The following is a 230,686-nucleotide window of genomic DNA, read 5'->3' on the forward strand; positions in this document are numbered from 1 at the left end:
TCCAGACGACATACGCGAAGGAGGAGTGGAACAGCCTCGCCAACCTGGCCTTCATCACCGGCCAGACGAACAAGATGATCTCCTCCAGGCTGCCCGCCGAATACATGACGCAGATCGCGCCGGAGCGTCTGGCCGAGCAGTGGATTCCCGACGAGCCCGAGCTGAGGTCCCTGGACCGCTTCCCCGACTTCCTGGCTGCCCGCAGGCGCTTGCTGGCCAACGTCCTGAACGAGCTGCTGGGCCTGCCCACCTACGACGGGCGGGCCGCCCACCGGGACACCGACGAGCTGCCTGTCGACGAGGAGGTGATCGCGGAGGATCCCGCCGCGCCCACACTGGTCGGGGCGGCAGTGCAGGAGCTCCGTACAGAGCGGGGTGTCGAGATCCATGCGCTCTACGAGAGCCGGCGTACCGATGCCTACTACGACCCTTCGTCCCGCACGGTGACGATCCCCTCCGGTCCTGGCCGCGGTGAGTACGAGACTCCCAGCGGCGCGGCAGTCGCCGTGGTGCACGCCCTCAACCCGCACGTCAATCCGAATCGCAACGGATGGTCGTTCTGGACCGTCACTGCCACGGGACAGCTGCTGCAGAGCATCAGGTAGCGGCCCGTCCGCCGCCTCGACATCGATCACACGGTGCCTTGGGTCGGGACCTCGGGCGTGCGGCGGTGCCCCGCGAACGCCCGTGTAGCGGTAGACGGTCAGGCAGCATGCGGGGCCCTGCGCGTTCGCCATCGTCGGAGCGGGCCGACGGGGTCACACCCCCGCCTCCACCAGGAACGGACTGCGCTTGCCGGACCAGGAGACGTACAGGCTGTCCCGTGCGCGGGTGCAGGCGACGAAGAGCAGGCAGCGTTCCGACAGCAGGTCCGTCTCGTGCTGTCGGGCGTCCACCTCCGGCGGGGTGATCGCCTTCGGGAACGGCAGCGCCTCCTCGGTGACGCCGATGACCGCGACGCAGCGGAACTCCAGGCCTTTGAAGGAGTGCATGGTCCCGGCCAGTACGGTCGTCGCTTCCCCGGTGGCGATATCGGCGGCGCGCAGGGTGGCCGCGGGGATACCTGCGTCCTTCAGTCGTCCCACCGCCTTCGCGCAGGTCTTGTTGAACCGGGCAGCGACCCCGATCTCCCCTGCTCCGATGCCCGCGTCCAGCCAGGCCCGTACCTGCGTGACGAACGCGTCCAGTTCGGCCTCCTCGGTGGCCGCCGCGTGCACAGCGGGCCCGTCGCCGTGGAGGGCCGAACGATAGCCGAGGAGGGTCTCGTTGCGGTTCTCGTCCTCCAGCTGGGCGATGGGGCGGCCGATCAGCAACGCCGTGGACCAGCGCAGGATCTCCTGCGTGCTGCGGTAGTTCTTGCGCAGCTTCAGGGACCGCCCGGTCACCTTGATGCCCAGCGATTTCAGCGACACCCTCGAGTCGTAGATGCGCTGGTGCGGGTCCCCGGCAATGAACAGGTCGTCCGGGCGGGCGGGGACGGCCGCGCGCAGCAGTCGCCATTGCACCGGGTGCAGGTCCTGTGCCTCGTCCACCACGACGTGGCGGTAGCGCGGCCCCTGCTCCTCCAGCAGCCGTGCCGCCTCGGCGCACGTCTGCAGCCAGGTGCGCGCCCCGTCCGCCGCGAGCCCGGCCGTGAAGCGCTCGACCGTCTCCCACACCAGCGGCCGCTCGGCCGCCGCCAGCCGGCTTCCGCGGCCCCGCCGGTCTGCCGCCTCGTACTCGGCCAGGGTGCGGATGTCCTGGGCCAGGATGACGTGCCGGTACTCCTGGGCGAGGAACTGCGCGCTGCCGGTGAAGCCCGTCGCCTTGGCGGCCTTGCCCCAGAGGCTCTCCTCCTGGTTGTTCATCAGCGGTCGCAGTGCCACGGCCCCCGGTGCCTCGGCGACGACCCGGCTCGCGAAGCCGTCCACCGTGGAGATGTCCACGCGCTCGCGCAGTTCCGGGTCGTCGACCAGGGACTCCAGTCCCGAGCGGAGCGCGTTGGCGAGCGCGTTGGTGTAGGTCGTGAGCAGGATGCGGTCGCTGTCGCGCAGGTGGCCGAGCAGATGCCTGACCCGGTGCAGCGCCACGACGGTCTTGCCGGTGCCCGGCCCGCCCGTGACCTGCGCGGGCCCGGAGTAGGACGCCCGGTAGGCCACCTTCCGCTGGGAGGGGTGCAGGAAGACCCGCCAGGCCGCGAAGGGCTTCTCCAGGATCTCCCGAAGCTCCTCGGGGGCGGTGACCAGCGCGATGCGCGCCCGGCTGTGCCGGATCGCCGTCTCGTAGTCCCGCGTGTCCACCGGCTGCACCGATGCCTGCAACGCCGGTGCCACGATGTCCTGCCAGACCTCCTCGACCGTGCATCCCGCGGCGAGGTACTGCAGCACCTCCCGCTGGTCCTGGGGCAGCAGCGGGGCGAAGACGTCGAGCTGCTCCTGGTCGACCAGCGACCGGGCCTGCCGCAGTGTCTCGGCGTCGATGCCGAGCGCGGTCAGGTCCCCGTCGGAGAACTTCGCGAACAGTCGAGGCTTAGGTGAGGACTCCGCCACCCGTTCGTACGCGGGGGTGATCTCGTCCAGGGTCGCCGCGTCCCGGATCTCGACGGCCCGCGTCACCTCGTTGATGCTGGACTTCTGCTTCCTCGCCCAGGCGATGGCCTTGTCGTGCTGCATGACCCGCAGCAGGACGAAGGTGTCGCCGGACGCCGGGGCGAGGACCACACCGCGCCAGAACTGATCGATGCGGATCGTCCGGATCTGCTTGTCCCGCGCGTTCGTCAGGCTCTCCAGCTTCAGCCCCGGGTCCTTGAAGAGTTGGTCGAGGGTGAGCCGGCTGAACTTCTCCCAGGCGTCGAGCACACCTTTCCGCACCGGGGGCTGGAGCTTGGGGAGTTCGGCGAAGAAGCCTATGTCGAAGGCGAGTTGCGGCATGCGGGAATCCTAGACTCCGGGTGGGCTGCGGAGCGGGTGAAGGTCGATTCAGCTGGAGGAGCCGGAGCCGTCGCCGTCGAGATCCAGACGGATCACGGCGAGGGTCTCGGCCACCTCGGCGGTCAGTTCGTCGTCCGGTCCGTACACCACGCACAGGTCCGCGTGCAGTGGCTCCAGGACCTCGAAGGCATCGGCGGCCCGCTGCTGCGCGAGCAGCAGCATGCCGATGTCGCGGCGCAGCTCCACCGCGTTCTCGCTCACGTCGCCGTCGATGGCGCGGACGGCGTCGAGCACGCCGTGCAGCCCGGCCAGCGCATCGGTCACCTGGCCGAGCTCGCCACGGCAGCGCGCCGCCTGCGCCCGGCACTCCAGCGCCTCCTCACTACTCGGGCCGCTCACCCGCGCGTAGGCGTCGGCGAGCGCCTCGAACTCCGGCAGCGCGGCCCGGTGGTCGCCCGCGAGCTGACGGCTGAACGCCCGCCGCGTACGCAGCCGCAGGACCGCCTTGTTCTCCGAGCCGAGGGCACGCGCGGCCGGCTCGATCATCTCGCCCACCACCTCGGCGGCCTGCGCGTACCGCTCCTCCTCCATCAGGGCCAGGTAGTGCGCGTGGACCTCGCGGAGCTGCTCCCGCAGCTCCTCCCGCTCGGCCGCGGGGACGACTGGCGGCGCGTCCGGCCCGGCAGCGGACCCGGGCGATTGCGCGCTCGCGGTGCCGGCGCGCGAACGGGGCGCGTAGGGACGGCGGAAGATGCCGGTCGGGTCCGGTGCCCCGGCGAGCCCGGGTCCCTCGGGCTCGGACTCCTCGCCCGGCACCGGCAGGAAGGGCCGCAGCCGCTCGTACACCTCCTGCACGTCCGCCGGGCGCGCCTCGGGCGCCTTGCGGAGCAGGTGCAGGACGAGTTCCTCCAGGGCCTCCGGTACGTCTGCCCGCAGCCGGCGCAGCGGCGTCGGGGCCGCGTTGACGTGCTGCGTCATCAGCTGCCACTCGCTGTCCCCGCTGAACACCGGCTGCCCGCAGAGCAGTTCGTGCAGCACACAGCCGAGCGCGTACAGGTCGGTGCGCGGCGTGACCCGCCCGCCGCGCACCTGCTCCGGCGCCATGTACTGGTGCGTCCCGATCGGGCTGCCCGTCGCAGTCAGCTTGGTGACGTCCGTCCGCAGGATTGCCGCGATGCCGAAGTCCAGCACCTTCACCGTGCCGTCCCGGGCGACGAGGATGTTGCCGGGCTTCAGGTCACGGTGGACCACGGGCACGTCGTGCGCGTACGACAGCACGGTCGCCACCTGCGCCGCTACGGACACCGCCCAGCTGACGGGGAGCGGCGGCCGGTCCGGGTGCACGTACGCGGTCAGCGGTACGCCGTCGACCAGTTCCATCACCAGGAACAGGTGCTCGTAGGACTCGTCGAGCACCGCGTCGAACACCTGGGGCACGCCGGGGTGCTGGATCCGCGCGGTGACCCTCGCCTCGCGTTTGAACCGCTTCTCGAATTCTTCCGCCAGGTGGGACGACGTCACGGACTGCGGGCGGATCAGCTTCACGGCGACCGGCCGGTCCAGCACGGCGTCGTAGCCGCGCCACACGTCCCCCATGCCCCCGTGGTTGAACTGCTCCAGCAGCTCGTAGCGCTCCGCGATCCGCCGTGGTTCCGGCACCTGGCCCCCGCCCCTCGAGTGTCCGAAAGGTCTTCGATGTGGTTGGGGATCAGTCTCGTGGGTGAAGTTTCGTGAGTCCAGCCGGGGCGCGCGTGAGCTATGTGATCAAGAGCGGCGATCAGTCCAGGCAAGGGGCGGTGCACTCCGCCCACACGGTCTTGCCGGGCCCGCCCCCGGCGCGGGGTGACCAGCCCCAGCGGTCGGCCAGCGCCGCGACGAGGAGCAGCCCGCGTCCGCTGTCACCGTCCTGTGCTGTGTCTGTGGGGAGGTGGGGGAGGCGTTCACCGCGGGTGTCGCTGACCTCGATCCGTACGGTGCCGGTGGTCGGGTCCGCGGTGAGCAGGACGTGGAAGTCGCGGCCGGCGACGTACCCGTGCCGTACGGCGTTGGCGCACAACTCCGCCACGACGAGGGTGACGGCGTCGTGCGCGTCACTGCCGTACGGGACGCCCCAGGCGTCGAGCCGGGTTCCGCACAGCCGCCGGGCGAGGCGGGCACCGCGCGGGGTCGAGCTGAAGCGCATCGCGAACCGGTGGGCGGTGAGGGGTGGTTGTGTTGCGGTCATGCACTCACGGTGGCGTTCCGTGGCGTAGCGTGACCAGGGGGGACGCGCTGACGTCGACCCTCTGTACGGGGCGGGCGCGGTCGCTGTACGGATCGGTACGCGGGGGAGAGGCGGCAGGGCGATGACCGAGGTCAGGGACGAGGAGCCTGCGCGGGGGCAGCAGCGGCCGGAGGACGAGCCGGGGACGGGCGTGGTGACCGTGTTTGGCCGGCAGTTGAAGCTGCTGCGGACGCAGGCGGGACTGGAACGGACCGAGTTCGGCAAGCGGCTCGGTTACTCGGCGGACACGGTGGCGTCGATTGAGCAGGGGAGGCGGATTCCGCAGCCTCGGTTCATTGACAAGGCGGATGAGGTGTTGGGGGCCGGGGGGTTGCTGACGGCCCTGAAGGAGGAGGTGGCTCGGGCCCAGTATCCGTCGTTCTTCCGGGACATGGCTCGGTTGGAGGCGAGCGCGGTTGGCCTGTGCGTTTATGCAACTCATGCTGTGCCGGGCTTGTTGCAGACGGAGGACTACGCCCGGGCCGTCTTCCAGATGCAGCGTCCGCTACTGGAGGACGACGTCATCGAGCAGCGTCTGGCAGCACGGTTGATGCGACAGGACATCTTCACGCGTCGCCCGGCCCCACTACTGAGCTTCATCATCGAAGAAGTTGTGTTGCGTAAACCCATCGGCGGACACGGAACACTTCGCGGGCAGTTGGAGCAGATCTTGCTCGTGGGACAGAATCGCAACGTGGAGACTCAGGTGATGCCGACCGACCGGGAGGACCATGCGGGCCTGGGCGGCCCGTTCACCCTGATCGACAATGCCGATGGGCGACGCCTCGCGTATACCGAGGTCCAGGACGACAGCCGTCTGTACACCAACTCTCCCAAGGTCCGTGAGCTTGAGGCCCGGTATGGCATTCTCCGGTCACAGGCACTCACTCCCTGTGAGTCGCTGGCCTTCATTGAGGAACTACTGGGAGAAAAATGACCGTTCAGCCCACTGAGCCGACCGTGCCGGAGTCGGCCTGGTTCAAGAGCAGTTACAGCAGCGGCGGGGGCGGCGAGTGCGTTGAGGTTGCCGCGACCCTCGAAGCTGTCCTCGTCCGGGACTCGAAGCGACCAGAAGGAGAGCGGTTGGCTGTCGGGGTCGATGCTTGGGCTGGCTTCGTGCGGATGGCCGCCGGACGCTGAACTGGCGGACATACGACGGGCGGGGCCCGGTGCGGACGCGCGCACCGGGCCCCGAGCGCGTCAGAAGTCGTCCAGTCCCTCCTCCCGGCGGATCATCCGCCAGGCGGCCCGACGCGCGCTGCGGTCGAGGTTGGACTTGAAGTCCCGGTCGGCGCCGAAGTAGCGCTTGCCGAGGGTGTCGATCGTGGAGACATGGTCCATCATGTTCTCCTCGAACTTCTTGTCGAAGACGATGCCGAAGTTGGACTCGTCGTTGACCAGCGCGGCGGCGCGGACCTTCGGGTCCTCCTTGGTCGCGTTGAAGGCCGGGAGGACGTCCTCCTTGGTGAAGTCCGTGCCGAACTTGGCGTTGAACTTGTCGATCAGGTCCGACAGCAGCGACTTCTCGGGATCCTGCCCGCCACCGATCCCGTCGCCGAACCCCTTGAGTTCGGCAGCGCCCTCGGGGTTGAGGGACACGTCGTGCTCGCCGGTCTTCTCGACGCGCAGGTGGCTGAGGTCGACTTCGCCTATGTCGACTCCGCCGTCGGCCAGGCGGGGAAGGCGGTTGAGCAGATGGCGTCCGTAGAGGTATAGCCGCTCCAGCTCGGCGTCCTGGTAGGGAACGATCTGCGCGAGGAAGCCGTACTTGCGGACGTAGTCGTTGAGGTTGGCGCGGAACTCCTCGGCTGCATCGACGTCGTCCTCCTCGTCGCTCTCCAGGAGGGCCCTGAAGCGGGTGACGGCGGGGGACAGGAGCCGGTACAGCTCGGCGTGCAGCTTCTCCCACTTGGACTGGGAGCCGCCCGCCTTGTTCTCAGCCTCGATGTACGCGGCGACGAACTCGTCCATATCCTGCTCCGAGATGATCGGCGCGGACATGACGCGGCTCTGGGCCGTGTAGAGGAGGTTCGGGTCGGAGGGGAGCGTGTGCGCCTCTTCGAAGTACGGGCGGAAGGCGTCCTGGATGTCCTCGGCCTCGTTGACGAAGTCCAGGACGGCCAGGTCGGCTTGGGACTTGCGTTCGGCGGTGCGGTTGAGGCGGGAGAGGGTCTGGACGGCGGCGATGCCGGTCAGCGCCTTATTGACGTACATCGTGGTCAGGAGTGGCTGGTCGAAGCCGGTCTGGTACTTCTCGGCGACGACCAGGATCCGGTACTCCTGCTGCCCCTTGCCTCCGGCCTTCGCGGCCTTGTCGTCGGCGCGGGAGTAGGCGAAGGCCTTGGGCAGCGCGCTCTCGGAGAGACCGCCGTTCTCCTTGCTCTCGGTGGTCTCCTCGCCGTCGATGGTGAGGGACCCGGAGAAGGCGACCAGGACACCGAGGTCCGGGTACTTGGTGTCGTACTCGCGGTCGGCGATGTAACTGCGGATGGCGCGGGCCATCTGCACGGCAGAGTGGCGGGAGGCCGTGACCACCATGGCCTTGGCGCGTCCGCCGAGCCGGCCGCGGCTGTGGGCGACAAAGTGCTCGACGATCACCTGGGCGTGCTGGGACACCGTGTGCTCGTGCATGAGCGCGAACCGGGCGAGCAGGCTGTTGGCCTTGGAGGGGTCGACCTCCTTCTCGTCGCGGTTCAGGTTCGCGAGCTTCCAGTACGTGTTGTAGGTGACGTAGTTGCGCAAGGGGTCGAGGATGAAGCCTTCCTCGATGGCTTGGCGCATGGAGTAGGTGTGGAAGGGGCGGTAGACGGTCTTGCCGTTCTCGACGCCTCCCGCGCCGAAGAGTTCGAGGGTCTTCGACTTGGGGGTGGCCGTGAAGGCGAAGTAGGAGAGGTTCGCGGCGCGGGAGCGGGCCACCGCCTTCGCCTTCAGTTGGTCGTCCACGGTGACCGTGGTCGCGCCTGCGTCGTCCGAGTCGGCGTCCAGGCCGAGGTCGCGCAGGGCGGACTTCACGGCGGTGGCGGCGTCGCCGGACTGGGAGGAGTGCGCCTCGTCGACGATGATCGCGAAGCGGGTGCCCTTGATCTCGGTCGGGTTGCGCTTGATGTAGTCCAGCAGCGCCGGGAACGAGTGCAGGGTGACCGTGACGATCTTCCCGGTGTCGCGGGAGAGGGCACGGGCGAGCTGCTCGCTCTTTGCGCCGTGCTTCTCGTCGACCTTCACCACCAGGCCGTCCGTCTGCGAGAAACTGCCGACCGTCGCCGAGAGCTGAGCGTCCAGGGCGCGGCGGTCGGTGATGACGATGACCTTGTCGAAGACGGGCTCGCCCGGCTTGATGCGGCCGTCGGCCAGGGCATCGGGCCTGAGAACGTGCGGATCCCTGCGGGCATGCAGGTCGCTGAGGCGGTGGGCCAGCCAGCCGATGGTGTTCGACTTGCCGGAGCCGGCGGAGGCCATGACCAGGTAGTTCTGGCCGGCGCCGTGGACGGACGCGTGCGCGGTGAGCTTGCGGACCACGTCCCACTGGTGGAAGCGGGGGAAGATCGTCGACTTGGTTGTACCGCCGCCGGGCGTCTTGTACTTCTGCTGGTGCACGAAACGCTGGAGCAGGTCGAGCCAGTTGTCCCGCTGCCAGACCTGTTCCCAGAGGTACGAGGTGGCGTACGTGCCGTGCGCCGTGGGCGCCGGGTTTCCGGCCCCGCCGGGCTGGCCGGGGCCGTTCGAGCCGGTGTTGAAGGGCAGGAACCGGGTGCTCTTACCGCGCAGTTGTGTGGTGACGAAGACCAGGTCCGGGTCGACGGCGAAGTTCGCGATCACGCGCCGCGTGAAGATCAGCTCGGTCGGGTCCCGGTCCGTCCGGTACTGCTCCTTGGCCTGCTCCACGCCCTGCCCGGTGAGCGGGTTCTTCAACTCGGCCGTGGCGACCGGTATGCCGTTGAGGAACAGGGTGAGGTCGAGGCGGTGGCCCCAGTCGGCCTGCTTGGTGGCGTAGGGGAGTTCCCGAACGACGGTGAGGCGGTTGGCCCGGTAGCCGTCCAGGACGGAGTCGGCGGAGATGAGGTTGGGTTTGAAGTAGGCGACGCGGAGGCGGGCTCCGCGGTCCTTGACGCCGTTCCGGAGGACGTGGAGCAGTCCGTCCTCGGCGAGGGCCCGGTCGAGCCGCTGGGCGAAACCGCGTTGGGCTTCGTTGGGGTTGCCGCCGTAGACGGTGAGGAGCTCGTTCCACTCGTCGGGCTGGGTGGCGCCGATGAAGGTGAACAGCTCGTTGGTGTCGAGCCCGAGGTCGGGGCGGTAGTCCTCGGGGTTCGCCTCCCGCCAGCCTCGCTCACAGAGGGCGGCGACTATGGCCGAGCCGAAGGAGGACTCGTCGTGCACGGGGCTCATACGGTTACTCCTTCGGCTACGTTGCGGCCGCTGGCGGTGGATACGTCGAACTGGCCGGTTACGGCGGCGGCGATGAGAGCTTGGCGGCGTTCCGCGAGCAGGGCGAGCATCTGATGTGCATGCCTTCTCAGCTCTCCTGATTTCTCTGTGAGTGCATCGATGTGCCGGAGAGCGTCGAGCTGACGGTCGTGTGCCATGTGGGGGACCAGCAGGTTCCCGTATTTCTCCGCGTTGACGTTCTGGATAGTGGCCTGGACTGCCCCTTCGTTGATCTGCTGCCAGTAGGCGGTCGTTTGGCAGAAGTGCCAGATGAGACGGGGCAGCATCAGCTGGCTGTTCACGCGTGCGCGAATCAGGTAACCGGCATGGGCAGCTGGCCCGAATCGGAGCTCGTACAGGAACGCTTTGCCCGCCGTGGCCCCACTGCGCACTAGGAGGAGGTCGCCGTCGTCCAAGAGGTACTGCTGCGCTACCTCGGGAGGAAGCGACGCGAAGGTCTCATCGCGGAGAGTGCCGTCCTCTGCGATGTCCGTCGTGCGGATGTACCGGGGCCAGTCCCGGCGGTCGTGCTGCGCCGGTTCGTTCGCTCCGTAGGACGGAGGGAAGAGCAACAGATGTTTGAGGCGGATTGATTTCTCTGCCGCATTAGAGAGAACCTCCCCAATCGCGGCTGCCTCACGATCCTTGAGGAGGCCGATCAAACGCAGTTGTGATCTGACCAGTCGGTCGATGCGTGCGGTCTCGGCGTCGAGGAAGTCGGCGATGCGACGCTGCTCCTCCAGCGGGGGCAATGGAACGCGGAGTTGCTCGATGTCCGGCATGTAAATGGTCTTGTGTGTCGACCCCGTGGCGACACGCTTGAGATCCGGCGCCATGCCACGAAGGGCGTGCAGCAGAAAGCGAGGCTCCAGCTTCGGACCGCATGTCCAAGTGGCGAAATCCTGACTCGTGGCCATGTCACGGCCCATGATCGCGGAAAATCCCACCGAAGCGGTGCGAGAGAGGATCACGGTTCCGGCTGGATGCTTTACGGCCGCCGAGTTCGCCAGCCCGAGTGGGCTGACCATCTCTTTGGTCTCTGCGATGACGTTGGTCCGGCCGTCACGCAGCTGCCATACGTCGGCGAGCGTGATCCACGGAACCGTGCAGTCCTGCCAGTACTCGGGCTTGCTGCGGCTGGGCGTGTGCCCAGATCCCAAGCGCGCTACAAGCCGGATCGGCGCTGTGGGCCATCGTGAAGCAGAAAGCCAGGGCGCCAGACGCGACTCCGTCATTCCGTGACCTCCCGCAACAGCCCCTGAATCTCCGCCTCCAGCGCCTTCAACTCCGCATCAATCTCCGCCAACGGCCGAGGCGGCTCGTACACATAGAAGTGCCGCGTGAACGGAACCTCGTACCCCACCTTCGTCTTACTGTGGTCGATCCACGCATCCGCCACATGAGGATGAACCTCCCGCGCCAGATACTCCTCGATGTCCTCCCCCAACGGCACGTTCTCGTAGTCCCGAAGCTCCCCATCCGCCTCAGGCTGCCCCTTGACGAGCTGCACCTCGCCCTCGGGATCCCGCACCCCCAGCACCTCCCGCAGCGCCTTGTTGAACGGCGCCCCCGTAGGCCACGTCCCGCCGGCCTGCACCACCGCGTCCTTCAGTGCGAGCCACGCGTCCTGCTTCGTACCCCAGCTCGCCCCGACCAGCGACTTGCACGCATCCGCCAGCGCCGAAGCCTGAGGCAGCTTCTGGATCGCCTTCGACGCCTCCAGCGCCGCCAGCGTCTCCTCCGTGACCTCGAACCGCAGCTTCAGCGGCCGTTCCACCGTGATCCGCTGGTACCCGAAGTCCTCGTTCCAGAAGACCTTCACCTTGCCGTGCAGCGGGTGCTCCGCATCCCCCGCCACGGCCAGCGCCTCGCCGTACAGCTTGACCACCGTCGCGATGTGGTCCTTGCCCAACTCCTTGCGCTTGTCGCCCAGGGACTTCCGCATCTTCTGCCACTGGTCACGCGCGTCCAGCAGCACGACCTTGCCCTTGTGGTCCGGGCTCTTCCGGTTCGTCAGGATCCAGAAGTACGTCGAGATGCCGGTGTTGTAGAAGAGCTGATCCGGCAAGGCGACGATGCCCTCCAGCCAGTCGTTCTCCAGGATCCAGCGCCGGATCTCCGACTCACCCGATCCCGCCGCACCAGTGAACAACGGGGAGCCGTTGAACACGATCGCCAGACGCGAGCCGCCCCCGCCATTCACGTCCACCGGCTTCATCTTCGAGATCATGTGTTGAAGGAACAGCAGCGAGCCGTCGTTGATACGCGGCAGCCCCGCCCCGAAGCGGCCGGCCTCGCCCAGCGACCTGTGCTCGGCCTCGACCTCGTCCTTGACCTTCTTCCACTCCACGCCGAACGGCGGGTTGGCCAGCATGTAGTCGAAGGACTTCCGGGCGTGCCCGTCGTCGGAGAAGGAGTTGCCGAAGGCGATGTTCTCGGGGTCCTGGCCCTTGATCATCAGGTCGGACCGGCAGATCGCCCATGACTCCGGGTTGAGCTCCTGCCCGTACACCTCCACCGTGGCGTCCGGGTTCAGCTCCGCGATCAGGTCGTCCATCGCGGAGAGCATGCCGCCCGTGCCGCAGGCCGGGTCGAGGACCGTGCGCACGGCGCCCGGCAGCTGCAACGCGTCCCCGTCCGGGGCGACGAGCAGCCGCACCATGAGCTGGATGACCTCGCGGGGCGTGAAGTGCTCACCGGCCGTCTCGTTCGACTGCTCGGCGAAGCGGCGGATCAGTTCCTCGAAGATGTATCCCATGTTGTGGTTGGGCACGACCTCGGGACGCAGGTCCAGGTCCGTGAACTTGCCGATGACCTTGTAGAGCAGCCCGGCCGCGTCCAGCCGCTTGATCTGCTGCGCGAACTCGAAGCGGTCCAGCACACCCCGCGCGTTGTCCGAGAACGCCCCTACGTACACGTGGAGGTTCTTCGCCGCGTTCTGCGGGTCCGCGGCGATCTTCTTCAGGGTCAGGCTGGACCGGTTGTAGAAGGAGTGGCCCGAGGCCCGTCGCAGGAAGCGGTCCGGGTCGATGCCGCTGTCCTTGTGCTGCTCCGCGATCTCCGCGACCTTCTCGCGGGTCGGTTCCAGCACGCACTCCAGTCGCCGCAGCACCGTGAACGGCAGGATGACCTTGCCGTAGTCGGACTGCTTGTAGTCCCCCCGCAGGAGGTCGGCGACGGACCACGCGTGATTCGCCAACTCCGTGTGCTTGCTGCTGCTCAACTGGATCCCCGGATTCCTTCCGAAATGTCCCAACCCCACCGCCCGGGCCGATCAGCCGACCAGGACGGTCCGACAAGTGTGGTCTATGTGTGAGGGGCCGCGCGCCTAATGGGGTGAATCGTCACCCCGGCCGCGTACCGCGTCCTCCACCGCCGTCTCCCGCGACGGCAGCAACTGCCCCCCGGTGAGCCCGCCCGCCAGCAACCGCGCCGTCTCCTCCGCCAGCCCCGTCGCCCGCCGGGCCTCCGTCTGCAGCTCGTGCACGTGCCGGAACGCCTTCCCGTACCGCCGCTGCTCCTCCAGCGGCAGCAGCGGCACGCGCAGCCGGCCCGGGCTGACCGTCAGGATCGTGCTGCCCGTCGACGCGCCCGCGATGTTCTCCTCCGCGCCCAGGAACCCGGCGAGGAACCAGGCGTCCAGGCGTTTCGGGTCCGGCCGGAACAGGTGGACGTGGGGGCCGAGCAGCGCGCCCGCGTCCTCCTCGCTCGCGACCCGCGCCATCGGCCCGTCCCCGCTCGCGACCGCCCGCACGAGGACATCCCCCACGGCGATCACGGGTGTCCCGTCGCCGCGCAGCTCCGCCGGGTCTCCCGTGGGGCCCGATCCGCGCGCGATATCCGAGCCGGTGAGCACCGCGCGGGCCGCGTCCGGCCGCTCCCCGCCCACACCGCCGCCGTCCGCGCGGCCCCGCACGCCCTCCGGCAGTGTCCGCAGCAAGGTGAGCGCCCCGCCGCGCGCGAGGTCGGACGCCGTCGCCGTCCGCCACTCGCGGGCCGAGGAGCCCGCGGAGCTCCAGCCCTCCCGGCCCGCCGTCCGCGCGAGGGACTTCGCGGCGCCGACGAGACCGCGGCGCGCGGCGGCGACCCCGGCCGACAGCTCCGCCGGGTCGACCTCGGCCCGTGACGCCCGTACGAGCCGCGCCGGGGTCAGGTCCACCACGTCGTCCAGCAGGTCCACCACGCCGACCGCGTGCGCGACACCGGGTTCGCCATCGAAGGCGTCCGGGTTCTCCGTGAACGCCCGCCACGCGCCCAGGGCGTGCGCGGTGATCCCCTCCCAGTCCAGGGAGGCCGACCGGCTCCCGCCCCGCGTCCGCGGCGCCACCGCTGTTCCACCGCGCCCGGCCGCCGTCGCCGTACCCGTCGCCGCGTCCGCCGCCGTGTCCACGAACAGCACCGACTTGCGCTCCGGGCCGCCTGGTTCGGGCCGTTGCAGCACCCACACCTGGAGCCCGACGTGGAGCGGCACCGACGCGCCGACCGGCAGCGCGATCACCGCGCGCAGGGCTCCGCTGCGTACCAGCTCCGCCCGTACCCGGCGCCCCGACGCGCGGCCGGCCGTGGCGGGCGGCAGGAGCAGGGCGGCGTGGCCGCCGGGTGCCAGATGGGCGAGCGCGTGCTGCACCCACGCCAGCTCCGACTCGGCGCGCGCCGGGACGCCGTACGCCCAGCGCGGGTCGTACGCCAGCTCGTCGTGGCCCCAGTCGCGCACGCCGTACGGCGGGTTGCACAGCACCGCGTCGGCGAGCAGGTCGGGGAAGGCGTCCGCGCGCAGACTGTCGGCGGCGCGCACGGTGACCTCGGCCTCCGGTGCCGTCAGCATCAGGCTCACGGCACTGCGCAGGGCCTGCACGGGCAGGTTGTCCTGGCCGTACAGATCACGCGCTCCCCGGCGGGCGGCTGCTGCCAGCAGGGTGCCGCCGCCGCAGGCCGGGTCGAGGACGCTGGAGGGGGACCCCGGGATCAGACGGGCGAGCAGGTCCGCGAGCGGGGCGGGGGTCAGGTACGCGCCGGACGCCGCGCTGTCCTCAAGCTCCCGTTCCGCCAGCACGGCCAGCGCTGCCTGGCCGCTCTCGTCGCGTACACACGCGTACAACGCCCGCAGCGCCGGCGCGTCGCCCGTCGCGAAACGGACGGGGTCGGCGGCCGGCACGGCGTCGGCCGCGGTCGCGGCATCGCGCTGCGCGTGCGCGACGAGTTCCGCGTCCGGCAACTCCGTGGCGGCCGTCAGCTCCTCGGGTGTGCGGCCCGCGGCCGCGAGGACCAGGAGCAGGAGGCCTTCCGACGCAGCGCCGCCGCCGCTCTGCGCGCGCAGGCGGAGGGTGGTCCGCAGCTCCTCAGAGGGGGTCGCCGCCGAGGAATGGCCGCGTGAGGCGAGCCAGGCACGCACCGACTCCAGGTCGTACAGCGGGCTGCTGTCCGTGCCCCCGGACGGCGCCGGGAAGTCGTCGTGCCGGCGTCGCCAGTTGCTGACGGTGGCGCGCGTGACGCCCGCGATGCGGGAGATCTCGGCGGCTGTCACCTGGGCGGATGGTGCGGGTGGCTGCGGCATGGATGTGGTCCTGGCTCCGATGGTCGGCGTGGTTACACCGTACAGCACGAGTCAACTCCTGAAAGTTGTTGGACAGTGCTTTCACTGTCATGCTTTTATGTAATCGCTTCCGCTGGTGAGCGGCACTCTCCGGCGTGGAGCGTGTTTTCCTTGCCATAGCCATGTCCTTTGGGCGTCCAGCCCTTGTCCTGCGCCAACCCCCTCTCGGCGGAATGCCGGGAGCGTGCGGCGACTCAGGGCCGGGTGAGCCCGATCGACCACCACCCAAGGGGGAACCCATGCGCCTGACCATGCCGAGCGGCACTCCGGAAGGAATCCCGCTCACCGTCATGCCGTTCCGCGAGGACGCGGTCATCGGCACCATGTCGCTCGCGACGCTGGTACGTCTCGTGCCGTCGCCGCGTCAGGAGGAGGACCCGCGTGCCCTCAAGGCCGCGTCGGGGCACGACCGGCGGCACGCCGAGCTGCGCGCGACCGTGCAGCGGACGCTGAAGTCCCAGAAGGGCAAGAACATCCCGGCCTACGCCGAGTACATCGCCGCCGGCATCCTCGGCAAGCACGGCTCCGCCTGGTCCACGCCCCCGATCACGCTCTGGCACGCGGGCGAGATCGCCGCGATGAGCGACGAGCTCGTCCCCGACTCGGGCCTGCGGACGCTGACCGTCGCGCCGGACGCCATGGTGATCGCCGTCGACGGCGAGACCCAGACCACCGCCTGGCACGACATCTACCAGGACCCGGAATCCTTCGGCCTCACCTACACCGAGCTCAGCCGGCGGGTCCGTATCCCCTTCGAGCTCTACCTGGGGATCTCCCCGGCGGACGCGCGGCAGATCTTCTACGACCGCAACGTCAAGGGCATCGACGTCGCCAAGAACCTGGCCATGTCCATGGACCAGCGCGACCTCGCCACCCGCCTCGCCTACATCGTCGGCGAGAGGCTCGAGGTCGAGTCGAACGGTCAGCGGATGCCGTTCGGCAAGCTGGTCAACGCCGGCAAGCGGCAGCTCACCAGGACCGACAAGGAGGTCGTGACGCTGTCCGCGCTGCGGACGCTGATCGTCACCACCCTCTTCGGCACCAAGGGTGTGCAGTACTCGGCGGCCAACGTCCACGAGGGCGACCTGCCGCCCGACACCGACGCCGACGAGGTGGAGAAGGTCGTCGTACGTCTCGCGTCCCGGCTGATCGGGGGCCGCTTCCCGGACTTCGCCCGGCGCAGCGCGATCACGGCCCCGGCCGTGATGGCAGGCCTCGGCGTCCTGCTGCACCGCGCGACCCCCTGGTGCGACCGCGGCGACGCCATGAGCTACGAGACGGTCGAGCACCTTCTCGCCGACGTGCGCTGGGAGCGCGAACCCGCCTACTGGGACGGCGTCTGCGCCAGCGTCGGCTCCACCGGCCGGCTCAACTTCAGTGGCGGAGTGAAGGACTCCGCCGGCCGCGTCGCGGGCGCGCTCCTCGACCCGAACAGCGAGTGGGGCCGGAAGATCCGGGGTCTGGGGACCTGAACAGGCCTACGCCGCGGCTCCCTTGACGCCGAGACCTTCTCAGCCGACGCCCCTCTCGGGACGAGGTCCCGCCTGCGGGCACGACCCACGGCTCCCGCCTCCACGTATCCGTGGGCGTCCAGGCTGCGATGCCGGGCCCGGGGCCGGCTCGGTCCGGCCCGGCCCGGGCGCGGCGGGGCGGCTCCGCTCCCGTCAGCATGCGCGCCCTCTCCTCCCGCCATCCGTCAGTCCCCTTCCATCCACATCCATCCGAAGGAATGGCCTCATGAGCTACCCGAACGTCTGCGGCACGCCGTCCTCTCCCTCACCTTCGTCCCCGTACGCCGTCCCCGACACATGCACTGCCCTTCCCCAGCACCCGAAAGCGGCCGGTATGGCCCCGGCTATGGGGGCGTCCGGGATGGCGCCGAAGACGTCCCCCGCCTCCGCGCAGCCGTCGGCCGGGAGGAGGCCGTTGTGGCGCGGAGAGCTGTTCGCCCACGGTGCCTCAACGCTCCTCGCACTGATCACGGCGCCCCTGACCCGTCCGCGCAGGACCGTCCTCGTGGTGGCCGCGATGGCCGTGGGCTGCTCCCTGAGCGCCTGCTCCACCATCGGCGGAGCCCAGACCGGGACCGAGCCGCCGACGGCCACCGTCAGCGCCTCGCAGGACACCCAGAGCGCCCAGGACTCCGAGGACACCCAGGACGACTCCGACAGTGACACCATCACCGTCGCGCTGGACAAGACCGCCACGTGGAACAACGGCGTCCAGGCGCACCTGAGCCACTTCAGCCGCGGCACCTCCGGAGAGTACGCCTACCCGGCCGGCAAGGCGTACCTGGCCTTCTCCGTCACTGTGCAGAACGGCTCCAAGTCCCCGCTCGACCTGAGCACGGTCAGCATGTCCTGCCCCGACGGCGCGGAGGAGATCTTCGACACGGATGCGGGTTTCAAGGGCACGCCGGACACCCACCTGCTGCCGGGCAAGTCGCAGACCTGGAAGGAGGCGTGCGTGTTCGCCAAGACGGCCAAGAGCGTCCAGATCGAGATCATGCCGATCGACACCTCTGGCTCGGGCTGGTACCGCACGGCCATCTTCACCGGCCGGGTGCAGTAGCTCGGACCGCGGACGGGCCCTGCTGGGTGCCGTCGTCGTCTCCACAGGGCGGCGGCTCACGCCTTCGCCGTCATCGGGTGCACACCGATGCCGCGCCCACGGGCCCGCCCGCACCCACGCCCGATCGCCCACCATGTGCGGCCCCGCTCACCACCACCCGCGACCAGGAAGGCCACCGTGACGATGACCGTGCACACCGAGCTGATCCGTCGCTTCGCCGACGACTTCACCGCCCTGCAGGAGGCCGTCCTCGCACGCATGAACGGGATCTGCCCTCCGGAGGTCGCCGCGGCCCTGGAACACGCTTCGCTCGCCGGCCCCATCACCGTCGCTCTCGCCCACGCCGACGTCCTCGCTCGCGGGGCCGTCCGATGCGCGGAACTCTCGGCTCAGCCCCCCGAGCGGCTGCGACGGCTGCGAGCACACGCGCGCAAGGTGCGACGGGCCCGGTCGCAGGCGGAGAGCCTGTGCAAGGAGCAGCGTGCCCACCGCCTCGCCGGCCGCTCCCGGCCGGTGGACATGCTGGAGCTGAGGGTGGCGCGCACGGCGTCCCCCGCGGCCTTCGCCGAGGTCCTGCGGCAGGAACTGCGCGACAGGGGAGTGCCGGACGGCACACCGCAGGGGCCGGAGAGCGACCTCGCCCGGTGGGCCTGGGACCGGAGGACGGCACGCGAAGAGCTGCCGGCACCGGTGCGCGAGCTGCGGGACTGTGACGACGACGCCTTCGTTCAGGCCCTCCTGCGCGATGCCCGGGAGGAAGAGAACCCGTACCTCCCGCACGACGCGGTGGTCGAACGGTGGAGCCGCCATGCCCGTGCCGCGCTGGCCTGGGGTCGCTACGCGATCGGCCAGGCCGAACGGGACGTAGTCGCCCGCCCTCTCTCCGTACGGCGCGCCCGACTTGACGCACTGGACGACGCCTACCAGGACACCGCGGTTCTCGCCGCCCGCCGCCGAGAGGCCCTGCTCCGGGTCACGGAACTCCACGACCGGATGTGGGCCTGCATGACCACCGGACCTTTCGCGGAACTCATCGCACAGTGTCGCGCGGCGGCCCTGGTGCGCTTCGCCGATGCCGAGCCCGAGCTGTGGCACGGCGTGCGTGAGCTGACCGTGAGGCACCAGGCGCAGTGTCCCGAGCAGGTCGACGGCTGCCCGCAGTGCCACCGCGCTCTCGCCGCCGTCCTCGCCGACTCCCATCCTGCCGACATGGGCCAGGACGAGGACAGCGAACACCCGGCGGCAGCGCTCCCGGCTGACGGGGACCGCTATGCCGTGCTCGCCGACCTTCCCGACACCGCCGTCGTGGCCGTCGCCGACGCCGCCGTCGGTGACGAGTCCGCACTGTGCGGCTACGGCTGGGCTGCCGAGGACGGGACGACCGGATACGGCGAGTCCCTGGCCTCGAGCAGCGGTGAAGCCGAAGTCATCGGTATATGCGCGGCCGCCCTCAGCCTCCTCGAGCGCCACGAGGATGCACCCGTCGTCCTCCTGTGCGACAGCACCGAGGCAGTCGACGTAGTCGACACGGCTCTGCGCTCTGCCGACCCAGCAGCCACCCACCGCACGCTCCTCTTCCCGGAGAGCCGGCGGCTGATGGACCGCCTGCTGCGCCACCGGCACCGCGTCCAGGTCCGCTGGCTCAAGGGGCACATCGGACACGACCTCAACGAAACCGCGGACGCCTTCGCCCGTCTCGCCCTCCGCCGTGCCACCGGCCGCATCCCTTCCTCCACCGCGCGGAAGGAGGAGGCGCGGATCCTGCGCTCGCTCGGCTCCGGACCAGGCTCCCTCTCGGTGGCCGCCTGAGCCCACGGTCCGACGGCAGTGCCGAGCTTCACGGCCTCCCTCGTCTTCGTACCTTCACATTGGCTCGGGCAGCCGACACGCAGCCCACATCCGACCGTCTGCGGACAGCCCTACCACCCTGAGAACCGATCTCCCCGTACTTGGACGAAAGCGAGCGGCGCTCCTCATGGCCCATCCCCGGTGGCACCACATCCTCATGGAGTCGCAGCGTCACGCCCTCAAGGCGCTCGACGAATGGAACTGCTCCAGCGGCGACTACGGCGACTTCCTCACTCACATGCACAAGGCCTGGCACTACCTGCTCCACGCGGAATTCCACAAGGCCGAGATCGACTACCACTATCTGGACACCAAGACCGGCCGCCACCAGTTGATCGACGGCGAGCCGAAGGCCTGGGACCTCGAGAGGTGCCTGAAGGAGCGCTTTCCCAACAGCGCCGACACGGTACGCCTCAACGCCGAGCTCTTCGTCGCCCTGCGCAACAAGGTGGAGCATCGCTACGAGCACAACCTGAGGATCGCCACGGGCGGCAGGGCCCAGGCCTACGTCATCAACTACGAGCAGGAGATGACGGGCCACTTCGGCGCCGGCTACAGCCTCGCCGACCGGCTCCGCTTCCCCCTCTCCGTCCAGGCCCTGACCGCGGAGGGGTACGAGGAGATGCGGAAGGCCGCCAGGGGGCTGCCCAGGAAGACCCGTGACCTGGTGGCCAGATACGAGGCGGGTATCGATCCGTCAGTCCTCAACGACCCCGGGTACGACTACCGCGTACGGCTGGTGCCCATCACCGGCTCCAAGACGGACGCCGACCTGGCCGTCAACTTCGTCAAGCTCGACGACCTGAGCGAGGACGAGCGACGCACCATGGTCGAGGCGGGGCGGGATGGTTCCGTCATCACCAGGGACCGCCGTGTCGAGGTGGCGGACCTGAACAGGATGCGCCCGGCGCAGGTCGCTGCCCGGGTCGAGGAGCAGCTGCCGTTCCGGTTCAGCGTGTACGTGGACCACGTGGTGATGTGGAAGCGGCTGAGAGTCCGTCCGGTCAAGGGTTCCGGCGACCCGTACGTCACCGACGCGAGGTACTGCACATACAACGAGGCCTTCAACGAGTACGTCTACACCCAGGCATGGATCAGGAAGATCGTGAGGGAGATCGGGACGGTCGAGAAGTACCGCGCGTTCTTCGGTAGGGAGCCGCGCATGAAGACGGGGATCGACGCGTCGAATCGGGCGGCTGCCTGAGGCGCCGCGTGCTGCCCTGGGGGACGGCAACGGTCATCGCGGTGCAGGCCGCCAATAGGACGGGCGAATCACCCTCGGTGAAGCCCTGGCTACGGCTTCCGGGGTGATGGTGCGAGCGCTGCAATGGGCGTATGCGGAACCGGTCGGGGAGGGGTGCGACGTCTCCGTCCGTTGCGCGCCGTCAGGTTGCGCCGGCAGCTACAGCCCAGGACTGCGGCCCAGAAGACGTTCGGTAGTGACCCGTCGTCAGTGGCGGGTTTAGGGTGAAGCGGAAGACAGTTCCATGCCGGGGATTTGACGAATAGGGCATTGGAACCTCTCTTGTGGGGACAGAGTGGATCATTCTTATCAGGCGTGGCAGGAAGTGCTGGCCGAAGAGTTCTTCGGAGGGCAGCACGCCGGCCATCCGACGCTGTTCTACGTCGACGACGACGTGGAGCAGGAGCTCAGGCATGGATACGGCATAGACGAGCCCCTCGCCCGGTGCGTGGGCAGGTTCCTGCGGCTGGGAACCGCGGAACCGTACGGCGCGCTGGAGGACTACCGCTGGCGCAAGCGGCAGCAGGACAAGGACGGCGTGCCCGCCTTCCTGCCGCTGCTGGCATGCTCGGTGATGGCCGCGTCGCGGATGGTGAACGATCGGAACCACCGTGCCACCGCCTACCACACCCGCTTCTCCGAGCTGTTGACCGGCGACGAGAGGCAACTGGGCAGCCACCACTACGAGCCCATATCCCGAATGTGGCAGGTGCTGGCCTCCTGGCAGCACAGCCAGCGGGGCGCGCGTGGCCTCTGCACCGTTCCTGCCCCCGCAGACCTGCCCTCCAACCGCAGCATGATCGGGTTCGCCCAGTCCCAGGCGCTCCTCAGCGGCGCTGACCGGTCCTTCATACCGAAGTTCTTCCGGTCGTTGCGGGAGCACGGTACGACCTGGCCGTTGCCGGGGGAGACGCTGCTGGCCCAGATCGAGATCCGGGGCATGGAGCAGCACTTCTCCAAGGGCTTCCGCAACGCTCTTCAGGAGGAGGAGTTCCGCCCCCTCCTCGCCAGGCTGATCGGCAACTACGCCGCCTCCTGGGACGGTTCGGACGAACTGGTGCCCACCGGTGTCACCCGAGCCGAACTCCTGGTGCGGCTGGACGCGGGGCGTCTCAGCTGGGTGGCGCGTGTGCGGTCCGCGGAACAGAAGGAGCGCATCAAGCTCAAGAACGGCGTCGTCCTCGAGCAGCTTGGCGACACCGCCTACTACGAAGTGACGGGCCTGCCCTCCCCGAGCGCGAACACCCTCGCGACGGGCATCCGCCGCGACGGGGACAACCTGGTGCTCAGCCGCCCCTCCTGCTCCGCCCTGGTGCTCGCACGGGACGACGTGCTCGGCGTCTGGGCCGGCACCGACGGCTTCCGCCCGGGAGAGGCACACGTGGTGCTCGCCGCCCCGACCGCGCAGCGGGACCTGCAGCGGCTGCTGGACAGGGCCGCGACCACGGGCCGGAGCGCCGACACCGGCAAGCTGGCCTGGGTGCCTCAGGGCTGGTCCCTGCACAAGCCGGTCACCTTCGACAACGCGGTCACCCTGCGCCGGGCGCTCCAGGAGGTCCAGGGCGCGGTCGGCCTCCTGCACCCCCCGGCCCAGTTCAAGCTCCGCCTGGAGGGCGGACTGAAGCTCGCGCCGTCGCTCGATCCCCACTTGTACCTGCGAGGAGGCGAGCCCCAGGTGGTCCTCCCGGACGTCACGGAGGGCACGGGCACCACCCTCCTGGTCGACGGGAAGGAGCGGCCCGAGCTCAGGAAGGCGGTCGCCGCGGGCCGTCCCGTCCCTCTGGCCGTGCTCCGGCTGGAGCCTGGCCGCCACACGGTGAGCTGTGCAGGCGCCGAGATCGGCTTCGCCACCGCGGAACAGGCCGTCGTCGAGCCGAAGACGACCAAGGTCTGCGGCTTCACCGTCGTGGACGGCAAGGCCTCGGAATCGCCCTCCCTCCTCACCGAGCAGACCCTGCCGACCGGCATCACCGGCGCCGACTGCACGGGCACCACGGCCCGGGCAGCGGCAGCCGCCATGGAGCTGTGCCGTCGGGACGCGGAGGAGCTGCTGTTCGCGGCGGCCGACGGACGGCTGTGGACGTTGGAGGCGCCGGACCAGCCGGACTGGTGGACGGAGCGTCTCCCTGACACTCCCGCCCCGCTCCGCTTCGAGGCCGACTTCCACGGCATCGGCGGCTGGCTCCTGGAGCGCCGGAGCGGACGCTGGAAGGGCCGCCCGGTGAACCCCGGAACGCCGAAGCCGAGGAGTGCCGGCAACCCGCGGGCATGGGCCCGTGCCGTCCTCAACGCCCAGCAGGCGTCCGTCGAGTCCTCGTGGGCCGCGTACGTGCAGGCAGCGAAGGAGCTGGACCGATGACGGGACCGATGAGCAGCACCGAGTTCGGTGGGATCCTCCTGCGCTGGCTGAGCGAGAGCCGCAGCGGCACGGCGTCCGCACTGCGCGACGGGGTCCGCAGCCAGGCCCAGGCGTGGGGCCTGGAGCTGAAGGAGTACGCCGACTGGGACTGGATGCGCAAGGCCGCCGCCCTCGGCTTCATCGACGTGGACCTGCGCGCCGACCGCTGGTCGGTGGCCCCGCCGGTGCTGACCAGGCTGCCCCACGCCGACGGCCTCGCTGTGCTGACCGGCGCGCGCACCGCCCAGACCAGCAGGCGCGTCGACGAGGCAGCACAGGAGTGGATGGAGCTGGTCACCGTCCCCCACCGACCGGAGGCCGGTGAGGCGCGGCTGCCCGACACCCTCCTGTTCCAGTACGAGGACTTGCGGACCCTGCAGGCAGCCGCGGAGTTCCTCGGGGCAAGCTACGTGCCCTGCGCCGCCCTGCAGTTGACGGCGCTGCTTCCGCAGGCGGCGCCGGGCCCCGAGTCCGCACCGCCCGGTGGGAGCACCGCCAACACGCTGGAGAAGTACGAGTTGCGCCTCCAGCGGTTCGTCCCCGCGGAGAGGGACGACGAGGACGGCCTTTACCGGTGGCGCGGAGCCGACTACGCGCGCCTGACCCGCGTCCGCCGCAACGGTGTCTTCCACGCGGTGGAACGCGAGACGGGTATCTATCTGGAACTCGCCCGCCACCGCACCGGCGCGATGCGCTGGCGGCCGGAATCCGGCAAGGGCCGTGCCGGCATCGGTCGACTCTTCGTCGACCGGTATGCGCCACTGCCCGCCGTGCACGAGCGCGCGGCCGTCCTGTGCAGCGGCTTCCCGCCCTCGGTGGGCAAGCAGGCACAGACCCGTGCGTACGACAACGTGCCGAGGGCGGTCGCCGAGGCGATCGCGGCCTCGCTACGGCAGAACCTGGAGATCATGCCTCGACAGGTAGGCGCCACCGGCGGGAGGACCAAGTGAGCGTCGAACAGCAGACAGCGACGGTGACGAACACCGATGTCCAGGACGTCATGGGCACGTTCGACGACCTGCGCAGCGCGCTCTTCCGCTACTACGACACCCCGTTCGGCGTCGATGACCGTTCCGTCATGGAGGAACGGCGCAACCTCCTGGACCGGGACAACGGAGCCTGGCGTGACCCGCTGATCGAACTGCGGCCGCAGTACGCCTCCCGGGGCGTCGGCATCGCGGACTCCTTCGCCGAAGCAGGGGCGCACCCGGAGGCGGCCGAGTTCGCCCGGTTCACCCTCCCCGACGGTGTGACCAGCCTCTACCAGCATCAGCACGACGCCCTGGTCGCCGCCTGTTCGGGCCAGGACTTCGTGGTCACCGCAGGCACCGGATCCGGCAAGACGGAGTCCTTCCTGCTGCCGGTCCTCGCCGACCTGGTCGCCGAGTCCGCCCACTGGCAGGGCACCCGTGCGACGCAGCGGGAGTGGTGGCAGGGGGACGGCAACCACGTGCCCAGCCGACAGGGCGAGCACGGACATCCCGCAGCCATGCGTGTGCTGGTTCTCTACCCCACCAACGCCCTCGCCGACGACCAGCTGGTCCGGCTCCGGAAGTCGCTGGACAGCCGAGAGGCCCACGAGTGGCTGGACCAGAAGCGCAACGGACACCGCTTCTACTTCGGCCGGTACACCGGAGCCACTCCTGTCTCCGGCAGCCGCGATTCCGAGCCAGCGAACCTCCGTCTCCGTCAGTACCTGCGGGAGGTCCAGGAGCGGCAGCGCAAGGCCGACGAAAGGCTCGACGAGGGGCTGCGGCCCTTCATCCCGCGCCTCGGCGGAGCGGAGATGCACGCCCGCTGGGACATGCAGGCCGCACCGCCGGACATCATGGTCACCAACTACTCGATGCTGAACATCATGCTGCTCCGCAAGCGGGAGGAGCACATCTTCCGCGCCACGAGGAAGTGGCTGGACGAGACCCCGGACGCCCGCGTCACCCTGATCCTGGACGAGCTCCACATGTACCGCGGCACTGCTGGCACCGAGGTGGCCTACCTTCTGCGCAACCTCCGCCACCGTCTCGGCCTCGACAAGAGCCCCGAAAAGCTGCGTGTGCTCGCCGCCTCCGCCTCCCTGGAGGCCGGGCGGGACGACGAGTTCCTCGACGGATTCTTCGCCCTGCCCGGATCCCGGCGCGTGATCATCCCTGGAAGGTCGAAAGAGATCCACGGCGAGGGCGACCTGGCCGCGCACACCGAACGCCTCGCGCATGCCGCGAAGGCCCCCCTCACCCAGGACCAAGCCCTCGCCCTGGCCCGGGAGACCGGCCTCGGCCCAGCGGTCCAGCGCGCACTCACTCCAGGCGGCAAGCCTCGTGCTCTGCCCGCCCCCGAACTCGCGAAGAACCTCTTCCCGGACATCCCCGAGGAACCGCGCCAGGACGCTCTCCACGGGGTGCTGCGCATACTCGGCTCCGCACAGGACCCCGAACTTCCCCAGCTCCGCGCGCACTTCTTCTTCCGGAACATCGAGGGCATCTGGGCCTGCACCGACCCGAACTGCCCGCAGATTCCCGTGGAGCACGGCCCGGAACGGCGGGTCGGCCGGCTTTTCGCCGAACCCACCTCCCGATGCACCTGCGGTGCCCGCGTACTGGAACTTCTCTCCTGCCAGGCCTGCGGCGACCTCATGCTCGGCGGGTACGCGAGCCCCAAGGACACCCAGCGGCGCAAGTTCACCGGTGCCCTCCACACCGACTTCCCGGATTTGGACCTGCTCCCCGACGAGGCCAGTGGGGCACCCACCGCGGCGAACTACGTCGTGTACTGGCCGCGTACGAAGGGCCTCGGCCTCGACGACCCCGGCTGGCACGCGGGCCTGTCCGACGGCGGGCCGCAGGTCGAGTTCGAGTTCCGCCGCAGCGCCTACCAGCCCGCCACCGGCCGCCTGGAGAACCGGGACGTCCAGCACACCGGATGGTCGTTCCACATCTCCGTACCCCCGGACAAGGAAGGCAAGAAGCCGGCCCACGACCCGGGCCGCCTGCAGGCATTCCCCACCCGTTGCCCCGCCTGCGGCGACGACTGGGAGATCAAGTACGACCGGGACGGCCGTTTCATCCCGCTGGAGTCTCCCGACCGGCTGCGCAACGCGCCGGTCCGGCGAATGCGCACCGGCTTCTACAAGATCAACCAGGTGCTGGTGACCGAAGCCCTCGGCCACCTCCCGGACGGCAAGCGCAAGGCGATCGCCTTCTCCGACAGCCGTGACGACGCCTCCGAGCTCGCCAGCGGCCTCGCTCTGCGCCACTACCAGGACCTTCTCCGCCTGCTCAGCGCCCAGGCCGTCGAGAACCAGGGCGATCCGTTCGGAGACCTTCGGCTGGTGAAGGCCCACTACGCCGGGGCGCCGGTCGATCGTGAAGCCGCCCGTGGCGCCATGGAACGGCTGCGGGACCGCGATCCGGCGGACTGGGGGCGCCTCAAGGCGATCCTCGCCGACGACCTCGACGCGGAACCGGAACTCCTGCCCGACCTGGAGCGGAAGTTCTCCGCACTGCCCTCCCTGGACGACCTGGCCTCCGACCTCGAGGGCATGCTGCTCAAGTACGGCACCAACCCCGCCGGTCCCGCGGCCTCGCTCCAGCAGACCTCGGCCGAACAGCCCTGGACCGCGCTCTACAACTGGGAGCGGGACCGGGAAGCGGTGGTGGAGACCCCGGCACAGGAGGAACTCCTCAACCGCCTCCGCTCCCGTCTCCGCCTGGAGGCCATCGGAAGCCTCTTCTCCGGCGGCGGCCGTGACTTCGAATCGCTCGGACTCGGTTGGCTCTGCCTGCGTGACGATCGCTCGCCTGTAGAGATCGGCCGGGACAGCGATCAGGCCGTGGCGCGTGCCAGTCTGCGGATACTCGGCCTGATGCGGCGCTTCACCCGGATACGTGCCTCTCTGCAGAGGCCGCCTGCGCCTCTGAAGCGTTTCTGGAAGCAGGTCGCCGAACGCCAGGGTTCCGATGTGCAGACGGTCGAGGACCGGGTGCTCGGCGTCTGGAAGGACGCCGTGGTCGACTACGTCATCAAGCCGGAGAAGGTGGCGCTCCGCTCCGGCGAGAACAAGACCTGGACATGCCCCTCCTGCCACCGGCCGCACCTTCACCCGGGCGCGGGAGTGTGCACCAAGTGCCTGACCCCGCTGCCTGTCCTGCCCCAGCAGTACAGCGGAGTCCTCGAGGACGACTACTACGCCTGGAAGGCCGCGCACCGCACCGGTGACTTCCCCCTGCGCACGGCAGAGCTGACCGGTCAGACGGACCGGCTGGAGGCCCAGCGCCGGCAGAGCCTCTTCCAGGACGTCTTCCTCGGCGACAAGGACGTTCCGCGGGCGGACGGCCTGGAACTGCTCTCCGTGACCACGACCATGGAGGCCGGTGTCGACATCGGCCCGCTCAACACCGTGATCATGGCCAACATGCCGCCCACCCGCTTCAACTACCAGCAGAGGGTGGGGCGTGCGGGCCGACGCAACAGCCCGGTCGCCCTGGCCCTCACCGTCTGCCGCGGCCGAAGTCACGACGAGCATTACTTCGCCCGCCCGGAAGCCATCACCAACGATCCGACTCCACCGCCCTACCTGGTACTCGACATGGTCTCCGTCTTCCGGCGGGTCCTGCTGGGAGAGGTCCTGCGCCAGGCCTTCGAGCCCCTGCAGCCGGCGGAGCGCCGGAAGGGGCCGGACATGACGACCAACGTGCACGGACAGTTCGGTCTCGCCGCCGACTGGCCGATGCATCGCGGTGCCGTCCGCCGCTGGATCGCCGAGCGCCCGGACCGCATCAGAGCCGCTGCCGCCGCCCTCCAGGCCGGATCACCGGCGAGCGTCGCCGCCGTGAATCCGGTGGCCGCCATCGACGAACTCCTCGACCAGGTCGACGAGGTGGCAGCCCGGACGGTCGGCCACTCCGACCTCAGTCAGCGTCTGGCCGAGGCGGGCCTCCTGCCCATGTTCGGCTTCCCGACCCGCTCCCGTCTCCTCTACCGGAGCATCCCGCAGAAGACCTTCCCCTGGCCGCCGGCCGACTCCGTCAACCGGGACCTGGCCGTCGCCCTCAGCAAGTTCGCACCGGGCAGCGAAACCCCGCAGGACGGCCGTCTGCTCCGCTCCAGGGGAGTGGTCTCCCTCGTCCCGAGCGGGCGCGGAGTACAGGCCGCCGAGGACCCGTTCGGGCCGGAACAACTGGTAGCCATGTGCCGGATCTGCTCCCACGTGGACCCGCAGGCCGTTGTCGACCCGGATACCGGGAGCGCCGGTACCTGCCCCGCCTGCGGAGCGGAGAGCAAGTACTACAAGGCCGTCCCCTTCCGTGAGCCCGCAGGTTTTCGGGCCGCCCGTGAAGCACGGGACTACGACGGCTACCGGGAGCTCGGCTCCAACGCCACCAGCGCACGGACCGCCACCGACCTGGAGAACACCGCCCCGCGCGTCCACCGCGCCGCCGACGACTGGATGGTCGTCCACACCGGAAGCGGCGACCGCTACATCGTCAACACCAATGCCGGAAAGCTCTTCCGGTTCGCAAAGAACGCCGGTCCATGGGGCGGATACGTCGCGCTGGACCACCCCAAGGCGGAAGCCGACCTGGAGACCGCCCTCGGCGCCACCCAGCACACCGACATGCTCTTCATCGGGGCCAAGGGCGCCCTCGACACGAGCCGGGGCCTCCGCTTCGACATCTCGAAGTCCCAGCAGATCGACGGCTTCCCCGAGGCCTACCACGGCCGGCGCGCCGCCTGGTACTCGCTGGCGGCCCTGCTGCGCCGCGCCGCCGCCCCGCACCTGGACGTGCAGCCGGAGGAACTCCTCAGCGGCATCCACGGCTCGGACGCCCCGGTGGCCGCTCCCGTCATGGCCTACCTGGCGGACAGCCTCGACAACGGCGCAGGCTTCAGCACCTACCTCGGTTCGGAGGAACACATCGAGGAGTTCCTCCAGGCGGTGGACCGGTACGTGCACGACCTGGAGGCCGGACATCATGCGCAGAACTGCCGCAGCTCCTGCTACACCTGCCTGCGCGACTACTCCAACATGCGCCTCCACCCGCTGTACGACTGGCGGCTCGCCCGCGACCTGACCGACGCCCTGCGGGGTCGGAAACTGCAGATCGACCCGGACGAGCACGCCGTCTTGCTGAAGGGCTGGGCGAACGAGGAGCCCAACGTCAGCCTCAAGGAGACCGCCTCCGGCCCCGTGGCGCTCTTCACGTCGGACTTCACCGGTGAGCCCGTCGCGATCGCCGTCAAGCATCCGCTGGAGTCCGCAGACGAGAAGTGCGGGAATGAACGGCTCCAGGCCCTGCGCAACGAGGTCCGTGCCGGAGGCCTCGCCACCAGGATCGCCTTCGCCGACTCCTACAGCCTGGACCGGACTCCTGCCGCGGTGATCGAGCAGGTGCACATCTTCGCGGAGGAGCTCTGATGACGACAGGAAACCCGCTGGGAGCGGGCCACGACGAGCAGGCCCGACGGGAGGTGCTGCGGCAGCGCGAGATCGCCCGCCGCCTCGCCCTCCGTCAGGCCCGCGCCCAGGGCCGGATCGTCGGAGAAGCACCGGAGGTTGCGGAAGGAGCCGGCAGCCCCGCTGCGGTCGTTCCGCCGCAGCAGCAGCCGGAACCTGCCATGCCCCAGCCGGTCCCCGACGGATTCGCCGACCGGGAGGCCTGGGAGCGCGCCCGCTCCTTCGCGGAACTCATGCTGCCCGACGCGTTGAAGGCGGAGGCCGGAACCTCCTCAGCACAGAAGTTGGCCAGGGCAGCGGCCGATGCGGCGTCCCGGCAGGACGACCCGGTCGAGGGCGTCTCCCTGCTCGTCACGGCACAGAACCACGGGCTGGACGTCTTCCACGGCCGGCTCAACGACCGCGCCCGCGCCCTGCTGGAGGACAAGCCACTGCCGCTCCTGGGGGAGCCGGGCAGCATGTGGCAGATCTACCAGGACGATCGTCGCCTGATGGTGACCAATCTCCCGGCCCCTCGGCAGAGGGCGCTCCTGGCGAAACTTCCGCGGGCGCTCCTCGACGACTACATCGACGAGGAGTGGATCGGCGCGGTCCCCGAGCGCGACGGCACCTCCCGTGCTGCGTACTTCCGCGCCCGCCTGGACCCGACGTCTCTCACCGATGAGGAGATGGACCTGTTGGCCTGGCCCCTGGAACGGGAGCGACGCGAGGCAGGCCCGGGAACGGCACCCGGCCCTGACTGGCCGCAGGACTGGCGCCTGCTGGTGAGGCTGCAGGCCAACGACGCCAAGGCCGTTGCCGAGGAGTGGACCGACCTCCTGCCGCCGACGCAGAAGCTCCTCGACGCTCTCCGCGAAGTGCGGCGGACCGGAGAGGTCCCGGACGACCTCGTCGCCGACGAGCTGCTGTGGGTTCTCCTGGAGCGGATCCACCCCCGCGTGCGCAGCGTGAGCAACACGCAGTTCAACGGCTGGATCGGCGTCAGGACCCTGATCAGGGCTGTGCGGCAGATGCACCGTGCCCTCCTCCTTGGAGACGACGAGGCGGCGGAACAGCGGAGGAAGGCGGCGCTCACGATGGCCGCAAGGCTCCGGCACCACTCGCAGCCGGTGCGCTGGGAGGCCCAGAACATTCAGGCCTACCTGCGCGCCGGCCATGAGATGAAGGAGAGCCTCAGACTCCTGGAGCAGGACGCGGAAGGCCGTCCCCCCGTGCGGGACCAGCTCGGCGGAGGCGCCGTGGCCACGTTGCGGAAGAATCGGAGCTTTCTGGAAGGCCGGCCCCTCGGAGAACGCGACCAGCCGCGCAACCCTTATCTGACGCTCGGCGTGCCCGACGGAGCGGACGACTGGAAGAAGGCCTGGCGCGCCCTGAGGAAGGAACTCGACGACAGCGGCCGTGTCCGGATCAACAGCGCCAAGGACATGATCGAGAAGGCCGAGCGGGAGCAGCAGGAAGTACCCCGGTTCGCCGTCCCGCTCGCCCCGCATCGCTGGAAGGACTCCACCGGCACCAGCCACCGGCTGGAACTCCCGCCCGAGCCTCTGCAGAGGCTCACCGTGCCGCCCACGGACAGCGACCGCGAGTGGTCTCGTACCGAGGCGGCCCGAGAAATAATCACCACGGCGACAGAACGCCTTTCCCCGGCTGCTGAAGACCCCGCGGCCCTTGAAGACCCAGAGAGCAGCACATCGTGAGGAACAGAGCCGGTAAAGGCGACAATGGTGCTGGCCCCCGTGACGGATCCCGGCCGCGCCCGGGACGTGGGCCGAACAGCGGAAGCGTGCGGAGTCGTGGGGAGGGCAGGGCGGCCGAGGCTGCTCCCTGGCGGTTCACCGAGAGCCACCTGCCCGAACTCAGCCGGGGGACGCTGGACGCCGCCGCGATCCTGAAGTCGGTCAACGAGACGCTCCTACCCGTGGTGGAAAGGGAGTTGGAGGCGGCGACGGAGAAACTGGGCGCAGCTCTGGCCGACAAGAAGACCGAAGCCGATCTGGTCTCCGCCTTCCGGGCCGAGCTGATGCGTCGAGTGCTTCCCCAGTTCACCGAAGCAGTCCGCAAGGGTGTGCTGGAGAGTATCCGCACACGCCAGATGCACCTGGCACAGCTGGCAGTCCTGCACCGGCAGGCGCTGCAGGCGAAGAAGCTGACAGCAGTGTTGACCCGCCTCGACCACGAGGCGGCGCAGGCCGGCCTGCAGATCGTCGGCGACGCCGGCGATCAGTCGCTGTTCAACGTCGTGGAGGACCAGCCCGGTGTGGTGAGGAGAGGCCCGGTCACCTTTGAACTTGTCGCGCCGGCCTACGTCGACAAGGAGTCGGGGAAGCTTGTCGAACGCGGCTGGCTGCGGGCCGTCGCCGGGCAGGAAGCTCCGCTGGGGATTGTCGATTCCGGTTCTGCACCAGCCGTGGAGGATCCGGCTCCGGCGCTGACCTACAGGCAGACGCTGCGTGCTGCGGTGCGCGGGCGACTTGGCGTGACGCAAAGGGGAACGCGATGACCTTCGGTATCGACTTCGGCACCAGCAACTCCGTGGTGGCCCACTGGAACGGGCACACCACCGAAGTGCTGCCGGTCGACGGCGACAACGTGCCTGCCCAGTGGCGGATGTCGGAGTTCGAGCAGCTCTTTCCCTCCGTGCTCTCCGTCCGCGACCTCCAGCGCACCCTCTGCTTCGGCTGGGAGGCGAAGACCGGCACGAGCGAGCCGCTCGACGCCGTGAAGCGCATGCTCGGCACCCGCTCCGGTGCCGAGAAGGACGGCGGCATCGACGGTCTCGAGGTCGCGGCCCAGCTGGAGGAGCACCACGCATGGGTCGGCTCGGAGAAGTTCCACAGCACGGTCGCGGCCGCTTCCCTCTTCAGCCGGATGAAGGAAGGCGTCTCGGCCCAGCTGCTCGACCTCTCCGACGCGGTCGTCACCGTCCCTGCCAACGCCACAGGCGGCGCCCGCTACCGCACCCGTGCCGCGGCAGCGCTCGGCGGAGTGAAGGTCCGGGCCCTGCTCAACGAGCCCACCGCGGCTGCGATCTCGTACGCCCACGACGTCCCGGTCCCCGGCCGTTTCCTCGTCTTCGACTGGGGCGGCGGCACTATCGATGTCACCGTCCTCGAATACGACGACGGCCTCTTCGAGGAGCAGACCTCCCGCGGTATCACCGCCCTCGGAGGCCTGGAGTTCGACAACGCGCTGGCCCAGCTGATTCAGCAGAAGATCGGCCTGACCGCGGACCAGCTCACCAAGGCCGAACGACGCCGGTGGCGCCGTTCGGTCGAGCTGACGAAGATCGCCCTGTCCTCCGTGCCGATGGACGGCGCGCTCTTCTTCGACCTCCCGGTCGGCCTCGCCCCCTCGATCTCGAGGCGAGAGGTCCGGATCACCGCGATCGAGTACACCGAAGCCATCACCCCGCTCATCACTCGCGCCCTGGAGACGGTCCAGCAAGCTCTGGAAGACCTGGCTATCACCGCCGACGACGTCGACTCCGTTCTGATGATCGGCGGCACCTCGCAGATCCCCCAGGTGCGTCACGCCCTGGGCGAGCTCCTCGGTCACGACCGCATCGTCGACAGCGGCCTGTGCCGGCCCATGACTGCCGTCGCCCGAGGCGCGGCCATCTATGCGGCCTCCCTCGACGGCGAACTCGGCGACGACAGCGACTTCTCCCTGGTCACCAGCTACGACCTGGGCACGGCGGTGAGCGCGGGTGAACAGAAGGGCTTCCGCGCCATCATCCGACGCAATGCCACGCTCCCCGCGGAGGGTTCGGCCACCTTCTACCCGGACACACCGCGTGCTTCCTTCGTGCGCGTCCCGGTGATCGAGGGCGAGGTCGGCTACCCGGCCGACAGCGACCGTGCCTTCCCCTTGGCCAACATCGAGGTGGATCTTCCGACTCGTGAACAGGACACCCGCCGGAACAAGATCGAGATCAAGTTCCGCTACAACGAGAGTGGCATCCTGCGCTTCACCGCCACCCACGCGGCCACCGGCAAGCAGCTCGTCGAGCGCGAGATCGACTCGTTCGGCCCCGACGGCACCCCACTGCAGCACGGCCTCGACGACGAATTGACCCGCCTCCTGGCCCACACCGTCCGCCCGTTCGCCGACGGCTCTTCCCACGTGCGACATCTCTCGTCAGCTGAATCAGCCAACGTCCGTCCCGCGCCGATCGACTTGACTGTGCGCGTGGTGGAGGCCGACCCGGCCGTAACGGTCAACGGCGAGCCACAGGGCGTGGTGACGGGGGGACTTTGAGCAGCTTCTGGACTCTGATGGCAGAATTCCGGGCGCGCCAGCAACTCACCCCACTGCTGCGGCAGGTGCGGGCAGCCGATGGGTCCCGTCGATGGCCGCCGACACCGGCGCGCTTGCCGGACTTGATGTACCGCTCCGGGTCTGTCGGAGACCCCGGCCTGCCCGCCGACTGCACGCCGCGCCGCAGCCCGCCGCGGTCCTCAGGACAGCCCGAGGTTAGGATCGCTGTGCATACGCGATTTTCATGCCGAGGTCACGGGGGCGGAGGTACGGAGCATGGGCGTACGTGGTGCGGGCGCGGGCCGAGAGGGCGGCGTCGATCTCAGGGCGTCGAGCCAGGACCTCACCAAACTGGCCGATGACCTCGATGACATGCAGGATCACCTGGACCAACAGATCAGGCGGATGGACGCGGTCGTCGACCGCATCGAGGCGGGTTGGCGAGGGCCGGCGGCGACGGCGTACCGCGGGTTCCACCGGGCGGCGGCCGAGGACGCCGTACGCATCCGCGAAGTGATCCGGCACCTTGAGCAGGCCGTACGTCTGAGCCGGGACGGCTTCACGGAACAGGAACTGGAAGTGATGGCCAAACTGCGCGGCATTGCGGTGGACATCGACAGCGAGGTCGGCAAACTGTCGACACCGAACCAGGAGACGGCCGGCCCCGTCCCTCCGCGCAGCAGTCTCGACTCCTTCTGACGGCCTTTCCGAGGACCTCAGCCGCAACCCGACGACATCCGAGAAACGGGGGAATCATGCCGACCGGGAGCGCGGACGACGGCCACATCACCGTCTCCTTCGCCACCCTTCGCGAGCTCGCCGCCGAACTGGAGGACATCCTCAGGAAGCTCAACGGCAGTCTGGACGACCTCCACGACCGGGTCGTGCCGGTCGTGCTGTCCTGGGAGGGTGAGGCCCGCGAGGTCTTCGTCGACAAGCTCGACGAGTGGGACCGTTCGGCCCAGGACCTCCAGGCGGCCCAGAAGTGGCTGCACGAGTGCGCGACCACGAGCCACATCAACTACGCTGCAGCGCACCAGGCTGTGCTGCGCGGTTGGGGGGCCGGCTGATGGGGACACCAGCACCGGGTCAGAACGGCACCATCGACGTCAAGCCAACCGACCTCCACCGTGTGTCCGGCGGTGTGGCGAGCCAGCAGACGGTGATGGACAAAGGCGCCAAGTCCCTGCTCGACGATCTGCACAAGTACCCGGACGCCGGCGGTTACGGCACCTCACCTCAGGCCTTCGCGACGTCGTACGTCAAGGTCGGCAACCGCTTCCTCGAAGTATGGGCCAAGAGCGTCGTCAGCATCGGGGGAGCGGCAGTCGGCTTCACTTCGACGGCCAATGCCTACGCGAAGGCGGAGGCGGCCAACGATCCCACAGGTAAGGCCAAACCGGTCGTCCAGCCGTTGCCGAAGGTCATCGATAAGCCGCCCGCCTACGGCTCCGTGCCGAATCTGAAGTGGGGCGACGACGACGGCGGCGACGACTTCATCCGCAGGATCCTCGAGTGGGTCCCCGAGCCGGTCCGGGAGGTGCTGAGGCCGGTGGTGAAGCATGCCTTCCGGATGGGCAAGGTCGCCGAGGTCTATCCGTTCCCGCAGCAGCACTACCTGAACTCGCTGTCCAAGGCGTGGATGGCGACGACCACCTCGCTCTCCCTTGCGGAGAGCGGCCTGACCGGGAACGTCGGCAGCATCACGCAGCAGGCCAACAGTGAGTGGTACGACGCGATGCGCCAGTTCTGCAGTTCGCTGTGGGGCACCACAGCGTGGGGCAAGAGCCGCGAGAACTACGAGTGGAAGCACGACAGCTCCTCCTCGCAGACTGCCACGCACCCCGTGATGACCGTGCTGTTCGACACGGCTCAGAAGGTCAGCGATCTCCTCTACGAATTCGCCGAGGCGGCCGTCTATCTCAATCGCGAGGTATGGGACGTCTACATCGAGGCCGTGCGCGACGCGATTCCCAAGGTCGAGGTCAACCTCAAGGACGGCGTCGGCATGGACGACGTCAAGGGCTTCCTGAAAGGCGTGGCCAAGGGTGTCGCCAAGGGCGCGAGTCAGCTGGGTCAGGGCATCGTCCTGAACATGGACACCGCCAAGCTGAACTCGATCGTCACCACGTACAACCGACGCGTCGACGCGCTCGTCCCGCAACTCGACGCGCTCATGGGACCGTTGGACGAGGCTCACCGGAGCGCTCCGAAGTTCGAAGCGCAGGAGGCGCGTGCGCAAGGTTTCGGCATGCGGGCCCTGGAGGAGTTCAAGGACTCGCAGGTCTGGATGAAGGTCGACTCGACCGGCAAGTACGACCTCAACCTCGCCGCCAACGAGTACATGGAGAACGGCCACACCCTGGACAAGCACGTCGGCAAGACGGACGAGCAACTCGCGCAGCGCCTGCGCGACCAGCAGACGAACGGCCCGACCCAGGCCTGGCCGCACGGCAAGCCGTATCCGAGCAGCTCTTCGGCCTTCCCGAACTACCGGCGGGCGGAGGCGCTGACCGAGTACAACCTCAACCAGAACAAGGCCGCCATCGAGGCGTGGATCAAGGGCCCGCCGCCGCCGGGGGAGGGAGACGTCAAAGCCTTCCATGCGACCGCGCCGAACGGCGAGACCAGCGGCCGCAGTGTGAGCAAACAACCGGCTGACCCGAACGACCCGCTCTCCGGGTACAAGCAGGGCGGCATGAACGCCAAGGCGTACGACGTCACCGGCATCGACACGCGGATCCGGTACGACAGCGGTCGTACCCCGCCGTTCACCGTCATGACGTCGATGCCCTCCAAGTCCTAGCCGGCGCCCCGCCGAGAAAGGCCAGCACCACATGCCCGTCGACCGGACCTCCTGGGAAGCCGCGGTACGCCACCTGTACAGGGACGCGGTCGCGTACATCGCCACCGGCCCGCGCCGCCACGAGGACTGGACGCTCGACGTCCTCGCACTGATGGCCCGGGCTGTTCCGGACCCCCGGGGCTGGGCACGCGTCGACGACGCGGAGGAGGACCCCGAGCGCGCGGGATCCCCCATGTATCCGTTCGCCGTCCACCCCCCGGAGTACGTCGCGCCACGTCTCAAGGAGATCGACCGGGACAGCGCCGAGAACCTGCTCCTGGCCCTCACCGAGGCCGGCTGCACCCTGTCCAACCTCCAGTACTTCGACGAGTCCGAGGACGAGCTGAGGGCGATGGCACGCACGATCCTGGCCCGCTACGGGGACGAGGCCACCTATCGCACCAACGTCCGCAGGACCGGCAGCGCGCCCGGCACACTCGACTTCGCGCTGGAGGGCTTGGAGTACGCCCCGCTGAGCGTGCTCATGGAGGACTGCGGCCTGGTCGTCCTCTCGGACACCGAGGTCGGTCTGTTCTGGAGCTTCTCCGACTAGTGATCCGTTGCACCGCAGCACCTGACCGGAGCCCTGAGAGGATGCCCCCGTGCTGACCCGTTCCGCTTCCTACCCCGACCGCGAGACCGCTCACTGGGCCACCCAGCAGGTGGTGACCGCCAACGAGCAGGCCGTCCACCGCTGGCTCGCCCAGGGCACCCGGGCCCGACTCACCATCGAGGCCGCCTGGCCCTCCCGCGAGGAGTCCGTGGGCCGAGTGCAGCTTGAGGCCGACCTGCTGGCCGGGCGGGGGCCCGTCGACGTCCGCGCGGCGCGCGTGGTGTTGCGCCGCGAGCCGTCGAGCCCGCACGGCTTCGTCGTCCACACGACCGTCCCGTTCTACCTGTAGGGCTGTCCGCACATGTCCATGAGACCTCTCGAACACGACCGCCGGTATGGCGAGCTGGACCAGGTGATGCGCGCGTACCTGGGGCAGCCGGCCGACGACACCCCGGAGCGGCGCAGCCGCGCGCTGGACGCGTATCTCCGTGTCACGTGGCACACCCGCCCCTGGGCAATTGCGGAGGCGGAGCGCCAGCTGCGCGAGTACGGTCGCAATCCACCGGGCCGAATCCGGCACCAGCTGGGTGAGTTCTACGCGATGCCGGACACCGGGATGCCCCAGTCGGAGATCGGTGACTGGCTGACGGTGCTGGCCGATCACCTGAGGGAGAGCATCGAGGAAGGCGACGTCCCGGAACCGTCGTCGCCGCAGACTCACTGGGAGTGGCACGCGCGCTTCCCGGAAACAGCGCAACTGCTCGGCGGCTGGTTCTCGCAGGACATCGTCGACGAGTTTCCCGACCATGATGCCGCCGTTGCCGACTACGCCGCCACCACCGACGCTCAGGTGGTCGCGCGCCTCGTGGGCGAACTCCACGAGCTGCTCGCGCTCCCTCTGGACGAGGGCGACTACGCCTTGGCAGCCGCCGAACTCGGCATGGAGGTCGGCCCGCCCGAGCCGTCCTCCCACGGCGCCTGGTTCCAGTCGGTGGCGGCGACGCTGGCCGGCGGCTGATCCGGGCTTGGGGCCGTCCACCCTCGTGGGTGACCTCTCAGTTCGACCACCTGAGACGTCGCCGTCGGCCCGACCCACCTGGACCGGCGGACGCAACGCCGGAGGCGTTCTCGACGACATGGCCTCGTGAGGTGACTCGGCCGTCCAGGGGACCCGCGAGCCGCGATGAGTTCTGCGGTGTCCGGCGGTCGTACTGTCGAACCCGTCACCGAGGAGGACTTCTCATGCGCAGCGTGACCTATTCGATGAACGTCTCCCTTGACGGCTACATCGTCGGGCCGGACGGCCGTTTCGACTGGACGGCGCCGGACGAGGAGGTATTTCGCTTCTGGATCGACGAGATCCGGGAGGTCGGGGTCCATCTGATGGGGCGACGGCTGTACGAGACGATGCTGTACTGGGAGACCGCCGACCAGGATCCCTCGCTCGACGACGCGATGCTCGAATGGACCTCGCTCTGGAAGCCGCTCCCGAAGGTGGTGTTCTCCACCACGCTGTCGACGGTTCAGGGCAACGCCCGTCTGGCCTCCGGCGGGCTGGCGGAGGCCATCGAGCGGTTGCGGGCCGAGCCGGGGGAGGGCGACATCGCGATCGGCGGCGCGACCCTCGCCGCACAGGCGGCCGCGTCGGATCTGATCGACGAGTACCGGGCCATGGTCCACCCGGTGCTGGTCGGCGGTGGTATTCCGTTCTTTCCCCGAGACGAGCGCCGGGTGGATCTCGAACTCGTCGAGACCCGCACCTTCAGCTCGAGATTCGTCTACCTCCGCCATCGCGTGGCGCGCCGAGCCTCGCTCTAGATTCTGGACGATGCCGATGTGCTGGGCCGGCCATCCGGGAATGCGGACGGGAGGCGCACCGGTCATTTCGGCCGCTGGACCCGCCTACGCACCCCCACGCTGAGCATCGCGGTCGCTGCGGCACACTGAGCATCGAGGTCTCTGCGGCACCGGCCGCGACCCGCCGAGGCTTTGCCGGCCACCTTCCCGGGGCCGGACTCTCGTCGCTTCCCCCTCAAGGCGGCCATGGCGATCCACACGGGACGGAACACTCCGTGTGCTGCGCCACAAGCGCTCCTGGAGCCGACGGCCTGGAGATCCCGGGTCGGGCACGCTGTGCAGTCGACCGCCCTCGGCGACGGTGAGGACGGTCGAAGATCCGTGATCAACCGTGTGATTCCGCCTGCCCGGAGCATGCCTCAGCCGTCGTTCCGGCTGCAGGGCTCAGCGGCCGGCTCCGCGTTTTGACCCGGCTGAACTGGATGTTTAATATCCAGTTATGCGAACGAGTAAGGGCGTCGAGTGGGCGGTGCACACCCTGCTCAACCTCGCGTGGCTGGGGGACGGCGAGCCGGTCTCGACCGCGCAGCTGGCGGCTGCTCACGATCTGTCGGTGTCGTACCTGAACAAGCAGCTCCAGCAACTCGTCAAGGGAGGGCTGCTGGAATCGGTGCCCGGCGCGCGAGGCGGCTTCCGGCTGGCCCGCCCGCTGGAGGCGATGTCGATGCTGGACGTGGTGCTTGCCATCGAGGGCGACCAGCCGCTGTTCCGGTGCGCCGAGATCCGTCGGTGCGGCACTATCGGCGAGCGGGTGCCGACCGGCGGGTTTCGTCGCCCGTGCGCGGTGAACAGCGCCATGGGGCGAGCGGAGGAAGCCTGGAGGAAGGCATTGGCCGAGGAGAACCTCGCCGATGTGAAGGCCGACGCCGAGGCGCACGCTCCCGCTCTGGCCTCGCAGGTGCGCCGCGGGCTCGGTCGCGACTGAGTCCTGTCTCCCCCCGGCACGAAGGTTGCTCTCGTCGGCGCATTTTCTGGACAAAAAATATCTCGATTCCTTCACGGGGTGCCACATCCGAGAGCTGATGGCGGGCCGAGGAGACAGGTGAGTGTGACGTGACGCGGATACCCGGGCGGTCCGGTGTGCTCGATGCCGAGTGGCCGGCGCACCGGCCCGCCGTCTTCGGAGCGGCATACCGGCTGCTCGGAAGCGTGGCCGACGCCGAGGACGTGGTCCAGGACGTATGGCTGCGGGCCGTCGCGGCCGATCTGCGCGACGTCGACGATCTTCGGGCCTGGCTCGTCACGGTGGCCGCGCGACGGTCGTACGACATCCTCAAGTCCGCCCGCGCCCGCAGGGAGATCTATGTGGGGCCCTGGTTGCCGGCGCCCCTGCTGACGGGGCCGGACGCGTCGGAGGCCGTGCTCGTCGACGAGTCCGTCGGGTCGGCGATGCTCCTGGTCATGGAGGAGCTGAGCCCGCCGGAGAGAGTGGCCTTCGTTCTTCACGACGTCTTCGGCCTCGAGTTCAGCCGGATCTCCGAAGTGCTGGGCGCCTCCGTGGCCTCGGCCCGCCAGCTCGCCTCACGGGCGCGGCGGAGGGTGGCCAGGTCGAGGCAGTCCACGCCGCAGGCGTCACGAGCGGAGCGCGAGCGCTTGCTCGCCGCGTTCCGCGCCGCCTACGAGGCCGGGGACCTGGCCGGGCTGGTGCGGCTCCTGCATCCGGAGGCCGTGTTCGTCACCGACGGTGGCGGCATGACTCCTTCGGCGCGCAAGCCCATTCTGGGCGGGGCGCGCATCGCCATGGTGATGGTTCGGCTGGGGCGGCGATGGTGCGCCGACCGCGTCGAGGCCGTCGAGGTCGGAGGCGAGCCCGCCCTGCTGATCCGCAGGGAGGGCCGGGTGCTCTGCGTGGACACCGTGGAGTTCAGGGACGGCCTCATCAGCGCATACCGCAGGGTCCTCAATCCCGAGAAGATCGCGCACGTCTGAGCGGTCCGAGCGTGACGGGGCCCGTGGGCCGCTTTCGTCGGCGCCTCGGTGCGGGCGCTCTGCCGGGTCCCGGGCGTGAGAGGGGGTCCGACGCGCGTTGCGGTGGGGCGCCGGGCACCCGGCGGAAAAGCCGTTCCGTCGTTGCGCAGAGCCCGCGACCGTCCGCGAGGCGGCGGTCGTCCGCCGACTCCGCCGTCGCCCCTCGACGCGTCCGAAGGGAATTTCTTCCGCGAACCGTCACATCCGGCCTGGCCGGATCGTCTCCCTGGTGACAGCGGAAGGAACCCGTGCGGGACCGACGGGCACGTCCCTCCCGGCGGGGGCCGCCACCCACCGCGCCGCGACCGGACTGGTCGCGGTTCGGCGCGTCCGGCCCCGCCTCGGCGGGATCCGCGGCCCGCCGCCGGATGGACGGAAACGCCCATCACCACGGCGGCGGACGGGGCAGGGCACTCGCCGGTCCCAGGACGACGGGCGCAACAAAGGAATGGATCACAGTGACCAATCAGACTTCGGGGCAGCGAGCCGTGGCCATCACCGGGGCCGGCACCGGCCTGGGCCGGGAACTCGCCCTCGAACTGGCCGCGAGCCACCGGGTATTCGGCACGGCGCTGACGGCAGACGAGGCCGCCGAGGTGAATGCCGCCTCGCACGGAGGCGTCGTGCTGACCGTCTGCGACATCACGGACGAGGCGTCGGTGGCCCGCTGGGTGGGTCAAGTCACCCGATCACTGGGAGAGTCAGGGTTGGACGTGCTGGTCAGCAACGCCGCCGTGGTCACCCCGGGCCCGCTCGAGCTTCTCCCGCTCGACCGAGTCAGGCATGAGTTCGAGGTCAACGTCTTCGGTGCGATGTCCGTCGTCAATGCCTTCCTTCCCGCTCTGCGCCGGGCTCGTGGACGCATCGTCCAGATCGGCTCCACGTCCGCGCGCTTCCCCCTGCCCTTCCTCGGGATGCTGGGAGCCTCGAAGGCCGCGATGGACACGATCGCGGACGCCTACAGGATGGAACTCAAGCAGTTCGGAGTCGAGGTCGTCGTCGCGGTCCCGGGCAGTATGCGCACCGGGAGCCAGGAGCGGGTTGCCGCGGACCTGCTGCACCTCGCCGCGTCGCTGACCGAGGAACAGCGAGCCCTTTACGGGAAGTCGTTCGGCAGGTTCGTGGACGGAGTGAAGAGCATGGAGGCCGGTGGAATCACCGCCGCCGACGCCGCATCCGAGGTGATGGACCTGATGGAGCGGATACCGGCCCCCGGCCGGGCGCCCGTGGGCGACGAGGCGAGGGAGATCGCCCGCCTCGTGCAGCAGGCCCCGGAATCAGAACTCGAAGACATGCGGATGCGATTGGTCGGCATGGTCGTCGACTGACGGCTCCGGCGGCGGCCGCTTGCTCCAAACGGCCTGTCGGCTGCCGGAAGGCCGTTCGGCAGCCTTTCGGCTCGGCGGGGATTCCGCAACGGACCCCGCGAAACGGCGCGGTCGGTCAGACCGCGACCGGGCGGCAGGCCCCCGGCCGCCCCAGGGTCAGGGCCCCGCCGGGACCGCGGGCGCAGTCCCGCTCACCACAACGCTCGCGGGCGCGGCCCAGCGGTGGCGGACGGAGCTTCGCACTGCGGGCTCGCGGGTGCTCTCCCACCGGCTCGCGACGACATGACGTACCTACCCTGAAGGGAATGCCCACCCATGAAGTCCTTTGCCGTACACGCCGGTGCGATGTTCGACGGATTCACCCTGTCGGGGCCTGCCACGGTGCATATCAGAGGCGAGCGCATCGCACGTGTGGACCGCAGCGGCACGGTTCCCGACGACGGGTCACAGGTCATCGACCTCGGCTCCGACTCCTGCCTGCTGCCGGGCCTCATCGACACCCATACCCACCTCGCCTTCGACGCCGGGCCCGACCCCGTGGCGGCACTTGCCGGGACCAGCGACGAGGATCTGCTGGTCCGGATGAGGGCCGCTGCCAGGTCCGCCCTCCAGGCCGGCGTCACCACCGTCCGCGACCTCGGTGACCGCAGCTACCTCTCCCTGGCCCTCGTGGAGGAGTTCGCGGGGGCGCCCGAGCGCGGCCCCGAGATCCTGGCTGCCGGCCCCCCGCTGACCACCCCGCGCGGGCACTGCCACTTCTTCGGTGGCGAGGTGGAGGGCATCACGGCCCTCCGCGCCGCCGTGCGCGAACGCCACGCCCGGGGTTGTTCCGTCATCAAGATCATGGCCAGCGGCGGCAACATGACACCCGGGTCGATACCTCCCCACGCGTCGCAGTACGGTCTGGCGGACCTGCGCGCGGTCGTGGACGAGGCACACCGACTCGGTCTGCCCGTGGCCGCCCACGCGCACGGCGTCGACTCCATCAAGGACGCCCTGGAAGCGGGAGTGGACAGCCTGGAGCACGTCAGCTTCCTCACGGCCGACGGCGGCACCGAACCCGACCCGGCCCTCGTGCAGGCAATCGTGGAGAGCGACACCTACGCCAGCCTGACGCTGGGCATGGACCCCAACGTGCCCTTCGTTCCTCCCCCGGCCATGGCCGCGCACGTCCAGACCATCCTGAACGCCTTCCGTGCTCTGAACGAGGCGGGGGCCAAGGTCGTCATCGGCTCGGACGCCGGCATAGGGCCCGCCAAGCCGCACGACGTCCTCCCTCACGGGGTCGGCGACTTGGCCCGGCTGGGCGTGGAGCACCTCGACGCGCTCAGGTCCGTGACGAGCCTGGCGGCCCGGCTGTGCGGCGTCGAGGGCCGCAAGGGACGGATCACGGCGGGAGCCGACGCCGACCTCCTGGTCACGGCCGGCGACCCCGTTCAGGACCCCGCCGCCCTGCTGGACGTACGCGCGGTGTTCCGGGCCGGCGTCCGCGTACGCTGAGGCGTCACGACTGCTGAATCCGGCCGACGCCCGTCGGACCCCGGCCGGATGCCGGCCCGGCGGCGAGTGCGCCGTCGGGCGCCTCTTGCGCACAGGTCCGTCGCGCGGGGGAGTGGTCAGTGGGAGGTGAGGGGGGTCTCGGACTCGACGCGGGTGAGCTTTTCGGGGTTGCGGACGTAGTAGAGGCCGGTGACGCGGGAGTTCTCCACGCGGAAGGCCAGCACGCCGTCGATCTCGCCGCCCAGGCGCAGGACGAGTGCGGGGTTGCCGTTGACCGTCGTGGGCTCACTGGTGAAGGTGCCGCCGGCCTTGTCGAGGCTGCCGACCATGTAGCGGAGCACCTTGTCGGCGCCGACGACCGGTCGCAGCGCCGCCAGCTTGAGGCCGCCGCCGTCGCTGACGAAGACGACGTCGGGGGCGAGTACGTCGAGCAGCCCCTGCAGGTCCCCGGTCACGAGCGCCTGCTGGAAGGAGTCCAGCGCCGCCCGGGCCTCTTCCCGCGAAACAGCTGTGCGCGGCCGGCGGGCGTCGACGTGCCGGCGCGCCCGGTGGGCGATCTGGCGTGCGGCGGCGGGGCTCTTGTCGATCGCGTCCGCGATGTCGTCGTAACCGAAGTCGAAGACCTCGCGCAGCACGAAGACGGCGCGTTCGGTCGGTGAGAGGGTCTCGAGGATGAACATGAGGGCGAGCGACAGGTTCTCGGACAGTTCGACGTCCTCGGCCACGTCCGGCGCGGTGAGCAGGGGCTCGGGCAGCCAGGGGCCGACGTAGGACTCCTTGCGCCGTTTGAGGGTGCGCAGCCGGTTGAGTGCCTGCCGGGTCGTGGTCCGTACGAGGTAGGCGCGTTGGTCCCGGACCTGCGTCAGGTCGACCCTGACCCAGCGCAGCCATGCCTCCTGGAGGACGTCCTCGGCGTCGGCCGCCGAGCCGAGCATCTCGTAGGCGACGGTGAACAGCAGGTCGCGGTGGGCGACGAAGGCCTCGGTCGCGGAGTCGGGGGCGTGGTCGTTCATGGTGTGCGGTTCGCTCTCTCGCGGTCGGCCCCTCGGACCGGGGCTGTGGGGGTGGGCGGGCTGGTGGGAACGGTGCCCCGGTGCCAGGCCGCGGCGGAGAAGGCCGCGGCGTTGTGTGCTCGTTGCTGCGATGCGGACCTTCCCGGGCCGGACCGGTCGGTCCGGCCGAAGGACGAAGGGGGACGTGGCGGCTAGGTTGCGCTTCCGGTGGTGGACACCGTGGTGCGGTGGTCCGGCGGAGGTGTTCCCGGGCGGCCGGTGCCGCCGTCGCGGGACGGCCGGGAACTGGCCTTGCGTGCCCCGGACACCAGCTTGCCGAGGGTGAACCGGCAGGCGATCTCCTTGACGCCGGCGCCGGTCCGCCCGCTGATGGAGAGGGCGTTCACCTTGTCGTTCGGGTAGGAGAACTGGGTGACACCCTCGTTCCGGCCGAGGCTGAGGCACTGCCCGGCGAAGAACATCCGGACGGGAGCGGGCTTCTTTCCGGCGATCCGGCGCAGGATCGTGGCGGCGGCCGCCGGGCCCAGCTGCACGGCCGCCTGGCAGCTCATCCGGAACGGGTGGTCCGGCATCGCACCCGCGTCCCCGGCGGCGACGATGCGCTCGTCGTCCACGCTGGTCAACGTCGTGTCGGTGAGCAGGCGGCCTTCGGTGTCGGTGCGCAGCCCGCTGCGGGCGGCCAGGTCCGGGACGCCGAAACCCGCGGTCCAGATCGTCACCGCGCTGGGCAGCTCGCGGCCGTCGTCGAGTCGTACGGCGTCCTGTGTCACTGCCGTCACCGACGTGCGGGGTCCTTCGAGGACGGTGACACCCAGCTTGGCGAGCCGGCGGGCGACCGGGCGGCGGACCCGGGCGTGCAGCGACGGGCCGAGCACCCGGCCGCAGACCAGGGTGACCTTCCGGCCTGCTTCCGCCAGCTCGGCGGCGGTCTCCAGGCCGGTCGGGCCCGCCCCGACCACGGCCACCGGAGCCGCCGCGGGCGTCGCGGCCAGCGCCGACCGCAGTCGTTGCGCCCCCTCGAGATCGGACACCGCATGAGCGAACTCCGCCGCTCCGGGCACACGGGGGTCGGAGGCGCCGCTGCCCACCGCGTAGACGAGGTAGTCGTACGAGAGCGAGCCACCGCCCGCCAGCGACACCCGGCGCTCGGCGGCGTCGATCCGGGTCGCGGTGTCGACGACCAGCCGGACGTTCCCGCCCAGTACCTCACCGAAGGCCTCGACCGCGTCATCGGAGCCGGCCACGAGTTGGTGCAGGCGGATCCGCGAGACGAACTCGGGACGCGGATTGACCAGGGTCACCGACACACCGTCGCGTCGCGCCAGGCGATTGGCCGCCGTCACGCCCCCGTACCCGCCGCCGACCACGACGACCTCGACGTTCCCGTTCATGATGTCTCCCTTGCGTTGTGGACTCGGCATGGAGACACCGGCCGCGCATCCGGTGTAACAGCCCACGGATGAGACGTAGCGCACATCGGGCACGGGCAAACGCCGCGCCCTTCCGCCGCGGTGCACCACACGGCGCTGACGAGGTCGGTCGGGGCCGGCGGAGTCGCGCGAAAGCGGGCGCGCGGGGCCCGGCCCGGCGCCTGCCGCCCGACACGGCCGGCGGTCGAAGGGAAACGGGCTGTGGCCGGGCACGGCCGGGGCCTCCGAACGGTGTGCCGGCGGCAACCCCCACCCGGTACAGCGCCCCTCGCAGTCCGGGCCGGGTGCGTCGTCGGGCGCCCGTGCCGGCGGCCGGTGTGCACCGCGAGGGAACGCCGGCGGGGTGAGCGGGGCGGGGAGTCGCAGCGGTCGGCCCGCACCTGATCAACCGCCCGGCGTCGTCGCCTGTTCCTGCAGGGCCGTGAACCGCTGCGCCAGAAGATCGACGCAGTCACGGAGTTCAGGCTGCGGCAGGCCTGCGCGTTCCCGCATCACCACGATGGCCTGCACAGTGCGGCCGGCGGCGACAAGACCGTCGACCTCCGCTCGTGTCTCCGCGGACAGCCTGCTCCACAACCCCTCGTTCATGCCCACAAGTGAACCTCCGGGGCACCGGGTGGTCGAGACCGGGGCCGGTGGCGAACCGCCTGCGCGGCCCTGGTCACCGAACGCACCTGCCGCCACGCGGTGTTCTCCAGGGGGCAGGGTTCCTCAGGGGCAGGGGAGTTCCTTCCCCTTCTTCGGGTTCTTCGGGCCCCATGTGGTGCGCTCGTCGCCGCGGGCCACCGTGCCGCACAGCAGCTCCGTCACGGGCCCCCTGTCCGTGCCCCGCAGCACCGCGAGCAGCTTGTCCTCCGTCAGTCTTCCGCCGCTCGCCGCGCCGTGGGCGTCGATACGGCCCGTGGCGCCGTCGAAGCCGCCTCCGCCCAGGCCCTGGTAGAGCACGCCCTGCACGAGTCCACGGTCCAGCCGGCCGTCGTGCCCTCCGGTGGTGCGCCAGGCCTGGTCGATGCCTTCGGCGAGGTAGCGCAACGCGTCCCAGGCGAGGGCGACGTGGCCGTCCTCACGCATGGCCTTGCTCCGGGCGCTGCGGTCACCGCCGTACGCACGGTCGTACGCGGCGAGGAAGGCCGCCGCCTCCGGGCTCGTCGCCGCGAGCGTGGGGGCGTAGCCGTGCGAAACGTAGAAGAGGGAGAGGCCCTTGAAGTGGTCCCAGGGACGCTGCTCGTCCATGAGCGCGTTGGTCACGTCGTCCCCCGCGAGCACGCTGAACCGCGGGCAGTCGCCGGACATGCGGGAGATCTCCGCCAGGAACAGCTGGAACTGGCTGGCCCGCGCCGACCACACCACCGCCGTCCGTGGCTCCTCACTCACCGCACGGCACACCTCACGGGCCAGGTCCTCGACCGTCGGAACCGGCCGCCCGCCGAGGGCACCCGGTACCGGATCGGGCTCCGGCGCGTCGGTGGGCGTGTAGAGAAGGACATCCGTGCGCCCCGGCCCGTACGCGGCACGGAAGGAGGCGGCGAGGCTGTTGCTGTACGCGTCGGTGGTGTCGGCGACCAGGCTCACCCGGTGTACCTGCCGGCCGCCCGCGGCGATCCCGGCGCCGGAGGCGAAGGCGGCCATCAGCTCGGCGGCCCGCGAGTCGGTCGCTGCCGTCTGGTAGTAGTGGGTGCCCTGCTGCAGGAGTTCGTCGGCCGTGCCCGAGGTGCCGACCATCGGGATGCCTGCCTTGTCGAGGATCCGCATCGCCTCGTACGTCTTGCGGCGGCTCTGACCGAAACCGACGACTCCCGCGATGGTCGGGTCGCTCGCGGCGAGCTCCACGATCCGCTCCGCGACGGCGGGCGCGTCCTGGAAACGGTCCCCGGCGTTGGCGGCGAGTACCCGCAGCGGCACGCGCTCGCCGGAGCGCAGAGCCTGCGCGTTGATGTGGCGCTGTGCCACCGCGATGCCCCGCAGTTCGGCGAACGTGCCGCCGCGGACGGGGTCCTCGGCGTCCTTGCCGCCCGTGAGCGGGCCGAAGTAGACGACGGTGCGGCGTCCGGGGCGCGGGTCGTCGGCGGGCCGGCCGGCGAGTTCCCTGTCGACTTCCTCGTTCTGTCTCTCGATCTGCTCCAGCACGGCCCGGACGGCCTGCTCGCTGGGCCCCTTGCCGAACCCCGCGGAGCCTTCGCCGACCCCGACGCACTGTCCGTCGGCGCCGAGGAAGGTGGAGCCCTGGCAGGGGTCGTCCTTCTCGCGGTTCCACGTGCCCGGTACGAGGACGAAGGCGCCGGTGACCGCGAGGGCGAGCGTCACCACGCCCAGTGCCCCGACCACTTCGGCACCGGGACCCCAGCGCGGCGACGGCGTCACCAGCGTCGGCCAGCGGCCCAGCCAGTACACGGCGGCCTGGTCGTCCTCGGGCCCCTCCGCGACCGGTACGACGATGCCGGTCGGCTGGTCCGGCAGCATCCCGCGGCGCTCGATGTTGATCAGTTCGGCGCCTGCCTGGGCGAGACCCGTGGCATGGATGTCGGGGATGCGCGCGGCGAGCGAGCGTACGCCGCCCGCCACCGCGAACACCGAGGTGCACCGCAGGTCGTCCACGGCGGACCGCAACTCGCGCAGGAAGCGCTGGACCCGCGAGTCCTCGTGCCCCGCCTCGTCGAAGAGCAGCACGAAGCGGCTGGTGCGTCGGCGGCGCCACGGGTTGAGGAGACGGGTTCGGCATGCCTGGTCGAGGTCGGAGAGCACGGCCTGCATGAGCACCCGGTCCATGCGCTCGGGCTCGTTGACCAGTTCGCCCTGGACGAGGTCGAGGGCGGAGCGGAAGAAGTCGGTGGGCGGGCTGCCCTGCTGCTGGCGGACCCAGCGTGCGTACCAGCGGGGGTTGCGGGACTTCCCGAGCATGCGGCGGTTCGCCCGCCGGCCGTAGAGGGCGCGCGGCAGCCGCTGGAAGAGCGGGCCCGCCACGAAGTTCCACAGCAGCTCCAGGAGGGTGCCGCCGTTGGCCTGGTCGCGGCCGCCGAGCCACCACAGCGTCTGGGCCAGGGGCGACCACTGGCGGTGCTGGGCGTAGCAGTGGTTGCGCAGTTCGGTGTGGCGGCGCTCCATGAGCCCGTCGAGGGCGGGGGCGGTGACCACGGAGCGCAGTAACCGGTAGCTGTGCAGATGGAGTTGGCCCGTGCCCGGCGGCATGGTCTCCCTGAGCTGGTTCGTGAGCAGCTCGAAGAGGTGGAGCGGCGGCGGGTCGGCGCCGTCCGGGATCTGCGGGATGTGCGCGTGCGGGGCGAGGACCTCGCTGCGGCCGCGCATCCGTGACCGGAGCCCTGCGACGATCCGGCGACCCGCGTCGCCGCCGTCCGGCTCGTGGAGCAGGACGACCGGCACCCTGCTGCGGCTGCGGCGCGACTGCACCACCAGTTTGTCGAACGCGTCGACGAACCGATCGACGCCGGGATAGGCCGGAATACGGCTCTGAGGATCCCCCGTGGTCATGCGTAGCCCCCTCTGTGCCCCCGAGAACAAGGCGTTGCCTTCGCCAACTGCTCTACCCAGGAGCAGAGTCAATCATCTGGCACCGACATTCGGGGGAGCCCGCGGCGGACGGTGGGATTCCCCGTGCGGACTCGCCCCTCGCGTCGTTGTTCGGCAGGTCGTCGCCGCGAACGACCGGCCGCCCTTGCGGCTTTCCGCCGCCGGGGGTCTCTCCGCCCGCAACGTCGTGCCCGTGGGGTGGTGCAGTGTGGCGTCGTCGCCCTCCACCAGGGGCGCGCAGCACCGCTCCGGAACCGGTCACCCCACGCGCGGCCCGGTGACGAAGCGGCCGTTCTCGTCGTGGGGCCAGGCGTTGGCGAGGCATCCGTGCAGGCCCTTGATCTGCTGCATCATCACGGGAGCCAGCCGGCCGGGGCCCGCGCAGGTCCTGTGCGTGTAGCCCAGGAAGTGCCCCATCTCGTGGTTGATGATCAGCGCCCGGTAGTCGTGGATCGGACCGTCGAAGGTGGGCGAGCCCTCGACCCAGCGCTTGAGGTTCACCACCACCCCACCCGGGACCTCGCAGTTGTACTCGCCCTCGGTGTCCTGCCGGATGCCGTCCCAGCACAGGGCGTCAGCCGTCCCCGGTGTCGCGATCGTCACCGTGAGGTCGTGGGGCTGCCCCGCGCTCACCAGTTGGAAGGAGTACGCCGGGTTGTGGGTCCAGCCCCGGGGCGCGGCGAGTATGTCGGCGATCTCGTCCGCCGCCCGGTCCGGCGAGATGCCGAGGCCGGTCTCGATCTTCACCACGTACCGGACCGGACGCGGACCGTGACCGACCTTCGCGCCTCCGGCCCGGGCGGTGACGAACGTGCCGGTTCCCGTCGAGGGGACGTCGATCCCGGTCGGGGTCGGGGTCGGGGTGGGAGAGGGGGAGGGAGGGGGCGTGGGGGCGGGGGTGACGGGTGCCACACTCCGGAGGTGCGGCCCACCGCTCGACGCCTCGCTTCGCCCACGGTCCACGAAGAACGCGGCGGAGCCGAGCAGGCCCGCGGCCGCCAGTGTGCCGACCAGGTACCTCCGGCCCCGGCGTCGGCCCCGGCGGCGCGGACGGCCCCGTCGGTGCGAGGACCGGTGACGGCCACCCCGGCGGGAGGCCGCGGCGCTGCCGGTGGTGGATGGGTGTTCCCGCTGTCGTACCGCATGCATGGCAGCTCAAGCTGGTCATCGCAGATGATCGCCATGAGTTCGGACGGTCACGAACCGATAACGAGCGTGGTGCGGCCCGTTGATCGCGGTCGCCCGCTCGGCGACGCACCGATGTGACCCTTCTGTAACAGCTCCCGAGCGGGGCTCTTCGCAGGTCGGCGGCCGAACGCGGTCTGCCTACACTGTCGGCGTGCCACGAGTCCTTATTGTCGAAGACGACCCGGATGTCCGTGGGGCCGTCCAGCTGGGGCTGCGACACCAGGGGCATGACGTCCTCGCCGCCGCGACGGGTGAAGAGGGGTTGGAGCGGCTCCACCCCTTCCATCCGGACGTCGTCGTGCTCGACCTCATGCTGCCCGGCATCTCCGGCCTCGACGTGTGCAGGCGGATCAGGGAACGCGACCAGGTGCCGATCATCATGGTGACCGCCAAGGGCGACGACATCGACGTGGTCGTGGGGCTGGAGGCCGGTGCGGACGACTACGTGGTCAAGCCCGTGCAGGCCCGGGTCCTCGACGCGCGAATACGGGCGGTGCTGCGCAGGCAGGACGCCACGGTGTCCGACACCGTCCGGCCCAGGGCGGAGGCGCACGGAGAACTGGTCATCGACCGGGCCGGGCTCGTGGTGACCCACCGCGGTGAGTCCGTCGCGCTCGCCCCCTCCGAGCTTCGGCTGCTGCTGACCCTGTCGGCCTCGCCCGGACAGGTGTTCAGCCGCCAGCAGCTGCTGGAAGCGGTCTGGGAGCACAGCTACTACGGCGACATACGACTCGTGGACGCCTGTGTGAAGCGACTGCGCGGCAAGCTCGGCGAGCTGGGCGGGGACCGCCGTTACATCCAGACCGTACGCGGCTTCGGCTACCGCTTCGGTTCCCCGTGAAAGGCCGGAGATCCGTACCGGCACGCGAGCACGTACGGATGCGCGAGCACGTAGGGATGCGCGAGGACGTCGCGGCCGGGCAGGGACCCGGGCCGGGGAGGTTCCGCCGGGCGGTCCTGGCCAAGGTGCCGCTTCCGCTGCGGGGCCTGCGTTCCCGTCTGGTGGTGGCCTTCGTCCTGGTGGCCATGGCCAGTGCCCTGAGCACGGGAGCCGTCGCCTTCCGGGAGGCGCGCACGGGGGTGCTGCAGCAGAGCCAGGACTCCGTCATCCGGCAGTTCCGGGCCAGCGTGGACGCCGCCGTCGACTACATCCCCCGGACACCGAGCCGGAGCCACCTGCAGAAGGCGGCGACCCAGGTCCTCCGCGCCAACCAGTCACAGGGGTGGCGGGTAATGGCCACGTACGGCACCCTCCGCGCCTCCGCGCCGAGTGCCGACTTCGACAAGATCAGCCCGGAACTCCGCCGGTCCGTGGACACCAGACGGGCCGCGGTGTTCCAGCGGGTGAACGCCGACGGGCGCCCCTACCTCGTGGTCGGTATGCCGGTCACCCACGACGACGGTGAAGGCACGGAGTCCGGGCTCTCGGGCATGGTGATGTACCTGGTGGTGCCGCAGAACACCGAACAGGCCTACGTCGAGGCGATGGTCAGCGCCATCGAGCGCGCCACCCTGGTGGCACTGGGCCTCGCCGTCGTCCTGGCGCTGCTGGCCGCGAGCGGCGTACTCCGGCCCGTACGGGCGCTGCGGGGGGCGACACGCCGGATGGCCGAGGGGCATCTCGACGTCCGGCTGACCGTCAACGGCTCCGACGAACTGGCCGACCTCTCCGGGTCCTTCAACCACATGGCGGCAGCGCTGGAGGCCTCGGTCGCGGAGTTGCGCCGTCTGGAGGCCCAGGCGCGCCGCTTCGTCGCCGACGTCTCCCACGAACTGCGGACGCCGCTGGCGGCGATGTCGGCGGTCACCGACGTGCTGGACGAGAACGCCCTGCACCTGAACCGGGACACCGGCGAGGCGTTGCGGCTCATCAGCCAGGGGACCAGCCGGCTGAGCGGACTGGTGAACGACCTGATGGAGATCTCCCGCTTCGACGCGGGCGCTGCCGAACTCAGCCTGGACGAGATCGACCTTGCCGAGTTCGTCCCGCACACCCTCGCCGCTCGGGGGTGGCGCGGCAGCGTGGAGACCGACCTGCCCGGGCAGGGTGTGCTCCGGACGCGCGTGGACCCGCGCCGGCTCGACGTGGTGTTGGCCAACCTCGTCGGCAACGCGCTGCGGCACGGGGCGCCGCCGGTGCGGCTGGCGATGAGGCCGGGGGAGGAGCGGGCGGACGTGGCCTGGGCCGTCATCGAGGTGACCGACAACGGACCCGGTATCGCCGAGGAGGACATGCCGCACATCTTCGAGCGCTTCTACAAGGCGAGCACCACACGGACCAGAAGCGAGAGCAGCGGACTGGGACTGGCCATCACGGCGGAGAACGTCCACCTGCACGGTGGCCGGATCAGCGCAGCCAACCTCCCCGGGGGCGGAGCCGCGTTCACGGTCGAACTGCCGCTGCACCGCGACACCGCAGCCGCCGGTCACGACTCCACCGGGGGTGCCCGGTGAGGGGCGCGCGCGTGAGGGCGCCGCTGGTCGCGGTCGCGCTCGCGGCCGCGCTCACGCTGTCGGCGTGCGGAGTCCCCCCGTCCGGCGTCATCGAGGCCGGCGAACCGGCGAGCGGGGTGCTCGTGCCCGGCCCCACGCCCTCGGTGCCGGTCGTCGTCTCCCTCTACTTCCTGGACGACGGTGAACTGACGGCCTACCCCCGCAGAATCGGCGACCCCGCGGACCTCGGGACCGTCGTCGGCCGGCTGTTCGACGGGCCGACGGCGGTCGAGGCCGAGACGGCCACCACGGAGCTGCCGCGCCTGACGGACACACCGAAGGTCACGGCAGGCAGCGGCAACGGCGTCACCGTGGGGCTCCCCGACGACGCCGCTCCCCTCAGCCGTCCGGCCATGCTCCAGTTGGCGTGCACGGTGGCTCACGCGAGTGGGGTGTTCACCGCGCTGCCCGCGGACGCGCAGTGGGACGGCGCCTCCACCGCTCCTCCCGTCGGCGCGCAACGCTCTCCGGCGCACACGAACGTCCGCGTGTACGGGGGCGGATGGACGATGACGCAGTCGGCCGACGCCTGTCCCGCCCCTCCGCAGCCGTAGGAGGAGCCGGCCCCATCGCTACGATCCGTCCGTGACGGACGGCGGACCACGCTGCCGGGCGGGACCTTCGCCGCCCCGTTCGCCGGGCGCCCGCTGCTCCGTCCCGTCCGCCGGGCACGGCGAGCGGCGTGTGGACGTCGGCGGACCCACTACGTGACCGGGAGGTCCTGACATGGCCAGTAAGTTCACCGAGCTCGCGATCGACTGTGCCGATCCCGACGCGCTCGCCCGGTTCTGGTGCTCGGTCCTCGGCTACGAGGTGCAGGACGAGGGCGACGGGATCGTCACCATCGGCTCCCCTCTGGTGCCCGGCGGCCGGAGCAACCCCGGCCCGGTGCCGCCGACGCTGACCTTCGCACGCGTCCCCGAGGGCAAGAGCGTCAAGAACCGGCTCCACATCGACGTCAGTCCCACCGACCGGGAGCAGGACGAAGAGGTCCGTCGTCTGCTCGATCTGGGCGCCCGGCACACCGACGTCGGCCAGGGCGACGAGAGTTGGGTCGTCCTCGCCGACCCGGAGGGCAACGAGTTCTGCGTCCTCGCGAGCCGCTGCCCCTGACCGAGGGGCGAGGGCGCCCGTTGTGAGCGCCGGCCGGCGGGTCCACTCGTGAGTTCTTCACGGTCGCCCGGTGACAGCTGTGACTGTCGACCCCTTCCGGCCCCGTGGCAGCCTCTGTGGCGTCGAACCGGCCACAGGGGGATGAGATGAACAAGGGGTACGCGGTCTTCTGCGACGCCGACCGGCAGTTCTACGACGCCCCCCACCGCCTGGCGGAGGACGGCGACGGACCGGGCCGGACGTACGAGGCGGCGCGGCGCGAGGCTCCGGCGGGCTGGCAGCGGCACCGCAAGGGCGACTGGCTGGCCTACCGCCCGCTCGACGCCCGCCTCCCCTCACAGGGCTGGAAGATCCACGTCTCGGCCGGTCTCGAGAACGCGGAGAAGGTGCTCTCGCAGGTGTGGGACTACTGCGTTCCCCGGGACATCGCCTTCAAGTTCGTACCGAGCCGGTACCTGCTGCACATCCGCAACGCCAAGTACGCCGACCGGAGCGCCAGCGGCAAGTTCATCACCGTGTACCCCGCAGACGACGCGCAGTGCGGGGCGATAGCCGAGGACCTCGACGCGCTCCTGGCCGGCGAGCCCGGGCCGTACATCCTCAGCGACCTCCGCTGGGGAGCCGGGCCCGTCTTCCTGCGCTACGGGAGCTTCACCGAGCGCCACTGCCGCGACGAGCAGGGGGAGTTGCGGCCCGCCGTCGAGGACGCCTCGGGCCGGCTCGTGCCCGATGTGCGGGGGCCCGCCTTCCACGTGCCGCCGTGGGTCACACCGCCCGACTTCCTCCGCCCGCACCTGGAGGCGCGCGCGGCGACCACCACGGACGGCATCCCGTACACCATCGAGCGCGCGCTGCACTTCTCCAACGGCGGCGGCGTGTACGTCGGACGGGACGACCGGACGGGCCGGCGCGTGGTGCTGAAGGAGGGGCGGCCGTACGCGGGTCTGGCCGCCGACGGGGCGGACGCCGTGACCCGGCTGGAGCGGGAGAAGGAGGCGCTGGAACGGCTGTCGGGCCTCTCCTGCACCCCGGAGGTCCTGGACTGGTTCACACTGGGCGACCACAGGTTCCTGGTCCTGGAGCACATCGAGGGCCGTCCGCTCAACAGCTTCTTCGCGCGACGCCATCCGCTGATCGAGGAGGACCCCGGCGAACGGGCCCTCGCCGCCTACACCGAGTGGGCGCTGCGCGTGCACCGGCTGGTGGAGGACGCGGTGGCGCAGGTCCACGAGCGGGGCGTGGTCTTCAACGACCTGCACCTGTTCAACATCATGGTCGCCGAGGACGAGTCGTCCGTGGTGCTGCTGGACTTCGAGGCGGCGGCGCCGTCCGCGGAGGGCCGGCGGCAGGTCATCGCCAACCCCGGCTTCGTGGCTCCCGCGGACCGCAGGGGCGTGGACGTCGACCGCTACGCCCTGGCCTGTCTGCGTCTCGCGCTCTTCCTGCCGCTGACGAGTCTGTTCGCCGTGGACCGTGCGAAGGCCGCCCATCTGGCGGACATCGTGGCCGCGAACTTCCCGGTGGACCGGGCCTTCCTCGACGAGGCGGTCGAGGAGATCACCCGCGGCCACCCGTCCGGGGAGCCCGCGGTGGTCCGCTCGGACTACCTGCCCGTGGAACCGGGCGACTGGCCGCGCAGTCGGGACTCGATGGCCGAGGCCGTCCGCGCCTCGGCGCGATTCGACCGGGAGGACCGCTGTCTGCCCGGTGACATCGCCCAGTTCGCCACTCCGGTGGGCGGCTCCTGCTTCGCGTACGGTGCGGCCGGAGTGCTGTACGCGCTGGCCGAGACCGGCTGCGGGCGATGGCCCGAGGCCGAGGACTGGCTGCTGCGCACGGTGCGCCGGCCGGCTTCCGGCACCCCGCTCGGCTTCTACGACGGGCTGGCGGGCGTCGCCTGGACCCTGGACCGTCTCGGGCACCGGGCCGCGGCCATGGACCTGGTGGACGTCGTCCTCTCCGAGGACTGGACCGGCATGGGCCCGGACCTGCACAGCGGACTCGCCGGCCTCGGCCTCGCCCTCGACGCGCTGGCCGAGTCCACCGGCGAGAGCTCGCTGCGGGACGCCGCCCTGCGCTGCGGGCGGCTCGTCGCCCGACGGCCGGACGCCTCCGGCGGAACCACCCGTCGCGCCGGGCTGCTGCACGGCGCGTCCGGTGCGGCGCTGCTGCACCTGAGGCTGTACGAGCGCACCGGCGACCCGTCGCTGCTCGGTCTCGCGGCCGACGGGCTGCACCGCGATCTCGACCGGTGCGTGCGCGGCGCGGGCGGAGCGCTCCAGGTCGACGAGGGCCGGCGCACCATGCCCTATCTCGGTGCGGGCAGCGCCGGAATCGGCATGGTGCTGGACGACTGGCTCGTCCACGGCCACGACGAGCGCTTCACCCGGGCGCGGCAGGAGATCGTACGGGCCGCGCAGGCGAAGTTCTACGCACAGCCCGGCCTGTTCCGCGGTGCGGCGGGCATGGTGCTCCACCTGAGCCGCACCGCGGCGACCGGCCCCGGCACCGCACCGGCCGACCTGGCCCGGCAGATCGGCGTCCTGTCCTGGCACGCCGTGCCCTACGAGGGCCGACTCGCCTTCCCCGGCGAGCAGATGATGCGGCTCTCCATGGACCTCTCCACCGGCACGGCGGGGTGCCTGCTGGCCCTGGGCGCCGCACTGGACGAGGCCCCGGTGCAGCTCCCGTTCCTCCCGCCCGTCCCTCCCGGCCGGTCCGCCGGCCCCCAGAGCTGACCTCCGGACCCCCGGAGGTCATGGCAAGGCACCATCCGTCCCCGAGAAAGGAAACGATCATGTCGCTTCTCGACCTGCAGAGCATGGAGACCCCCAAGGACGAGCTCACGGACGAGATCGCCACCGGCGGCAGCCGCGCGAGTCTGCTGCTCTGCGGTGACAGCAGCCTGAGCGTCACCACCTGTAACTGACGCGGCACCGTCGCACGGAGGCTCCGTGCGACGGTCGCGGTCAAGCGGTCCCGGGCGTACCCGCGCCCGGGACCGCTCGGCGGGACCACGAGGGGGAGCACCATGAGCCACAGCCCGCCCGCCACCGCGCCGGGCGTACGGGTTCGCGGCGCGCACGGGCCGTCCGCGACCGCCGTCGTGGCACGGTCGCTGCTGACCGGGGCGGCCCGGGCGTCGGCAGGGCGCACCACGGCCCTCGTCGTGGCGGGACTGCTGTCGGCCGCCGCGGCCGTGGCCCTGCCCGCGCTGCTCGGCCGCACACTGGACCTCCTGCTCGCAGGCGCCGCGGACGCCGGGCCGTGGCTTGCGCTCTGCGCGGTGCTGATCGTCGCCGACACCCTGTGCGACGCCGCCTGCGCCCATCTCACCGGCACGGTCACCGCACGGTCCGCCGCGCGGATGCGACGCCGCGCACTCGGCCGTGTGCTGGCCGCGGGGCCGCGCGGCGCGCAGCGGTTCACCCGCGGCGATCTCGTGACCCGGCTTACGGCGAACGTGACGGAGGCGGCCGCGGCCCCCGCGACGGCCGCGGGAGCCGTACCGGCGGTCGTCCTGCCGGTCGGCGGACTGGTCGCGCTCGCGTGCACCGACCTGTGGACCGCCGCCGTTCTTGTCGCCGGGGGGCCCCTTCTGGTGCTGCTCGTCCGTGCGTTCACCCGGGACACCTCCGCCGGGGTGGCCGAGTACCAGCGGGTCCAGGGGGACATCGCCGCGCGGCTGGTCGAGGCGCTCGACGGAGCCAGGACGGTCGCGGCCGCGGGCACGGTCGGGCGGGAACGCGCCCGGATCCTGGCACCGCTGCCCCGACTGGCCGACAGCGGACGGCAGATGTGGCAGGTGTACGGGCGTGCCGTCGCCCGCGGCGCGGTGCTCCTGCCGCTGCTGGAGACCGGCGTGCTCGCGGTCGGCGGACTCAGGGTGGCGGCCGGGGACATGAGTGTCGGCGAACTGCTGGCCGCGCTGCGCTATGCGGCCCTGGCCGCTGGACTCGGCGCCGTCGTCGGCCAGTTGGCCGGACTGCTCCGCAGCCGTGCCGCGGCCGGCCGCGTCGCCGAGGCCCTGGACGCACCCGTCGTGGCGTACGGCGCGCGCCGGCTTCCCGACGGCGGTCCGGGCCGGCTGGAGTTCCGCGGTGTCACGGTGGCGCGCGGCGGCAGGACCGTACTGCGTGACGTCGACCTCGTCGTGCCCGGCGGGTCCACGCTGGCCCTGGTGGGCAGGTCGGGCTCGGGCAAGTCGGCCCTGGCCGCCCTGCCCGGCCGCCTGGCCGACCCCGACGCCGGCACCGTCCGTCTGGACGGCGTGCCCGTGCCCGAGATCGCACGGGAGGTGCTGCGCCGCGAGGTGGGGTACGCCTTCGAACGACCCGCGTTGTTCGGCGCGACGGTGGGGGAGTCCCTCGCCTTCGGCGCGTACGAACCGTCGTCGACGGAGGTGACCGGTGCCGCGCGGGCGGCGGGGGCGGACGCGTTCGTCAGACGGCTGCCCGCCGGTTACACGACGCCGCTGGCCCGTGCGCCGTTGTCCGGCGGGGAGGCACAACGGCTTGGGCTGGCGCGGACGTTCGCCCACGCCGGACGGCTGCTCGTCCTGGACGACGCCACGTCGAGCCTGGACAGCGTCACCGAACGGCAGGTCGCCCGGGCCATGCTGCACCAGGTCCGGCCGGGCACCCGGCTGGTCGTCGCCCATCGGGCCTCGTCGGCGGCGCGGGCGGACCTCGTCGCCTGGCTGGACGACGGTCGCGTCCGGGCGGTCGGTCCGCACGACGCGCTGTGGGCGCTGCCCGAGTACCGAGCGGTGTTCGCCGCGGTGGAGGACGGGTCGGTGGGCGGCGAGTCGGTGGGCGACGGGCCTGTCGGCAATCCGGCGGGCGGCTGGTCGGTGGACGACGGGGCGGTGGGTGGGGGGCCGGTGGACCGCGCGGCGGTTGGCAAGGGGCCGGTGGGCGAAGATCCGGTCGGCGGCGGGCCGGTGGACGACGGGGCGGTGGGCGAAGGCCGGGAGGACGGCCGCGCGTCGGGGAGCGGGGCGTCATGACGACCGCCGGCCGCACCAGGACGACCGGCGGCGGCGGTTCCGGCCGCCCCGTGACGGCAGCCGCGCCGCCGGAGGGCCGCCCCGCGCCGCGGCCGTCCGTGTCCAGCCGGCGGGACGGGGCGCTGCGGAGGGTCCTGCCCCAGGCGGTCCCGTTCCTCGCCCGGCGACGACGGGTACTCGTACGCCTCGGCGGCTGGTCGCTGCTGGAGTCCGCGCAGACCTTCCTCGGCGGCTACGGCGTGGCAGCGGCGCTCGACCGCGGCTTCCTCGCGGGTCGGCCCGGTGTGGGACTGGGCTGGCTGGCCCTGACAGCCGCCGCCGTCGTCGCGGGCGGAGTGGCCACCGACCGGGTGTTCCGCCGGCTCGCCGACCTCGTGGAGCCGCTCCGGGACGGCCTGGTGCGCAGGGTCGTCACGTCGGCCCTCGGCGACGCGGTGGCGGCCCGGGAAGCGCGACCCGGCCGCGCGGCCGTCTCCCGGCTGACGCACCAGACGGAGGCGGCCCGGGACGGCTTCGCGGGACTCGTGATGGTCACCCGATCGTTCGCCGCCACGGTCGTGGGCGTCGTCCTCGGCCTCTCGGCGCTCGCCCCCGTACTGCTGCTGGTCGTGCTGCCCCCGCTGATCGCCGGGCTGGTGCTCTTCGCCGCCGCGCTGCGTCCCATGGCGGTGCGGCAGCGGGAGTTCCTGCGGACCGACGAGGAGCTCGCCGCGGGGCTCGGCGCCGACGTCGGAGGGCTCCGGGACATCGTGGCGTGCGGTGCGGAGGAGCGGATCGCGGCCGACGCCGGGCGGCTGATCGACGCACAGACCCGGGCGGCGGCGGCACTCGCCCGGTGGGCCGCGGCGCGGACACTCACCGTCGGTCTCGCGGGACAGACGCCGGTCGTCCTGCTGCTGGTCACCGCGCCGTGGCTGCTGGGCCGCGGGGTCACCGCCGGTGAACTCATCGGCGCGCTCGCCTATCTGACGCAGGCGCTGCTGCCGTCCCTGAACACCCTCATGACCGGCCTGGGCGCGGCCGGCACCCGGCTGCTGGTGATCCTCGACCACCTCACCCGCTCCGACGGGACCCCGCAGCGGACCCCGGGCCCGCCTCCCGGGGATGCGGCGAAGGACGGATCCGGACCGGGCCGGTGGCGGACCGCGGGACGCACGGTGACGGCCCCGCGGCGTCCCGGCACGCCGGAGGCGCCGCGGCCGGACGCCGGCGGAGCCGCGCCCCGCCTGGAGCTGCGTGCGCTCTCCTACTCCTACGGGCCGTGCGCCACCCCGGTGATCGACGGCCTCGACCTGGTCGTGGAGCCCGGTGAGCACCTGGCCGTGGTCGGTCCGAGCGGCATCGGCAAGTCCACCCTGTTCGGGCTGGTGGCCGGGCTGCTCGTGCCCGACCGGGGGGAGTTGCTGATCGGCGGTGCGCCCGTGCTCCCGCCGGACCGGGACCCCCTGTCGGCCCGGCGGGCCATGATCCCGCAGGAGGCCTATGTGTTCAGCGGAAGCCTGCGGGACAACCTGCTGTACATGTGCCCGGACGGGGCGCCCGCCGCGGCAGTGGAGGCCGCCGTGCGCGCGGTCGGCCTCGATGCCGTGGTGCACCGGCTCGGAGGACCGGACGCCCGGCTCGACCCGGCGGCCCTCTCCCAGGGGGAGCGTCAACTGGTCGCCCTGGCGCGGGCCTACCTCGCCCCGGCCGGTCTGGTGCTGCTGGACGAGGCGACCTGCCATCTGGACCCCGGGGCCGAGGCCCGGGCCGAGCGGGCCTTCGCGGAACGGCCCGGGACCCTGCTGGTGATCGCCCACCGGCTCGCGTCGGCACAACGGGCGGACCGCGTCCTCGTGCTGGACGGGGTGAGCGCGACGGCCGGGACCCACGAGGAGTTGGTCGAACGGTCGGCGACCTATCGCGACCTCGTGGGCCACTGGCGGCCGGCGGCGGGCGTGCCGTGAACGCCGCCCGCGGCGCCCTCCGCCCCGCGGCACGTCCATCGCGTCAGCCGGGCGGACGTGCCGCGGCCCGGGCCCGTACCGGACCCCTGACGTCCCGCAGCGGCCTCCGCCCGACTCGTACAGGACCCCGACATCCCGCCTCCGGGTCAGCACCGGCCCCGGACGTATCGCCGCCCGGGACCGGTGCGTCCGGTCACACCCACCCGGCGTGCTGCGATATCCGTATGGCGTCGACCCGGTTGCGGGCCCCGGTCTTGCGGGTGATCGCGGACATGTAGTTGCGGACGGTCCCCAGGGACAGGTGCAGGCCGTGGGCGATCTCCGCGATCGTCGAACCCTCCGCGGCCATGCGCAGCACACTGAGTTCACGGGGCGTCAGTGGCATCTCCGCGGCCTGGAGGAAGCCGAAGGCGAGCGATTCGTCGACGAATCGCTCGCCTTCGGCGACACGTCTGATGCCTTCCAGTAATCGCTGCGGTCCCGCGTCCTTGCTGACGTATCCGAGGGCGCCGGCGTCGAAGGCGCGGCGGAGCAGACCGGGCCGGGTGCCCGTGGCGAGCACGAGCAGCGCCGAGGCAGGGCCGGTCGCCCGCCGGGCCAGGCCGATGAGCGTCCCGATCATGGCCGAGCCCGGACAGTCGACGTCCACGACGCACACGTGCGGCCGCAGGGAACGGGTCTGCCCGACCGCCGCCCTCCACGAGGTTCCGCTCACCTCCAGGTCCTTCTCCCGCCCCAGCAGCGTGGTCAGCGCGGATCGCAGCAGTCGGGAATCGTGCACCAGCAGCACCCGAATCACGCTCGTCCCCCCTCAACTACCGTGCCGGCACCGGTGATCGGCCGGACACCAACGGTCAGTACTCACTGCCGCTGCCCGCGTATCGGACAGGTAGTCGCTCCCAGGGAGGCACGGGAGCGCGGTACGAATTCGGAGTGCGCCCCTTGCGCGCCGGGGCATAGAGGGAGCGCACAGGGGCGCACAGGACGAGTCGGCCGCTCGGGTGTGCGCCGTCCGGAGCGGTCAGCACGACACACGTGCCGTGCGCCAACAGCGCGCACCCACGACGTGCGCGGGTCGCCGAGGAGCCGCTGCCGGACGTCCATCACTGTCCCGGCGTCCATGGCGGTTCGTCATGCCGCGGAGCACTGACACGCGATGCCGGCAGGGGCCGCCCGTCCCCTTCCGCGAGGGTCTGTTGCCTGTGGGGTGATCCCCTTACCGTCTTCCCCGGACGCCAGGTAGTCGAAGAGCGACCCTCCGTTCTCCCGCTGTACGGCCCTGCGTCGGACAAGGGCCTCCGTTCGGTACTCCGGGGCCGCTGTCCTGGGGGCGCACCTCTCCTCCTTCTCACCCGCAGAGGTCGACACGCCATGACAGAGATGAACCGCCGCAGGTTCCTGCGGATCGCCGGTGGCACCGCCGCTGCCGCCATGCTGAACGAGAGCATCGCCCGAGCCGCCGCCATCCCGGCGCAGGTCCGCGCAGGCACCCTCCAGGACGTCGAGCACATCGTCGTCCTCATGCAGGAGAACCGGTCCTTCGACCAGTACTTCGGGACGATGAAGGGCGTGCGGGGCTTCGGCGACCCGCGTCCGGTCCTCCAGGGCAACGGCAGGTCGGTCTTCCACCAGTCCGACGGGACGAGGGACATCCTCCCCTTCAACCCGCAGGTCGACGACCTGGGCATGCGGTTCGTCGAGGGGCTCGACCACGACTGGGCCGGTGGCCACCAGGCGTACAACAACGGCAAGTACGACCAGTGGGTGCCGGCCAAGTCCGCCGCGACGATGGCGCACATGACCCGGCGGGACATCCCGTTCCACTACGCCCTCGCCGACGCCTTCACCGTGTGCGACGCCTACCACTGCTCCTTCATCGGAGCCACGGACCCGAACCGCTACTACATGTGGTCCGGCCACACGGGCAACGACGGCACCGGCGGCGGCCCGGTCCTGGGCAACCAGGAGGCCGGGTACGGCTGGAGGACGTACCCCGAGCGCCTGGAGGCCGCCGGAGTCTCGTGGAAGGTCTACCAGGACATCGGCGACGGCCTGAACGCCGCCGGCTCCTGGGGCTGGATCGACGACGCCTTCCGCGGCAACTACGGTGACAACTCGCTGCTGTACTTCAACAACTACCGCAACGCCCGGCCCGGCAGCGCCCTGTACGAGAAGGCCCGCACCGGCACCGACGTCAAGGCCGGCGACGGGTACTTCGACCGCCTGCGCGCCGACGTGGCGAACGGCACCCTGCCCCAGGTCTCGTGGATCGCCGCCCCGGAGGCATTCAGCGAACACCCGAACTGGCCGGTGAACTTCGGCGCCTGGTACCTCTCGCAGGTCCTGGACGCCCTGACCTCCAACCCGGCGGTGTGGGCGAGGACGGCGCTCTTCGTCACCTACGACGAGAACGACGGCTTCTTCGACCACGTCGTTCCGCCGTACCCGCCCGCCTCCGCCGCGTGGGGCCTGTCGACGGCGGACGTCTCGAAGGACCTGTATCCCGGTGGCGGCGGTTACGCGGCCGGACCGTACGGCCTCGGCCCGCGCGTCCCGATGATCGTGGTCTCCCCGTGGAGCAGGGGCGGCTACGTCTGTTCCGAGACCTTCGACCACACCTCGCTGATCCGCTTCATGGAGAAGCGCTTCGGCGTGCACGAGCCCCACATCTCCCCCTGGCGCCGTGCGGTCTGCGGCGACCTGACCTCGGCCTTCGACTTCGGCCGGGCCGATGCCTCCCCGGCCGCCCTCCCGTCGACGGCCGGTTACGTCCCGCCGGACCACGACCGCCACCCCTCGTACCGCCCGGTGACACCGGCCACGGGCACCCTGCCGAAGCAGGAGGCCGGCTCCAGGCCGACCCGCGCCCTCGGCTACAGCCCTTACGTCGACGGAAGGACGAACGTCTCCACCGGCCGGTTCACCCTGACCTTCGCCGGCGGACCCGCCCTCGGCGCCCACTTCCACAGCACCTCGGGCAACCGTACGGACGGCCCCTGGCCCTACACGGTCGAGGCGGGCAAGACCCTCTCCGACACCTGGAGCACCAGCAGCTCCACCGGCAACCAGATCGACCTCACGGTGTGGGGCCCGAACGGCTTCCTGCGCGCCTGGAAGGGGCCGGCGAAGAAGGCCGGCCCCGAGGTCACGGCCCGCCACGTCGCCTCCACCGGCAGCCTGGCCCTCACCCTGACCAACCCCGGCGCGGCCGCGGTCAACCTCACCGTGACCAACGCCTACGGCGGCACGGCGCGCACCTTCGGGGTGGGCCCCGGCGCCACCGTCTCCCACACGGTGGACCTGCGCGGCACGGGCCACTGGTACGACGTCGCAGTGGTCTCCGACGCGGACAGCACCTTTCTGCGCCGCTTCGCCGGGCACGTGGAGACGGGCGCCCCGGGCGTCTCCGACCCCGCGATCAGAACGGACTGACGCGGTTTCCTCGGGACGCGGCCTCCGTCTCGGTGCGGCCCGCCGCCACCGGCGGGCCGCACTCGGGCGGCGGCGCGAGCACCGCGTACGGCAGGCAGCCCGGACCCATGCCTGCCGGCGTCCGGTACGCGCGGCGGAAGACGTCCGGACTTTCCCCGTGGCGACCGATGACTTCCGTGGCCCGGTGCGGTCTACCTCTCCAGGAAGCGAAAGCCGGGCACGAGCACTGTGAGGCAACCATGACCACCCAAGCCCTACCGCCCGTCGTCGACGCCGAGACCTGGGAGCGGCGGCTCGAGGCCCTGCGCACCCGGGAGAAGGCGGCGACACGGGAGCTCGACGCCATCGCCGCCGAGCGTCGTCGCCTGCCGATGGTCGAGATGCCCGACTACACCCTGGAAGGCGAGGACGGCCCCGTGCGGCTGGTGGACGTATTCGAAGGCAGGAGGCAACTGATCGTCTACCACCACATGTGGTTCGCCGGCGGGGAATGGCAGTGCTCGGGCTGCACCGGGTTCACCTCCCAGTACACCCGCCTCGACTTCCTCGACAACTACGACGCGCGATTCGTCATCGTCACCCAGGGCCCGATCAAGGAAGCGCTCGCGTACAAGCAACGGGTCGGCAACCGGATGACCTGGTACTCGACCGCCGACAGCCCGTTCGGCGCCGACGTCGGCGCACCGGCCGGCGGGGGATTCGCGGTCAACGTGTTCCTGCGCGACGGCGACACCGTGTATCGCACCTGGCACACCGACGGCCGGGGCACCGAGCAGCTCAGCCACACCTTCGCGCTGATCGACGTCCTGCCGTACGGGCGGCAGGAGGAGTGGCAGGACTCGCCCGAAGGCTGGCCCCAGTCGCCCACGTACAGCGGCTGGGCGGAGTCCCAGGACATCGCCGCGCTCTACGGCCCGGGCCCGGTCGACGGCTGAACGACGGCTCGCGCGGGCGCGCCGGGACGGTCGGGGGGACCGGGCCGACACCACACCGCCTGCACATCGGTGCAGGCGGTGGTGCCCTGGCGGCTGCCGCCGCATCGTTGTGATCGTTGTGATCGGTGTGTACGACGGGAGGCCGACTTCCCGCATAGGCTGAGGCTCGCACATGACGACAGGAGGCTGAGGTGGCCGAGTCGGCGCTGACCGGGACGACGGTGAGCGAGGTGATGGCCGAGCTGGCCGCGCTCGCGGACCCGAGGACGCGCGAGGTGAACGAGAAGCACGGTGACGACCACGGTGTGAACCTCGGCAGGCTCCGCGCGCTGGCGAAGAGGCTGAAGACGCAGCAGGACCTCGCTGGCCGGCTCTGGGCGACGGAGGATTCGGCGGCCCGACTGCTGGCGCTCCTGATCTGCCGGCCGAAGGCGTTCGGGCGGGACGAACTGGACGCGATGCTGCGCGAGGCACGCACACCCAAGGTGCACGACTGGCTCGTGAACTACGTGGTGAAGAAGAACCCGCACGCCGAAGAGCTCCGTGTGGCCTGGTCGGCCGATCCGGATCCGGTCGTCGCGAGTGCCGGCTGGGCCCTGACCACCGAACGCGTGGCGAAGAAGCCCGAGGGGCTCGACCTCGCCGGACTGCTCGACGTCATCGAGTCGGAGATGAAGGACGCCCCGGACCGCCTGCAGTGGGCGATGAACCACACCCTGGCCCAGATCGGGATCGAGCACCCCGAGTACCGAGGTCGTGCCGTCGACATCGGCGAGCGCCTGGAGGTCCTCAAGGACTACCCGACCTCTCCGGGCTGCACGTCTCCGTTCGCGCCCGTCTGGATCTCCGAGATGGTGCGCAGGCGGCACGAAGCGTAGGAGTGTTCGCGCTGCTCGCCGGCCGGAGCGGTCCGGCGACGGCCGGCGGTATCGTGCATTCCCGCTTCGACGATCGACGTGGCGGCTGCCGACGCCGTCAGAACCAGGGTCCTCGGGCCGGCGCCCGACAGCAGCGCACCGAGGAGCAGTGCCCTCGCGCCAGGGATGGCTTCCAGCGATGCCATCCGGCGCGGCGGTTCGGTCGCGTCGCCCGGGCGGGGACGCCCGCGACCGCGAGGGCCGCCGGCAGCACGCCCCGATGGCCTGGATCAGCACGGTGTCTTCCCCTTCCGGACGCCCGGAGTCCACGCTCGGGGCGTTGCGCCGACCCGACGTCGGACGGGTTCGTCCGGAGCCTCCCGCCGCGTGTTGACGGCGTGTCGGACGGGAGGGGGAGTGCGGGCACGGCCACGGGAAGGGGTTGCCGTGGTGGTGACATCGTTGTCGGGGGCGGAGCCGTGGTCGAGCCGGCGGGGATCGCCGACGCCGTATCCGCAGGGCCGGGCATACGGGAACTGCGCACCCAACTCGCTTACCCTATGCGCATATAGCCAGATTGTCCAATTGTAACGATTAGGGGGTGAATGTTACGTTCCTTCGGGGGTGACGCTTCCACGTCCGCGGGAAGCCCCAGACCAATGGAGGGATCCATGTCCGTCCAAGCGGAAAAGTTCGGGTTCGGTATGCCATGGGAATCCCTCTACGGGTTCAGCCAGGCCATGCGAGTCGGAGAAACCCTCTACATCTCCGGCCAGTTGTCCCATGACGACGCGGGAACCCTCATCGGCGCCGGGGACATCGAACTCCAGACGAGAACCACCTTCGCCAACCTGGACCTTGTGCTGAAGCACTTCGGAGCCACGCGCGACCAGGTCATCGAGACCACCACGCTGGTCGTCGACCTGCGAAAGAACTTCGAGACGGTTGCCCGACTCCATGCGGAGTACTTCGACAAGCACCGTCCGACCAGCACCGCGATGGGGGTCGTCGATCTCGCTCTGCCGGACCAGCTCATCGAGATCGGGGCCGTCGTGCGCCTCGACCTGGAAGCGTAGCCACCCCGACCTGCTTACACCGCGCCGGTCCGCGCGGACGGCGAACGGCGGGTGCCGGGGCTCGCACCCCGGCACCCGCCGCGACGGTCCGCCGGCGCCTCCGCGGGAGTGCCGCGAAGGCGCCGGCTCACGTGCTCACTTGCCGAGCAGGTAGGCCCGTTCCACGGTCTGCCGGACCGTGTTGCCCGCCTTGTCGGAGGCCGTGACCCGCAGGGTCACGTACGCCCCCTGCCGCGGGTCGCCCGGGCGCTCGATGGTGGCGGTGAACCTGTTGTGGCCGCGGTCCTCGACTCGGACCTGACCCTTCCAGGTCCTGCCGTCGTCGAAGGACGCCTCGACCTTGAGCCTGACCCCGGCGGGGACGGCGAGCCCGTCCTGGTGCCTGACGGTCAGGTCGATGTCGTGCCGCTTCCCGCCGCGCACCGTGTTCCGCGCGTCGGCCGCGACCCCGTAGTCGACCTGGAGGAGGGGCAGCAGTGTGTCCTCCGCCGCGGACTTCGAACGGAACGTCCAGGACGTCGAGGTCCTCGTACCGGTCCGCCAGTACTCGGTCTCGCGGTCCGTCGTCAGGTCCAGGCGGAAGTCGGCCTCACCGGCGGGGACCGGGAAGTTCCGCCAGGCGTCCGGTGCTTCGCTCACCTTCTCGCCGTTCCGGTAGAGGACGGCGGCCACGGTGTCACCTCGGGGGTAGGTCGGTTCGTCCGCCGTGCCGGGCGCTCCCGTCCTGCCGAGACCGCCCAGCTCGGAGGCGACCTGCCTGCGGGCCCAGTGGCCGGCCACCGCGTCCGTGTACTCCGGGATCGCCAGGCTGAGGACGTCACCGGAGCGGACGGCGGGACGGTTCCAGCCGCGCGGGATGGACGGCCGCACCACGGCCCTGTACCACTCCTCCTCGGCCTTCTCGCCGGTCCGGAAGGTGCGGGGGGCGTCGCGCAGACCCGACCGGAGCGGCGCGGCCATGAACAGGTCGGGGCCGGCGATGAAGTCCACGTAGTGCATCCACTGCGTGTCCCCGGAGGTGACGTACTCGGTGCGGGTCAGCCCCGTCGGCACCCAACGCGACGTTTCGAAGCTGTACTTCGCGAAGGGGCGCCAGCTGTCGCGCTGTTCGCTGGTCCAGTCGAGCGCGCCGTTGTCCGTGTAGGCCGCCTTCACCTGTGCGGTGTTGCGGTCCGTGACGGTGTACGTCACGTCCTTCGGGATCTGCTGGTTCCAGATCGCCTTGATGTCGTACAGGTACGGGCTCTTCACCGTCCCGGACACCTCGACGACGGCCTGGCGCCTCTTCATGATCTGCAGCAGTGCGGCGCCGTCGGCGGCGTCCAGCCGGATGACGGGGACGGCGGTGCGCGTGTCCGTCGGCTTCCAGCGGCTCCAGGCCGGGAAGCCCTGGGGCATGACGACCGCGATTCCCTTGGCGCCCGCCTCGGCCGCCCTCTCCGCGAGGTCGTCCCCGTCCTGCGCGGAGTCGTCGCGGATCAGTGCGAGCTTGCCCCGCACGGTCCCGGGCCGCAGGTCGGGCTTCTCCCTGGTCCCCGCGTCCACGGCGACGAGCCGCTCACCCTCGGCGGCGAACGGGGTGGACCGCCCGGAGTAGTACGGGTCCAGATCGATGTCCGCGCCGCGGACCTCGGCCCTGAGCACGGGGGCCGTCATTTCCCAACGGGAGTTGAACTCGAACTCGCCTTCGGTGACCTTGGACGTGGGGTTCACATAGAGGTCGACCGCGCCGCCGCCCTCTTCGTAGGTGGTGGTCACGGACACCCCCACCCCGTCGATCTTCCGGTACATCTGGTAGCTCAGATTGTTGCGCCGCTCGGCGGGCTCGGGCGTGCGCACCCGCACCAGCTTGGCCTCACGCGCGTCCAGGGTGACGGTGGTGTCCTTGGTGACCTTCACCTCGGGCTCGACGACCTGGAAGATGCGCGGGAAGGTGTCGTTGTAGTCCGCCCGCGTGCCGCCGACCAGGTACGTGCCCTCCTCGACCTCGGCGACCAACGGGTCCCAGCTGGTGATCCGGACGTCCCGGTCCCCGCCGATGATGTCCAGCAGGTTCCATGCGAGGGGCTCCCCGTCCGGGCCGAGGGACTCGACGGTGAGCTTGTGCACCGGGGCGCGCACGCGCAGGCTGACGGTGGTGTGCACCGACACGCCGTCGCCGGACGTCGCGGTGACGTAGCCGTAGTAGGTGCCGCCGCCCGACTTCGCGGGGTCGACACCGACGGGAACCTCGGCGGTCGCGCCCGGCGCGACCCGGACCGTGTCAGCGCCCAGCGTCAGCGCCTGGGCGGGCAGGCTCCTGCCGCCCTTGGTCGCCAGCGCGGCACGCAGGTTCAGCGAGACGTCGGCGTCGGAGTGGTTCGTGTACCGGAGCACGCCGGCACGCTCCACCGGCGAACCGTCCCTCTCGAACGGGCCCATGGCGATCGTTCCGCCGGCGGTGACGGAGGCGGAGAACGCCGCCTTGACGTCGACGCGCCCGCCGCCCTGCTCGGTCGGCGCCTGGCCGGCCACCGTACGGGACGTGCTGATCAGCGCGTCCTTGAGCTGCTCCGCCCCCCAGTCCGGGTGTTGGCCGGCGAGCAGAGCCGCCGCACCGGCCACGTGGGGCGTGGCCATCGAGGTGCCGTCCGCCGCGACGTAGTAGTCGTCGACCGGGGTGCCCATGGTCGTACCGGCGGCACGCGCGGCGACGATCCCGACGCCGGGAGCCGTGATGTCCGGCTTGACCGCCTTGTCGCCGAAGCGCGGGCCGCGGCTCGAGAAGTCCGCCAGTGCGTCGTCGCGGTCGACGGCGCCGACGGTGAGAGCGGCGTCGGCCGCGCCGGGCGACCCGACCGTCATCTCGCCCCTCGACCCGCTGTTGCCGGCGGCGACGACGAAGAGCGCGCCGCTGCTGCGGGAGATCTCGTTGACCGCCAGGCTCATGGGGTCGGTGCCGTCGGTCTCCATGTCCGCGCCCAGGCTCATGTTGACGACCCTGGCGCCCTGGCCCGCGGCCCACTCCATGCCCGCGATGACCTGGGACTCGCTGCCGGAGCCGTCGTCCCCGAGCACCTTGCCGATCAGCAGGTCGGCCCCCGGCGCGACACCCTTGCGTCGGCCGTCCGAGGCGGCACCGCTGCCGCCGGCGGTGGCGGCGACGTGCGTGCCGTGGCCGAAGCGGTCCTCGGTCGAACCGCTGTCGGAGAAGTCCTTCGCCCCGATCACGCGGCCCGCGAGGTCGGGATGCTTCTGGTCGGCGCCCGTGTCGAGGACGGCGACCCTGACGCCCTTGCCGTGGTGACCGGCCGCCCAGGCGGCGGGTGCGTTGATCTGCGCGGTGCTGCGATCCAGCGTGGGACGCACCTTGTGGTCCAGCCAGATCTTCGGGGTCGCGGCCGCCGCGCCCGCCACCGACGCGCCCGCCGGAGGAGCGAGCTGCTTCCAGAAGGCGGCCAGGTCGTCGTCGGCGACGCGCAGCGCCCGGGCGTCGATGCTCGGCAGATCCCGCGGCTCGCCGGAGCCCTCCTGGAACTCGGAGAGTGCGTCGACCCGCTTGACCGCCGTACGCGCCGAGCCCTTGGGCGCGGACACGATCAGGGGCAGGGCGTCGGTGTGGGCCTCGTCGTACCCCTGGGCGATGAGGCGTGCGACGTCGAAGAGTTCCGCGTCCAGCCGTCCGGTGCGGACGAGCGCGGCCGCGTCGGAGGGCAGGACCGTCAGGCCCCCGTCCTTCTCGGTGATCTGGAAGAGGACCTTCTCGCGGCCCGGTGCGCGCTGCACCGACGCCGTCTTCTTCCCGTTCGGCGCGTCGCCGACGGTGACCCGGTCACCGGTGATCAGCCGCACGGTGCTCGTCGCACCGACCTGCGGTGCCGGCGTGCGCGCCTCGGTCCCCGGCAGAGCCTGGGCCGTGACGGGCGTGATGGCACTCGTGGCCACCATCGCCGACAGGGATATCACCGCCCAGAGGCGGATCCGTCTCATTGGTGTTTCCAGCCTTCCTGTTGTCCCGACATCGGGGCACATCACCTGTGAGCGGGCACGGGACCGCACGGACCCGACGCGTCCCACCTGGGACACCGTGGGACGTACGACGTCCGGCCCGGACGTGAGCCGCGAGAGAACCGGCCCCGCGCTTCCGTACGCCTGGCGGACGTTCGTACGGAGTGTGAGGGGCACGGTGACTGAAACGGAGTGGGCGATGCGGGCGGGCGCACCCTGCCGGACTGCCACCGATCCCGGTACCGCGGGGGGCGGCGACTTCAATCGGGACCGACCGGAGATCACCGACCCGGACGGCCGGCACGCCTCCGGCAACCTGCATCAGTACGTTCCACACCGCCGCCGTCGGGCGGACTCACGCCATGAGCAAAACCCTTCCGTACACCTGTGGTTCACCGCCCGAGCGGAATCATGTGCCAAGGGATCCGGCCCCGCCACCTCCTCCACGTGGCACAAAGACGCCATGTCCACACTTCGACACGGGACTCCTGTGACGCCTTCCGGCTCCGTGCGATGCGGTGGTGCACGAGAGGTTGACGCGAGGCGGGCGCGCACGGCCCGCCCGGCCGGATCGGACGCCTGTCGGTCTGTGCTGCCCGACTCCCGTCGCCTCGCGCGCCCGTGGATTCGGCGTGTCAGGTCAGCGGAACAGGCTCGGAAAGGGGCATTGCCCCAAAGGCTCGTCCGGCCGGTCCGCCCAGCCCCCGGCCGTCCGTCCAGCCCCGTCCACACGTGCCGACCGCCGTACCGCCACAACATCCGGCAGGTTCGCCGGTCGTCGTCCTTCCGCCGGGAGAGCACGAGGCCACCGGACGTCATCGACAGACCGCACTCGGGGCAGGGCCGGGGAGTTGTTCGCCGTACGACGCACCCTACGGCGGTGCGCGGGCGTCGCTCTTGAGCGGTGCGATGCGATGCGACCGTTGGGTCAGGCACCCGCGGCCGCGGCGGCCCGGGCGGCAAGCGCCCCGGATCCCGCGGACGTTTCAGTGCCGAGGGTCGCGGTGGTCGCGCATCGGCTGCCGGTTCAGCACCTCGACGTACATGATCCTTTCGTGCACCACGTCCAGGACCAGCGTGCCCTCCGCGGGCAGGAGCGGCACGCACCGATGGCCCTCGCCGTACGGCTCCCCCTTGGGACGGACGGCCGTGTGGATGCTCTGGCAGAAGTCGTCGCCGCAGTCGCACATGGCGACCAGACGGAGATCCCACGCGGAGATCGCCAAGTCGCCTTCGCCTTCGTCCTCCAGGAGGCCGGCCAACTCGGTGACGAGGTCGGGGAAGGCGTCGCGCACGAAGGGATGGTCCTGCTCCATCCAGGCAGACTAGCTCGCCGGCCGTCCGCCCGGTTCAGGACCGTCCGCCGAGGCGGGGCTCGGTGTGCTTGTTCGCGGGCAGGCCCGGTGTGACGGCCGCGGGCCTCGGGAGTCCGAGACATCGCCCCCGCGCAGGCGTGCCCCACCGCCCGCGCTGCCGCCGGCGACGGGCCGTGAGGATCCACGTCCCCGGCGCCCGTGAACGGTCGCGCCGGCCGGACGGCGGCGACGCCCGGACACCTCGCGGGAGCGGTCTCAGCGCAGGCGGAACACCGGGCCGCGGGGTGTGAACGGGAGCGAGGCACCTTCCGGGACGAGGTAGGCGTGTTCCGGCCGTACACGGAGCACGTCGCAGTGGCCGTCCGTGATGACGAGGACGGGCGCCGTCGTGGGGAAGTCCTCGGCGCGACGGAGGAGGTCGATCCCCGGCTGGAGGACGGTGCCCCCGCGCCCGCGCACCCGCACCCGGCCCGCGATCTCCGTCGGCGGCAGATACCCGGCGTCGTACGCGGCGGCGTCGCAGAAGACCACCCGGGCCGCCGGGACGTCGCGGGCCTCGGCGTACGAGGCGATTGCGCCGAGCGCCTTGCCGAGCAGCCGCGCGTTCATGGAACCGGACGTGTCCAGCACGACGCCGAAGGTGCACCGGGCGACCTGCTCGGGCGGGAAGTACCTTCCGGCGCGGGGGATGTCGGGCGTGGAGGCCTGGCGGCGTGCCGGCCGCGCGAAGCTGCGCACCGGCTCCGGGCGCGGCACGAACTCGTCGAACCAGCGGGCCAGCCGGGCGTCCCACGGCACCGGCGGATGGGCCAGGGCCCTGATCTCCTGGACCAGCCCGGCGGGCAGCAGGCCCCGTTCGCCGCCGAGGTGCAGATCGAGCCCCTGGACGAGGCCGCGCCGGTAGAACTCGTCGAGATCGACCCAGTCGCCCGGGCGTCCGCCGAGCGGTTCGCCGAGGATGTCGCCGACGCCCTTGCCGCGGAGGGTGGCGAGGCGCCGGATGCGGCGGGCGTCCGTGACGATCCGGTCGTACACCTCCTCCGCCGACAGCCCCTTCAACGCCGGCTCGTACAGGAGCCCTTCGGGCATGGAGCCGACCGCCATCTCCACGAGCCAGCCGTTGACGACGTAGTCGGCGGCCACGTTGAACAGGTACGGGTCGCGGGCGCCGCGGCGGTCACCGTGGCGCAGGGCGGCGTGCAGCATCTCGTGGGCGAGGACGAAACGCCATTCCTCGTCCTCGTACCGGCGCAGCGGGTTGACGTAGATCTCGCCGAGCGTGGCGTCCACGGCGGCGACGGCGATGCCGTGGGCGCGGGCCAGTTCGGCGTCCGCGACGAGCTTCATGCCCGCCGCGATGCCGCCGAGCAGCGGGTACGAGGAGATGAACCAGCTGAGCGCGCGGTCCCAGGGCCGTGCGGGGTGCCGTTCGCCGGTGAGCGTGTCGCGCCGGCCCCCGGCGACGTCCATGGCGGCGGACACGGTGCGGGTCAGCGCACGGGCGAAAGCGAGCTGCCAGTCGGCCGGGGTGTGCCACCGCGACCACGGCACCAGGATCTGGTCGGCGCCGTCGCCGCCCGTACCGCAGCGCCCGTACGCGGCCGGCACGCCGTCGCGGCGCCAGCGGGTGGCGAGCTGCTCCTCGTCGCCGTCGGGGTACGAGGACGGGAGGTGCTCGGGGGCACGGCCGACGGGGTACGTGAGCAGGAAGCGGTTGACGACGGCGCAGCGGGCGGCGAGTTGGGGCCGGTCCGGCTGCGGACGGTCGCCCTTCGCTGCGGGGACGTGGCCGAAGCCGAGATGGATGAGGCAGTGGGCGACGGCCCACGCCCACTCGGCCGGCTCGGCACGCCGGTCGGGGTGGACGTGGATCCTGCCGTTGGAGTCGACGGCGGCCAGTCCGTGGCGCGGGCCCAGATCGCAGTCCCGGCTGCGGCAGACATCGGCCTCCAGCGCCGCGAGGGCCGGGTTGCGCCGGACGACGGCCAGCCCGGCGAGGAACGCCTCGGTGGCGGCGTCGTTCCGCGCCTTCTTCCTCCCGTGCGCCGCGTGGTTCGTCGCCCGGCTCACCGGCGGGCCTCGACCAGCCGCGGCATGTCGCGGGCGGCCTCGACGAGGAACCAGGCGGGCAGCACGGGCTGCCCGTCCTCGTCGTCGCGGATGACGGTCTGGGCGACCTCGACGGAGATCTCGGCGAGCTGGACGAGCAGCGCCTTGGCGCGGTGCGCGGTCTGCCGCAGTGCGGGCGGGATCTGCTCCTTGGCGGCGGGGAGTTCCTTGACGAGCCGGCCCCGGAACGCGTCGGCGAGGTAGTAGAGCAGGTCGCGGTCCTCGATCCGGCGGGGCCAGGGAGCGTCGCCCTTGATGATGGCGTCGATGCCGTACGCGTGCCGCACGATCTTGACGTAGCCGCAGAAGGACACGGCGTGCGCGGGGGTGAGCGTGCCGTGCGCGACGATCCTGAGGGTCTCCTCGTCCAGAGCCGGCCCGAAGGAGTGCAGCGCGTCGGAGAGCATGTGCCAGGAACGGGGAGTGGAGAACGGCTCCTCGGTCTTCGGCGGCTGCGACCAGAGGTGGTCGGGCCGGTCGCCGAGGTAGTCCACGACCCACGGGTGGACGCCGTTGTCACCCGCCCACACGAGCCAGTCGGTGGCGGAGGCGCGCAGATGGACATGGGTGAGCCGGTTGACCAGCGCGGAAGCGATGGGCCTGGCCAGGGCGTTGTCGGTGGCGCGGTTGCCGGCGCCGATGACGACGGACCCGGCGGGAAGCTCGTACGCGCCGATGCGCCGGTCGAGGATCAGGGAGTAGAACGCCTTCTGCACATCGGGAGTGGCGGCGTTCAGCTCGTCGAGGAACAGGCAGTAGGGCTCGTCCCGGGCGATGGCCTCGGGCGGGCAGAAGACGGACCTGCCGTCGCGGATCTGCGGTACGCCGATGAGGTCCTCGGGGGCCAGCTGGGTGCCGAGGAGACTGACGCACTCGAGGCCCAGGGACGCGGCGAAGTTCCGTACGAGGGACGACTTGCCGATGCCCGGGGCGCCCCACAGGAAGACGGGCCGCACGGTGGCGAGGCCGAGCAGCAACTCGGGGACACGGGCGGGCGTGACGGTGACGGCTGCCTGCAAGCTGACGACTCCTGAGAACGGGCGATGTCCGGTGCGCCCGGACTGTTCGATGCGTCCGAACAGTCTGGACGCCACGGACCCCGCGACGCAGCCCGTTTATCGCCGGGTGCGGCCGTGTCGGCGGTACGGTCCGGACCGGCGCCCGGGGCGCTCGTCCGGCGCCCGGTCTGCGGGCAACTGCCGCCCCCCTTCCCGTCGGTGCCTGCTGCCGGCGTCCGCGCCGAGCCGGCCGGCCTGCGTCCAGTCGGCAAACCACCAGGCACCCGTCACCACGCCCGACCACAGGAGCCCGGCCGACACCGCGGAAGGCCACGATGCCTTCTCCCCCACCTCTCCACGACTGCCAGCAGCACCCAGCTGCTCAGCAGGACACTCGCAACCCGTACACGCCGATGCTTGAACATCCGGCCCGACTACCCGTTCCCGGGGGGAAGATCACACGGCGACCCAGTGGCGTGCGGGCAGCCGCCGTACGACCTGATGGTGTTCCGCACGCCCCGGCTGGAGGCCGGATCGTGCGGACATGCCGGACGGAAAGGAGCAGCGGTGAGCCATACGCCCACAGGCCGTATGTCCCCATCATTGGGTAGATATGACTGTATGAGTTTCCGCGCGCATATTCCGCTGCCATGCCCATTGGCAGATAGTGGAAGGGAATCATTGGACTCCGAACAGGAGGTTCGCCATGTCCTGTCCACCGTCGGTCGATGCGCGAAAAGCGCTGGATTTCCTCAGGACCAGTGGGCTGGTCGATCTCAGCGTTCCGCTGGAGCGTGTGGTCGGCCAGGTCAGTCAACTGGACGATGTCGCGGGCTATGTACTGGCGTGGGAGCGCTACGTGCTGGTCGTCGCCAACGAAGTAGCGGACGCCCCGGCGCCCACTGACAGCTGAACGAGCAAAGCAAGATGACTGCCGGGAGGATCACGGTGGAAGCAGAACAGCCCGGCGCCAGGTCATCTCGAAGGCGCGCGGTGGAGGATCGGGCAGTCGCCTGGCTCGCTGCGCGCCGGGCTCTGCTGGACCCGCGCGGCGCTCAGCCGGACACCGTGCTCTTCACCCGCAAGGCGCTGATCGAGACGGCGTTTCTGGCGGGACTGCGAGCCCGGCTCGACGACGCACCACTCACGGATGACTACGCGGCCATCCTCGAGCAGGTCGAGGAAGCCGCCCGGGAGCCCGGCTATCAGGAGATGATCGCGCGGGACGAGAGCGCCCTGCTGCTGTATGCCGGTACGTACGCGGCGCTGCGGCTCTGCGGTCGCGACGCCCCGGAGTTCCAGCGCATCATCCGGCAAGCCGTGGAAGGCGGGTACGCGGCGGCTTTCGAGCGTGTCCCGTACCGGCAGCTGGACCTGCTCCACACCCTGTACCTGTGCGGAATCGAGCACGACCTGCCCTCGATGGACGACGTGCTGCCGTTCTCGCTCCTGTGCCGCCGCCCGAACGTGCTGAAGCTGGCCGATCGAGACGTCTACGCCATCACGCACACCGTCTTCTACGTCACCGACTTCGGCCTGCGCGACCCGGTGTGGCCTCGCGGATTCCGACCCGGTGAGGGGGTCGAACTCCTCGAAGCGCTCCTCGTCCTGGCCGAGGCCCGTGCCAACGCCGACTTGGTCGGGGAGCTGCTGTGCTGCCTGTACTGCCTCGGTGTCACCGACTCCCACGCGGCGGACCGTGCCTGGGCCTTCCTGGAGTCGGTCCAGGAGGACAATGGTCGGGTGAACGGCCCCGAAGGCGTACTCCACCCAGGAATCGACGCCGGGGACAGCGGCTTTCGGCACTGGGCCGAGGGTTACCACACCACGATCGTCGCCGCCCTGGCCGGACTGCTCGAGCGAAGTCCCCGGCGTCGCACCCAGCCTCCCCCTTCTCCGCCCGCCGTGGACGTCCCCCTGCGGACACCCCTGAGGCGCGCCGTGATGTGGCTGTGCGACACGAGTCCGGAGCAGGACCACCGCTCCGGCCTCGCCGGGGTCACCGCGGCCGCTGTGGGAGCGGCCGCGATCCGGGAACCCGGCCTCGTCCGCCCCTCACTCGAGCACTACGCGGCACAACTCGCCGACGCTGACCCGGCCTTCTGGCAGGAGCAGGGCATGGAGATCGCGGGGGAGTTCGCCGTGGCGCTCCGGCAGGCAGGAGTCCACTGCCCCTCCCTCGACGGACATCTCAGACGCACCGCCGACGCGGTCGCCTCCTTCGAGAGCATCCCCGCCGACATCGCCGGCGGTGTGGACCGGCTGGTCAGCCTCGGCGTCCTCGAGCAGTCCGCCGCCTCGGCGATCCCCCGGCAGACCACGCACCACGAAAAGAACCTCGGGCCCCTTCACGCCGCGGTCTCCCTGTGCGAGGCCCGGGAGAACTACCACTTGGGGCAGATGGCGGCGACGCTCCGCACCCTCGTCCAGGAGGGTTGGGGCCACCACCGCATCACGCGGGACGCCGTGTCCTTCCTGATCGCCCAGCAGAACACCCACGGGGCCTTCGGCTACCCGGCCTTCGACGACCGGACGGCACGCCGGCAGGCCCAGTACTCCTGGACGCGGAGTGCGGTCATCGCCCTTGCCGCCGTGGCGACGACCGGGCGACGGACCCTCACGGTCACCGACGGGGTGCTCGCCGGGGGCGGGGGCGCCCCAGACACAGGGGCGCCGTGGAGGAGCGGCCCCGTCTATGCGGACTCACCGGGCGCGGCCGGGGTAGACGAACCCCATGGATGACGGAGTCCTCTGGTGGATCGTCGGTGCGACGGCCCTGGCGACGGCCGGGTGCGCCGCCTGGATGCTCCTCCGGGTGGTCAGGGCCCGCAGGGCGCTCCTCGACGCCGGAGTGCCCTTCAGGGACAAGGCGTTGTTCTGGGCCGCCGTGCTCTACACGGTGTCGCCCGTCGACGTGCTGCCCGACCCGGTGTACCTCGACGACATCGGCGTGCTGATGCTCGCGCTCCGCGCCCTGCACACCGCCGCTCGGGGTGCGACCGGGCAGAAGCCCGGATGACCCCGTCCCGGCCCGCCCGGCGGCCGGTTCGCGCCCATCGCGCCGGGGCATCGGGGGACCTCACCGACGGCTTCGCCGACCCGGCCGGCGCACGACCGGCCGGCGGGCGGGGCGGTCGGTTCAGGCGACCATCGGCGGCAGACCGGGCAGCACCTTCTCGATGGTGACGGGGAAGTCGCGCACGCGTACGCCGGTGGCGTTGAACACCGCGTTCACGACCGACGCGCCGGCCCCGCAGATGCCCACCTCACCGACGCCCTTCGCGCCCAGGACGTTGGCCTTGTCGTCGTACCCGTCGAGGACGACGGCGTCCACGTCGGTGATGTCGGCGTGGACGGGCACGAGGTATCCCGCGAGATCCCGGTTGACGAAGGCACCGGACCTCGGGTCGACGACGGCCTCCTCCTCCAGGGCCGCGCCGACTCCCCAGATCATTCCGCCGATCAGCTGCGAGCGGGTCGTCTTCGGGTTGAACACGCGGCCCACCGAGAAGACGCCGAGCATCCGCCGCAGCCGGATCTCGGCGGTGTCCGCGTCGACCCCCACTTCGGCGAAGTGGGCCCCGTAGGTGTTGATCGAGTAGTCCGCGTAGTCCGGTTCGTCGCCCATGTAGCGGACCTGGCCCTCAGCCTCCAGACCCTCGGGACGGCTGCGCGCGACGATCTCCGCCAGTGCCTCGGACGTGGCGCCGATGCGCACGTCGCCGTCGGAGAACTCGGCGCCGGCCGGGTCCAGGCCGTACAGCGCGGAGCGTGCGTCGCCGCGGGCCGCCTCCAGCAGTTCCTCGCGCAGGGCCAGGCACGCCCGGTGCGTCGCCGTGCACGAGTTGGTGGCGCCCCACGAACCTCCGGACCCCCAGCTGGCGGGGAAGTCGGAACGTCCCAGCTCGATCCGCACCCGGTCGAGGGGAAGTCCGAGTCCCTCGGCCGCGACCTGGGTCAGGATGGTGTAGGTGCCCGTGCCGATGTCGGTCATGTCCGTCCGGACGACGGCGGTGCCGTCCGCCTCCAGACGCACCCGCACCGTCGTCGGTCCCTGGAAGTGCCCCCGGATCGCCGCGGACATCCCGTAGCCGACCAGCCACCGCCCGTCCCGCACACTGGCCGGCGTGGCCGGGCGGTTCTCCCACCCGAACCGGCGTGCGCCTTCCCGGAGGCAGTCGACCAGGTGCCGGTCGCTGTACGGCACGTCCCGCTCGGGGTCGACGGTGGGTTCGTTGCGGATCCGCAGCTCGACCGGGTCCATCCCGAGGGCGTCGGCCAGCTCGTCCATCGCCGACTCGACCGCCAGCATGCCCGGCGCCTCGCCCGGCGCGCGGACGTCCGTCCCGCGCGGCAGGTCGAGCGCCGCAAGCCGGTGGCTGGTCAACCGGTGGGGCGCGGCGTAGAGGCTGCGGGTCGTGGCGGCGGTCTGCTCGGCGTACTCGATGTCGGGGTTGGTGTGCATGGTCACGTCGTGGGCGATCGCCGTCAGCCGTCCGTCGCGTTCCGCGCCCAGCCGGACCCGCTGGCTCGATATGGGGCGCATCCCGACGAGTTGGAAGACCTGCTGACGGGTCATCGCGACCTTGACCGGCCTGCGGAGCACGCGGGCCGCGAGCGCCGCCAGGATCGTCTCGGAGTGGATGCCCAGTTTGGAGCCGAATCCCCCGCCGACGAAGGGGGCGACGACGTGCACCCGTTCCGGGTCCATCCGGAGGGTGGCGGCGACCGAGGCCTGCGCCGCGTTGACGATCTGGGAACTGACGTAGACGATCAGGTCGTCGTCCCGTGGCTCCGCCAGGCACGCGTTCGGTTCGATCGGCAGCGAGAACTCGTACGGGGTCGTGTAGTGCTGGTCGACCTTGACCTCCGCGCTGTCGAACCCCGCGTCGAAGTCGCCCACCTCCGTGTCGGTGGGGAGTCCGGCGTTGACCACTTTCGGGATGTACACGTCGTCCTCGAACTCGGAGAAGTCGAAACGTCCCCGCCCGGTGCTGTACTCGACCTCGACGAGGTCGGCAGCGGCCCGGGCCTGCTCGAGGGTCCCGGCGACGACGAGGGCCACCGGCTCGCCGAAGTGGTGCACGTCGGGGCCGGTCAGCTCCGGCTGGGCGCGCCAGTACTCGAACGGGATCGACTCGTCGCGCGGGCCCTGCACCGGCGCGTTGTGATGGGTCATCACCAACTCGACACCGGGCGCGTTCTCGGCGCTCTCGGTGTCGATCCGCGTGATACGGCCCTTGCCGATCGTGGCACCGACGATGAAGCCGTACAGCGGCCGGCCGGCCTCCCAGTGCTCGTAGGCGTAGGGTGCCCGGCCGGTGGCCTTCAACGGGCCGTCGACGCGGTTCACGGCGTCCCCGATCATCTCGCCTCCTCAGCTCGCCCCGGCCACTTGCGCCAGCGTGCGGCACAGCGTGCGCCTGGCCAGTTCGATCTTGAAGTCGTTGTGCCCGCGCCCGACCGCGTCGCGCATGGCCGCCTCGGCGGCGGAGCGGTAGGTGTCCATCGTGGCCGGGCGGCCGGTCAGCGCGGCCTCCGCTTCGGCGGACCGCCACGGTTTGGGCGCCACCCCGCCGAACGCGACCCGTGCCTCGTCGATCCTCCCCTGGTCGGTCGAGACGACGGCCGCCACGGACACGAGCGCGAACTCGTAGGACGCCCGGTCGCGCACCTTGCGGTACCGCTGCCGGCCCGGCGGCGGCGAGGGCAGGACGACAGCCGTGATCATCTCGCCGGGCCGCAGCACGGTCTCGATGTGCGGTGTGTCGCCGGGCAGCCGGTAGAAGTCGTCGATGGCGACGCGGCGCACCGACCGGTCGGCGTCGAGCAGTTCGATCTCCGCGTCGAGCGCGGTCAGGGCGACGGCCATGTCCGAGGGGTTGGTGGCGATGCAGGAGTCGCCTGCGCCGAGGACGGCGTGTATCCGGTTGAACCCGCCGATCGCCGAACACCCCGATCCCGGATCGCGTTTGTTGCACCCGGCGGTGGTGTCGTAGAAGTACGGGCAGCGGGTGCGCTGCAGCAGGTTCCCACCGGTGGACGCCTTGTTGCGCAACTGGCCCGAGGCACCGGAGACCAGCGCCTCCGACAGCACCGGGTACCGCGTGCGCACCCAGGCGTCCGCGGCCACCACGGAGTTGGTCGCCTGGGCGCCGATGCGCAGTCCGCCGTCAGGGAGTTCCTCGATGTCCCGCAGCGGGAGGCGGCTGATGTCGACCAGATGGCTGGGCTGCTCGATGTCCAGTTTCATCAGGTCGAGCAGATTGGTCCCGCCGCTGATGAACTTCGCGCCGTCCTTCGACACCGCGGCGACGGCGGACTCCGCGTCCGTGGCCCGCTCGTAGGTGAAGGACCTCATGGCGTACCGCCTTCCGCCGTGCCGCGGATGGCCGCGACGATGTTCGGATAGGCGGCGCACCGGCAGATGTTGCCGCTCATCCGCTCGCGGATCTCCTCGTCCGTCAGCGCGATCCGCCGCGAGGTCACATCGGCGGTGGCGTGGCTCGGCCAGCCCGCTTCCACCTCGGTGAGCATCCCCACGGCCGAACAGATCTGGCCCGGGGTGCAGTAGCCGCACTGGAAGCCGTCCTCCTCGACGAAGGCGCGTTGCATGGGGTGCAGGTGGTCGGGGTCGCCGAGGCCCTCGATGGTGACGATCTCGTCGTCCTCGTGCATGACGGCGAGGGACAGGCACGCGTTGACGCGCCGGCCGTTGACCAGCACGGTGCAGGCACCGCACTGACCGTGATCGCATCCCTTCTTGGTGCCGCTCAGCCGCAGGTGTTCGCGCAGCGCGTCCAGCAGCGAGGTCCGTGGATCCACCTCGAGCTCCCGCACCTGATCGTTGACGTTCAGCCATATCGCCGAGAGTTGGGCCATCCCGCCCGGGCTCCGCTCGGCGGGGCCCGTATCCGGATCGCTCATCACAGCCCGCCTTCCTCGCTAGGTGCGGGTGCCAATCAGGACGTGCGTCGCCGTGGTCGGCACGCTTCCCCCAGGGTCGGCACACGTCCCCCCAGCGGCCCGTCGCCACCCGGGGCGTGCCCTTCATCCCAGGGTCTCGCAGATGCCGTCGCGCCGCGATTCATGCCGCCGCGGTGCCGCCCGCACCGGGTCCGTTCCCGTACCGCATGCACTCCCCGCGCCTGTGCCGCCCGCACCTGGTGCACTGCGCGCACCTGTGCCGAACGCACCGCATGCACTCCCCGCACCGGACGCACCGCATGCACTCCCCGCACCGGACGCACTCCACTCCCCGGTGGCACCGCGGCTCCCGTGGCCAGGACCAACGCCACGGAGCGCCACGGGCATCGGCCGCATGTGTCACCGCGCGGCACGCCGATGTCCGTCCCGGCGGGGCAGGCCGTTCCACGCGCCCGGACGCGCCGGCGGGTACGGCAAGGCCGGGCGTCGCCGCGGACACGGAGAGGTCCCGCGCGGTGCGGACTCGGCCCCGCCGCCACGCGGGGAAGCCGCTGCCGTGGGCCGGGCCACGCGAGCGCCGCCAACGCCTGCGCCCCGTCGGCCTGCGCCCTGTTCGCCGAGGCCCGCGGTCGGCAAGGCTAGGCCGCGTGCCGCACCCGCAGGCTGTTCACCGCACGGCGCAGCCGGGCCGTGCGCTCGGCGAGTGCGACCGCGTCCGGGGCGTCGGTGTCGCGCAGGTGCAACTCGATCTGGGCGAGCTCCTCGGCGATCTCCGCCAGCCGCTCCTGCGGTCCCGCCGCCTCCACCGATGCCCGGTCGGACGCCAGCAGCCGCCGCAACTGCTCGGCCTGCGTCGCCAGCTGGCGGTTCTTGCGGTCCAGGTCGAGGAAGACGCTCACCTTGGTCCGCAGCACCCAGGGGTCGAACGGCTTGGTGAGGAAGTCGGCGGCGCCGATCGCGTATCCGCGGTAGGCGTAGTCCGTGTCCGCGTCGGTCCCGGTCAGCAGGATGATGGGCACGTCCTTGGTCTGGTCGAGGCGCTTGATGTTGGCGGCGGTCTCGAAGCCGTCCATGCCGGGCATCAGGACGTCCAGCAGGACGACGGCGAAGTCCTGGCGCAGCATCGCCTTCAGTGCTTCCTCCCCGGAGGAGGCACGGACCAGTTCCTGGTGGAGGGGGCCGAGCACGGCTTCCAGCGCGATGAGGTTCTCCTCCATGTCGTCGACGAGGAGGATGCTGCACTTGTCGGGGACGGGGGTCGTCATGTCCCCCCGCCTCCACGATGCTCGTGGCCGTCGTCGCCGTCGCCGGTGCCGGACTGCGCCCCGGCTGACTCCGGACCGGGACGGCGGTCCCGTGTCCGCCCGGTTTCCCGCTCCGGCTTCGGGGCCGAGGGCGCGCCCTGCGGGTCGAGCAGGTCGCAGATGACCGACAGCAGATGGTCGATGTCCACGGGCTTGGGTACGTAGTCGGAGGCACCGCTGTCGATGGCCTTGGCGCGGTCACCCGGCATGGCCTTGGCGGTCAGGGCGACGATCGGCAGATGGGCGAGGCGGGGGGTGCACCGGATGGCTCGTATCGTCTCGTAGCCGTCCATCTCGGGCATCATGATGTCCATCAGGACAAGGGACACATCGGGGAAGCGCTGCAGGACCTCGAGGCCCTCGCGGCCGTTCTCCGCGTACTTCACCGTGATGCCGACGCGGCCCAGCACATGCGTGAGCGCGAAGACGTTGCGGATGTCGTCGTCGACGATGAGGATGAGGCGTCCGGCGAGGACCCGGCCGGGGCGGCCGCTCAGCCACTCCTTGAGCCGTGTGGTCTCGGGCCAGGCGTCCTCCCGGACGTTCGCGGCCGTGACGGTTCCCCAGCCGACCAGACCGTCCGGACCGCCGACCACGGTGTTCGGCGGGTAGTCGGGGGCGGTTCGCGCCGGCTCCTGCCGGACGGGGAGCGCGGGCGGGGGAGCGGCAGGGGCGGAGACCGATGCCGGCCCGGGTCCGAGTTCGGCGGGGGCGGCAGGGGGACCGGTGACGCGCAGCGCCGCCGCTTCCGGTGTGGCCGCGGCACCGGGGTAGCGCGCCGGTATGTAGAGGGTGAACCGGGAGCCGACCCCCAGCTCGCTCTCGGCGACGATCCGGCCGCCGAGCATGCCCGCGATCTCCCTGCTGATCGACAGCCCGAGGCCCGTGCCGCCGTACTTGCGGCTGGTGGTGCCGTCGGACTGCTGGAACGCCTCGAAGACCACCGGAAGCTTCTCGGGCGGAATGCCGATCCCGGTGTCCTTCACCGAGAAACCGACGACGTCCTCCGCCCTCTTCAGCGTCTCCTCGTCGAAACGCTCCCCGGACACCCGCTCGACGCGCAGCTGCACTCCGCCGGAGGTGGTGAACTTCACCGCGTTGGACAGCAGATTGCGCAGGATCTGCTGGAGTCGCTGCTCGTCGGAGAACAGTTCCCGCGGCACGTCGTCGGCCACCTCGATCTCGAAGCTCAGCCCGCGGTCCACGGTCAGCGGGTGGAACGTGGCGTGCACGTAGTCGAGCAGCTTGTCCAGCGGCAGCTGCTTCGGGTGCACGTCCATCCGGCCGGCCTCGATCTTCGACAGGTCGAGGATGTCACTGATGAGCTGGAGCAGGTCGGAGCCCGCGCGGTGGATGGTCGCGGCGAACTGCACCTCCTGCTCGGAGAGATGACCGTCGGGGTTGTCGGCGAGCAGCCGCGCCAGGATGAGCAGCGAGTTGAGCGGGGTGCGCAGTTCGTGCGACATGTTCGCGAGGAACTCGGACTTGTACTGCGAGGCCGTCGCGAGCAGCGCCGCCTTCTCCTCCAGTTCGGCGTTGGAGCGCTGCAGCTCGTCGGAGCGCATCCGCAGCTCGGCGGTGAGCCGCTGCGACTCCGACAGCAGGGACTCGGTGCGGGAGTTGGCGATGATGGTGTTGATGGAGACACCGATGGTGTTGGCGAACTGGTCGATGAAGGCCAGGTGCACATCGCTGAACCTGCTGAGCGACGCCAGTTCGATCACTCCGAGCACCTGGTCCTCGAAGAGGATCGGCAGGATGACGACGCTGTGCGGGAGCGCCGAGCCGAGGCCGGAGTTGATGGTGATGTAGTCCGGCGGTACGTCCGTGATGATGATGCGCTGCTTCTCCTGGGCGGCCTGGGCGATCAGACCGCGGCCCGGTGTGCCGGTTCCCGGCAGCGGTCCGCGTCCGCCGGCCTGGTCGGTCCCGTACCCCGCGATGAACTCCAGGCCCGCGCCGGGCGGCGCGCCGGCCTCGGCCAGGAAGAAGGCGCCGAACTGCGCGTTCACCAGCGGTGTCAGCTCGCGCAGGATCAGGTCCGCGACCTCCACCAGGTCGCGGTGCCCCTGCATCAGGGCCGCCATGCGGGTGAGGTTGGACTCGAGCCAGTCCTTGGCGCGGGTGGTCTCGCGCAGGTTGGCCACCATGAGGTTGACGTTGTTCTTCAGCTCGGCGACCTCGCCCTGCGCCTCGACCGCGATGGAGCGGGACATGTCTCCCTGGGTGACGGCACTGGCCACTTCGGCGATGGCACGCACCTGGGTGGTCAGGTTCAGTGCCAGCTCGTTGACGTTCGTGGTCAGCCGCTTCCACGTGCCGTAGACGCCCTCGACACGGGCCTGGCCGCCGAGTTGCCCCTCGCTGCCGACCTCGCGGGCCACGCGGGTGACCTCGGAGGCGAACGAGGAGAGGGTGTCCACCATCGTGTTGATGGTCGTCTTCAGCTCCAGGATCTCGCCGCGCGCGTCGACGTCGATCTTCTTCGACAGGTCGCCCTGGGCGACGGCGGTGGCGACCTGGGCGATGTTGCGGACCTGGGAGGTGAGGTTGTCGGCCATGAAGTTGACGTTGTCGGTGAGGTCCTTCCAGACGCCGGAGACGCCGCGTACCTGGGCGCGGCCGCCGAGGCGGCCCTCGGTGCCGACCTCGCGGGCGACGCGGGTGACCTCGTCGGCGAACGCCCGCAGCTGGTCGACCATCGTGTTGATGGTGTCCTTCAGCTCCAGGATCTCGCCGCGCGCGTCCACCGTGATCTTCTTGGACAGGTCACCGTCGGCGACGGCGGTGGTCACCTGGGCGATGTTGCGGACCTGCGAAGTCAGGTTCAGCGCCATGAAGTTGACGTTGTCCGTCAGCTCCTTCCAGACGCCGGAGACGCCGCGTACCTGGGCCTGGCCGCCGAGGTTCCCCTCGGTGCCGACCTCGCGGGCGACGCGGGTGACCTCGTCGGCGAACGCCGAGAGCTGGTCGACCATCGTGTTGATCGTGGACTTCAGCTCCAGGATCTCGCCCTTCGCCTCCACGGTGATCGTCTTGCCCAGGTCGCCCTGGGCGACGGCGGTGGCGACCTGGGCGATGTTGCGGACCTGGGAGGTGAGGTTGTCGGCCATGAAGTTGACGTTGTCGGTGAGGTCCTTCCAGACGCCGGAGACGCCGCGTACCTGGGCGCGGCCGCCGAGGCGGCCCTCGGTGCCGACCTCGCGGGCGACGCGGGTGACCTCGTCGGCGAACGCGGACAGCTGGTCGACCATCGTGTTCACGGTGCTCTTGAGCTGCAGGATCTCCCCGCGCGCGTCCACCGTGATCTTCTGGCTCAGATCGCCGTTGGCGACCGCCGTGGTCACCTGGGCGATGTTGCGGACCTGGGAGGTCAGGTTCGAGGCCATGAAGTTGACGTTGTCGGTGAGGTCCTTCCAGACGCCGGAGACGCCCGGGACCTGGGCGCGGCCGCCCAGCTGCCCCTCGGTGCCGACCTCGCGGGACACCCGGGTCACCTCGTCGGCGAACGCCCGCAGCTGGTCGACCATCGTGTTCACGGTGAGCTTCAGTTCCAGCAGCTCGCCGGTCGCCTCGACCGTCACCTGCTGGGTCAGGTCGCCGCGTGCCACCGCGGTGGTCACGACCGCGATGTCGCGCACCTGCGCGGTCAGCCGCGCGGCCATCGTGTTGACGGCCTCCGTCACGAAGTGCCAGTCCCCGGACAGCCCCTGCACCTTGGCGCGGCCGCCGAGGCGGCCCTCGGTGCCGACCTCGCGGGCGACCCGGGTCAGCTCGCCGGTGAACAGCGACAGCTGGTCCACCATCCGGTTCACGCCCCGGCCCAGCCTCCGCAGATCGCCGCGGAGCTCGCGGGTCTCGTGGTGGAGTTCGACCCGCTGGGTGAGATCGCCGTCCGCGACCGCGTCCAGGACGCGCGTGGCGTTCGCGACGGGCGTGACCAGCGCTTCGAGCAGGGAGTTGGTGGCGTCCACGCTGGTCGTCCACGCGCCCTGCCCGGGACTCGCCGCGATCCGCTCGTCCAGCCGGCCCTGCCGGACCACCTCGCGACGCACCCGCTGGAGCTCCGACGCCAGATGCGCGTTGCGCGCGACGATCTGGTTGAGCGTTCCCGCCATTTCGGCGAGCAGGCCCTCGTGCGTCCCCTCCACACGTACGGTGAAGTCCCCGTCACGAAGCGAGTCCATGGCGGCGAGGAGCGGGCGCAACTCGGCCGCGCGCACCCACTGCCCGTCCGGGGCGGAGGTGGCTCGACCGGTGTCTTCGGGTGATGCGCCGAATTCGCCGGGCTGTGCGGCAGGGAGAGCGGAATCCGGTGCGGCCGGGTCGAGTGCCATGGGCACGCCATTCTCGGGAATCGGTGCGTCTCGCGGGAATCAGTACCTCTGAAATCGGTACATATAGTCATCTTGACGGCCTTATTAGGTTACATTGGGTGCTCTGAATGTCGAAGTGATCCAGGGGCCGCACGTGGGGCCGTCCTCGCTCTACCCACGAGAGTCCGTTGCGCGGATGAGGCTCCCCGCGAACGAGCTCGCGCCTTCCGCTGCGCGAAAATTCGTGCGTACCGCACTCGCCGAACGCGGCGCACCGACGTCTTCCGGAGCCGCCTCCGCGCCCCCGCCGGCGATCGGCCGCGGGCTCGCCGACGATGCCGTGCTCCTCGTCAGCGAACTGGTCACCAACGCGATCATGTACGCCGGTACGGACGTCGAGGTCGGGTGCCATCTCGACTCCGGACCCGGCCCTCTCGCCCCCTTCGCGGTGCAGGGGCCCGGGCACTCGGGCGTCGTCGTCGAAGTGATCGACCACAATCCCTCCCGCGCGGTACGCGGCGGCAAGGACGCGTGGCGCGAGGGCCGCGGCCGAGGTCTCCAGCTCGTACGCGCACTGGCCGAGTCCTGGGGGGTGATCTACCGGCACAGCGAGAAGTCGGTGTGGTTCCGGCTCGAGCCCGCCCGCGGCGCGACGGAACCCGGCGCCTCCGACGACACCGTCGCCGGGCACACCGCCGGTGTCCCGGCCGAGGACGCCCTCCACGGGCACGAGCCGCCGTCCCCCGGGATCCTCCCTCCCTCCCGGCCGCGTCCCCGCCGGGGCCGCACCGCGGAGTGGGTCGACCGCAGCGGCCCCACCTTCCTCGCCGAGGCCGGCGAACTCCTCGCCGGGCAGCTGGACGAGGACATGGTCGCGGCGATCGCGGGACAGCTCATGGTGCCCAGACTCGCCGACTGGTGCGGTGTGTGGCTGACCACCGAGTCCGGCGCCATGCGGCTCTCCCGCGTGTGGCACACCGACGAGCGGTGCATCGGCGCACTGCGCCAGGCGCTCGAGAACGACCCGCCACCCGCCCGGCTCCGTACGACCGGCATTCCCTGGCCCTGGCCGCAGAACGCCGACGCGGCGGGGGCGGGCGGCTCCGCGCTGCTCTTCCCCCTCGTCGCCGGCGGTTCCTGCCACGGCGCGGTACTGCTCGGACGCAAGGGCGTGTCGCAGATGACCGACGGTCTCGCCCGGCTCGCGGAGGACGTCGCGCGGCGCGTGGCCCACGCCCTGGCCACCGCCCGCCACTACACCAAGCAGGCCACCATCAGCCGGGCGCTCCAGCGCAGGCAACTGCCCGAATCCCTCGCGGAGATACCGGGCTTCGACACGGCGATCGTCTACGAGCCCCGAGGCGAGGGCCAGACGGTCGGCGGCGACTTCTACGACCTGTTCCCGATGGGCGACATCGAGGACCGCCGCTGGTGCTTCCTGCTCGGTGACGTCATGGGCCACGACGTCGAGGCGATGTCCGTCACCGGCCTCGCCCGGCACCTGGTGCGCCTGCTCGCCCGCGAGGGGCACGGCGTCGAGTCACTGCTCGGCAGGCTGAACCTCGCACTGGCCGAGGAGGGCGCGGAGGCGGTCGCGCTCGGCGGCGAGCAGGCAGGGCCGCGCTTCCTGAGCCTGCTCTACGGGGAGCTCGAACCCGATCTCGTCGAGGGCGGCGCGCGCTGCACCATCGCCAGCGCCGGGCACCCGCTGCCGCTGCTGCTGTCGGCCGAGGGCGACGTCGAGCCCGCCGCCGACCCGCAGTTGCTGCTGGGGGTCTCCGACAGTGCCGAGTTCCACGCCAACACCTTCCACCTGGCCCCCGGCGAGACCCTGCTGTGCGTGACCGACGGTGTGACCGAACGCCGCCGGGGCAACCGCCAGTTGGACGATGCCGACGGGCTGGCCGAGGTGTTGCGCGGGTGCGTCGGAATGGGGGCGAAGGCCGTGGCGGAGCGGGTGCGGCAGGCGGCGCACGACTTCGACGCCGGCCCGATCGACGACGACCTCGCCGTGATGGTGATCGAAGCGACACCGGTGCCGCTGCCGGGGGGCGGGCCGGGCGCGGACCCGGACGCCGCCCGGCAGCCGCGCCGTACGCAGGCGGGCCCGTACGCGGGCGAACCCACGACGTGACGCGCCCTCCGGGAGGCCCGTGGCCCGGCCCTCACCGCCACGGCGGGCACGGCACGTCGCGGTCACCGACCGGGGCGGAGGGCGCACACGGAACGGTGTGCCCTCCGCCCCGGGGAACCGCGACTCCGGCACACCGTGCACGACGTCGTCGCGCGAAGCGGTCAGGTGTTGTCGATGCTGACGTCGCCGCCGCAGCCGGTGCCCACCTTGGTGGCCTCGAGCTTGTAGTAGCCGTAGAGGCCGTGGATGCGTTCGTTGTGGTTGCCGGTCTGGCCGGCACGCACGACCACGTTGTTGGCGATGTCGCGCACCTTCCAGCTGAACGTGCACCCCCGGTACGGCCAGATGCCGATGTCGACGAAGTGACCGGACGGGTTGGCGGCGACGCTGTAGGTGTGACAGGTGTCCGGCAGCCACCAGTAGGCGCCGTTGACGGCGCAGGTGCGCTGCAGGGCGTGAGCGGTGCCGGTGCTTCCCAGGGCGACGACGGCGGTGGTGGCGATCGTGAGAGCCACGGCTCGCGTGACGGCCTTCATGGAGTTCCTCCCCCTCGAACTGCTCGATGCCGTCGGCGTGTTGGGCCGACGGCGTTGGTTCGGCGCGGCCAGATACTAGCCAACATCCGATCGACATGTGTGGGGTTTGTGACGAGGGTGTGCGCGGTGCGACCCCTGTCGTGGCGGACGTCCGGCCGGCGGAGCGAGGTGCGGCGTGCGGCATGCGGCGGAGCGGAACCGGACGGCGGCGGTGCGTGCGCGGCGCCGGGCGCGAGGCTCCTTGCCCACGGAGCGGAGTCGCACGGATCCGCTCCGTCCCCGGCAGGGGACCCTCCGCGTCGATCCCGTCGTACGCGCGGCGCCCTGCGGCGCGATCGGGATGCGGCGGGGCTCGTCGCGTGTGCATGGTGGAGGCGTCCGAGGCGGGGAACTCGCCGTGGCGCGCCTCGGCCGGCGTTCGTCCGGTGACGGCCTGGACCTCACCCCGAGCGGGGTTCGGACTGCCGTTCGCCGCAGCGGCGCCGTCGAACAGGTGGTGCGTGGCGTTGTCGCGCGGGCGGTCCGGAAGGCGGCCGCCCGCGCCGGTCCCGTCCCGCTCCCGAGCCCGGATAGGTGGTCAACGTGAGTGACGACGCGGTACGGGATCTGATCATTGTCGGCTCCGGTCCGGCCGGATACACCGCCGCGCTCTACGCGGCTCGTGCACTGCTGCGCCCGGTCGTGTTCGAAGGGTCGGTCGCCGCCGGTGGTGCGTTGATGAACACCACCGAGGTGGAGAACTACCCGGGGTTCCCCGATCCCGTGCTCGGCCCGGATCTGATGGGCAGGATGAGGGCCCAAGCCGAGCAGTTCGGGGCCGAGTTGATCGCCGACGACGTCGTGGAGGCCCGTCTCGAGGGCGGGACCAAGGAGATCGTCGACAGCGCCGGGCGGACCCACCGCGCCCGGTCGGTCGTCCTCGCCACCGGATCCCACTACCGCGAACTGGGGCTGACCAACGAGAAGCGCCTGTCCGGCCGCGGTGTCAGCTGGTGCGCCACCTGTGACGGCTTCTTCTACCGGGACCACGACGTCGTGGTCGTGGGTGGTGGGGACTCCGCCATGGAGGAGGCCACGTTCCTCACGAAGTTCGCACGCACGGTCACCGTGGTGCACCGCCGTGACGAGCTGCGTGCCTCGAAGATCATGCAGGAACGGGCGCGCCGCAACGACAGGATCCGCTTCCTCTGGGAGCGGGAGGTGGTCGACATCCTGGGGGAGGAGAAGGTCACGGGCGTCCGTCTGCGTGACGTGAACAGCGGGGAGGAGACCGACCTGCCGGTGACCGGTGTGTTCGTCGCCATCGGGCTCGATCCGCGCGTCGAGCTCGTCAAGGGCCAGGTCTCCCTCGACCACGCCGGATACATCGCCGTCGAGGGCCGGTCGACCCGCACCAATCTGGACGGCGTGTTCGCCTGCGGCGACGTCGTCGACCACGAGTACCGGCAGGCCGTCACCGCCGCCGGGACGGGCTGCGCGGCGGCTCTGGACGCCGAGCGGTACCTCGCGGCGCTCGACGACTGCGCCACCCACGAGGAAGCCCGCCTCGAGGCCGTGGCCGTGGCCGAACTCGTCCACTGACCCGCACGGCGGGGGCTGCTGCCGGATCGGCGGCGCGCGCTCCCCGCCCGGTGGGGGCCCACCGGAGCCGCCATGTCGTACGACAACCTGGTCATCGTTCTCGCGGTGGCCGCGGGCGTCCCGTTCCTCCTCGCCCTGATGCCCCGCGTGCCCCTCCCGGGCCCGGTCCTCGAGATCGTCGCCGGTATCGTGCTCGGCCCGGCGGTGCTGGGTGTGGTGCAGGCGGACAGCACCGTCAAGGCCCTGTCGATCATCGGGCTGAGCTTCCTGCTGTTCCTCGCCGGGCTCGAGATCGACACCAAACACCTGCAGGGCCCGGCGGGGAAGCTCGTCGGCGTCGGTCTGCTGGGCTCGCTCGCGCTGGCCGCGGCCGTCGGCTGGCTGCTCCACACCGCCGGACTGGTCGAGAGCCCGCTGCTGATCGGCACCGCGCTGGTGGCCACCTCCCTGGGGCTCCTCGTCCCGATCCTCAAGGACGCCGGCGCCGTGGACCGGCCGGTCGGCCGGCTGACCATCGGCGGCGCCTCGGCGGGTGACATCTGCGCGGTGCTGCTGTTGTCGCTGTTCTTCTCCGAGCACGCCTCCAGCCCGGCCGCCCGACTGCTCCTCCTGGTCGGACTCGCCTGCCTGGCCGTGCTCGTCGTGGTGGTCGCCGTGGGCGCCGGACGCTCCATGGCGGTGTCCCGAACGGTCGTGACGATGGCGGACACGAGCGCCCAGCTGCGCATCCGCCTGACGATGGTCCTGATCGTCGGACTGTCGGCGATCGCCCTGCACCTGGGATTCGAGGCCATCCTCGGTGCCTTCGTCGCGGGCGTCGTCCTCCGGCTCGTCGACCCCGACGCCGAACGGACCCATCCGCAGTTCCACGTCAAACTGGAGGGCCTCGGATACGGGTTCCTCGTGCCGGTCTTCTTCGTGACCAGCGGAATCCAGTTCGACCTCGGTGCGCTGTTCGCGGACGCGGGAACAGCCCTGAGGGTGCCGATCTTCCTGGCCGCACTCCTCCTCGTACGAGGGCTGCCGGCACTGGTCTACCGCAGGGCGGGCCTCTCGCGTGCCGAGGTCGTGGCCGGCGGTCTCCTACAGGCCACCTCGCTCCCGTTCATCGTGGCCGCGACGACGATCGGCCTGATGCTGGACGCCATCCGGCCGGCCAACGCCGCCGCGCTGGTGGCCGCGGGTCTGCTGTCGGTGGTCCTGTTCCCGCCGCTGGCCCTGTCCTTGCTGAACCGTTCACGGGGCGCCGCGGGATCCGGCCGCGATCCCGAGAGGGAATGACGTCGCCGGGGCTCGTGTCCTGTGCCCGGGACCGTCCGGGCGGACGCGGGGCGCAGGCCCCGGGACGCGTCATTCGGGCGGGATCCGGCCCGGTGCGTCCCCGGACGGGCGCGGCTCCGCCGTTCCGCATCGGACCGCTGTCGACGGACGCCCGAGCGACGTTCCGCGCCGTGCATGCCGTACCGGCCGGGGGCCGGCACCCCGCCCATACCTCCGAAGGTGTACGAGGCGCTGTCCGTACCGGGGTCCCCCGGCCCCCGGGTCGCTCGCCGGGGGCATCCGCCCGCCGGCCGGGTCCGGGTGCAAGCGCCCGTCCGCCGGGGTCGCACCAGGCGCTCACGTTCCGGCACGGACCGGCGGCCCTTCGGTGCGAACCTCTGGATTGCCTCAACTCTGCTTTGGTTTCACCGGTGTTCGGGCAACTCCCCTCACATCGGGAGCACCCTCGCTCCGGGGGACGAGGAAGGTGAGGTCATGGGAGTCACTGTTGCCGTCGTAGCCGGTGCCGTCGTGCTGATCGGCGCGATCGCGTGGATGAGCCGCGGGAGCGGCCGTAAGGCCGTGAAGCGTCCGGTCCGGGCCGGCCGGCACCACGGAGTGGGGGAGGCGGGCGCCTCGACCTGGTTGGTGACCTCGAACGCGTGGTCGGTCGGGGGGAGTTGCGACACGTCGTCCTCGTCATCGAGCAGCTGCGGAGGCGGAGGAGGAGGCGGCTGCGGCGGTGGCGGCTGCTGAGTGGTGGCGTGCGGCTGCCCGCCGCGGGAGGGCCGCCACCGGGGTGACCGCGGACGGCGCTCTCCCGGATCCAGGGCCGTCTCGGGCACGGACCCGGGCCGGCAGCGGGCGGGCGCCGGGTGTTCGGCGCCCTCCCGGCTGTCCGGTGCCCTGGGCCGTGGTCAGAGCGGTGTGCCGGCCGGCGGGCGGCCCCGCGTCGAAACGGGTTCGGGGGCGAGCCCCGCCGGCGGCACTCCCTTGTCGGCCGGGGCGCCACGCGGGAGCCCGGCTCGGAACACGGTCACCGGCGGAGCGGCTCCAGTCCGGTGCGTACCTCGTCGACGAAGCTCACGGGCTGCTCCCACGCGGCGAAGTGGCCGCCCTTGGGGAGCCTGTTGTAGTGGATGAGGTTCGGGTAGGCCTTCTCCGCCCAGCTCCTGGGGGGTGTGTAGAGCTCGTCGGGGAAGACGCTGACGGCGACGGGGAGTTGGACGCCCTTGGCGCCGAAGAACGGGATCCCGGCCTCGGTGTTCTCCCAGTACAGACGTGCGGCGGAGATCGCCGACCGGGTGAGCCAGAACAGGGTGATGTTGTCGAGCACGTCGTCACGGGTCAGGCCCTCGGGCTGTCCCGCGAAGGACCGGGAGATCAGCTCGAGACTGTCCCTGTCGTGGTCGAGCATGAAGGCCGCCAGACCGACCGGCGAGTCGACCAGCCCGCTCAGGGACTGCGGGCGTGAGCCCATCATGAGGGCGTAGGCGACGTGCTTGTACACGAAGTCCAACTGCTCGACCGCTTCCCGCTCCTCGGAGCTGAGCGACACGTCGGACGGCAGCGGGTTGCCGGCCGCGACCGCGGCCTCGATGGCGGGCGGTACCGCGCCGGCCATGTTGGTGTGGATCCCGACCAGCCCCTCTGGCTCCTGGACCCCCATGAGATCGGTGACGATCGCGCCCCAGTCGCCGCCCTGCGCCGCGTACTTGGTGTACCCCAGGCGTTTCATGAGGTTGCCCCACGCTGCGGCCATCCGGTCGGGAGCCCAGCCGGGGGTGCTCGGTTTGCCCGAGAAGCCGTAGCCCGGCATCGACGGAACCACCACGTGGAAGGCGTCGGAGGCGGCGCCGCCGTGGGCGGTGGGGTCGGTGAGGGGCTCGATGATCTTCAGCTGCTCGATGACGGAGCCGGGCCAGCCGTGGGTGACGATCAGCGGCAGCGCGTCCTCGTGCTTCGAGCGGACGTGGATGAAGTGGATGTCGAGTCCGTCGATCTCGGTGACGAAGTGCGGCAGCGCCTTGAGCCTGGCCTCGACCTTGCGCCAGTCGTACTCGGAGGCCCAGTACTGGGCGAGAGCCTGGAGCGTCGCGAGTTGGGTGCCCTGCGACTGATCCTTGACGGTCTCCTCCTCGGGCCAGCGCGTGGCCACGATCCGGTCTCGCAGATCGTCGAGCTCCGCGTCGGAGAACTCGAACGTGAACGGCCGGACCGCAGTGGGGTCGGAAGTAGCGGACATGTGCCTCTCCCTGTGGAGTGGCCCGCGCGTGCGCCGCCCGCGCGCCGCGCGTGGGGCGAAAGGGGATGGGTCCCGAGGCTGAACTCCGGGACGCTGCGCTGTCGCTGGTCGCGGCAGAACGCCGGTCGCTCGCGCCTCCTGGCGGCGGTCACCGGCACGAGTGCAACCGCGAGTGGCATCGGTGATACCACGCGGTGAGAGGGAGCGGCGTTGGCTCCGCTGGTGAAACTAACATGGAGCCCAAACGTTTACAAATGGGCAAATCGGACAGGCATGTCGGATTGGTCCGTGTCCAGGCCGGCGATCCCCGACGGGGTGCGGGTGGTGGTGCGCACGGCTCAAGCCGCCCCGCTGTGCCGCCGTTTCGACTGCGCCGCACGGTCGTGGGCCGCCTGCGGGAACGGTGTGCCGGTCGCCCTTGGTGGGGGCGGTCCGCGAAGGGAGGTGTCACGGGGCGTGCGGCTTCGCTTCGACGGCTGGATCGCGGGGCTCGGGACGCGGTCGGGTGTTCGTCTGGTGGTCGGGCACTGGGTGCGCTCGCCGTTCGGACCGTTCAGTGACGTGATGATCGAGCGGCAGGACGGGGAGCGTCTCCTGCTCGCCCCTGCCCGGCAGATCGCGGACTTCGTCGCCGCCACGTACGCCTTCGAGGAGGTCAGGGTCGTGCCGGTGCGGGTGCGGGCGACGGCGAAGGGCTGGGTCGTCACGGCGCCGTCACTCGATCTGCGTCTCGGTGTCGGTGCGCGAGGTGTCCTGGGGTGGCTGCTGAGGGCCGTGCCCGGCCCGCTGGCCGCCCGTCCCGGCTGGAGCGCGTTGGTCGACCTTCCGGCGCGCCTGATGCCTGGTGTGCGGACCCGCGGCAGGAGCGGGGCCGACCGGCGTGAGTGGTACGGCGTGCGGGACCTCCGGCCGATCGTGACGGCCCGTGCCGTCCTCGAGGGGGCGGAACTGGGCCCCCTCGCACCCGTCGAGCCTCCGGTGCGCTTCGGATTCGGGTCCGTCCCCCGGAAACCGGCCGTCGTGCGGGTCACCACGACGGTGGGCCTGGACGGTGGGCGGCCGGCGAGGGCGTGGGCATTCGGTCGTCCGCCGCGCGATCGGTGACGGCGCGGTGGTGGACGCCGTACTTCGCTTGCCACCGCATTTGATTTCATTCGATACCGTATCGAATGAATGGATGGCTGGTAGTGTGCGCTTATGGCGGCCGACGTTCCTTCCCCCACCACCGCCCCCCGTGCGACCGACCGCCGCGGTGACGCCTCGCCGTTCGCCCTCGGCCTGCTGCTGCGCCGGGCGCACTGGCGCGCGGCCGCGGTGATGGCGGAGGCCCTTCGCCCGCTCGGCATCGAGCTGCGGCACTTCGCCGTCCTGATCGTGCTCGTCGACAGCGGGCCCACGGTGCAGCGGGACCTGGCCGCGGCCACGGGCTCGGACAAGGCCGGGATCATGCGGGTCGTGGACGACCTGGAGCGCAGGGGGCTGGCCGTGCGCAAAGCCGTTCCGGGGGACAGGCGGGCGCGGTCGGTCGAGATCACGCCGCAGGGCGTCGAGCTCTTCGACGCGGCTCATGTGGCGGCGGCGCCGCTGGCCGAGAGCCTCATCTCCGAACTGGGCCCGGGTGAGCCCGAGAAGCTGATGGACCTGCTGACCCGGTTCGCCTATCCCGCCGACGCGGAGGCGTAGCGCGCCCGCGCACCCGGGCCCGAGTGGACGGTGCGCCCCCCAGGGCTGTCCCGGCGAACCGGCCGTGCGGGGCCGTCGCCGTCCCCGTGCTCCGGAGCGCGGCGACGAGGCCTCGCGTGTGCCCGGACCTCTCGGTGTGCGGGGTCCCCCTCCGCTCGGGGCCTCCCCCCGTGCGGGACCTGCGGGGCCTGCGTGCCGGACGCCGCTCGCCCGGGCGGTCACGCTGAGCGCCGGCGGCGAGGGGCGCCGTGTCACGTCCTGGAACCGAGACGTCACACGGCGTCCTCGATCCGGCGGATCAGGCGGTGAGGCGCGCCGCGAGCGACTTCCCCTTGACGGCCGCGTCCTCGGCCGGCGCGGCGGACTGCTCCGGGGTGCGTTCGGACGCGGCGATCGACCCGGCGGTGTGGGCGTCGGCGGTGAGGTGCGGGACCGGGTTCGCGGCGACGTCGCGGTGGATCACCGCACCCTCGGGGTGCTGCTCCTCCCAGGCTCGACGGAAGGTGTCCGCGACCGAACGGGACGTGGACGCCTCGCCGGGGAACACGGACGAGTCGATGTGCAGCAGCGTGGCCATGGCCTTCTCCAGGGATGTTGACGCCCGGGCGCGGGACCGGGGCGGTGGATTCGTACGGGGCAGTAGTTAAGCACCAGATAGTATTGAGTGATACCATCACGAGTGTAACGAAAGGTGGGGGCGTCGAACCGATGAAGGAGGTCGGTGATCTTGGACGTCTACGAGGCGGTCAGGAGCCGACGGGCCGTACGCGGATTCACCGGCCGGAGTGTCCCGAAAGAGGTGCTGGAGCGTGTGCTCTCCGCCGCCGCATGGGCACCGTCCGCATCCAACCTGCAGCCCTGGCGTGTCTACGTGGTGACCGGCGGGCCGCTGAGGGAGCTGAAGCGGCGCGCCGGTGAGCGCCTGCTCGCCGGCGATCCCTGGGACGAGCCGCAGTACCAGCAGTACCCGCCTGCGCTGAAGTGCCCCTACAGCGAACGCCGGTCCGCTTTCGGCGAGCAGCGCTACGGAGCCCTCGGCATTCCGCGCGAGGACCTGGAGGCGAGGCAGCGGGCCGCCGCCGCGAACTGGGACTGCTTCGGCGCGCCCGCCGCCCTGTTCTGCTACATCGACCGCGACCTGGGCCCGCCCCAGTGGTCCGACGTCGGTATGTACCTGCAGACCGTCATGCTGCTGCTCCGCGCCGAAGGGCTGCACAGCTGCGCACAGATGGCATGGGCGAAGTACCACCGGACAGTCGCGGAAGTCCTGGCGCCCGCCGACGAGCTCATCCTCTTCTGCGGCATGTCGATCGGGTTCGAGGACACGGCGGACAGCCGCCCCCGCACGGGCCGGGCGCCGCTCGCCGAGACGGTCACGTTCGTCGAGGAGTTAGCCGCACCGCCTGCCGGAGCCGCCTGGTCCCCACGACAGCAGCGTGCGCCCGGCTCTGGACGGCCCCACCCGTACGAACGGAAACCGCAAGGACATGCACCCCCCACACCCCCCATGACCAGCAACCTCCACGAGGCTGTTGCTGTCTTTGAGCAGCACAGGCCGCGTCTCTTCGGCATCGCCTACCGCGTGCTCGGCAGGGCCGCCGACGCCGAGGACGTGGTCCAGGAAGTGTGGCTGCGCTGGCAGAAGACCGACCGCTCCGCGGTGGTAAGCCCGGTGGCCTTCCTTTCGAGTACCACCACCCGACTGGCCATCAACGTCGCACAGTCCGCACGAGTGCGCTGGGAGACCTACCCCGGACCGTGGTTGCCCGATCCCGTCGACACCAGTGCGGACCCGGAGGCGGGAGCGCAACGCGCTGAGGCGCTGGAACTGGCCCTGCTGCTGGTGCTGGAGAAGCTGGGCCCCACGGAGCGCGCCGCGTACGTCCTGCGCGAGGCCTTCGGCTACGCCTACTCCGAGATAGCCGAGATCCTTCAACTCAGTCTCGTCAACGCGCGGAAGATCGTCAGTCGTGCCCGCAAGCGTCTGTCGGCCGAGCAGAAGGACAGCGTCGACGCCACGGAGCACCGGTGTCTCGTCGACACCTTCGTCTCGGCGGCCCGCACGGGGGACGTGGCCTCCCTGGAGGCCCTGCTCACCCCCGGATGCCTGGTGTCCGTGCGGCCGTTATCCGGACGCCGCTCGCGGACCCGTCCCGGTTCGCGCACACGAGCCGGGTCCCCCACTCGAAAAAGCCGTCCGCTTCGGTGCCGTGGCGAAAGCCGCGGTGAGAAAGGTGGATCATGAGGATGTACTGCGGCCGGAGACCCTTCCTGCCGGCACACCTGCCCTTCGGAGGCACCCGGTTCGACGGGTGGGCGAGGCGCAACAGACGCAGGGCCACGACCGGTGGTGCCGGGGCGTACCCCCCGGCGGCGAGGCGGCCCTCGGAGGATCCGGCGCCGGTGGGCCTGTGCGCCCTCCCGCGCCCCGTGGCCGTGGTGGTGGGTGCCGGCGGCGTGCTCGGAGCGGCGCACGTCGGTGTCGGATACGCGCTGGAGGAGCGCGGGTTCGTCCCCGACATGATCATCGGAACCTCGGTGGGCGCCCTCATCGGGGCCGTCGCCGCCGCCCACCCCGACGGCTCCGCTCCGCGGCTGGACCGCGTGTGGACGCGGCTGCGTCGCCGTGAGGTGTATCCGCTCGGCTACCCGCCCTCGCGGGCCAGTGTCTTCACCGATCGCGGTCTGCGCCGGCTGATCGCCGAATCCGGGCTCCCGCGCCGGATCGATGAGTTGCCCGTCCCGTTCACCGCCGTGGCCATGGACCTGTGCACCGGCTCTCCGGCGTTGCTCGACCGCGGGGACCTGGAGTCCGCACTGCTGGCCAGCGCGGCCGTTCCCGGAATCCTGCCCCCGGTCGATCGTGAGGGCAGGACGCTCGTCGACGGCGGCGTGATCGCCTACGTCCCGGTGCTGGCGGCCCTGCAGGCCGGGGCGGCCAGCGTGGTGGTGCTGTCGACCGGGCCGGAGAGCGCGCCGCTGCGCCCGGCCGTCCCGCGCCGGCGGGCCGCCGCGATCGCCGCGAGGGCGGGGCTGCTGCTGATGCACCATCAGATCGAGCGTGATCTGCACGAGGTGGCGCGGCACGTTCCGACCGTCGTGCTGCCGACCGGCATCGAGGCCTGGCCCCGTCCATGGGACTTCGGCCATTCCCAGCGACTCATCAGCACCGCGTCCCGCGCGGCGGGACGCTTCCTCGACGGGCTTCGGGTCAGCGGTCCCGGCCTGTACCGGGAGAACGGCCCGACGGAACCGGCAACACCCACGCCGGCGGCGCACACAACGGTGCCGACAGCCGCGTCGGAGAACACAACGGCGACCGCGACCACACCGGTGACGGCAGCCGCGTCCGCCAGCTCGACGGCGACCGCGTCGGAGAACACAACGGCGACCGTGCCAGCGACGACAGCCCCACCCGCGACGCCCGGCCCGCGCGGGGCCTCGGAGTCCTCCGCACCGGGAGCCGCCCTGTGACTGCCATCGCGTTCCTCAACATCGCCATGCACGGCCGCGTCAACCCGACGCTGCCGGTGGTGGCCGAGCTCGTCCGGCGCGGCCACGCGGTCACGTACCACACCTCGCCCGCCTTCCGCGAGGAGATCGAGGCGGCCGGCGCGACCGTGTGCCTCTACCCCGGGGGCGACCAGCCGCTTCCCGATCCTCCGACGCCGGTCACACTGATGGAGGGGCTTGCGGGCACTGCCGTCCGCCTGCTCCCCGGGGTGCTCACCGACCTGCGCCGCACCCGGCCCCAGCTGATCGTCCACGACAACGCCTGTCCGTGGGGCGCGGTCGCCGCCCGCGAACTGGGTGTGCCGGCGGCGTCGTCGTTCACCACCTTCGCGTTCAACCGGCAGGTGCCCAGCCCCACCCGCGGCTCATGGGACCTGCTCGCCGCGGCGACGGCCCGACCGCGCAGCGTTCGGGGCTATCTGCGCTCCCGGCACGCGCTGCGCCGCCGTTTCGACACCGGTCGCCTGCCCCTGCTCGACGTGGGGAACATCCGTCAGCCGCTCAACCTCGTCTACACCTCACGGGCGTTCCAGCCCGCGGTCGAGGAGTTCGACGCCTCGTACCGGTTCGTCGGCCCGAGCATCGGCGCCCGCCCGGCCGACCCCTCCTTCCCGGCCGGGCGACTGCGGGGCCCGGTGCTGTACGCCTCGCTGGGCACGGTGTTCCACTCCGACCCGCGGCTGCTGCGCACGTTCGCCACCGCGCTCGCCTCACTGGGCGGCACCGCGGTCGTCTCCACCGGGCAGACCGACCCCGCCGCACTGGGTCCGTTGCCGGCCAATGTCCTCGCCCGCCGTTTCGTCCCGCAGCCGGAGGTCCTCGCCCGTGCGGCGTTGTTCGTCACGCACGGCGGGATGAACAGCGTCAACGAGGCCATGTACGCCGGGGTTCCGATGCTGGTGGTCCCGCAGGGTGCCGACCAGCCGATGGTGGCCCGGCGCGTCGTGGAACTCGGCGCCGGACTGTCGCTCCGCAACCAGGACGTCACCGAGGACTCCGTGCGTGCCCTCGCCGGGCGGCTGCTCGGCGACGCCCGCTTCCGGGGAGCCGCTGCCGCTCTGCGGGCCGCCCAGCACGAGGCGGGCGGATATCGGCGCGCCGCCGACGAGGTCGAGCGGTACCTGTGTGCGGCCGGCCCGGTCGGCCGGTCCGCTCCCGTCGATCCGTCACAGCGAGGCTGAGGGATGTCATTCGTCGTCGTCCTGCTCACGTTCGCCGGGATGTCGGAGGCCGCCGGGCGCATCGTGCCCCTGGCGGTACGCCGCCCCGGCATGTCGCGGGCCCGGGTGGCCGGGTTGCTGCTGGCCGGCGGCCTCGTCGAGGGTGCCGTGTTCGCTCTGTGGCCGCTGACCGCCTGGACCCTGGCCGAGCAGGTGCTGTCCTCGCCGCCGCCGGGCGCCGGGCTGGTGTGGACCCCGGGCCTCGCCGCCCCGCTCCTGCTCGCCGGCGTCCTCGCGTTCCCGTGGCTCGGCCCCCTGCTCCACCTGGTGCTCTTCGTCGGGGTCGGGGCCGGTCTGGCCGCCCCGCTCGCCACGGCCACCGGCCTGGGCTGGTGGGCCGCCGCCGGATGTGTGGCCGTCGCCGGCATCGGGCTGGGAGTCGCTGTGGAGGCCGTCCGCCGCCTGGTCGTCAGGATCAGCGCGACCGAGGTGCGGGAGTCGCTCGCATGAACCACTTCGTGCTCTGGGTCTTCGCGGTCGGGCCGGCTCTCCTCGCCGAAGCCCTGCTCGCGCGCTACGAGGTGCTGGCCTACGGCGCCGGCTGGCGGGCTCCCGTCACCGACCTCCCGGCCGGCGTGCCCTACGCCCGGGGCGCCGCTCCCGACAGTCCTCCGGGTGCCTACCTCGTCTACCTGGACGGCATCGGCAAACGGCGCGTCCGTGACAGCCGCGACGGCGGCCAGCTGGTCAAGGCCCTGATCGCCGGGGCGCCGGAGCTGCGGGTGCTGGGGCAGGTGCAGCCCTACTCGCCCCTGGCCGACCCGCTCGCCGAGCGGCCCGTGTGGGCGTGGCTGCGCCGCCGCATCGCACTGCTGCTGTTCCTGCACAACGTCATCCAGATCTTCGTCGCCGCCGACCGCCGGTACCGGCCCCTGTACAACCGGGCCGTGGGCTCCCAGATCGCCACCCAGCTGCGGCTCGCCGGCTACCTGCCCGACAGCGGCGTCCAGGTGGTGCTGCTCAGTTACAGCGGCGGCGCCCAGGTCGCCACCGGCGCGGTCGCCGAACTGCACGCCCAACTGCGTTGCCCGCTCCTGCTGATCACGCTGGGAGGTTTCCACAACGGCGCCAACGACCTCGCCGGTGCCGAGCATCTGCACCGGCTGACGAGTGCGAGCGACCGGATCGAACGCCTCGGTACCTGGATCTTCCCGCAGCGCTGGCGAGTGTTCCGCTTCAGCGGATGGAACCGCGCCGACCGCACCGGGAAGATCACCGTGCACCGGCTCGACCCGGCCACGCACGTCGGGCCGCGCAGCTACATCAGCCCGTCGGCGCAGGCGCCGGACGGCCGTACCCACCTCGTCCGTACCGTCGACACCGTGATCGCGCTCGTCCGCGCCCACCGCGGCGCGAAAGCTGCGACGGACGACCGGCTGCCGTGAGCGCCTCGACCGGTGCGCGCGGAGCGGGCCCGGTGTGCGCGCACCGGCCGCGACGGCGCCGGCCCACGGGAGAGGAACGCGGTGGCGACCGGCGCACCCGTACCCTCCGCGGCGCGCGGGCGCGGCGGCGGTCGGGCCGAGGGCGGCGGCGAGGGCCGACCGGGTGGTGCTCCTGTCCGACGCGCTGCCGTGCCTCCGCCACGCTTGTGCTAGTGCATTAATGGAAGCGCACTGAGGAGGGTGGAAGGTGACGTGGTCGCGTACCGGATCGACCGCGGCAGCGGCGTACCGGCCTACGTCCAGATCGTCGAGCAGGCCGAACGTGCGTTGCGGATGGGCACGTTGAAGGTCGGGGACAAGCTGCCCACGGCCAAGGAGGTGGTGGCGGCGACCGCCGTCAACCCCAACACCGTGCTCCGGGCCCACCGCGACATGGAGCGGGCCGGCCTGGTCGAACTGCGCCGCGGACTGGGCACCTTCGTCACGCGGTCGCTCGCCCGGCCCGGTGCTGAGGCCGACTCGCCCCTCCGGGCGGAACTCGCCGACTGGACGGGGCGCGCACGGGCGGCGGGGCTGGAGCGGGCAGACATCCTGGCCCTGGTCACAGCCGCGCTGGACGCCCACGACCACGACACCGGCGGCGACACCGGCGGTGACGGCCCGACCGACGGCCTCGACGCCGCCGGCGACGACACGACCGACCACCACGCCGCCGCCGAGGCCGACACCCGGCGCCTCACACCCCGGGCGACCGGGATCAGGACGACGAGGACGTATGACCGTGCCTGACGCGCCGGCCGCGCTGCGCGCGACGGGGCTCGGGTTCCGTCACCGGGCGCGGGGCGGCTGGACCCCGCGGGACTGCGACCTCGCGGTGCCCGCCCGTCGCGTCACCGCCTGCTCCTGCGCCGCCGTATCCGACCGCCCCGCACCACCATCCCCTTCAGTCCCCCACCCGGGATCCCCCTGCACGGAGGTCGTTGCACCATGCCCGCCGACGCCACGTCACCGAAGAAGCTGCGCAGCAACCGGTCCGCCCTCACCCACAAGGTCGGTTACGCGCTCCGCCACCCCGGCCGTGTCACCCCGTACCTGCGCCGGGCCGGCCGGGACGCCTGGCTGCGCCTGAAGCACCCCGACCACATCGGCTACTACCGGGCCGTGATGGCCTCGGACACCCGCCGCAACCCCGAGGCCGCGGTCGGCAGCCAGACCCACGAACGCTGGCTGGCGCTCGGGCGGATGCAGTTCGACTACCTCATCGAGCACGGGCTGCGCCCGGAGCACCGGATGCTCGACATCGGCTGCGGCAACCTGCGCGGCGGCTGGCGTTTCATCGAGCACCTCGACACCGGCCACTACTACGGCATCGACATCTCGCCCGACATCCTGATCGCGGCCAAGCGGACTCTCACGGAGCGGCGGCTCCAGGACAAGCTGCCCCACCTGACCATCACGGGCGACCTCACCCTCGACTTCCTGCCCAGTGACCACTTCGACGTCGTCCACGCGCACAGCGTCTTCTCCCACTCGCCGCTGAACGTCATCGAGGAGTGCCTCGCCAACGTCGGCCGTGTACTCACGGACACCGGGTTCTTCGACTTCACCTTCGACCGCACCGAGGGCACCGAACACCAGGTGCTGGGTGAGGACTTCTACTACCGCACCGAGACCCTGCTGGCCCTGGCGCGCAAGCACGGCCTGCAGGCGCGCTTCATGGAGGACTGGGAGAAGCGCCCCCACGGCCAGTCGAAGATCCGGGTCAGCCGCGCACCCCTGGAGGGGCAGGACGGCCGGTCCTGAGCAGCGGTCCGGCGGGCGCCGGCCCAGTGGCGGCACCCGCCGCGCGTCGACGCCCACGGGCTCGGCGCCACGTGCGTCGGGGCAGCGGGGCCGGCCGGACCGGGGCCTGGCACCCGCCGCCCTACGACCGGCGGAGCGCGTACGCGACCGACTCGCGGATCCCGTCCGGGAGACCCTCGTACGTGGCGAGCCGGGCGAGGGCGGCCCGGCTCTCGGGCACGGACCTGGTGCCGGCGAGCGCGCCCACGGCCGTCGCGGCGGCCATGCCACGCCGGACGTAGCGCTCGGCGAGGTCCATGAGCCAGGGCGTGAGGGCCGCCTCGTCGTCGACCATGAGGCCGCACCAGTACAGGGTCTGCTCGGCGATCCAGGCGGTGATGCGGCGGGTCCAGACCTCCTGGAACGCCGTCGTGGAGAGCCCCCGGCGGGCGCACTCCGCCTCGACTTCGGCCATGCGCTCGGCCGTCACGTACCGGGCGTAGGGCATCCGCTCGCGCAGGACGGCACGGATCTCGGTCCACTCGGGGTACACGTCGCCGGAGGAGTCGTCGACGGCCGCCTCCTCCGGCGGCTCGGGCGCGGCGAGCGGCTCCGGCGGCAGACAGGCCTCCAGCACGGCCCGCGCGTAGGCCAGGGTCTCCTCGTCCTCCGCCTCCGAGGTCCAGACGAAGGCGTTGTCCCACGGGTACGGATAGGCCCGCAGGACCTCGGGCAGCAGCGGGGTCTCGTCGGCGGCGGTCACGTCACTCCCAGGTATTCCATCGCGCTCTTGGGGTCGTTCATCCTGCCGGAGTCCAGCGCGGCCCGCTTCTCGGCGTCGCTCTTGGCGTTCCACGCGTCGTCCATGGCCCTGATCTGCCGCGGGGTGAAGTCCTGCCCGGCGATGCGGACGCCGAGGCCGTTCTCGGCGAACGTCCGGGCGGGAGTGCCCTCGGGGGTGACGTTGTTCCTCCGGTCCGTCTGGTAGCCGTCGAAGATCTTGTGCCAGTCCTTCTTCTGCTCGATCTCGTAGCGGGCGGCCCGCGGCGGCGGGCCGCCCTGCCCGGCCCAGTCGGCGAGTCGCTTCGCCTGGGCGGGGACGGTGTACTTGGTGGCGGCGTTGGCCGTGTTCTTCACCTCGACGGCGTGGACGTTGCCGTCCTTCCCCCTGTAGAGGACGTCGACGTCGTCGACACCGGAGACGTCGACCGTGGTGCCGTCGCCCATGTCGACGGACTGGCGGCCCTTCTTGGCGCCGACGGCGCCGTGGACCTTGGTGCCGTCGGCGGCCTCGGACGCCGCTCTCCCGGCGGCGCGGACCTCGGCCATCGCCTCGGCCAGCTGGTGCCGGTTGCCGGCCTTGAGGACCGTGGCGGCGAGCGAGCCGCGGGTCTGGCTGTCGATGCCCTTGTTCCGCAGTGCCGCGTCGAGGTCCCTCAGTGCGGCGGCCAGTTCCTCCTTGCCGTACTCGCCCTTGCCGAGGTCGGGATCGTCCTTCGCCTTCGCCACCAGGTTGTCGATGCCGCCCTCGTTGAGGTTGAAGCGGTCCGCCTTGGCCGTCTTCTGCTTGTCCCGCCCGTCGACGATCGTCTGCTTCACCTGGTCGGCCACATCACCGAGCTCGGCCGCGTCGGCGGCCCTGTCCGCCTCGTCGGCCTGCTGCTGCGCCTCACGGGCGTCGTCCGCCTCCCCGCCCTCGCACGGCACGGGGGTCCCCTCCGCGACGAAGCGCACCGGCACCGATGCGGGGGCGGCCGCGAGAACGACGGTGCCGCCGCCGGGCCCTCCGAGGTGGCGCGGGGCTCCTGTGCCGTACGGGGCCCGGAGGGCGCCGCCGAGGGCGACGAGCTTGCACCCACCCGCTTCCTCGACCTTCTCCTTCGCTTCGTCGGCGACCTCCTGGGCCTCGTCCGCCGCGTCCCGGGCGCCCTTGGCGTCGCCCGCCTCCGCGGCCTTGCGGGCGCGGCCGGTCGCGTCCTTGGCCCTGTCGACGATCTCGGTGACGGCCCCGGCGATCCTGCCGAGGCGGCCGAGCTTGCCCAGCTTGGCGGCGGCCTTGACCTCGCCGTAGCCGGGGATGAAGAGCGAGCCCACGTTCCAGACGACGTTGGTGACCGCCTGGGTCTCCTCGCCCCGGTTCCAGGCGTCGCGCACCTCGTCGCCGACGAACATGTCGTCCAGCGGCTTCAGGACGACGTCGACCCCCGTCCCGCCCCAGTCGGTGAGCGCGTCCCCGTACTCGCCCCGGTCCCACTTGCCGCCGGCGTCCTTGGTGCCCTCGGTCCAGACGTCGCCGAGGCTTCCGACGTAGTCGCCGAGGCCCGCGATGCTGTCGATCGGATGGATGATCGTGTTCCAGGTGTCGGTGAGGTCGCCCCAGACACCGTCGACGAACAGGCCTTCGAGGACCTGGCCGCCGTAGTCGAAGGTGCAGCCCCAGAAGCCGGAGCAGTCCTCCTTCTCGCCCCCGCCGTTCCCGCCGTCCCCGTCCCCGTCCCCGTCCCCGTCCCCGTCGTCGTCGTCCCTCGTCACCGTGCTGTCGCCGATCGGCTCGTACGGATCGGTCGGGTCGCCGCCCTCGTCGCCGCCCTCGCCGTCCTCGGAGCCGGGCACGACACCGCCGGGGTCGTCCTGGGCGGAGCCGTCGGGGACCGTGCTGCCCGGGCCGCCGGTGCTGCCGCCGGTCGCGTCGCCGTCGGTACCGCCCCGTCCGCCATCGGTACCGCCCCGTCCGCCGTCGGTGCCCTCGTCCGCGCCCGTGGAGCCGTTCGTGTCTCCGCCCGTGGCGTCGTCCGCGCCGTCGCCGGCCTGGTGCGTCCCGTCGCCACCGCCGTGGGCCGGGCAGGAGCGGCCGACCAGGGAACAGACGGCCTCCTGCAGCCGCCCGGCGATCCTGTCGCCGACACCGCTCATCACCAGCGTCGCGACGATGGCGGCCACCAGCACGATCAGCCCGGTGTACTCGACTGCCGTCTGGCCGCGGTCCCGACGCCAGGTGAGCATGTGGGGCAGCGAGAACGGCCGCCGTTCCTGGCGTTCGGACGGTGCCGAACGGAACCACTCCCGCGATTCCTTCATGCACAGGAAGACCAGGATCACCACGGGCAGCAGGAGTTGTGTGAGGCCCTGGACCGAGCCGCCCCGCAGAGTGGCCAGAGCGCCGGAGACCAGCCACGCCTGTACGGCGATCAGTCCCCAGCGGACCCCCTCGCCGCCCGTCCACACCCGGCGTGCGAGCAGCCAACCGGCCACGCCCGGCGCCGCCGCGTACAGCAGACCGCCGAGTACGAGGCCGCCCAGCGCGCCCACCTGGGCGGCGGTGAGCAGCAGACCGACGCCGCCCACGATCGTCGCCCCGAACAGGACGTACACCAGCAGCCGCGCGACCACCAGCTGCTGCGGCATGGCGCGTCGGGCTCCGCCCGCTCCGACGACATCGACATAGAAGGACATGCTCGCCCACCCCCCGGACGCCTGAGACTAGAGCGCCCGAGCGAGCGCCACCTGGGCCCCCGGACCCAAATCCGGTCCCAACGCCGGGGCCCAACTCAAGCTCGGGCGGGCCTACTTCGGGCCGATGTCAGGAAGTCCCGGGCCGGCCGCCGGGTTCCGGGTTCGCCGGCGCTTCCGGCTGTCCGGGGCCTTCCGCGGCGACGGATGTCCGGCGGGCCGTGCCACGCCCGCTCATGGGTTCCGGCCCCGCCGGAAGGGATCGCCGGCACAGGCCCCGCCCGGAGGCGAGGCGCTCCGCGCAGCGGTGGGCTCCGCCGGCCGCGCCTGCCGCCCTGAGGCGGGCAGCGGAAGGGGTGCGGACCGAGCCGCGGCGTGTCACAGAAACGGGACCCGTCCGGTCTATCGGTCAGACGGGGCAATTCATGATCTGCCTCGCTCATCGGTACCACGGCCACACAAGGACAGCAGTTCGATGACCACAACCAGCACCACAACCATGTCGCTCGGTGATCGGATGCATGCTTCCGAGGTCTCCGAGTCGGCGTTCGCGTTGTTCGACGAGCAGGGGACGACGGTGGGGTGGACGCAGGCGGCCGAGCGGCTCACCGGGTACTCCGCCGGGGACGTGGTGGGCCGCTCCGCAGCACTCGTCCTGCCGGCGTTCGACGAGGGACAGTCGATGTCGGCCTTCGTCGAACGGTGCCGTGCCGAGCACGGCTGGTCGGGTGTGACGGCGGTGAGCCATCGGGACGGTCGCGTGCTCGACGTCGGCCTGCGCATCTCGGTCCTGCACGGGCGGGACGGAATCGCGCGCCGGCTGATGTCCATGAGCGACGTCGGCGCGAGGTCCGGGGAAGCGGTGAGCGGAGCGGTCCGGGGAGCGCTTCTCACCCGCGCGCCCATCGGCATCTCCATCCGCGACCCCCGGCTCCGGTGCTTCGCGGTGAACGACGAGATGGAGACCCACGACGGCATCGCCCGCGACCGGAGGCTGGGACGCCGCTTCACCGACGTGCTCCCCGGCGTCAAGGCCGAAGCGCTCGAGGCGGTGATGCGGCAGGTCCTGAGGAGCGGCACCACCAAGGTGCACGAGTACCGGACCTGGCTGCCGACGATTCTGGGCCCGGAGCGCCCGTTCGCGGTGTCGTTCTCCTGTCTGCAGGGCGCGGACGGCCGGGCGCTGGGGTTGTGTGTCATCAGCGTCGACGTCACCGAGAGCCAGCTGGCACGCGAGCGCCTCACGGTCCTCACCCATGCCGGCGCGCGCCTGGGCAGGACGCTGGACGTGATGCAGACCAGTCAGGAACTCGCCGATCTCGCCGTGCCCCTGTTCGCCGACTTCGTCGCGGTGGACCTGGAGCAGTCGGTCCCCTTCGGCGAGGGTGCCCCCGTCCGGATCGGTCAAGTGGGCGACCGCCTCCCCGTGTTCCGGCGCGCGGGACTCTCCTCGATCCGCCCCGGGGTACCGGAATCGCCCTGGGCGCGGGGTGAGCCGGTTCCCCTGCCGCCGGGCTCACCCGTGGCCGCGGTCCTCGCCGCCGGCCGCTCCCACTTCGAGCCCATCCTGGACACCGCTCCGGGCACCTGGATCGACCAGGACCGGCCACGGGCGCGGAAGATCCACGAACACGGCATGCACTCGTTGATGATCGTGCCCATCCGTATGCGGCGCGCCCTCCTGGGAGTGGTGGTGTTCACCCGCACCAAGGACCCGGTTCCGTTCCAGGAGGCCGATCTGTTCCTGGCCGAGGAACTCGTCAGCCGTGCCGCCGTGTCGTTGGACAACGCGCGCCGGTACGCCCGCGAGCAGACGGCGGCTCTCGCACTGCAACGCAATCTGCTGCCGCACCGCCTCAGGGGCGGCGCCGCGGTCGAGACGGCGTCGCGCTATCTGCCCGCCGACCTGGACCACGGTGTCGGTGGTGACTGGTTCGATGTGATCCCGCTGTCCGGGGCCCGCGTGGCACTCGTCGTCGGTGATGTGGTCGGCCACGGCATCGATGCCGCCGCGACGATGGGCAGGCTGCGTACCGCCGTGCACACCCTCGCGGACACGGAACTGCCTCCGGAGGAACTGCTGGCGCATCTCGACGACACGGTCCAGCGGCTGGCCGAGGCGGACGCGGGTTCCCCGGAGGATATGGCCGCGGTGGTGGGGGCGACGTGTCTGTACGCGGTGTACGACCCGGTGACCCGGCGGTGCACGATGGCGTCCGCCGGTCACCCGCCGCCCGCGATCGTCGACCCGCAGGGCAGGGTGTCCTTCCCCGACCTTCCCACCGGGGCGCCGCTCGGCATCGGCCTGGGCGTCCCCTTCGAAGCGGTGGAACTGGAACTCGCCGAGGGAACACTCCTCGCCCTCTACACCGACGGCCTCGTCGAGGCCCGGGGCCACGACATCGAGGAGGGCATGCGTCTCCTGGGCACCGCTCTCGCCACACCGGACCGGTCACTGGCAGAACTCTGCGACCGCGCGATGGAGCCGTTCGCCGGCCAGGCCGCGTGCGACGACGTCACACTGCTCCTCGTCCGCACGCGCGCGCTCAGCCCGACACAGGTCGCCTCGTGGACGCTGCCCCGTGACCAGAGCGCGGTCCGCCGGGCCAGGAATCTGGCAGCCGGTCAGCTGTCCGCCTGGGGACTGGAGGGCCTCGAGGAACCCACGAAGCTGATCGTCAGCGAACTGGTCACCAACGCCATCCGTCACGGCACCGGCCCGATCGGTGTGCGGCTGATCCGGCACTCCGTCCTGACCTGCGAAGTCTCCGACGCCGACCTGTGCGCCCCGCGCTCGCGCAGCGCGCGCATCGTCGACGAGAGCGGGCGCGGTCTCTTCCTGGTCTCCCAGCTGTCCCGCAGATGGGGCTCCCGCCTGGTACCGGGGGGCAAGGTCGTCTGGGCAGAACAAGCCATCGGCCCGGAGCCCTCCCACCCGCGGGAGTCCGGGCCGGCGTTCGAACCCGAAGAGCAGTGGACCGTGCCAACGGACGTCTGACGCAGGGACCTTCACACGGACGTGGCCGTGGCCCCGGCCAGGGCGCGGAACGCGACGGCGAACTGCTCGGCGGCGCCGCCGCATTGGTGCCGACGCCCGGCACGGGCGGGACCTCTTGTGGGCGGGCGCAGGGGCAGGGCTGCGGTCGACATGGTCGACGTGCTCGGGGTGCGGTCGCGTGCGGCCGGGAGGCGACTCCGCGGGCCGGCCCGACCGGGGCACCACCGGCGTCTGCGAAGCCCTCCCGTGCGCTCTCGGAGTGCGTCCGAACCCGCCGCGCCGGGGGACCGCCGACGCGGCCGGTCCCCGCGGGGGCGGGGGCGCGGCCGCCGGGGGACCGCCGACGCGGCCGGTCCCCGCGGGGGCGGGGGCGCGGGGGAGGGGAGCGAGGGGTCCTCGTCCGCGTTCCTGTCCGCGTCCGCGTCCGCGTCCTCGTTCTCGTTCTCGGGCTGCGGGACCCCGGCCGGGCGGGAGTAGGCCCCGTACGGGACGAGGCCCGTACGAGAGCGGTCCCGGGTCGAGGCGAGCCGAAGCAGGCGCTGGACGAGGGCGGCCCCGGGGCGGGGGCCGGGCGAGGCTTCATCAGGCGGCGCCTCTGCCGCAGGAGCAAGATGGAGGAGTGCTGCGCGATGTCACCGTCGCCGGTCCGTGAGACATCGGCACGGCGTGAGGTGCTTCGCGAAGCGGTTGCTGTGTTCCGTCACACCGGCGAGGCGGCGACGGTGCGTGGCCCGCGTCTGACGCGGAGCGGCCACGGTGCGTGCGCACGGCTCGCCGGCGGGACGGAGCGTATGGGGTCCACGGAGCGAGCGACCGGCGTCCTCGGTCGAGGCCGGCAGACAAGCTGGAGTAGGGATGAGCGACACTTCGCGCGACTACGACGTCGTGGTCATCGGCGCCGGACCCGCGGGAGAGAACGTGGCCGACCGCACGAGCGCCGCCGGGCTCACCTCGGTGATCGTGGAGAACGAGTTGCTCGGCGGCGAGTGCTCGTTCTGGGCGTGCGAACCCAGCAAGGCGCTGCTGCGGCCGGTGGTGGCACGTACCGACGCCCGCCGGGTACCGGGGCTGAGACGAGCGGTCGAGGGACCACTGGACGTCCCCGCCGTCTTCGCCTACCGCGACAAGATGTGCATCTACTGGACGGACGACGACCAAGTCGAGTGGCTGGACTCCGTGTCCGTGGACCTGGTGCGAGGCCACGGCCGGCTGGACGGTCCGCGGCAGGTCGTCGTCGAGACCCCGGACGGTGGGACGCTCCGCCTGAACGCCCGGCACGCCGTCGTGGTGGCCACCGGTACCGTCACCGCCTTCCCGGACCTTCCGGGGCTCAAGGAAGTGCGCCCGTGGACCAACCGCGAGGCGACCTCCGCCCGGCACGTGCCGAACCGGCTCGTCGTGGTCGGCGGCGGTGTGGTCGCCGTGGAGATGGCAACGGCCTGGCAGGCGCTCGGTTCCCGGGTGACCATGCTGGTCCGGGGCAATGCCGTGCTCAGCAGGATGGAGCCGTTCGCCGGGGAGATGGTGGCGGACGCTCTGCGGGAAGCAGGTGTGGACCTGCGGTTCGGCACCACCGCGACGGATGTCGCGCGCCAGGACGGCCCGGACGGTCCGGTGCGGGTCGGCCTGTCGCAGGGGGACCCACTGGTCGCGGACGAGATCCTGTTCGCGACCGGGCGAGCGCCGCACACCGCCGACCTGGGTCTGGAGACCGTGGGCCTCGCCCCCGGGGACTGGCTGGCCGTCGACGACTCGTACCGCGTGTCAGCCGTCGAGGACGGCTGGCTCTACGCGGTCGGCGACGTCAACCACCGGGCGCTGATGACGCATCAGGGGAAGTACCAGGCGCGGATGGCCGGTGCCGTGATCGGGGCCCGGGCCAAGGGCGAACCGCTCGATGACGGCCGGTGGGGCGCACACGCTTCGACCGCCGACCGCGAGGCCGTGCCGCAGGTCGTCTTCACCGATCCGGACGTCGCAGACGTGGGCCTGACCACCATGGAGGCGGAACGCACCGGCCGCAACGTCGACGTCGTGGACTTCGACATCGGCCGGGTCGCGGGAGCCGTGCAGTACGCCGAGGGCTACCGGGGGAAGGCGCGCGTGCTGATCGACCGCGACCGCGGCACCGTCGTGGGCGTCACGTTCGTCGGTCCGGGAGTCCAGGAACTGCTCTACTCGGCGACCGTCCTGATCACGAGTGAGGCTCCCGTGGAGCGGCTGTGGCACGCCGTCCCGGCGTTCCCGACGATCAGTGAGGTCTGGCTCCGCATCCTGGAGACGTACCGCGACCGTGACCGCCGGCAGACCGGGACGGCCGGCTGACATCGGCCTCGTACGTTCCGTGGGACGGCGGCTCGTTCCCCGGCGGCGGCTCGGCTCCGGCGAGGTCGCTCTCGCCGCTCGTTCGGCAGCACCGCCCGTGCCGACGGCCGCACGTGCGGTCCCACGCCCAGGGGGCTCGGTCACCGGCGGGGGGCTCGGTCACCGGCGAGTCCACGGCTCTCAGTCCCCGGCGACCCGGATGATCGTCTTGCCCGGGACCCCCCGGGCGGCCAGCGCGTCGGGAGCCTCGGCGAGCGGCCGCACGGCCCCCACCATCGGCTTCAGCCGACCGTCCCGTACCCGCTGGGCAAGTTCCACGAGCCGTGCGCGCTCGGGCTCGACGACGAAGAAGACGGCCCGCCCGTCCTTGGGCTGGACCGTGGGCGGCATGGAGACGGCGACGAGCGTGCCACCGGGCCGCACCAGAGCCGCCGAGCGGTCGAGGACCTCACCGCCGATCGCGTCGAACACCACGTCGACCTCGCCGGCGTCTTCGAGCCGGTCGGCCTCCAGGTCCAGGAAGAGGTCCACGCCGAGACCGAGTGCCCGGTCTCTGCCGGTGGCGCGCCCGGTGCCGATCACCCGGGCTCCCACCTCGCGCGCGAGTTGCACCGCGATCGACCCGACACCGCCCGCCGCGCCGTGGACCAGCACCGTCTGGCCGGTGGTGAGGCGGCCGTGGTCGAACAGGCCCTGCCACGCGGTCAGCCCGGAGATCGGCAGCGCGGCGGCCGTGGTGTGGTCGACGTCCGCCGGGAGCGGAGCGAGATTCCGGGCCTCGACCGCGGTGTACTCGGCCAGTGAGCCGTCGCGGGTCCAGTCGCAGATGCCGAACACCCGCTGACCGACGGTGAGACCGGTGGTGCCGTAGCCGAGCTCGGCGACGACACCCGACAGCTCGTGCCCGGGCACGCTGGGGGTCCGGTCGCGGCCCGCGCGGTCGGACCAGGTTCCCGGCCAGTCGAGCTCTCCGGGGGTGAACCCCGCGGCATGCACCCGCACGACGACATCGTTCTCGGCGGCGTGGGGGTACGGCATCTCCGCCGGCGAGAGCCCGCCGACGCCGGCGGAGCGGTCTCGAACAGTGATGGCTTGCATGACGGAACCTCTCTGCGGCGGGGATTGCCGGTCCGAGTGCACGGATCGGCAGGACCGGCCTTCACGGCCTTCACGGCCTTCGCGGCTTTCACGGCCTTCCCGAAACGGCGAAACGGCCTTCCCGAAACGGCGAAACGATGGGATCGCGGTCCGGATTCCGTGGTCTCGGCCGGTGCTGCGGGCGGTGGCCTATTCCTTCGGCTCCTGTCCCGAACCACCCTCCGGACGGATTTGCTCGTCGACACGTCCTTCCTCGATCACCACACGGTTGGCCTCCTCGAGGATTTCCCGAACCTCCGGCGCGGGAATGACGGCCGCACCGGAGGAATCGGCGAACACGTAGTCACCGGGACGCACGACCACACCCGACACCAGTGCGGTGCGGTTCGCCTCGAACGGCGTGATGATGTCCCCGCCCCATCGCACGGCTTCCCCCCTGCAGTACGCGGCGAATCCGTACTCCGAGAGCTGGGAGAAGTCCCGCAGGCGACCGTCCGTCAGGACCCCGGCGAGCCCGTGGACGGCGAGCTGGGCAAGCTTGCCACCGCCGCCGAGCGACGCGTCCGGGTACCCATTGCTGGACAGCACCAGCACCCGTCCCCGTCCGCCGTCGCGAACGGCCTCCTGGAAAAGCGCGGAGAAATTGTAGCGATCGGTCGGCAGGGCCTTCCGGCAGGACGGAAGATAGGAAATGGTGATCGCCGGCCCGAAGAGGAGGCGACCCGGCGTGGGGCTCCTCAGGTCGATCAGATGGCACGGATGCCGATGAGAGCGTCCCATCGCGTCGACCACGTCGGCGGTGCGCACACGAACCGCGAGTTCGCGCAACCGCGAATCTTCCTCCACCATCGGGCCTCCTGAGGTGGGAAGTCTTCGGCTCGGGCGCCGGAAAGGGAAAACGCCGCGATTCCTCCCGGGTGCACGCCGCACGGCGCTGCCGCACCCGGCCGCGGCGGCGGGGACGGCCCGCCGGCACCTTCGGCGAGCCTTACAGGGCACTTTCCATCTTGCGCCGCAATGGCGGCCGCTGCTACATCGGCACCCGCCGGGCCGTCCCGCCGGGCAGGCAGTCACCGCGGGCGAGCGCTGCGCGGTGGCCGGCGTGGGACCGCGCCGGGCTGCGACGGCGTTCGCTGAGCCGACTGGGCCACCGTGTGCGGTGTTCGAACGCGGCCGTGCGAATGCGTGTGTTCCTCACCGCGGGAGGCACACATGCGTCAACCGGCCGGCCAACCCATGGAACCGCCTTATCGCTCCGCTGGGCCTCGGACAACGTGAGGCCGGGTCCCGGTCCGGCGCCGGGGGACGAATGCATCCGGCCGTTTGCCGACCATGCCGATTAGGCCCCGACCGGCGCTGCCGAGCGGTGCGTTGTCGGGGCCGCCTGGGCACTTTCCCATATTCCCCGTGCTGTCCCGGCCAGTGGTTGAAGGGGGGAACTTACCGAAACGAACGGGGTGGTTGTGCCGTTGATGCAGGAGACATGCAGACTCGAAAACGCCAATCCGGTGCTGCAGCACTCATCCGGTTCAGCCGGGAAAGGACGAGAACCATGCGGAAGACCGCTCGATGGACAGCAGGCGGCGCCACCCTCGCCTTCGCACTGCTCGGGTCGATGGCCGGCACCGCGCACAGTGAGCCCGCCTCGCTCTACGCGCCCTCGGCGCTGGTCCTGACCACGGCACACGGGGAGAGCGCCGCGGCGAGCCCGGAGCGCGCGGTCACCCTCAGCTGTGCACCCGGCACCACCGGCACACACCCTGCCTCGGAGGACGCCTGTGCCGCCCTCGCGCAGGTGAAGGGCGAGTTCGGCGGTCTCGCGGAGATCAGCCGCGGGCAGCCGCGCTTCTGCACCCGGGAGTACAACCCGGTCACGGTCACCGCACAGGGCGTCTGGCAGGGCGAGCGTGTGAACTACGAGCACACCTTCGCCAATGAATGCGTCAGGAATTCCGAGGGCGCGGGCGTCTTCGAATTCTGAGTGGTCCCGGACAGGACACGGAAAAGGGGCGTCGAGGACGGCCTGCGCCGCCCTCGACGCCCCTTCTCCCTGACATGCGCCCGCAGCGTCGCAAAGGGCTGTCCCGTAAGAGGTTGTCTCACGTGGCCCGTTTCGCGAGCTTCTTGTAGCAGTTCAGGGCGGCGGCCATGGCCGGGCCTCAGCTCTGCCTGTCGTTGCGGACCACGTACGGGATCTTGAGGCCACGAGCAGTCCATGGCAGGCTCATGCCGCATGATCGATGAGTTCGCGAAAGACAATCTGCACGGGAGACTGCGGCGGGACCGCAAGGCGCTGCTCTGGAAACTCGACGGCTTGTCCGAATACGACGCCCGCCGACCTTTGACAGCGACCGGGACAAACCTCCTCGGCCTGGTCAAACACGTGGCCACCGTCGAGGCCAGGTACTTCGGCGAGGTCTTCGACCGCCCTTCCCCGGAACCGCTGCCCCGGTGGCAGGACTCCAACGGCAGCGATCTGTGGGCGACCGAGGACGAGACCCGCGATCAGATCATCGGGTTCTACCGGCGCACGTGGGAACACTCGGACGCGACGATCAACGAGCTTCCGCTCGACGCCCCCGGCCACGTGCCGTGGTGGCCGGAGCCTTGTCCCAACACGAACCTGTTCGCCGTCATGGTCCATGTCCTCGGCGAGTCCATCCGGCATGCCGGGCACGCCGATATCCTGCGCGAGAGCCTCGACGGCCGGACCGGGGTGCGCGCCGAGAACGAGCAGCAGATCGACGAGGAAGCCCGTGCAGCCCACTGCGCGAGGATCGAGCAGGCCGCCAGGTCGGCCGCGCCCATCAGGGCTTAGAGGTCGTCTCACGTGACTTGATGTTCGTGCGGCATGATGCCGGTCGTGGGCGTTGATGCGGTTGCCCGGCAGTGGCCGGCCGGCAGCGACGACGAGCCCGGGTGTCGGCGCCGATGACGACCTGGTGGTCGGTGCGAACCGCGGCTGGAGCGCGGGCCCGAGGTGATCGATGACGCGGTCGGCGGCCGACTTGGACACCCCGAACAACGGGGCGGGTTGACGCAGGGTGAGGTTGGTGCGCCACTACGCGCGACCGGCAGGACCCCGTCCTCCAACGGCAGGCTCCAGGGCCGGCCCTTGCGGGACCGGATCCGCGCCCTTGCGCCACAACGCGGCGACCGGTCTGCCGAACTGACGCGGGCTCAGCCCGGTGGACGGGGCTCTCCCGACCGGACCGGGACCGGATCGGTGCGGGTTCCCCCGGCAGTCCCCGAAATTCCCCGCCACCGACCGGGCGGCCCCGTTACGCTCCCGTCGAGCGCGAGAGGCGCGCGATCACGAGGCAGGGCGGCGACCGGGAGCTCGTCGGCCGCGTCGTCGAGCGGGTGGGAGGTTGATGAACATGGCCGCCGTCGGCCTTCCCCAGCATGCCCTCGTCCGGTCCGCGCCGCAGTGAAGCGCGGTCCGGTCGCCCTCACGACCAGGAGTGATACGTGAACTCCCCCTTCTCGCCGACTTCTTCCTCCGCGACTCCTTCGCCGACGTCTCCGTCGCCCCGTGCACCGCTGGCCACCGACCGTCTCCTTCTCCGGCCCTGGAACGCGGCCGACGTCACCGCGGTCCTCGGCGACACCCGGTCCGCCGACTGGGCGGACGACTTCCCGGCCGAAGGCGACCGGGTCATCGCCGGGCTCTTCGCCCAGCACCCCGCATGGCTCGGCGAGTTCGGGCACCGTCTGGTCGTCGAGCGTTCCAGCGGACTCGTGGTCGGTTCGGTCGGCCTGTTCTGGCCGCCCGGCGACGGGGCCGTCGAGATCGGATACGGCATCGTGGTCTCCCGCCGCGGTAGAGGTTATGCCTCGGAGGCCGCGCGGGCCCTGGCGGACCACGCCCTCTCGGCCCCCGGCGTCCACACCGTCGTCGCTCGCGTGGAGCCGCCCAACCCGGCGTCCGTCCGTGTGCTGGAGAAGGCGGGCTTCCGCCGATGGGCCACGGAAGACGACACGGAGGACGCCGTGGCCCGCTTCCGGGCCACGGCGCCGGACCAACGCGGCCACTGACCGTACGGGGTCGGCGAGCCCCCCGGGCAGCGCTTCGCCGGGCAGTCGGCAGCCTTCGCCTCCTCTCCGGTGTGCATGCCCGCGCCCCCCGGGATGATCGAGTCGTCGGCATGAGCCAGGACGGCATGACGCCGGGTGGGCCCCGGGCGTGGCACGCGCGAGCCCGCGCACCGGTGGTCCGGGCGCCGTTGTGCCATGGGGAGTCGAGGTGCCGAACCTCATCGTCGGATGACACCAACGGAGTTGACGGCCCGTCTGGCCGGCTTCTCGGATGGGGTGTTCAGACGAGCGGTGCCGCACCGGGGCGACTACCGCTCCACGCCGTCCGGCTCCGTCCGGTGATCGGGCCGGGGGCGTCGTCGGGACCGTCCTCGGTGTCCGCGTCGGGTCCGTCCTCGTCCCCCTCTTCCGGTTGGCCCTCTTCCCGGAGTTCGTCCCAGGCACCGCGGTGGTCGTGGCTCACACGCAGCCGACGCTCGCTCTCCGCGTCCAGCGCGGCGAGCGCCGGATGGGGAGCTGCCGCGGCACAGCGCTCACGCAGGGCGTCCCACCGGTTCGGCCGCTTCCGCGCCCACTCCTGCTCACGTCGGTGGAGCGCCGGGACCCGGCCCATCCACCCCAACTGGGCGACGAGGGCGAGGAGCACCGCTGCCGCGGCCACGACCTGTCCGGTGCCCGTCGGGTCCGTCTCCGTCAGCGCGATGCCGCAGAACGACCACTGCGTCACCATCACCGCGATCCCGGCGCAGCCCAGCACGGCTGCCGTCACACCGTCGCCCCAGCGCTTCGGCTCGTCCGGCGGGTGCGGCAGCCGGGCGTGGTACTCCCGCCGGAACTCGTCCCGGGCCTCGCCGTACACCATGTCGAGGTAGCGGATCCGGCCGAGTGTGACGGGACCACCCTCCCTGCGCAGCGCGTCCAGCAGGGCGTCCGGGAGGGGGTGACCCACGCGGTGGTGCGGGTCGAGACCCGCCCCGTCGAGCCGGACGACCCCGCGCCCGTCGATGCTCATCAGTCCGTCGAGCAGGAGCCGGGCCGCTGCCGCCCCGCTCTCGTCGGACCGGAACTCGGCGGCGTAGTACGGATCGAGGACGAGCGCGTCGGAGTGCGCCCGGTCCGCCCGGTCCGCCCGGTGACGCTCGGCGTCCGCGTGCCGGCGCCGGCGCGCGACCGCCGTTCGAGCAGCGCGAGATGCCCGTACAGCAGCACGGTGACGGGCAGCGCGAAGGCGGCGAGGGTGATCGGGTCCACGCCGCGAGCGTACGACCGGGGCGAACGCCGCGGCATCGCCTTTTCGCCGGCCTCCCCGGCGGAGTGCCGTGATCACCGTGCGCCCGCCCGGCGGCCGTGTACGGCTCGCTGTCAGCGGCGCTGGTTACGGTGGGCGCATGATCGAGGCCGAGGACATCCGCCGTATCGCCCTGTCCCTTCCCGACACGGTGGAGAAGGAAGCATGGAGCATGCCCACGTTCCGTGTGGCCGGGAAGATGTACATCACGATCCCCGACGACCAGACGTCGTTCGCCGTGCGCTGTCCGAAGCACGAGCGAAGCGAACTGATCGCCGCCGAGCCGGAGAAGTTCTGGGTGCCTCCGCACGAGGCGAGTTCGGCCTGGGTCCGGGTGCGGCTCGTCGCGTTGGAGGACCTCGCCGAACTGCGCGACATCCTCGTCGACTCCTGGAGACAGGCGGCGCCGGACCGGCTGGCCGAGGAGCACCCCGAACTGAGGCCGGGCGGGGGCACCGGCGGGTGAGCGGAGCACGGCCTCGGTGACCGCGCCCCGCACCCGCGCCCCGGCGGCGAGGCGCGGCGGGAACGGGCGACGGCGCCGCCGGAGGCCCGGCCCCGGCGGCACACCGGGCCCACCGGCAGGGGCCGTTCCGCGGTGACCGGCCGGGAGCGCGTGCCCTCCCCTGGGCAACGGGCCCGGCGGTCCGTCGGCGCGCCCCAGGTCAGGACGAGTCGCGCACGACCAGTTCGGTGGGCAGCATCACGTGCCGGCGTGCCGCGCCGGGATCGGCGATCTCCTCGAGGAGGAGTCGGGCGATGGTGGAGCCGATCTCCTCCACCGGCTGGCGCACGCTCGTCATCGAGGGATGGGCGTAGCGGGCGATGTAGGAGTCGTCGAATCCGACGACCGCGACGTCCTCCGGTACGCGTCGCCCCTGCCGCCGCAGCTCCAGCATGGCGCCGGCCGCCATGACGTCCGAGGCCGCGAACACGGCGTCGAGGCCGGGACAGCGTTCGAGAAGCGAACGCATCGCGAGCATCCCGCCCTCCTCGGTGAAGTCCGCCGTCTCGATCAGGCGCTCGTCCGGAGCGATGCCCGCCTCCCCGAGGGCGTCCTTCCAGCCCTGCAGCCGGCTCCGGGAGACGTCCATGTCGAGCGGCCCGGTGATGGTGGCGATCGTCCTCCGGCCGCGGGAGATGAGATGGCGGCCCGCTTCCCTCCCGCCCCCCAGGTTGTCCGAGCAGGCGTGGCTCAGGGACTCCCCGGGGGAGCGGCGGCCGGCCAGGACCGTCGGCAGGCCCAGGTTCTCCAGGATGCCGGGCAGGGGGTCGTCCTCGTGCACCGAGACCAGGAGCACCCCGTCCACCCTGCGCTCCGCGACGGAGTCGGTGAGCTGGTCGCGCTCACCCCTGTCGCGGACGAGCACCAGCTGGAGCTGCGTCCTCGTCGCCGTGAGCACGGTGCTCACGCCCCGGATCACGGCCGAGAAGTACGGCTCCGAGCCGAGCCGGCTCTCGGACTCCGGGATCACCAGCGCGACGGAGTTGGTACGCCGTGTGACGAGTCCGCGGGCGACGGAGTTCGGCACGTAGTTCAGCTCGGCTATGGCCGCGAGCACGGCGGCCCTCGCCTCGTCGCTGACGAGCGTCGAACCGTTGATGACCCTTGAAACCGTCGTCCGGCCCACGCCGGCCCGTGCGGCCACGGTCTTGATGGTCGGCCGCTGCTGTGCCCCCATGTCCCTCTCCTCGTCCGACCGGCGGCTGCGCGCCGTTCGCCAGCGCATTGTGCCAGACCCCCGGACCCGCGGACCGGTGTGCGCGGGTGGCACCGCGACATCTTCCGGCAACGAATTGGATTCAAGTTCTTGACACAAGCCTCGTTCAACGGTCAACCTTCCGGCATCTGGTGGGAACGTTCCCACCCCGCTTGGGAACGTTCCCATTCTCTGCTCGGGTCAGTCGGCAGGACGGCTGGCCCGTACTCGGTGCGTCGGCGCCGCCGCCTGGGAGGACACAACACATGAAGAGCACCCGGAAGCTGTTCCGTACGAGAGGCACCGCCGTCATATCGGCCGTGGCGGCTCTCGGTCTCCTCTCCGCATGCGGCGGCGGCGACATCGGCGGGACGGGCGGAGGTGTCAAGGACGGCAAGACCACCATCACCATGGGACTCTTCGGCGTCATGGGGTTCAAGGAGACGGGACTCCTTGATGAGTACATGAAGCTGAACCCGAACGTGCGGATCGAGGCCGAGATCGCGGGTGACGAGCAGACGTACTACACGGCCCTGCAGACGCACCTGGCGGCCGGCAGCGGCCTGAAGGACATCCAGGGCATCGAGATCGGACGTGCCAAGGAGCTCGTCGACACCCAGGCCGACAAGTTCGTCGACCTGTCGAAGGTCTCCGGCACCGACCACTTCCTGCCGTGGAAGCTGAGCCAGGTCACCGGCAAGGACGGCAAGGTCATCGGCCTCGGCACGGACATCGGCCCCATGGCCGTCTGCTACCGCAAGGACCTCTTCGAGCAGGCGGGCCTGCCCTCCGACCGCGAGCAGGTCGCCAAGCTGTGGGACGGCGACTGGGCGAAGTTCGTCGCCGCCGGCAAGGACTTCAAGGCCGGGTCCAAGGACGACAAGGTCGCCTTCATGGACAGCGCCAGCGGACTGTTCAACGCGATGATCTACGGGAACTCCGAGCAGTTCTACGACAAGGGCGGGAAGCTGATCTACAAGGACAGCCCCGTCGTCAAGGAGGCATGGAACCTGGCCTCCCAGGCCGCCACCACGGGCCTGACCGCGAAGCTGCGGCAGTTCCAGCCCGGCTGGGACCCGGGCCTCGCCAACAGCACGTTCGCCACCACGGTGTGCCCGGCGTGGATGCTCGCGCACATCAGTGAGAAGGCGGGTCCGCAGAACAAGGGCAAGTGGGACGTCGCCAGGGCCCCCAAGGGCGCCAACTGGGGCGGGTCGTTCCTCGGCGTCGTGGACAAGAGCCCCGTCAAGGAAGAGGCGAAGAAGCTCGTCGCCTGGCTGACGGCTCCCGAGCAGCAGGCCCGCCTCTTCGAGAAGCTCGGCAACTTCCCGTCGTCGCAGAAGGCGCTCGAGGCGCCCCAGGTGGCGAACGCGAAGTCCGACTACTTCAGCGGTGCCCCCATCGGCCAGATCTTCGGAGCCGCCGCGCAGGAGATCCCCGACGAGCAGGTGCTGGGCCGCAAGGACGGAACGATCAAGGACATCTTCTCGCAGGGTCTGAGCCTCATCGAGTCCCAGAACCAGAGCCCCGAGAAGGCCTGGAAGACCACCGACGAGCGCATCGAGAAGGCCGTCGGCTGACGTCCCCCGACGCCCCGGCGGCCACGCCGCGCACGACCACGTGCGCGGCGGCCGCCGGGGCACGCCCAGCCCGCCCACGTTCCACGTAAGGATCCCTGGTGGCCACTCAGACCTCGACTGCGGCAGCCGGTGAACAGCCCGCCGGAGAGCCGGCCGGCCCTGCCCGCCCCGCCGACGGGCGCCGGCAGCGACGACAGAACGGCCGGCGGAGCACACTGCTCCACCGCCTGGACCTGCACGGGGCGCCCTACGCCTTCATCGTCCCGTTCTTCGCCGTGTTCGCCGCCTTCAGCTTCTACCCGCTCATCTACACGGCCTGGATCTCGCTGCACCGCGTCGAGCTCGCCTCCCTCGACCTGATGGAATGGGTGGCGTTCGACAACTACGTCGCCCTGTGGCAGGACGAGCGCTTCTGGAACGCCCTGTCCAACACCTTCACCATCGGTGTGCTCTCCACCGTCCCGCAGCTGCTCATGGCACTCGGACTGGCGCACCTGCTGAACTACCGGCTCCGTGGATCGACCTTCTTCCGTGTGGCCGCCCTGACGCCGTACGCGACGTCGGTCGGTGCCGCGGCCCTCGTCTTCACCATGCTCTTCGAGCGCGACTTCGGCATGATCAACTGGATGCTGGGCCTGGTCGGCGTCGACAACGTCGACTGGGAGGGCAACAAGTGGGCGGCGCAGATCGCGATCTCCACGATCGTCATCTGGCGCTGGACCGGTTACAACGCCCTGCTGTACCTCGCCGCCATGCAGGCGATCCCGCGCGACCGCTACGAGGCCGCCGCGATCGACGGTGCCTCGCGCTGGCAGCAGTTCCTGAAGGTCACCATCCCCGGAATCCGGCCCACGATCATCTTCACGATCGTGCTCTCCACGATCGGCTCCACCCAGCTCTTCGGCGAGCCCCTGATCTTCGGCCAGGGCCCGAACGGCATCACCGGCGGAGCGGACAACCAGTACCAGACCCTCGGACTGCTGCTGTACGAGGAGGGCTGGAAGAACTACCAGATGGGCCGTGCGGCCACGGTGGCCTGGGCGATGTTCCTGCTGCTCATCATCCTCTTCGCCGTCCAGCGTCTGCTCAAGCGGCGCTCGTCGCGCTCGTCCTGACCAGGAGACGGACACCATGACCACCGACACTCTCCAGGCCCGCCCGGACGTGCCGCAGGACGCGCCCAAGGGCCGCCGCGGCCTCCGGCTCCCCGCGGCGATCCGCGCCGGCCGCCAGCACCACGCCGGCCCCGCCACCTACGTGCTGCTCACCGTCGCGGCGGTGCTCTCGCTCTTCCCGCTGTACTGGACGATGGTGGCGGCCTCGACCGACAACACGCGTGTCACGCAGACCCCGCCGCCGTTCCTGCCCGGTCCGCACCTCTTCGAGAACCTCGGGAAGGCCTGGCAGGACGCCGCGCTGGGCAGGGCCATGGTGAACAGCCTGATCGTGGCCGGCACCATCGCCGTGTCCACCGTCCTGTTCGCCACCCTCGCCGGCTTCGCCTTCGCCAAGCTGCGCTTCAAGGGCCGCAACATCCTGCTCATGCTGGTCATCGGGACGATGATGGTGCCGCCGCAGCTCGCGGTCGTGCCCCTGTTCATGATGATGACCGAACTGGGCTGGGGACAGAAGCTCCCCGCCGTCATCTTCCCGACGCTGGTCAGCGCGGTCGGCGTCTTCTTCATGCGCCAGTACCTGGCCGACGCGCTGCCCGACGAACTCGTCGAGGCCGGCCGTGTGGACGGCGCGCACTCGCTCCGCATCTTCTGGAGCATCGTCCTGCCGGTGGCCCGGCCCGCGATGGCGGTTCTCTTCATGATCACGTTCGTCCACGCCTGGAACGACTTCTTCTGGCCGTTCATCGTGCTCGACATGACCAACCCGACGGTCCCCGTCGCCCTCACCCAACTCAGCGCAGGCTATGTCCGCGACCAGTCGCTGATCATGGCCGGCGCCCTGCTCGGCACCCTCCCCCTGCTGGCGATGTTCATCGTCTTCGGCCGTCAGATCGTCGGCGGCATCATGCAGGGAGCGGTCAAGGGCTAGGGCGTGTCGCGCCCTGGGTCCGACCCGTGGCGCCCTCCGCCCGTGTGCCCGCACCCCGTGCCGCGGGCCGCCCGCGGCACCCCGTGCCCCTCTCCCCATCTACGCGTCACCCGTTGACCGCAACACCCGGAAGGACCCTCGTGGTAATCGCAGCCGGACACGTCGTGCCCCAAGCCGAGGCCCCCGCCGCACTCACGTTCCCCCCATCGTTCACCTGGGGCACCGCCACCGCCGCCTACCAGATCGAGGGCGCCGCCACCCTGGACGGGCGCACCCCCTCCATCTGGGACACCTACTCCCGCACCCCGGGCAGGGTCCGCAACGGCGACACCGGCGACGTCGCCACCGACCACTACCACCGGTGGCGCGAGGACGTCGCCATCATGGCCGACCTGGGTGTGGGGGCGTACCGCTTCTCCCTCGCCTGGCCCCGCATCCAGCCCACCGGGCGCGGCCCGAGCGTGCAGAAGGGACTGGACTTCTACCGCAGGCTCGCCGACGAGCTGCTGGAGAAGAACATCCAGCCCGTCGCGACCCTCTACCACTGGGACCTTCCGCAGGAGTTGGAGGACGCGGGCGGCTGGCCCGAGCGCGCCACCGCGGAGCGATTCGCCGAGTACGCGGGCCTGGCGGCCGAGGCGCTCGGCGACCGGGTACGCACCTGGATCACGCTCAACGAGCCCTGGTGCAGCGCCTTCCTCGGCTACGCCTCCGGTGTCCACGCCCCCGGCCGCACCGACCCCGTGGCCGCGCTGCGGGCGGCGCACCACCTCAACCTCGGCCACGGCCAGGCGGTCCAGGCCCTCCGCGCGAACCTCCCGGGCGACGCACAGGTCTCCGTCACCCTCAACATCCACCATGTGAGGCCGCGTTCCGGCGCGGAGGCGGACGTCGACGCCGCACGCCGCATCGACGCCCTCGCCAACCGCGTCTTCACCGGACCGATGCTCCAGGGCGCGTACCCGGACGACCTGCTGCGGGACACCGCGTCCCTGACGGACTGGTCCTTCGTCAAGGACGGCGACCTCAAGGAGATCCGGCAGCCGCTCGACTTCCTGGGCGTCAACTACTACACCCCGACCCTCGTCTCCGGCGGTGCCTCCGAGTCGAGCCACGGTTCGGACGGCCACGGCAACAGCGCGCACAGCCCCTGGCCGGGCGCGGACGACGTGTCGTTCCACCTGCCGCCGGGCTCCACCACCGCGATGGGATGGGCCGTCGACCCCACCGGCCTGTACGACCTGCTGGTGCGGCTCAAGGACGACGTCCCGGAGCTGCCCCTCATGATCACCGAGAACGGCGCCGCCTTCGACGACTACGTCAACCCCGAGGGCGAGGTGAACGACCCCGACCGGATCGCCTACCTCCAGGGCCACCTGGCGGCCGTGCACCGGGCGATCGAGGCGGGCGTCGACGTCCGCGGCTACTTCCTGTGGTCCCTGCTCGACAACTTCGAATGGGGCTACGGCTACAGCAAGCGCTTCGGGGCGGTCTACGTCGACTACCCCACCGGCAAGCGCATTCCGAAGGCCAGTGCCCGCTGGTACGGAGACGTCGCACGCACGGGCCTGCTGCCCGCGCCGGACACCGCCGCCAGGGGCTGACCGGAGGCCGACGGGCCGGCGAGCGAGGCGTCACGCCTCGCTCGCCGGCCCCTCGGCCGTTCCTGAGGGTGTGACGCGCCGGTTTCCCGGCGCGTCTTGCGCGTGCGGTTTCCGGCATGTTCTCCGCACGGGTGTCTCAGCGCTTCTTCCCTGCACGTATCCCGCGCACGGTATCCCGGCGCGCTGTCCACGCACCGTCTTCGCACGGTACGCGTGCACGGTTCCGCGCACGCGAGTACGGCCGGCCTCGCCGGCCGTACTCGCGTGCGCTCACTCGCCCGGGTAGCGCACCCCGACGAGCGCGCGGACCCGGTCGAGCGTCGTCATCACGTCCAGGCTGCCCCGGAGCGGAACGAGCTCGGACTCGGTCCGCTTCTCGCGCAGGCAGTTCATGACTTCCAGGGCCTGGTGGCCGTAGCCGTTGCCCACGCGCGGCTCGGCCTCGACGACCTGCGGCGCTCGCCCGTCGCGGTGGACCACGAAGCTCCGGGGGTGGTAGAAGTCCGCCGGGAACTCGATGCGGCCCTCGGTGCCGTACACCACCGCGCCGGTCGCGCTGCCGAAGGCGAGCGAGCAGGACAGCACGGCCACGGCTCCGTTGTCGTACCCCAGCACCATGGCCGTGCTCTCGTCCACCCCGTCGTCGTTGAGATGGGCCCAGGCCGACACGTGGTCCGGAGCGCCGAGGAACAGGTGGGCGAACGAGACCGGATACGTGCCGAGATCGAGCAGTGCGCCGCCTCCGGCGGCCGGATCGCGCAGCCTGCTCCCGGGGACGACCGGGACCCGCGCGGAGAAGTCGGCGTGCACGGAGGCGACCTCACCGATCAGTCCGTCGCCGGTCATCTCCCTGGCACGGCGGACCAGCGGGTTGACGAAGGTCCACATGCCCTCCATCAGGAACAACGAGCGGCTCTCCGCGATGGCGATCATCGACTCGGTCTGGGAGCGGTTGAGCGCGAACGGCTTCTCGCACAGGACGGCCTTGCCGCCCTCGAGGCAGAGCGTGGCGGCGGCGAGATGGTGGGCGTGAGGGGTGGCGACGTAGACGACGTCGACGTCCGGGTCGTCCGCGAGGTCCTGCCAGCTGCCGTGGGCGCGGGGGATCGAGAACCGCTCGGCGAAGGCCTGAGCGGTCCGCCGGGAGCGGGAGCCGACGGCGACGACGTCCGCTCCGGGAACCGTGCGCAGGTCCTCCGTGAAGGCTGCGGCCATCGGGCCGGTCGCGAGGATTCCCCATCTGACGGAGCGGTCGTGCACGTGCGTTCCTCCTGTGGCGACGCCGGATGGGAACGTTCCCATCCGGCTGTGCAAGGCTCACGTGCCGCGCCGCCCGTTGTCAAGGGACCAGCCTCCCGTCGCCCAGGGACCACCGGCCGACACCGCCGAGGGGCGGGCGGTGCCATGGGTGCGTCGCGGGGGCGGCGGCGTCGGGGCACGTTCGCCCGGCGGCCGGGGTCGTGGAGCCGGCGTCGTCACGGGCACGCTCGGACCTCGCCGACAGTCCTCGGGTCCGCCCCTGGGACCCCGGCCGGCAGCCCGGGTCCGGTGGGCCGGGTGGCCCGCGCTCCCGGCCCGGCTGTCGGCGTCCGTGGTGCCGTGGTCGGCGTCCGTGGCCCGGTGGCCCGCGCTCCCGCTCCGGCTCTGTCGGAGGCCGTGGCCCGGTGGCCCCCCGGGGCCCTCAGGGGCCGGCCGTCACCACGGGCCCGGGCCCCCGCGCCGGTCGCGGTGGACGGTGCGGCGCTGACGCCCCTCCGGCCCGACCGTGTGCGAGGCCCCCGGACCACACCGGCGAACCCGGTGTGGTCCGGGCGGTGTGTCAGCCTGCCCCGGTGCCGGAGCGGCGTCGGAGCAGACAGGCCGCCGCGGCGATCGCCACCAGGGCGCCCGCACCGATCGCGGTCCAGCCACCGGCGGACAGACCGCCGCTCTCCGCCGTCTCGCCGGCGGCGGAGGTGTTCGACGGCGCCGGCGGCGGCGCGGGGGCGGGTCGCGCGGGAGCACTGGGCGTGGGGGTGGGAGTGGGGTTCTTCACGGTGGCGCCCGGGGCGGCCGCCTCGAGCTTCAGCACCGGGGCGGAGTTGCCGTGGCCGTGTCCGCCGGAGGAGCCGAGTTCGATCCAGCGGTCGACGCGGCCGTCGGCGTAGCCCTGGAGCGTCTTGAAGGCGAGTTGCCCGGCGTCGGGCAGCTGCCGCACGCGCACGGAGTACTCGGCGTCCTCCCCGACGGCGACGGCGGGCCCCTTGACGGTGTAGCCGTCGGCCGTCGCCCCGAACGTCCAGCCCTTGGGGCCTTCGCCGTACGTGACGTCGGCAGGGGTGATCCCCTCGGGGAGGACGACGCGCAGGGAGGTGATCCCGGCCTTGTCGGACTCCGATTCGGCGTTGAAGGTGAGCGTGACGTTCTGGGCGAGTGCCTGTGCCGTGTCGGCTTCGACTTCGACGTGCGCGGCCGCCGGGCCGGCGCCGAGCAGTACGGCACCGACGGCGGCGGCGAGGGTCAGGCACGCGCGGCGGATGCTCGTGGGGGTACGGGGCATGGCGTCTCCGGATCGTGGTGGAGGAGCCCGGCCGACTGGGGCGCCGGGCCCGGGCGGGGGTGGGAGGGAATCCGCACCCTCGCCGGCGGCCCCCGCCGCACCACCACTCCGGTCAGCAGCTCTTCGGCGTCGGTCCGCCGCCCGGACTCCCTCGGCGGGTACGGCGCGGCACCCGGGCAGGCCGGCACAGGAGGGGCCGACAGCAACGACCGCACCGCGTGGATCGGCTTCCGTACCCGGGCGAGCACCGCAGCCATGGCATGCGGACGGGGCCGGCAGGCCGCCTCCGCCCCGTGCAGGAGAACGGCGACGAGCACCGCCGCCACGGCGTGCGCCCCCGTCATCGCCGCGGGATCGAGCACGCTCCCGTGGCCTCCGCCGAGGGATCCCGAGGATCCCCCCGGACGACTGTGGAGCGCGTGGCCCGCCGCACCGGGCCCGGTGAGCATGAACCACTCGTGCAGGGCGGCCTGGGTCAGGGAGGTGACCGCGACGGCATGAGGAAGGCCTCGTGGCCGCCGTAAGTGCACCAGTCCGACGGTGAAGAGCACCGCGGCCGCCGGTGCGCTCGCCGACCAGCCGGCGTCCTCCCCGGCCGCGAGACGGTGCGCGGTGAGCCCGAGCACGCCGCCCACGAGAGCGAACACGGCCGCCCGCACGACGGGCAGAGGCGGACGCGGGTCCGTGTGCGGCTGGTGCATGGCCCGCCCATCATGAACCATCGCGGGGCCGGCCGGCAGGTACATGGGCCATCGCCCCGCCCGGGTCGTCCGGTGCCGGGGAGCCGGGTGCCGGGCCCCGACCCGGAGCGCGCCGCGTCCACCGCGGTTCGGCGCCGTGTCGCCGGTGCCACCGTGCGATGAAATCGACAACGACTGTCAGTGCGAAGGGGAATCCGCCCCTCTGCCTGTGAAAGGCCAGGTCAGGGGCGTATTATCGGTACCGGTTACCAACATCGTTGCAGCCTTTGCGTGAACCGTTTCCGTGCGTTTCACTGCACAGCCGGAAGGCACTCGATTTCGCGCGTCAGGGGAAACGATGGGCACGGGACACGGGCACGGCGGTTCGCACGGCCACGATCACACGCACGGCGTGACGGGGGACTCGGACAAGCGGTGGCTGTCGATCGCCCTCGCGCTGATCGTCGGCTTCATGTCGGTCGAGGTCGTCATCGGGGTGGTGGCCGAGTCGCTGGCCCTGATCTCGGACGCCGCGCACATGCTGACCGATGCCGTCGCCATCGTCCTCGCGCTCGTGGCGATGCGGATGGCCAAGCGTCCCGCCAAGGGCAGCTACACCTACGGCCTGAAGCGGGTGGAGATCCTCTCCGCCCAGGTGAACGGACTGTCACTGATCCTCCTGGGCGCCTGGCTGACGGTCGAGGCCGTCGAGCGGCTCATCGATCCCCCCGAGGTCAAGGGCGGACTCATGCTCGCCACCGCCCTCGCGGGTGTCGCGGTCAACGTGGCCGCCACCTGGTGCATCTCCCGTGCCAACCGCTCCTCGCTCAACGTCGAGGGCGCCTACCAGCACATCCTGAACGACCTGTTCGCGTTCATCGGCACCGCGGTCGCGGCCTTCGTCGTCCTCACCACCGGCTTCGCACGCGCCGACGGCATCGCCACGCTCGTCGTCGTCGCCCTGATGTTCAAGGCCGGTTACGGCCTCCTCCGCGACTCGGGACGGATCTTCCTGGAGGCGGCGCCCGCCCATGTCGATCCCGACCGGCTCGGTGAGCGGCTGGCGGCCGAACCGTCGGTGAGGGAGGTCCACGACCTGCACGTCTGGCAGATCACGTCCGAGGAGGTCGCCCTCTCCGCGCACGTGCTCGTCGAGACCGGCGGGGACTGCCACGCCGTACGCCGGGGGCTCGAGGACCTGGTGCGCCGCGACTTCGGCATCACGCACACCACCCTCCAGGTGGACCACCGGCCGGAGGCCGTGCTCCAGGTCGGCGCCCCTGACGGCGCGCCGGCTGCGGCGGCGCACTGCGCGGACCCGCACGGCCCGGTCCACCGCGACCGCACGTACGACCACGGGACGGTGCGCGTCCTCGGGCCGTGACGCGCGGCGGTGGGCCCGCCCGGGAACCGTACGGCCACGCCCCCCGGCCGCCAGGGCGGCCAGCGCCGCCCCGTGCCTCGGCCTCGGCCTCGGTCTCGCGGCGAGCCGGTGCGTCGCCGCGTCGGGGCGTCAGTGGGAGAGGAGTTGCTGGCCGCCGTCGATGTCGTACGTCCCACCGGTGAGGGCGTCGTTGTCCATGATGTGCAGGGCGAGAGCGGCGACGTCCTCCGGGCCGACGACCCGCCGGATGGGAAGCGTCGTGCGCAACTCCTCCCGCCGGGCTTCGAGCCGGTCGCCCAGGAGCGAGGCCGACAGGGGTGTGTCGACGAAGCCGGCCGCGATGAGGTTCACCCGGACCGGGGCCAGTTCGAGTGCGAGATTGGCCGTGACGGCCGGAAGGGCCGCGGTGAGCGCGGAGGTGACGGTCATGCCCACCGCAGGCCGCCGCCCGCCGGTGCCGCCGATGAACAGCAGTGTGCCTCCGGCGCGGACCCGGTCGCGGCTGTAGAGGGCGATCCCGATGGTCATGGCGAGGCGCTCGCCGAAGTGGCGTCGGGCCTCCGCGAGGTCCATGTCGTCCAGGGGCATGTACGCGGGGCTGCCGGCCGTCGATATGACGTGGTCGACCGTGCCCGGCAACTCCCGGAAGAACCGCCGGAGCCGGTCGGTGTCGGCGGCGTCGAAGGCCGCGGTGCTCAGCGGGTCGATCTCCAGCGCCGCCTGGCGCAGCCGTTCGGGGTTGCGTCCGACCATGACGACCTGGCCGCCGGCGGCGCGTACACGGCGTGCGGTCTCGAGTCCCATGCCGGCACTCGCGCCGATCACCACGACCGTCTGGTCGGCGAGTCGGCCGTGGTTCGGCTCGCTCTGCGTCATCCGCGCCTCCGTTGTCCGTGGGCGGCGGCGGCCGGGACCGGCCCTGCCCTTCCGCGCGTGCGGTCAGATCAGCGACCGGCCTCCGCGCAGTTGCGGATACAGGCTCTCCGCCCCGTCGGCCAGCGCCGTCCGGACCTGTTTGCTGACGTCGTCGGCCAGCACCTCGTGCAGACCTGCCTCGACGCCGGCGAGGGCCGTGCGGGCCACCGCGGCGGGGTCGGCCTTCGGCCCCGGCACCCGCGCTGCCATCTCCGTCGCGAGATAGCTGACGTGCAGGGCGGTGACCTGGGTGCCCTGGTCCGCCAGCGCCACGCGCAGGGCGTTGGTCACGGACCATTCGGCGGCCTTGGCGGCGGAGTATCCGGCACTCGCCGTGATCGACACCCAGGACAGCACGGAGAGCACGTTGACGATCGCGCCGCCACCGTTGCGTCCGAGGACGGGGGCGAAGGCCCGGCTCATGGCGAGGGTGCCGAGCACATGCGTCTCGAACTCCGTGCGGAACGCGTCGAGATCGGCTGTCAGGATGTCCGCCCGTGTCGTGGAACCGGCGTTGTTGACCAGGAGCGTCACGTCCTGGGCCCGGTCCGCCGCGGCGAGGACGGAGTCGTGGTCGGTGATGTCCACCGCGACCGGGTCGGCCCCGGGAACCGTGACCTTCGAGGGGTCGCGGGCGCCCGCGTAGACCGCGGCCGCCCCGGACTCGAGGAGCGCCCGTGTGAACTGTTCTCCGAGCCCGCGGTTGGCCCCCGTGACGAAAGCGACGGACCCTTGGAGCTTCATGGGAGAGGACCTTCCCGACGTGGGTGGGGGCCGGGGCAGGTGGCCACGGGCCACCGCGCGGCGGCCCGTGGCCGCACCTCTCCGAACGTATAGCCATCGGGTTCACGTCACCACCCGGCGCACGCCCCGCCGCTCTCACCCCTCTGATGATCTCCCGCCTCGGAACGACGGGCGGAGGCGGATTCTCCGAGATGCCGGAGATCCGAGGATTTCTGTGATTTTCGGATGGGTAGATACGGGAGACAAGGGGTGAACCGGGCGGGTCGGCCGCTCCGTGTCCCGGCGCATCCGTGCCCTCACGGAAGGACGGGACATCGTCCGGCGTCCTGGTCCACCGCGTCGCGTCGGGACGTGCACCCGCGTCGGCCAGGACGCGCACCCGCGTCAGTCAGGAGGGGCGCGATGGACCTGTGGGCGATCTGGCTGATCGTCGCCGCCGTGCTGATCGCCGCGGAGACGGTCACACTGACCGTCGCCCTGGGCATGCTCGGCGGGGCGGCGCTCGTCACCGCGGCGTTCGCCGCGGCGGGGGTACCGCTGCCCTTCCAATTCCTGGTCTTCACCGTCGTCGCCGTGGTCAGCGTGGTGTTCGTGCGCCCCCGGGTGCGGCGTGCGCTCAGACCGCCGGGCCGGCGCTTCGGTGTGGACGCACTGGTCGGCCGTACCGCCCATGTCGTCGCGGAGGTGACGGCCACCGGCGGCAGGGTCCGCATCGGCGGCGAGGAGTGGACGGCCCGTGCGTACGACGAGACGCTGGTGATCCCTCCGGGAACGGCCGTGGACGTCATGGAGATCAGCGGCGCCACCGCCGTCGTCTACCCCCGGGAGTGAATCATGGAAGCTTCGGCGCTCCTCCTCGTCGGCGTGATCGTCGCGCTGCTGGCGGTCTTCACGGTGCTGCGGGCGGTGCGCGTCGTTCCCCAGGCGCGTGCCCGCAACGTGGAGCGGCTCGGCCGCTACCACCGCACGCTGCAACCCGGGCTCAACGTGGTCATCCCGTACATCGACCGGGTCTATCCGGTGATCGACCTCCGCGAGCAGGTCGTCTCCTTCCAGCCGCAGCCCGTGATCACGGAGGACAACCTGGTCGTGGAGATCGACACCGTCGTGTACTTCCAGGTCACCGATCCGCGAGCCGCCGCCTACGAGATCGCCGACTATCTGCAGGCTGTCGAGCAGCTCACCGTCACCACCCTGCGCAACGTCGTGGGCTCGATGGACCTGGAGCAGACCCTCACGTCACGGGACATCATCAACAACCAGTTGCGCGGCGTGCTGGACGAGGCCACCGGGAAGTGGGGGCTGCGGGTCAACCGCGTCGAGATCAAGGCCATCGACCCCCCGCAGTCCATCAAGGACGCCATGGAGAAGCAGATGCGGGCCGAGCGGGACAAGCGGGCCGCGATTCTCGGGGCCGAAGGGCAGCGTCAGGCCCAGATCCTCACCGCGGAGGGCGAGAAGCAGTCCGCGGTCCTCCGGGCCGAGGGCAACCGGACCGCGGAGATCCTGAAGGCCGAGGGCCAGTCCCGGGCCATCGACGAGGTGTTCCAGGCCGTGCACCGCAACGATCCGGACCCCAAGCTGCTCGCGTACCAGTACCTCCAGGTGCTGCCCCAGCTCGCACAGGGTCCGGGGAGCACGTTCTGGGTCATCCCCGGCGAGGTCACCTCCGCGCTCCAGGGCGTGTCCCGCGCCTTCGGCGAGGTGCTGCCCCGGTCGCCGGCGACCCGGGAGGAGCCCGCCGACGGCGCGGCCGGCCGGAAGGCCGCCGACGACGCGGCGCAGGCGGCGGAAGCCGCGGCGGAGGCCGTCGCCGACGCGGTCCAGGCCGACGGCGGTACCACCCGTCCCCGGCCGTGAGAGGGCGTGGAACCGCACCACGGCGAAGACGGCGAGGGAAGTCGCGTGTCGCGCCTTCGGGACCGTTCCCACCGAAGGCGTACGCTGCCAACGTCGGCTGATCCACGCCGTGTTCGCCACCGCCGCCGGAGGGAAGGCATGACCGCGTTCACGGGGAGGCGGCCACCGGAACTCACCCACCGCCGACCGACGCGACGCGGCCGGACCCGCGGGCGCTCCGCACGGCGGCGGGTCCGGCCGTCCACCACCACTTCTCGCTCCGAAGGCCAACCCGCATGAGCACGGACCACCGCCACCTCCTCGTCATCGGCATCGGTGCCGGCGACCCGGACCATCTGACGCTCGCGGCGGTGAAGGCGATGCGCCGAGCCGACGTGTTCTTCGTCCTGGGTAAAGGGCCGCAGAAGTCCTCCCTCACCGATCTGCGGCGGCGCATGCTCGACGAGCACGCCCGCGCGCCGTACCGGGTCGTCGAGGCGGACGACCCCTGGCGCGACCGGACGCCGGCGGGCCGGAGCGAGTACACCGCCGCGGTCCACGACTGGCGCAGCCGGCGCGCGGATGTCTACGAGCGCCTGATCCGGGACGAGTTGGCCCCCGGGCAGACCGGCGCGTTCCTGGTGTGGGGCGACCCCGCCCTGTACGACAGCACTCTGGGCATCCTGTCCGACATCGGCGCACGGGGCGGTGTCGCGTTCGACACCGAGGTCGTGCCGGGGATCAGCAGCGTGTCCGCGCTGGCCGCACGGCACCGCATCACGCTCAACCAGGTCGGCCGCCCCGTCCACATCACTCCCGCGCGCCGACTGCCCGAGGTGCGCCTCAACGACGACGGGGACATCGTCGTCATGCTCGACGCCCAGGAGTCGTTCACCGGCGTCGAAGGCGACGACGTGTGGATCTACTGGGGCGCCTACCTCGGCACACCCGACGAACTCCTCGTCTCCGGCAGGCTCTCGGACGTCTCCGGACGCATCAGCCGGCTGCGCGCCGAAGCCCGAGCCCGCCACGGCTGGATCATGGACACCTACCTCCTGCGCATCGTCGACGAGGGCCCGGCGGACGGCGGCACCGGGGCGGGCAGGCCCTCGGTCCCCGCCCGGCGGACCCTGTCGGACGAGCCCTCCGAACGCTGCGGGGCCCGGCAGCCGGGGGAGCCGGAGGAGCTCGTGATCCCCGTCCTCCGGGTGGCCGACGCCGCGACCGCGGTCGCCTGGTACCGGCGGCTCGGCTTCGTGAAGCAGTGGGGGCACCGGTTCGAACCGGGGTCGCCCGCGTTCGTCGAGATCGCGAGGGGCCCGGTGAAGCTGTTCCTGTCCGAGCACACCGGCGATGCCCGCCCCGACACGCTGATCTATCTGCGGGTGGGCGACGTCGACGCCGTCGCGGCCGAGTTCGGCGTGCCGGTCACCACCGCCCCCTGGGCGCGTGAGGTGGAGCTGAGCGACCCCGACGGCAACCGGCTGCGCGTCGGGACACCGGCAGGCTGAGCCCCGGCCGAGGGGCCGGGCCGGGGGCGCGCTGTCCATGTCACCGCACGGGGTGAGCCTCACCTTCCGGCCCAAGGGGTGGGTGGCGGGCCGGTGACATCGTGCCGGTGACAGTGCACTTCGAGCACGGCGGACAGGTCAGGACCGTCGCCGTGGTGGTCGGCCGGGAGTCCGCCTCCCGCTGACGCGGGCGCGCACGCCGTCCACCGGCCCGCACCGGGATTCGTGTGCTGCCCGGGGTGATCGTGCTGTGCCGGGGTGACGGCGCCCAGGGGGTCGCCGGGGCGGCGGCGCCGTCACGCGCGCGAGTCCCGATCGGCGCCCTCGCCGCCCTCTGCCCGGATTCCCGCGCCCCGGCGTTCGGTGGTGCGCCGGATGGCGGGTGCTCCCTCGTGGCGCGCACGGCGGTGTGCCCCGGGAGGGGCCGCACATGGTATTCGTCGCCGTGGACGGTGCGTCAGTTCCCGTCACAGGCAGTGGGTTTGATCACACGCGCCGGTCTGAGTGAGTGACCCGGCTCGCTCCCGTACCCATGCATGACGACGACCCGTCAGGATGCGAGGATGAGGCCCCATGACTGTCGGGTGGTGTTCTCGTACGGTACGGGCCGCGGTGTTCGCGGCCGTATGCGTGCTCCTCGCCGCCCTCGGTCACGTGATGATGTCCGGGCAGTCCGTGCCCTGGTGGACCCTGGCCGGCGGGTTCGGTGCGACCGGCGCGCTGGGCTGGTGCCTCGCGGGGCGTGAGCGGGGGCGGCTCGCCGTCCTGAACCTGGTGGTCGTCGTACAGACGGCCCTGCACACGGCGTTCTCGCTCGCACAGCCGGCGGCGCCGGCCGACGGCCGGGCCCCGCACACGACGGGGTCCGCGCACTCCGGGCACCACCCCATGCCGTCCGCCGGCACGGGGCCGTCACACACGGAAGTCACGGACGCCCTGGACGGCATGGCGATGGCGCACACGCACGCCGGCCACATGGGCGCGGGCCTCATGGACCCGACGCATGCCCCGGCCGTCGACTCGGCGTCGCTGGGCATGCTCGCCGCCCACCTGCTGGCAGCGCTGCTCACCGGCCTGTGGCTCGCACACGGCGAGCGAGCCGCGTTCCGCATCCTCCGCGCGGTCGCCGGGTGGCTCACCGCACCGCTGAGGCTTCTCCTCGCGCTGCCGGCGCCGCCGCACCGGCCACGCCTGCGCGGCCGCCGCCGCCCTTCCCGCGGGTCGCGGCTGCGTCCGCTGGTCCACGCGATCGTCTCCCGGGGTCCGCCCGCGGGGTCAGCTGTCGCCTGACGACAGCCGGAATCCCGAGGCGGCCCAAGTGCCCCTCGGACCACGGCCGTACGCCGGCAGGGGTGGCCACGAAGGACACCGCCCCCGCGAGCGCCGTGCGGCCGGACCCCCACACCGGATGACGGGCCGTGCGGCCCGGCCGTGTCCCGCGCATCAGCACCGTCCGCCCGAAGGGCAGGACTCGCGGCGCCCGGTGTGCGCAGTCGCAGGGCGGAGGGCGTCCTCGTACCGGGCGTACGCGGACGACACCGGCCGACGTGGCGAGTGCGTGCGCCGGCGTGCCGGACCGACGGAACCTCGCGGACACGACCCAGGGCCCGGTCCCGGTTCCGGACGACCCGAGAAGGACACCACGTGATCTCTTCCGCCCTGCCCGCTGCCTGCGACACGACGGAACAGGCGACTCCGGCCGATGAGTCGATCACCTCCTGGGCGCTCGCCGCGCGCGGCGGTGACGCCGACGCCGTGGAGCGCTTCGTGAGCGCCCTGCACCGCGACGTACTGCGCTATGTGGCCCACCTGTGCGGTGACCCCCAGTCGGCCGACGACCTGGCCCAGGACACTTTCCTGCGCGCGCTGAGCAGCCTGCACCGCTTCGAGGGACGGTCCTCGGCCCGTGCCTGGCTGCTGTCCATCGCCCGCCGCGCGGTGATCGACAGCTATCGGTACAAGGCCGCACGGCCCAGGCTGCACGACGTACCGGACTGGCAGCTGGCGGTCGAACACGCGCAGCCGTGCGACCTGCCGGGCTTCGACGAGGGCGTCGCCCTGCTCGAACTGCTCGCGGCCCTGCCCGAGGAGCGCCGCGAGGCGTTCGTCCTCACCCAGATGCTGGGTCTGCCCTATGCCGAGGCGGCCGAGCTGAGCGACTGCCCGGTCGGCACCGTGCGGTCCCGTGTGGCCCGCGCCAGAGCGACGCTCATGGACCTGCTCACCGAGGCGGAGGGCCGGGCCGCGCCGGCCGTGGCCGCCTGACGCGGCGGGATGCCGGCCCGACCCCCACGGGCACCGGGCCGGCACCCTCCACCGGGGCCTCCAGCCGCGGCGTGCCGGGGGACTCCAGCCGCGCCGGACCCCGCCGGCTGCGGTACCGGACCGGACGCACCGGGAACTCGGGCCGGGTCCGCCCCGACTAGTGGACCGGGTGACGGAGTTCCCCCCTGTGTCGAGCGGATTCTGGAGAGTTTCATGCGTTCTCGTGTGTGGTGCGGAACGTCGGCCGCCGTGCTCGGCCTCCTCGCGGCGGGCTGCGGTGGCGGGAAGGGCGTCGAGGACGAGGGCACGGGGAAGGCCGCCGCCGGCGGCCACCCCGTGACCGTCACCGACTGCACGGGAGCCGGGACCACCTTCGCCGCGCCCCCGGAGAGGATCGTCACGAGCAACGCCTCCGGCCTGGAACTCCTGCTCCGCCTGGGAGCGGGCGACAAGGTGGTCGGCACGGGGTTCCCGCCCGGCAAGGGAACGCTGCCGGGCGAACTGGACGCCAGGGCGCAGCAGGTCGAGGTCCTCAGCCGGACCGTCGTCCCCAAGGAGAAGCTCCTCGGCTCCGGCGCCGACATGTACCTCGACACCTTCGCCTCGATGGGCGGCATGGGCGGCGGCATGGGCGACGCCCCGACGGAGGAGGAGTTCAAGGCCGCCGGGATCACGCACATGTACCTCAAGTCCACGGCGTGCGCGGCGATGGGCAAGGGCCCGTCCACGGACCTGTCCGCGGTCGAGGCGGACATCACCTCCCTCGGTGCCGTCACGGGCACGCGCGCGAGGGCGAAGGAACTCGTCGCCGGCATGCGGGAGCAGGTGGACGCGGTCCGGAAGGCGGTCGGGGGGATGCCCGAGGACGCCCGGCCGACGTACTTCTTCTTCGACTACGACGCGGGCACCGGACAGCCCACGGCCGTCTGCAACCGCCAGGTCGCCAACGCGGTGATCACCCTGGCCGGCGCCCGTAACGTCTTCGCGGACTGCGACGGCGACTTCAAGCAGGTCAGCTGGGAGGACGTGGTGTCCAGAAACCCGGACTGGATCCAGCTCGGCGTGCGCAACCGGGGCAGCGAGGCCGCCAACGAGAAGGCCTTCGACGAAGCGCGGAGGTGGCTGGAGGGCAACGCCGCCACCAAGGGGCTGAAGGCGGTGAAGGACGGACGCTTCCTGCGCATCGGCTCCGAGCGCACCACCATCCCGGGGGTGGAGAACGCCGACGTGGTCCGGGAGATCGCCGGGACGATCCACCCGGGCAGGGTCAAGTGACGGTGACGTCCCCGCCGTCCGCGTCCCGCCGTGACGGCGCGGACGCGGCGGACGAGGCGCGGACCGTGCCCGCCGGGGTGCTCGCGGCCGTCCTCGGAGCGGCGCTGCTGGCGGCCCTGACCGTGGCGGTCTCCTGGGGTTCCACGTCGATTCCGCCCGGTGAGGTGTGGGGCGTGGTGGGCAGACGGCTGGCCGGCGGGGCGCCTCGGCCCGGCACGGACGACCTGATCGTCTGGCAACTGCGGGTGCCCCGGGCCCTGCTGGCCGCGCTCGTCGGCGCCGGGCTCGGCGTCGTCGGCACGGCGGTGCAGGCCCTGGTCCGCAACCCGCTGGCCGACCCGTACCTGCTGGGCATCTCGAACGGGGCCTCGCTGGGCGCCGTCGCCGCGATCGTGCTGGGCCTCGGAGCGGGCGGGGCGCTGGGGCTGGGGCTGTCCGGCGCGGCCTTCGCCGGCGCCCTGGCCACCTTCGCCCTCGTATGGGCGGTGGCCCGGCGCGGTGGCGGGTTCGCGCCGCTGCGGCTGGTCCTGGCGGGCGTGGCGATCGGTCAGTTCCTCTCGGGGTTCACCAGCTACCTGGTGCTGCAGGCCGGTGACGAGCAGCAGACGCACAGCGTGCTGTTCTGGCTCATGGGCAGCCTGAGCGGGGCGAGCTGGCAGACGCTCGCCGTGCCCGCCGTCGCCGTACCCGCCGCTCTGCTGTGGCTCCACGCGCGGGGCCGCGGACTCAACGCCCTGCTGATGGGCGACGAGACCGCGGCCGGACTCGGCGTCGACGTCACACGGCTGCGGCGCGAACTGTTCACGGTGACGAGCGTGCTGACCGGGGTCCTCGTCGCGGTGTCCGGCGCGATCGCCTTCGTCGCACTGATGGTGCCGCACGCCTGCCGTCTGGTCGTCGGAGGCGACCACCGCCGGCTGCTGCCGGTCTCCGCGCTCTTCGGAGCCCTGCTGATGGTGGTGGTCGACATCGTGTGCCGGACGGCCATGGACACCCAGGAGCTGCCGGTCGGCGTGGTGACCTCGCTGATCGGGGCACCGGCTCTGCTGTACCTGCTGGACCGGCGTCCGGGGGGCGGCAGTTGAGGATCGACATCGAGGACGTTCACGTCGCGTACGCGGGCCGCGCGGTCGTGTCCGGGGCCCGTCTGATCGCCGCCGAAGGGGAGATCACCGGGCTGGTGGGCCCGAACGGCAGCGGCAAGTCCACCCTCCTGCGCACGGTCTACCGGCATCTGCGTCCCCTCGCGGGCCGGGTGCTGCTTGCCGGCACCGACATCGCACAGCTGACCGCCGCCCGTTCGGCCCGCCATGTGGCGGCGCTGCCCCAGGAGCGGGGCAGCGACTTCGAGCTGACGGTACGGGAGGTGGTGGCCATGGGGCGCACACCGTACAAGCGGGCGTTCGCGGCGGACGACTCCACCGACCGGGGCATGGTCGCGCGGGCCCTGGCGGACGTCGGGATGGACGCGGCGGCCGGGCGGCGCTTCACGGCGCTCTCGGGCGGTGAGCGCCAACGGGTTCTGCTGGCAAGGGCGTTCGCACAGGACCCGGACGTGCTGGTGCTCGACGAGCCGACCAACCATCTGGACGTGCGCCATCAGGTGGAGCTGCTCGCCCTGCTCCGGGAGCAGCGCCGTACGACCCTGGTGTCGCTGCACGACCTCAACGCGGCCGCTTCCGTGTGCGACCGTCTGCACGTCCTGCACTCGGGGGCGGTGGTCGCCTCGGGCACGCCGCGCGAGGTGATCACGCCGGAGCTGATGGCGGAGGTGTTCGGAGTCCGGGCGGCGGTGGTGGAGCACCCCCTCACGGGTGATCCGCTCATCGCCTTCGACCACCGGGGCCCCGCGTCCGGCCCGTCCGGCCCGTCCGACGGGTCAAGGGCGCGGGACCCGTCCCCGGCCCTCGGGACCGGCACCGCGCCATGACGGAGGCGGGGCGGTCCTGCGGGCCCGCCCGGTCTCCGCCCGAGCGGCACGGTCACCGGACCGGTGACACCGCAGTCGACTCCGGCCACCGCACCGACTGCGGCGGGCGCATGGACCGGGGCGGGGCCCGCGCCCGCACGGCCAGACGCCCGGCAAGAGAGCATGTGGCGGTCGAGCACAGGGCGTTGGAGCACAGGGCAGTCGAGCATGTGTGGCGGTGGCCCACACGGCAAGGACCCACATGCTCGGCCCACACCGCAAGGACCGGGCAGTGGCCCACACGGCAACCGCGTGGACACGGCAACGGCGTTCGCGCGAGACCGGCAGCGTTCACACACGGTGGCGTACGTTCCGCTGCGTACGCCGAACAGCGGCGCCGGTACGGGACCGGCGACGCCACCGGGAAGCGCCAGGCGCACCCTATGCGGTGGCGTTCCCACGGGGGTGGCGTACCCACGGCGGCGGCGTACCCCAGGCGGTGGCGTACCCACGGCGGCGGCGTACCCCGGGCGGTGACCCGCGACGCCCGCCTCGCGGGTGCGAGAGCCGCGGCCCTCGCGTGGCCGGGGTCCGGCCTCGCGCGCGGCGGCCGCTGAGCGGGCCCGCGGGTGGCATCCGGCCGGCGGTGGGATCCGGCCCGCGTGGCGTCCGGCCCGCGGGTGGCATCCGGTCCGCGGGTGGCATCCGGCCGGCGGTGGCACCCGTCCCGCGGAGACCGGGATCCGCCCCGAAGACACCGCGCAACGTTCCCGGCCCCGTCCGGGAACTCATCCCGCGCCGCCGCCGACATGTGGGACGAGGCTGCCGTCCGGCAGCCGTACGAGAGCGAAGGGACGGAAAGGGTGACGCACCGCAGCGGGGACTCGTCGGACCCCGGTCGCATACCCGCCGGGCCGGACCGCCTTGCCCTGTTGGCCGTGTCGGGACTGCTGTCGTTCGTGGCGATGCTCGACATGAACATCGTCAATGTGGCGCTGGCGGACATCTCCCGGGACCTGCGGGTGTCCGCCGCCACCGCCCAGTGGGCCGTGCTGGGCTATCAGCTGCCCGTCGTGGCGCTGCTGCTGCCCGTCGGCCGGTGGCTGGACGGCGCGGGTCCGCGGTCCGCTGTGCTCGTCGCGACCGCCGGGTTCGCCCTGTGCAGTGCCTTCGCGGCGGCCGCGCCCTGGGCGGGTCTGCTCATCGCCGCCCGGCTGGCCCAGGGGATCTTCGGCGCGGCGCTGTTCGTCCTGATGCCCGTCCTGGCGATCAGCTCGGTACGGCCCGCACTCCGTGGCCGGGCCATGAGCGTGCCGGCGACGCTCGGTCCGCTCGGGGCGGTGACCGGGCCCGCGATCGGCGGACTGCTCCTGGACGGACCGGGCTGGCGCGCGGTCTTCCTCGTCAAGATCCCCATCTGTCTCCTTGCGCTGGTCGTGGCGTGGAGGGCGATGCCGCGCGACGAGGGGCTTCGTCCGCTCCGCGCGGGCGCCCTGCGGGACGCCTCCCTCGTCGCCGCCGGAGCGGCGGTCCTGCTTCTGGCGCTGACCCTGGCGGCTGGCCACCCCTCGTGGCTGGCGCTCGCCGTCGCCGCCGTGCCGCCGCTGTGGCTCTGGCTGCGCGGGCCGGGCGGCCGTTCCGTGACGGCGGTGCTGCGCACGCCCCGGCTGCCCGGGGCCCACGGCGCCGTGCTGGCGCTCGCGGCCGGCTTCGCCGCGACGCACTACGTCATCGCCCTGCACCTGCAGCGCGACAACGGCGTCAGCGCCACCGCGACCGGTCTGACGGTGCTCGCCTTCCCTCTCGGCATGGGCCTGGCCGGACCGCTCGGCGGACGCCTCGCGGACCGCTGCGGCGCACGGCCGGTCGCCGCTGCCGGTGCCGCGGTCACCTCGGCCGGCCTGCTGCTGCTGGTCCCGCTCGACGGCGGCTGGTCGCCGGCCGACGTGGCCTGGCGACTGGCCCTCGCCGGCGCCGGCATGGGCCTGAACGGCGGCCCGACCCAGGCCCTGGTGATGGGGGCGGCGTCACCGGAGAGGACCGCGACCGCCGGGTCGACGGTCCAGCTCGCCCGAAGCCTCGGCTTCGCCCTGGGCCCCGCCCTCGCGACCGCCGTCTGGGGTCTGGCCGGAGCCGCCCACGGCGCCCGGACGGCCATGGTGCCGGCCGCCGTCGCGGCCTGTCTCGCCGTCCCCCTGCTCTCCCTTCCCGCCCGCGGCAAGGACGTGCCCGCCGCCACGACCGGCGCGGCCTCCACCGCCTCCGACTGACCGAGGAGCTCGCCCATGTGCGGCATCACCGGCTGGGTGTCCTTCCACACGGACGCCCGCACCCAGGCCCCGGCCATCGAGGCCATGACGGCCACCCTGACCCCGCGCGGCCCCGACGCCGGCGGCGTCTGGCTCGGCGAGCACGCCGCGATCGGCCATCGCCGACTCGCCGTCATCGACCCGGCCGGCGGGGCGCAGCCGATGACCGACCGTCCCACCGAGCCGGGCATCGTCCTCGGCTACAGCGGTGAGGTCTGCAACCACCACGCGCTGAGGTCCGAACTCCGCGGCCTGGGACACACGTTCAGCACCCGCAGTGACACCGAGGTGGTGCTGCGCGCCTACGCGCAGTGGGGCGAGGACGTCGCGGAGCACCTCGACGGCATGTTCGCCTTCGCGGTCTGGGACGAGCGGGCCCAGCGCCTGCTGCTCGTCCGGGACCGCCTCGGCGTCAAACCGCTGTTCTGGGCCGCGGTCGACGGCGGCGTCGCCTTCGCATCCGAGCCCAAGGCCCTGTTCGCCCATCCGGGGATCCGCCCCCGGGTGGACGCCGACGGGCTGCGGGAGGCGTACAGCCTGCTCTTCAACACCGGGCCCACGGTGTGGTCGGGCGTACGCGAGATCGAGCCGGGCGGAATCCTGGTCGCCGACCGGGGCGGCGTCCGTGAACGCCGTTACTGGCAGCTCGAGGCGTCCCCCCACGGCGACGACCGGGACACCACCGTGGAACGCGTCCGCGACCTCGTCGGGACGGCCGCGCGCAGCCGGCTGGAAGCCGACGTCCCGCTGTGCAGCCTCCTCTCCGGAGGCATCGACTCCACCGTCCTCACCGCGCTGCTCGCCGACGAACTGCGCCGGCGTGAGGGCCCGGACGCGCGCCTCCGCTCGTACGCGGTGGACTACAGCGACCAGGCCGAGCGGTTCACCGGCGACGTCCTGCGCACCGGCCACGACACCCCGTTCGCCGTGGAGGCCGGGGCGTACATCGGCACCGACCACAGCACGGTCGTGCTCGACCCCCGGTCCCTGCTCGACCTCGACCACCGCAGGGCGGTCGTCGCCGCGCGGGACTCGCCGATCGGCGTGGGCGACATGGACACCTCGCTCTACCTGCTGTTCGGCGAGATACGCAGGCATTCCACCGTCGCGCTGTCCGGCGAGGCGGCGGACGAGGTCTTCGGTGGGTACCCCTGGTTCCACAGCCCCCGGGCGCTCGCCGCCGAGACCTTCCCGTGGCTCCTCGTCACCGGGGACGAGACCGCCATGCCGCTGAACCCCGAACTCGACCTGCGTGTCGCCGAGTTCCGTGACGACACCTACCGGGACGCCCTCGCCGCCGTCCCGCACACCGAGGGCGAGTCGGCGACCGAGCACCGGCAGCGCGAGATGCAGCACCTGTCGCTGACCCGCTGGCTGCGCCAGCTCCTGCACCGCAAGGACCGGCTGAGCATGGCCCGGGGGCTGGAGGTAAGGGTGCCCTACAGCGACCACCGACTGGTCGAGTACGCCTTCAACACGCCGTGGCTCCTGAAGAGTTCCGACGGACGGGAGAAGAGCCTGCTGCGCGCCGCCGGCGCCGGACTCGCCCCGGACTCGGTGCTGCACCGGCCCAAGAACCACTACCCGGCCACCCATCACCCCGACTACAACCGCGGGCTGCAGGAACTCGCCCGGGACGCCCTCTCCGTGGCCCAGGTCCGCGCCCTGGCCGACGAGTCGCGCATCAAGCCCTGTCTCGACACCCCGCCCGAACGGCTGGAGTGGGGCCACCGCCTCCGGCTCGAACGCGTCGTCGACCTGGCCCTGTGGCTGGACCACCACCGGCCCGAACTCGCCCTCTGAGGAGCAGACATGACCCTTCAGGAACAGCCGCCCGCCACGGAGGGCGCGGAACCCCTCGTCACGCCCGTGCCGCTCATGGGCTGCCCGTACAAGAGCGACCCGTACCCGCTCTACGAGCGCATGCGCGAGGCCGGTCCGGTCCACCGGGTGGTCTTCCCCAGCGGGGTGCACGCCTGGCTCGTCACCGGTTACGACGCCGCCCACGCCGCCCTCGACGACGATCGCCTCGGCAAGAACCACGACCGCGGCAACGACCGCTGGCGTGCCCGCGCGTCGATCATGCCGGAGCCGCAGCACTCCCGGCTCCAGGTGCACCTGCTCCACCAGGATCCGCCCGAGCACACCCGCATGCGGCGGTTCGTGACCGACGCCTTCGCGCCCCGCCGCATCGAGGGCCTGCTCCCGCGTTTCCAGCAACTGGCCGACGCCCTCGTCGACGCACTGCCCGGGACCGGCCCCGCGGACCTGGTCCCCGCGTTCGCCGCCCGGTTCCCCTTCCGGGTCCTCGCCGAGGTCATCGGCCTGCCGGCCGCACTGGCGGACCGTTTCGACCGGGACTGGGGCAAGGTCGTCCAGCCGGTCGGCCCCACCGACCCGGGCAGGCCGCTCTACGAGGCCCGGCTGCACGGCCTGCAGAGCTATATCGCCGACGTGGTCGCCCACAAGCGCGAGCACGTCGAGGACGACCTGCTCAGCCGGCTCGTCGTCGCCCGCGACCACGGCGAACTGTCCCCGGAGGAGCTGGACTCGATGGTCTTCCAGCTCCTCGTCGCGGGCCAGGAACCCGTGACCAACCAGATCACCACCGCGCTCATCGCCCTCTTCCGCCATCCCGGGAGGCTCGACCAGCTCCGCGAGGACCCCGCCGTGCTGCCCCGCGCGGTGGAGGAACTGCTCCGCTACGACAGCGCCTTCGAGCTCACCACCTGGCGCTTCTTCGCCGAGGACAGCGACCTGTACGGCACCGAGGTCCCGGCGGGGGACTCCGTGATCGTCTCCCTGTGCGCCGCCAACCGCGACCCGCGGCGGTTCGAGAAGCCCGACGAACTCGACTTCGACCGCAGCCCGAACCCGCACCTGGCCTTCGGGCGCGGGATCCACTTCTGCCCCGGCGCCGCGCTCGCCCGCGCCGAACTCCGGATCGCCCTCGGCACCCTGCTCAGGCGGCTGCCCGGCCTCCACCTCGCCATCCCGGACCAGGACATCCACTGGATCCCGGCCGTCCTCGGCCGGGGGACCGACCACCTGCCCGTCGGCTACACCCGTCGCCTCGGCGCCTGAGGGCGCCCGGCCGGCCGCATCCCCCCGGCCGGCCCGTGCCGGACCGACCACCGGCCCGCCCCCGACCGGCCGGCCGGCGCTGACCGTCCCGCCCGACCGTCACCCGACCGAACCTCGCCCGCCCGCCGCGGTGCCCCGACGCCATGCCCGCGCACCCCTCACGGAGGCCCATATGCCGCTGACGACGGCACCGGACGCCCGCTCCACGCACGTTCTCAGTACCGCGGTCCTGAACCTGCTCCTCCCTCACCACCGCACGACGGAGGACACGTGCGCACCCGCCGGACGCTTTCCCCACCAACTGCGCCGGATCGGCGACTTCGTGCGCCGCGGTGAGCCCGTCGTCTTCACCCTCCCCGGTTTCCCCTGCAAGTCCCCCAACCGCGCCAAGGTCCTCGGTCACCTGCCCGACCAGGGGGAACGGCTCTCCCTGACCTTCCTCAACGACCTGTGCGCCAGGATCGGCGAGATCCACCCTCCCGGCGCCCGCGTCGTCATCTGCTCGGACGGCCACGTCTTCGGCGACCTCGTCCGCGTCCCCGACCACCACATCGACGCCTACGCCGACGAACTGCGCGCCCTGGTCGCCGAACTGGGGCCGGACCACCTGTCCGTCTTCGACCTCAGGGACGTCCTCGGGGACCTGCCCCACTCGGCGAAACGGGACCGGGTGCACCAGCGTCACGCGCCCGCCCTGGACGCCCTGCGGGCCGAGGTCCGCGCCGGCGGCCAGGCCCTCGCGCTCTACCGCGGCGTCACCCGCTTCCTCCTCGACGACACCGCGGACTTCACCGGCACCCGCTCCGCCCTCCAGCGCGAGTGCCGGCGCCGCGCCTACGGCGTCATCCAGCGCAGCCGCGCCTGGGGCGCGCTCGTCGCCGAGCACCACCCCCGGTCGGTACGCCTCTCCATCCACCCCCAGCCCGCCGGCGCGCCCAAGTTCGGCATCCGCCTCCTCGACGCCCCCGACGCGTGGACCACCCCGTGGCACTCGACGGCACTGCGAAGAGCGGACGGCACCTGGAGCCTCCTGCCACGGGCGCAGGCCGCCGGCCTGGGACGGCTGGTCACCCGCGACGGCAGACCGAGCCACTTCGAGGAGTGGCCCGGCGGACCGGCTTGACCGGCCGAACCGGTCCTTCGGCGGTCGGCCGTCGGCGGTTCACGGTCGGCGGTCATCGGCGGGAGTCCCTCGGGCCGGGGCCTCCGCCCCGTACCACGGCCGGAGCCGCAGGTACCTCTCCTTCACGACCGGCCCGAGGTGTGCCTCGGTCCCGTACCGCACACCGGCGGCGGCCTTTCCTCCCGACCCGTACGCCCCGTCCTGCCCCGTTCGCCGTCGTCTCGGCGGTCATGTGCCGGACGCCCCTCGGTGCGGCTGCACGACCCGCGACGTTCTCCCGCTCCCTCCGACCCCCGACCTGGGGGACGTCGACGCGAGTCCCCTCGTCCGGTCGGTCATCCGTCGGCCAGCATGCGCGAGCGCAGTTTGGCCAGGGTGCCGGCCAGCAGCCGGGATACGTGCATCTGCGAGATGCCGAGCTCGGCACCTATCCGGGCCTGCGTCATCTCGCTTCCGAACCGGAGCTCGAGGATGGTGCGTTCGCGGTCGTCGAGTTCGGCCATGTGCGGAACCAGGGCACGGATGTCCTCCACGAGCTGCATGCCGGGGTCGTCGACGCCGATCCGGTCCGGGTGGGCGCGGCCGCCGGCCAGGGCGGCGTGCTCGTCGTCGCTGTCGGTGTTCGGGGTGTCGAGCGACCCGGCCCGGTATCCGGCGGCGGCCACCATGCCTTCGACGACCTCGTCCTTCGTGCGCCCGAGGTGCTCGGCGAGGTCCTCCACGCTGGGATCCCGGTCCAGTTCGGCGACGAGGTGCTCCCTGGCCCTGGCGAGTTCGACGCGCAGTTCCTGGAGACGGCGGGGCACGTGCACGGACCAGGAGGTGTCGCGGAAGTACCTCATGATCTCGCCCTGGACGTACGGGATGGCGAAGGAGGTGAAGGCGACCTCGCGGCTGAGGTCGAACCGGTCGATGGCCTTGATCAGCCCGACCGTACCGACCTGGACGATGTCCTCCATCTCCCCTTCCCCGCGGTTGCGGAACCGGTTGGCCACGAACCTGACCAGGGAGAGGTTCATCTCGATGAGGGTGTTGCGGACGTACTGGTGCTCCCGGGTGCCTTCCTCCAGCTCGCCGAGCCGCTCCAGGAACAGCAGGGTCAGCTCACGGGCGTCCTCGGGGGAGATCTCGGTGGCACGGCCGACGGGAGGAAGTCCGGCGAGGCCGCTGCCCCTCCGACCGGGGCCCGGCGCTCCGGCGGGAGAGGCGGGATCCAGGTGGGTGGCGGGCGTCGTCATGAGCGGGCACTCCTCCCCGAAAGGTACTGGGCTGGCTCCGGGCGCCTTCCCTGTCGATTGCCGCTCATGCATTGTTGTTCTGCGGCAAATGTTTGCGGGCCGGTGAACCGCCGTCCCGGGGCGGTGCGCGGCGGGACGGGCAGGCATCGACGGGCGGGCCTCCGTGCGCGGACCGACGACGGCGGGTGCGGTACGGGCGCCACGGCGTGCGGCCGGTCGCGGCCGACCCCTCGGCCGCGCCGTGCGAGGCGTATCGTCCGGTTAGGGGTGATCTTCGGTGAGCCGTCGTGGCCGGCTGCCCGCGGCGTCCGCGGCCGTCCACCGGTAGCGGCGCTCAGCGCGTCGGCGGAAGCGAGGTGAGGGCATGCACGGGTCCGGCGACCCCACGGCCGCCCCCGCTCCGGGGGAGGGCCTCGACGCGGTGCTGGCCGAGCTCGTGCGGGGGACCGGTGCCTCGGTGGGCCTCGCCTACGTCCTGCCGCCGGGGGAGCGCGTCCTGCGGATCGCCGTGGTCTCGGGGGTGGTGCCCAAGATCGCCGCTCCATGGGCGCGGATCTCGCTGGACGACCCCATTCCGGTGGCGGACGCGGTACGGGAGCGGCGTCTGGTGTGGCTGGCCAGCCAGGAGGAGGTCGCGCGGCGCTACCCGCGGCTGGGCGTCGTCCTGCCGTACGACTTCATGCTGGCCGCGGCGCCGTTCGCCCACGAGGCACGGGTGTGGGGAGGTGTGGTGCTGCTGTGGCCGACCTGGCACCCACCCGCGCTGAGCGCGCGCGAGCGCGAGGCCGTCGACGCCGGCTGCCGGCGCGCTGGGGTGCTGCTGCACGAGGCCGCGCGGCGCGGCGACCGCCTGCCGGCCGGTGACGAGCCGAGGGTCCTGCTGCCGCCGCGTCCGTCCGAGCCCGATCCGGAGGAGGCGCGGGCCGCTCTCGACTTCGCCCAGCGCATCCCCGTGGGCTGCTGCGCCCTGGACATGGACGGCCGGATCACGTTCATCAACACCGCGGCGGCCGACCTGGTCGGCGCGGGCGGCGCGTCCCTGCGCGGCGCCCGGCCGTGGGAGGCGCTGCTCTGGATGAACGACCCCGTGTTCGAGGACCACTACCGGGCCGCGGTCGTCACCCGCCGGCCCACGTCGTTCACCGCGCTGAGGCCCCCCGACCGCTGGCTGTCGTTCCGTCTCTACCCGGACGACCGCGGCATCAGCGTCCAGATCGCGCCGCTGACCGGCGTACCCGGCCAGGACGACGAGGAGCCGGAGCGGCTGCCCTCGGTCGGGCCCGGCGGGGCCGGCGCGCTGTACCACCTGATGCACCTGGCGGCCGCCCTCACGGAGACCGCCGGGGTGAGCGACGTCGTCGAGGCCGTCGCCGACCAGCTCGTCCCCGCCTTCGGTCCCCGGGGCCTGGTCATGATGACCATGGATGAGGGACGTCTGAGGATCATCGGCCACCGCGGCTACAGCAGCGAGTTCATGGACCGCGTGGACGGCTCACCGCTGACCGCGCAGACACCGAACGTGCACGCGCTGACGGCCGGTGTCCCGAGCTTCTTCGGCTCGTTCGCCGAGCTCGAGAGCGCCTACCCCGGTGCCGTCCGCTACGAGAAGAGGGACGCCTGGGCCTTCCTTCCCCTGATCGCCTCCGGCCGCCCGGTGGGCTCGCTCGTGCTGTCGTACGACCAGCCCCGTTCCTTCCCGCCTGCCGAACGCGCCACCCTGACCTCGCTGGCCGGGCTGATCGCCCAGGCCCTGGACCGCGCCCGGCTGTACGACAGCACGCAGCAGCTCGCCCACACCCTGCAGACGGCACTGCTGCCCCACTCCCTTCCGAGCGTGCCCGGCCTGGACGTGGCCGCCCGGTACCTCCCGGCGGGGCACGGCGTGGAGATCGGCGGCGACTTCTACGACCTGATCCGCTGCGACGCCACCACCGCCGCCGCGACGATCGGCGACGTCCAGGGCCACAACATCCAGGCCGCCGCCCTCATGGGACAGGTCCGCACCGCCGTCCACGCCCACGCGACCGCCGGGACACCTCCCTCGGACGTGCTCGCCCGTACCAACCGACTGCTGGCCGACCTGGAGCCGGGCCTGTTCACCAGCTGTCTGTACGCGCATCTCGACCTGGCCGGGCACCGGGCCCGCATCGCCACCGCCGGGCACCCACCGCCCCTGGTCCTGCACCCGGACGGCCGTACCGAGGCCGTCGAGGTGCCCCCGGGGCTCCTTCTCGGCATCGACCCGGACGCCCTCTACAGCACGGTCGAGATCCCCTTCCCGCCCGGCACCGTGCTCCTCCTCCACACCGACGGCCTCGTCGAGACGGCCGGTACCGACATCGACGAGGCCACCGCGGCGATCCGCGCGTGTCTGACCCAGGGCCGGGACCGCACCGCGGACGACCTGGCCGACATCCTCGTCCGCCACGCCACCCGAGCCGCGACGCGCAACGACGACATCGCCCTCCTGCTCATCCGTCACGAAGCAGGAGGGCGGGAGCCGCGGCCGTGAGCACGGGGCGGGGGAGCGGTACGGCCGCTCGCCGCCGGGGCGGCGAGCGAGGGCCGCCGCCGACGGACGCGCCCCGGTCAGGAGTTGAGCTCCTCCAGCGTCTTGCCCTTCGTCTCGACCGCGAAGCAGGCGATCACCGTGCCCACCGCCGCCACGACCGCGAACTGGGCGAAGACCAGGGTCAGACTGCCGCCGGCGCCGAGGATCGCGCCGACGACGACCGGGCCGAGGATGACGCCCAGCCGGTTCCACAGCCCGCCGAAGGCCGCTCCCTTGGCCCGGTTCCGGGTCGGGTAGAGCTCGGGGGAGTAGAGGTAGAGCCCGCAGTTGATCGCGTACACGAAGAACGTCGTGCAGGAGGCGAAGAGCGCCACCTGGCCGCCGGACGCGGCTCCGGTCAGGGCCGGCGTGAGCAGGGCGAGCGCGCTGCCGCCGAGCGCGGTCACCAGCGCCGGGCGGCGGCCGACCCGGTCGATCACCAGGGCGACGATCAGGGTGCCGAGGAGCCCGGTGACATTGCTGAGCAGGGTGTAGGCGAGGGCGGAGGACAGGTCGAGGCCGAAGTTCTTGGTGTAGAGCGACGGCAGCCAGACGGAGATGCCGTGGTTGACGTAGTACGCGACGAACCACAGGGCCGAGACGACCGTCGTACGCCTCAGATACCGGCCGGTGAACAGTTCCCGCAGCCGTCCCCGCGTGTCCCGCTCGTCCCCGGCCTCCGCCGTCACCTCCGCCTTCGCGGCGTCGGGTTCGGGCAGAGGGGCCCGGGTGGAGCGGGCGACCTCCGCCTCGATCGCCGCGATGACCCGTTCGGCCTCCTCCGTCCGCCCGCGAGCCAGCAGCCAGCGCGGTGACTCGGCGACGTGGCGGGGCAGCACGGCCGCGATCAGCACGGGCAACGCGCCGATCAGGAACATCGCGCGCCAGCCGAGGTTGGGCACGACCCACACGGCGACCAGGGTGGCGGCCGCGAGTCCGGCGGGGAAGATCATCTCGTACAGCAGGACGAACCGGCCCCGTTTGTCCGACCGTGCGATCTCGTTGATGTAGGTGGCGGCCACCGGGACGACCCCGCCGATGCCCAGTCCCTGGGCGAAGCGGAAGAGCGCGAAGAGCTCGATGCCCGTGGAGAGGGCGACGGCGAGGCCGGCGAGCGCGGTGACGGCGACGCCGATCGCCACCGTCCGCACCCGGCCGATGACGTCGCCCATCCATCCGGCGGCCAGCGCCCCGAGGAGCATGCCGACGGAACCGGCGGTCACGGCGAAGGTGGCCTGCCCGGTCGTCAGATGCCATTCCTTCATGAGGACGGGGAGTGCGGAGGCGGCCAGCAACTGGTCGAACGCCTCGAAGAAGGTGACGGTGCCTATCAGGAAGCGGACCTTGACATGCCAGCGGGAGTGCGGCAGACGTTCGAGTCGTGCCGCTATGGACCCCACGGCGGGCCGGCCGGCCACAGTCGTCATGAACGGTTCCTTCCGCGAACGGGGAGTTGCGGCGATCGACGAGTGCGGCCCGCCGCGGCCGTCACGCTAGAGGGCGTCCGCGTCCGACGCGAGGATCGAGTGTTCCAGCTTGCGCAGCAGTCGCGCCAACTGGCGGCACTCGGAGGGGGACAGCTCGCCGAGCATCCGGCGCTCGTTGTCGAGATGTTCGGCGAACACCTCGTCCACCGTGGCGAGTCCCGCGTCGGTCAGCCGCGAGTAGACGATCCGCCGGTCGTCACGGTCGCGCTCGCGCACGATCAGTCCGTCCTTCTCGAGCCGGTCGATGCGCAGCGTCACACCCGCCGACGAGACGAGGCCGGAGTCGGCGAGCTGCCCCGCCGTCAGCCGGTACGGCTTGCCCGACCGGCGCAGCGCGGTCAGGACGTCGAAGCCCGCCACGGAAAGGCCGTGCTGCTCGATGGACGCGGTCAGTCGGGTGCTGTAGCGCAGGAACGAACGGTGCAGCCGGGCCAGGACCTCCAGCGGTGCGGTGTCCAGCTCGGGCCGTTCCCGCGCCCAGTCCTCGATGACCGCGGCCACGGCGTCATGGCCGGCCGTCGCCCTGCGTCTCGCCATCCCGTCCCCTCACAAGACACGTCTCACGCCCCTGAGAATCCTATCCCTGAAGGGTTGACGGTCGTCTCTGACGGTGCGGCACCCTGGGCCTGGGCGAGGAAGGGCCCAGTCGGCCGGAGCCCCGTCCGTCCTCACCCGGCGCTGAACGACACGCCCATCGCACACGGCCGGGGCCGCGTTCAGAGCCTGACGATCCCTTCGCAGAGGACGAGCACACCGATGGCGGCGATCACCACCGCCATCACCCCGGCGGCCCGGTTCTCCAGCCACCGTCTGACCCGGATCAGGGGGACGAGGACGCGGTCGCCCATCAGCACATGGAGCACCACGGGCAGGGCCACGGTGCTGGCCGCGCACACCGTGAACAACGCGAGGGCCGTCACACCGCCCGCGGTGGCCGGGTCGGCCGCTCCGACCGCGAGGCCGGCGGCGGCGGAGAGCAGCAGGATCTTCGGGTTGGCCAGCGACAGGAGCAGTCCGAGCCGGAACGCCCGCGACGGGCTCGCATCGCTCAGGAGCCGCATCCAGCCCGGCGCCGGCCTGCCGTGCCTGGTCAGCCACTGACGGAGCCCGAAGAGGATCAGGAGCGACCCGAGGACCACCCTGGCCCAGGCGACCCAGGCGTGTCCCTCCGCGGGCCGCTGGACGACGGAGGCCAGCGCGGCGCACGCACCCGCGGGTACGACGATCCCGATGACCCAGCCGGCCAGGAAGGCGCTGCTGGTGGCCAGGGGCCGCGGGGTGAACTGCATGAAGAGGGCGGGGATGAGGGTGAACGGCGACACGGCGATCACCAGCGCGAAGAACACGACCTCACCGAACGCCACAGGCACCGCCTTCTGCCGCCTTCGTCGTACGCGCGCACGAACAACCGCCTCGTCGTGCGCGGGTGACCGCCCGTCCGGGCCGGAAGCCCGCGTTCACCACGGGGCTTTCCCGAGAATGTCACACGGTGCGGTGGATCCGGCGGCAGCGACCGTCCGCGGATGTCCCGGCGCGCCCCGGTGCGCCCGACGCCCCGTGCCCCGCCGAGTGAGCGGTCCGCTCCCTGCCCGTCGGGCCGCCGGACGCCGTCCGTGTCCCGAGTGAGCCGGTCCGCTCCCTGCCCGTCGGGCGCGCCGGACGCCGCCCGTGTCCCGAGTGAGCCGGTCCGGTCCCCGGCCGGCGGGGCGCCCGACGCAGAGTGAGCCGGTCAGGGGACGTCCCGCGCGGGTCCGGCCGAGGGAGGGCCGAACGGCCCTCCCTCCCGGTCAGAATGCCGGACGGCCCGAGGACGTGCGGGAGCGGCTGCGAAGCGGAAGGAGAGGCGGCATGGGCGGCGAAACCCTGATGCGACAGATTCTCGACTACGGGAGCCGAGCCGACCCGTACCCCCTGTACGCCGAGCTCCGCAGAACACCGGTGTCCAGGCAGGAGGACGGCACCTACGCCGTCAGCACCTACCACGAGCTCCTCGCCCTGCTCCACGACCCGCGTCTCACCTCCACCCACGCCGACCAGGAGGCGGCGGGCGGCGGCCAGTTCCCGCCCAGCTTCATCGGCATGGACCCGCCCGAGCACGACCGGGTCCGCGCACTCGCGATGCGTCAGTTCGGGCCGCCGCACTCGCCGCACCGCATCCAGGACATGCGCGGGGAACTCGAGACCACCGTCAGGGAACTCATCGACGCCTTCCCCGAAGGCGGAGAGGTCGACCTGGTCGACGCCTTCGCCTACCCGTTCCCGGTCACGGTCGTCTGCCGGCTCCTCGGGGTGCCGCACGAGGACGAGCCACGCTTCAGGACCTGGGCCGACAAGCTCGTCGCCTCCATCGACCCGCGGCCCGGGGAGGACCCGGCCGTCCGGCTGCAGGAAGGTGCCGGGACCAGACGGGAACTCGCCCTCTACATCAACGACCTCATCGAGAACGGCGCCGGCAGGTCCGACGGCGGCATGCTCTTCCGGCTGGCGGCGGACCACGACGCCGAAGGAGGTCCGCTCAGCCGGCTGGAACTCGTCGTCACCGCGGTGCTGCTGCTCATCGCCGGCCACGAGACCACGGTCAACCTCATCACCAACGGCATGCTCACCCTGCTGCGCCGGCCGGACCAGTGGGAGCGGCTGCGCCGGGAGCCGGAGATCGCGCCCCGGCTCGTCGAGGAACTGCTCCGGTTCGAGCCGCCGGTCCAGATCATCCCGCGGCGGGGCGCGCTGACCGACATCGAGATCGGCGGCGTCACGATCCCCGAGGGGGCCGTGGTCGCCCTGGTCCTGGCGTCGGGCAACCGGGACCCGAAGCGCTTCACCGACCCGGACCGGTTCGATCCCGACCGCCCCGACATCGAGCACCTCGGCTTCGGCAGCGGCATCCACAGCTGCTTCGGCGCACCGCTGGCCCGCCTGGAGGCGCAGTTCGCCCTCACCGAGCTGGTCCGCCGTCTCGACAACGCCCGTCTGCTCGCGGACCCCCCGCCGTACCGGGGCAGTGCCGTGCTGCGGGGACCGCGGCACCTTCCCGTCGCCGTCGACCGGATTCTGGTCTGACACCGCCAGGATTCCGCCGACCGCGTCGGCGCGCCCCGGCCCCGGCCCGCGAGCCGACGGGCCTTGAGCCACCGGGCCGTGCGCCGACGGGGCGTCACGACCGGGAGTGCGAAGCCGCGTCCGGGTCCCCTCCGGCCGCGGCGGAGTGCGGGCGCCCGCCCGGCACCGCGCCGTCGGCGGTGTCCACCGGTGAGTGCCCGGTACCGCTCGCGCCTGCCCCCGCACCGGTCGGGTGCCCTCCCGTACGGATCACCTGCGTGCTCTCCTCTCCGGCGCCGGCTCCCGCTCCTCCGGCCGTACCGGGGCCCCGCCCGGTGGGCGGCACCCACGCCGCCCACCCCGGCCGGCGTCAGGGACGCGTGAGGACGACGAGTTGCCGGGTCGCCCGCGTCATCGCGACATAGCGGTCGACCGCCCCTTCGACACCCGTGCCGAACGCGTCCGGGTCGACGAGGACGACGAGGTCGAACTCGAGCCCCTTCGACAACTCCGGGGTCAGCGACCGTACGCGGGGCGTCGCGCGGAACGTGGGATCGCCGATGACGCAGGCGATCCCGTCGGCGTGCGCGGCGAGCCAGGCGTCGATGACCGAGTCCAGATCCGCGACGGAGCCGTGGACGACGGGGACGCCGGTGCTGCGGACCGACTGCGGGACGTTGGCATCGGGGAGCGCCGCCCGGATGGCCGGTTCGGCCTCCGCCATGACCTCCTCCGGCGTCCGGTAGTTGATGCTCAGGGACGCCAACTCGATCCGGTCGAGGCCGATCCGCTCCAGTCGCTCCCGCCACGACTCCGTGAACCCGTGCCGCGCCTGGGCACGGTCCCCGACGATCGTGAAGCTCCGGGACGGGCAGCGGAGCAGCAGCATCTGCCACTCCGCGTCGGTCAGCTCCTGGGCCTCGTCGACGACGATGTGCGCGAACGGTCCGGCGAGCAGGTCCGGTTCGGCGGCGGGCAGTTCGGACTCGTCGACCAGGCTGACCCCGGCGTCGCGGCCGCGCAGCATCGTCACCAGGCCTTCGCCGTCGTCACCGTCCGCGCCGGAGTCGGCCGCGGCCTGGATCAGGTTGTCGACCACCTGACCCATGCGCTCGCGCTGGGCGGCGAGGACGGCCGCGTGCCGACGCTTCAGCCGCGCCGCCCCCGGGTCGCCGAGCCGCTGCCGGGCCGCGTCCAGGAGCGGCAGGTCGGACACCGTCCACGCCCGGGCGTCCGGCCGCTGCAGCATCCGGACGTCGTCGCGGCTCAGCCAGGGAGCGCACATCCGCAGATAGGCGGGCACCGACCACAGGTCCCCGACGAGATCGGCGGCTTCGAGCAGTGGCCAGGCCCGGTCGAGGGTCCCCATCAGCTCCTCGTCGTGCAGCAGCGACCTGCGGAACCGGTCGGGCGGGACATCGCCGTCGTGCTTGTCCCGCAGGATGGTGAACAGGGCCTCCCGGACCTGTTCGCGGGCCTCGTTGTGCGGAGTGCCCGGCTCGGCCGCCTCGAACGCCTCGGCCCAGTCGTCGGCGCTCAGCCGGACGTCTGCCCACGGGGTCGTGACCGTCATCCCCGCCGTGGGCGGCTCTTCGTAGAACCGTACGGCCGTCTCGATCGCCCTGACCATGTCGGCGGACGACTTCAGCCGGGCCACGGCCGGATCGGTCTCGATCGCCGCTCCGGCGCCCTCGGCGACGAGGTCCCGCAGCGTACAGGTCCGCACGCCCTCCTCGCCGAGGCTGGGGAGGACGTCGGAGACGTAGGCCAGATAGGGCTGGTGCGGACCGACGAACAGCACGCCGCCCCGACGCCGGCCGAGACGCGGGTCGGAGTGGAGGAGGTACGCCGAGCGGTGCAGGGCGACGACGGTCTTGCCGGTGCCCGGACCGCCGTCGACGACGAGGGCACCGCGGGAGCCGGCCCGGATGACGGCGTCCTGGTCGGCCTGGAGGGTGGCGAGCACGTCCCGCATCCGGTCCGACCGGTTGCCGCCCAGACTGGCGATGAAGGCGGACTGGTCGTCGAGCGCGGCGTGCCGTTCCAGCCCTTCCGCGGTGAACACCTCGTCCCAGTAGTCGCTGATCCGGCCGCGGTGCCAGCGGTACCGGCGGCGGCTCACCAACCCCATGGGGCCGGCGTGGGTCGCCGCGAAGAACGGCTCCGCCGCGGGGGAGCGCCAGTCGAGCAGCAGCCTGCGCCCCGTACTGTCGGTGAGGCCGAGCCGGCCGATGTACACGGGTTCGGGGCTGCCCGCCTCGACGATGCGTCCGAGGCACAGGTCCAGTCCGAAGCGACGCAGGGCGCGCAGCCGGGCCGTCAGCCGGTGGATCTCCACGTCCCGGTCCATCGCGGCGCGCCCGGTCCCGCCCGGTGCCTTGCGCTCGGCGTCGAGGCGGTCGGACAGTTCGGCGACGGCCTCCTCGAGGCTCTCCGCGATGGCGGCGAAGTGCCGCTCGTCGTCGGCGATCAGCGTCGGGTCCGCCTTGGGGGCGAGGCGCTCGGGAAGGTCGAACGCGCTGGTGGCCAGGGGGTTCAAGGCATCAGCTCCGATCCGCGGTCGTGCCCGTGGCGTTGCGGCGGCGCGCAGGTGCGCACCGCGCCGGATTCCCGCGCCCGCGGCGCGGGTCCCACCTCCGGCTCGGCGTCGTCACACGATCCCTGAACCGACAAAAGTGAACGCACTGAGTGAATCTCCCATTTCCGCAGGTTCCGGCGTCGGTCAGCGATTGTGCGGCACCAACGGGGCCTTGCCGCAAGCCCCCCTGTGCGCTATACGTTGAGAGTGGCGGAGGAGTGGGTGAACCTCCTCAGCCCTTCCGGGATCACCGCCAGGACACCGATGGCGGCGCCCGTTCCCCGCACTCAGTGCCTCGAGGCAGCGCCTCCGATCGGTTCCCCGGCATTCCGTCGGCGTCCTGTCGCCCCTCCCCGGAACGTCTGGCACGGCACCCCGGCTCTCCTCCGCGGCCGGCACCCGCGGCCTCCGCGGACCGGGCGATGCGCCTGCGTGCCCCGAGTCCGTCGCTCGCGCTGAGGAGGGGAGGCTCTCGGCCGGTGCCCGGCGCGGCCGCACCGGGCCACCGGCTGATCGGGGGTGGCCCGGGCGGGCGCCCGCCCTTGCGCGCGTGTGCGGTCATCCGGGGCGAACCGGCCGTCGGTTGCGGGGCCGGGCGGCCGTCAGTTCGGGGTGGCGGTCAGTTCCCGGGCCGGGCGGCCGTCACCGTCCACACGGGCCCGGAATCCGCACACCGTGGGATGTCGTGGACTCGGTCAGTGCGTCCCGGACCCCGGTACGCAGCGCGGCGATCGAGTTTCCGTCCGGGCCCCGCAGATTGTGGCGGGCTTCGAGCAGCGAGCCCATCCCGCGGGCGGCCGGGGGCGGTTCGCGCAGGTACGGGGGCGACGGCGGCGGTGGCCCCGGCGTAGGCGCTGTCGGCCCGTGTGGTGCCAAGGCGCCTTGCCGGGAGGTGCGGCAGCCGGAGGCGTACCCCGCGCGCCGTACGGTCCGCACCGCCGCGTCACCTCAGCGCCTCGGCCCGTCGTCCCTCCGCCGGCTCACGGCAGACGGGTACCCGCATCACGGCCACGCCCTCCCGGGCCGGGTTGCCGCCCCAGCCTTCCCGGGCGGGCACCTCCTCGCCCTTCATCAGGAAGGAGTCGGCGGCGATCCGGGCGTGGTCGCCCACCGTGGTGCCGTAGTGGACGAAGGCGCCGACGCCGAGCGTCACACCGGCGCCCAGGGTGGCCTGGTCGGACTTGAAGGCGCCGTCCTCCTGGGAGTGGCACTGGATCACGGTGCCCGCGTTGAGGGTGCAGTCGTCGCCGATGGTGACGAGGGACCGCTCGATCAGCGAGCAGCCGTCGTCGAAGACCCGCCGGCCGATCCGGACCCCCAGCAGCCGCCAGACCACGCTCTTGAACGGGGTGCCGTTGAACAGCTGCATGTACCGGTGGGTCGTCAGTTTCCAGAAGCGTTCGTGACGCCAGAAGGACGGGTCGTAGATCGAGCAGTACAGCGGCTTCAGCGGCTGCACACGCGTGATGACCCGTTCGACCAGCGCGTAGTAGACGACCGTGAACACCAGGGTGACCAGGCTGGCCAGGGCGATCGGCGTGACCCCGTGGGTGTGGTAGAGGTCGACCGCGGTCATCGCGATGAGCGCGACGACGTAGAAGTGGATCCAGCGCATCAGCAGGTACAGGGCCGCGGTGAACGTGTTGTGCTTGTTCTTCGCGCCCAGGCGGCGGCGCAGTTCGTCGCCGGTGGCGAGGTGGTCGAACCGCTTGTCGCGCATGACCGTGCGCGGGATCTCGAAGCTGGGCGAGCCCAGCAGGCCCACGCCCTCGCGGACCGGTCCGTCGATGGGCACCATGACCTTGGTCGCCAGCAGGCAGTCGTCTCCGGCGCGGCTGCGCGCGGGGTAGACGATGTTGTTGCCGAGGAAGCTGCTCGATCCGATCGAGGACGGCGAGAAGCGGAACGACGTGCTGGAGAAGTCGGCGTTGATGACGGACAGGCCGTCGGCGACCATCGTGCCGGTGCCGACCCGGCTGAGGTACGGGGTGTCGTGCTTGACCAGCGAACCGAAGTTCGAGCCCGTCTGCTCGATCCGGCACAGGTCGTACCCGAGGCAGCGCAGGTAGTGGACGATCGCGGAGCTGTCGCCGAAGAGCAGGACGAAGAACCTGAGGTTCGTCATCCGGGTGAGGGCCCGCTGGAGGCCGTGGTGCACCCCGAACAGCGGGTACACCCTGCCCGGCTTGATCGCCGGGCGCAGCAGCCGCGGCACCGCGTTCACGGTGACCAGCGCCACCAGGAGGCCGCCGAAGAAGGCCGCGAACGAGGCGATCAGCGCATCGAGGTAGAACCCGGGGCTGGTGAGGACCGGTTCGGGGCTGAGCACTGCGTCCAGCTGCGGCAGTACGGCGAAGAGAAGACCGATACCGCCCAGCGCGAGGGGCAGGTACACCCCCAGCAGCAGCAGGAGCTGCGCCGCCGTGTAGAGGACCTTGCGCAGACCGCCGCACGGGGCGGCCTCGACGGCGCGGAAGTCCGTGGTGGTGGGCTGGGCCGGGGAGCCGTGCCAGGACTCGCCCGCGGGCACGTGCTGTCCGCCGTGCAGCGAGGAGGCATGACCGAGCTGCGCACCGTCGCCCATCGAGGTGCCGATGTCGAGGACCGTCTGCTCGCTGACCGTGACGTCGCGGCCGAGGGTGACGGGGCCGGTCTCGACGGCACCGTCGTGCGCCCGGTAGCAGGCGAAGAACACGTCCTTGCGGATGACGGTGCCCTCCTCGACCGTGAGCAGGTCGGTGCACACCGGAACGTTGCGGGAGAAGATCGCGACGTTGCGGCCGATCTTCGCGCCCAGCGCACGCAGGTACAGCACGTACAGCGGCGTGCCGACGAAGAGTCGCATCGGGCTGGTACGGATCAGGGACTTGACGCACCAGAAGCGCAGATAGCCGAGGCTCCACACGGGGAACCGCCCGGGCCGGAAGCGCCCGACCAGCAGCCATTTGGCGACGACGGAGAGGCAGCACAGCGCGGTGAAGCCCACGCCCGCGAACACCGCCGACCGCAGGTAGATGCCGGCGGCTCCCGAGCCGCCCCGGATCCACTCGTATCCGCTTGTCAGGACGAGAGCCGCGACGAAGGACATGCCGAGGAAGAACAGCAGCTGCAGCGCACCGCACAGCACGTACTGCCCGGTGCGCACCCTGGCGGGCACCTCCGCCGGGTGGGCATCGGCCTCGGCCGTCGTGCCGGACGCCGGCGCGGAGACCGCTCCGCCCGTCGTTCCGGCTGCCACCACGGCTGCCGTTCCGGACGCCGCCCCGATGGCGGCACCGGACTGGCCGGGGGCGGCCGTGCCGGCCGGTGCGGCCTGCGGAAAGTCGAGTTCCGCAGCGAGGCCGCGAATGGTCGGGCTGCGGTAGACGTCCTTCATCGACACGGAGGGGAGGTCGTCGCGTTTGCGGACGCGGGCGCAGAACTGGGCCATGACCATGGAGTCGGCGCCGAGGTCGGTGAAGAAGTGTCCGTCGAGCGGTATGTGCTCGGTGCGCAGGACGCCCGCCAGCACCTCGGCCAGCAGCGCCTCGGCAGCCCCGTCCGGCCGGGGCGCGGCGCCGGTGTCCGTCTCCTCCTCCGCCGGTGCCGGCTCGGGGTCCAGCGAGGCCGCCAGGCTCTCGAGGGTGGGGTGCTGGTAGACGTCCTTCATCGACACGGAGGGGAGGTCGTCGCGTTTGCGGACGCGGGCGCAGAACTGGGCCATGACCATGGAGTCGGCGCCGAGGTCGGTGAAGAAGTGTCCGTCGAGCGGTATGTGCTCGGTGCGCAGGACGCCCGCCAGCACCTCGGCCAGCAGCTCCTCGGTGGGCGACTCCCCGCCGCCCGCAGCCGATGAGTCGGCTCGGGGCGCCGTAGCGGTCCCGGCAGCGGACCTTTCGAAGTTGTTGCAGGTCACGACAGGCCCTCCCGGATGTGGCGGCCGCCGCGGACCGTCAGCGCCGCCGCTCCGCGGCAGTCCCGGCCCCGACCGTGAGCGCATGCCGATGACCCGAACGTCTCAAGGTCGAAAATGCCGGGCCGGTCGTCAATCCATGAATTCATGAGTAGTTCACCTGCGGTCATGCGGCCCACGCCTTGTTTCCTTCGGGGTCGCGCTTTTGGATTCCTGTCGGAGGTCGTGGCGGGAAACGCCACGGTTCCGTTTTCAATCGCCTCCTCTTCCAGTAGGCACGATCGGGCGATTTCTGTCCTGCTACTGGAGTTCGGGGCTTGACACGGGCGGCGCGTTCTGCGGGCCGATTCCCGTGCGGTACTGCCGCCCATCTCGCCCAGTGCCGCCCTGTCCCGCGGTCCGCGGCCCGGGGCAAGTCCCGAATTCCGGTGACGTGACACGCCGGCTTCCGCCGGATCCACTGGTGTCATTCCGGGCCGTCGGCGGTGCTGTTCCCGCTCTTTCCCCGAATCCTGTACACGACCCCCGTCGGTCGGCGGGGGCGGTCCGGCCGTCCGTCGGGTGGTTGAATCCGTATGTTTCTCGAATTGTGATGACCAATGGGACACGTCTTCGCTCCGGCCGTGCCGTCCGCGAAACCGGCGGACGACTCGCCCTTCCGCGCGCCGTCGACGGGCCGCATGATCGGCCTCGACCTCGCCCGCGGACTGGCGATCCTGGGCATGTTCGCCGCGCACGTCGGTCCCGATCCGTCGGTGGGCGGACCGCTCGGCTGGGTCATGGAGGTGGCGCGCGGCCGTTCGTCCGCGCTGTTCGCGCTGCTGGCCGGCTTCACCCTGGTCCTCCTGACGGGCCGCCCGCAGCCGCGCACGGGGCGCGGCGGCCGCCAGGCGATCGGACGGGTCCTCATCCGTGCCGCCGTCCTGATGGCCCTGGGGTACGCACTGGTCCTGCTGGACACCGACGTCGACGTGATCCTGTCCTTCTACGGGCTGCTCTTCGTGCTGGCCCTCCCGCTGTACCGGCTGAGCGCCAGGACCCTCACGCTGATCGCCGCCTCGACCGCCCTGGTCATGCCCCAGGTTCTGTACGGGCTCAGAGCCGCGGCCGACGTCGGGGACCGGTCCGATGTCGTCGTCGGCCTGGACCCCCTCGCACGGCTCACCGGCTCGGACGGCCTCCTGGAACTCTTCGTGACGGGTGAGTACCCGGCGCTGACGTGGTTCTCCTTCGTCGTGGCCGGTATGGCGGTGGCCAGGCTCGACCTCACGCGACGCGACGTGCTCACGAAGCTGGCCGGCACCGGTGCGGCGCTCGCGGTGATCGGTTACGGGGGATCGTGGCTGGCCCTGCACGCGGTCCCGGGCGCCCTGGCGGGGGTGAGCGCGGCCACGGACGGGGGCCCCGCCGCCTCGGCGTGGTGGTCCGACGCGGTCGGCGAGGAGTTCGCCCCCGGGCACCCGGCCTGGCTGCTGGTGGCCTCCCCGCACAGTCAGACGACCTGGTCCATCGTCGGCAACCTGGGCGTCGCGCTGGCCGTCCTCGCCGGCTGCTTCCTCGCCGTACGCCTCGCCGGCCCCCGCGTCCGGCTCCTCGCACCGCTCGCCGCGGTCGGCTCGATTTCCCTGACCGCCTACGTCGCCCACATCATGGCCATCCGTTTGCTGGGTACGTTCGACGGTGACGAGTGGGCCGCGCTGCCGGTCCTCCTCGGGTTCGCGGTCGTGGCCATGGGGTCGGCGCTCCTGTGGACCCGCTTCTTCCGGCGAGGCCCGCTGGAGTACCTGCTGTACAGCGCCACCAAGCCCGCCCGCCGGATCACATGACAGGTCGGCGGTGTGCCGGGCCGATCGGAGAAGGAGGTCGGGGTCGTGACCGTGCGACTGACGTTCCTGTGCGCAACCCCCGGGGCAGGCGGCCCTGACCCGGCCTTCGGGGACTGCGCCCTCGACGAGCGCGGCCGGCGTGGGGCCGCCTCCGTGAAAGCGGCGCTGCCGCCGTACTCCCTGGCCCTGCGGGCGCCGTCGATCCGCTGCGCGCAGACCGCCGAGGCCGTGGGCGCGGCAGCCACGCCCGAGAACGCCCTGCGGGACATCGACTACGGCAGGTGGACCGGCCGCACACGCGCGGACATCGCGGCCGGGGACCCCCACGGCCTCTCCGCCTGGCTGACGGACCCCGACGCGGCACCGCACGGGGGCGAGTCCGTCGCCGGGCTCTGCCGGCGGACGGCGGCATGGCTCGGGTCCCTCCCCGACGACGCGCGCGTGCTCGCGATCACCGAGGCGCCCGTCGTCCGCGCCGCACTGGTCCACGTCCTGTCGGCACCCGCCCGGGCCTTCTGGCATCTGGACGTTCCGCCCCTCTCCGTGATCACCGTGACGTTGTGCGACGCCGGGGATGCCGGGCCGGGCGACCCGGCGCTCCCACGACAACGGGCGTCCGCGGCCGGCGCGGCACTCGCCGGCAGCGCGTCCGTCGGCGTGGCGTTCGGGGGACCCGCGTCCGCCGACGCCGCAGCCGTCGACGGCGCGTCCGCGGACTCGGCATCCGCGGACGCCGCATCCGTCGGCCCGGCCGTGCGGGGCACTCGCCGGTAGCACGGGCATCCTCCGGGCATGCGGCGGGAGGGGTCGCGGTGTTCTCGGTTCGGGCGGTCCCGGGGCGCCCGTCGGCATGAGCCCCGCTGCCGTCGGGCACGGGTGTCTCCCGGGCATGCGGCGGGAGGGGTCGCGGTGTTCTCGGTTCGGGCGGTCCCGGGGCGCCCGTCGGCATGAGCCCCGCTGCCGTCGGGCACGGGTGTCTCCCGGGCATGCGGCGGGAGGGGTCGCGGTGCTCTCGGTTCGGGCGGTTCCGAGGCGCCCGTCGGCATGAGCCCCGCTGCCGTCGGGCACGGGCGTCCGCGGCCCCCTCAGCCGACCGGTGTACCCCCGCCCCGCCCGATCCGCGCCCCCAGTCCGTCGAGCAGTACCTCCAGCGCCGCCCGGAAGACCCGCTCGCCCGTCATCGTCGCCATGTGCGCCGAGCTGCGTGCGATCGACGGGTAGCGGGCCGGATCGGCGGCCACGTACTCGCGGGTCCAGGCCGCCTCGTCGCCCGCCTGCGCCGGCGGATCCAGGGTGGCGAAGGCGGCGTCCATTCCGGACCAGGCCAGCGTGAAGTCGCCGTACACGCGGTGCAGGAGGGCCGACTGCGCGGGGTCGCAGCCGGCGTCGGCGAGGGCGGTCAGGATGTGCTCGACGATCCGCATCTCCGCCGGTCGCCGCGTGGTCCGGTACGTGGCGACGACCGCGGCCGCCGGATGCCGCAGGGCCGTCTCGCGGGTGCTGAGCGCGAGGTCCCGCAGGGTCGTCCGCCAGTCGCCCGGGGTGGGCGAGAAGGCTTCCAGGACCTCCTCGAAGAGCCGGTCGGCGAGCAGCAGATGCAGCTCGTCCTTGTCCTCGACGTGCCGGTACAGCGCCGACGGGTCCACGCCGAGCCGGGCCGCCAGCTTCCGCACGGTCAACGCTTCCACGCCGTGTTCGTCGCAGAGCGCGAGCGCCGCGTCGACGATGATCCGCGCGTCCAGGACCACCTTGGGCGGCCGCCCCCTGCCGCGTACCGCCGCGCCATCCGATGCCATGCGGCCGATGAGATCAGCCCGCGGCACCCCGGGGCAAGTCCGCGCCGACGCCCGGGAACATATTTTTCCCACACTGTTGACTTAATCGGTCGGCGGGCGCTTTCCTTCCCTCACCCCGGACCGAGGAGGACCGCGCATGGACGACGGCCAGACCCCCCGTCACGACGAGTTCCGCAAGACCCTCCGCACCCACCACGGCGTGATCATCGCCCTCGCCAACATCAGCCCCACCGTCTCCATCGGCATCGGGCTCGGCTTCCTCGCCGCCGTCGCCGGCACCTCGCTGCCCGCCGCGTTCCTGCTGGCCGCGCTCCCGATCCTCGCCGTCTCCGGCGGCTACGCCCGCCTCGCAGCCCGCGACCCCGACTGCGGTACCGCGTACATCTGGGTCCGCCGCGCCCTCGGTCCCTGGACGGGCTACCTCACCGGCTGGACCGCGGTCGCCACCAACATCATGTTCCTCTCCTACGCCGGCCGGCTGACCGGACAGTTCACTCTCCAACTGGCCCATGAGGCAGGGCTGTTCAGTACGGAGTCCAGCCTCGCGGTCACCCTCACCGGCCTGCTCTGGACCGGACTCATCGCCGTCGGCGCGGTGCGCGGTGTGAAGGGCGCGACCGCCGTGCAGTCGGTGCTGCTCGGCCTGTCCGCGGTGGTCGTCCTGACGGTCGTCGGCACCGCCTTCGCCCGCGGGGACGCCGCGCCCGTACAGGCGTCCTGGTTCTCTCCGTTCGCCTTCCCCGACACGCTCACCCTGCTGAGTGCGACGGTGCTCGCCGCCTACATGTTCTGGGGCTGGGAGAGCGCGTTCAGCGTCGTGGAGGAGAACGCCGAGGCGCGGTCCTCGGGCCGGGCCGGCCTGATCGCGATCGTCGTCACCATGGTGTTGTTCCTGATCGGCGCGACCGGCTTCCTGCACGCGCTCACCCCGGGGCAACTCGCCGACCCCCTCGCAGGGATCACCGAACTCTCCCGCACCTTCTACGGAACCGGCGGCGCGATCGCCGCCGTCGCCGCGATGCTCGCCGCCACCGTCGCCTGCATGCAGTCCTCGGTCATCGCCGGGTCCCGGCTCACCCTGGCGATGGGCCGGGACGGGGTGCTCGGCCCCAGCTGGGCCCGGCTGCATCCGACCCGTCGCACCCCCGTCACCTCCACCCTGCGCACCGCCGGGCTCGCCGTCGCGCTCTCCGTGGCCGGACTCGCCGTCGGTGGACTCTCCGAAGTCGTCCTCGCGGTCGTCAACTCGGTCGGCATCCTGGTGTCGCTGATGTACGGCATCGGGGGCTGGGCGTGCGTGGTCACCTTCCGGCACGAACTGCGCGGCGGACGCCTCCGCGACGTCCTCGCCGTGGGTGTGCTGCCCGCGCTCGGGGGGACGGCGCTGCTGCTCCTCGGTGGCCTGGTCGCCCACCAGCAGTGGACGTCCGTCGACCACATGGCCTTCGACCCGGAGAACGGGCGCTTCCTCACGGCCCTCCCGCTCGGCGCCGTCCTCCTCGGCGTCCCGGCGGCCCTCTGGACCCGCTACCGCCGCAAGGCCGCCTACTTCACCGAGCCCGCGGCCCCGCTCCCACCCGCGCCCCCGTCCCCGTCATCGGCCCCGACCGCACCCGAGCCCGCACCCGAATCCCCTTCCCCGTCCCCGTCCCCGTCCCCGTCCCCTGGAGTCTCCGCATGAGCACCGCCCCCGATCTCGTCCTCCTCAACGGCACCGTGTGGACCGCCGGGCCGGCCCGCGCCCGTGCCTCGGCGCTCGCGGTCACCGGCGACCGGATCACCGCCGTCGGCAGCGACCGCGAGATACGGGAGCTCGTGGGCGCCGGTACCGAAGTCGTCGACCTGGACGGCCGGTTCGCGCTTCCCGGATTCACCGACGCGCACGTGCACCCGGTCATCGCGGGCATCGGGATGCTCGGCTGCGACCTGTCGGGTGCGCGGGACGCCGACGCCTACAGCAGGATCATCCGCGGATACGCGGACGCGCATCCGGAAGAGGAGTGGATCGTCGGCAGCGGCTGGTCCTTCGACGCGTTCCCCGGCGGACTGCCACCGCGCGGACTGCTGGACGACGTCGTACCCGACCGGCCCGCGTACTTCCCGGTCAGGGACGGGCACTCCGCGTGGGCCAACTCCCGCGCGCTGGCCCTGGCCGGTGTATGCCGCGACACCCCGGACCCGGCCGACGGCCGCATCGAACGCGGCCCGGACGGCGAGCCGACCGGTGTGCTGCACGAGGGTGCGATGGGCCTGGTGGGCGACCGGACCCCGCCGGTCACCGCCGCCAGGGCCCGCGCCGGACTCCTCGCCGCCCAGACGCACCTCCACTCGCTCGGCATCACCGGCTGGCAGGACGCCCTGGTCGGTGCGTACGGCGGCTACCCCGACCCCCTCGACACCTACCTCGCAGCCGACGCCGACGGATCGCTCACCGCCCGCGTCCGCGCCGCCCTCTGGTGGGACCGGGAGGCCGGCCCGGAGCAGATCGAGTCGCTGCTCGCACGACGGGCCAAGGCGGCCGCGGGGGGCGGGAGACGGTTCACCGCGGGCAGCGTGAAGATCATGCAGGACGGGGTCGTGGAGAACTTCACCGCCGCCATGCTGGAGCCCTACCTGGACTCCTGCGGCTGCCCCGGCGACAACCGCGGACTGTCCATGGTCGAACCGGCCCTGCTCCGTGAGGCCGCGGTGCGCCTGGACGCCGAAGGCTTCCAGATCCACTTCCACGCCCTCGGCGACCGCGCCGTCCGCGAGGCACTGGACTCCCTGGAAGCCGCCGTCGCCGCCCATGGCCACACCGGAAACCGGCACCACCTGGCCCACCTCCAGGTCGTCCACCCCGACGACATCCCGCGCTTCCGCACCCTCCGCGCCACCGCCAACATCCAGCCGCTGTGGGCCGCCCACGAACCCGCCATGGACGACCTCACACTGCCCTTCCTCGGTGCGGAACGCGGCGCTCTGCAGTACCCCTTCGGCGCGCTCCACGCGGCGGGGGTGACGCTCGCGGCCGGCAGCGACTGGTTCGTCTCCAGCCCCGACCCGATGCACGGCATCCATGTCGCCGTGAACCGCCGGGTCTGGCCCGAGGAGCTGGGGGAGCCCGAGCCGCGACCCCCGTTCCTGCCCCACCAGCGCCTCACCCTCACCGACGCGCTCGCCGCCTACACGGCGGGCTCGGCCTGGGTGAACCACCAGGACGAGGCCGGCGTCCTCGCCCCCGGGCGGCTCGCGGACATCGCGGTCCTGGACCGCGACCCGTTCGCCGTCGACCCGGGCGAGCTGTACGGCATCCGCTGTGTGGGGACGTACGTGGGCGGCGCCCGGGTACACGCCGCGGACTGACCGGACCGACCACGGCCGGCGCACTCCGCGTCCTGACCCGGGCCGGTACGGGCCACGTTCTGACCTGGGCCGGTACAGGCCGTGTACTGGCCAGGGCCGGCACCCGCCGGAAGTCCCTGCACCGCGGTGTCACCGCGTCCGTGACCCGGGGCGGCGGCCACCGCCGGCCGCCGTCCCGCCGACTTGCCGGTCGCCTGCTGCCGGCCGGACGATGGACGGGGAGGCCCCCGCCGCAGGGTGGTGCCCTCGTCCCCGCCCCGGCGGCGTCTGCGGGCCGCGTGCCCGGCCCGGCACCGTGCACCACCCGGGGAGCGGTGGGGTGGCGGGGTGTCGTCGTCGGGCTGCTTCACCCGCGGGCGTTGTGCCGGACGCACGAGGCGGGAGAGAACATGGCGATGGTCGGACTGTTCTGGATCACCGAGGACTCGGTGTACGTGGGCTCCCCTCCGGCGGTCGACGGGCGATGCGTCCGCCTCGACACCGAGGGGGTCGAGGCGGTCGACCCCGACGGCTCCCGCGCCTGGACGTGGGCGGATCTGCGCTCCGCGACCGTCGAGGGCGTGACCGTACGGGGAACGATCGGCGCGCGGCTGGGCCTGGCGGTGGAGGCGCTGCTCTCGGCGGGGGCGGGACTCGGCAGCGGGCCGCCGGAGATGACGCTCCGTCTGGTGACGGCCGACGCCACGGAGGACGTGCCGGTGCCGGCGGCGGCCAGTGGTTACGGTTCCGAGGAAATCGCCCTGTCCCAGTCCGTGCTGGCGCGGTTCGTGGCGGGTACGGCCGAGCCAGCGACCCTCGTGGCCTGGGGCCGGCACAACAGCGGCCGCGGCACACCGAAACCGCGCGAGCGCGAGGAGCTCCTGCGCGCATGGGCGGAGGTGTGAACGGCCGGCAGTGCCCGGCTGCCGACCGCTCAACGCCCTGGCTCGGCAGCCATGTTGGCACGGCGGTCCGGCACCTGCCCGCGGAACGCCCCGGGCAGGTGCCGGACCGGACCACTCGGCGCGTCAGCCGCCGAACGACTCCGCGTACGCGGCGAAGGCGTACGTCGCTTCGAGGCTGCCCGGCCGGGGCGGGTCGGCAGGGTCCCAGCCCCGTTCGCGGTCGTCCCTCACCTGCGTCAGCAGCGGGCGCCACCTCGGTTCGAGGTTCCGGTACGCCCAGTCGAGGGCACCGCGCTTGGAGGCCACCCTGCCCGTGTGCAGGGAGTACAGCACGCGGCAGTAGGTCGTGACGGTGTAGCGCTGGGTCCAGGCGAGATCGAAGGACGCCCAGGTCCTGATGCCGCTCAGCACTTCCGGCAGGTCGGTACGCATCGCGTCGCGCAGCGCGTCCGGAGGCACCTCGTCCACGAGATCCGCGATCGGCGGACCGGCGAGCGTGATGCCGTGGTTCCTGAGGATCCAGCGTGTGTGCAGGCTGTTGCAGTGGCTGTCCCAGATCAGCTCACGGTGACCGTGGTCGCAGAACAGCCACGGCACACCGAGCCCGTCGATGCCCCGCAGGGAGGCGGTGTCGGCGTACGAGCCCTCGATGTGCTGGGTCCAGAAGCCCGGACGGGTCGGGATCTCGTCGTGGAGACGGCGCAGCTCCCTCGCCGCCTCCCCCTGGGGAAGCGTGGTGGTGGCGACGATGAAGTCGCAGTCGCTGTGCAGATCACCGGCACCCAGTGCGAAGGAGCCCTGGACGTAGGCGCCGACGAACGTGTCGCCGAGGATGTCGCGTACCGCGTGGGTGAAGCCGGTCAGGAGCGTATCGAGCTCCGTGAAGCGGGTGAACATGGGAAATCTCCGTGCCCGTTGGAAGGAAGGGACTGACGGGCGCGGCGAGAGGGAAGGGCCGTCGCCGCGCTCAGGCGCGGCGGATGCGGTTCGCGGAGAAGCAGTGGGAGGTCACGCGGCGCAACGTATCCGCTGCCGGCCGGTCCGGTCAAAGGAATTTCCCGCTGGGGGATCCGGCCCGGGAACCGTCCGTCCGACCGTTCGTCGCGCCCGGGATACCGCTCACCGCATACGGTCGACGCGACGCCTTCTCAACTCCCCTCACCGTTCCTACCGTCCGGGATCATGAGTCCTCCTGTTGCTCCCCCGGGATGGAGTCGCTGGCTGGTGCCGCCCGCCGCGCTCTCGGTCCACCTCTCCATCGGCCAGGCCTACGCCTGGAGCGTGTTCAAGCCGCCGCTCGAATCAGCGCTCGACCTCAGCGGCACACAGAGCGCGCTGCCCTTCCAGGTCGCCATCGTGATGCTCGGTCTGTCGGCCGCGTTCGGCGGCACACTCGTGGAGCGCAACGGTCCGCGCTGGGCGATGACCGTGGCACTGGTCTGCTTCTCCTCCGGCTTCCTCGTCTCCGCGCTGGGCGCCGCCACGCAGCAGTACTGGCTGATCGTCCTCGGCTACGGCTTCGTCGGCGGGATCGGCCTCGGCATCGGGTACATCTCACCCGTGTCGACGCTGATCAAGTGGTTTCCGGACCGGCCGGGCATGGCCACCGGGATCGCCATCATGGGCTTCGGCGGCGGTGCGCTGATCGCCTCGCCCCTGTCCGCGCAGATGCTGGAGTCGTTCGGCTCCGAAGGCTCCGGGATCGCGCTCGCGTTCCTCGTGCACGGTGTGACGTACGCCGTGTTCATGACGCTGGGAGTGCTGCTGGTGCGGGTGCCGCGCGGCGACAGGCACGTGGAGGGTGCACCGAGCGCTGTCGGGGGAGTGCAGGTCTCCGCCCGCGACGCCGTGCGCACCCCGCAGTTCTGGTGCCTGTGGATCGTGCTGTGCATGAACGTGTCCGCCGGGATCGGCATCCTGGAGAAGGCCGCTCCGATGATCACGGACTTCTTCGCGGACACCTCCGCACCGGTGTCGGCGTCGGCGGCGGCCGGTTTCGTCGCCCTGCTGTCGGCGGCCAACATGGCGGGCCGCATCGGCTGGTCGTCGACCTCCGACCTCATCGGCCGCAAGAACACGTACCGCGTCTACCTGGGCGTCGGCGCTCTGATGTACGCGCTCATCGCCCTGTTCGGGGACTCGTCGAAGCCCCTGTTCATCCTCTGCGCGCTGGTCGTCCTGTCCTTCTACGGCGGCGGCTTCGCGACGATCCCCGCATATCTGAAGGACCTGTTCGGGACCTACCAGGTCGGCGCGATCCACGGCCGGCTGCTCACCGCCTGGTCCACGGCCGGAGTCCTCGGACCGCTCATCGTGAACTGGATCGCCGACCGGCAGGAGGAGGCCGGCAAACACGGCTCGTCCCTGTACGGCCTGTCGTTCGTCATCATGATCGGACTGCTCGCCGTCGGTTTCGTCGCCAACGAACTCGTCCGTCCCGTGCACCCGCGCCGCCATGTCCCCGCACCGAGGGAGGAGACCGCCGATGTCGTACGACAGGAGTCAGAGTCCGCCTGACCGGCGCCGGCTGATCGCCTTCGCCTGGTTGTGGGTGGGGGCGCCGCTGGCCTACGGGTTGTACGAGCTCGTGAGGAAGGCGGCGCAACTGTTCACCGGATGAGGTCCGGGTGCCCCCGGGGCGGCGGACACGGTGCGCGGGCGTCCGACTGCGAGGCACCCGTGCCGCCGTTCCGCGGGGCGGACCGAACGCGCCTCCGACGGCATGCCGTTCGCGTGCGGTCGTGCGAGCCGTGCGCGTCGTGCAAGCCGTGCGAACCGTGCGCGAGGTGCGAGCCGCACGCCGGGTTCGGGCGTCCGCCTCCGCGAGGGACGGGCCGCGCACGAGGCGGCCGTGGACGGACAGCGACTCGACTCCGACGCCGGACCGGCGTACCCATAGGGTGACCCCATGTCTGCCAGGTTGAGTTCCACGAGGGCCCGTGCCGCGCTCGGCACATCGGCGCGCGTGTCGGTCGAGTTGCTGCTGGTCTTCGTGATGGTCGCGGTCGCCCTGTGGCTGCTGGGCCGGATGTGGTCGGTCGTCTGGCCCCTCATAGTGGGCCTGCTCCTCACCACACTGACCTGGCCGCCGGCCCGTTTCCTGCGCAGGCACGGCTGGCCGCCCGCCCTCGCCGCGTCGGCCGTCACCGTGTTGTTCCTCCTGGCCGCCGCGGGGGTGGTGGCGCTGATCGCGGTGCCGGTGGCGTCCCAGTCCGGCGAACTGGCCGACGGTGTCGTCCAGGGCATACAGCAGGTGCGCGAATGGGCCGCCGGCCCGCCGCTGAACATCGGGGACGACCAGATCACCGGCGCCTTCGACGCCGCCGTGGAGCGCATCCAGAACAGTGCGGGCAGCATGGTGACCGCGGTCGTCACCGGCGTGGGCACCGTGGTCAACGGCGTCGTCACCGCCGTCCTCGCGCTCTTCCTGATGTTCTTCTTCCTCAAGGACGGTCCCCGCTTCCTGCCGTGGCTCGCCCGTCAGCTGCCCGGCTCGCTCGCCACCCACGTCCCGACCGTGGCGGCGCGCGCATGGAACACCCTGGGCGCGTTCGTTCGTTCGCAGGCGTTCGTCGGCCTGATCGACGCCGTCTTCATCGGCATCGGCCTGTGGATCCTGGGAGTCCCGCTGGTGCTCCCGCTCGCCGTGCTGACCTTCGTGTCCGCGTTCGTGCCGATCGTGGGCGCCCTGTTCGCCGGCCTGGTCGCGGTGCTCATCGCGCTGGTGTCGAACGGGCCGACGGACGCGCTGATAGTGCTGGCGATCATCGTCGTGGTGCAGCAGCTCGAGGGCAATGTGTTCCAGCCGATGATCCAGGGCCGGGGCCTCGGCCTCCACGCGGCGGTCATCCTGCTGGCGGTGACGTTGGGCGGCAGCCTGGCGGGCATCGTGGGCAGCCTGCTCGCCGTACCGGTGGCCGCGCTGATCGCGGTGGTCTGGAACTACCTGCGTGGGCAGCTCGACGAACCGCTGCCGGAACCGGAGACCGACGACACGCCCCACCCCGGCCCCGACGCCGCCGCCGTCGTCGTGCCGTAGCTCCTCCGGGGACGTGGTGCCGCAGGTGCGTGGCTCCTCCGGGGCGCGGCCGGGCCGGTCGCCGACCGGCCCTGACGCCGCGAACTGCGGCGTCAGGCATGCCGAGCGCAGCGGCCGCCGCAGGTCCGTGACGCACGCCATACGAGCCACGACCCCCCTAAATAAGAATTTCCGATGCGTATTTGCTAGCGTCCTGGTTGTGCGACTCACCAAGTTCACCGACCTGGCCCTCCGGTCCGTCATGCGCCTCGCGGTGTGCGCCGACGACGAGGTGCTCACCACCCGCGAGGTGGCCGACGCCATGGATGTGCGGCACACCCACGCGGCGAAGGCGATCACCCGCCTGCAGCACCTGGGAGTGGTTGAGGCCCGGCGCGGCCGCGGGGGCGGTCTCGTTGTGACGGACTTCGGCCGGCGGGCGTCGGTGGGCTGGCTGGTGCGGGAGCTCGAGGGCGAGGAGGAGGTCGTCAACTGCGACGACCCGCCCTGTCCGTTGCGGGGCGCCTGTCGCCTGCGGCGGGCGCTGCGCGACGCCCAGGAGGCGTTCTACGCCACGCTCGACCCGCTGACCGTGGCGGATCTCGTCGCCTCACCCACCGGGCCCGTGCTCGTCGCCCTGTCCGGACCTCCGTCGCGGTAGTCCCGTCCGTCACCCCGTCTCTCCGGGTCATGACCTCATGGCTCGGGCTGCATAACCTAAAACACGAAGCACTTACCAATTCAGGAGTCGTCTGTGCTCTCCGAACAGGCCACACCCGTCGTCCGCGCCACGCTCCCGGTGGTCGGGACCGCCATCGGCGACATCGCCGAGCTCTTCTACCGCAAGCTGTTCGACGCCCATCCCGGGCTGCTGAGGGACCTGTTCAACCGCGGCAACCAGGCCAACGGCGAGCAGCAGAAGGCGCTGGCCGGTTCCATCGCCGCCTTCGCCGGCATGCTGCTGGAGAAGCCGGACGCCCGCCCCGACGCGATGCTGGCGCGGATCGCGCACAAGCACGCCTCGCTCGGGATCACCTCCGACCAGTACAAGATCGTCCATCGGCACCTCTTCGCGGCGATAGCCGAGGTGCTCGGCGACGCGGTCACCGACGAGGTGGCCGCAGCCTGGGACGAGGTCTACTGGCTGATGGCCAACGCCCTGATCGCCCTCGAAGCACGTCTCTACCAGGAGGCCGGCGCCGCCGAGGGCGAGGTCTGGCAGCGCATGGAGATCGTCGAGCGGCGCCAGGAGACGCCCGACGTCGTCTCCTTCGTCCTGCGGCCCCACGACGGCCGCCCGGCGGGGAGCTTCCGGCCGGGTCAGTATGTGAGCGTCCAGGTCCAACTGGCCGACGGCGCCCGGCAGATCCGCCAGTACAGCCTCTCCGCCGCCCCCGGCAGGCCGGACTGGCGGATCAGCGTCAAGCGCGTGCGCGACACGGCCGGTCCGGACGGCGAGGTGTCGTCCTGGCTGCACGAGCACGCACACCCCGGCGACGTGCTGACCGTGTCGATGCCGTTCGGCGACCTCGTGCTCCCGGAGGACGACGGGCCGCTGCTCCTGGCGTCCGCGGGCATCGGGAACACGCCCGTACTGGCCATGCTCGACCACCTCGCGTCCACCGGGACGGACCGCCGTGTCGTCACGGTCCACGCCGACCGCACGCCCGCCGACCACGCGCACCGCGAAGAGCACCTCGACCGGGTACGCGCACTGCCGGACGGCCGGCTCCACCTGTGGTACGAATCGCCCGGCGGCGAAGCCCCGGAGGCCGCGTCCGGCCGGGCGGACCTGGACGGCATGGAACTCCCGGAGGACCTGACCGCGTACCTGTGCGGCCCGCTGCCCTTCATGCGCGCGGTGCGCGGCGACCTGCTGCGCCGGGGCGTACCCGCCGAGAGGATCCACTACGAGGTGTTCGGCCCGGACCTCTGGCTCGGCCGGTAGCGGCCGTCACCCGGAGGCGGGACCGGAAGTCGCACACTGTCGCACAGGTGCGCCGTGGCAGGCGGTCGTCAGCGATCCGCTCGCGCCCTCGAACGGCGACCGCACTGCGCGGACGAGCGTCGGGAAGCGCACGGACGGACAGGGGTCACGGGTGGGACCCGGGACCGCGAGGACAAGGGAAGAGGACACCGCGTATGGACACCATGTGGGCGGCCGTCGTTGCCGCGGCCGCCTTCGTATGGCTGGGAATGGTGCTGGCCATCTCCTTCGTGGAAGCACCCCTGAAGTTCCGGGCACCCGGCGTGACCCTGCGGATCGGTCTCGGCATCGGCCGCCTCGTCTTCCGCGCGCTCAACCGCGCCGAGGCCGCCCTGGCCGCCGTGGTGGTCGTCGCGGTCACCGCCGGCGGTCCACCCGCTCCCGTGGTGGCGTTGGCCGCCCTCGCCGTCGCGCTGCTCACGGTGCAACTCGCCGCTGTCCGGCCCGTCCTGAACCGCCGCTCGGACCGGGTGCTGGCGGGGGAGGACGTCCCGCGCTCCCGTGCCCACCTCGTCTACATCGCCTGCGAGTCGGCCAAGGCGCTCACCCTGGCTTCACTGGGCATCGCCGCACTGGCGGCGTGAACGCGCGTCAACGGCTGTCCGTTGCCGGCGCCGTCCCGCGACACCGGGGGATGCCCTGGGACGGGATCGCCCAGGGACGGGAACGCCCCGGCCCGCGTGTCGCGTTGCGCGGGCCGGGGCGGTCTGAGGGCGGAGTGTCAGCCGGCCGTTCCGGCGACGCAGCCGTTGCCGCCGGCGGGGTTGAGGAGGCTGACGACTCCGAGCGTGGTGCCGCAGACGTTGGCCGGCACGTGCACCGGCGCCTGCAGGGCGTTGCCGGACAGGACGCCCGGGCTGCCCACGGCCGCACCCTGGGCGCCGGAGTCCGCAACGGCGCTGCCGACGCCGGCGACGACACCCGCCACGGTGAGGGCGGTCAGGACGGACGCGGTTCGCTTGCTCATGCTCGATCTCTCTCGTTGGGGAGGGGTGGAACAACGGCTCCGATCCCACCGCATACCTGTGGCATATGACGGTATTTCACCGGATCACGGGCGTGTCAGCGCGACTGATGTTGATCCGAATTTCGCCGGAGACGCGATGTCCAGCCCTTGCCTCCCCCCCCCGGTCCGGACGTCGCGGGCTTGCCACCGACGTGCCTGCGGCGGCCGCTCGTCGGCTTGTTGCCCGACGCCTCGCCACCCGGCCGGGGCGGTTTCGTCTTCCAGTACGGCGAGTTGCTGCCCGAGGTGACGAGCGAGGAGAGCACCGCCCTTGCGCTGCGCCGGGCGGGGCAGCGCAACAAGCCCGCCCCTGCCGCCGCCGGGCAGGTGCTCGACCGGCTCGGACTCGGGGAGCTGCGCGAACGGCGCCCGTCCCGGGAGCCGGGCGGACAGAGCCGGTGCGCCGCCGTCGCACGGGCCCTCGTCCACCGGCCGGCCGTCGTCTTCGCGGACGAGCCGACCGGCTCCCTGGACAGCGCGAACGTCCCGGCCGTTCAGCCTGGCCGCCCCTGACGAGCCGCGCCGCGGACCTTCTCCGTACAGTGGCGCGCGACCGTGTCGGCGAAGACCCGGGCGAGGGGCGGAAGCGCGTCCCACCGGCGCACCGCCCAGCCGACCGGCAGCGGGGGCAGCCCTCGCACGGGTACGAGGCGGAGCGGGCCGTCCTCGCCCGGTACCGCCCATCCCGGCAGGGCGGGTACGACAGCGTGGCCGAGGCCGAGTTCCACCAGCAGCAGGGCGGTGTCCCAGTCGGCGACGCCGGTGTCCGAACTGATCCGGATGCCCAACTGGGCGAAGGCGGCGTCGAGCCGGTTGCCCGAGGTGGAGTTCTGCGGGAGCCGGACGAGGCGGACACCGTCGAGGTCGGTCACGTCCACACACGAACGCCCGGCCAACGGGTCGTCGACGCGTACGGCCAGCACCCAGGGCAACTCGACGACCGGGCGCTGCTCGATGCCGCGCACGGGGCCGCCGATGGTGATCCAGGCCAGGTCGAGACTGCTGGTGACGAGGGCGTCGAAGCAGTTGCGACTGGAGTTCTCCGTCTGGAACTCCAGGCTCACCTTGGGGTACTGCCGGCGGAAGGCGACGACGGCCTCCGACATGAAGTGCCGTACGGTCGTCGCACCCGTGGTGACGCGCACCGAACCGCACTCGCCGTTCACCAGGTCCCCGAGCCGACGCAGTGTCAGGTCCAGCCCGGCGATGCTGTCGGCCGCCGCCTCGCACAGCACCCGCCCCGCGTGGGTGGGCACCACGCCGCGCGGTCGGCGCTCCAGGAGGCTCACACCGGTCTCCCGTTCCAGCCGCCTCACGTGCTGGCTCACCGCCGACTGCGTGCGGCCCAGTTCCCTGGCGACGGCGCTGAGGCTGCCCGCCCGGCACACGGCCACGAAGACGCGCAGGTCGTCCAGAGTCATCACCCCAAGCTACAGCTTGGGAGTTGGGAGCAATCCAAAGGATTGACCGTGGTCTCCGGGATCCCGGATGATCGGAGCAGGGCCCGAGGCGGCAACCCGTCCGGCGCTTTCGCAGGGTCCGGAACCGCAGGCGAAGGCGCGGACGGGTGCCGACCGGTGTGCGGCACCGGGCAGTGCCGGGCCCGGACGGTCGGGGCCGTCACACGCCGTCGACGTGACGCAGCACCGCGTCGTCCGGGACCCAGGGGAACCTGAGGCCCGCGTACTTCGCCTGCCACGAGCCGTACGGGTCGAACGCGCGGACGGCGTCGACGAACGGCCGAGCCGGCAGACGGCCGAGGTCGACGACGTAGTGACCGATGAGGGCCGGGGCGGCGAGGACGGTGCCGGGGGCACCGGGGACACGGATCTCACCGGTTCCCGAGGCCGCACGCGGATGTCCCGGAAGGGGCTCGTACCAGGGGTACGAGCCCGGCGGAGGGGTGGGGCGGAGGTCGCGGTCGTGCAGTCCCGGCATGACGTTGATCCGCCGGGCGCAGAGGACGGCCATTCTTGATTGAGCCGCTCGGTGCAGCCCCGGGGAGACGCGGGTCACACTCGCGCATGTCACACCCGGCCGAGCCGTTCCGTCCAAGGGGGTGTATCCCAATGGCCCCGAGAACGACTCAGGAGCGCACCATGGAAGCCAGGTTGAACCTCTTCGCCAGCCCGGTCGCAGCCAAGTTCGGGAAGCACGTCGCCGCCGCCGGCAAGATCCTCGCGGAGTCGACACTGCCGGCCTCGACGCAGGAACTGGTGAAGCTCCGCGCCAGTCAGATCAACGGCTGCGGGTTCTGCACCGACATGCACACGAAGGACGCCGCGCACGCCGGGGAGACCGCGACGCGTCTGAACCTGGTCGCGGCCTGGCGGGAGGCCACCGTGTTCACCGATGCTGAGCGCGCCGCCCTGGAGCTGACGGAGCAGGGCACCCGCATCGCCGACGCGGCCGGCGGCGTGACGGACGAGGCCTGGGCGAACGCCGCCAAGCACTTCGACGAGGAACAACTCGCCGCCCTGGTGTGCGTCATCTCCCTCATCAACGCCTTCAACCGCGGCAACGTCATGGTCCAGCAGCCCGCAGGCGACTACCGGCCGGGCCAGTTCGCGTAGCCGGCAGTGCCCGGCCGTACGGCGGCAGGCCGTACGGCCGGGCACATGCGCAAGCCCCCCTCCGTCACGCCCCCGGGCCGCTTGCCCGGCGGCCGCCGGGACGGCCCTCCGAACCGTGCGGCGGCCGGGCTCGATTCCTACGCCGGCGCGTCACTCGGCGTCGAACCAGTCCTTGCCGGCGGCCCAGTGCCCGACCCAGCCGGCGAACCCGGACTCGGCCGTGGTGAAACCGAACTCCGCGCCGAACGGAGTGGCGCCCTCACCGGTGATGAGCCAGATGTGGCCCCGATGGGGTCCGGTGACGACGAGGTGCCAGTACATGCCGCACCCGTCCGTACCGAGAACGATCGACCCGTGGTCGAAGACCTGGTCCAGCAGCGGGCCCATCTCCTCCTCGGGGCGCGGGTCGTCCTCCCACAGCCACGGTGCGGTGAGAGGGAAGGGACGAGCGGGGTCCCGCGCGGGCCGGCCGTCGCCCCAGTCGTCGGGCAGTTCGGCCGGTCCGACCAGTCCGTAGTGCGGCGGCCCCTTGTGCGACCTGGCGGTGACCTCGGCGACGCACGTCCGGTAAGGCTCCGGCAGGACGATCCCGTGCTCCGCCTCGAAGGCGCGCACCGCTGTCCAGCCCAGCGCGGACTCGCCGCCGTCGTCGACGCCGAAGGCTTCTCGTATCGAGGCGAGGTCGGCGGGGTCGGCATGTTCGGTGTTCATGACGCCCATTGATACAGGCAGCCACCGACACTGCCGCGTACGCGGGGGCCGGTGGGGAGGTGGCGGGCACCCACTGACCCTTCGAGGACCGTCGAGGCCGGTCCGGGAGTTGCCGAAGCGACGTGCCGGCCGACACCGGACCACCGACGGGACCGGGCCGCCGCCCACGACGTGCGCGCGTGGGGCCGCTTCAGTGAGACCCGATCGCCAGTCCGTGTGACGATCTCGGCGCTCGATGCGCTGGGACAACCGTGACTGGTGTATCCCTTCGCTCCTGGCTGGTGCTCGCGTTGCCCGTGACGACGTTGCTGCTGGTCGTCACCCTGCTGATGTTCCCCTCGGACACGTCGGTGCGCCCTCTCGTGCAGCGCGTCGCTCCGGTCGAGAACCTGCGTGATACCGCTCTGCCCGGCGGTGGCACGGCCCAGTTGTCCAAGTGCGGCGTGGACGACGGACCCCGCCCCGATCCGCGCGGTGAGGGCGAGCGCGGGGACGACCCCGCCCTGGTCCTCACGGCGTGGGACGTGAGGGATCCGGGCCCGGGGAACCCCGGCGACCCCACCTTCACCGTTCACCTCGCCGTCCATGCCGAAGGCGCACCGCTCCTCCTGGAAGCGCCGTTGGCGAAGGGCGGAGTCACACTTGACCTCTACGGACCGCACGGCGAGGGACGCCGGGCCAGCGCCCGCGGCCTCACCGCGACCGCCGTCGACGGCGGCCTCGAGGGCAAGCCCCTCGCCGCGCCGCCCTCGGGACGCTTCCGGGTCGCCTCCGGCAAGGTGCTGCACCTCGACGTCGCCGTGCCGGCGGGGGCGATCTGTCCGGGGCACAGCATGCTCGACGCCGTCCAGTGCAGCCCTGAGGTGACCAACGACGCCGCGGACTGCCCCGTCGTCACGGTGACCCTGTCCGACCCCGCCGTTCGCGCCCACCGCGCCGCGGAGGCCGAGGGCAACGCGGCGGACGGAACGCCTCCCACGGCACCGGAGTCCTTCAGCGACCGGCTCGTCGCCGTGTCGTTGGAGCCTGACGTCCGCGGCACGTGAGCGCGTGATGCTTCACCACGGTCACGAAGCGGAACGCTTCTGGTGGAGCGGTCGGGGAGACCGCGTGTTCGTCCACACCTCCGGCGCCCCTGTCGCCTGCGTCACGGACGGTTCCTACGGCCCGAGGCATCGCTCACCTCACAGCGCTGTACGCGTGGAGCCGCCGGCCCGTCGCGACAGGGACGTGCCCCTTTCAGATCGCGTCGATCAGCGCCGCCAGTGCCGTGCCCAGCCGTTCCACACCTGCCCCGGCCGGGCCTCCGCGCTCCGTCATGCAGACGTCGCGGCGGATCTCGATCATCAGGGCGCTGACGCGGGCATCCCTGCCGTGGAAGTCGAGGGGCACGTACGTACCCGCGAAGGGGCTGTCGAGTCCGGTGCCCCCGAAGTCCGCGAACGCCCGCTCCGCGGCGGCGCGGAGCTCGGGCGGGGTGTGGAAGGGGTCCGTGCCCAGACAGATCGGTGGCCGGGGCCCGTCTCCGTGCAGCTCGTACGGGAGCGGCTCGGTGGGGTACGAGTGGACGTCGATGACGACCGCCCGTCCGACGGCTTCGAGGCGGTCGGCCACGGCGGCGGTCATGGCCCGCGCGTACGGGTGGAAGTAGCGCTCGATGAGCGGCCCTGGGTCCGTGTCCGCGGGGCGGAGCCGCTCGCGGTGCGTGGTCCTCGTGTAGACCGCGCCCATGCCGACGGCGAGCATCTCCTCGCGCTCGTCGGGGAACCGCTCGGGGTCGATCACCAGCCGGGAGAGCCCGTTGACGAACCGCCACGGCCTGAGCGCCGCCGCGTCCGCCCCCGCGGTGGCGATGGCGGCCGTGTGGGCGTCGGTGATGCGGTCGAGTTCGAGCTCCAGTGCGGCGTCGTCCAGCTCGATGCCGTGGCGCACCCACTCCGGGATCTCACGCGAGGAGTGCGGGACGTGGAGGACGACGGGGGAGTCGCCGGCGCCCGGGAGGAGGTGGAAGGAGGACATGAAGCATGTTCCCACGGTCGATGTCGGTGGTCACGGCCCGGGTCGGGGCAGGGGGACCCCTTGCGCGCGCAGGCAGAGTTCGAGCCGCGCACGGGCGGCCGCCGGGCCGATCTCGCGTCCCGGGCTCCGCTCCTCGGCGTCCTCGACCGCCCCTTTAACATCGAACTGATTTCTGACGCAACCTCTCTTTTTTCTGGGTGTGGCTGGTTATGATCGGGCTCCTCATCCTGGTCCCGACCTGGGCCGGAACGGTGTTTCCCCAGTCCCCTGGGGCAGCGCCCCGGTCCGTCGACGGTCCGTCACGCTGTCCCCCGTTCCCGAGGACTGATGTCACCGATACAACCCATCGGGTCACGAGGCCCGTCGGCGGCCCGCCGGCGGCGCACGGTGCGCCTGCGTACGCTGCTCGTCTGGCTCGCGGTCGTCCCCATCGTGGCTCTCGGCGTCCAATCGGCGCTGGCCGCGAACCGGTTGCTGGAGCAGTCGGGGCACCTGCGCGCCGATGTGGAGTCCGGTGAACGGCTGGGCGTACCGCTCTACCGGCTCATGGTGGCGATGCAGTCCGAGCGCACGCTGACCGCCGCGCGCTGGGCGGGCACCACCGTGCCCGAGGACGCCATGCGGGAGCGGCGCGCGGCCACCGACCGGGCCGCGACCGGGTTCCGCCGGTCGTGGGTGCCCGGCAGCGCGGTGTCCGAGCTGGCGGACCGCCGGCTCGTGGAGGTCGCGCAGGGCCTGGACGACCTGGGCTCCTACCGCGAGCGCACGGACAGCGGCATCGGGAGCGCCGACAGCACGCTCGTGTACTACAGCGGCGTGATCGGCCAGATGATCCGCTTCTACCAGGACGAGCTGAGCCACATGGAGGACGGCGGGCTCAGCGAGGACACCCGGGTCGTCACCGCCATGTTCGCGGCGTCCGAGATGGTGGCCCAGGAGGACATGATCCTCGCGCAGGCCGGGCCCGCCAGGACGCTGACCACCTCCAGGTTCGCGGACTTCGTCAACGCCGTCGGGGCCCAGCGGTACCTCTACGACGCATGGATCGTGCCGTATCTGCCCGACGCGCAGAACGACCTCTACGCGCAGATGGTCCGCTCGGGGGCGTGGCAGACCAAGACCCGCATCGAGAGCGCGGTCCTGGCCGAGCAGTCGATCACCGACGACGGCGTGAAGCTGCCCCGGGACATCAACGGCTGGCGGGCCGCGCAGGAACAGTGGGGGCCGCAGCTCAGCACACTGAACGCCGACCGGTCCCGGGCCCTGCTGTCGCGCGCCGACGCCCGGGCGTCGGACCTCGAGACGGAGGTCGCCTGGCTGATCGCGGGCAGCGCCGCCGCGCTGCTGGCCGTCGCGGCCGTCGTGGCCCTCACCACACGGTCGGTGCTGCGCCGGCTGAGCCGTCTGCACGACCGGACCGTGACGATCGCCGAGAGCACACTGCCGGACGTCGTGGAGCGGCTGCAGAGTGGCCGGCCCGTCGACTCGGACGCACTGCCCGCGGTCCGCGGCGAGCAGGACGAAGTGGGGCGTATCAGTGATGCGTTCGCCCGGGTGGTCGCCGTCTCCGTGAGCGGTCACCGGCAACTTGCCGCCGAGCGCCTGGGCTTCGGGATGTTCGCCGCGGGCATCGCTTCACGCACCGGCAACCTGGTCAGCCGCCAGCTGAGCCTCACCGAGGACCTCCAGGACGCCTTCGGGCACGACGAGGCGCTCCTCGCCCAGTTGATGCGGGCCGACCAGCTGACGGTCGGCATGCGCCGGCAGATCGAGAACCTGCTCATCCTGGCGGGCGGCGAGATCCCCGACCCGCACACCGAGCCCATGCGCATCGCGGACGTGCTGCGCGAGGCGGCCGCGGAGGTCGAGGACTTCCGGCGGATCGAGCGCCAGGCGCTGGACGAGATCAGCGTCGAGGCCTCCGTGATCAGCCAGGTCAGCCATCTCCTCGCCGAACTCCTGGACAACGCCACGCGGTTCTCGCCGCCGAGGTCGAAGGTCGTCATCAGGGCCGAGCTCGTGGCCGACGGGCTGTCGGTCGAGATCGAGGACCGCGGCCCGAGGGTGGCTCCCGCCACGTACGAGGAGATGAACGGACGCCTGCACTCGGCACCCCCGTACGCCGTCCTGGCGGAGAACGCCCATCGGCTGGGGCTCTTCGTGGTCGGCCACCTCGCCGACGGGCTCGGGGCCACGGTCATCCTGCGCAGGTCGGTGTACGGCGGGACGTCGGCCGTCGTCATTCTTCCCGAGGCACTGCTGGTACCGACCGGGAGCGGGACGGGGGGTGCGGCGGGGCAGCCGCGCGGGGCCTCCCCGGCGGCCGGGGCCGCGGGGGAGGAGCCGCCGCGCCGGGAGCCCGCAGGCGCGGGGTCCGTACGCGCGGAGCCCCCGACGATGCCCGCAGTGGCCGGCCGCGGACCCGCATCGGACGGCGACGTACCCGCACCGGACGGGCCGGGGTCCGTACCGGACGCCGGCAAGCCCGAACCGGACAGCCACGGTGCCGCGTCGGTGGGCCACGGCCCCGCGCCGGTCGGCATCGGCGAGGGCGGGTCCGAGCCGGCTCCGCAGACGGACGCCGGCCTGCCCGTCCGCGGGGCGCACAGACGGCCGGACACGCGGCCGGCCGAGGAGTCGCACGCGCGGCCGGGGGAACAGCCTGGCGCGCGCTCCGCCGGGCAGCCTCACGAACGGTCCGCCGAGCCGGTGCGCGAGCGGTCGCGGGAGGCCACGACGCGGCCCGCCCGCCCGCTCGCCGGCGCCCGTCCCGCCCTCCCCGAACGTGTCCCGCAGACGCACATGGCCGAGCAGCTCCAAGCTCCGCGGCGCGCGACGGAAGTGGCGGCCGTGCGGGAGGACGACACCCCGGAAGAGGTGGCGGACGCCTGGGCGGACTACGAGCAGGGAACCCAGATGGTGGAAGAAGAGCTCCGACAGGATCGGCGATGACGACGACATCCAACGACATGATCTTCAGCGTCCTGGACAACAACCTGAGCCGGATCGCCGGTGTCAAGGGGGCCGTGCTGCTGTCCAACGACGGGATCATGCTCAGCTCCTACTTGCTGGACCGGCCCCAGGGGGAGCGCGTCGCCGCTGCGTCCTCCGGGATCGCGTCCACGATGAAGGCCATATCCCGGGAGGTCGACGGCGGGCGGGTGATCCGTCAGCTGGTCGAGATGGACGACCGGTACCTCTGCATCGTCGGCTGCGGGGAGGGCAGCACCCTCATCGTCGTGACGTCCCGCAAGGCCCGGCTCGGTGAGCTCGGCGGCGAGGCCGTCCGCACCGCGCAGGCGCTCGGCGAGTGGCTGAGCACGCCCGAACGCAGTGAGGCGCCGACGTCGCCATGACCGATGCGCCGCGCCGAGGAGGCGGCCGCCGGACGCGGCTGTACGCCCTGACCGACGGGCGTACGACCGCTCCGCACGCCTCGCTGACCATGGACACCACGGTCACGGCGGCGGTCTCCCCGGACGCGTACGACGGCCTGCCCAGCGAGTGGCAGGCCGTCCTGTCCCTGTGCATGCCGCCGAACGGCAGGGCGGTCGCGGAGATCGCGGCCCGTATGCACATGCGCCTGACGCCCACGATCCTCCTCCTCGGAGAGTTGGAGGACCGCGGGCTGGTCCGGCACCGGCCGCCCCTGGAGGAGGCCGAGACCAGCAATGTCCACCTGCTCATGAGAATCAGGGACAACCTTGCCCGGATATGACACCTCCGCCCAGGACGTCGCCCCCGTCAAGATCCTCGTGGCCGGAGGATTCGGCGTCGGCAAGACGACACTGGTCGAGACGATCTCCGAGATCGAGCCGTTGCGTACGGAGGAGCGGCTGACGGCCGCAGGCGTCGGCGTCGACGACCTGGAGGGGATCGAGTCCAAGACGGTGACGACGGTGGCGATGGACTTCGGCCGCCTGACCCTCACCGACGCGGGCGTCGTCCTCTACCTGTTCGGAACGCCGGGCCAGGAGCGGTTCTGGTTCATGTGGGACGACCTGCTCAACGGCGCCCTCGGGGCGATCGTGCTGGTCGACACCCGGCGCCTCGACCGCAGTTTCCCGGCGGTCGACTTCTTCGAGAACCGCGGGCTCCCGTTCGTGGTCGGCGCGAACTGCTTCCACGGCGAACAGCTCTACAGCGCCGAGGAGATCCGCTCGGCGCTGCACCTCCGCGACACCAGCACGCCCGTCCTCATGCTCGACGCCCGCACCCGCACGGACGTGCGCGCGGCGCTGCTGGCGCTCCTCGACATGCTGATCGCCAGGGCGGGGGCGGCGGAGCGGGTGTGAACCCGGGGGCGCACCGAGCGGCCCGCTCCACGACACGGCCGGGCCTCCCGCGCGCACCGGTGGAGGCCACGAAGAGCACGGGGCGCGCGCAGCGGATCCGCGTCGTGCTGCCGCCCCTGCCCGTGGCCCCACGGCGCGTTGCCCCCATCCCACCCCCCGACGTGGCCATGCTGCTGTGCCCATGGGGATGCTCCTTCCGGCCGTGGCCGTGCTCGCCGTCGCGCATGCGCTGGTCAACCGCGTCGGGCCCGGGCTCTACGTACCCGTCTGTGTCGCCGCGGCCGCTGTCCTCGTGCTGCTCGCGCGGCTGGACGGGGTCACCTGGGACGAGCTGGGGACGGGGCGGTCGTCGGTGCGCCGCGGGCTGCGGTGGGGGCTCGTCCTCGTGGGGGCCGTGCTCGCGGTGTACGCCGTGGCGCCGGCCCTGCCGTTCACACGGGAGGCGTTCGTCGACCGGCGCGTGGCCGGGCTGTCGGCGGGGGAACTGGTGTACCGGGTGTTCGTGCGCGTGCCGTTCGGGACCGTGCTGCTGGAGGAGGTCGCGTTCCGGGGCGTGCTGTGGGCCCTCCTCCGCAGACGATGGGGGACGGGGTGGGCCACGGCCGGCTCCTCGGTCCTCTTCGGGCTGTGGCACATCGTGCCGTCCCGCGGACTCACGCGATCCAACGCGGCCGTCGAGGCGGTGTTCGGCACGGGCGGGACCGCCGTCGCGCTGTCGGTGGGTGCGGCGGTCGTCGGGACCGCGCTCGCGGGGGTGGTGTTCTGCGAGGTGCGCCGCCGGTCCGGGAGTCTGATTCCGCCCGTCGCCCTGCACTGCGCGCTCAACAGCGGCGGCTACGCCCTGGCGTGGCTGGCCGCCCGCCCGGGCTGAGCGGCGGCCGGGCGACGGGGAGCGTCCCTCGTCCGGGGCCGGCAGACCCCGGGCGAGCGACGCTCCCCACGCCGTCAGGCTCCCGGCGGCAGGTGGGCCGGGCGGCCGTTGCCGCGGGTGAGGCGGTAGCCCCAGATGCCGGCCAGCGCGGCCAGCACCGCGCCGGACGCCGTCCAGAGGATGCGGGAGGACCACCAGCCCGACGACCAGCCGCCGTCCGGTGCGACCTCCCGGCCGGTGGCGGGGACCAGCGGTTCGGCGAGCCGGCCGTCGACGGCCGCGGCGCCGCCGGAGTCGGCGGCGGTGACCTCCAGCGTGGCGTCCACCGGCTCGCCCAGATCCTCGGCGGGCGCCGCGACGACGGTCAGGCGTACGTAATAGGCCCCGGGCAGCGGGTCGTTCGCCCACGGCTCGGACCAGGCCCGGACCGTGCGCAGCGCGCAGCTCAGCTCGACCGACGAGGCGTCCGCCGGGGCGGGCCGCACGTCGCTGCCGTAGCGGCAGGCCTGGCGGCGCCGCAGTCCGTCGTAGACGTCGAGCCGCCAGGTGTGGGTGCCGTGGCGTGCCTCGGAGCGGGGCAGCTTGACCGTGGCCCTGACGGTGGCCTGCTGTCCGGCGTCCGCCGGGAACTGCCAGTACAGGTAGTCACCCGTCGACGCCTGCGCCGTGGCCCGCTGCCCGGGACGTACGACGGCGGCGGTACGGAAGGACGTGCCGGCCTCGGTCGGTGCGGCGGACTCGTCCTCCGCGCTCGCGCTCGGCGAGGGGGAGTCCGCGGCGGCGACGCCCGGGAACGGCAGGATGGACAGTGCGGCGGCGGCGATCAGCGCGGCCGTGAACGTACGTACGGTACGCATCAGTTGGTCCTCCAGACGGCGATGCGCCAGCGAGAGATCCAGCCCCACAGCACACCCGCGGCGAAGCCGGCGAGCGTCAGCAGGCCGAGCAGCCACCAGCCGTGGCCGAGGCCGAGGAACGCCGCGTCCCCGGCGTCACGGGGCCCGCCCGTGATGTCGATCGTCAGCTCGAGGGGCAGACCGGGGGACGTGCTGACCGAAGCGGGAGCGGAGAAGGAGTTGCTCACCCGCAGGCAGACGGTCTCCGCGGCGGGCTCGCCGTCGGCGGCATCCGCGCCATCGGTGTCCTCCGCGTCATCGGTGCCGTCGGTCTCGGACTTGGGGTAGCGCAGGCCCGTGGAGACGACGTCGGTGCGCCCGTCGCCCGCGGCCTCGCCGCGCACGATCTCGCGGCCGGCCAGGCTCGACGCCCGCAGCAGGACGCCGTGGTCCCGGTTCACGGGGCGGTCCGCGGCGATGCTGACCGAGGCGCGCAGCTCCTGGCCGGGCAGCAGGTCGACGCGGTACCAGCGGTGCTGGCCGAAGGACTCACGGTCGGCGTAGAGACCGGCCTTCAGCCGCGGGGCGTCGTCGCAGCGCTCGGCTCCCTGGGTGGCCACCGGTGTGACGACCGGCTCGGCGGCGCGGTCCACCAACTGGCTGACCCGGTCCGACAGCTCCTCCTTGTGCTGCACGGAGGTGTACGTGCCGCCGGTGGCCTCGGCGATGCACATCAGCTGGGCGCGCATCTTGGCGTTGGGGACGAGGCCGAGGGTGTCGATGGTGATGTCCACACCCTTGGCGGCGATCTCGCGCGCCACCTCGCAGGGGTCGAGCGGGGCGCAGGTGTCCTCGCCGTCCGTGATGAGTACGATCCGCCGGGTGGCGTTCCCGCCCTCGAGGTCGTCGGCGGCGCCGAGCAGCGCGGGGCCGATCGGGGTCCAGCCGGTCGGGACGAGCGTCGCCACCGCCGTCTTCGCCTCGGTCCGGTCGAGCTCGCCCACCGGGTAGAGCTGCTTGGTGTCCTTGCAGCCCTGCTTGCGGTCCTTGCCGGGGTAGTCGGCTCCGAGGGTGCGGATGCCGAGCCGTACGTCCTCCGGCACCGCGTCCAGCACCTCGTTGAACGCCTGCTTGGCCGCGGACATCCGCGACTGCCCGTCGATGTCGCGGGCCCGCATCGAACCGCTGACGTCGAGGACGAGTTCGACCTTGGGCGGTTCCTTCGCGGCCGGCCCGTCGACCGGGTCGCCGGAGTCGGCGAAGGCGGCGGAGGGGAGGAGTCCGCCGGTGACGGTGACCAGCAGCGCGCCGCAGAGGGCGGCCGCCAGTCGCTTTCGTATGATCATCGGCGGATCATAGTGAGGGGGACCGGTCCGGCCCAATTCGGCGCGTCCGCCACGGAGTCGGCTGCGGGGCCGCGCGGACGACGGCGTGACGTCGGGGCGACGAGTGCCGGGGGCGCGAGGTGTCGCCTCGGCGGCTGCTGACGCCGCTGCCGTCCGATGGAAGGATTGCGTCCTCCGACCGGGCCAGGGGGCGCGCATGACTCATCCGCTGAGAATTCGCCGGGTACTCGGTGACCGGCCTTTCGCCGAGATCGGCGATCCGGCCGTCGCGGCGGTCGATCCCCGGCGCGGCGACCTCGTCGTGGGCGGGGACATCGGATCGATCCGGTGGCCTCCGCTGGGCACGGCCGCCATCGACGGGTGGCCCCGGTACCGGATCGGTGTGTTCGACGCCGGTGATCTGCGGTGCCGTCACCTCCACCACTCGTACTGGCCGGTGAACGCGGTCGCCTTCCATCCGTCCCTTCCGCTGGTGGCCGTCGGAACCGGCCGTTACGACGGCAGTTGGGACTTCCAGGGCGAACTCCTGCTGGTGGACCTGGAGTCGGGTGCGGTGACGAGCGCACTCGCGGTACGGCGCGAGGTGCCGGCCGTCGAGTGGCTGGACGGCCGCAGGCTGCGGCTCATGGTGTCGCCGGAGGACCGCGACTCCGACCGTGCCTTCACCCACGCGCACGAGACCGTGATCGAGCGCGAGGACTGGTCGGCGGTGGGGGACCGCACGATCGGGTTCCGCGAGTTGACCGGTCCGCGTGTGCGGCGTGTGCGTCCGCCGGGCGCGGAGCCGGCCCGCGACCTCCTGCGGGACCGCGCTGCGGCGGCAGCGACCCCCTGGGAACTGCGCCGGCAGGTGCGGGCGACGGAGGCGCTGGACGACGGGCGCGTACTGGCCGCGCTCCAGGGCGCGCGACTCGAGTGCCACCTGCCCTCCGGCGAACTGCAGTGGGCGGTGGAGGATCCCGACGGCGGGCGGCAGATCCATGTCTGCGCCGACCGGCGCTCCGCCTGGGTGCATGTGCGGCACACGGGGCGTGTCACGGAATCGGGCTGGCGGCGCGCCGGCAACCTGGTCCAGCGCATAGCCCTCGACAGCGGGCGTTCGCTGGAGGAGTTCGACCCCGGCCACGCCGTGACGTTCACCGCCGACCGCGGGGGCCGGCTGGTCGTCCGGGAGGCCTGGCCGGCGCCGGAGCAGGGGCAGACCGTGATTCTCGCGCCGGACAACACGGAGGCGGCACGATTCACGCTGCCGAACCACGACGTCTTCGCCGTCCGGCGCGGGAGCCGGCCGCTGTTCGTCCGGCGGCCCGAGCCAGGGACCTCGGAGCGGCAGTGGGTCGTCGCCCTCGAGCCGGAGGTGACGGACGGAACGCCGTCGCTCCGCCGGCTCTTCCCGCTGGACTGGGACGGCGACCGCACCATGCACGTGTTCGCCGGCCCGGGCACACAGGTGGGGGACGACGCCCTCGTGCACGCGGCCACCCTCCACGACCACCGCGGCCTGCTCCGGCACAACGCGTTCGTGCTCCGCCGCAGCCTTGCGGACGGTGTACCGCAGTGGGTGCACGGCTGCGACGAGCCGGTCACCGCGCTGGACGGCGACGGCCACACCGTCTACGCCGCTCACCGGTCGGGGAGCATCGTGGCGATCGACGCCGGGAACGGCAGACCGCGTTGGGAACGTGTCCTCCATGTGGCCGGCCGGCCCGTCGTGCCCCTGTCGCTCACGGCTCCCCACGCCGGCCGGCTCCTGGTCGGCACGGTGGACGGCCGGATCCTGGACTGCGAGACGTCGACGGGGCGCTGATGGGGGCAGGAGTGCCGGCGTCAGTGCGACCATGCCCCGGGCGTCGTCGGCCGCCCGGCCCGGGTCGGCGTCCCGAGGTGCGGCCGCGCAGTACCCCCTGCGCAAGGCGGCGGACGGCCGTGCCCGTGGGGGCGGGCCGTACGAGGCGTCACCTCAGTGGTCGCCGACGGTGCCACGGCTCATGGCACCGTCGGTGCGGCAGGAGGTTCCCCCGACGCGCGTCAGGCCCCCAGCGTCCACTTCTGGTTGGCCGTCCCCGAGCACGTCCACAGCTGCGTCGGGGCCCCGTCCGCCGTGCTGTTGTCGCGGACGTCGAGGCACTTGTTCGCCGGGATGTTGACCACGTCCCGGGCCGACGCGTTGTAGGCCCATCTCTGCGCGCCCGTGCCGTTGCAGTCCCACAGTTGTACGCGCGTGCCGTCCGCCGTGCCCGCAGAGGCCGCGTCGAGGCACTTGCCGAGGGCGCGGATCGTGCCGTCGCCGCCGACCGTCCAGCGCTGGGCGGCGGAGCCGTTGCAGGTGTGGAGCTGTACGGGAGTGCCGTTGGCGGTGTTCGCGCCCGCCACGTCGAGGCACTTGCCCGCGAGGCCCCGCAGGGCCCCCGTCGTCCCGGGGCTGTCGGAGGTGCTGACGCGGACGTGGTCCACCACGAGCTGCTGGGGGAAGACGGTGGAGCCGTCCGGGTCGCCCGGCCAGTAGCCGCCGACCGCGAGGTTGAGGATCAGGAAGAACGGCTTGTTGAAGACCCATTGCCGGCCGCCCAGGTCGGCGGGCGTACGGCGCTGGTAGACGTTGCCGTCCACGGACCAGGTGATGGAGTCGGGCGTCCAGTCCACGGCGAAGGTGTGGAACGCGTCCGCGAAGGCCTGGCCGGTCGGCAGGCTGTAGGCCGCGCCGATGCCGCCGCTCCCGAAGTAGCCGGGGCCGTGGATCGTGCCGTGCACGGTGCCCGGCTCGAAGCCCACGTTCTCCATGATGTCGATCTCGCCGCTGGCGGGCCAGCCCACGTCGCCGATGTCGTTGCCGAGCATCCAGAAGGCCGGCCACATGCCCTGTCCGCGCGGCACCTTCAGCCGGGCCTCGACGTGGCCGTAGGTCGCGGTGAAGCGGCCCGCGGTGTTCAGCCGGGCCGAGGTGTACTCGCACCGCCCGTACCAGCAGGGGTAGTTGCCCGGGTTCTCCTTCCGGGCCGTGATGACCAGCTGGCCCTGGCCGTTGAGCGTGGCGTTGGCACTGCCCGCCGTGTAGTACTGGCGCTCGTGGTTGTTGACGTTGTCGCCGGTCTCGATCTGCCACTTCGAACCGTTCACGGCGGATCCCGCCGGACCGTCGAAGGTGTCCTCGAAGTTCACTGCTCGAACCGACGGGCCGTCGGCCGGGGCGGGGGCGGCCGTCGAGCTCGGGGCCCAGCCCAGCGCGACCGTCAGGGCCGCGACCGCCAGGGCGACGGCCTTGAAGGGCCGCCTGCGCATCCGTGATGACATCGATGTCGCCTCGTTCCTGTGGTGGGGGATCGCGGGCCGGCCGCACGGCGGGGGGTGCCTGCCCGTGAGCGTGCAGGGGTTGGCGGGACGGGCGCCATTGGTCCGTACCTGCTTTCCCGGAGTGAAGCGGCTTGAGGGGTTCCTGTCAACGCACGGGACGGCGCCGTGCCGGGTGGGGAGTGCGGGGTGCCCGGTCGGTCGAAGGTCTGGACAAAGTCCGTTCGCGATGCTGTCGTAACGAGGCGGTGAGAGCGCTCTCTTCAGCTGGTGTACCACCCCCACCACTCCGGGACAACCGACCGACCACCGGAACGACCGAAGGGTTCGCCGTTGTGAGACAGACGACCGGATTACGCCCCCGGGGCCGCGAGCAGGACGGTGCGGACGCCCGCACCGGCCGCAGGCCCGGCCCCCGCCGCCGCACCTGGCGCCGCATCGCCCTGTCCGCCGCGCTCGTGCTCGGGACCTGGGGCGGCGCCGCGCTCGCCCCCGCCGCCGCCGACACCCCCGCCGACCCACCCGCCACCGCCCCCGCGTCGGCGGGACTGCTCACCGCCATGCAGCGCGACCTCGGGCTGACCGAGGCCCAGGCCCGCCACCGTCTCGCCCGGGAGAAAGCGGCGTTCGACGTGGAAGCGAAGGCGGAACGGGCCGCCGGAGCCGCCTACGCGGGATCCTGGTTCGACGCCGCCACCGGCAGGCTGACCGTCGCCGTGACGGATCGTCACAAGACGGCGGCCGTACGGGCGGCGGGCGCCGACGCCCGGCTCGTCCGGCACAGCGCCGCCCGGCTCGACGCCGCCAAGAAGCGCATCGACGCCCTCACCGCACCCACCGGTGTCGGCCACTGGTACGTGGACCCCCGGGACAACGCGGTCGTCATCGGCGTCGTGCGGGGCGAGCAGTCCGACGCGGCCGTCCGGGCCTTCCTCGACCGGGCCCGCGAGGCCGGTCCGGTGAAGGTCGGGACGATGCGGCAGGCCCCCGCCACCCTCGCCGCGGGCGTCGTCGGCGGCGACCCGTACTACACCGGCAACGTCCGCTGCTCCATAGGCTTCTCGGTGCACGGCGGCTTCGTCACCGCCGGGCACTGCGGCCGGCCCGGGAGCTTCGTCCGCGGCTGGGACGGTTCCGCCATGGGCACGTTCCAGGGCTCGTCCTTCCCCGGCGACGACTACGCGTGGGTGAGCACCGGCCACGGCTGGTGGACCGTGCCCGTGGTGCTCGGCTGGGGGCAGACCCCCGACCGGCTCGTGCGCGGCTCCTGGGAGGCCCCGGTCGGCACCTCGATCTGCCGCTCCGGCTCGACGACCCGCTGGCACTGCGGCACGGTGCTCGGCAGGAACGAGACCGTCAACTACAGCCAGGGAGCGGTCCACCAGATGACGAGGACCGACGTCTGCGCCGAGGGCGGCGACTCGGGCGGCTCGTTCATCAGCGGCGACCAGGCCCAGGGCGTGACGTCCGGCGGCTGGGGGAACTGCAGCACGGGCGGCAACACCTGGTTCCAGCCGGTCAACGAGATCCTCGGCCGGTACGGGCTGACCCTCCACACCGCGTGACCGTGCGGCACCGCTGACGGCCTCCCCGCCCGGCGTGCCGTGTGGTCCCGCACCGCCCCGCACACCGTGGCGCGGCCGCCCCCACGGGCCGGCCGCGCCGTTTGCCCTGTCCGTCCCCGGACCGGACCGGACCGGACCGCGCCGGCCAGGCCGCCCGTGCCGTCGTAACGGACGTCGGCGGAGCCGCCGTGGCCGCCGCCGGCGGGATCGTCGAGGGGGGCGATCAGGCGCCGGCGGTCGGCCGGGTCGAGGCGAGGCGCGCCCCGCGGCCAGTCGGTGCCGCCGATCTCGACGTCCAGATGTTCGCCCGGACCTGCCGGGGGAGCGGCGAGGGGCGTGCACGCGCCGCCCGGCCCCGCCGGCGCGCCCGGGCGGTGCGAGCGCCTGCCCCGGCGCCGTGCGCTCACAGCATCTGCCGCCGCACCAGCTCGTGCAGCCGGCCGTCCACGTCCGCCAGGAGCAGGGCGGGCGGGCCCTGCTGCACCACGCGGCCCTCGGACATGACGATCACCCGGTCGGCGTCCGTCACCGTCGACAGCCGGTGGGCGATGACGACGCGGGTGGCGCGCAGGGCGCGGGTGCTCTCGGTGACGATCCGCTGGGTCGCGTTGTCGAGGGCGCTCGTCGCCTCGTCGAAGAACAGCACGCGCGGGCGGCGCACCAGCGCCTGGGCGATCATCAGCCGCTGCCGTTGCCCGCCGGAGACGGCGCCGCTGCCGGAGATCATCGTCTGCATCCCCATGGGCATCCGGCGGATGTCCTCCGCGAGCCCCGCCATCTCGGCCGCCGCCCACGCCTCCTCCTCGGTGAACGGCTCCGCGCCCCGGATGCAGTCGAGGATCGACCCGGTGAACGGCTGGGAGTTCTGCAGGACGACACCGCACTGGCGGCGTACGGCGGCCTGGTCCAGGGCGGCGAGGTCCTGGCCGTCGTACAGCACGCTGCCGGAGGACGGGCGGTCGAAGCCGATCAGCATCCGCAGCAGCGTGGACTTGCCGCAGCCGCTGGGACCGACGATCGCGACGAACTCCCCGGGCCGCACGCTCAGGGACACGTCGTCCAGGACGAGCGGGCCGTCACGGGTGTAGCGGAATGACACCTTCCGTGCCTCGATCGCTCCCGAGAGCTCGCCCGGCTGGGTGCTCGTCCCCCGTACCTCCGGAGCCTCGTTCAGGACCGGCTTGATCTGTTCGAACATGGGCAGTACGGCGGCGGCCGAGACCAGCGCGCCGGTCAGCTGGGTCACGGACGTGAGCATCATCGTCACGGCCGTGTGGAAGGTCAGGAACTCACCCGCCGTCAGGCTGCCGCTGGCAGGCCCCGCCAGTAGCATGAACATGATCAGCGCGCTCAGCGGCAGGTAGACCGCGTCGAGGACCGTCGTCAGATTGCGGATCCGGCCCGCCCGCCGGTGCAGCTCCCGGCTGCGCGCGAACTGCTTCGCCCACGCCGCGTACGCGAAGCTCTCCGCCGCCGCGACCCGTAGCTTGGGCAGTCCCCGCAGGGTCTGGAACGCCTGGTTGTTCAGCTTGTTGTTCAGCTCCACCAGCCGCCGCTGCCAGCGCAGTTGCCACAGCCCCAGGCAGAGGAACACCGTGCCGATCACCAGCAGCATGCCGATCGCGGCGAGTGCCAGCGGAACGCTGTACACCAGCAGCAGCACCATGTTCATCGCCCCGACCGTGCTCGCCTGGACGACGACCGGCCCCACACCCGACAACAGCCGCCGGATGGCGCTGATGCCCATCGCCGCACTCGCCAGCTCGCCGGTGGAGCGCTCCGCGAAGAACTTCGTCGGCAGCCGCAGCAGCCGGTCCCACACCGCGGGCTGCAGCGTGCTCTCGATCCGTCCCTCCATGCGCAGCACGGTGAGGTTCTGCATCAGCATGAACACGGCCGAGACGGCGCCCGCGACCATCACGGCCACCGACACCTGGACGATCAGATCGGTCTGGGCGTTCGGCACGTACACCCCGAGCACCTTGCCGGTGGCGATCGGCACCAACGCGCCCAGGACGACCGCGACCAGCCCCGCGACGGCCAGGTTCCGCACGTCCGCGCGCGAGCCCCGGAGACTGAAGCGCATCAGCCGCCACAGGCCCAACGGCCGCTCGGGCAGCGGCCGGTAGAACATCACGGCCCGCTGCTCGAACTCCTCGGCGTTGTCCTCGTCGACGCGGATGCGGCTGCCGGTGGCCGGGTTCACCGCCTGGTACCCGCCGCGCCGCCGCAGCAGCGCCACCGGCGCCCCGGACTTGGCCCGGTGCCCCACCAGCGGGCCGAAGTCCTCCCGCCACCAGCGCCCGTCGAGCCGGACGGCACGGGTACGCACCCGGGACGCGAGAGCGATGCGCTCCACCGGGCCGGTGCGCTCGTCGAGCGGGCCTCCCCGGGCGGGTTCGGCGAGCGGGACGCCCGCCGCGGAGGCGACGAGCCGGCACACCGCGTACGCGGCGTCGTCGGAGACGGCACCCCGGGAGCGGGCCGACGAGGCCCTGCCGGAGCGGCCGATGGACGCCAGCAGCGCCTGGTCGGCGCCCGCGCGCACCGCCTCTCCGGCCTTGATCCCGGCGGCCGCCCGGTCCTCGTGGGCCTGCTCCATCCGCTCGATCCAGCGGTCGAGCCCCGACAGCAACCGGTACTGCTGGTTGACCATCTGCTGCCACAGCGCGCCGTCGACGAGCAGATCGGCGGCGGCCTCGGCGCTGAAGGCGGCGCCGTACTGCACACTGCCGGGGAAGACCGGCAACCACAGGACGTCGTCGTCCGTCACCGCGTCGTCGTCCGTCGTCCGCCCGTCCAGCGGTGCCTCGAACAGCACCCGCTGGCCGCGCCCGACGCCCAGCGCGAACGCGTGCTCCAGCAGGCTGAGGGTGCCGTCCTGGCTGTCGTACCGGCTCTGGTAGGGGCTCTGGTACGACCAGGCGTCGCCGTACCCGGACTGCGGCCGGAGCTCCAGCAGCGGGATCCGGCGCAGTACGCACCCCTGCAACGGCCGGCCGACCAGGGTGTGCTGGGGCCCCTCCACCGGACCGAGCAGCAGCGTGCCCTTCTCCAGCCGTCCGAGGAAGTGCCAGTGCCCCTGCTGGGCCGCGTCGACCGCGAACAGGTCGAGCGCGCCGTCGACCAGCAGCCACAGCACCTGCGGACCCTCAAGCGGCAGACTACGCAGCCCGGCGCAGTCGACGTGCTGCCCGAGGCCGCCGAACGCGGCGAGCACCGCGTCGTCGGGGTGCGCGGACCCGGTGTGGTGACCGGGCTGTACGGGGATCACCTCAGTGCTCCTTGACCAGTTCGGCGTACGCGCCCCCGCGCGCGACGAGTTCCTCGTGCCGCCCGCGTTCCACGACCGTGCCGTGGTCGAGGACCACGATCTCGTCGCTGTCCCGAACGGTGCTCAGCCGGTGGGCGATCACCACGCAGGCGCAGCCGCGACGGCGCAGACCGTCGATGATCAGCTGCTCGGTCTCCGCGTCCAGCGCGCTGGTCACCTCGTCCAGCACCAGCACACTGGGCCGGCGCACCAGCGCCCGGGCGATCTCCAGCCGCTGCCGCTGCCCGCCGGAGAAGTTGCGGCCGTCCTGCTCGACCCGGCCGTGGACACCGCCGGGCCGCCGCGCGACCACGTCGTACAGCTGGGCGTCCTTGAGCGCGTCGACGACGGCCTCGTCGGTGATCGACGGGTCCCACAGGGCGACGTTGTCGCGGACCGTGCCCTCGAACAGGAACACCTCCTGGTCGACGAAGGAGACGGAGGCGGCGAGCGCGCCGCGCGGGATCTCGTCCAGCCGCCGCCCGTCGATGCGGATGACGCCCTCCCAGGGGCTGTACAGACCTGCGATCAGCCGGGACACGGTGGACTTGCCGCTGCCGGAGCCGCCGACGAGCGCGACCTGGCTGCCCGGGCCCACCGACAGCGAGAAGCCGGTGAGGAGCGGCTTGTCCAGCGGGCTGTAGCCGAAGGTGATGTTCTCCAGCGTGACGTGGCCGCGCAGCCTGCGGGTGCTCGCGGGAGGCTCGGGGCGGGTGTACAGCCCGTCGGCCGGGAAGTTCTCCACGTCCTTCAGCCGGGCCACGTCGGCGGCGAAGTCCTGGATGCGCGACGCCATGCCGTTGAGGCGGGTGATCGGCGCGGTGAACCGGGTCACGAGGGCCTGGAAGGCCACGAGCAGTCCCATCGAGATATGGCCCTCGACCGCACGCAGACCGCCGATCCACAGGATCAGCGCGCTGTTCAGCGTGGCCAGGGTGGGCGCCACGACGGCCAGCACCGCGCTCGGCACACCGAGCCGCTGCTGCTCCTCCAGGGTGATGGCGTGCTGACCGGCCCAGCGGCGGAAGTAGCCGTTCTCACCGCCGGTGGCCTTCATCGTCTCGATGAGCTGGATGCCGGTGTACGAGGTGTTCGTCAGCCGGGCGCTGTCGGCGCGCAGTTTCTGGGTGCGGGTCGCGCGCAGCCGCACCACGATCCGCATCGCGACCACGTTCAGCAGCGCGACGAGGACCCCGACGACGGTGAGTTGCGGGTCGTACGTCCACAGCAGCAGCGCGTACAGGACGACGACGACGCCGTCGACGCCGAACGCGGTGAGGTCACGGGCCAGGGTCTCGGCGACCGCGTCGTTCGACTGCAGCCGCTGGACGAGGTCGGCGGGACTTCGCTGGCCGAAGAACGTCACCGGCAGTCTGAGCAGATGCCGGAAGAACCGGGCGCTGCTCAGCGTGGACGAGATGACGCGGCCGCGCAGCAGGTTCGCCTGCTGGAGCCCCGTCAGCACGGCCGTCAGCGCGACCATCGCCGCCATCGAGGCGAAGAGGACCCCGAGCAGCGAGGTCTGACGGCCCACCAGGTACATGTCGATGTACGTACGGCTCAGCGCGGGCAGCGCCGCGCCGACCGCGACGAGCAGCAGACTGGCGAGCAGCGCGGCGACCAGCGTGCCGGTGGTGCCGCGCAGCCGGGCCGGCACGGAGCGCAGGACACCGGGCTTGCGGCCGCCGCGGCGGAAGCCGTCGCCGGGTTCGAAGACCAGCACCACTCCGGTGAAGCTGGTGTCGAAGTCCTCCATGGACACGAACCGGCGGCCCTTGTCCGGGTCGTTGATGTGCACACCGCGGCGACCGAGGCGGCGCCCCATGCCGTCGTGCACGACGTAGTGGTTGAACTCCCAGAACAGGATGGCCGGCGGCCGGACCCCGGCGAGCGCGGCCGGCTCCATCTGCATGCCCTTGGCCTGGAGTCCGTAACTGCGGGCCGCCTTGAGGATGTTGCTGGCGCGGGAGCCGTCGCGGGAGACACCGCAGGCGATCCGCAGCTCCTCCAGGGGCACGTGTCTGCCGTAGTGGCCGAGCACCATGGCGAGTGCGGCGGCGCCGCACTCCACGGCCTCCATCTGGAGCACGGTGGGGGTGCGGACGCTCTTCTGCCTCGCGGGCGCGGCGGCCTTCCGTGCCCGGCGCGGGTCGGCGCGCCGCTGACCGCCGCCGCGGCGCGCGCCGGTGGAGCGGGGGGTCGTGGGGGAGGGAGCCGTCACGGGAGCAGCCAATCGATCGGACGCTGGTCGGCCAGCCGGATCGCGCCGCCGGCCGGGGTCATGGACGCGACGGCGTACGGCGGCCCTTCGGAGGACGACCAGGCGTACCCGGACTCGGTGCGGGGGGAGCGGTCGAGTTCCACCAGGACGGCGACGGGCCGGCCCTGGCGGGAGAACTGCTCGGCGAGCTGGCCGTCGCCGAGGAAGCCGGCGATCTGCTGCCGGCTCTGCGAGGTCCGCCCGACGGCCTTGACCCGTCCGCGCAGCACTCCGTACTGCTCGGACGGCACCGACTGCACGGTGAGGTCCACCCGTGCGCCGACGGGGACGGCCGTGCCGTTGTCGGCGGGAAGGTAGAGCAGCGCCTTCAGCGGGGCGCGTGCGTCGTCGACGCGTTCCAGGACGGCGACGTCCGCGCCGGTGGTGACGACGGCACCGATGGTGGCGACGAGGGACGTGACACGGCCCGCGGCGAGGGTCCGCACGAGCGTGCCGTCCTTCTTCCGGGCGCCGTCCCCGCTTGCGTCACCGCTCTCGCCGTCGCCGTCGCCGTCGCCGCTGCCGGAGTCCGGTCCGTCGTCGCCCGTGCCGTCCCCGCCGGTGGACTCACCGTCGTCCTGGGTCCGGTCCGCGGAGGTGCGCACCCGCAGGAGAGGGGCACCGGCCGGGAGGCTCTTGCCCTCCTCGGCGAGCACCTCTGTCACCTGACCGGCGACCGGGCTCTGCAGGACGTAACTGCCCTGGGCGTGCGTGAGAATTCCCGGTGCGTGCACCGTGGACGAAACGGAACCGGTTGTCGCCCAGAATGCGGCGGCCGCCATCGCGATCACCGTGACGGTGAGGACGAGCCAGCCCTGCGGACGGGCGAAACGGACCGGCAGATCGATTTCTTCCGGTGACTGCAGCTTGGAAAGGGCCTTTTGGCGGAACTGCACGTAACTCTTCCCTCGACTGCATATGTCCGGGTCCGGGGGTGAAAAGCGCGGTGAGCCCCGGAACGGGGAAGGTTCCGGGGCTCACTCAGGGCGTGCTCAGAGGCCGGCGACGAGACCGGTGACGGCACCGGTGTTCAGGCCGGTCGCACCCTCGACGGTGCCCACGACGGAGCCCACGAGGGCCGAGGCCGGGACGATGCCGTCAACGGTGGAGGTCAGACCGGAAACCGCGCCGGCGGCCACGGCGCTGTGCAGACCGCCGGAGACGTTGTCGAGGTCGGCGTCGGAGATCTCAGCGGTCTCGACCTGGGGGGTGAAGTTCATGATGAAGCTTCCCTTCATGTGGATATTTCTCAGGGTCACGGCCGGCCCCGCCGGATTACGTACCGGCCGCGTCGGCGGGCGTGCGGGTCCACGAAACCGGAAACCCGTGTGCAACTCCCGCAGTGCGCAGGATCAAAGCACGACGGCGGACCCAACATCCAATCCCAGGGCGCCCGATCGGCGCCCGATCCGTCGCGGAATTGCGTTCAGGTGCAGGCGCGTCCACGAGGCGGTGGCGACTTCTTCACAAGTTTCACCGGCTCGATTCCGTCCGGGTGAAATGACGAGTCGTCGCGGAATCGGACACTCCGGTCCAATGGATCAACGGGCCGCCAAGCCCGCGGGGCGGGCGGGGCGGAGGTCAATCGCGGTGCGTCGGTTGCGTGTTCGGTGTGCAGGTTTCCGGAAGACTCTGTTCCGGTCGGCATGGACCACCGTGGGCCGCGGCCCGGGGCGGGTGCCGGCCACCGGTGCGAGGGGCGTGCGGGCCGACGGCCCCGAACGGCGTGTGGGCCGCCTGCGGGAGGCGGCCCACGGGGGGTGGCCGGAGGGAACGGCGCACGGGGCGGCGGTCAGGGTGAACGCCGCACGGGACGGTCAGGGTGAACGCCGCACGGGGCCGTCAGAGGGACGTGCCGAAGGCCTGCGTCCACCAGGGCCCGCCGGAGGCGTCGTGGATGCCGACGCCGAGCTCCTTGAACGAGCAGTTGAGGATGTTGGCCCGGTGGCCCGGGCTGTTCATCCACGAGTCCATCACGGACGACGGACTCTGCTGGCCCCGCGCGATGTTCTCCCCGTACGTGCTCCACCGGTAGCCGGCTGCGGTGATGCGGTCACCGGGGTCGCTGCCGTCCGGGCTGGTGTGGTCGAAGTAGCCCCGGGCCGCCATGTCCTCGGAGTGGCGCCGCGCGGCGGTCTCCAGCTTGTCGTTGCTGCGGACCGGGCCGCATCCCGCCTTTGAGCGTTCCGCGTTGACCAGGGCGACGACCTGGGCGACGTCCCCGCTCGGCAGCGGCGGCTCCGGGTCCGGCGCCTCGGGGGTGGGCGTCGGCTTGGGCTTCGGCTTCGCCGTGCTCGGCTTGGGCTTCGGCTTGGCCGTCCTGCCGGTGCTCGCGCTCACGCTCGGGCTGGGCGACGGAGAGGCGGACTGCGACGGCGACGGGGAAGCGGACTGCGACGGCGACGGCTGCGCGGGCGAGGCGGGCGCGGCCACGGTGGAGGCCGGCTCCTCGGACTCGTCGGGGCCGAGGAGGAGATGGGCCGTGCCGCCCGCGGTCACCAGCGCGGCGACCGCTGCGGCGACGGCCGTCGTGCGGCGCCGCCGCCGCGCCCGCTCCAGACGGGCCTGGGTGCGGGCCGAGCCGGCGCCGGCCGCCTCGGCGGAGCCGGGCGCGTCCCCCGACGGGCCGCTGTCACCGCCACGGCCGGAGCCCGGGGCGTACGGGGAGCCCTGGGCGTGACCGGCGGCCGGTCCGCCGCCCGAGTGCGCCGGGCTGCCGAACGACGCCGTGGCCGCCAGGTCCGGCGTCTGCGGCGCGAAGGCGGCCAGGGACGCCGCCACCGGCACCAGGGCGAGACCCACGAGCAGCCCCTCGGCGGGCACCAGACCCGACCAGTGCCCCGAACAGACCGTGCAGCCCCGGGCGTGACGGGCGATCCGCTTGCGCCACAGCGCCGACGGCATGCCGTCCCAGCCCGCGACGATCGGCTGCAGCAGCACGCAGCCCGGATCGGCGGACAGCGCGCGCACGACCACGCGGGCCGTCTCCAGCTGGGCCTTCATCCGCTGCACCCGCACCGCGGTGTGCTGCGGGGACAGTTCCAGCGCGGCCGCGACCTCCTCCCGGGAGAGTTCCCCGGCGGCCTCCAGCCACCACAGCGACAGCAGCGCGCGGTCGTCCTCGTCCAGCCAGCGGGTCGCCTCGGCGGTCTCCCGCCGCTGCCCGGAGAGGCCGAGGCGGGTGATGGTCAGGTCCACGAAGTCCGCGCCGGGGTCGACGACGTCGTACGCGTCCTCCAGCCCGCCGGCGCCGGGTATCGCGCCGGCCCGGCGCTCGCGCCAGTGGCCGCGTATCTGGTTCATGGTGATGGCCACCAGCCAGCTGCGGAAGCTGTCCGGGCTGCGCAGCGCGTCCAGTCCGCCGAGGACGCGGAGCATGGTCTCCTGCACCACGTCGTCCACGTCCGCGTGGCCGTTCATGGCGCGGCCGACGATGTTGTAGACCAGCGGAAGGTACTCGGCGACGAGCCGGTCCTGGGCGTGCTGGTCACCGGCCTGCGCCGCCATGATCACCGCGGCTTCGCGTTCGCTGCTCACGCTGTGTCCACTCTCTTCCTGGGCTGGGACGTGTCTCCTCCGACACCTGGGAGACGCCCTGCCTCCGCGCCGATAACAGAAATCGGATAGGAGTACGCAGAAACCTCCGGGAGTGTTAGATCCGCACGCCAGGCGCGCAGGACCGCGGCGGAGGGTTCGAACAGTTCGCCAGGAATGTGAGCCGGTTCGTGCCACTGCCAGCGCACGATCTTGTCCGGCTCGGTGACCTCGGGCTCGCCCTCCACCCCCGTGACGAGACCGGCGGCGGAGATCCGGGTCACCCCCCGCTTCCCGTCCATGACCACGGCGACGACGGTCACGTCCTCCTCGCGCACCCGCAGCCCCGTCTCCTCGGCCAGCTCCCTGGCCCCCGCCCGCTCGAAGCTCTCCCCGGGATCCACCTTGCCGCCGGGCAGCTCCCAGCGGCCGTGGTGGTCCAGGCCGAGCAGGATGCGCCCACCGGGCCCGACGACGATCATGCCGACGCCGGTCAGGCCGTCGGGTGCGGGGAAGGCGCGGGCGGCTCGCTCGTCGGGGGCGGGGCCGGGGGAGTGGTTCACCATGCGGGGATCGTACGAGGTTTCGAATCCCCTTCGTGATGGAGTCCGGTGCGGTGTGACGTGTCGGACTCGGCGCCGTCACGCCCCCTCCGTGAGCGGTGTGCGGGCCACGCGGGCGGGGGGCGCGGGCGCGGTGACGGGGGAGCGCGGGAGGGGACGGGGGAGGGGAGAAGGGGGGGGCGCGGCGGGCAGGGGCCGTCCGCCCCGGGCCGCTCACACGCCCTGTGCGCTCCTGGCTCCGTAGCGTGCCCACGCGGGCGCCACACCGGTGATCTGGCAGATCATGAGGTACAGCGGGATGGGCGGCGTGTAGGGGCTGGAGTTCTCGGGCCAGTGGATCAGCCGGGTGTCCGCGGCCGGTACGTACGCCCCGCGGGAGTAGTACGCGGGCAGCGGCCACGTGAGGTCCTGGTCGGAGCCGGCCGGAACGATCCACCACATCCAGTCCGTGTCCGCGTAGACACAGCCCGTGCGGGGGAGCCTCGCCAGCAGCCGACGGCCGTGCCGTGCGGGCAGTCCGACGGCGTCGTGGCCGAGGGCGGCCGACAGGCCCGGCGGGACGTCGAGGCGCAGCGGTTCGCCCGCCTGGTCCCGCCCCCGGGAGAGCAGGCCGGCCATCGACCTCAGCACGGCCGCCCCAGAGCCAGCTCGGCCCAGACGACCCGGCCCGGCCCCGGATGCGCGTCGTGCGCGCCCCAGGCGCTGCTGACGGCGTCCACCAGCAGCAGTCCGCGCCCGCCCTCCTCCACGGAGTCCCGGCGCAGTCGCGGCTCGCCCGGCGGGCAGCCCTCGTCCTGCACCGCTATGCGCAACTGGCCCGGCACGTCGTGCAGTTCGCACAGGACGCGCTGGCTCGCGGTGTGCACGACGGCATTGGTGAACAGTTCGGAGGCGACCAGCGCCACGGTGTCGAAGTGGCTCCTGTCGACGCCCCAGCGCATCATGCGCTCCTGGATCAGGTGCCTGGCGCGTGCGACCGAGTCGGCCCGGCCGGGGAGCTCGAACCCGAAGCGGCGGATCGCCGGCACTGGGGAGGCCGGCTGACGCGGCACCGCGATCACGGGCCTGAGCGTGTTACCAGGAGCCACGACCAATCCTTAACGGTGGGGAAGCAGTGCCGTACATGCCTCTCCCCGGGCAAGGCGCGGCAGCCTCGTGAACTGGTTCACCGAGTCACTCTCCCCCCGAAGCCGACACTTGGCAAGAGGCACTCTGAAAATTGCAGAGTGCCGGGTGCTGGGACAGGGTGGCATGGCACACTCGTCGTGACACCGATGTCGTGACGTCGGGTCGTGCACATCGAGAACAGGGCGCTGGGGAGGTCTGTAGTGAGCGAGCCGCGGTCCGCCCCCACGGTGGGGCAGGTCGTACTGGGCAAGCGACTGCAGGATCTGCGGGAGCGAGCCGGCCTGAGACGCGAAGAGGCCGCCAAGGTCCTCCGCGTGGCCCCCGCCACCATCCGCCGGATGGAGACGGCGGAAGTCGCTCTCAAAATCCCCTACGTCCAGCTCCTCCTGAGGGCCTACGGCATCCCCGAGGACGAGGCCGAGGGCTTCGTCCAGCTCGCCGAGGACGCCAACAAGCCCGGCTGGTGGCAGCGTTTCCACGATGTCCTCCCCGGCTGGTTCAGCATGTACGTCAGCCTGGAGGGGGCGGCCTCCCTCATTCGCGCGTACGAGCCGCACTTCGTCCCCGGACTCCTCCAGACCGAGGACTACGCGCGCGGCGTCATGCACAGCGGAGCCCTCGGCGCCACCAGCGCCGAGGACATCGAGCGGCACGTCGCCCTGCGCATGGAACGACAGGGACTGCTCGGCAGGTCCGACGCACCCAGATTCTGGGTGATCATGGACGAGACGGCGCTGCGCCGCCCCGTGGGCGGAACGAAGGTGATGCGGGCGCAGATCGACCGGCTGCTCGAAGCGGCCGAGCGGCCCCACATCACGCTCCAGGTCGCGGAGTTCGCGACCGGACCCCACGCCGGCACCTACGGGCCGTTCGTGCTCTTCCGCTTCGCCGTGCCCGAACTGCCCGACATGGTCTACAGCGAGTACCTCACCGGCGCGGTCTACCTCGACGCCCGCCCCGAGGTGGCCTCGCACCTGGAGGTCATGGACCGCATGGCGGCCCAGGCCGCCACCGCACAACGCACGAAGGACCTCCTCCGGAGCGTCCGCAAGGAGCTGTGAATGGACCGCATATACAACGGCATGCCCGCCCGGGAGCTCGGCTCGGAGGGCTGGCACAAGCCGTGGAGCGGCGGCAACGGCGGCAACTGCATCGAGGCCATGAAGCTGGCCGACGGCAGGGTCGCGGTGCGCCAGTCCGCCGATCCCGACGGCCCCGCGCTCATCTACACGCACGGCGAGATCGCCGCTTTCATCCAGGGCGCCAAGGCCGGTCAGGCAGACTTCCTCCTGACGTGATCAACTGGGGGCCCGGGCCGGCCCGATCGGCCTGACCCCGGCTCAGCAACCGTCGCAGTACGTGCAGTTCCGTCCGTCCACCGCCACACCCCGACCCCCTGGAGGCGCCAGATGACCGGGCAAGACCCCGCCGCCGTACGCATCGACACCAGCAAGCCGCACCCGGCCCGGATGTACGACTGGTTCCTCGGCGGCAAGGACAACTACCCGGTCGACGAGGAGATGGCCAGGCAACTCCTCAAGCTCGACGCGCGCGGCCGCGACATGGCCCGGGTCAACCGGGCCTTCATGCACCGCGCCACGCGCTGGCTCGGCGGGAACGGCATCCGCCAGTACCTCGACGTCGGCACCGGCATCCCCACCGAGCCCAACCTCCACCAGATAGCCCAGCAGGTCGCTCCCGAGTCCCGCGTCGTCTACTGCGACAACGACCCGATCGTCCTCGCCCACGCCGAGGCCCTGCTGCGCAGCACCCCCGAGGGCGCGACCGAGTACATCCAGGCGGACGCCCGCAGTCCCCAGGCCATCCTCGATGCGGCCGGCAAGGTCCTCGACTTCGACCGGCCCATCGCCCTGTCGCTGCTCGCGCTGCTGCACTTCGTGGACGACGAGGACGGCGCCTACGAACTGGTGAACCGGCTCGTGGGCCGGCTCGCCCCCGGCAGCTACCTCGTGCTGTCCCACACCACCGGCGACTTCGACCCCGAGAAGGCGGCCCTGGCCCGCGCGATGTACAAGGAGCGGGGACTCACCCTGCGCCCCCGCTCCCGCGACGAGTTCGCCCGGTTCTTCGACGGACTCGACCTCGTCGAGCCCGGCGTGTCGCTGACCGCCGAATGGCATCCCGAACTCGGCGAGGCCGTCGCCGTCACCGGTGACGACCCGATCCCGGGCTACGCGGGCGTCGCGCGCGTGGGCTAGGTGCTCTGGCCGTGCCGTCCCGGGACGTTGCCGACACGCGTGCCGGCTGCTTGGACAGCGCCGCTGCCAATTCGTTCCACGAGGCGTGCGGTTGGTCGCGCGGAGACCCGATCCAGGGCGACGGACCGGCCAGGGTCGGGTTCACCGAGAGCGGCGCGGACGGCTGAGGTCCCCCCCCAGGTGGTGCGGGCCGGCGGCCAACCGCCGTCGTCCGGCTACCGCCCGGCCGCCGGAGGCAGCAGGGTGACGAGGAAGCGCGCCGCCCCGCTCACGTTCCCGGCCGCGTCGATCGTGCGGTGCTCGACGGTGTGGGTGCCGTAGTCGGGCGTGGCGTCGTCCCACGGCACCGCACGCGGAGTGCCGAGCTTGCCGTAGACGAGGTCGTCGATGACCGTGCCCTCCGGAGTGAAGCGGAACGGCGCGTCCGCGTCCGTCGGCCAGCCGTAGTACGTGTACCAGCCGTCGCCGTCGACCCGGAACTGGGAGACGACGGTGCCCGCCCGGTCGTCACGGGCGGTCAGCCGCATCGTGAACGGACCGTCGTACACGTACTCCACCGGCCTGCCGGGTTTGCGGACCGTCCGCAGCGGCTCGGACAGCTCGTGGGCTCCCGCGGCGGGCGTCGCGTCCACCGTCCAGCGCAGCACCGCGCCCGAACCGGGGACGCGGGCCGTCAGCGTGTGCGTGCCGGGGCGCAGCCGCAGCGCTCCGAGGTCCAGATCCCGGTCGTTGCCCGGCCGGACGAGCGGCCGGCCGTCCAGGGACCAGCGGACGGCATACGTGCGGTCGGTCGGATGCGAGGTGTCCGCGTACACCACGGAGTCCGCCCCGACCGGTGCGGCCGTGTCCGTGTGTCCGGTGAACGCCGCGGCGACGGGGGTGTGCTCGGTGCGTACCGCGGTGTCGACAGTCCAGGAGACCGTGCGGGTCAGCGCGGCGGAGCCGCGGACGGCCGGGTCACGGACGAACGGCGTGGGGTCGGAGACGGTAGCCGTCAGGGTGTGCGTGCCCCTGCCGAGCCCGAGGCGGCGCAGATCGAGCGTGCGGGCGCCGTCGGCGGTCCGCAGCGGACGGCCGTCGAGCCGCCAGCGCACGTCGAGTTCACCGCCGACGGGATGCAGCGTCTCCAGCCACACCGTCCGGTCGGCGCCGATCGGGGCGGTGTTCGGCGTGTGCCCCTGGACCAGGTTCACCTTCCCGGAGATCGCGGCGACCATCACCTCCCGCTCCACCTGGTCGAAGGCGTAGCCGAGGGTCTTCATCAGGGAGTGCCGGCTGGGCCGCCACACGCCCTTGGTGCTGTACAGCCCGCCCTCGTGCCGGCCGATGGTGCCGCCGGACTCGCTCGGCTCGCCGAGCCAGCGCCACCACTTGGCCCGCTGCTCGCGCATCTGCCGTTCGGTGAGGAGGGTGTGGTGGGCGGAGGCCGGTTCGCCGCCCTCGTACGCACCGCCCGGGACGCCGCGCGCGTAGTAGTCGTACTCGTCCTGGAGCCTGCCGAGCGAATGGCCGATCTCGTGCGGGGTGATCAGGGAGGAGAGCGCGTTCCCGCCGGACGCGGTGGCGTAGGTACCGCCCGCGCCGCCGTACGTGTCGCTGTTGGCGAGGGCCACGATCTGGCGGTTGGCGGCCGACGTGCCCCCGACGAGGTCGGCGAGCGCGTTCGCCGCGCCGCTGTCGACGGTGAGCAGCCGCTGCACGCTGCCGGCGTTGCAGCCGCCCCAGAAGCCCATGCCGAGCGGGGTGTCGCGGCGCGGGGCGTCCAGCGAGGGGTCGCAGTCGACGCCCGACTCCGCCGACGGCACCTCGACCGCCCACACGTTGACGTAGGAGCGGTACGACGCGAACGGCTCGATGCTCCACAGCACGTTCAGGTGCCTGCCGACGTCCGCACGGAACTTCCCCGTCTCGGCGGCGGTGTAGCCGTCACCGAGGAAGACCAGGTTGAACCGCTTGTCCACGGGCCCCGTGGTCTGCACGGGCACGACGTTCGCGCTCCCGGTCACGGACGACGCGATGGACGCCGCCGGCCGCTGCGACGGTGTCGGCGGTGCCCCTGCGACGGCCGACGCCGAGGTCGCGGGGCCGAGGAGACCGGTGAGGAGCAGGGCGCCCGCGGTGGCGAGCGCCATGACTCCGGGAAGGCGTGTGCCGGAGGTGTCCATGAGGCGCGAGCGTATGTGCGGGTCCAACACACCGTAAAGACAGCAGAGTTGGCCATGCGGTGTCCGCGCGCCACGGCCGGTGTCGGTGGTGTGCACGACACTGGGGTCATGGCCAGGTATCCGCGGGTGAAGTGCCCGGTGTGCGGCGGGGTGTACGCAGGGGCGCCGACGAGCGCGTACGGCATGGTGTCCGTCCACGACCACAAGCGCAGCCGCAGGGCCCTCGTCCTGTGCGAGGGCAGCATGACGCGCGTCCCGGCGGTGGACGCGGCGGGCCACCAGGAGGAGCTTCCCGGCACGGAGGAGGCCGGCGAGGCGGATCCGACGCTGTTCTGAGCCGGGCGGTGCGGGTGCGCGGGGCGCGGCGGGACCACGGGAGCAGCCCGCGCCGGCCGACGCGGGCCTCGGACAGGTCCACCGGCTCACGACGCCCCGCACGGCACCTCGCGGGGTCGTCGCCCCACCCGCGTACGTCCGGTCCGAGGGCGGTCCTCCGCCGTGCGACGCACCGCACACGACGCCGCGACCTTCCCGGCAGACCATTCCGGTCACGGCACCGGGCGATCAGATCGCCATCGCCTCCTGGATCCATCGCTTCACCCGGTACGGCAGCCACCAGGCCAGGTCGCCGACGCGCAGGACGAGATGCTCCTCGGTGAAGTCGGCCAGGGCGTCCGGCGGTACGTCCGTCGCCGGGGCGCCGTGGTCCAGCCGGGCGATGGCGTCGTGGTAGTGCGGCTCGTCGCAGGTGAAGCGGCGCAGGTCGCCCCAGCGGCGGTCGCGGATCTGGAGGAACCCGGGGCCCTGCCGCCAGAGGCACTTGCACAGGTAGTGGCTGCTCCGCCAGGCGAGCAGCTGTTCCTCCGCCCGGTCCGAACCCTCCAGCCGCTGCGGCGGCTGGAGATGGCTCAGCAGTTTCCACGTCTCGTCGTCGCCGGGCCCGATGCGCAGCCGCCATTCGACGAGCACGGCACGGGCGGTGAGGTCCCGCACCAGGCACAGCGACCGCACCGTGCGACGCGCGGCGGCGGGCGCGGAGTTGGCGGCAGGGGACAGGTCGACGGTGCGCGGCACCACCACCCGCCGGGCCCCGAGTCCCCACAGCCGGTCGGTCTCCTCGCCCACCGGGCCGGAGATCCGGTGGCTGCCCAGTGCCATGCCCGGCAGGGCACAGGCGTCCGGATCGTAGTCGCGCCAGGCGGTGACCGTCAGCGGCACGTCGTCCGCGGGGGTGCTCGGGGGGTGGACTGCGCTGGTCATGAAGCCTCCTGGGGACAGCGGGTTCGGGACAGCGGGTTCGGGACGGCGGGTCAGACGGACACGGGGGGCCGGTCGGCATCGAGGGGGTCGTCCGCACGATCGCGGTCACCGCCGTCGGACCGTCCCGTGCCGTCCTCCGCGGCACCGCCGGCGGCCGTCGGCGCGTAGACCCCGGTGGTGTGCAGATGCCGCATGAAGTCCAGCCGCAGCAGGTCCTCGTTCACCGCGGCCGGGGCGAGGTGCACGTACTGGCCGCCGTCGGTGAAGACGACGCCCAGGGCGACCCACTCGTCCAGGATCCGCTCCACCTCCTCCTGGCCGCGCGGGTCGCCGGGGACGCGGGCGGCCGCCTTGCGGGCGAGGGCGGCAGGGGCGTGCGGCTGGTCCAGCAGCCGGAACAGGGCCACTTCGAACGGATCGGCCAGTTCCATCGCGCGCCACGGGAACGCGCGGCGCCGGCTGACGAGCACGATCCGGTCACCCAGATCGGTGTGTGTCAGCCGGGCGTCGGTGTGGTGCTTCCGCCAGCCGGCCAGCGCGTCGTTGAGGGCGCCCACGGTCGGCTCCCCGATGCCGCGCGCCGGGGCCTCGAAGACGTAGGCGAGGTCGTACAGCTCTTCTTCGGGGAGGTCGTAGGTGAAGCGGTAGTGCGCCTCCGGCCGCAGCCCCGTGAAGCCGAGTTCGGGCCGGTTGAAGTACGGGCTGAACCGCTCGATCGCGATCCGGGCGGACAGGTCGACGGGCGGGTCGAGATGCTCCAGGGCGGGGATCTGCGCGATGACCGGCTCGTAGTCCTCCGCGGTCTCCCCCGGGAAGCCGTGCAGATAGTTCCAGGACACCGACAGGCCCGTCTCGGCCCCGTCGCGCAGCATGCGCACGTTCTGGCATCCGCTGACACCCTTGTCCATCAGGTCGAGCACCCGGTTGTTGAGGCTCTCGATGCCGGGCTGGACGTAGATGAGTCCCGCGTCGGACAGGGTGCGCAGCTGGGGCCGCCGCATGTTGGCCTTGATCTCGATGTGGAGACGCAGGTCGTAGCCGCTGTCGATGATCCGTGGCAGCACGGTGTTCAGATAGCCCATGTCGAGGATGTTGTCGACGACGTACATGTCCAGGACCCGGTGGCGGCGGGCCAGGTCCATGATCTCCTCGTAGAAGACGTCCGGGCTCTTGCTGCGGAACTGCATGAAGGACCCGTTGAGACCGCAGAACGTGCAGTGGTGCTTCTCGCCCCACCAGCAGCCGCGTGCGCCTTCGACGACGAGTTTCGGCTCCACCCAGTTGCGGGCCACCGAGGCGGCCAGGCACTCGAAGTAGCCGGAGTAGTCCGGCGGGAGGATGTGGGCGGGCGGCAGCGGCGCGGTGGCCATCGGGTTGACGACGCCGGTGCCGTCGGCGGCCCGGTGGCACAGCCCCGGGATACCGCCGAGCTCGGTCCGCCCCTCGGCCAGGGCCCTCACCAGTTCCGGGAACGCGGTCTCGCCCTCACCGCGCACGACGTGGTCCACGAACGGGAAGTTCCGGTGGACCGCCGCCCCCTGCTCGGCGTCGCAGTTGGCCCCGCCCATGACGGTCACGATGTGCGGTGCGAGCCGCTTGACGTGGCGGGCGGCGGCGAGCGCGGCGGTGTTCTGCTGGAAGGTGGAGGTGAACCCGACGACGTCCGGACCGTACTCGACGACGCGCCGGGCGATCTCCTCGACGAACCGCGGCACCTCCCGGTGCAGCTCCCGCGTCATCCGCATCCGCGACGACCGCAGCTTGCCCTTCATCACCGACGCGAACTCGTCCTCCCGCCACGTGGGGTCGTCGTACAGCGCCGAGGAGAACACCCAGTCGCCGCACCCCATGAAGTAGGAGGACAGCGCGTAGTACTCGTAGTCGTCGGCGGTGAACTCCCGGCGGGCGGTGATCCAGTCGGTGAACTCCAGGTTGGCGTGCAGGACGTCGGCCGTGGCCCCGGGGACACGCTCGTCGATGCTGCGCTTGAGGATGCCGAGGGCGAGTGAGGGCAGGTCGATGGGGGACCAGGGCATGTTGACCAGCAGTACGCGCACTTCGGCTCCTTGACGTTCCTCGAACGGTGGGTCGGTGGGTGCGGGGGCGGAGGGGTGGGCCGGTCCGCCCGGCGGTCGGCCGTCACGCCGGGCGGACACGGGGCTGGGTGGTTCCGGCCGGCCCGGCGTGCTCCGGGCCGGCCGGGCCGGGTCAGTCCTCCTCGGAGTCCTCGGCGTTGCGGAACGGGATGGTGATGGTGATCCCGACGCTCGGCTTGCGGTTCTCCTCGTCACCCGCCAGCGGGTCGTTGTTGATGACGTCCTTCTGCACGGTGTCCTCCTCTCTGTGGTGCGCTGAGGTGGTGCCTGTCCCGGTGCCCGCCGCCGCTGTCGGCCGCGGGCCGGGATCCCCCTCCGGTCGGAGCGGGACGTCTAGGTGTGCCCGGCCGGCCGGTCCGGGGCGCGGGAGCCCGGCCGGCCGGAGCGGCGCAGCTCGCGGTCCAGGAAACCGATGGCGCGGCGCAGTACGGCGACGTGGTCGCGGCCGTCGTAGCCGTCGTGGCCCGTGTCGAGCCACATGGCCTCGTGCCGCACACCGGCGCCGGCGAGGGCCCGCAGATAGTCGCGCACCTGCGCGGGCGGGCACTTGTCGTCGCGCTCGGCGGCGACGACCAGCAGCGGGGCCCGTACGCGGGACACATGGCGCACGGGGGAGCTGCGGGCGTACGCCTCGGGCACCGTGTCGGGCGTGCCCCCGAACAGCCGCTCGTCGAGGGCGCGGAGCGCGGGCGTGCCGGCGCGGTGGGCGGCAGCGCAGTCGGCCACCGGCTTCACCGCGACGACGGCCCGCCACGGGGCCGGGTCGACACCGGCCGCGAGCAGCGCCAGATAGCCGCCCCACGAACTGCCCCACAGGGCGGTGGCGTCGGCCCGTACCAGGCCGCGGCGTACCAGGTCGGCCCGTACGGAGGCGAGGTCCCGCACCTGGGTCAGGCCCACGCCGTCCGGGTAGGCGTGGCGCCAGCGCGGCCCGTAGCCGGTCGACCCGCGGTAGTTGACGCGCACGACCGCGAACCCCGAGGCCACCAGGGAGTGCACGACACCGTCGTAGGCGTCCCGGTCGTGGTCCGCCGGACCGCCGTGCACCAGGAACACCGCCGGGGCAGGGACCGGATCGTCCGGCAGAGCGAGCAGGCTGTGCACCGGACCGTCCGGACCCGGGGTCCACACCTCGCGGTGGTCGCCCGGCACGGTCCCCTCGACGGTGCCGAGCGGCGGCAGAAGGGTGCCCGCGGTCGACACCATGCGCGGCGGGTGGGCGGCCGACGTCCAGAGGTAGTGCACGTCCCCGCCGGGCCGAGCGGCGGCGGCCAGCAGGGTTCCGGGCGGAGTCGGCACGAGGGCGACCGAGCGCCGGACCGGATCGGCGCGGTGGAGCAGGCTGCGGCCGTGGCGTTCCTGCCGGATCAGCACGGCGTCGCGGTCCGGGTACCAGGAGGCGGTGATCTCCGTGTCGAAGGCGCACCACTCCCAGGTGCTCAGTCCCGAGACGGGGCGCCAGACGGCGAGGACGTAGCGGTCCCGGTGCTGCCTCACGAGCAGCAACTCGGAGTCGCCGTCCCCGGGTCCGACGCGGGTACCGCTGTCGTCGGTGCTGTCGGTGCTGTCGGTGCTGTCGGTGCTGTCGGTGGCGTCGGGGTGGTCGGGGTGGTCGGAGTCGGCGCCCCGCGGCGGCCGGAAGCCGAGCGCCCACAGGTGCCCGCCGTCCGGGCCGCCGCGGAGCACCGCCCGAACCGTGCCGTCCGGGGACAGCACGGTCACCGCGCGCTCGGAGCCTGCCGGTCCGCCGACGGCGAGGCACCGCCCGTCCGGCGAGATCCCCACCAGCACGGCATGGCCCTCGATCCGGCCCACGGTACGTGCCCGGCCGCCGCGCGGGCCGATGTGGACGGTGGTGCCGCGGTCCGTGGCCGTGGCGACGGCGACCGTGCCGGCCGGGGTGAGGGCGAGTCCGCGCGGCGCGCCGTCGGGAACGCCCTCCAGCCCCGGCCGGTCCTCGCCGCCGTCGAAGGGACGGAACCGCCACTGGCCGCGGCCGTCGGCGTCCTCGTCGAACCACCACACCCGCGCGTCGTGGTCGATGGCGCAGTGCAGCGTGCCGCCCGGACGGACCGTCACCTGCCGCGCCCGACCCGTCGTCGCGTCCCAGGTGAACACCTGGCAGCGTCCTTCGGCGTCGGCGGTGAACGTCATCCGCGTGGGGTCGGCGGGGCAGACGTCCGGGAGTTCGGCGCGATAGGTCCGGAATCGGGGGCCGGGGCGTCCGCCGGCTCCGTCGGGGGCCGCGGGCGCGGGGTCCCGGTCGGGGCGGCGCCGGTCCTCGGCTGCGAAGGGGCGGGTCACGGTCGGCCTCCGGGGCGCAGACGTCCGGCCCGCAGACCGGTGAACAGGGCGAGGAACATCAGCGCCAGGGCACAGACCGCCGGGGTCGCCGCGGGGCCGGCGTGCGTGGTGAGCGCCCCGGCGACCACCGGTGCACCGGCGCCCGCCCCCACCACGGCCGTGGCCAGCAACGCGCCGGTCCTCGCCTGGAGACGGTGCGGGGTCTCGGCGATCGCGGCGGACTGGACGACCACGGTGGCCGGGGCGAGCAGCAGGCAGAACGCCCCGAAGCACAGCCCGAGGCCCCACGGAGAGTCCGTCAGGGCGAGGCCCGCGGCGGGCGGCACCGTCAGCCAGGTCACGGCCACCAGCGTGTGCGCGGCACCCGCGCGGCGTACGACGGCGGGCGCGGCGAGGGCACCGGCCAGCCCGGCGCCGCCGGACACGGCCAGCACCAGCCCCATCGCGACCGGCCCGCCGTCGTCCTGGAGCGCGAAGAGCGCGGAGAAGTACAGGGCCGCCAGCGCCGCGTTGACCGTCGTGGTCCAGACGAGGACAAGACGGAGGCGGGGTGCCGAACGCACCAGGGCCAGACCGGCAAGGGTCTCGCGGGCGTACGAACCCAGCGCCCCCAGCGGGGTCGGGCGCTTCCCCGGGGACCCGGCCGGGTCCGGCGGGGACGGGGTGGGAACGGCGGCCGGGTCGCCGGGCCGCCGGGGCGGAGAGGGGTCCGACGGGGACGGGGGCGACGGGAACAGGCGCGACGGCGAGGGCTCCAACGGGCACGGGTCCGTCGGGGACGCGGCGTGAACGGCCGCCGGATCCCCCGACGGTGCGGGCACGACCCCCGGTGCGCCGTCCGGCGCGGCCGCGGTCGCGGGGGAGCCCGCCCGCAGATCGGAGCGCATGGACCGGACGCACAGGGCCGTCACCACGTACGACACCGCGTCGGCGGCGAAGGGCAGGGGCCGGGCGAGCTGGTACAGCACCCCGCCGAGAAGGGGGCCGGCCACGAGCGCGGCGCGGTCGCCGGCCTCCAGTCCGGCCACGACGCGCGGCACCTCCCGGGGCGCGGCGACGAGCGCGACGGTCCCGCGGGCGGCGGCCTCGAAGCACGCGGTGGCCGTGCGCTCCACCAGCAGCGCGCCGAGCAGCAGGGCGAACGGCGGCCGCCCGTCCGCCACGGAGAGGGCCACCGCTCCCATGGCCGCCGCGGCCACGACGGCCGAGCCGGCCATCACGGGTTTGCGCAGTCCCCGGTCCGCCGCCACGGCCACGACGGGGCCGCACACCAGGGTGACGAGCATGCCCGCGCCCGCGAGGAGCCCGACCGTCGTCGGGGGGTGACCGAGTCCGAGGAGCAGCAGGGGGAAGGCGACGCCCGACATCTGGGTGCCGAGGGCGTCTGCGGTGTTGGACCACCACAACAGGCGGACGTCGCGCGGGGCGCCGTGCCGGCCCGCTTCGGCGGCGGGTGCGTCCGGGCCGGCGGTCCGGGCGTCGGGGACCGGGCGGACGTGCCCGTCCCGCGCGCCGCGTAAGCCCACGCCGTCGGCGTCGCCGGAAGACGAAGGACGTGCCATGCCCTGCCCCCCTCGGGCCGTGCGGCCCTACCGTCACGCACATGGCCGGCGCGCTTCCGCGCTCGCAAAGAGCGCACAAATGTGCAGGAAATGTGCGGGAAATGAAATCGAGCGGAGCCTAGTCACGCCGATTCGGCGGCCGCAAGGACTTGGACGCTGACCGAATCTGTCGCAAATCGGCCGTCGGCCATGGCTGTACGGGGGTGGGTGGCGCTTTCGCGGCTTACGTGCGCCGTGGTGCCCGCCAACCGGTCACCGGACACGGAGTGCCGTCCTGAACGGCGGCTTCCGCACCTCCGCTTCGCATCGGCGCACCGCGCGTCCGTCGCGACGGTGCGGAATCGCGATCTCCGGTATGCGGTGTGCGCATTCCGAACGCGGAACGGAGTGCGAGACTCCTTGTGGACCCGCCGTACGTGTTTGTCCGCGCAAAGCGGCGCCGACGGTGAAGGCCGGTCGATACCCCAGTGTCCGGTGTGGCGGGTGTTTCGGTTCAGTGGCTGCTCGCGGGCCGGTGGAGGGTGGGTCGGCCGCGGTCGGTGAATGACGCGAAACCGCCCCCGGTCATGAGCCGAGGGGGCTGTGTTGAACATGTTCAATTCGATGCGGCAGAATGCCGCCATGGGAATGCCGCACACCCGCACGGGCGCTCGTACGACGGCGCTCGCTGGGCCTGGTGGCCGCGGCCGGCTTCGTCCACGGCCTGAGAGGCACGCCGGACGACGCGACGATCGCCGTACTGCAGTGCCTCACCCTGCCGGGACACACCGTCGTGCTCCTGCTGTTCCTCGCCGCGGCGACGATCCCCGGGGCGACCGCCACCGGTGCGGACGTCGTCGCCGACATCGCTCCCGATCCCTTCGGCCCGATGCCCGCCCTCACCGCCGCGGCGCTGGTGAACGTCCTCGTGGTGCGGGGACTGTGCGCGTTCGCCCGCCGGGTGAGGGCCGAGCTCCGGGAGACACGGGAGTGGCGCGCCTCCCGCGGTGGCCGGACCCCGCGTCGCGAGGACCGCCGTCAGGCGTGATGCCGCAGCCGGGCCAGCGCATTCGAGCGGGGTCCCGGCCACGCCGCTTCCCGGCGCCCTACGGCGCAGCGGACCCCGCCGACAGTCCCGCCTCGGCCGCCGCCAGTGCCGCCGGGTGGCCGAAGAGGCCCGGCAGGCCGCCGGTGTGGAGGAAGACCGTACGGTCGCCGGGGACGATGTCGCCGTCCTGCACGGCCGCGATCAGACCGGCCATGGCCCGGCCGGTGTAGACCGGGTCGAGGACGACGCCCTCGGTGCGGGCCGTGAGCTTCAGGGCGGCCAGCACCGGGTCGGTCAGCGCGCCGTAGCCCGCGCCGACCTGGTCGAGCCGCACGCGCAGGGCCTTCGCGGCCACGTCGTCGCCCGCCAGGCCGGAGGCGAACGCGGACACCGTCCCGGAGGGGTCGGGGACCGCGCCGCAGTGGACCCCGAGGACGCGGTCCGGGCCGAGCGCGTCCACGAGTCCCGCCATGGTGGCTCCGGAACCGAGAGCCACCACCACGGTGCTCAGGTCGGGCGCCTGGGCGAGGAGTTCGCGTCCGCACGCCGCGTAGCCGCGTGCACCGAGGACGCTGGAGCCGCCGAACGGGATCAGCTCGGGGACGGCGCCGTCGGCCCGCAGCCGCTCGGTCACCACCCGGGCCGCGGCGGCGAGCGCTTCTCCGCGGACGTCACCGGCCCATACGACGCCGGCTCCGAACAACCCGTCCAGCGCGAGGTTTCCGCCGGCCGACGCGTCCCGGGTGCCCGCGAGCACCAGGACGACCTCCAGCCCCAGGCGGGCGCCGGCGGCCGCGGTCAGCCGGGCGTGGTTGCTCTGCGGTGCGCCCGTGGTCACCAGGTGCGTGGCGCCCGCGGCCACGGCCTGCCCGCAGAGCCACTCGAGCTTGCGGATCTTGTTCCCGCCGCCGCCCAGGCCCGTGAGGTCGTCGCGTTTGATCCACAGATCGTCCGCGCCCAGGCCGATCGCACGGGCGAGCCCGGGCAGGGGTTCGAGCGGGGTCGGCCAGGTACCGAGCGGCACGGGCCGCGGGGCGTCACTTGCGGAGGTCATGCTCACCATGGTCACCCGTGGCCCACGGCCGGCGTGGCCCGGCCCCCTGTTTCCGGCCGGCGCGCGTGTCGGGGCCCGCACCGGTGGAGGGCCCCGACCCCCGGCTCGCCCGGCCCCGCGATCCCGAACAGGCCCCGCGTCCCCGCCCGGGCCCGCGAACCCGCCCGGGCCCGGCCGCCGGGACCCGCCTCCCACGACCCGGCCACTGGCCCCGGCCCGCACGGGCTTCGGCGCCCCGGCCCGCTCACCCCTGCTCCAGCGACCCCCGTACGAACGCCGCCTGCCCCGCGTGCTGGAGGTCGTCGGAGATGACGCTCACCAGCCGGACGCCCAGGGTCACCGGCGGGGACCACGACTCGTCGACGATCCGGCCGAGGGCGGCGTTCGTCAGGCCTCTCACGAACGCCACCGTCTCCTCGTGCACGGCGTCGTGGTAGCCCAGCAGCAGGTCGGGGGACTCCACCCGCACCTTCGCCACCTGGGCCCGCGTGTGGCCGTAGCCGGTCGCGTCCGGGGGGAACGGCAGTCCGAAGCGGCCCGCCCAGTCCTGGGAGAGCCACACCTGCTCCCGTCCCGCAGCGTCCGCCACATGGTCGTCCTGGACCCGGGTGAGGTGCCACACCAGCCACGCGATGGTGTTCGCACCGGGGGCGACGCGGGCGTGGAGGAGGTCCGGTGCGCACCCCTCCACCGCCTCGTGCACCGTCTCCCTGATCCGTCCGAAGGCGTCTTCCAGCAGTGCCGCGCTGTTCATGCGGTGAGTCAACCCCGGAGCGGCCCCCGCCCCCGCGCCCGACACGCAGGACGCCCCGCGGACCGACCCGCGGGCCCTCGTGCCGGCCGACCGGCACGCGGCCCCCACCGCCCCGTGCCCGCCAGACGCTCCGACCGCAACCGCAACCGCAACCACGCCCTCAGCGCCTCAGCCGCACCGTCACGATCTGGAACGGCCGCAGCGCCAGCGGCACTCCGCCTTCCTCCACCGCGAGCGGCGGCCCGTCCAGCGGCCGCTCCAGCAGGTCCGTGAGGACCGCGCCCGTCGCCGGGAAGCCCGTGCGCAGCACCGTCGCCGCACGTCCCCCGAGCGACTCGTAGAGCCGGACGACGACATCACCCGAGCCGTCGTCGGCGAGCTTCACGGCCTCGACCACGACCGCGGGGCCGTCCGTCGCAACCACCGGCGGCACGTCGGCTCCGCCCGGGCCGACCCGGAGCGGCAGATTCAGCGCGTATCCCTCCGCGATGGCGTCCTCGACCGTCGCTCCGGGCAGCAGCGCGTAGGTGAAGCGGTGCGCGCCCTGGTCGGCCTCGGGATCCGGGATGCGGGGCGCTCGGACCAGGCTCAGCCGGACGGTCGTGGTCGTGCCGCCGTCCTCCTCGCGCGTCGTACGGCTCACGTCGTGCCCGTACGTCGAGTCGTTGACGACCGCTACGCCGTAGCCGTTCTCGCCGATGTGCACCCAGCGATGGGCGTAGACCTCGAAACGGGCCGCCTCCCAGCTGGTGTTGGTGTGGGTGGGCCGGTGGACGTGGCCGAACTGGATCTCGGCGGTGGAGCGCTCCGCGTGCACATCGACGGGGAAACCGGCCTTGAGGATCTTCTCCGCCTCGTGCCAGTCCATCTCGGTGTCGATGTCCACGCGCCGGCTGCCGGCGCGCAGGGTGACGGTCTGCACGATCCGCGAGCCCCTGCCGAAGGTGCGTTCCACGCGCAGCGCGCCCAGCAGCGGGCTGTCGTCGGCGATCCTGATCGTCGCCCCGTCCAGCAGATCGGTCCAGCGGCGCAGGTAGTGCTTGTCGATGTCCCAGGCGTCCCAGTAGTTCGGCAGGTCGCTGTGCAGCCGCAGCAGATTGCCCTTGCCGCCAGGGGCCAGCACCTCGCGTCCGGCGACCAGGTCGCGTACGGAGGTGAACGTGCCGTCGTCGGCGAACTCGACCCGTACGAGCCCGTTGTCCAGGGCGCGGTTGGTCACCTTCACCGGCGGCTGCGCCGGGACCGGGGCCCGCGGTGAGATCCGGGCCGATCCGGAGGCCGGGACCTCCACGGCGACCGCGGCGGAGCCGTCCGCCAGCCTCGGCAGCGCCGGGTCGAGGACGTCGGCCAGCATGGACGGCACCCGCACCACCTCGGCCCGGTCGCGGGGCCCCGCGTTGTACACCCACGCCTCGACCGGACCGGCGCCGCTCACCGCCTCCAGGGCCTGTGCGGTCAGCGCCTCCAGCTCCCTGGCGACCCTGGCGTACTCCGCCTCGGCCTCCCGGTGGACCCAGGCGATCGACGAGCCCGGGAGGATGTCGTGGAACTGGTGCAGCAGCACCGTCTTCCACAGCCGGTCCAGCTCCGCGTGCGGATAGGCGTAACCGGGCACGTGCAGGGCGGCCGCCGTCGCCCACAACTCCGCCTCGCGCAGCGCGTGTTCACTGCGCCGGTTGCCCTGCTTGGTGCGGGCCTGGGAGGTGTACGTGGCGCGGTGCAGCTCCAGATACAGCTCGCCCGACCACACGGGGGCGTCGGCGTGGCCGGCGTACTCCGCCCGCGCCGCCGCGAAGAAGGCGTCCGGGTGCTCGACGACGACCTTCGCCGAGCCCTCCAGGTCGGCCAGCCGGCGGGCCCGCTCCAGCATCTCCCGGTTGGGTCCGCCGCCGCCGTCGCCGTGCCCGAACGGCGCCAGCGACCGCGTGCCGCGCCCCTTGTCCCGGTAGTTGCGCACCGCGTGGGCCATCTCCCGCCCCGAGAAGACCGCGTTGTAGGTGTCGACGGGCGGGAAGTGGGTGAAGATCCGCGAGCCGTCGATGCCTTCCCACCAGAAGGAGTGGTGGGGCAGCTGGTTGGTCTGGTTCCAGGACAGCTTCTGCGTCAGGAACCAGTCCATCCCCGCGAGCCTGGCGAGCTGCGGATAGGCCGCCGTGTAGCCGAACGAGTCCGGCAGCCACACCCCGTGCGTCTCGACGCCGAGCTCGTCGAGGAAGAAGCGCTTGCCGTGCACGAGCTGCCGGGCCAGCGCCTCGCCGCCGGGCAGATTGCCGTCGGCCTCCACCCACATTCCGCCGACGGGTGCCCACTGGCCGTTCGCCACGGCCTCCTTGATGCCCGCCCACACCTGCGGGTGGTTGTCCCGCACCCATGCGTACTGCTGCGCCTGCGAGCAGGCGAAGACGAACTCGGGGTACTCCTTCGCGAGCGAGGTGACGTTGGAGAACGTCCGGGCCGCCTTCCGCTTGGTCTCCCGGATGGGCCACAACCAGGCGCTGTCGATGTGGGCGTGCCCCACCGCCGACAGGGTGTGCGCGCTCGCGTGGGCAGGCCGTGCGAGGGACTCGGCGAGGACGTCCCGGGCCGCGGCCGCCGTCCCCGGTACGTCGTCGAGGTCGAGCACGTCCAGCGCCCGCTCCAGGGTGTACATGATCTCGTGGCGGCGCGGCTCGTGCACGTCGAGCTCCAGCATCAGCTCCTGCAGTACCTGCATGTCGAGCGACAGGTGCCAGACGTCCTCGTCGAGGACGGCGAGATCGGCCCGCGCGAAGGTGTGGAGCGGCGTGCTGCCCGCGGTGCGCTTGTCGCCCATCGGGGTGGGGGAGCGGAAGCGGTCCTTGAGGATGTCGGGGTTGGAGGCTGCCTCGATCAGGAAGGCCACCGGTTCGCCGCCCGCCGCCGGGGAGGCGATCGGCACGTACTGGTTCTGCGGGTTGACGGCCTTCACGGGGGTGCCGTCCGGGAGGTGGACGAGCGCCTCGGCCTGGTTGCCGGGCCAGCCGCTGGTGAACCCCAGGTCGAACCAGGCCTCCACCCGGCGGCCCGCCCAGGCGGCGGGCACCTCGCCGGCGGCCCGGAACCAGGTGGTGCCCCACGGCGGACCCCACGCGGTGCCCATGGCGAACGGCTCGTACGCGGCTTCCCGCGCCTCCTCGAACGGCACCGGCTCGTCCGGCACCTGCCAGGCCGCCACGGTCAGCGGCACGGAGTCCGCGTGGATCACCGGCCGGATGCGCTGCTCCAGCACGCGCGCGACGCGCTGCTCGATCCTGTGCCGTTCGTCGTGCATCTCCGAGCACCTACTTCCGGTTGAGATGGGCGAGACCGGGGTGTGCGGTGGTGTACCCGTCCAGCAGCCGGCGGGCGACGCTGACGGAGTCGACCAGGGGGTGCAGGGCGAAGGCCCGCACGGCGGCGGCCCGGGACCCGCTCTCCGCGGCCGTCATGACCTCCCGTTCGACGGCCTTCACCGCGGTGACCAGACCGGTGGCGTGACCCGGCAGCGGGTCGACGGCGTACGGGTGGGCGCCGTTGGCGTCCACCAGGCAGGGCACCTCGATCACGGCGTCGGCGTCGAGCACGGAAAGGGTGGTGCGGTTGCGGACGTTGAGGATCAGCGTGGCGCGCTCGTCGCGGGCGACCGCGCGCATGAGGGCCAGCGCGACCTTCTCGTACCCGCCCGACTCCAGGTCCTCGTCGGCCCGTTCACCCGCGCCGGACGCCGCGCGGTTGTCGGCCATGTACGTGGCCTCGCGCTCGGCGAGGGTGGACTCCCAGCGCTTCAGGGACGGTTCGGCGTAGAAGCCGGCCTGCTGGTCGCGGAGGAAGACGCCGCGGGTGCGCCCGGCCTGCCGGTACGCGTGCACGGTCTCGCGGTTGAAGTAGTAGTAGTGCAGGTACTCGTTGGGGATCGCGCCGAGCGAGCGCAGCCAGTCGGCACCGAACAGCCGGCCCTCCTCGAGCGAGCCGAGCGCCTCCGGGTCGGCGAGGAGCCGCGGCAGCTCGTCCCGCCCGGCCACCCGCAGTCCGCGCAGCCAGCCCAGGTGGTTGAGGCCGACGTAGTCCGGCCACACCCGGCCCGGGTCGGCGCCGAGCGCCCGCGCCACGCGCCGGCCGAGCCCGACCGGTGAGTCGCAGATCCCGATGACCCGGTCCCCGAGAACCCGGGACATCGCCTCGGTGACGAGCCCGGCCGGGTTGGTGAAGTTGATGACCCACGCGTCCGGCGCCAGCGCGGCGACCCTGCGGGCGATGTCCGTCGCGACCGGCACGGTCCGCAGACCGTACGCGACGCCCCCGGCACCGACGGTCTCCTGGCCCAGCACGCCCTCGGCGAGCGCCACCCGTTCGTCCGCCGCGCGCCCCTCCAGCCCGCCGACCCGGATCGCGGAGAACACGAAGTCGGCGCCGCGCAGGGCCTCGTCGAGATCGGTGGTGACCTCGACGACGGGTGCGTCCGGCACTCCGGCGGCCTGTTCGGCGAGGACGGTGGCGACGGCGCGGAGCCGCGCGGAGTCGACGTCGTGCAGGGTGACCCGGGTGACACGGCCCTCGTCGTGATCGCCCAGGAGCGCGCCGTACACCAGCGGTACGCGGAAGCCCCCGCCGCCCAGAATCGTCAGCCTCATCCCGCGACCTTCCTCGCGCCGTGCGTCCGTGCCGCGCGCCGTCCCCCGACGGCCCTTCCGGTCCGTCCGCGCGCTCCGGCCCTCTGCCGTCGTCTCCTGCCCCAACGCTGTCACCTCGGCGGCGTTCGCGCGAGAACCACCCGGCGGCGAACCGGTCCGGATCCCGCCGCCGGCCCGTTGGATTCTGTCGGAAAGCGTTGAATGCTGTCACCGCCCGGATGCCGTTCCCGCACCCGTCGCCGTCCGTGCCCGAGGTCAACCCCCACGGGCGCGTACGAGCGGCAGGCCGCGACCCCGGCCGAGTGGGCGGGCCGCAGATCCTCTCCATGCCGGCGCGGCCGAGAGCGTCGTGATCGCCGATGCCGACGGGCTGCCCGTCGGCATCGGCAAGGCTCCCGTCCGGCGAGCGACCTCGGCATCACGGACCTCGTCCGGCCCGGCGGGACGCCCACCCTGTGGCTCTCCGTCGTCAAATGGCCCGACGCCTCGCACATCGAGGACCAGGACCAGTGGTGGCACGGCGGCGTCACCCGCTCCGTCCGGCTCCGTTCCACCGACCGGCCGTACCTGGACGACGTCGCCGTACGGGCAGGACGGGACGGTGGCCTGCGCGTCGGCTGCCGGGTCCGCGGAGCGCTCGGCGGGGCTGGTTCGCCGGCGCGGGGCCGGAGGTGTGCGGGGCGGCAGGGACCGGCTGTCGGTGCCACCTGCGAGAGTGAGCGCCATGGCGACGTGGCTGCTCACCGACATCGAACAGGCCCTGCGGCAGAGCTGGTCCGCCGCGACCTGCTCACCCGACGACCTCGCGCGCACCCCCTGGACCAGCGGCAATCCGGCCTGGGGGCACTGCGACATCACGGCGCTGGTCGTCCACGACCTGCTGGGTGGCGACCTTGTCCTCGGCGAGGTGCATCTCGACGGCGAACAGCACGGTCACCACTGGTGGAACCGTCTCCCCGGCGGTCTCGAAGTCGATCTGACCCGCGAGCAGTTCCGGCGAGGGCAGACGGTCACCCCCGTCCGGGTCGTGGAGCGGCCCGCGGGCCGGCCGCTCCGACGCGGGGACGCCTATCGGGCACTTCGCGCACGCGTGGTCGAACGCCTCGGCGCGCTGCCCGCCGCGACCGCCGAGGAACCGGCGCGTTCCGCCGTGCGCATCGGCGGACGGCGCCTGTCCTACCTCGACCACGGAGGCACGGGCCGGCCGCTGCTCGCCCTCCACGGCCACTTCGGGGAGGCGCGGACGTTCGCCCGGCTGGCCCGGGAACTGGCCCCGGACTGGCGGGTCATCGCGCCCGACCAGCGAGGCCACGGCCATTCGGACCGTCCGGCGGACTTCTCCCGCGAAGGCTACGTCGATGATGCCGCCGCGCTGGCCGCCCGTCTCGGCCTGGAGGACGTCGTGGTCCTCGGTCACTCGCTCGGCGGGGTCAACGCCTACCAGCTCGCCGCCCGGCACCCGGGTCTCGTCACGGCGCTCGTCGTGGAGGACATCGGCGTCGAGGTCGACGACGACCTCTCCTTCTGCCTGTCCTGGCCGGAGCGCGTGCCGACCCGCGCGGCGCTCGTCCGGTGCCTGGCCGGGTCGGCCCCGTACCTCACGGACGCCATCCGTGAGTACCCCGACGGGTGGGGACTCGCCTTCGCGCCCGAGGACATGGTCGCCTCCCAGCGGCAGCTCAACGGCGACCACTGGGACGACTGGCTGGCCGGTCACTGCCCCACGCTGCTGATCCGAGGCATCCGGAGTGACGTCCTCGGTGCCGGGCACGCCAGGGCCATGGTGGAGCGGCGGCCCCGGACCCGTCTCGTGGAACTCGACGCGGGGCACACGGTCCACGACACGGTCCCCCTGGAGTACGCGGCCGCCGTCAGGGACTTCCTCGCCGGTCTGTGACCTGCGCGGGCCGGGCAGCCGGCCGCCCGGGCGACCGCGTGCCCGGCGGCTGGCGGCCGGGTGAACGGTGCCCACCGGGCGCCGGCACCCGACGGGCCCGGACCCGCCACCACACCAGGCGTCCCGGGCAGCGCTACCCCAGATCGAACAGGTTCCGCAGCCCCAGCCGGTAGCGCGTGCGGTCGTGGCGCTTCAGGTGCTCCAGCTCCGGGGCGCGGAACAGGGGCTTGATCGTGCAGCGTTCGGCGGGCGAACCGATGCGGTCCAGGAGGGCGTTGACGGCCGCGCGGGCGGAGGCGTTGGCCCCCTCCATGGTGGCCAGGTCGATGTCGACGGACACGTAGTCGCCGGAGAGATGGAGATTGGGGACGGCCGTGGCCGCGGTGGGGCGGTTGTGGAAGGTCCCCACCGGGTGGATCAGCAGCTCGTCGTCGTTGGTGGGCTCGGGCGTGCCGAGGCCGTCGACCCCCGGATCCAGGAACCACGAGTGCAGGGCGCTGTCCTTGAGCACCGTGCGCCCCGTGTCGTTGAGCGCGGCCTTCAGCTGCGCCCACACCTCCCGGGCGACCTGCTCGCGCGTGCACTGCTTGGCGGTCTTCCCGTACAGGATGCCGGGCCGGTCCCACTCGGAGACGTCCACGGACAGGCAGTCGACGGCCGAGCCGTCGCCGTAGTCGCGCGGGAAGTCGCGGTGCGGCCAGTGCTCGGCCTGCTGGATCGCGGTCAGGGACCACGGCGAGTCGATGCAGTTGAGATGGCCGTGGAGCAGCGGAGCACGCTCCGTCAGATAGAACTGGATGCCCGTCATCCAGTCGGTCTGCAGTGCGTCGCAGCGCGCGAGCTGCGGATCGGCGGCGCGCAGCGCCGGGCCCCAGGTGCGGCGGGCGTGTTCGACGGGGAGCGCCGAGACGTAGTGGTCGGCGGTGACGGTACGGCGCGCCCCCGACGGGTCCTCCAGCACCGCCCCGGTGATGCGGCCGGCTCCGTACGCGAGCTCGCGCAAGGTCCAGCCCACCCTGAACTCCACACCCAGCGAGCGCAGATGGGCGACCCAGGGGTCGATCCACGCCTCGTTCGTGGGCGCGTTGAGGACGCGGTCGAGCGGGCCGTCCGCGCCGCGGCCCAGCGCGTTGAAGACGAACGCCTCCAGCAGGGTGGCGACCGTCCGGGTGCTGGCCTCCTCGGCCTTGGTCGCCACGATGTTGCGGGTGAGCCCGACGGCGAGGATGCGCTGGTAGTCGTACGACATCCGCGCGGCCCGGATGAAGTCCCACCACGGTGTGCGCTCCCAGGAGCCGTTCCGCCGTTCGTCGCAGCTGGTGAGGAAGACCAGGCCGCGGCCCGCGAAGTACGCCGTCTCGTGGGGCGGGATGTGGGTGACCGTGTCGAGGAAGGCGACCAGGGCGCGGCGGATCTCGTCGGGCGTCAGCTCGGCCGGACGGTTGCCGGGCCAGGGCAGCGGGATGCGCAGGTCCTCGCGGCCGGTGCGGGCGAAGGACATCTCCGGCGGTGCGACGAGGTTGTCCCAGACGCCGTTGCGGTTGCCGGGGAAGGGGATGCGGCGCATCGTGTCCGGCAGGTTGTGGTAGATGCCGGGGATGAAGCGGAATCCGTGCTCGGCGGGCAGATGGCGCCGGCCGCCCCTGCCGCTGCCCGGCACGTCCATGCTCCGGGCCTTGCCGCCGAGGGCTCTGCGCTCGTAGACGGTCACGGGTAAGCCCCGTTCGGCCAGTTCATGGGCGGCCGTGA

Annotated in this window: 171 protein-coding genes and 7 pseudogenes (2 of these 178 running past the window's edge); 106 read left to right on the plus strand and 72 right to left on the minus strand. The window is 72.1% G+C overall.

The features are described 5' to 3' along the window. On the plus strand, positions 1 to 605 hold the 3' portion of the coding sequence (locus tag QRN89_RS29925) for a hypothetical protein (RefSeq protein ID WP_290352535.1). It extends 235 nt beyond the left edge of the window; only the last 605 of its 840 coding nucleotides appear in the window; the start codon falls outside the window, past its left edge; its stop codon occupies positions 603 to 605. A gap of 153 nt (positions 606 to 758) precedes the next feature. On the opposite strand, the gene QRN89_RS29930 is transcribed toward QRN89_RS29925, so the two are convergent. The 3 genes from QRN89_RS29930 to QRN89_RS29940 form a co-directional block, all read right to left on the minus strand. Beyond that, positions 759 to 2,909, minus strand: coding sequence for a UvrD-helicase domain-containing protein (locus QRN89_RS29930; protein WP_290352536.1), 2,151 nt, complete (start codon positions 2,907 to 2,909; stop codon positions 759 to 761). 48 nt (positions 2,910 to 2,957) lie between these two features. Further along, positions 2,958 to 4,568, minus strand: a complete 1,611-nt coding sequence (locus tag QRN89_RS29935; RefSeq protein WP_290352537.1) for a serine/threonine-protein kinase — start codon at positions 4,566 to 4,568, stop codon at positions 2,958 to 2,960. A gap of 118 nt (positions 4,569 to 4,686) precedes the next feature. Then, positions 4,687 to 5,133: an ATP-binding protein gene (locus QRN89_RS29940; RefSeq protein WP_290352538.1), complete on the minus strand. Its 447-nt coding sequence runs from the start codon at positions 5,131 to 5,133 to the stop codon at positions 4,687 to 4,689. A gap of 121 nt (positions 5,134 to 5,254) precedes the next feature. Here QRN89_RS29940 and QRN89_RS29945 point away from each other — a divergent pair, with 121 nt between their 5' ends. After that, positions 5,255 to 6,109 (plus strand): helix-turn-helix domain-containing protein, encoded by an 855-nt coding sequence (locus QRN89_RS29945; protein WP_290352539.1) that lies wholly within the window; start codon positions 5,255 to 5,257, stop codon positions 6,107 to 6,109. Continuing rightward, positions 6,106 to 6,312 carry a DUF397 domain-containing protein gene (locus QRN89_RS29950; RefSeq protein WP_290352540.1) on the plus strand — a complete coding sequence of 69 codons (207 nt, stop codon included), beginning with the start codon at positions 6,106 to 6,108 and terminating at the stop codon, positions 6,310 to 6,312. Before QRN89_RS29945 ends, QRN89_RS29950 begins: the two co-directional genes overlap by 4 nt. Before the next feature lie 60 nt (positions 6,313 to 6,372). Here QRN89_RS29950 and QRN89_RS29955 read toward each other — a convergent pair whose 3' ends face one another. The 4 genes from QRN89_RS29955 to QRN89_RS29970 all read right to left on the minus strand — a co-directional run bounded on the left by QRN89_RS29955 (position 6,373) and on the right by QRN89_RS29970 (position 15,148). Then, the gene (locus tag QRN89_RS29955; protein WP_290352541.1) at positions 6,373 to 9,555 is read right to left on the minus strand and encodes a type I restriction endonuclease subunit R; all 3,183 of its coding nucleotides are present in this window, start codon (positions 9,553 to 9,555) and stop codon (positions 6,373 to 6,375) included. Then, the gene (locus QRN89_RS29960) at positions 9,552 to 10,829 is read right to left on the minus strand and encodes a restriction endonuclease subunit S (RefSeq protein WP_290352542.1); all 1,278 of its coding nucleotides are present in this window, start codon (positions 10,827 to 10,829) and stop codon (positions 9,552 to 9,554) included. Before QRN89_RS29960 ends, QRN89_RS29955 begins: the two co-directional genes overlap by 4 nt. Then, entirely contained in the window at positions 10,826 to 12,817 is a 1,992-nt protein-coding gene (locus QRN89_RS29965) for a type I restriction-modification system subunit M (RefSeq protein WP_290352543.1), read from the minus strand. Before QRN89_RS29965 ends, QRN89_RS29960 begins: the two co-directional genes overlap by 4 nt. 105 nt (positions 12,818 to 12,922) lie before the next feature. Continuing rightward, positions 12,923 to 15,148, minus strand: coding sequence for an N-6 DNA methylase (locus tag QRN89_RS29970; protein WP_290353916.1), 2,226 nt, complete (start codon positions 15,146 to 15,148; stop codon positions 12,923 to 12,925). Positions 15,149 to 15,426: 278 nt separating this feature from the next. On the opposite strand from QRN89_RS29970, the gene QRN89_RS29975 reads away from it, so the two are divergent. From QRN89_RS29975 to QRN89_RS30075, 21 genes are all read left to right on the plus strand, one after another. Next, entirely contained in the window at positions 15,427 to 16,659 is a 1,233-nt protein-coding gene (locus QRN89_RS29975) for a DNA sulfur modification protein DndB (protein WP_290352544.1), read from the plus strand. A gap of 400 nt (positions 16,660 to 17,059) precedes the next feature. Next, the gene (locus QRN89_RS29980) at positions 17,060 to 17,758 is read left to right on the plus strand and encodes a DUF4352 domain-containing protein (protein ID WP_290352545.1); all 699 of its coding nucleotides are present in this window, start codon (positions 17,060 to 17,062) and stop codon (positions 17,756 to 17,758) included. 183 nt (positions 17,759 to 17,941) lie between these two features. Next, the gene (locus tag QRN89_RS29985) at positions 17,942 to 19,567 is read left to right on the plus strand and encodes an RNase H family protein (protein ID WP_290353917.1); all 1,626 of its coding nucleotides are present in this window, start codon (positions 17,942 to 17,944) and stop codon (positions 19,565 to 19,567) included. 196 nt (positions 19,568 to 19,763) lie between these two features. After that, complete coding sequence (locus tag QRN89_RS29990; protein ID WP_290352546.1) at positions 19,764 to 20,810, plus strand: DUF3644 domain-containing protein; 1,047 nt, start codon at positions 19,764 to 19,766, stop codon at positions 20,808 to 20,810. Between the two features lie 334 nt (positions 20,811 to 21,144). Then, on the plus strand, positions 21,145 to 23,208 hold the full coding sequence (locus tag QRN89_RS29995) for a hypothetical protein (RefSeq protein ID WP_290352547.1): 2,064 nt from the start codon (positions 21,145 to 21,147) through the stop codon (positions 23,206 to 23,208). Then, complete coding sequence (locus QRN89_RS30000; RefSeq protein WP_290352548.1) at positions 23,205 to 24,197, plus strand: hypothetical protein; 993 nt, start codon at positions 23,205 to 23,207, stop codon at positions 24,195 to 24,197. The genes QRN89_RS29995 and QRN89_RS30000 overlap by 4 nt, the downstream gene beginning before the upstream one ends. After that, complete coding sequence (locus QRN89_RS30005; protein ID WP_290352549.1) at positions 24,194 to 29,659, plus strand: DEAD/DEAH box helicase; 5,466 nt, start codon at positions 24,194 to 24,196, stop codon at positions 29,657 to 29,659. The genes QRN89_RS30000 and QRN89_RS30005 overlap by 4 nt, the downstream gene beginning before the upstream one ends. After that, positions 29,659 to 31,395, plus strand: coding sequence for a hypothetical protein (locus QRN89_RS30010; RefSeq protein WP_290352550.1), 1,737 nt, complete (start codon positions 29,659 to 29,661; stop codon positions 31,393 to 31,395). The genes QRN89_RS30005 and QRN89_RS30010 overlap by 1 nt, the downstream gene beginning before the upstream one ends. An 86-nt stretch (positions 31,396 to 31,481) precedes the next feature. Beyond that, positions 31,482 to 32,198, plus strand: coding sequence for a hypothetical protein (locus QRN89_RS30015; RefSeq protein ID WP_290352551.1), 717 nt, complete (start codon positions 31,482 to 31,484; stop codon positions 32,196 to 32,198). Next, positions 32,195 to 33,955: an Hsp70 family protein gene (locus QRN89_RS30020; RefSeq protein ID WP_290352552.1), complete on the plus strand. Its 1,761-nt coding sequence runs from the start codon at positions 32,195 to 32,197 to the stop codon at positions 33,953 to 33,955. The genes QRN89_RS30015 and QRN89_RS30020 overlap by 4 nt, the downstream gene beginning before the upstream one ends. 276 nt (positions 33,956 to 34,231) lie before the next feature. Next, positions 34,232 to 34,654, plus strand: coding sequence for a WXG100 family type VII secretion target (locus QRN89_RS30025; RefSeq protein ID WP_290352553.1), 423 nt, complete (start codon positions 34,232 to 34,234; stop codon positions 34,652 to 34,654). Positions 34,655 to 34,710: 56 nt separating this feature from the next. Continuing rightward, positions 34,711 to 35,025: a WXG100 family type VII secretion target gene (locus QRN89_RS30030; RefSeq protein ID WP_290352554.1), complete on the plus strand. Its 315-nt coding sequence runs from the start codon at positions 34,711 to 34,713 to the stop codon at positions 35,023 to 35,025. Next, entirely contained in the window at positions 35,025 to 36,761 is a 1,737-nt protein-coding gene (locus QRN89_RS30035; RefSeq protein WP_290352555.1) for an RNase A-like domain-containing protein, read from the plus strand. The genes QRN89_RS30030 and QRN89_RS30035 overlap by 1 nt, the downstream gene beginning before the upstream one ends. Positions 36,762 to 36,792: 31 nt before the next feature. Beyond that, positions 36,793 to 37,353, plus strand: coding sequence for a hypothetical protein (locus QRN89_RS30040; RefSeq protein WP_290352556.1), 561 nt, complete (start codon positions 36,793 to 36,795; stop codon positions 37,351 to 37,353). A 49-nt stretch (positions 37,354 to 37,402) separates the two neighbouring features. Beyond that, entirely contained in the window at positions 37,403 to 37,702 is a 300-nt protein-coding gene (locus tag QRN89_RS30045) for an RNase A-like domain-containing protein (protein ID WP_290352557.1), read from the plus strand. A gap of 12 nt (positions 37,703 to 37,714) precedes the next feature. Next, complete coding sequence (locus QRN89_RS30050) at positions 37,715 to 38,371, plus strand: contact-dependent growth inhibition system immunity protein (protein ID WP_290352558.1); 657 nt, start codon at positions 37,715 to 37,717, stop codon at positions 38,369 to 38,371. Positions 38,372 to 38,595: 224 nt separating this feature from the next. Further along, positions 38,596 to 39,171 (plus strand): dihydrofolate reductase family protein, encoded by a 576-nt coding sequence (locus tag QRN89_RS30055; RefSeq protein WP_290352559.1) that lies wholly within the window; start codon positions 38,596 to 38,598, stop codon positions 39,169 to 39,171. A gap of 478 nt (positions 39,172 to 39,649) precedes the next feature. Then, positions 39,650 to 40,135 carry an RrF2 family transcriptional regulator gene (locus QRN89_RS30060; RefSeq protein ID WP_290352560.1) on the plus strand — a complete coding sequence of 162 codons (486 nt, stop codon included), beginning with the start codon at positions 39,650 to 39,652 and terminating at the stop codon, positions 40,133 to 40,135. A gap of 128 nt (positions 40,136 to 40,263) precedes the next feature. After that, positions 40,264 to 41,139, plus strand: a complete 876-nt coding sequence (sigJ, locus tag QRN89_RS30065) for an RNA polymerase sigma factor SigJ (RefSeq protein ID WP_290352561.1) — start codon at positions 40,264 to 40,266, stop codon at positions 41,137 to 41,139. Between the two features lie 497 nt (positions 41,140 to 41,636). Beyond that, complete coding sequence (locus tag QRN89_RS30070) at positions 41,637 to 42,506, plus strand: SDR family NAD(P)-dependent oxidoreductase (RefSeq protein WP_290352562.1); 870 nt, start codon at positions 41,637 to 41,639, stop codon at positions 42,504 to 42,506. Positions 42,507 to 42,821: 315 nt separating this feature from the next. Continuing rightward, the gene (locus QRN89_RS30075; RefSeq protein WP_290352563.1) at positions 42,822 to 44,006 is read left to right on the plus strand and encodes a metal-dependent hydrolase family protein; all 1,185 of its coding nucleotides are present in this window, start codon (positions 42,822 to 42,824) and stop codon (positions 44,004 to 44,006) included. Positions 44,007 to 44,122: 116 nt separating this feature from the next. Here QRN89_RS30075 and QRN89_RS30080 read toward each other — a convergent pair whose 3' ends face one another. From QRN89_RS30080 to QRN89_RS30100, 5 genes are all read right to left on the minus strand, one after another. After that, positions 44,123 to 45,019 carry an RNA polymerase sigma-70 factor gene (locus QRN89_RS30080; protein ID WP_290352564.1) on the minus strand — a complete coding sequence of 299 codons (897 nt, stop codon included), beginning with the start codon at positions 45,017 to 45,019 and terminating at the stop codon, positions 44,123 to 44,125. Between the two features lie 191 nt (positions 45,020 to 45,210). Continuing rightward, the gene (locus QRN89_RS30085) at positions 45,211 to 46,410 is read right to left on the minus strand and encodes an NAD(P)/FAD-dependent oxidoreductase (RefSeq protein ID WP_290352565.1); all 1,200 of its coding nucleotides are present in this window, start codon (positions 46,408 to 46,410) and stop codon (positions 45,211 to 45,213) included. A gap of 423 nt (positions 46,411 to 46,833) precedes the next feature. Next, positions 46,834 to 47,037, minus strand: coding sequence for a hypothetical protein (locus tag QRN89_RS30090; protein WP_290352566.1), 204 nt, complete (start codon positions 47,035 to 47,037; stop codon positions 46,834 to 46,836). A gap of 123 nt (positions 47,038 to 47,160) precedes the next feature. Then, a complete protein-coding gene (locus QRN89_RS30095) occupies positions 47,161 to 49,935 on the minus strand; it encodes a type 1 periplasmic-binding domain-containing protein (RefSeq protein ID WP_290352567.1) in 2,775 nt (924 codons plus the stop codon). Positions 49,936 to 50,232: 297 nt separating this feature from the next. Next, complete coding sequence (locus QRN89_RS30100) at positions 50,233 to 51,123, minus strand: DUF3152 domain-containing protein (RefSeq protein ID WP_290352568.1); 891 nt, start codon at positions 51,121 to 51,123, stop codon at positions 50,233 to 50,235. 190 nt (positions 51,124 to 51,313) lie between these two features. Here QRN89_RS30100 and QRN89_RS30105 point away from each other — a divergent pair, with 190 nt between their 5' ends. The 8 genes from QRN89_RS30105 (at position 51,314) to QRN89_RS30140 (ending at position 61,722) form a co-directional block, all read left to right on the plus strand. Further along, positions 51,314 to 52,003: a response regulator gene (locus QRN89_RS30105; protein WP_290352569.1), complete on the plus strand. Its 690-nt coding sequence runs from the start codon at positions 51,314 to 51,316 to the stop codon at positions 52,001 to 52,003. A gap of 38 nt (positions 52,004 to 52,041) precedes the next feature. Continuing rightward, on the plus strand, positions 52,042 to 53,616 hold the full coding sequence (locus tag QRN89_RS30110) for a sensor histidine kinase (protein ID WP_390701811.1): 1,575 nt from the start codon (positions 52,042 to 52,044) through the stop codon (positions 53,614 to 53,616). Between the two features lie 11 nt (positions 53,617 to 53,627). Continuing rightward, complete coding sequence (locus tag QRN89_RS30115) at positions 53,628 to 54,209, plus strand: hypothetical protein (protein WP_290352570.1); 582 nt, start codon at positions 53,628 to 53,630, stop codon at positions 54,207 to 54,209. Between the two features lie 172 nt (positions 54,210 to 54,381). Next, entirely contained in the window at positions 54,382 to 54,768 is a 387-nt protein-coding gene (locus tag QRN89_RS30120; protein ID WP_290352571.1) for a VOC family protein, read from the plus strand. A 146-nt stretch (positions 54,769 to 54,914) separates the two neighbouring features. After that, a complete protein-coding gene (gene lanKC, locus QRN89_RS30125) occupies positions 54,915 to 57,506 on the plus strand; it encodes a class III lanthionine synthetase LanKC (RefSeq protein ID WP_290352572.1) in 2,592 nt (863 codons plus the stop codon). A 59-nt stretch (positions 57,507 to 57,565) separates the two neighbouring features. Then, positions 57,566 to 57,697, plus strand: coding sequence for a SapB/AmfS family lanthipeptide (locus QRN89_RS30130; protein WP_017946992.1), 132 nt, complete (start codon positions 57,566 to 57,568; stop codon positions 57,695 to 57,697). Positions 57,698 to 57,799: 102 nt separating this feature from the next. Next, on the plus strand, positions 57,800 to 59,776 hold the full coding sequence (locus QRN89_RS30135; protein ID WP_290352573.1) for an ATP-binding cassette domain-containing protein: 1,977 nt from the start codon (positions 57,800 to 57,802) through the stop codon (positions 59,774 to 59,776). After that, positions 59,773 to 61,722 (plus strand): ATP-binding cassette domain-containing protein, encoded by a 1,950-nt coding sequence (locus QRN89_RS30140; protein WP_290352574.1) that lies wholly within the window; start codon positions 59,773 to 59,775, stop codon positions 61,720 to 61,722. The genes QRN89_RS30135 and QRN89_RS30140 overlap by 4 nt, the downstream gene beginning before the upstream one ends. Before the next feature lie 193 nt (positions 61,723 to 61,915). Here QRN89_RS30140 and QRN89_RS30145 read toward each other — a convergent pair whose 3' ends face one another. After that, complete coding sequence (locus QRN89_RS30145) at positions 61,916 to 62,521, minus strand: response regulator transcription factor (RefSeq protein ID WP_290352575.1); 606 nt, start codon at positions 62,519 to 62,521, stop codon at positions 61,916 to 61,918. A gap of 572 nt (positions 62,522 to 63,093) precedes the next feature. Between QRN89_RS30145 and QRN89_RS30150 the strand changes: the two genes are divergently transcribed. From QRN89_RS30150 to QRN89_RS30165, 4 genes are all read left to right on the plus strand, one after another. Further along, positions 63,094 to 65,154: a phosphocholine-specific phospholipase C gene (locus tag QRN89_RS30150; protein ID WP_290352576.1), complete on the plus strand. Its 2,061-nt coding sequence runs from the start codon at positions 63,094 to 63,096 to the stop codon at positions 65,152 to 65,154. Between the two features lie 239 nt (positions 65,155 to 65,393). Continuing rightward, a complete protein-coding gene (locus tag QRN89_RS30155) occupies positions 65,394 to 66,089 on the plus strand; it encodes a DUF899 domain-containing protein (protein WP_290352577.1) in 696 nt (231 codons plus the stop codon). Between the two features lie 233 nt (positions 66,090 to 66,322). Further along, positions 66,323 to 66,967 carry a DNA alkylation repair protein gene (locus tag QRN89_RS30160; RefSeq protein WP_290353919.1) on the plus strand — a complete coding sequence of 215 codons (645 nt, stop codon included), beginning with the start codon at positions 66,323 to 66,325 and terminating at the stop codon, positions 66,965 to 66,967. A gap of 683 nt (positions 66,968 to 67,650) precedes the next feature. Beyond that, the gene (locus QRN89_RS30165; protein WP_290352578.1) at positions 67,651 to 68,022 is read left to right on the plus strand and encodes a RidA family protein; all 372 of its coding nucleotides are present in this window, start codon (positions 67,651 to 67,653) and stop codon (positions 68,020 to 68,022) included. A gap of 135 nt (positions 68,023 to 68,157) precedes the next feature. Here the strand turns inward: QRN89_RS30165 and QRN89_RS30170 are convergent, their stop codons facing one another. The 4 genes from QRN89_RS30170 to QRN89_RS30185 form a co-directional block, all read right to left on the minus strand. Next, positions 68,158 to 71,991, minus strand: coding sequence for a S8 family serine peptidase (locus tag QRN89_RS30170; protein ID WP_290352579.1), 3,834 nt, complete (start codon positions 71,989 to 71,991; stop codon positions 68,158 to 68,160). Between the two features lie 1,004 nt (positions 71,992 to 72,995). Continuing rightward, the gene (locus tag QRN89_RS30175; RefSeq protein WP_290352580.1) at positions 72,996 to 73,325 is read right to left on the minus strand and encodes a hypothetical protein; all 330 of its coding nucleotides are present in this window, start codon (positions 73,323 to 73,325) and stop codon (positions 72,996 to 72,998) included. Between the two features lie 255 nt (positions 73,326 to 73,580). Beyond that, positions 73,581 to 75,395 (minus strand): vWA domain-containing protein, encoded by a 1,815-nt coding sequence (locus QRN89_RS30180; RefSeq protein ID WP_290352581.1) that lies wholly within the window; start codon positions 75,393 to 75,395, stop codon positions 73,581 to 73,583. After that, the gene (locus QRN89_RS30185; protein WP_290352582.1) at positions 75,392 to 76,453 is read right to left on the minus strand and encodes an ATP-binding protein; all 1,062 of its coding nucleotides are present in this window, start codon (positions 76,451 to 76,453) and stop codon (positions 75,392 to 75,394) included. Before QRN89_RS30185 ends, QRN89_RS30180 begins: the two co-directional genes overlap by 4 nt. A 685-nt stretch (positions 76,454 to 77,138) precedes the next feature. On the opposite strand from QRN89_RS30185, the gene QRN89_RS30190 reads away from it, so the two are divergent. The 3 genes from QRN89_RS30190 to QRN89_RS30200 all read left to right on the plus strand — a co-directional run bounded on the left by QRN89_RS30190 (position 77,139) and on the right by QRN89_RS30200 (position 79,451). Beyond that, positions 77,139 to 77,345: a hypothetical protein gene (locus tag QRN89_RS30190; protein WP_290352583.1), complete on the plus strand. Its 207-nt coding sequence runs from the start codon at positions 77,139 to 77,141 to the stop codon at positions 77,343 to 77,345. Between the two features lie 80 nt (positions 77,346 to 77,425). Then, positions 77,426 to 79,174 carry a DUF6895 family protein gene (locus QRN89_RS30195; protein WP_290352584.1) on the plus strand — a complete coding sequence of 583 codons (1,749 nt, stop codon included), beginning with the start codon at positions 77,426 to 77,428 and terminating at the stop codon, positions 79,172 to 79,174. Continuing rightward, positions 79,167 to 79,451, plus strand: a complete 285-nt coding sequence (locus tag QRN89_RS30200) for a YkvA family protein (protein WP_290352585.1) — start codon at positions 79,167 to 79,169, stop codon at positions 79,449 to 79,451. Before QRN89_RS30195 ends, QRN89_RS30200 begins: the two co-directional genes overlap by 8 nt. A 120-nt stretch (positions 79,452 to 79,571) precedes the next feature. On the opposite strand, the gene QRN89_RS30205 is transcribed toward QRN89_RS30200, so the two are convergent. The 5 genes from QRN89_RS30205 to QRN89_RS30225 all read right to left on the minus strand — a co-directional run bounded on the left by QRN89_RS30205 (position 79,572) and on the right by QRN89_RS30225 (position 88,850). Beyond that, a complete protein-coding gene (locus QRN89_RS30205) occupies positions 79,572 to 81,800 on the minus strand; it encodes a xanthine dehydrogenase family protein molybdopterin-binding subunit (protein WP_290352586.1) in 2,229 nt (742 codons plus the stop codon). Between the two features lie 9 nt (positions 81,801 to 81,809). Continuing rightward, entirely contained in the window at positions 81,810 to 82,793 is a 984-nt protein-coding gene (locus QRN89_RS30210) for an FAD binding domain-containing protein (protein ID WP_290352587.1), read from the minus strand. Beyond that, the gene (locus tag QRN89_RS30215; protein ID WP_290352588.1) at positions 82,790 to 83,359 is read right to left on the minus strand and encodes a 2Fe-2S iron-sulfur cluster-binding protein; all 570 of its coding nucleotides are present in this window, start codon (positions 83,357 to 83,359) and stop codon (positions 82,790 to 82,792) included. Before QRN89_RS30215 ends, QRN89_RS30210 begins: the two co-directional genes overlap by 4 nt. A 638-nt stretch (positions 83,360 to 83,997) precedes the next feature. Further along, positions 83,998 to 84,624, minus strand: coding sequence for a response regulator (locus tag QRN89_RS30220; protein WP_290352589.1), 627 nt, complete (start codon positions 84,622 to 84,624; stop codon positions 83,998 to 84,000). Continuing rightward, positions 84,621 to 88,850 (minus strand): HAMP domain-containing protein, encoded by a 4,230-nt coding sequence (locus QRN89_RS30225; protein WP_435833308.1) that lies wholly within the window; start codon positions 88,848 to 88,850, stop codon positions 84,621 to 84,623. The genes QRN89_RS30220 and QRN89_RS30225 overlap by 4 nt, the downstream gene beginning before the upstream one ends. 373 nt (positions 88,851 to 89,223) lie before the next feature. Between QRN89_RS30225 and QRN89_RS30230 the strand changes: the two genes are divergently transcribed. Beyond that, positions 89,224 to 91,113 carry a SpoIIE family protein phosphatase gene (locus QRN89_RS30230; protein WP_435833281.1) on the plus strand — a complete coding sequence of 630 codons (1,890 nt, stop codon included), beginning with the start codon at positions 89,224 to 89,226 and terminating at the stop codon, positions 91,111 to 91,113. A gap of 161 nt (positions 91,114 to 91,274) precedes the next feature. On the opposite strand, the gene QRN89_RS30235 is transcribed toward QRN89_RS30230, so the two are convergent. Beyond that, positions 91,275 to 91,649, minus strand: coding sequence for a hypothetical protein (locus QRN89_RS30235; RefSeq protein ID WP_290352592.1), 375 nt, complete (start codon positions 91,647 to 91,649; stop codon positions 91,275 to 91,277). Positions 91,650 to 92,231: 582 nt separating this feature from the next. Between QRN89_RS30235 and trxB the strand changes: the two genes are divergently transcribed. Next, positions 92,232 to 93,230 (plus strand): thioredoxin-disulfide reductase, encoded by a 999-nt coding sequence (trxB, locus tag QRN89_RS30240; protein WP_290352593.1) that lies wholly within the window; start codon positions 92,232 to 92,234, stop codon positions 93,228 to 93,230. A 72-nt stretch (positions 93,231 to 93,302) separates the two neighbouring features. Next, positions 93,303 to 94,511, plus strand: coding sequence for a cation:proton antiporter (locus tag QRN89_RS30245; protein ID WP_290352594.1), 1,209 nt, complete (start codon positions 93,303 to 93,305; stop codon positions 94,509 to 94,511). A gap of 1,015 nt (positions 94,512 to 95,526) precedes the next feature. Here QRN89_RS30245 and QRN89_RS30250 read toward each other — a convergent pair. After that, the gene (locus QRN89_RS30250) at positions 95,527 to 96,735 is read right to left on the minus strand and encodes an epoxide hydrolase family protein (protein ID WP_290352595.1); all 1,209 of its coding nucleotides are present in this window, start codon (positions 96,733 to 96,735) and stop codon (positions 95,527 to 95,529) included. 456 nt (positions 96,736 to 97,191) lie between these two features. Here QRN89_RS30250 and QRN89_RS30255 point away from each other — a divergent pair, with 456 nt between their 5' ends. Together QRN89_RS30255 and QRN89_RS30260 are read left to right on the plus strand one after the other, a co-directional pair. Then, complete coding sequence (locus QRN89_RS30255; protein ID WP_290352596.1) at positions 97,192 to 97,839, plus strand: hypothetical protein; 648 nt, start codon at positions 97,192 to 97,194, stop codon at positions 97,837 to 97,839. Positions 97,840 to 97,932: 93 nt separating this feature from the next. Next, positions 97,933 to 98,418 (plus strand): MarR family winged helix-turn-helix transcriptional regulator, encoded by a 486-nt coding sequence (locus tag QRN89_RS30260; RefSeq protein ID WP_290352597.1) that lies wholly within the window; start codon positions 97,933 to 97,935, stop codon positions 98,416 to 98,418. Between the two features lie 346 nt (positions 98,419 to 98,764). Here the strand turns inward: QRN89_RS30260 and QRN89_RS30265 are convergent. Further along, positions 98,765 to 98,995, minus strand: a pseudogene (locus tag QRN89_RS30265) (NAD(P)H-dependent oxidoreductase); the annotation flags it as partial. 150 nt (positions 98,996 to 99,145) lie between these two features. On the opposite strand from QRN89_RS30265, the pseudogene QRN89_RS30270 reads away from it, so the two are divergent. From QRN89_RS30270 to QRN89_RS30305, 8 genes and pseudogenes are all read left to right on the plus strand, one after another. Beyond that, positions 99,146 to 99,805 (plus strand): annotated as a pseudogene (locus QRN89_RS30270) (nitroreductase); the annotation flags it as partial. 120 nt (positions 99,806 to 99,925) lie between these two features. Further along, positions 99,926 to 100,570 (plus strand): annotated as a pseudogene (locus QRN89_RS30275) (sigma-70 family RNA polymerase sigma factor); the annotation flags it as partial. A 251-nt stretch (positions 100,571 to 100,821) separates the two neighbouring features. Then, the gene (locus QRN89_RS30280) at positions 100,822 to 101,892 is read left to right on the plus strand and encodes a patatin-like phospholipase family protein (RefSeq protein ID WP_290352598.1); all 1,071 of its coding nucleotides are present in this window, start codon (positions 100,822 to 100,824) and stop codon (positions 101,890 to 101,892) included. Next, the gene (locus QRN89_RS30285; protein WP_290352599.1) at positions 101,889 to 103,112 is read left to right on the plus strand and encodes a macrolide family glycosyltransferase; all 1,224 of its coding nucleotides are present in this window, start codon (positions 101,889 to 101,891) and stop codon (positions 103,110 to 103,112) included. The genes QRN89_RS30280 and QRN89_RS30285 overlap by 4 nt, the downstream gene beginning before the upstream one ends. A gap of 3 nt (positions 103,113 to 103,115) precedes the next feature. Beyond that, entirely contained in the window at positions 103,116 to 103,601 is a 486-nt protein-coding gene (locus QRN89_RS30290; protein ID WP_290352600.1) for a hypothetical protein, read from the plus strand. Continuing rightward, the gene (locus QRN89_RS30295) at positions 103,598 to 104,536 is read left to right on the plus strand and encodes a hypothetical protein (protein WP_290352601.1); all 939 of its coding nucleotides are present in this window, start codon (positions 103,598 to 103,600) and stop codon (positions 104,534 to 104,536) included. Before QRN89_RS30290 ends, QRN89_RS30295 begins: the two co-directional genes overlap by 4 nt. A gap of 240 nt (positions 104,537 to 104,776) precedes the next feature. Continuing rightward, positions 104,777 to 105,325: a GntR family transcriptional regulator gene (locus QRN89_RS30300; RefSeq protein ID WP_290352602.1), complete on the plus strand. Its 549-nt coding sequence runs from the start codon at positions 104,777 to 104,779 to the stop codon at positions 105,323 to 105,325. Positions 105,326 to 105,523: 198 nt separating this feature from the next. Beyond that, positions 105,524 to 106,339 carry a class I SAM-dependent methyltransferase gene (locus QRN89_RS30305; RefSeq protein ID WP_290352603.1) on the plus strand — a complete coding sequence of 272 codons (816 nt, stop codon included), beginning with the start codon at positions 105,524 to 105,526 and terminating at the stop codon, positions 106,337 to 106,339. 121 nt (positions 106,340 to 106,460) lie between these two features. Here the strand turns inward: QRN89_RS30305 and QRN89_RS30310 are convergent, their stop codons facing one another. After that, a complete protein-coding gene (locus QRN89_RS30310) occupies positions 106,461 to 107,081 on the minus strand; it encodes a hypothetical protein (protein ID WP_290352604.1) in 621 nt (206 codons plus the stop codon). Next, positions 107,078 to 109,771 (minus strand): hypothetical protein, encoded by a 2,694-nt coding sequence (locus tag QRN89_RS30315; RefSeq protein ID WP_290352605.1) that lies wholly within the window; start codon positions 109,769 to 109,771, stop codon positions 107,078 to 107,080. Before QRN89_RS30315 ends, QRN89_RS30310 begins: the two co-directional genes overlap by 4 nt. A gap of 472 nt (positions 109,772 to 110,243) precedes the next feature. Here QRN89_RS30315 and QRN89_RS30320 point away from each other — a divergent pair, with 472 nt between their 5' ends. Both QRN89_RS30320 and QRN89_RS30325 read left to right on the plus strand, forming a co-directional pair. Beyond that, positions 110,244 to 112,766 (plus strand): SpoIIE family protein phosphatase, encoded by a 2,523-nt coding sequence (locus QRN89_RS30320; RefSeq protein ID WP_290352606.1) that lies wholly within the window; start codon positions 110,244 to 110,246, stop codon positions 112,764 to 112,766. Between the two features lie 855 nt (positions 112,767 to 113,621). Continuing rightward, positions 113,622 to 115,091, plus strand: a complete 1,470-nt coding sequence (locus QRN89_RS30325; RefSeq protein ID WP_290352607.1) for a dihydrolipoyl dehydrogenase family protein — start codon at positions 113,622 to 113,624, stop codon at positions 115,089 to 115,091. A 180-nt stretch (positions 115,092 to 115,271) separates the two neighbouring features. Here the strand turns inward: QRN89_RS30325 and QRN89_RS30330 are convergent, their stop codons facing one another. Both QRN89_RS30330 and QRN89_RS30335 read right to left on the minus strand, forming a co-directional pair. Further along, a complete protein-coding gene (locus QRN89_RS30330) occupies positions 115,272 to 116,189 on the minus strand; it encodes an NADP-dependent oxidoreductase (RefSeq protein ID WP_290352608.1) in 918 nt (305 codons plus the stop codon). 189 nt (positions 116,190 to 116,378) lie between these two features. Further along, positions 116,379 to 117,038: an RraA family protein gene (locus QRN89_RS30335; protein ID WP_290352609.1), complete on the minus strand. Its 660-nt coding sequence runs from the start codon at positions 117,036 to 117,038 to the stop codon at positions 116,379 to 116,381. 703 nt (positions 117,039 to 117,741) lie between these two features. On the opposite strand from QRN89_RS30335, the gene QRN89_RS30340 reads away from it, so the two are divergent. Together QRN89_RS30340 and QRN89_RS30345 are read left to right on the plus strand one after the other, a co-directional pair. Continuing rightward, a complete protein-coding gene (locus QRN89_RS30340) occupies positions 117,742 to 118,170 on the plus strand; it encodes a subtilase-type protease inhibitor (RefSeq protein ID WP_290352611.1) in 429 nt (142 codons plus the stop codon). 252 nt (positions 118,171 to 118,422) lie between these two features. After that, complete coding sequence (locus QRN89_RS30345; protein WP_290352612.1) at positions 118,423 to 119,007, plus strand: DinB family protein; 585 nt, start codon at positions 118,423 to 118,425, stop codon at positions 119,005 to 119,007. On the opposite strand, the pseudogene QRN89_RS30350 reads toward QRN89_RS30345, so the two are convergent. Next, positions 118,963 to 119,373 (minus strand): annotated as a pseudogene (locus QRN89_RS30350) (helix-turn-helix domain-containing protein); the annotation flags it as partial. The gene QRN89_RS30345 and the pseudogene QRN89_RS30350 overlap by 45 nt on opposite strands. A 359-nt stretch (positions 119,374 to 119,732) precedes the next feature. Between QRN89_RS30350 and QRN89_RS30355 the strand changes: the two are divergent. Beyond that, positions 119,733 to 120,227, plus strand: coding sequence for a GNAT family N-acetyltransferase (locus QRN89_RS30355; RefSeq protein ID WP_361269080.1), 495 nt, complete (start codon positions 119,733 to 119,735; stop codon positions 120,225 to 120,227). A 280-nt stretch (positions 120,228 to 120,507) separates the two neighbouring features. Here the strand turns inward: QRN89_RS30355 and QRN89_RS30360 are convergent, their stop codons facing one another. After that, on the minus strand, positions 120,508 to 121,239 hold the full coding sequence (locus QRN89_RS30360) for a hypothetical protein (protein ID WP_290352614.1): 732 nt from the start codon (positions 121,237 to 121,239) through the stop codon (positions 120,508 to 120,510). Next, on the minus strand, positions 121,239 to 121,478 hold the full coding sequence (locus QRN89_RS30365) for a hypothetical protein (protein ID WP_290352615.1): 240 nt from the start codon (positions 121,476 to 121,478) through the stop codon (positions 121,239 to 121,241). Before QRN89_RS30365 ends, QRN89_RS30360 begins: the two co-directional genes overlap by 1 nt. A 137-nt stretch (positions 121,479 to 121,615) precedes the next feature. Between QRN89_RS30365 and QRN89_RS30370 the strand changes: the two genes are divergently transcribed. After that, positions 121,616 to 121,981: an MmcQ/YjbR family DNA-binding protein gene (locus QRN89_RS30370; RefSeq protein ID WP_290352616.1), complete on the plus strand. Its 366-nt coding sequence runs from the start codon at positions 121,616 to 121,618 to the stop codon at positions 121,979 to 121,981. A gap of 199 nt (positions 121,982 to 122,180) precedes the next feature. Here QRN89_RS30370 and QRN89_RS30375 read toward each other — a convergent pair whose 3' ends face one another. Beyond that, positions 122,181 to 123,197, minus strand: a complete 1,017-nt coding sequence (locus tag QRN89_RS30375) for a LacI family DNA-binding transcriptional regulator (protein WP_290352617.1) — start codon at positions 123,195 to 123,197, stop codon at positions 122,181 to 122,183. 284 nt (positions 123,198 to 123,481) lie between these two features. Between QRN89_RS30375 and QRN89_RS30380 the strand changes: the two genes are divergently transcribed. The 4 genes from QRN89_RS30380 (at position 123,482) to QRN89_RS30395 (ending at position 128,445) form a co-directional block, all read left to right on the plus strand. Continuing rightward, positions 123,482 to 124,795 carry an ABC transporter substrate-binding protein gene (locus tag QRN89_RS30380; RefSeq protein ID WP_290352618.1) on the plus strand — a complete coding sequence of 438 codons (1,314 nt, stop codon included), beginning with the start codon at positions 123,482 to 123,484 and terminating at the stop codon, positions 124,793 to 124,795. A 98-nt stretch (positions 124,796 to 124,893) separates the two neighbouring features. Further along, entirely contained in the window at positions 124,894 to 125,910 is a 1,017-nt protein-coding gene (locus QRN89_RS30385) for a carbohydrate ABC transporter permease (RefSeq protein ID WP_290352619.1), read from the plus strand. Positions 125,911 to 125,926: 16 nt separating this feature from the next. Beyond that, a complete protein-coding gene (locus QRN89_RS30390) occupies positions 125,927 to 126,841 on the plus strand; it encodes a carbohydrate ABC transporter permease (RefSeq protein WP_290352620.1) in 915 nt (304 codons plus the stop codon). 140 nt (positions 126,842 to 126,981) lie between these two features. Then, positions 126,982 to 128,445, plus strand: a complete 1,464-nt coding sequence (locus tag QRN89_RS30395; protein WP_390701792.1) for a GH1 family beta-glucosidase — start codon at positions 126,982 to 126,984, stop codon at positions 128,443 to 128,445. A gap of 270 nt (positions 128,446 to 128,715) precedes the next feature. Here the strand turns inward: QRN89_RS30395 and QRN89_RS30400 are convergent, their stop codons facing one another. From QRN89_RS30400 to QRN89_RS30410, 3 genes are all read right to left on the minus strand, one after another. Further along, positions 128,716 to 129,747: a Gfo/Idh/MocA family protein gene (locus tag QRN89_RS30400; RefSeq protein ID WP_290352621.1), complete on the minus strand. Its 1,032-nt coding sequence runs from the start codon at positions 129,745 to 129,747 to the stop codon at positions 128,716 to 128,718. A 517-nt stretch (positions 129,748 to 130,264) separates the two neighbouring features. Then, on the minus strand, positions 130,265 to 130,984 hold the full coding sequence (locus tag QRN89_RS30405) for a DUF1775 domain-containing protein (protein ID WP_290352622.1): 720 nt from the start codon (positions 130,982 to 130,984) through the stop codon (positions 130,265 to 130,267). Continuing rightward, positions 130,945 to 131,685: a hypothetical protein gene (locus QRN89_RS30410; protein ID WP_290352623.1), complete on the minus strand. Its 741-nt coding sequence runs from the start codon at positions 131,683 to 131,685 to the stop codon at positions 130,945 to 130,947. Before QRN89_RS30410 ends, QRN89_RS30405 begins: the two co-directional genes overlap by 40 nt. A 337-nt stretch (positions 131,686 to 132,022) precedes the next feature. Between QRN89_RS30410 and QRN89_RS30415 the strand changes: the two genes are divergently transcribed. Further along, on the plus strand, positions 132,023 to 133,048 hold the full coding sequence (locus QRN89_RS30415; protein WP_290352624.1) for a cation diffusion facilitator family transporter: 1,026 nt from the start codon (positions 132,023 to 132,025) through the stop codon (positions 133,046 to 133,048). A 129-nt stretch (positions 133,049 to 133,177) separates the two neighbouring features. Here QRN89_RS30415 and QRN89_RS30420 read toward each other — a convergent pair whose 3' ends face one another. Together QRN89_RS30420 and QRN89_RS30425 are read right to left on the minus strand one after the other, a co-directional pair. Further along, positions 133,178 to 133,924, minus strand: a complete 747-nt coding sequence (locus QRN89_RS30420) for an SDR family oxidoreductase (protein WP_290352625.1) — start codon at positions 133,922 to 133,924, stop codon at positions 133,178 to 133,180. A gap of 63 nt (positions 133,925 to 133,987) precedes the next feature. Then, entirely contained in the window at positions 133,988 to 134,707 is a 720-nt protein-coding gene (locus QRN89_RS30425; RefSeq protein ID WP_290352626.1) for an SDR family oxidoreductase, read from the minus strand. A gap of 402 nt (positions 134,708 to 135,109) precedes the next feature. Here QRN89_RS30425 and QRN89_RS30430 point away from each other — a divergent pair, with 402 nt between their 5' ends. The 13 genes and pseudogenes from QRN89_RS30430 (at position 135,110) to QRN89_RS30490 (ending at position 150,022) form a co-directional block, all read left to right on the plus strand. Beyond that, the gene (locus QRN89_RS30430; protein WP_290352627.1) at positions 135,110 to 135,538 is read left to right on the plus strand and encodes an NfeD family protein; all 429 of its coding nucleotides are present in this window, start codon (positions 135,110 to 135,112) and stop codon (positions 135,536 to 135,538) included. Positions 135,539 to 135,541: 3 nt separating this feature from the next. After that, positions 135,542 to 136,567 carry an SPFH domain-containing protein gene (locus tag QRN89_RS30435; RefSeq protein WP_290352628.1) on the plus strand — a complete coding sequence of 342 codons (1,026 nt, stop codon included), beginning with the start codon at positions 135,542 to 135,544 and terminating at the stop codon, positions 136,565 to 136,567. Between the two features lie 275 nt (positions 136,568 to 136,842). After that, positions 136,843 to 137,634, plus strand: a pseudogene (gene cobF, locus QRN89_RS30440) (precorrin-6A synthase (deacetylating)); the annotation flags it as partial. A 102-nt stretch (positions 137,635 to 137,736) separates the two neighbouring features. Then, on the plus strand, positions 137,737 to 138,057 hold the full coding sequence (locus QRN89_RS30445; RefSeq protein WP_290353921.1) for a glyoxalase superfamily protein: 321 nt from the start codon (positions 137,737 to 137,739) through the stop codon (positions 138,055 to 138,057). Between the two features lie 573 nt (positions 138,058 to 138,630). Continuing rightward, complete coding sequence (locus QRN89_RS30450) at positions 138,631 to 139,347, plus strand: hypothetical protein (protein ID WP_290352629.1); 717 nt, start codon at positions 138,631 to 138,633, stop codon at positions 139,345 to 139,347. Between the two features lie 354 nt (positions 139,348 to 139,701). Then, positions 139,702 to 140,322 carry a sigma-70 family RNA polymerase sigma factor gene (locus QRN89_RS30455; protein ID WP_290352630.1) on the plus strand — a complete coding sequence of 207 codons (621 nt, stop codon included), beginning with the start codon at positions 139,702 to 139,704 and terminating at the stop codon, positions 140,320 to 140,322. A 213-nt stretch (positions 140,323 to 140,535) separates the two neighbouring features. Beyond that, entirely contained in the window at positions 140,536 to 141,597 is a 1,062-nt protein-coding gene (locus QRN89_RS30460; protein ID WP_290352631.1) for an ABC transporter substrate-binding protein, read from the plus strand. A 2-nt stretch (positions 141,598 to 141,599) separates the two neighbouring features. Then, the gene (locus tag QRN89_RS30465) at positions 141,600 to 142,682 is read left to right on the plus strand and encodes a FecCD family ABC transporter permease (RefSeq protein WP_290352632.1); all 1,083 of its coding nucleotides are present in this window, start codon (positions 141,600 to 141,602) and stop codon (positions 142,680 to 142,682) included. Beyond that, a complete protein-coding gene (locus QRN89_RS30470) occupies positions 142,679 to 143,527 on the plus strand; it encodes an ABC transporter ATP-binding protein (RefSeq protein WP_290352633.1) in 849 nt (282 codons plus the stop codon). The genes QRN89_RS30465 and QRN89_RS30470 overlap by 4 nt, the downstream gene beginning before the upstream one ends. 917 nt (positions 143,528 to 144,444) lie before the next feature. Beyond that, on the plus strand, positions 144,445 to 145,776 hold the full coding sequence (locus tag QRN89_RS30475; protein ID WP_290352634.1) for an MFS transporter: 1,332 nt from the start codon (positions 144,445 to 144,447) through the stop codon (positions 145,774 to 145,776). 15 nt (positions 145,777 to 145,791) lie between these two features. Next, positions 145,792 to 147,618 (plus strand): asparagine synthase (glutamine-hydrolyzing), encoded by a 1,827-nt coding sequence (gene asnB / locus QRN89_RS30480; protein WP_290352635.1) that lies wholly within the window; start codon positions 145,792 to 145,794, stop codon positions 147,616 to 147,618. A gap of 9 nt (positions 147,619 to 147,627) precedes the next feature. Continuing rightward, a complete protein-coding gene (locus QRN89_RS30485; RefSeq protein ID WP_290352636.1) occupies positions 147,628 to 148,899 on the plus strand; it encodes a cytochrome P450 family protein in 1,272 nt (423 codons plus the stop codon). A 172-nt stretch (positions 148,900 to 149,071) separates the two neighbouring features. Beyond that, the gene (locus tag QRN89_RS30490; RefSeq protein ID WP_290352637.1) at positions 149,072 to 150,022 is read left to right on the plus strand and encodes an L-tyrosine/L-tryptophan isonitrile synthase family protein; all 951 of its coding nucleotides are present in this window, start codon (positions 149,072 to 149,074) and stop codon (positions 150,020 to 150,022) included. Between the two features lie 335 nt (positions 150,023 to 150,357). Here the strand turns inward: QRN89_RS30490 and QRN89_RS30495 are convergent, their stop codons facing one another. Then, a complete protein-coding gene (locus QRN89_RS30495) occupies positions 150,358 to 151,260 on the minus strand; it encodes a SigB/SigF/SigG family RNA polymerase sigma factor (RefSeq protein WP_290352638.1) in 903 nt (300 codons plus the stop codon). Positions 151,261 to 151,624: 364 nt separating this feature from the next. On the opposite strand from QRN89_RS30495, the gene QRN89_RS30500 reads away from it, so the two are divergent. Continuing rightward, the gene (locus tag QRN89_RS30500; RefSeq protein ID WP_290352639.1) at positions 151,625 to 153,772 is read left to right on the plus strand and encodes a SpoIIE family protein phosphatase; all 2,148 of its coding nucleotides are present in this window, start codon (positions 151,625 to 151,627) and stop codon (positions 153,770 to 153,772) included. Between the two features lie 77 nt (positions 153,773 to 153,849). Here QRN89_RS30500 and QRN89_RS30505 read toward each other — a convergent pair whose 3' ends face one another. The 3 genes from QRN89_RS30505 to QRN89_RS30515 form a co-directional block, all read right to left on the minus strand. Continuing rightward, positions 153,850 to 155,238 carry an MFS transporter gene (locus tag QRN89_RS30505; RefSeq protein WP_290352640.1) on the minus strand — a complete coding sequence of 463 codons (1,389 nt, stop codon included), beginning with the start codon at positions 155,236 to 155,238 and terminating at the stop codon, positions 153,850 to 153,852. A gap of 66 nt (positions 155,239 to 155,304) precedes the next feature. Further along, positions 155,305 to 155,835, minus strand: coding sequence for a MarR family winged helix-turn-helix transcriptional regulator (locus tag QRN89_RS30510; protein WP_290352641.1), 531 nt, complete (start codon positions 155,833 to 155,835; stop codon positions 155,305 to 155,307). A 179-nt stretch (positions 155,836 to 156,014) separates the two neighbouring features. Continuing rightward, entirely contained in the window at positions 156,015 to 156,662 is a 648-nt protein-coding gene (locus QRN89_RS30515; protein WP_290352642.1) for a GAP family protein, read from the minus strand. A 484-nt stretch (positions 156,663 to 157,146) separates the two neighbouring features. On the opposite strand from QRN89_RS30515, the gene QRN89_RS30520 reads away from it, so the two are divergent. Continuing rightward, a complete protein-coding gene (locus QRN89_RS30520; protein WP_290352643.1) occupies positions 157,147 to 158,358 on the plus strand; it encodes a cytochrome P450 in 1,212 nt (403 codons plus the stop codon). A gap of 349 nt (positions 158,359 to 158,707) precedes the next feature. Here the strand turns inward: QRN89_RS30520 and helR are convergent, their stop codons facing one another. Together helR and QRN89_RS30530 are read right to left on the minus strand one after the other, a co-directional pair. Further along, positions 158,708 to 160,876, minus strand: a complete 2,169-nt coding sequence (gene helR / locus QRN89_RS30525) for an RNA polymerase recycling motor ATPase HelR (RefSeq protein ID WP_290352644.1) — start codon at positions 160,874 to 160,876, stop codon at positions 158,708 to 158,710. Between the two features lie 982 nt (positions 160,877 to 161,858). Continuing rightward, positions 161,859 to 164,810, minus strand: coding sequence for a Pls/PosA family non-ribosomal peptide synthetase (locus QRN89_RS30530; RefSeq protein WP_290352645.1), 2,952 nt, complete (start codon positions 164,808 to 164,810; stop codon positions 161,859 to 161,861). 596 nt (positions 164,811 to 165,406) lie between these two features. On the opposite strand from QRN89_RS30530, the gene QRN89_RS30535 reads away from it, so the two are divergent. Beyond that, positions 165,407 to 166,633, plus strand: coding sequence for a DUF418 domain-containing protein (locus tag QRN89_RS30535; protein ID WP_290352646.1), 1,227 nt, complete (start codon positions 165,407 to 165,409; stop codon positions 166,631 to 166,633). A 45-nt stretch (positions 166,634 to 166,678) separates the two neighbouring features. Then, complete coding sequence (locus tag QRN89_RS30540; protein ID WP_290352647.1) at positions 166,679 to 167,407, plus strand: histidine phosphatase family protein; 729 nt, start codon at positions 166,679 to 166,681, stop codon at positions 167,405 to 167,407. A gap of 311 nt (positions 167,408 to 167,718) precedes the next feature. Here QRN89_RS30540 and QRN89_RS30545 read toward each other — a convergent pair whose 3' ends face one another. Next, entirely contained in the window at positions 167,719 to 168,429 is a 711-nt protein-coding gene (locus QRN89_RS30545) for a TetR/AcrR family transcriptional regulator C-terminal domain-containing protein (protein WP_290352648.1), read from the minus strand. A 136-nt stretch (positions 168,430 to 168,565) separates the two neighbouring features. On the opposite strand from QRN89_RS30545, the gene QRN89_RS30550 reads away from it, so the two are divergent. The 3 genes from QRN89_RS30550 (at position 168,566) to QRN89_RS30560 (ending at position 172,658) form a co-directional block, all read left to right on the plus strand. After that, positions 168,566 to 170,110 carry an APC family permease gene (locus QRN89_RS30550; protein WP_290352649.1) on the plus strand — a complete coding sequence of 515 codons (1,545 nt, stop codon included), beginning with the start codon at positions 168,566 to 168,568 and terminating at the stop codon, positions 170,108 to 170,110. Further along, the gene (locus tag QRN89_RS30555; protein ID WP_290352650.1) at positions 170,107 to 171,774 is read left to right on the plus strand and encodes an amidohydrolase; all 1,668 of its coding nucleotides are present in this window, start codon (positions 170,107 to 170,109) and stop codon (positions 171,772 to 171,774) included. The genes QRN89_RS30550 and QRN89_RS30555 overlap by 4 nt, the downstream gene beginning before the upstream one ends. A gap of 389 nt (positions 171,775 to 172,163) precedes the next feature. Continuing rightward, positions 172,164 to 172,658, plus strand: coding sequence for a hypothetical protein (locus tag QRN89_RS30560; RefSeq protein WP_290352651.1), 495 nt, complete (start codon positions 172,164 to 172,166; stop codon positions 172,656 to 172,658). 123 nt (positions 172,659 to 172,781) lie between these two features. Here QRN89_RS30560 and QRN89_RS30565 read toward each other — a convergent pair whose 3' ends face one another. Continuing rightward, the gene (locus QRN89_RS30565) at positions 172,782 to 173,555 is read right to left on the minus strand and encodes an aminoglycoside adenylyltransferase domain-containing protein (protein WP_290352652.1); all 774 of its coding nucleotides are present in this window, start codon (positions 173,553 to 173,555) and stop codon (positions 172,782 to 172,784) included. Between the two features lie 285 nt (positions 173,556 to 173,840). On the opposite strand from QRN89_RS30565, the gene QRN89_RS30570 reads away from it, so the two are divergent. The 6 genes from QRN89_RS30570 to QRN89_RS30595 all read left to right on the plus strand — a co-directional run bounded on the left by QRN89_RS30570 (position 173,841) and on the right by QRN89_RS30595 (position 179,247). Continuing rightward, positions 173,841 to 175,175 carry an OFA family MFS transporter gene (locus QRN89_RS30570; RefSeq protein WP_290352653.1) on the plus strand — a complete coding sequence of 445 codons (1,335 nt, stop codon included), beginning with the start codon at positions 173,841 to 173,843 and terminating at the stop codon, positions 175,173 to 175,175. Next, positions 175,144 to 175,278, plus strand: coding sequence for an MFS transporter small subunit (locus QRN89_RS30575; protein ID WP_290352654.1), 135 nt, complete (start codon positions 175,144 to 175,146; stop codon positions 175,276 to 175,278). The genes QRN89_RS30570 and QRN89_RS30575 overlap by 32 nt, the downstream gene beginning before the upstream one ends. Before the next feature lie 288 nt (positions 175,279 to 175,566). After that, positions 175,567 to 176,697 carry an AI-2E family transporter gene (locus QRN89_RS30580; protein WP_290352655.1) on the plus strand — a complete coding sequence of 377 codons (1,131 nt, stop codon included), beginning with the start codon at positions 175,567 to 175,569 and terminating at the stop codon, positions 176,695 to 176,697. 199 nt (positions 176,698 to 176,896) lie between these two features. Then, positions 176,897 to 177,337, plus strand: coding sequence for a nitric oxide-sensing transcriptional repressor NsrR (gene nsrR / locus QRN89_RS30585; RefSeq protein ID WP_290352656.1), 441 nt, complete (start codon positions 176,897 to 176,899; stop codon positions 177,335 to 177,337). Between the two features lie 93 nt (positions 177,338 to 177,430). Next, on the plus strand, positions 177,431 to 178,624 hold the full coding sequence (locus QRN89_RS30590) for a globin domain-containing protein (RefSeq protein WP_290352657.1): 1,194 nt from the start codon (positions 177,431 to 177,433) through the stop codon (positions 178,622 to 178,624). Positions 178,625 to 178,818: 194 nt separating this feature from the next. Further along, on the plus strand, positions 178,819 to 179,247 hold the full coding sequence (locus tag QRN89_RS30595) for a hypothetical protein (protein WP_290352658.1): 429 nt from the start codon (positions 178,819 to 178,821) through the stop codon (positions 179,245 to 179,247). Positions 179,248 to 179,384: 137 nt separating this feature from the next. Here the strand turns inward: QRN89_RS30595 and QRN89_RS30600 are convergent, their stop codons facing one another. After that, positions 179,385 to 179,630 (minus strand): chaplin, encoded by a 246-nt coding sequence (locus QRN89_RS30600; RefSeq protein ID WP_290352659.1) that lies wholly within the window; start codon positions 179,628 to 179,630, stop codon positions 179,385 to 179,387. A 243-nt stretch (positions 179,631 to 179,873) separates the two neighbouring features. On the opposite strand from QRN89_RS30600, the pseudogene QRN89_RS30605 reads away from it, so the two are divergent. Continuing rightward, positions 179,874 to 180,164, plus strand: a pseudogene (locus tag QRN89_RS30605) (ATP-binding cassette domain-containing protein); the annotation flags it as partial. Here the strand turns inward: QRN89_RS30605 and QRN89_RS30610 are convergent. Together QRN89_RS30610 and QRN89_RS30615 are read right to left on the minus strand one after the other, a co-directional pair. Then, a complete protein-coding gene (locus QRN89_RS30610) occupies positions 180,164 to 181,090 on the minus strand; it encodes a LysR family transcriptional regulator (protein WP_290352660.1) in 927 nt (308 codons plus the stop codon). The pseudogene QRN89_RS30605 and the gene QRN89_RS30610 overlap by 1 nt on opposite strands. A 199-nt stretch (positions 181,091 to 181,289) precedes the next feature. Then, positions 181,290 to 181,640 carry a DUF7919 family protein gene (locus QRN89_RS30615; RefSeq protein WP_290352661.1) on the minus strand — a complete coding sequence of 117 codons (351 nt, stop codon included), beginning with the start codon at positions 181,638 to 181,640 and terminating at the stop codon, positions 181,290 to 181,292. Between the two features lie 128 nt (positions 181,641 to 181,768). Between QRN89_RS30615 and QRN89_RS30620 the strand changes: the two genes are divergently transcribed. Then, positions 181,769 to 182,242, plus strand: a complete 474-nt coding sequence (locus QRN89_RS30620; protein WP_290352662.1) for a carboxymuconolactone decarboxylase family protein — start codon at positions 181,769 to 181,771, stop codon at positions 182,240 to 182,242. Positions 182,243 to 182,392: 150 nt separating this feature from the next. Here the strand turns inward: QRN89_RS30620 and QRN89_RS30625 are convergent, their stop codons facing one another. Next, on the minus strand, positions 182,393 to 182,953 hold the full coding sequence (locus tag QRN89_RS30625; RefSeq protein ID WP_290352663.1) for an SMI1/KNR4 family protein: 561 nt from the start codon (positions 182,951 to 182,953) through the stop codon (positions 182,393 to 182,395). 251 nt (positions 182,954 to 183,204) lie between these two features. Between QRN89_RS30625 and QRN89_RS30630 the strand changes: the two genes are divergently transcribed. Continuing rightward, positions 183,205 to 183,999 carry a hypothetical protein gene (locus QRN89_RS30630; protein WP_290352664.1) on the plus strand — a complete coding sequence of 265 codons (795 nt, stop codon included), beginning with the start codon at positions 183,205 to 183,207 and terminating at the stop codon, positions 183,997 to 183,999. A 193-nt stretch (positions 184,000 to 184,192) separates the two neighbouring features. Here the strand turns inward: QRN89_RS30630 and QRN89_RS30635 are convergent, their stop codons facing one another. After that, positions 184,193 to 184,972: an N-formylglutamate amidohydrolase gene (locus tag QRN89_RS30635; protein ID WP_290352665.1), complete on the minus strand. Its 780-nt coding sequence runs from the start codon at positions 184,970 to 184,972 to the stop codon at positions 184,193 to 184,195. Positions 184,973 to 185,359: 387 nt separating this feature from the next. Between QRN89_RS30635 and QRN89_RS30640 the strand changes: the two genes are divergently transcribed. The 5 genes from QRN89_RS30640 (at position 185,360) to QRN89_RS30660 (ending at position 190,138) form a co-directional block, all read left to right on the plus strand. Next, positions 185,360 to 187,924, plus strand: coding sequence for a sensor histidine kinase (locus QRN89_RS30640; RefSeq protein ID WP_290352666.1), 2,565 nt, complete (start codon positions 185,360 to 185,362; stop codon positions 187,922 to 187,924). Further along, positions 187,921 to 188,328: a roadblock/LC7 domain-containing protein gene (locus QRN89_RS30645; protein ID WP_290352667.1), complete on the plus strand. Its 408-nt coding sequence runs from the start codon at positions 187,921 to 187,923 to the stop codon at positions 188,326 to 188,328. Before QRN89_RS30640 ends, QRN89_RS30645 begins: the two co-directional genes overlap by 4 nt. Then, positions 188,325 to 188,690, plus strand: coding sequence for a DUF742 domain-containing protein (locus QRN89_RS30650; protein WP_290352668.1), 366 nt, complete (start codon positions 188,325 to 188,327; stop codon positions 188,688 to 188,690). Before QRN89_RS30645 ends, QRN89_RS30650 begins: the two co-directional genes overlap by 4 nt. Next, complete coding sequence (locus QRN89_RS30655) at positions 188,677 to 189,267, plus strand: GTP-binding protein (RefSeq protein ID WP_290352669.1); 591 nt, start codon at positions 188,677 to 188,679, stop codon at positions 189,265 to 189,267. Before QRN89_RS30650 ends, QRN89_RS30655 begins: the two co-directional genes overlap by 14 nt. 181 nt (positions 189,268 to 189,448) lie before the next feature. Next, positions 189,449 to 190,138, plus strand: a complete 690-nt coding sequence (locus QRN89_RS30660) for a CPBP family intramembrane glutamic endopeptidase (protein ID WP_290352670.1) — start codon at positions 189,449 to 189,451, stop codon at positions 190,136 to 190,138. Between the two features lie 74 nt (positions 190,139 to 190,212). Here the strand turns inward: QRN89_RS30660 and QRN89_RS30665 are convergent, their stop codons facing one another. Together QRN89_RS30665 and QRN89_RS30670 are read right to left on the minus strand one after the other, a co-directional pair. Next, positions 190,213 to 190,995 carry a hypothetical protein gene (locus QRN89_RS30665; RefSeq protein ID WP_290352671.1) on the minus strand — a complete coding sequence of 261 codons (783 nt, stop codon included), beginning with the start codon at positions 190,993 to 190,995 and terminating at the stop codon, positions 190,213 to 190,215. After that, positions 190,995 to 192,320: a VWA domain-containing protein gene (locus tag QRN89_RS30670; protein WP_290352672.1), complete on the minus strand. Its 1,326-nt coding sequence runs from the start codon at positions 192,318 to 192,320 to the stop codon at positions 190,995 to 190,997. The genes QRN89_RS30665 and QRN89_RS30670 overlap by 1 nt, the downstream gene beginning before the upstream one ends. Before the next feature lie 196 nt (positions 192,321 to 192,516). Between QRN89_RS30670 and QRN89_RS30675 the strand changes: the two genes are divergently transcribed. Beyond that, positions 192,517 to 194,127, plus strand: a complete 1,611-nt coding sequence (locus tag QRN89_RS30675; protein ID WP_290352673.1) for a PQQ-binding-like beta-propeller repeat protein — start codon at positions 192,517 to 192,519, stop codon at positions 194,125 to 194,127. A gap of 221 nt (positions 194,128 to 194,348) precedes the next feature. On the opposite strand, the gene QRN89_RS30680 is transcribed toward QRN89_RS30675, so the two are convergent. Next, positions 194,349 to 195,611 (minus strand): ricin-type beta-trefoil lectin domain protein, encoded by a 1,263-nt coding sequence (locus tag QRN89_RS30680; protein ID WP_290352674.1) that lies wholly within the window; start codon positions 195,609 to 195,611, stop codon positions 194,349 to 194,351. Positions 195,612 to 196,045: 434 nt separating this feature from the next. On the opposite strand from QRN89_RS30680, the gene QRN89_RS30685 reads away from it, so the two are divergent. Next, positions 196,046 to 197,173 (plus strand): S1 family peptidase, encoded by a 1,128-nt coding sequence (locus QRN89_RS30685; RefSeq protein ID WP_290353922.1) that lies wholly within the window; start codon positions 196,046 to 196,048, stop codon positions 197,171 to 197,173. A 403-nt stretch (positions 197,174 to 197,576) separates the two neighbouring features. Here the strand turns inward: QRN89_RS30685 and QRN89_RS30690 are convergent, their stop codons facing one another. From QRN89_RS30690 to QRN89_RS30725, 8 genes are all read right to left on the minus strand, one after another. Continuing rightward, entirely contained in the window at positions 197,577 to 200,447 is a 2,871-nt protein-coding gene (locus tag QRN89_RS30690; protein WP_290352675.1) for an NHLP bacteriocin export ABC transporter permease/ATPase subunit, read from the minus strand. A gap of 1 nt (position 200,448) precedes the next feature. Beyond that, positions 200,449 to 202,566 (minus strand): NHLP family bacteriocin export ABC transporter peptidase/permease/ATPase subunit, encoded by a 2,118-nt coding sequence (locus QRN89_RS30695; protein WP_435833309.1) that lies wholly within the window; start codon positions 202,564 to 202,566, stop codon positions 200,449 to 200,451. 137 nt (positions 202,567 to 202,703) lie between these two features. Beyond that, entirely contained in the window at positions 202,704 to 203,642 is a 939-nt protein-coding gene (locus QRN89_RS30700) for an HlyD family efflux transporter periplasmic adaptor subunit (RefSeq protein WP_290352676.1), read from the minus strand. Between the two features lie 96 nt (positions 203,643 to 203,738). After that, positions 203,739 to 203,966: a type A2 lantipeptide gene (locus tag QRN89_RS30705; protein WP_093658099.1), complete on the minus strand. Its 228-nt coding sequence runs from the start codon at positions 203,964 to 203,966 to the stop codon at positions 203,739 to 203,741. Between the two features lie 622 nt (positions 203,967 to 204,588). Further along, on the minus strand, positions 204,589 to 206,283 hold the full coding sequence (locus tag QRN89_RS30710; RefSeq protein WP_290352677.1) for a sigma-70 family RNA polymerase sigma factor: 1,695 nt from the start codon (positions 206,281 to 206,283) through the stop codon (positions 204,589 to 204,591). Next, positions 206,280 to 206,846 (minus strand): nucleotide triphosphate diphosphatase NUDT15, encoded by a 567-nt coding sequence (locus QRN89_RS30715; RefSeq protein ID WP_290352678.1) that lies wholly within the window; start codon positions 206,844 to 206,846, stop codon positions 206,280 to 206,282. Before QRN89_RS30715 ends, QRN89_RS30710 begins: the two co-directional genes overlap by 4 nt. Before the next feature lie 210 nt (positions 206,847 to 207,056). After that, positions 207,057 to 207,461 carry a hypothetical protein gene (locus QRN89_RS30720; protein ID WP_290353924.1) on the minus strand — a complete coding sequence of 135 codons (405 nt, stop codon included), beginning with the start codon at positions 207,459 to 207,461 and terminating at the stop codon, positions 207,057 to 207,059. 5 nt (positions 207,462 to 207,466) lie between these two features. After that, a complete protein-coding gene (locus QRN89_RS30725) occupies positions 207,467 to 207,931 on the minus strand; it encodes an ATP-binding protein (protein ID WP_290352679.1) in 465 nt (154 codons plus the stop codon). A gap of 240 nt (positions 207,932 to 208,171) precedes the next feature. Between QRN89_RS30725 and QRN89_RS30730 the strand changes: the two genes are divergently transcribed. The 3 genes from QRN89_RS30730 to QRN89_RS30740 all read left to right on the plus strand — a co-directional run bounded on the left by QRN89_RS30730 (position 208,172) and on the right by QRN89_RS30740 (position 210,190). After that, the gene (locus QRN89_RS30730) at positions 208,172 to 209,032 is read left to right on the plus strand and encodes a Sco1979 family transcriptional regulator (protein WP_290352680.1); all 861 of its coding nucleotides are present in this window, start codon (positions 208,172 to 208,174) and stop codon (positions 209,030 to 209,032) included. After that, entirely contained in the window at positions 209,033 to 209,269 is a 237-nt protein-coding gene (locus QRN89_RS30735) for a DUF397 domain-containing protein (protein ID WP_017944273.1), read from the plus strand. It begins immediately after the preceding gene. 111 nt (positions 209,270 to 209,380) lie between these two features. Continuing rightward, positions 209,381 to 210,190: an SAM-dependent methyltransferase gene (locus QRN89_RS30740; protein WP_290352681.1), complete on the plus strand. Its 810-nt coding sequence runs from the start codon at positions 209,381 to 209,383 to the stop codon at positions 210,188 to 210,190. Positions 210,191 to 210,405: 215 nt separating this feature from the next. Here the strand turns inward: QRN89_RS30740 and QRN89_RS30745 are convergent, their stop codons facing one another. Then, positions 210,406 to 212,355 carry a M64 family metallopeptidase gene (locus QRN89_RS30745; protein WP_290352682.1) on the minus strand — a complete coding sequence of 650 codons (1,950 nt, stop codon included), beginning with the start codon at positions 212,353 to 212,355 and terminating at the stop codon, positions 210,406 to 210,408. A gap of 108 nt (positions 212,356 to 212,463) precedes the next feature. On the opposite strand from QRN89_RS30745, the gene QRN89_RS30750 reads away from it, so the two are divergent. Next, the gene (locus QRN89_RS30750) at positions 212,464 to 212,691 is read left to right on the plus strand and encodes a hypothetical protein (protein ID WP_290352683.1); all 228 of its coding nucleotides are present in this window, start codon (positions 212,464 to 212,466) and stop codon (positions 212,689 to 212,691) included. A gap of 228 nt (positions 212,692 to 212,919) precedes the next feature. Here QRN89_RS30750 and QRN89_RS30755 read toward each other — a convergent pair whose 3' ends face one another. From QRN89_RS30755 to QRN89_RS30770, 4 genes are all read right to left on the minus strand, one after another. Continuing rightward, positions 212,920 to 213,615, minus strand: coding sequence for a DUF5825 family protein (locus tag QRN89_RS30755; protein ID WP_290352684.1), 696 nt, complete (start codon positions 213,613 to 213,615; stop codon positions 212,920 to 212,922). Positions 213,616 to 213,665: 50 nt separating this feature from the next. Then, a complete protein-coding gene (locus QRN89_RS30760) occupies positions 213,666 to 215,672 on the minus strand; it encodes a RiPP maturation radical SAM C-methyltransferase (protein ID WP_290352685.1) in 2,007 nt (668 codons plus the stop codon). Between the two features lie 372 nt (positions 215,673 to 216,044). Further along, complete coding sequence (locus QRN89_RS30765; RefSeq protein WP_290352686.1) at positions 216,045 to 218,015, minus strand: S9 family peptidase; 1,971 nt, start codon at positions 218,013 to 218,015, stop codon at positions 216,045 to 216,047. Further along, complete coding sequence (locus QRN89_RS30770; RefSeq protein ID WP_290352687.1) at positions 218,012 to 219,577, minus strand: MFS transporter; 1,566 nt, start codon at positions 219,575 to 219,577, stop codon at positions 218,012 to 218,014. Before QRN89_RS30770 ends, QRN89_RS30765 begins: the two co-directional genes overlap by 4 nt. A gap of 613 nt (positions 219,578 to 220,190) precedes the next feature. On the opposite strand from QRN89_RS30770, the gene QRN89_RS30775 reads away from it, so the two are divergent. After that, positions 220,191 to 220,604 (plus strand): low molecular weight phosphatase family protein, encoded by a 414-nt coding sequence (locus QRN89_RS30775; RefSeq protein ID WP_290352688.1) that lies wholly within the window; start codon positions 220,191 to 220,193, stop codon positions 220,602 to 220,604. A gap of 58 nt (positions 220,605 to 220,662) precedes the next feature. On the opposite strand, the gene QRN89_RS30780 is transcribed toward QRN89_RS30775, so the two are convergent. The 4 genes from QRN89_RS30780 to QRN89_RS30795 form a co-directional block, all read right to left on the minus strand. After that, positions 220,663 to 221,658 carry a D-cysteine desulfhydrase family protein gene (locus QRN89_RS30780; RefSeq protein ID WP_290352689.1) on the minus strand — a complete coding sequence of 332 codons (996 nt, stop codon included), beginning with the start codon at positions 221,656 to 221,658 and terminating at the stop codon, positions 220,663 to 220,665. A 244-nt stretch (positions 221,659 to 221,902) separates the two neighbouring features. After that, positions 221,903 to 222,412, minus strand: coding sequence for a mycothiol transferase (locus QRN89_RS30785; RefSeq protein ID WP_290352690.1), 510 nt, complete (start codon positions 222,410 to 222,412; stop codon positions 221,903 to 221,905). Between the two features lie 160 nt (positions 222,413 to 222,572). Next, the gene (locus QRN89_RS30790) at positions 222,573 to 225,701 is read right to left on the minus strand and encodes an alpha-mannosidase (protein WP_290352691.1); all 3,129 of its coding nucleotides are present in this window, start codon (positions 225,699 to 225,701) and stop codon (positions 222,573 to 222,575) included. A 10-nt stretch (positions 225,702 to 225,711) separates the two neighbouring features. Further along, positions 225,712 to 227,040 (minus strand): 6-phospho-beta-glucosidase, encoded by a 1,329-nt coding sequence (locus QRN89_RS30795; protein WP_290352692.1) that lies wholly within the window; start codon positions 227,038 to 227,040, stop codon positions 225,712 to 225,714. 201 nt (positions 227,041 to 227,241) lie between these two features. On the opposite strand from QRN89_RS30795, the pseudogene QRN89_RS35970 reads away from it, so the two are divergent. Together QRN89_RS35970 and QRN89_RS30805 are read left to right on the plus strand one after the other, a co-directional pair. Then, positions 227,242 to 227,529, plus strand: a pseudogene (locus QRN89_RS35970) (hypothetical protein); the annotation flags it as partial. 235 nt (positions 227,530 to 227,764) lie between these two features. Further along, positions 227,765 to 228,937 carry an alpha/beta fold hydrolase gene (locus tag QRN89_RS30805; protein ID WP_356948672.1) on the plus strand — a complete coding sequence of 391 codons (1,173 nt, stop codon included), beginning with the start codon at positions 227,765 to 227,767 and terminating at the stop codon, positions 228,935 to 228,937. Positions 228,938 to 229,070: 133 nt separating this feature from the next. Here the strand turns inward: QRN89_RS30805 and QRN89_RS30810 are convergent, their stop codons facing one another. Next, a protein-coding gene (locus QRN89_RS30810) for a hydroxysqualene dehydroxylase (RefSeq protein ID WP_290352693.1) crosses the window boundary here: on the minus strand, positions 229,071 to 230,686 show its 3' portion. 166 nt of this gene lie beyond the right edge of the window; the window shows 1,616 of its 1,782 coding nt (coding positions 167–1,782); the start codon falls outside the window, past its right edge; its stop codon occupies positions 229,071 to 229,073.

Origin of the sequence: Streptomyces sp. HUAS CB01 (genome assembly GCF_030406905.1) — a bacterium.
Classification (GTDB): Bacteria; Actinomycetota; Actinomycetes; order Streptomycetales; family Streptomycetaceae; genus Streptomyces; species Streptomyces chengbuensis.

What these genes read in the sequence shown, in the direction of transcription:
- QRN89_RS29930 (WP_290352536.1), bottom strand. Translation starts at nt 2,909, where the DNA reads ATGCCGCAACTCGCCTTCGACATAGGCTTCTTCGCCGAACTCCCCAAG.
- QRN89_RS29940 (WP_290352538.1), bottom strand. Translation starts at nt 5,133, where the DNA reads ATGACCGCAACACAACCACCCCTCACCGCCCACCGGTTCGCGATGCGC.
- QRN89_RS29945 (WP_290352539.1), top strand. Translation starts at nt 5,255, where the DNA reads ATGACCGAGGTCAGGGACGAGGAGCCTGCGCGGGGGCAGCAGCGGCCG.
- QRN89_RS29950 (WP_290352540.1), top strand. Translation starts at nt 6,106, where the DNA reads ATGACCGTTCAGCCCACTGAGCCGACCGTGCCGGAGTCGGCCTGGTTC.
- QRN89_RS29955 (WP_290352541.1), bottom strand. Translation starts at nt 9,555, where the DNA reads ATGAGCCCCGTGCACGACGAGTCCTCCTTCGGCTCGGCCATAGTCGCC.
- QRN89_RS29960 (WP_290352542.1), bottom strand. Translation starts at nt 10,829, where the DNA reads ATGACGGAGTCGCGTCTGGCGCCCTGGCTTTCTGCTTCACGATGGCCC.
- QRN89_RS29970 (WP_290353916.1), bottom strand. Translation starts at nt 15,148, where the DNA reads ATGCCGCAGCCACCCGCACCATCCGCCCAGGTGACAGCCGCCGAGATC.
- QRN89_RS29975 (WP_290352544.1), top strand. Translation starts at nt 15,427, where the DNA reads ATGCGCCTGACCATGCCGAGCGGCACTCCGGAAGGAATCCCGCTCACC.
- QRN89_RS29980 (WP_290352545.1), top strand. Translation starts at nt 17,060, where the DNA reads ATGGCGCCGAAGACGTCCCCCGCCTCCGCGCAGCCGTCGGCCGGGAGG.
- QRN89_RS29985 (WP_290353917.1), top strand. Translation starts at nt 17,942, where the DNA reads ATGACCGTGCACACCGAGCTGATCCGTCGCTTCGCCGACGACTTCACC.
- QRN89_RS29990 (WP_290352546.1), top strand. Translation starts at nt 19,764, where the DNA reads ATGGAGTCGCAGCGTCACGCCCTCAAGGCGCTCGACGAATGGAACTGC.
- QRN89_RS30000 (WP_290352548.1), top strand. Translation starts at nt 23,205, where the DNA reads ATGACGGGACCGATGAGCAGCACCGAGTTCGGTGGGATCCTCCTGCGC.
- QRN89_RS30010 (WP_290352550.1), top strand. Translation starts at nt 29,659, where the DNA reads ATGACGACAGGAAACCCGCTGGGAGCGGGCCACGACGAGCAGGCCCGA.
- QRN89_RS30020 (WP_290352552.1), top strand. Translation starts at nt 32,195, where the DNA reads ATGACCTTCGGTATCGACTTCGGCACCAGCAACTCCGTGGTGGCCCAC.
- QRN89_RS30025 (WP_290352553.1), top strand. Translation starts at nt 34,232, where the DNA reads ATGGGCGTACGTGGTGCGGGCGCGGGCCGAGAGGGCGGCGTCGATCTC.
- QRN89_RS30030 (WP_290352554.1), top strand. Translation starts at nt 34,711, where the DNA reads ATGCCGACCGGGAGCGCGGACGACGGCCACATCACCGTCTCCTTCGCC.
- QRN89_RS30035 (WP_290352555.1), top strand. Translation starts at nt 35,025, where the DNA reads ATGGGGACACCAGCACCGGGTCAGAACGGCACCATCGACGTCAAGCCA.
- QRN89_RS30040 (WP_290352556.1), top strand. Translation starts at nt 36,793, where the DNA reads ATGCCCGTCGACCGGACCTCCTGGGAAGCCGCGGTACGCCACCTGTAC.
- QRN89_RS30050 (WP_290352558.1), top strand. Translation starts at nt 37,715, where the DNA reads ATGTCCATGAGACCTCTCGAACACGACCGCCGGTATGGCGAGCTGGAC.
- QRN89_RS30055 (WP_290352559.1), top strand. Translation starts at nt 38,596, where the DNA reads ATGCGCAGCGTGACCTATTCGATGAACGTCTCCCTTGACGGCTACATC.
- QRN89_RS30060 (WP_290352560.1), top strand. Translation starts at nt 39,650, where the DNA reads ATGCGAACGAGTAAGGGCGTCGAGTGGGCGGTGCACACCCTGCTCAAC.
- QRN89_RS30075 (WP_290352563.1), top strand. Translation starts at nt 42,822, where the DNA reads ATGAAGTCCTTTGCCGTACACGCCGGTGCGATGTTCGACGGATTCACC.
- QRN89_RS30080 (WP_290352564.1), bottom strand. Translation starts at nt 45,019, where the DNA reads ATGAACGACCACGCCCCCGACTCCGCGACCGAGGCCTTCGTCGCCCAC.
- QRN89_RS30085 (WP_290352565.1), bottom strand. Translation starts at nt 46,410, where the DNA reads ATGAACGGGAACGTCGAGGTCGTCGTGGTCGGCGGCGGGTACGGGGGC.
- QRN89_RS30090 (WP_290352566.1), bottom strand. Translation starts at nt 47,037, where the DNA reads ATGAACGAGGGGTTGTGGAGCAGGCTGTCCGCGGAGACACGAGCGGAG.
- QRN89_RS30095 (WP_290352567.1), bottom strand. Translation starts at nt 49,935, where the DNA reads ATGACCACGGGGGATCCTCAGAGCCGTATTCCGGCCTATCCCGGCGTC.
- QRN89_RS30100 (WP_290352568.1), bottom strand. Translation starts at nt 51,123, where the DNA reads ATGCATGCGGTACGACAGCGGGAACACCCATCCACCACCGGCAGCGCC.
- QRN89_RS30110 (WP_390701811.1), top strand. Translation starts at nt 52,042, where the DNA reads ATGCGCGAGCACGTAGGGATGCGCGAGGACGTCGCGGCCGGGCAGGGA.
- QRN89_RS30120 (WP_290352571.1), top strand. Translation starts at nt 54,382, where the DNA reads ATGGCCAGTAAGTTCACCGAGCTCGCGATCGACTGTGCCGATCCCGAC.
- lanKC (WP_290352572.1), top strand. Translation starts at nt 54,915, where the DNA reads ATGAACAAGGGGTACGCGGTCTTCTGCGACGCCGACCGGCAGTTCTAC.
- QRN89_RS30130 (WP_017946992.1), top strand. Translation starts at nt 57,566, where the DNA reads ATGTCGCTTCTCGACCTGCAGAGCATGGAGACCCCCAAGGACGAGCTC.
- QRN89_RS30135 (WP_290352573.1), top strand. Translation starts at nt 57,800, where the DNA reads ATGAGCCACAGCCCGCCCGCCACCGCGCCGGGCGTACGGGTTCGCGGC.
- QRN89_RS30140 (WP_290352574.1), top strand. Translation starts at nt 59,773, where the DNA reads ATGACGACCGCCGGCCGCACCAGGACGACCGGCGGCGGCGGTTCCGGC.
- QRN89_RS30150 (WP_290352576.1), top strand. Translation starts at nt 63,094, where the DNA reads ATGACAGAGATGAACCGCCGCAGGTTCCTGCGGATCGCCGGTGGCACC.
- QRN89_RS30155 (WP_290352577.1), top strand. Translation starts at nt 65,394, where the DNA reads ATGACCACCCAAGCCCTACCGCCCGTCGTCGACGCCGAGACCTGGGAG.
- QRN89_RS30160 (WP_290353919.1), top strand. Translation starts at nt 66,323, where the DNA reads ATGGCCGAGCTGGCCGCGCTCGCGGACCCGAGGACGCGCGAGGTGAAC.
- QRN89_RS30165 (WP_290352578.1), top strand. Translation starts at nt 67,651, where the DNA reads ATGCCATGGGAATCCCTCTACGGGTTCAGCCAGGCCATGCGAGTCGGA.
- QRN89_RS30170 (WP_290352579.1), bottom strand. Translation starts at nt 71,991, where the DNA reads ATGAGACGGATCCGCCTCTGGGCGGTGATATCCCTGTCGGCGATGGTG.
- QRN89_RS30175 (WP_290352580.1), bottom strand. Translation starts at nt 73,325, where the DNA reads ATGGAGCAGGACCATCCCTTCGTGCGCGACGCCTTCCCCGACCTCGTC.
- QRN89_RS30190 (WP_290352583.1), top strand. Translation starts at nt 77,139, where the DNA reads ATGTCCTGTCCACCGTCGGTCGATGCGCGAAAAGCGCTGGATTTCCTC.
- QRN89_RS30200 (WP_290352585.1), top strand. Translation starts at nt 79,167, where the DNA reads ATGGATGACGGAGTCCTCTGGTGGATCGTCGGTGCGACGGCCCTGGCG.
- QRN89_RS30205 (WP_290352586.1), bottom strand. Translation starts at nt 81,800, where the DNA reads ATGATCGGGGACGCCGTGAACCGCGTCGACGGCCCGTTGAAGGCCACC.
- QRN89_RS30210 (WP_290352587.1), bottom strand. Translation starts at nt 82,793, where the DNA reads ATGAGGTCCTTCACCTACGAGCGGGCCACGGACGCGGAGTCCGCCGTC.
- QRN89_RS30215 (WP_290352588.1), bottom strand. Translation starts at nt 83,359, where the DNA reads ATGAGCGATCCGGATACGGGCCCCGCCGAGCGGAGCCCGGGCGGGATG.
- QRN89_RS30220 (WP_290352589.1), bottom strand. Translation starts at nt 84,624, where the DNA reads ATGACGACCCCCGTCCCCGACAAGTGCAGCATCCTCCTCGTCGACGAC.
- QRN89_RS30225 (WP_435833308.1), bottom strand. Translation starts at nt 88,850, where the DNA reads ATGGACTCGCTTCGTGACGGGGACTTCACCGTACGTGTGGAGGGGACG.
- QRN89_RS30235 (WP_290352592.1), bottom strand. Translation starts at nt 91,649, where the DNA reads ATGAAGGCCGTCACGCGAGCCGTGGCTCTCACGATCGCCACCACCGCC.
- QRN89_RS30245 (WP_290352594.1), top strand. Translation starts at nt 93,303, where the DNA reads ATGTCGTACGACAACCTGGTCATCGTTCTCGCGGTGGCCGCGGGCGTC.
- QRN89_RS30250 (WP_290352595.1), bottom strand. Translation starts at nt 96,735, where the DNA reads ATGTCCGCTACTTCCGACCCCACTGCGGTCCGGCCGTTCACGTTCGAG.
- QRN89_RS30260 (WP_290352597.1), top strand. Translation starts at nt 97,933, where the DNA reads ATGGCGGCCGACGTTCCTTCCCCCACCACCGCCCCCCGTGCGACCGAC.
- QRN89_RS30290 (WP_290352600.1), top strand. Translation starts at nt 103,116, where the DNA reads ATGTCATTCGTCGTCGTCCTGCTCACGTTCGCCGGGATGTCGGAGGCC.
- QRN89_RS30295 (WP_290352601.1), top strand. Translation starts at nt 103,598, where the DNA reads ATGAACCACTTCGTGCTCTGGGTCTTCGCGGTCGGGCCGGCTCTCCTC.
- QRN89_RS30305 (WP_290352603.1), top strand. Translation starts at nt 105,524, where the DNA reads ATGCCCGCCGACGCCACGTCACCGAAGAAGCTGCGCAGCAACCGGTCC.
- QRN89_RS30315 (WP_290352605.1), bottom strand. Translation starts at nt 109,771, where the DNA reads ATGTCCTTCTATGTCGATGTCGTCGGAGCGGGCGGAGCCCGACGCGCC.
- QRN89_RS30320 (WP_290352606.1), top strand. Translation starts at nt 110,244, where the DNA reads ATGACCACAACCAGCACCACAACCATGTCGCTCGGTGATCGGATGCAT.
- QRN89_RS30325 (WP_290352607.1), top strand. Translation starts at nt 113,622, where the DNA reads ATGAGCGACACTTCGCGCGACTACGACGTCGTGGTCATCGGCGCCGGA.
- QRN89_RS30330 (WP_290352608.1), bottom strand. Translation starts at nt 116,189, where the DNA reads ATGCAAGCCATCACTGTTCGAGACCGCTCCGCCGGCGTCGGCGGGCTC.
- QRN89_RS30335 (WP_290352609.1), bottom strand. Translation starts at nt 117,038, where the DNA reads ATGGTGGAGGAAGATTCGCGGTTGCGCGAACTCGCGGTTCGTGTGCGC.
- QRN89_RS30340 (WP_290352611.1), top strand. Translation starts at nt 117,742, where the DNA reads ATGCGGAAGACCGCTCGATGGACAGCAGGCGGCGCCACCCTCGCCTTC.
- QRN89_RS30345 (WP_290352612.1), top strand. Translation starts at nt 118,423, where the DNA reads ATGATCGATGAGTTCGCGAAAGACAATCTGCACGGGAGACTGCGGCGG.
- QRN89_RS30360 (WP_290352614.1), bottom strand. Translation starts at nt 121,239, where the DNA reads ATGAGCATCGACGGGCGCGGGGTCGTCCGGCTCGACGGGGCGGGTCTC.
- QRN89_RS30370 (WP_290352616.1), top strand. Translation starts at nt 121,616, where the DNA reads ATGATCGAGGCCGAGGACATCCGCCGTATCGCCCTGTCCCTTCCCGAC.
- QRN89_RS30375 (WP_290352617.1), bottom strand. Translation starts at nt 123,197, where the DNA reads ATGGGGGCACAGCAGCGGCCGACCATCAAGACCGTGGCCGCACGGGCC.
- QRN89_RS30380 (WP_290352618.1), top strand. Translation starts at nt 123,482, where the DNA reads ATGAAGAGCACCCGGAAGCTGTTCCGTACGAGAGGCACCGCCGTCATA.
- QRN89_RS30390 (WP_290352620.1), top strand. Translation starts at nt 125,927, where the DNA reads ATGACCACCGACACTCTCCAGGCCCGCCCGGACGTGCCGCAGGACGCG.
- QRN89_RS30400 (WP_290352621.1), bottom strand. Translation starts at nt 129,747, where the DNA reads ATGGGAACGTTCCCATCCGGCGTCGCCACAGGAGGAACGCACGTGCAC.
- QRN89_RS30405 (WP_290352622.1), bottom strand. Translation starts at nt 130,984, where the DNA reads ATGCCCCGTACCCCCACGAGCATCCGCCGCGCGTGCCTGACCCTCGCC.
- QRN89_RS30410 (WP_290352623.1), bottom strand. Translation starts at nt 131,685, where the DNA reads ATGCACCAGCCGCACACGGACCCGCGTCCGCCTCTGCCCGTCGTGCGG.
- QRN89_RS30415 (WP_290352624.1), top strand. Translation starts at nt 132,023, where the DNA reads ATGGGCACGGGACACGGGCACGGCGGTTCGCACGGCCACGATCACACG.
- QRN89_RS30420 (WP_290352625.1), bottom strand. Translation starts at nt 133,924, where the DNA reads ATGACGCAGAGCGAGCCGAACCACGGCCGACTCGCCGACCAGACGGTC.
- QRN89_RS30425 (WP_290352626.1), bottom strand. Translation starts at nt 134,707, where the DNA reads ATGAAGCTCCAAGGGTCCGTCGCTTTCGTCACGGGGGCCAACCGCGGG.
- QRN89_RS30430 (WP_290352627.1), top strand. Translation starts at nt 135,110, where the DNA reads ATGGACCTGTGGGCGATCTGGCTGATCGTCGCCGCCGTGCTGATCGCC.
- QRN89_RS30435 (WP_290352628.1), top strand. Translation starts at nt 135,542, where the DNA reads ATGGAAGCTTCGGCGCTCCTCCTCGTCGGCGTGATCGTCGCGCTGCTG.
- QRN89_RS30450 (WP_290352629.1), top strand. Translation starts at nt 138,631, where the DNA reads ATGACTGTCGGGTGGTGTTCTCGTACGGTACGGGCCGCGGTGTTCGCG.
- QRN89_RS30460 (WP_290352631.1), top strand. Translation starts at nt 140,536, where the DNA reads ATGCGTTCTCGTGTGTGGTGCGGAACGTCGGCCGCCGTGCTCGGCCTC.
- asnB (WP_290352635.1), top strand. Translation starts at nt 145,792, where the DNA reads ATGTGCGGCATCACCGGCTGGGTGTCCTTCCACACGGACGCCCGCACC.
- QRN89_RS30485 (WP_290352636.1), top strand. Translation starts at nt 147,628, where the DNA reads ATGACCCTTCAGGAACAGCCGCCCGCCACGGAGGGCGCGGAACCCCTC.
- QRN89_RS30490 (WP_290352637.1), top strand. Translation starts at nt 149,072, where the DNA reads ATGCCGCTGACGACGGCACCGGACGCCCGCTCCACGCACGTTCTCAGT.
- QRN89_RS30495 (WP_290352638.1), bottom strand. Translation starts at nt 151,260, where the DNA reads ATGACGACGCCCGCCACCCACCTGGATCCCGCCTCTCCCGCCGGAGCG.
- QRN89_RS30500 (WP_290352639.1), top strand. Translation starts at nt 151,625, where the DNA reads ATGCACGGGTCCGGCGACCCCACGGCCGCCCCCGCTCCGGGGGAGGGC.
- QRN89_RS30505 (WP_290352640.1), bottom strand. Translation starts at nt 155,238, where the DNA reads ATGACGACTGTGGCCGGCCGGCCCGCCGTGGGGTCCATAGCGGCACGA.
- QRN89_RS30510 (WP_290352641.1), bottom strand. Translation starts at nt 155,835, where the DNA reads ATGGCGAGACGCAGGGCGACGGCCGGCCATGACGCCGTGGCCGCGGTC.
- QRN89_RS30520 (WP_290352643.1), top strand. Translation starts at nt 157,147, where the DNA reads ATGGGCGGCGAAACCCTGATGCGACAGATTCTCGACTACGGGAGCCGA.
- QRN89_RS30535 (WP_290352646.1), top strand. Translation starts at nt 165,407, where the DNA reads ATGGGACACGTCTTCGCTCCGGCCGTGCCGTCCGCGAAACCGGCGGAC.
- QRN89_RS30545 (WP_290352648.1), bottom strand. Translation starts at nt 168,429, where the DNA reads ATGGCATCGGATGGCGCGGCGGTACGCGGCAGGGGGCGGCCGCCCAAG.
- QRN89_RS30550 (WP_290352649.1), top strand. Translation starts at nt 168,566, where the DNA reads ATGGACGACGGCCAGACCCCCCGTCACGACGAGTTCCGCAAGACCCTC.
- QRN89_RS30555 (WP_290352650.1), top strand. Translation starts at nt 170,107, where the DNA reads ATGAGCACCGCCCCCGATCTCGTCCTCCTCAACGGCACCGTGTGGACC.
- QRN89_RS30560 (WP_290352651.1), top strand. Translation starts at nt 172,164, where the DNA reads ATGGCGATGGTCGGACTGTTCTGGATCACCGAGGACTCGGTGTACGTG.
- QRN89_RS30565 (WP_290352652.1), bottom strand. Translation starts at nt 173,555, where the DNA reads ATGTTCACCCGCTTCACGGAGCTCGATACGCTCCTGACCGGCTTCACC.
- QRN89_RS30570 (WP_290352653.1), top strand. Translation starts at nt 173,841, where the DNA reads ATGAGTCCTCCTGTTGCTCCCCCGGGATGGAGTCGCTGGCTGGTGCCG.
- QRN89_RS30575 (WP_290352654.1), top strand. Translation starts at nt 175,144, where the DNA reads ATGTCGTACGACAGGAGTCAGAGTCCGCCTGACCGGCGCCGGCTGATC.
- QRN89_RS30580 (WP_290352655.1), top strand. Translation starts at nt 175,567, where the DNA reads ATGTCTGCCAGGTTGAGTTCCACGAGGGCCCGTGCCGCGCTCGGCACA.
- QRN89_RS30595 (WP_290352658.1), top strand. Translation starts at nt 178,819, where the DNA reads ATGGACACCATGTGGGCGGCCGTCGTTGCCGCGGCCGCCTTCGTATGG.
- QRN89_RS30600 (WP_290352659.1), bottom strand. Translation starts at nt 179,630, where the DNA reads ATGAGCAAGCGAACCGCGTCCGTCCTGACCGCCCTCACCGTGGCGGGT.
- QRN89_RS30610 (WP_290352660.1), bottom strand. Translation starts at nt 181,090, where the DNA reads ATGACTCTGGACGACCTGCGCGTCTTCGTGGCCGTGTGCCGGGCGGGC.
- QRN89_RS30615 (WP_290352661.1), bottom strand. Translation starts at nt 181,640, where the DNA reads ATGGCCGTCCTCTGCGCCCGGCGGATCAACGTCATGCCGGGACTGCAC.
- QRN89_RS30620 (WP_290352662.1), top strand. Translation starts at nt 181,769, where the DNA reads ATGGAAGCCAGGTTGAACCTCTTCGCCAGCCCGGTCGCAGCCAAGTTC.
- QRN89_RS30625 (WP_290352663.1), bottom strand. Translation starts at nt 182,953, where the DNA reads ATGAACACCGAACATGCCGACCCCGCCGACCTCGCCTCGATACGAGAA.
- QRN89_RS30635 (WP_290352665.1), bottom strand. Translation starts at nt 184,972, where the DNA reads ATGTCCTCCTTCCACCTCCTCCCGGGCGCCGGCGACTCCCCCGTCGTC.
- QRN89_RS30645 (WP_290352667.1), top strand. Translation starts at nt 187,921, where the DNA reads ATGACGACGACATCCAACGACATGATCTTCAGCGTCCTGGACAACAAC.
- QRN89_RS30650 (WP_290352668.1), top strand. Translation starts at nt 188,325, where the DNA reads ATGACCGATGCGCCGCGCCGAGGAGGCGGCCGCCGGACGCGGCTGTAC.
- QRN89_RS30660 (WP_290352670.1), top strand. Translation starts at nt 189,449, where the DNA reads ATGGGGATGCTCCTTCCGGCCGTGGCCGTGCTCGCCGTCGCGCATGCG.
- QRN89_RS30665 (WP_290352671.1), bottom strand. Translation starts at nt 190,995, where the DNA reads ATGCGTACCGTACGTACGTTCACGGCCGCGCTGATCGCCGCCGCCGCA.
- QRN89_RS30670 (WP_290352672.1), bottom strand. Translation starts at nt 192,320, where the DNA reads ATGATCATACGAAAGCGACTGGCGGCCGCCCTCTGCGGCGCGCTGCTG.
- QRN89_RS30675 (WP_290352673.1), top strand. Translation starts at nt 192,517, where the DNA reads ATGACTCATCCGCTGAGAATTCGCCGGGTACTCGGTGACCGGCCTTTC.
- QRN89_RS30680 (WP_290352674.1), bottom strand. Translation starts at nt 195,611, where the DNA reads ATGTCATCACGGATGCGCAGGCGGCCCTTCAAGGCCGTCGCCCTGGCG.
- QRN89_RS30695 (WP_435833309.1), bottom strand. Translation starts at nt 202,566, where the DNA reads ATGGAGGCCGTGGAGTGCGGCGCCGCCGCACTCGCCATGGTGCTCGGC.
- QRN89_RS30705 (WP_093658099.1), bottom strand. Translation starts at nt 203,966, where the DNA reads ATGAACTTCACCCCCCAGGTCGAGACCGCTGAGATCTCCGACGCCGAC.
- QRN89_RS30715 (WP_290352678.1), bottom strand. Translation starts at nt 206,846, where the DNA reads ATGGTGAACCACTCCCCCGGCCCCGCCCCCGACGAGCGAGCCGCCCGC.
- QRN89_RS30720 (WP_290353924.1), bottom strand. Translation starts at nt 207,461, where the DNA reads ATGGCCGGCCTGCTCTCCCGGGGGCGGGACCAGGCGGGCGAACCGCTG.
- QRN89_RS30735 (WP_017944273.1), top strand. Translation starts at nt 209,033, where the DNA reads ATGGACCGCATATACAACGGCATGCCCGCCCGGGAGCTCGGCTCGGAG.
- QRN89_RS30740 (WP_290352681.1), top strand. Translation starts at nt 209,381, where the DNA reads ATGACCGGGCAAGACCCCGCCGCCGTACGCATCGACACCAGCAAGCCG.
- QRN89_RS30745 (WP_290352682.1), bottom strand. Translation starts at nt 212,355, where the DNA reads ATGGACACCTCCGGCACACGCCTTCCCGGAGTCATGGCGCTCGCCACC.
- QRN89_RS30750 (WP_290352683.1), top strand. Translation starts at nt 212,464, where the DNA reads ATGGCCAGGTATCCGCGGGTGAAGTGCCCGGTGTGCGGCGGGGTGTAC.
- QRN89_RS30755 (WP_290352684.1), bottom strand. Translation starts at nt 213,615, where the DNA reads ATGACCAGCGCAGTCCACCCCCCGAGCACCCCCGCGGACGACGTGCCG.
- QRN89_RS30770 (WP_290352687.1), bottom strand. Translation starts at nt 219,577, where the DNA reads ATGGCACGTCCTTCGTCTTCCGGCGACGCCGACGGCGTGGGCTTACGC.
- QRN89_RS30775 (WP_290352688.1), top strand. Translation starts at nt 220,191, where the DNA reads ATGCCGCCATGGGAATGCCGCACACCCGCACGGGCGCTCGTACGACGG.
- QRN89_RS30780 (WP_290352689.1), bottom strand. Translation starts at nt 221,658, where the DNA reads ATGACCTCCGCAAGTGACGCCCCGCGGCCCGTGCCGCTCGGTACCTGG.
- QRN89_RS30785 (WP_290352690.1), bottom strand. Translation starts at nt 222,412, where the DNA reads ATGAACAGCGCGGCACTGCTGGAAGACGCCTTCGGACGGATCAGGGAG.
- QRN89_RS30790 (WP_290352691.1), bottom strand. Translation starts at nt 225,701, where the DNA reads ATGCACGACGAACGGCACAGGATCGAGCAGCGCGTCGCGCGCGTGCTG.
- QRN89_RS30795 (WP_290352692.1), bottom strand. Translation starts at nt 227,040, where the DNA reads ATGAGGCTGACGATTCTGGGCGGCGGGGGCTTCCGCGTACCGCTGGTG.
- QRN89_RS30805 (WP_356948672.1), top strand. Translation starts at nt 227,765, where the DNA reads ATGGCGACGTGGCTGCTCACCGACATCGAACAGGCCCTGCGGCAGAGC.